At 45.4% G+C, this 184,044-nt stretch carries 172 protein-coding genes, 1 tRNA gene, 2 pseudogenes and 1 other annotated feature (1 of these 176 running past the window's edge); of the genes and pseudogenes, 129 read left to right on the top strand and 46 right to left on the bottom strand.

Going from position 1 to position 184,044, the window contains the following annotated elements:
- Nucleotides 1-771 precede the first annotated feature (771 nt).
- The 3 genes from gntK to AC3ITG_RS32210 all read right to left on the bottom strand — a co-directional run bounded on the left by gntK (nucleotide 772) and on the right by AC3ITG_RS32210 (nucleotide 4,691).
- A complete protein-coding gene (gene gntK / locus AC3ITG_RS32220; RefSeq protein WP_489252467.1) occupies nucleotides 772-2,319 on the bottom strand; it encodes a gluconokinase in 1,548 nt (515 codons plus the stop codon).
- An 87-nt stretch (nucleotides 2,320-2,406) separates the two neighbouring features.
- Nucleotides 2,407-3,768, bottom strand: coding sequence for a GntP family permease (locus AC3ITG_RS32215; RefSeq protein ID WP_489252466.1), 1,362 nt, complete (start codon nucleotides 3,766-3,768; stop codon nucleotides 2,407-2,409).
- A 248-nt stretch (nucleotides 3,769-4,016) separates the two neighbouring features.
- Nucleotides 4,017-4,691: a GntR family transcriptional regulator gene (locus AC3ITG_RS32210; protein ID WP_413373879.1), complete on the bottom strand. Its 675-nt coding sequence runs from the start codon at nucleotides 4,689-4,691 to the stop codon at nucleotides 4,017-4,019.
- 782 nt (nucleotides 4,692-5,473) lie between these two features.
- Between AC3ITG_RS32210 and rpmH the strand changes: the two genes are divergently transcribed.
- The 13 genes from rpmH (at nucleotide 5,474) to AC3ITG_RS32145 (ending at nucleotide 17,709) form a co-directional block, all read left to right on the top strand.
- On the top strand, nucleotides 5,474-5,608 hold the full coding sequence (rpmH, locus tag AC3ITG_RS32205) for a 50S ribosomal protein L34 (RefSeq protein WP_024629517.1): 135 nt from the start codon (nucleotides 5,474-5,476) through the stop codon (nucleotides 5,606-5,608).
- 268 nt (nucleotides 5,609-5,876) lie between these two features.
- Entirely contained in the window at nucleotides 5,877-6,227 is a 351-nt protein-coding gene (gene rnpA / locus AC3ITG_RS32200) for a ribonuclease P protein component (RefSeq protein WP_024629518.1), read from the top strand.
- 74 nt (nucleotides 6,228-6,301) lie between these two features.
- A complete protein-coding gene (locus AC3ITG_RS32195; protein ID WP_413373880.1) occupies nucleotides 6,302-7,183 on the top strand; it encodes a YidC/Oxa1 family membrane protein insertase in 882 nt (293 codons plus the stop codon).
- Nucleotides 7,180-7,881: an RNA-binding cell elongation regulator Jag/EloR gene (gene jag, locus AC3ITG_RS32190; RefSeq protein WP_063567388.1), complete on the top strand. Its 702-nt coding sequence runs from the start codon at nucleotides 7,180-7,182 to the stop codon at nucleotides 7,879-7,881. The genes AC3ITG_RS32195 and jag overlap by 4 nt, the downstream gene beginning before the upstream one ends.
- A gap of 223 nt (nucleotides 7,882-8,104) precedes the next feature.
- Complete coding sequence (gene mnmE, locus AC3ITG_RS32185; RefSeq protein ID WP_063567387.1) at nucleotides 8,105-9,481, top strand: tRNA uridine-5-carboxymethylaminomethyl(34) synthesis GTPase MnmE; 1,377 nt, start codon at nucleotides 8,105-8,107, stop codon at nucleotides 9,479-9,481.
- 224 nt (nucleotides 9,482-9,705) lie between these two features.
- Complete coding sequence (gene mnmG, locus AC3ITG_RS32180) at nucleotides 9,706-11,595, top strand: tRNA uridine-5-carboxymethylaminomethyl(34) synthesis enzyme MnmG (RefSeq protein WP_413373885.1); 1,890 nt, start codon at nucleotides 9,706-9,708, stop codon at nucleotides 11,593-11,595.
- Nucleotides 11,595-12,317, top strand: a complete 723-nt coding sequence (gene rsmG, locus AC3ITG_RS32175) for a 16S rRNA (guanine(527)-N(7))-methyltransferase RsmG (RefSeq protein WP_489252465.1) — start codon at nucleotides 11,595-11,597, stop codon at nucleotides 12,315-12,317. Before mnmG ends, rsmG begins: the two co-directional genes overlap by 1 nt.
- 740 nt (nucleotides 12,318-13,057) lie before the next feature.
- The gene (gene noc, locus AC3ITG_RS32170; RefSeq protein ID WP_413373888.1) at nucleotides 13,058-13,876 is read left to right on the top strand and encodes a nucleoid occlusion protein; all 819 of its coding nucleotides are present in this window, start codon (nucleotides 13,058-13,060) and stop codon (nucleotides 13,874-13,876) included.
- A gap of 185 nt (nucleotides 13,877-14,061) precedes the next feature.
- Nucleotides 14,062-14,823: a ParA family protein gene (locus AC3ITG_RS32165; protein ID WP_024629525.1), complete on the top strand. Its 762-nt coding sequence runs from the start codon at nucleotides 14,062-14,064 to the stop codon at nucleotides 14,821-14,823.
- Nucleotides 14,816-15,661, top strand: coding sequence for a ParB/RepB/Spo0J family partition protein (locus AC3ITG_RS32160; RefSeq protein WP_489252464.1), 846 nt, complete (start codon nucleotides 14,816-14,818; stop codon nucleotides 15,659-15,661). The genes AC3ITG_RS32165 and AC3ITG_RS32160 overlap by 8 nt, the downstream gene beginning before the upstream one ends.
- A gap of 151 nt (nucleotides 15,662-15,812) precedes the next feature.
- Nucleotides 15,813-16,973, top strand: a complete 1,161-nt coding sequence (locus tag AC3ITG_RS32155) for an aminotransferase class V-fold PLP-dependent enzyme (RefSeq protein WP_489252463.1) — start codon at nucleotides 15,813-15,815, stop codon at nucleotides 16,971-16,973.
- Between the two features lie 73 nt (nucleotides 16,974-17,046).
- Nucleotides 17,047-17,199 carry a hypothetical protein gene (locus AC3ITG_RS32150; protein ID WP_489252462.1) on the top strand — a complete coding sequence of 51 codons (153 nt, stop codon included), beginning with the start codon at nucleotides 17,047-17,049 and terminating at the stop codon, nucleotides 17,197-17,199.
- 9 nt (nucleotides 17,200-17,208) lie between these two features.
- The gene (locus tag AC3ITG_RS32145) at nucleotides 17,209-17,709 is read left to right on the top strand and encodes a DUF4446 family protein (RefSeq protein ID WP_413373892.1); all 501 of its coding nucleotides are present in this window, start codon (nucleotides 17,209-17,211) and stop codon (nucleotides 17,707-17,709) included.
- Here the strand turns inward: AC3ITG_RS32145 and yyaC are convergent.
- Nucleotides 17,684-18,289 (bottom strand): spore protease YyaC, encoded by a 606-nt coding sequence (yyaC, locus tag AC3ITG_RS32140; protein ID WP_113053315.1) that lies wholly within the window; start codon nucleotides 18,287-18,289, stop codon nucleotides 17,684-17,686. The genes AC3ITG_RS32145 and yyaC overlap by 26 nt on opposite strands.
- 116 nt (nucleotides 18,290-18,405) lie before the next feature.
- On the opposite strand from yyaC, the gene AC3ITG_RS32135 reads away from it, so the two are divergent.
- From AC3ITG_RS32135 to AC3ITG_RS32120, 4 genes are all read left to right on the top strand, one after another.
- The gene (locus AC3ITG_RS32135; RefSeq protein WP_029880815.1) at nucleotides 18,406-18,669 is read left to right on the top strand and encodes a putative Se/S carrier protein; all 264 of its coding nucleotides are present in this window, start codon (nucleotides 18,406-18,408) and stop codon (nucleotides 18,667-18,669) included.
- Between the two features lie 14 nt (nucleotides 18,670-18,683).
- Complete coding sequence (locus tag AC3ITG_RS32130; RefSeq protein ID WP_489252461.1) at nucleotides 18,684-19,619, top strand: mechanosensitive ion channel family protein; 936 nt, start codon at nucleotides 18,684-18,686, stop codon at nucleotides 19,617-19,619.
- Nucleotides 19,609-19,818, top strand: coding sequence for a DUF951 domain-containing protein (locus AC3ITG_RS32125; RefSeq protein WP_091001341.1), 210 nt, complete (start codon nucleotides 19,609-19,611; stop codon nucleotides 19,816-19,818). The genes AC3ITG_RS32130 and AC3ITG_RS32125 overlap by 11 nt, the downstream gene beginning before the upstream one ends.
- A gap of 113 nt (nucleotides 19,819-19,931) precedes the next feature.
- Nucleotides 19,932-20,022 (top strand) — tRNA-Ser (locus tag AC3ITG_RS32120).
- A 422-nt stretch (nucleotides 20,023-20,444) separates the two neighbouring features.
- Here the strand turns inward: AC3ITG_RS32120 and AC3ITG_RS32115 are convergent.
- Nucleotides 20,445-20,639, bottom strand: coding sequence for a YjzC family protein (locus tag AC3ITG_RS32115; protein ID WP_024629533.1), 195 nt, complete (start codon nucleotides 20,637-20,639; stop codon nucleotides 20,445-20,447).
- A gap of 201 nt (nucleotides 20,640-20,840) precedes the next feature.
- On the opposite strand from AC3ITG_RS32115, the gene rpsF reads away from it, so the two are divergent.
- The 27 genes from rpsF to AC3ITG_RS31980 all read left to right on the top strand — a co-directional run bounded on the left by rpsF (nucleotide 20,841) and on the right by AC3ITG_RS31980 (nucleotide 52,644).
- Nucleotides 20,841-21,134 (top strand): 30S ribosomal protein S6, encoded by a 294-nt coding sequence (rpsF, locus tag AC3ITG_RS32110; protein ID WP_024629534.1) that lies wholly within the window; start codon nucleotides 20,841-20,843, stop codon nucleotides 21,132-21,134.
- A 48-nt stretch (nucleotides 21,135-21,182) separates the two neighbouring features.
- A complete protein-coding gene (ssb, locus tag AC3ITG_RS32105) occupies nucleotides 21,183-21,668 on the top strand; it encodes a single-stranded DNA-binding protein (RefSeq protein WP_064641449.1) in 486 nt (161 codons plus the stop codon).
- 56 nt (nucleotides 21,669-21,724) lie between these two features.
- Nucleotides 21,725-21,997 carry a 30S ribosomal protein S18 gene (rpsR, locus tag AC3ITG_RS32100; protein ID WP_017691433.1) on the top strand — a complete coding sequence of 91 codons (273 nt, stop codon included), beginning with the start codon at nucleotides 21,725-21,727 and terminating at the stop codon, nucleotides 21,995-21,997.
- A gap of 219 nt (nucleotides 21,998-22,216) precedes the next feature.
- Nucleotides 22,217-22,810: a M15 family metallopeptidase gene (locus AC3ITG_RS32095; protein WP_489252460.1), complete on the top strand. Its 594-nt coding sequence runs from the start codon at nucleotides 22,217-22,219 to the stop codon at nucleotides 22,808-22,810.
- A gap of 731 nt (nucleotides 22,811-23,541) precedes the next feature.
- A complete protein-coding gene (locus AC3ITG_RS32090; protein ID WP_113053368.1) occupies nucleotides 23,542-24,540 on the top strand; it encodes an ABC transporter ATP-binding protein in 999 nt (332 codons plus the stop codon).
- A gap of 4 nt (nucleotides 24,541-24,544) precedes the next feature.
- On the top strand, nucleotides 24,545-25,477 hold the full coding sequence (locus AC3ITG_RS32085) for an ABC transporter ATP-binding protein (protein WP_413373897.1): 933 nt from the start codon (nucleotides 24,545-24,547) through the stop codon (nucleotides 25,475-25,477).
- Between the two features lie 7 nt (nucleotides 25,478-25,484).
- Nucleotides 25,485-26,447 (top strand): oligopeptide ABC transporter permease, encoded by a 963-nt coding sequence (opp4B, locus tag AC3ITG_RS32080; protein WP_489252459.1) that lies wholly within the window; start codon nucleotides 25,485-25,487, stop codon nucleotides 26,445-26,447.
- Between the two features lie 29 nt (nucleotides 26,448-26,476).
- Entirely contained in the window at nucleotides 26,477-27,382 is a 906-nt protein-coding gene (locus AC3ITG_RS32075; RefSeq protein WP_063567375.1) for an ABC transporter permease, read from the top strand.
- 18 nt (nucleotides 27,383-27,400) lie between these two features.
- Complete coding sequence (locus AC3ITG_RS32070; RefSeq protein WP_489252458.1) at nucleotides 27,401-29,227, top strand: oligopeptide ABC transporter substrate-binding protein; 1,827 nt, start codon at nucleotides 27,401-27,403, stop codon at nucleotides 29,225-29,227.
- A gap of 249 nt (nucleotides 29,228-29,476) precedes the next feature.
- Complete coding sequence (locus AC3ITG_RS32065; protein ID WP_489252457.1) at nucleotides 29,477-30,367, top strand: D-alanyl-D-alanine carboxypeptidase family protein; 891 nt, start codon at nucleotides 29,477-29,479, stop codon at nucleotides 30,365-30,367.
- A 120-nt stretch (nucleotides 30,368-30,487) separates the two neighbouring features.
- Nucleotides 30,488-32,908, top strand: coding sequence for a S9 family peptidase (locus AC3ITG_RS32060; protein ID WP_489254565.1), 2,421 nt, complete (start codon nucleotides 30,488-30,490; stop codon nucleotides 32,906-32,908).
- Nucleotides 32,909-33,144: 236 nt separating this feature from the next.
- Nucleotides 33,145-34,737, top strand: coding sequence for an MFS transporter (locus tag AC3ITG_RS32055; RefSeq protein ID WP_489252456.1), 1,593 nt, complete (start codon nucleotides 33,145-33,147; stop codon nucleotides 34,735-34,737).
- Between the two features lie 321 nt (nucleotides 34,738-35,058).
- Entirely contained in the window at nucleotides 35,059-36,093 is a 1,035-nt protein-coding gene (locus AC3ITG_RS32050) for an LCP family protein (protein ID WP_413373902.1), read from the top strand.
- Between the two features lie 185 nt (nucleotides 36,094-36,278).
- Nucleotides 36,279-36,704 (top strand): CBS domain-containing protein, encoded by a 426-nt coding sequence (locus AC3ITG_RS32045; RefSeq protein WP_063567369.1) that lies wholly within the window; start codon nucleotides 36,279-36,281, stop codon nucleotides 36,702-36,704.
- Nucleotides 36,705-36,968: 264 nt separating this feature from the next.
- Entirely contained in the window at nucleotides 36,969-37,271 is a 303-nt protein-coding gene (locus AC3ITG_RS32040) for a MazG-like family protein (protein WP_024629547.1), read from the top strand.
- The gene (locus tag AC3ITG_RS32035; protein ID WP_231952824.1) at nucleotides 37,268-38,188 is read left to right on the top strand and encodes a DUF2232 domain-containing protein; all 921 of its coding nucleotides are present in this window, start codon (nucleotides 37,268-37,270) and stop codon (nucleotides 38,186-38,188) included. Before AC3ITG_RS32040 ends, AC3ITG_RS32035 begins: the two co-directional genes overlap by 4 nt.
- Before the next feature lie 11 nt (nucleotides 38,189-38,199).
- Nucleotides 38,200-40,188, top strand: a complete 1,989-nt coding sequence (locus AC3ITG_RS32030; RefSeq protein WP_413373903.1) for a DHH family phosphoesterase — start codon at nucleotides 38,200-38,202, stop codon at nucleotides 40,186-40,188.
- Nucleotides 40,185-40,628: a 50S ribosomal protein L9 gene (rplI, locus tag AC3ITG_RS32025; protein WP_413373904.1), complete on the top strand. Its 444-nt coding sequence runs from the start codon at nucleotides 40,185-40,187 to the stop codon at nucleotides 40,626-40,628. The genes AC3ITG_RS32030 and rplI overlap by 4 nt, the downstream gene beginning before the upstream one ends.
- Nucleotide 40,629: 1 nt before the next feature.
- Nucleotides 40,630-41,991: a replicative DNA helicase gene (dnaB, locus tag AC3ITG_RS32020; protein ID WP_053781970.1), complete on the top strand. Its 1,362-nt coding sequence runs from the start codon at nucleotides 40,630-40,632 to the stop codon at nucleotides 41,989-41,991.
- Nucleotides 41,992-42,434: 443 nt separating this feature from the next.
- A complete protein-coding gene (locus AC3ITG_RS32015) occupies nucleotides 42,435-43,721 on the top strand; it encodes an adenylosuccinate synthase (RefSeq protein WP_489252455.1) in 1,287 nt (428 codons plus the stop codon).
- A gap of 226 nt (nucleotides 43,722-43,947) precedes the next feature.
- Nucleotides 43,948-44,733, top strand: coding sequence for a hypothetical protein (locus AC3ITG_RS32010; protein ID WP_489252454.1), 786 nt, complete (start codon nucleotides 43,948-43,950; stop codon nucleotides 44,731-44,733).
- Nucleotides 44,734-45,171: 438 nt separating this feature from the next.
- Complete coding sequence (locus tag AC3ITG_RS32005; RefSeq protein ID WP_413373907.1) at nucleotides 45,172-46,704, top strand: peptidoglycan DD-metalloendopeptidase family protein; 1,533 nt, start codon at nucleotides 45,172-45,174, stop codon at nucleotides 46,702-46,704.
- A 276-nt stretch (nucleotides 46,705-46,980) separates the two neighbouring features.
- Nucleotides 46,981-47,703 (top strand): response regulator YycF, encoded by a 723-nt coding sequence (gene yycF, locus AC3ITG_RS32000; protein WP_062327757.1) that lies wholly within the window; start codon nucleotides 46,981-46,983, stop codon nucleotides 47,701-47,703.
- Nucleotides 47,703-49,553: a cell wall metabolism sensor histidine kinase WalK gene (gene walK, locus AC3ITG_RS31995; RefSeq protein WP_489252453.1), complete on the top strand. Its 1,851-nt coding sequence runs from the start codon at nucleotides 47,703-47,705 to the stop codon at nucleotides 49,551-49,553. Before yycF ends, walK begins: the two co-directional genes overlap by 1 nt.
- Entirely contained in the window at nucleotides 49,537-50,817 is a 1,281-nt protein-coding gene (locus tag AC3ITG_RS31990) for a YycH family regulatory protein (protein ID WP_413373909.1), read from the top strand. Before walK ends, AC3ITG_RS31990 begins: the two co-directional genes overlap by 17 nt.
- 270 nt (nucleotides 50,818-51,087) lie before the next feature.
- A complete protein-coding gene (gene yycI, locus AC3ITG_RS31985) occupies nucleotides 51,088-51,831 on the top strand; it encodes a two-component system regulatory protein YycI (RefSeq protein ID WP_247900076.1) in 744 nt (247 codons plus the stop codon).
- Nucleotides 51,832-51,837: 6 nt separating this feature from the next.
- A complete protein-coding gene (locus AC3ITG_RS31980; RefSeq protein ID WP_489252452.1) occupies nucleotides 51,838-52,644 on the top strand; it encodes an MBL fold metallo-hydrolase in 807 nt (268 codons plus the stop codon).
- Here the strand turns inward: AC3ITG_RS31980 and AC3ITG_RS31975 are convergent.
- Complete coding sequence (locus AC3ITG_RS31975; protein ID WP_053781978.1) at nucleotides 52,613-52,825, bottom strand: hypothetical protein; 213 nt, start codon at nucleotides 52,823-52,825, stop codon at nucleotides 52,613-52,615. The genes AC3ITG_RS31980 and AC3ITG_RS31975 overlap by 32 nt on opposite strands.
- A 729-nt stretch (nucleotides 52,826-53,554) precedes the next feature.
- Between AC3ITG_RS31975 and AC3ITG_RS31970 the strand changes: the two genes are divergently transcribed.
- The 4 genes from AC3ITG_RS31970 to rlmH all read left to right on the top strand — a co-directional run bounded on the left by AC3ITG_RS31970 (nucleotide 53,555) and on the right by rlmH (nucleotide 56,927).
- Nucleotides 53,555-54,832 carry a S1C family serine protease gene (locus tag AC3ITG_RS31970; RefSeq protein WP_489252451.1) on the top strand — a complete coding sequence of 426 codons (1,278 nt, stop codon included), beginning with the start codon at nucleotides 53,555-53,557 and terminating at the stop codon, nucleotides 54,830-54,832.
- Between the two features lie 299 nt (nucleotides 54,833-55,131).
- Nucleotides 55,132-55,653 (top strand): hypothetical protein, encoded by a 522-nt coding sequence (locus tag AC3ITG_RS31965; RefSeq protein WP_489252450.1) that lies wholly within the window; start codon nucleotides 55,132-55,134, stop codon nucleotides 55,651-55,653.
- Between the two features lie 330 nt (nucleotides 55,654-55,983).
- The gene (locus AC3ITG_RS31960; protein WP_063870633.1) at nucleotides 55,984-56,151 is read left to right on the top strand and encodes a CxxH/CxxC protein; all 168 of its coding nucleotides are present in this window, start codon (nucleotides 55,984-55,986) and stop codon (nucleotides 56,149-56,151) included.
- A gap of 296 nt (nucleotides 56,152-56,447) precedes the next feature.
- A complete protein-coding gene (gene rlmH / locus AC3ITG_RS31955; protein WP_489252449.1) occupies nucleotides 56,448-56,927 on the top strand; it encodes a 23S rRNA (pseudouridine(1915)-N(3))-methyltransferase RlmH in 480 nt (159 codons plus the stop codon).
- Between the two features lie 51 nt (nucleotides 56,928-56,978).
- Here the strand turns inward: rlmH and AC3ITG_RS31950 are convergent, their stop codons facing one another.
- Entirely contained in the window at nucleotides 56,979-57,890 is a 912-nt protein-coding gene (locus tag AC3ITG_RS31950) for a helix-turn-helix transcriptional regulator (RefSeq protein ID WP_489252448.1), read from the bottom strand.
- A 99-nt stretch (nucleotides 57,891-57,989) separates the two neighbouring features.
- On the opposite strand from AC3ITG_RS31950, the gene AC3ITG_RS31945 reads away from it, so the two are divergent.
- Nucleotides 57,990-58,931 carry an alpha/beta fold hydrolase gene (locus tag AC3ITG_RS31945; protein WP_489252447.1) on the top strand — a complete coding sequence of 314 codons (942 nt, stop codon included), beginning with the start codon at nucleotides 57,990-57,992 and terminating at the stop codon, nucleotides 58,929-58,931.
- On the top strand, nucleotides 58,907-59,497 hold the full coding sequence (locus AC3ITG_RS31940) for a YdeI/OmpD-associated family protein (protein WP_341128200.1): 591 nt from the start codon (nucleotides 58,907-58,909) through the stop codon (nucleotides 59,495-59,497). The genes AC3ITG_RS31945 and AC3ITG_RS31940 overlap by 25 nt, the downstream gene beginning before the upstream one ends.
- Before the next feature lie 945 nt (nucleotides 59,498-60,442).
- On the opposite strand, the gene AC3ITG_RS31935 is transcribed toward AC3ITG_RS31940, so the two are convergent.
- From AC3ITG_RS31935 to AC3ITG_RS31925, 3 genes are all read right to left on the bottom strand, one after another.
- Nucleotides 60,443-60,892, bottom strand: a complete 450-nt coding sequence (locus AC3ITG_RS31935) for a HEAT repeat domain-containing protein (RefSeq protein WP_489252446.1) — start codon at nucleotides 60,890-60,892, stop codon at nucleotides 60,443-60,445.
- 172 nt (nucleotides 60,893-61,064) lie between these two features.
- Nucleotides 61,065-61,967, bottom strand: a complete 903-nt coding sequence (locus AC3ITG_RS31930) for a YndJ family transporter (RefSeq protein WP_489254564.1) — start codon at nucleotides 61,965-61,967, stop codon at nucleotides 61,065-61,067.
- Nucleotides 61,886-62,077, bottom strand: a complete 192-nt coding sequence (locus AC3ITG_RS31925; RefSeq protein WP_489254563.1) for a hypothetical protein — start codon at nucleotides 62,075-62,077, stop codon at nucleotides 61,886-61,888. Before AC3ITG_RS31925 ends, AC3ITG_RS31930 begins: the two co-directional genes overlap by 82 nt.
- Before the next feature lie 500 nt (nucleotides 62,078-62,577).
- On the opposite strand from AC3ITG_RS31925, the gene AC3ITG_RS31920 reads away from it, so the two are divergent.
- Both AC3ITG_RS31920 and AC3ITG_RS31915 read left to right on the top strand, forming a co-directional pair.
- Nucleotides 62,578-63,159: a sensor domain-containing protein gene (locus tag AC3ITG_RS31920; RefSeq protein WP_489252445.1), complete on the top strand. Its 582-nt coding sequence runs from the start codon at nucleotides 62,578-62,580 to the stop codon at nucleotides 63,157-63,159.
- Nucleotides 63,160-63,280: 121 nt separating this feature from the next.
- A complete protein-coding gene (locus tag AC3ITG_RS31915) occupies nucleotides 63,281-65,071 on the top strand; it encodes a response regulator (RefSeq protein WP_489254562.1) in 1,791 nt (596 codons plus the stop codon).
- A gap of 126 nt (nucleotides 65,072-65,197) precedes the next feature.
- Here AC3ITG_RS31915 and AC3ITG_RS31910 read toward each other — a convergent pair whose 3' ends face one another.
- On the bottom strand, nucleotides 65,198-67,246 hold the full coding sequence (locus tag AC3ITG_RS31910; RefSeq protein ID WP_489252444.1) for a serine hydrolase domain-containing protein: 2,049 nt from the start codon (nucleotides 67,244-67,246) through the stop codon (nucleotides 65,198-65,200).
- A 253-nt stretch (nucleotides 67,247-67,499) separates the two neighbouring features.
- Between AC3ITG_RS31910 and AC3ITG_RS31905 the strand changes: the two genes are divergently transcribed.
- From AC3ITG_RS31905 to AC3ITG_RS31895, 3 genes and pseudogenes are all read left to right on the top strand, one after another.
- Complete coding sequence (locus AC3ITG_RS31905) at nucleotides 67,500-68,036, top strand: DedA family protein (protein ID WP_489254561.1); 537 nt, start codon at nucleotides 67,500-67,502, stop codon at nucleotides 68,034-68,036.
- 86 nt (nucleotides 68,037-68,122) lie between these two features.
- On the top strand, nucleotides 68,123-68,305 hold the full coding sequence (locus AC3ITG_RS31900; protein WP_489252443.1) for a Spo0E family sporulation regulatory protein-aspartic acid phosphatase: 183 nt from the start codon (nucleotides 68,123-68,125) through the stop codon (nucleotides 68,303-68,305).
- A gap of 389 nt (nucleotides 68,306-68,694) precedes the next feature.
- A pseudogene (locus AC3ITG_RS31895) lies at nucleotides 68,695-69,801 on the top strand (hypothetical protein).
- Between the two features lie 131 nt (nucleotides 69,802-69,932).
- On the opposite strand, the gene AC3ITG_RS31890 reads toward AC3ITG_RS31895, so the two are convergent.
- Nucleotides 69,933-70,496: a sugar O-acetyltransferase gene (locus AC3ITG_RS31890; RefSeq protein ID WP_489252442.1), complete on the bottom strand. Its 564-nt coding sequence runs from the start codon at nucleotides 70,494-70,496 to the stop codon at nucleotides 69,933-69,935.
- Between the two features lie 129 nt (nucleotides 70,497-70,625).
- On the opposite strand from AC3ITG_RS31890, the gene AC3ITG_RS31885 reads away from it, so the two are divergent.
- From AC3ITG_RS31885 to AC3ITG_RS31845, 9 genes are all read left to right on the top strand, one after another.
- On the top strand, nucleotides 70,626-70,784 hold the full coding sequence (locus AC3ITG_RS31885; RefSeq protein WP_489252441.1) for a hypothetical protein: 159 nt from the start codon (nucleotides 70,626-70,628) through the stop codon (nucleotides 70,782-70,784).
- A gap of 454 nt (nucleotides 70,785-71,238) precedes the next feature.
- Nucleotides 71,239-71,898, top strand: a complete 660-nt coding sequence (locus AC3ITG_RS31880) for a hypothetical protein (RefSeq protein WP_489252440.1) — start codon at nucleotides 71,239-71,241, stop codon at nucleotides 71,896-71,898.
- 33 nt (nucleotides 71,899-71,931) lie between these two features.
- Entirely contained in the window at nucleotides 71,932-73,194 is a 1,263-nt protein-coding gene (locus tag AC3ITG_RS31875; RefSeq protein WP_489252439.1) for a polysaccharide deacetylase family protein, read from the top strand.
- Between the two features lie 184 nt (nucleotides 73,195-73,378).
- Complete coding sequence (locus tag AC3ITG_RS31870) at nucleotides 73,379-75,502, top strand: 5'-nucleotidase C-terminal domain-containing protein (RefSeq protein ID WP_489252438.1); 2,124 nt, start codon at nucleotides 73,379-73,381, stop codon at nucleotides 75,500-75,502.
- 203 nt (nucleotides 75,503-75,705) lie between these two features.
- On the top strand, nucleotides 75,706-76,239 hold the full coding sequence (locus AC3ITG_RS31865; RefSeq protein ID WP_489252437.1) for a YceI family protein: 534 nt from the start codon (nucleotides 75,706-75,708) through the stop codon (nucleotides 76,237-76,239).
- Nucleotides 76,240-76,476: 237 nt separating this feature from the next.
- Complete coding sequence (locus AC3ITG_RS31860; RefSeq protein WP_489252436.1) at nucleotides 76,477-77,568, top strand: GtrA family protein; 1,092 nt, start codon at nucleotides 76,477-76,479, stop codon at nucleotides 77,566-77,568.
- A complete protein-coding gene (locus AC3ITG_RS31855; RefSeq protein ID WP_489252435.1) occupies nucleotides 77,568-79,859 on the top strand; it encodes a glycosyltransferase family 2 protein in 2,292 nt (763 codons plus the stop codon). The genes AC3ITG_RS31860 and AC3ITG_RS31855 overlap by 1 nt, the downstream gene beginning before the upstream one ends.
- Before the next feature lie 11 nt (nucleotides 79,860-79,870).
- Nucleotides 79,871-81,724 (top strand): hypothetical protein, encoded by a 1,854-nt coding sequence (locus AC3ITG_RS31850; protein WP_489252434.1) that lies wholly within the window; start codon nucleotides 79,871-79,873, stop codon nucleotides 81,722-81,724.
- Between the two features lie 133 nt (nucleotides 81,725-81,857).
- Nucleotides 81,858-82,388, top strand: a complete 531-nt coding sequence (locus AC3ITG_RS31845; RefSeq protein WP_489252433.1) for a GNAT family N-acetyltransferase — start codon at nucleotides 81,858-81,860, stop codon at nucleotides 82,386-82,388.
- A 140-nt stretch (nucleotides 82,389-82,528) separates the two neighbouring features.
- Here the strand turns inward: AC3ITG_RS31845 and AC3ITG_RS31840 are convergent, their stop codons facing one another.
- Both AC3ITG_RS31840 and AC3ITG_RS31835 read right to left on the bottom strand, forming a co-directional pair.
- On the bottom strand, nucleotides 82,529-83,290 hold the full coding sequence (locus AC3ITG_RS31840) for an SDR family oxidoreductase (RefSeq protein WP_489252432.1): 762 nt from the start codon (nucleotides 83,288-83,290) through the stop codon (nucleotides 82,529-82,531).
- Nucleotides 83,291-83,306: 16 nt separating this feature from the next.
- Nucleotides 83,307-83,690: a MerR family transcriptional regulator gene (locus tag AC3ITG_RS31835; protein ID WP_489252431.1), complete on the bottom strand. Its 384-nt coding sequence runs from the start codon at nucleotides 83,688-83,690 to the stop codon at nucleotides 83,307-83,309.
- Nucleotides 83,691-83,980: 290 nt separating this feature from the next.
- Here AC3ITG_RS31835 and AC3ITG_RS31830 point away from each other — a divergent pair, with 290 nt between their 5' ends.
- Entirely contained in the window at nucleotides 83,981-85,198 is a 1,218-nt protein-coding gene (locus AC3ITG_RS31830; RefSeq protein ID WP_489252430.1) for an ATP-binding protein, read from the top strand.
- A 121-nt stretch (nucleotides 85,199-85,319) separates the two neighbouring features.
- On the opposite strand, the gene AC3ITG_RS31825 is transcribed toward AC3ITG_RS31830, so the two are convergent.
- Genes AC3ITG_RS31825 through AC3ITG_RS31810 form a run of 4 tightly spaced genes read right to left on the bottom strand, consistent with a single transcriptional unit; the run spans nucleotide 85,320 to nucleotide 89,272 of the window.
- Nucleotides 85,320-86,135: an ABC transporter ATP-binding protein gene (locus AC3ITG_RS31825; RefSeq protein ID WP_076287220.1), complete on the bottom strand. Its 816-nt coding sequence runs from the start codon at nucleotides 86,133-86,135 to the stop codon at nucleotides 85,320-85,322.
- The gene (locus tag AC3ITG_RS31820) at nucleotides 86,135-87,166 is read right to left on the bottom strand and encodes a FecCD family ABC transporter permease (RefSeq protein ID WP_076287221.1); all 1,032 of its coding nucleotides are present in this window, start codon (nucleotides 87,164-87,166) and stop codon (nucleotides 86,135-86,137) included. Before AC3ITG_RS31820 ends, AC3ITG_RS31825 begins: the two co-directional genes overlap by 1 nt.
- Nucleotides 87,163-88,203 carry a FecCD family ABC transporter permease gene (locus AC3ITG_RS31815; protein WP_163755922.1) on the bottom strand — a complete coding sequence of 347 codons (1,041 nt, stop codon included), beginning with the start codon at nucleotides 88,201-88,203 and terminating at the stop codon, nucleotides 87,163-87,165. The genes AC3ITG_RS31820 and AC3ITG_RS31815 overlap by 4 nt, the downstream gene beginning before the upstream one ends.
- A complete protein-coding gene (locus AC3ITG_RS31810) occupies nucleotides 88,196-89,272 on the bottom strand; it encodes an iron-siderophore ABC transporter substrate-binding protein (RefSeq protein ID WP_489252429.1) in 1,077 nt (358 codons plus the stop codon). Before AC3ITG_RS31810 ends, AC3ITG_RS31815 begins: the two co-directional genes overlap by 8 nt.
- A 294-nt stretch (nucleotides 89,273-89,566) precedes the next feature.
- Nucleotides 89,567-89,803, top strand: a binding site (T-box leader).
- A gap of 45 nt (nucleotides 89,804-89,848) precedes the next feature.
- On the opposite strand from AC3ITG_RS31810, the gene AC3ITG_RS31805 reads away from it, so the two are divergent.
- Nucleotides 89,849-90,658, top strand: a complete 810-nt coding sequence (locus tag AC3ITG_RS31805; RefSeq protein WP_489252428.1) for a GNAT family N-acetyltransferase — start codon at nucleotides 89,849-89,851, stop codon at nucleotides 90,656-90,658.
- A 101-nt stretch (nucleotides 90,659-90,759) separates the two neighbouring features.
- Here the strand turns inward: AC3ITG_RS31805 and AC3ITG_RS31800 are convergent, their stop codons facing one another.
- Entirely contained in the window at nucleotides 90,760-91,803 is a 1,044-nt protein-coding gene (locus AC3ITG_RS31800) for a hypothetical protein (protein WP_489252427.1), read from the bottom strand.
- A 346-nt stretch (nucleotides 91,804-92,149) separates the two neighbouring features.
- On the opposite strand from AC3ITG_RS31800, the gene AC3ITG_RS31795 reads away from it, so the two are divergent.
- Complete coding sequence (locus tag AC3ITG_RS31795) at nucleotides 92,150-92,599, top strand: RrF2 family transcriptional regulator (protein ID WP_489252426.1); 450 nt, start codon at nucleotides 92,150-92,152, stop codon at nucleotides 92,597-92,599.
- A gap of 114 nt (nucleotides 92,600-92,713) precedes the next feature.
- Entirely contained in the window at nucleotides 92,714-93,358 is a 645-nt protein-coding gene (locus tag AC3ITG_RS31790) for a nitroreductase family protein (protein ID WP_489252425.1), read from the top strand.
- Between the two features lie 213 nt (nucleotides 93,359-93,571).
- On the opposite strand, the gene AC3ITG_RS31785 is transcribed toward AC3ITG_RS31790, so the two are convergent.
- Nucleotides 93,572-94,663, bottom strand: a complete 1,092-nt coding sequence (locus AC3ITG_RS31785) for a GntR family transcriptional regulator (protein WP_489252424.1) — start codon at nucleotides 94,661-94,663, stop codon at nucleotides 93,572-93,574.
- A 396-nt stretch (nucleotides 94,664-95,059) separates the two neighbouring features.
- Here AC3ITG_RS31785 and AC3ITG_RS31780 point away from each other — a divergent pair, with 396 nt between their 5' ends.
- The 8 genes from AC3ITG_RS31780 to AC3ITG_RS31745 all read left to right on the top strand — a co-directional run bounded on the left by AC3ITG_RS31780 (nucleotide 95,060) and on the right by AC3ITG_RS31745 (nucleotide 106,038).
- Complete coding sequence (locus AC3ITG_RS31780; protein ID WP_489252423.1) at nucleotides 95,060-96,676, top strand: xylulokinase; 1,617 nt, start codon at nucleotides 95,060-95,062, stop codon at nucleotides 96,674-96,676.
- 3 nt (nucleotides 96,677-96,679) lie between these two features.
- The gene (locus tag AC3ITG_RS31775; RefSeq protein ID WP_076287227.1) at nucleotides 96,680-97,375 is read left to right on the top strand and encodes an L-ribulose-5-phosphate 4-epimerase; all 696 of its coding nucleotides are present in this window, start codon (nucleotides 96,680-96,682) and stop codon (nucleotides 97,373-97,375) included.
- Nucleotides 97,376-97,646: 271 nt separating this feature from the next.
- A complete protein-coding gene (araA, locus tag AC3ITG_RS31770; RefSeq protein ID WP_413030064.1) occupies nucleotides 97,647-99,071 on the top strand; it encodes an L-arabinose isomerase in 1,425 nt (474 codons plus the stop codon).
- A 202-nt stretch (nucleotides 99,072-99,273) separates the two neighbouring features.
- Nucleotides 99,274-100,047 (top strand): AAC(3) family N-acetyltransferase, encoded by a 774-nt coding sequence (locus AC3ITG_RS31765; protein WP_489252422.1) that lies wholly within the window; start codon nucleotides 99,274-99,276, stop codon nucleotides 100,045-100,047.
- A gap of 331 nt (nucleotides 100,048-100,378) precedes the next feature.
- Complete coding sequence (locus AC3ITG_RS31760) at nucleotides 100,379-102,076, top strand: histidine kinase N-terminal 7TM domain-containing diguanylate cyclase (protein ID WP_489252421.1); 1,698 nt, start codon at nucleotides 100,379-100,381, stop codon at nucleotides 102,074-102,076.
- A 216-nt stretch (nucleotides 102,077-102,292) separates the two neighbouring features.
- Nucleotides 102,293-103,993: a zinc ribbon domain-containing protein gene (locus tag AC3ITG_RS31755; protein ID WP_339167822.1), complete on the top strand. Its 1,701-nt coding sequence runs from the start codon at nucleotides 102,293-102,295 to the stop codon at nucleotides 103,991-103,993.
- Between the two features lie 2 nt (nucleotides 103,994-103,995).
- Nucleotides 103,996-104,844 carry a hypothetical protein gene (locus AC3ITG_RS31750; protein ID WP_452560600.1) on the top strand — a complete coding sequence of 283 codons (849 nt, stop codon included), beginning with the start codon at nucleotides 103,996-103,998 and terminating at the stop codon, nucleotides 104,842-104,844.
- Entirely contained in the window at nucleotides 104,845-106,038 is a 1,194-nt protein-coding gene (locus AC3ITG_RS31745) for an N-6 DNA methylase (protein WP_489252420.1), read from the top strand.
- Nucleotides 106,039-106,096: 58 nt separating this feature from the next.
- Here AC3ITG_RS31745 and AC3ITG_RS31740 read toward each other — a convergent pair whose 3' ends face one another.
- Nucleotides 106,097-106,441, bottom strand: coding sequence for a helix-turn-helix domain-containing protein (locus AC3ITG_RS31740; RefSeq protein WP_339167819.1), 345 nt, complete (start codon nucleotides 106,439-106,441; stop codon nucleotides 106,097-106,099).
- A 217-nt stretch (nucleotides 106,442-106,658) separates the two neighbouring features.
- Between AC3ITG_RS31740 and AC3ITG_RS31735 the strand changes: the two genes are divergently transcribed.
- The 7 genes from AC3ITG_RS31735 (at nucleotide 106,659) to AC3ITG_RS31705 (ending at nucleotide 112,406) form a co-directional block, all read left to right on the top strand.
- Nucleotides 106,659-107,462, top strand: coding sequence for a DNA-binding protein (locus AC3ITG_RS31735; protein WP_489252419.1), 804 nt, complete (start codon nucleotides 106,659-106,661; stop codon nucleotides 107,460-107,462).
- Nucleotides 107,463-107,646: 184 nt separating this feature from the next.
- Entirely contained in the window at nucleotides 107,647-109,098 is a 1,452-nt protein-coding gene (locus tag AC3ITG_RS31730; RefSeq protein ID WP_489252418.1) for a WXG100 family type VII secretion target, read from the top strand.
- Nucleotides 109,073-109,639 carry a hypothetical protein gene (locus AC3ITG_RS31725; protein ID WP_489252417.1) on the top strand — a complete coding sequence of 189 codons (567 nt, stop codon included), beginning with the start codon at nucleotides 109,073-109,075 and terminating at the stop codon, nucleotides 109,637-109,639. Before AC3ITG_RS31730 ends, AC3ITG_RS31725 begins: the two co-directional genes overlap by 26 nt.
- A 245-nt stretch (nucleotides 109,640-109,884) precedes the next feature.
- Nucleotides 109,885-110,292, top strand: a complete 408-nt coding sequence (locus AC3ITG_RS31720; RefSeq protein ID WP_452560584.1) for a contact-dependent growth inhibition system immunity protein — start codon at nucleotides 109,885-109,887, stop codon at nucleotides 110,290-110,292.
- Between the two features lie 282 nt (nucleotides 110,293-110,574).
- Nucleotides 110,575-110,709, top strand: coding sequence for a hypothetical protein (locus tag AC3ITG_RS31715; RefSeq protein WP_489252416.1), 135 nt, complete (start codon nucleotides 110,575-110,577; stop codon nucleotides 110,707-110,709).
- Nucleotides 110,710-111,005: 296 nt separating this feature from the next.
- Nucleotides 111,006-111,617: a hypothetical protein gene (locus AC3ITG_RS31710; RefSeq protein ID WP_452560580.1), complete on the top strand. Its 612-nt coding sequence runs from the start codon at nucleotides 111,006-111,008 to the stop codon at nucleotides 111,615-111,617.
- A 288-nt stretch (nucleotides 111,618-111,905) separates the two neighbouring features.
- On the top strand, nucleotides 111,906-112,406 hold the full coding sequence (locus AC3ITG_RS31705) for a hypothetical protein (RefSeq protein ID WP_452560578.1): 501 nt from the start codon (nucleotides 111,906-111,908) through the stop codon (nucleotides 112,404-112,406).
- A 511-nt stretch (nucleotides 112,407-112,917) separates the two neighbouring features.
- On the opposite strand, the gene AC3ITG_RS31700 is transcribed toward AC3ITG_RS31705, so the two are convergent.
- Entirely contained in the window at nucleotides 112,918-113,445 is a 528-nt protein-coding gene (locus AC3ITG_RS31700) for an N-acetylmuramoyl-L-alanine amidase family protein (protein ID WP_024629607.1), read from the bottom strand.
- Between the two features lie 341 nt (nucleotides 113,446-113,786).
- Between AC3ITG_RS31700 and AC3ITG_RS31695 the strand changes: the two genes are divergently transcribed.
- The 7 genes from AC3ITG_RS31695 to AC3ITG_RS31665 all read left to right on the top strand — a co-directional run bounded on the left by AC3ITG_RS31695 (nucleotide 113,787) and on the right by AC3ITG_RS31665 (nucleotide 120,442).
- Nucleotides 113,787-114,137 carry an RNA polymerase sigma factor gene (locus tag AC3ITG_RS31695; RefSeq protein ID WP_452560576.1) on the top strand — a complete coding sequence of 117 codons (351 nt, stop codon included), beginning with the start codon at nucleotides 113,787-113,789 and terminating at the stop codon, nucleotides 114,135-114,137.
- On the top strand, nucleotides 114,083-114,310 hold the full coding sequence (locus tag AC3ITG_RS31690) for a hypothetical protein (RefSeq protein WP_452560574.1): 228 nt from the start codon (nucleotides 114,083-114,085) through the stop codon (nucleotides 114,308-114,310). The genes AC3ITG_RS31695 and AC3ITG_RS31690 overlap by 55 nt, the downstream gene beginning before the upstream one ends.
- Nucleotides 114,303-114,494, top strand: coding sequence for a hypothetical protein (locus AC3ITG_RS31685; protein ID WP_489252415.1), 192 nt, complete (start codon nucleotides 114,303-114,305; stop codon nucleotides 114,492-114,494). Before AC3ITG_RS31690 ends, AC3ITG_RS31685 begins: the two co-directional genes overlap by 8 nt.
- A 117-nt stretch (nucleotides 114,495-114,611) precedes the next feature.
- On the top strand, nucleotides 114,612-115,568 hold the full coding sequence (locus AC3ITG_RS31680; protein WP_413372728.1) for an IS30 family transposase: 957 nt from the start codon (nucleotides 114,612-114,614) through the stop codon (nucleotides 115,566-115,568).
- Between the two features lie 383 nt (nucleotides 115,569-115,951).
- Nucleotides 115,952-117,457 (top strand): malate:quinone oxidoreductase, encoded by a 1,506-nt coding sequence (locus AC3ITG_RS31675; RefSeq protein WP_489252414.1) that lies wholly within the window; start codon nucleotides 115,952-115,954, stop codon nucleotides 117,455-117,457.
- Between the two features lie 401 nt (nucleotides 117,458-117,858).
- The gene (locus AC3ITG_RS31670; RefSeq protein WP_489252413.1) at nucleotides 117,859-119,958 is read left to right on the top strand and encodes a TerD family protein; all 2,100 of its coding nucleotides are present in this window, start codon (nucleotides 117,859-117,861) and stop codon (nucleotides 119,956-119,958) included.
- Nucleotides 119,959-120,154: 196 nt separating this feature from the next.
- A complete protein-coding gene (locus AC3ITG_RS31665) occupies nucleotides 120,155-120,442 on the top strand; it encodes a hypothetical protein (RefSeq protein ID WP_489252412.1) in 288 nt (95 codons plus the stop codon).
- Between the two features lie 259 nt (nucleotides 120,443-120,701).
- Here AC3ITG_RS31665 and AC3ITG_RS31660 read toward each other — a convergent pair whose 3' ends face one another.
- Entirely contained in the window at nucleotides 120,702-121,169 is a 468-nt protein-coding gene (locus AC3ITG_RS31660) for an anthrone oxygenase family protein (protein ID WP_489252411.1), read from the bottom strand.
- A 127-nt stretch (nucleotides 121,170-121,296) separates the two neighbouring features.
- Here AC3ITG_RS31660 and AC3ITG_RS31655 point away from each other — a divergent pair, with 127 nt between their 5' ends.
- Nucleotides 121,297-121,827 (top strand): GrpB family protein, encoded by a 531-nt coding sequence (locus tag AC3ITG_RS31655; protein WP_489252410.1) that lies wholly within the window; start codon nucleotides 121,297-121,299, stop codon nucleotides 121,825-121,827.
- 102 nt (nucleotides 121,828-121,929) lie between these two features.
- On the top strand, nucleotides 121,930-122,895 hold the full coding sequence (locus AC3ITG_RS31650) for an SMI1/KNR4 family protein (RefSeq protein ID WP_489252409.1): 966 nt from the start codon (nucleotides 121,930-121,932) through the stop codon (nucleotides 122,893-122,895).
- 142 nt (nucleotides 122,896-123,037) lie between these two features.
- On the opposite strand, the gene AC3ITG_RS31645 is transcribed toward AC3ITG_RS31650, so the two are convergent.
- The gene (locus AC3ITG_RS31645; RefSeq protein WP_489252408.1) at nucleotides 123,038-123,397 is read right to left on the bottom strand and encodes a winged helix-turn-helix transcriptional regulator; all 360 of its coding nucleotides are present in this window, start codon (nucleotides 123,395-123,397) and stop codon (nucleotides 123,038-123,040) included.
- Nucleotides 123,398-123,539: 142 nt separating this feature from the next.
- Here AC3ITG_RS31645 and AC3ITG_RS31640 point away from each other — a divergent pair, with 142 nt between their 5' ends.
- From AC3ITG_RS31640 to AC3ITG_RS31615, 6 genes are all read left to right on the top strand, one after another.
- On the top strand, nucleotides 123,540-123,893 hold the full coding sequence (locus AC3ITG_RS31640; RefSeq protein ID WP_489252407.1) for a DoxX family protein: 354 nt from the start codon (nucleotides 123,540-123,542) through the stop codon (nucleotides 123,891-123,893).
- 448 nt (nucleotides 123,894-124,341) lie between these two features.
- Entirely contained in the window at nucleotides 124,342-125,967 is a 1,626-nt protein-coding gene (locus tag AC3ITG_RS31635) for a rhamnogalacturonan lyase B N-terminal domain-containing protein (protein WP_489252406.1), read from the top strand.
- Nucleotides 125,968-126,217: 250 nt separating this feature from the next.
- Nucleotides 126,218-127,033, top strand: coding sequence for an SDR family NAD(P)-dependent oxidoreductase (locus tag AC3ITG_RS31630; protein ID WP_163755876.1), 816 nt, complete (start codon nucleotides 126,218-126,220; stop codon nucleotides 127,031-127,033).
- Between the two features lie 40 nt (nucleotides 127,034-127,073).
- Nucleotides 127,074-127,808, top strand: coding sequence for an SDR family NAD(P)-dependent oxidoreductase (locus AC3ITG_RS31625; RefSeq protein ID WP_076287245.1), 735 nt, complete (start codon nucleotides 127,074-127,076; stop codon nucleotides 127,806-127,808).
- 67 nt (nucleotides 127,809-127,875) lie between these two features.
- On the top strand, nucleotides 127,876-128,295 hold the full coding sequence (locus AC3ITG_RS31620; RefSeq protein ID WP_489252405.1) for a MarR family winged helix-turn-helix transcriptional regulator: 420 nt from the start codon (nucleotides 127,876-127,878) through the stop codon (nucleotides 128,293-128,295).
- Nucleotides 128,296-128,502: 207 nt separating this feature from the next.
- On the top strand, nucleotides 128,503-128,874 hold the full coding sequence (locus tag AC3ITG_RS31615) for a winged helix-turn-helix transcriptional regulator (RefSeq protein ID WP_489252404.1): 372 nt from the start codon (nucleotides 128,503-128,505) through the stop codon (nucleotides 128,872-128,874).
- Nucleotides 128,875-128,929: 55 nt separating this feature from the next.
- On the opposite strand, the gene AC3ITG_RS31610 is transcribed toward AC3ITG_RS31615, so the two are convergent.
- Complete coding sequence (locus tag AC3ITG_RS31610) at nucleotides 128,930-130,000, bottom strand: SDR family oxidoreductase (RefSeq protein ID WP_413030027.1); 1,071 nt, start codon at nucleotides 129,998-130,000, stop codon at nucleotides 128,930-128,932.
- A 249-nt stretch (nucleotides 130,001-130,249) separates the two neighbouring features.
- On the opposite strand from AC3ITG_RS31610, the gene AC3ITG_RS31605 reads away from it, so the two are divergent.
- Entirely contained in the window at nucleotides 130,250-131,572 is a 1,323-nt protein-coding gene (locus tag AC3ITG_RS31605) for an ATP-binding protein (RefSeq protein WP_489252403.1), read from the top strand.
- A gap of 96 nt (nucleotides 131,573-131,668) precedes the next feature.
- Here AC3ITG_RS31605 and AC3ITG_RS31600 read toward each other — a convergent pair whose 3' ends face one another.
- Nucleotides 131,669-132,190, bottom strand: a complete 522-nt coding sequence (locus AC3ITG_RS31600) for an NUDIX domain-containing protein (RefSeq protein WP_489252402.1) — start codon at nucleotides 132,188-132,190, stop codon at nucleotides 131,669-131,671.
- Nucleotides 132,191-132,312: 122 nt separating this feature from the next.
- On the opposite strand from AC3ITG_RS31600, the gene AC3ITG_RS31595 reads away from it, so the two are divergent.
- Genes AC3ITG_RS31595 through AC3ITG_RS31585 form a run of 3 tightly spaced genes read left to right on the top strand, consistent with a single transcriptional unit; the run spans nucleotide 132,313 to nucleotide 134,393 of the window.
- Nucleotides 132,313-132,681, top strand: coding sequence for a DUF4180 domain-containing protein (locus tag AC3ITG_RS31595; protein WP_489252401.1), 369 nt, complete (start codon nucleotides 132,313-132,315; stop codon nucleotides 132,679-132,681).
- Between the two features lie 54 nt (nucleotides 132,682-132,735).
- The gene (locus AC3ITG_RS31590) at nucleotides 132,736-133,218 is read left to right on the top strand and encodes an SRPBCC family protein (RefSeq protein WP_489252400.1); all 483 of its coding nucleotides are present in this window, start codon (nucleotides 132,736-132,738) and stop codon (nucleotides 133,216-133,218) included.
- Between the two features lie 50 nt (nucleotides 133,219-133,268).
- Nucleotides 133,269-134,393 (top strand): SGNH/GDSL hydrolase family protein, encoded by a 1,125-nt coding sequence (locus AC3ITG_RS31585; protein ID WP_489252399.1) that lies wholly within the window; start codon nucleotides 133,269-133,271, stop codon nucleotides 134,391-134,393.
- Between the two features lie 112 nt (nucleotides 134,394-134,505).
- Here the strand turns inward: AC3ITG_RS31585 and AC3ITG_RS31580 are convergent, their stop codons facing one another.
- Nucleotides 134,506-135,039: a dihydrofolate reductase family protein gene (locus tag AC3ITG_RS31580; RefSeq protein WP_489252398.1), complete on the bottom strand. Its 534-nt coding sequence runs from the start codon at nucleotides 135,037-135,039 to the stop codon at nucleotides 134,506-134,508.
- A 68-nt stretch (nucleotides 135,040-135,107) separates the two neighbouring features.
- Between AC3ITG_RS31580 and AC3ITG_RS31575 the strand changes: the two genes are divergently transcribed.
- The 4 genes from AC3ITG_RS31575 (at nucleotide 135,108) to AC3ITG_RS31560 (ending at nucleotide 137,927) form a co-directional block, all read left to right on the top strand.
- Nucleotides 135,108-136,013, top strand: a complete 906-nt coding sequence (locus AC3ITG_RS31575) for a helix-turn-helix transcriptional regulator (RefSeq protein WP_489252397.1) — start codon at nucleotides 135,108-135,110, stop codon at nucleotides 136,011-136,013.
- A gap of 271 nt (nucleotides 136,014-136,284) precedes the next feature.
- Entirely contained in the window at nucleotides 136,285-136,551 is a 267-nt protein-coding gene (locus AC3ITG_RS31570) for a CD3324 family protein (protein WP_413373967.1), read from the top strand.
- Between the two features lie 212 nt (nucleotides 136,552-136,763).
- Nucleotides 136,764-137,321, top strand: coding sequence for a class I SAM-dependent methyltransferase (locus AC3ITG_RS31565; protein ID WP_489252396.1), 558 nt, complete (start codon nucleotides 136,764-136,766; stop codon nucleotides 137,319-137,321).
- 27 nt (nucleotides 137,322-137,348) lie between these two features.
- Complete coding sequence (locus AC3ITG_RS31560) at nucleotides 137,349-137,927, top strand: hypothetical protein (protein ID WP_489252395.1); 579 nt, start codon at nucleotides 137,349-137,351, stop codon at nucleotides 137,925-137,927.
- Here the strand turns inward: AC3ITG_RS31560 and AC3ITG_RS31555 are convergent.
- Nucleotides 137,922-138,278, bottom strand: a complete 357-nt coding sequence (locus AC3ITG_RS31555; RefSeq protein ID WP_489252394.1) for a winged helix-turn-helix transcriptional regulator — start codon at nucleotides 138,276-138,278, stop codon at nucleotides 137,922-137,924. The two genes, AC3ITG_RS31560 and AC3ITG_RS31555, sit on opposite strands and share 6 nt — an antisense overlap.
- A 153-nt stretch (nucleotides 138,279-138,431) precedes the next feature.
- Here AC3ITG_RS31555 and AC3ITG_RS31550 point away from each other — a divergent pair, with 153 nt between their 5' ends.
- Entirely contained in the window at nucleotides 138,432-139,049 is a 618-nt protein-coding gene (locus AC3ITG_RS31550) for a flavin reductase family protein (protein WP_489252393.1), read from the top strand.
- A 123-nt stretch (nucleotides 139,050-139,172) separates the two neighbouring features.
- Here AC3ITG_RS31550 and AC3ITG_RS31545 read toward each other — a convergent pair whose 3' ends face one another.
- From AC3ITG_RS31545 to AC3ITG_RS31525, 5 genes are all read right to left on the bottom strand, one after another.
- Nucleotides 139,173-140,990, bottom strand: a complete 1,818-nt coding sequence (locus tag AC3ITG_RS31545) for an AbfB domain-containing protein (protein ID WP_489254560.1) — start codon at nucleotides 140,988-140,990, stop codon at nucleotides 139,173-139,175.
- A 334-nt stretch (nucleotides 140,991-141,324) separates the two neighbouring features.
- The gene (locus AC3ITG_RS31540; protein WP_489252392.1) at nucleotides 141,325-142,770 is read right to left on the bottom strand and encodes a DEAD/DEAH box helicase; all 1,446 of its coding nucleotides are present in this window, start codon (nucleotides 142,768-142,770) and stop codon (nucleotides 141,325-141,327) included.
- A gap of 193 nt (nucleotides 142,771-142,963) precedes the next feature.
- Nucleotides 142,964-143,917, bottom strand: coding sequence for an SDR family NAD(P)-dependent oxidoreductase (locus AC3ITG_RS31535; RefSeq protein ID WP_489252391.1), 954 nt, complete (start codon nucleotides 143,915-143,917; stop codon nucleotides 142,964-142,966).
- Between the two features lie 99 nt (nucleotides 143,918-144,016).
- Complete coding sequence (locus AC3ITG_RS31530; protein WP_413373974.1) at nucleotides 144,017-144,628, bottom strand: TetR/AcrR family transcriptional regulator; 612 nt, start codon at nucleotides 144,626-144,628, stop codon at nucleotides 144,017-144,019.
- A gap of 67 nt (nucleotides 144,629-144,695) precedes the next feature.
- Nucleotides 144,696-144,992 carry a hypothetical protein gene (locus tag AC3ITG_RS31525; protein ID WP_413373975.1) on the bottom strand — a complete coding sequence of 99 codons (297 nt, stop codon included), beginning with the start codon at nucleotides 144,990-144,992 and terminating at the stop codon, nucleotides 144,696-144,698.
- A gap of 491 nt (nucleotides 144,993-145,483) precedes the next feature.
- Between AC3ITG_RS31525 and AC3ITG_RS31520 the strand changes: the two genes are divergently transcribed.
- Together AC3ITG_RS31520 and AC3ITG_RS31515 are read left to right on the top strand one after the other, a co-directional pair.
- Entirely contained in the window at nucleotides 145,484-146,422 is a 939-nt protein-coding gene (locus tag AC3ITG_RS31520) for a macrolide 2'-phosphotransferase (protein WP_489252390.1), read from the top strand.
- Between the two features lie 33 nt (nucleotides 146,423-146,455).
- Nucleotides 146,456-147,142 carry a hypothetical protein gene (locus AC3ITG_RS31515; RefSeq protein ID WP_489252389.1) on the top strand — a complete coding sequence of 229 codons (687 nt, stop codon included), beginning with the start codon at nucleotides 146,456-146,458 and terminating at the stop codon, nucleotides 147,140-147,142.
- A gap of 116 nt (nucleotides 147,143-147,258) precedes the next feature.
- On the opposite strand, the gene AC3ITG_RS31510 is transcribed toward AC3ITG_RS31515, so the two are convergent.
- From AC3ITG_RS31510 to AC3ITG_RS31500, 3 genes are all read right to left on the bottom strand, one after another.
- On the bottom strand, nucleotides 147,259-149,541 hold the full coding sequence (locus AC3ITG_RS31510) for a 5'-nucleotidase C-terminal domain-containing protein (protein ID WP_489252388.1): 2,283 nt from the start codon (nucleotides 149,539-149,541) through the stop codon (nucleotides 147,259-147,261).
- A gap of 233 nt (nucleotides 149,542-149,774) precedes the next feature.
- On the bottom strand, nucleotides 149,775-150,965 hold the full coding sequence (locus AC3ITG_RS31505) for an MFS transporter (RefSeq protein ID WP_413373980.1): 1,191 nt from the start codon (nucleotides 150,963-150,965) through the stop codon (nucleotides 149,775-149,777).
- A 291-nt stretch (nucleotides 150,966-151,256) separates the two neighbouring features.
- Nucleotides 151,257-152,594, bottom strand: a complete 1,338-nt coding sequence (locus AC3ITG_RS31500) for a glycoside hydrolase family 30 protein (protein ID WP_489252387.1) — start codon at nucleotides 152,592-152,594, stop codon at nucleotides 151,257-151,259.
- A 119-nt stretch (nucleotides 152,595-152,713) separates the two neighbouring features.
- Between AC3ITG_RS31500 and AC3ITG_RS31495 the strand changes: the two genes are divergently transcribed.
- Complete coding sequence (locus AC3ITG_RS31495) at nucleotides 152,714-153,628, top strand: AraC family transcriptional regulator (protein WP_489252386.1); 915 nt, start codon at nucleotides 152,714-152,716, stop codon at nucleotides 153,626-153,628.
- A 161-nt stretch (nucleotides 153,629-153,789) separates the two neighbouring features.
- Here the strand turns inward: AC3ITG_RS31495 and AC3ITG_RS31490 are convergent, their stop codons facing one another.
- Nucleotides 153,790-155,310 (bottom strand): leucine-rich repeat domain-containing protein, encoded by a 1,521-nt coding sequence (locus AC3ITG_RS31490; protein ID WP_489252385.1) that lies wholly within the window; start codon nucleotides 155,308-155,310, stop codon nucleotides 153,790-153,792.
- Nucleotides 155,311-155,806: 496 nt separating this feature from the next.
- Here AC3ITG_RS31490 and AC3ITG_RS31485 point away from each other — a divergent pair, with 496 nt between their 5' ends.
- The 7 genes from AC3ITG_RS31485 to AC3ITG_RS31455 all read left to right on the top strand — a co-directional run bounded on the left by AC3ITG_RS31485 (nucleotide 155,807) and on the right by AC3ITG_RS31455 (nucleotide 161,908).
- Entirely contained in the window at nucleotides 155,807-156,697 is an 891-nt protein-coding gene (locus AC3ITG_RS31485) for a diacylglycerol/lipid kinase family protein (RefSeq protein WP_489252384.1), read from the top strand.
- 174 nt (nucleotides 156,698-156,871) lie between these two features.
- Nucleotides 156,872-157,789 (top strand): aldo/keto reductase, encoded by a 918-nt coding sequence (locus tag AC3ITG_RS31480; protein WP_413373985.1) that lies wholly within the window; start codon nucleotides 156,872-156,874, stop codon nucleotides 157,787-157,789.
- 272 nt (nucleotides 157,790-158,061) lie between these two features.
- Entirely contained in the window at nucleotides 158,062-159,444 is a 1,383-nt protein-coding gene (locus tag AC3ITG_RS31475; protein WP_489252383.1) for a transcriptional regulator, read from the top strand.
- A 241-nt stretch (nucleotides 159,445-159,685) separates the two neighbouring features.
- Nucleotides 159,686-159,856 carry an aspartyl-phosphate phosphatase Spo0E family protein gene (locus tag AC3ITG_RS31470; RefSeq protein WP_076287270.1) on the top strand — a complete coding sequence of 57 codons (171 nt, stop codon included), beginning with the start codon at nucleotides 159,686-159,688 and terminating at the stop codon, nucleotides 159,854-159,856.
- 98 nt (nucleotides 159,857-159,954) lie between these two features.
- Nucleotides 159,955-160,335 (top strand): GntR family transcriptional regulator, encoded by a 381-nt coding sequence (locus tag AC3ITG_RS31465; protein WP_413373987.1) that lies wholly within the window; start codon nucleotides 159,955-159,957, stop codon nucleotides 160,333-160,335.
- Nucleotides 160,332-161,213, top strand: a complete 882-nt coding sequence (locus AC3ITG_RS31460; RefSeq protein ID WP_489252382.1) for an ATP-binding cassette domain-containing protein — start codon at nucleotides 160,332-160,334, stop codon at nucleotides 161,211-161,213. The genes AC3ITG_RS31465 and AC3ITG_RS31460 overlap by 4 nt, the downstream gene beginning before the upstream one ends.
- Complete coding sequence (locus AC3ITG_RS31455) at nucleotides 161,210-161,908, top strand: hypothetical protein (protein ID WP_489252381.1); 699 nt, start codon at nucleotides 161,210-161,212, stop codon at nucleotides 161,906-161,908. Before AC3ITG_RS31460 ends, AC3ITG_RS31455 begins: the two co-directional genes overlap by 4 nt.
- Before the next feature lie 55 nt (nucleotides 161,909-161,963).
- On the opposite strand, the gene AC3ITG_RS31450 is transcribed toward AC3ITG_RS31455, so the two are convergent.
- From AC3ITG_RS31450 to AC3ITG_RS31435, 4 genes and pseudogenes are all read right to left on the bottom strand, one after another.
- A complete protein-coding gene (locus AC3ITG_RS31450; RefSeq protein ID WP_076287273.1) occupies nucleotides 161,964-162,482 on the bottom strand; it encodes a hypothetical protein in 519 nt (172 codons plus the stop codon).
- A gap of 195 nt (nucleotides 162,483-162,677) precedes the next feature.
- Complete coding sequence (locus AC3ITG_RS31445; protein WP_489252380.1) at nucleotides 162,678-163,451, bottom strand: isocitrate lyase/PEP mutase family protein; 774 nt, start codon at nucleotides 163,449-163,451, stop codon at nucleotides 162,678-162,680.
- Nucleotides 163,452-163,521: 70 nt separating this feature from the next.
- Complete coding sequence (locus AC3ITG_RS31440) at nucleotides 163,522-164,571, bottom strand: bifunctional transcriptional activator/DNA repair enzyme AdaA (protein WP_489252379.1); 1,050 nt, start codon at nucleotides 164,569-164,571, stop codon at nucleotides 163,522-163,524.
- 94 nt (nucleotides 164,572-164,665) lie between these two features.
- Nucleotides 164,666-165,540: pseudogene (locus AC3ITG_RS31435) on the bottom strand (DMT family transporter).
- Nucleotides 165,541-165,770: 230 nt separating this feature from the next.
- Between AC3ITG_RS31435 and AC3ITG_RS31430 the strand changes: the two are divergent.
- On the top strand, nucleotides 165,771-166,352 hold the full coding sequence (locus tag AC3ITG_RS31430; RefSeq protein WP_489252378.1) for a hypothetical protein: 582 nt from the start codon (nucleotides 165,771-165,773) through the stop codon (nucleotides 166,350-166,352).
- Between the two features lie 203 nt (nucleotides 166,353-166,555).
- On the opposite strand, the gene AC3ITG_RS31425 is transcribed toward AC3ITG_RS31430, so the two are convergent.
- Complete coding sequence (locus tag AC3ITG_RS31425) at nucleotides 166,556-167,473, bottom strand: phosphatidate cytidylyltransferase (RefSeq protein WP_090902911.1); 918 nt, start codon at nucleotides 167,471-167,473, stop codon at nucleotides 166,556-166,558.
- A 96-nt stretch (nucleotides 167,474-167,569) separates the two neighbouring features.
- On the opposite strand from AC3ITG_RS31425, the gene AC3ITG_RS31420 reads away from it, so the two are divergent.
- On the top strand, nucleotides 167,570-168,133 hold the full coding sequence (locus tag AC3ITG_RS31420; protein WP_489252377.1) for a hypothetical protein: 564 nt from the start codon (nucleotides 167,570-167,572) through the stop codon (nucleotides 168,131-168,133).
- Nucleotides 168,134-168,204: 71 nt separating this feature from the next.
- Here the strand turns inward: AC3ITG_RS31420 and AC3ITG_RS31415 are convergent, their stop codons facing one another.
- Nucleotides 168,205-168,666, bottom strand: coding sequence for a VOC family protein (locus AC3ITG_RS31415; protein WP_489252376.1), 462 nt, complete (start codon nucleotides 168,664-168,666; stop codon nucleotides 168,205-168,207).
- Between the two features lie 162 nt (nucleotides 168,667-168,828).
- On the opposite strand from AC3ITG_RS31415, the gene AC3ITG_RS31410 reads away from it, so the two are divergent.
- From AC3ITG_RS31410 to AC3ITG_RS31400, 3 genes are all read left to right on the top strand, one after another.
- Nucleotides 168,829-169,263 carry an Lrp/AsnC family transcriptional regulator gene (locus AC3ITG_RS31410; protein WP_064641603.1) on the top strand — a complete coding sequence of 145 codons (435 nt, stop codon included), beginning with the start codon at nucleotides 168,829-168,831 and terminating at the stop codon, nucleotides 169,261-169,263.
- 162 nt (nucleotides 169,264-169,425) lie between these two features.
- Complete coding sequence (locus AC3ITG_RS31405) at nucleotides 169,426-170,721, top strand: GntP family permease (protein ID WP_413373997.1); 1,296 nt, start codon at nucleotides 169,426-169,428, stop codon at nucleotides 170,719-170,721.
- A 23-nt stretch (nucleotides 170,722-170,744) separates the two neighbouring features.
- A complete protein-coding gene (locus tag AC3ITG_RS31400) occupies nucleotides 170,745-171,893 on the top strand; it encodes a glycerate kinase (protein ID WP_489252375.1) in 1,149 nt (382 codons plus the stop codon).
- A gap of 116 nt (nucleotides 171,894-172,009) precedes the next feature.
- Here the strand turns inward: AC3ITG_RS31400 and AC3ITG_RS31395 are convergent, their stop codons facing one another.
- Nucleotides 172,010-173,056 carry a CdaR family transcriptional regulator gene (locus AC3ITG_RS31395; protein ID WP_489252374.1) on the bottom strand — a complete coding sequence of 349 codons (1,047 nt, stop codon included), beginning with the start codon at nucleotides 173,054-173,056 and terminating at the stop codon, nucleotides 172,010-172,012.
- A gap of 173 nt (nucleotides 173,057-173,229) precedes the next feature.
- Entirely contained in the window at nucleotides 173,230-173,622 is a 393-nt protein-coding gene (locus tag AC3ITG_RS31390; RefSeq protein WP_489252373.1) for a winged helix-turn-helix transcriptional regulator, read from the bottom strand.
- 237 nt (nucleotides 173,623-173,859) lie between these two features.
- Between AC3ITG_RS31390 and AC3ITG_RS31385 the strand changes: the two genes are divergently transcribed.
- Nucleotides 173,860-174,603, top strand: coding sequence for an SDR family oxidoreductase (locus tag AC3ITG_RS31385; protein ID WP_489252372.1), 744 nt, complete (start codon nucleotides 173,860-173,862; stop codon nucleotides 174,601-174,603).
- A gap of 293 nt (nucleotides 174,604-174,896) precedes the next feature.
- Complete coding sequence (locus AC3ITG_RS31380; RefSeq protein ID WP_489252371.1) at nucleotides 174,897-178,925, top strand: S-layer homology domain-containing protein; 4,029 nt, start codon at nucleotides 174,897-174,899, stop codon at nucleotides 178,923-178,925.
- Nucleotides 178,926-179,164: 239 nt separating this feature from the next.
- On the opposite strand, the gene AC3ITG_RS31375 is transcribed toward AC3ITG_RS31380, so the two are convergent.
- Nucleotides 179,165-179,731: a GbsR/MarR family transcriptional regulator gene (locus AC3ITG_RS31375; RefSeq protein ID WP_489252370.1), complete on the bottom strand. Its 567-nt coding sequence runs from the start codon at nucleotides 179,729-179,731 to the stop codon at nucleotides 179,165-179,167.
- Nucleotides 179,732-179,931: 200 nt separating this feature from the next.
- Here AC3ITG_RS31375 and AC3ITG_RS31370 point away from each other — a divergent pair, with 200 nt between their 5' ends.
- From AC3ITG_RS31370 to AC3ITG_RS31350, 5 genes are all read left to right on the top strand, one after another.
- A complete protein-coding gene (locus AC3ITG_RS31370; RefSeq protein WP_489252369.1) occupies nucleotides 179,932-180,807 on the top strand; it encodes a carbohydrate ABC transporter permease in 876 nt (291 codons plus the stop codon).
- Entirely contained in the window at nucleotides 180,807-181,721 is a 915-nt protein-coding gene (locus tag AC3ITG_RS31365) for a carbohydrate ABC transporter permease (protein ID WP_489252368.1), read from the top strand. Before AC3ITG_RS31370 ends, AC3ITG_RS31365 begins: the two co-directional genes overlap by 1 nt.
- A gap of 34 nt (nucleotides 181,722-181,755) precedes the next feature.
- Entirely contained in the window at nucleotides 181,756-183,135 is a 1,380-nt protein-coding gene (locus AC3ITG_RS31360) for an ABC transporter substrate-binding protein (protein WP_489252367.1), read from the top strand.
- 87 nt (nucleotides 183,136-183,222) lie between these two features.
- Nucleotides 183,223-183,990 (top strand): HAD family hydrolase, encoded by a 768-nt coding sequence (locus AC3ITG_RS31355; protein ID WP_489252366.1) that lies wholly within the window; start codon nucleotides 183,223-183,225, stop codon nucleotides 183,988-183,990.
- On the top strand, nucleotides 183,987-184,044 hold the beginning of the coding sequence (locus AC3ITG_RS31350; RefSeq protein ID WP_110000479.1) for a DMT family transporter. It continues 278 nt past the right edge of the window; 58 of the gene's 336 nt are visible here — the first part of the coding sequence; the start codon lies at nucleotides 183,987-183,989; the stop codon falls past the right edge of the window. Before AC3ITG_RS31355 ends, AC3ITG_RS31350 begins: the two co-directional genes overlap by 4 nt.

Genomic DNA, 184,044 nt, shown 5'->3' with positions numbered 1-184,044 from the left:
AGACTGTCACTCCTTTTACATGTTCCAAGTGTGGCTTAAGCCATGATGCAGTGTCGAAATACGAGATATATTGTTGAATTTATCCCCAAACCCCCGCAGGTCGAAAACAAAAAAAGAATGAACAACGGAAAATTGTTCACAACTTTATCCACAGGCTGTTGATAATATTATGGGTCAGATCACATATTCACATCCAAAAGTAATACAATCATAGCAAAAGAAGCCCGGCATTTCAATGTATCACGTGATTTTATCCACAAATTCAATAACTTGTGTATAATTTTTAATCACAACACAATATATTGTTTATAAATTGTTTAACTTTCGACAAGATGACCCAAAAACCCAAATTATTTTATACACAGGTTATTCGTCAAATGATGCTGAATTGTGTGTAAAAGTATTCTCAGTTTGTGAATAACCTCTCTGTGGATAACCGTAAAGTGAAAATTGCCGTTTTGGGGATTTACAGGAGAGTAACTCTTCATGCCCGTTTTCCTTTTTCGAAGAAAGGAATTGGAGAAACGACAAAATGAAAGACTTGGGAGATCAAGGAGAGGCCTGTTGAACGGAAGGAGCGTTTACTGATTTGTATGAACTGAACGTAGAATTTATTCCTAAAAGAGGTAGGATGGATATGCGCACAAACCTTGGAGATGGATGTGACTTCATTGCAGCAGATTTGTTTTATGCCAAAAAAGAGGTTGTTCCTTAAGACCGGAATGGTGGTCTAAGAGAACAACCTCTTTTTGGTGGTTATAAAAGAATGTTTTACTTGATATGAGCGGAAAATTTACGTTGGAATTCCGCGATGTCTGCATATTCTTCTTCCAATTTTCGCGAAATGCGAATAAAGATGGGGAGCAGCTCCTGATAGATCGATGCGTGTTCTTTGATAGGGGTATGCTTGTGTGTTGTACCTACCATAGATGAAACGGCATGAAGCGACTGAATTCGCCCTGTAGCATAAAGACCGAGCACGACGGCCCCCAGACAGGAACTTTCGAAGCTCTCGGGCACAATGACTTCCTGATTGAATATATCGGACATCATCTGACGCCAGAGCGGGGAACGAGCGAAACCACCCGTTGCCTGAATGGAGGTAGGTTGTCCGATCTGTTCTTCCATGGCCAGCAGTACTGTATATAGGTTGAAAATAACCCCTTCCAAAACGGAACGGATCATATGCTCTTTCTGGTGATGAAGGGTCAAACCAAAGAAGGAACCTCGGGCGTCCGGATTCCATAAAGGGGCGCGTTCCCCTGAAAGGTACGGATGGAATAGAAGCCCTTCCGAACCGGGGCTGACGCGTTCAGCAATCTTGGTGAGTACATCATAGGAATTGATGCCGAGCCGTTTGGCTGTTTCCACTTCGGAGGCAGCGAATTCGTCCCTTACCCAGCGGAAAAGCATGCCACCGTTATTCACAGGTCCGCCGATAACCCAAAGATTCTCGGTGAGGGCATAACAGAAGGTTCTATCTTTTGGATCGGTAACAGGACGGTCAACGACGGTGCGAATCGCGCCGCTGGTGCCGATCGTTGCTGCAACAACGCCAGGCTCAATGGCGTTTACACCCAGATTGGACAATACCCCGTCACTTGCACCGATGACGAAGGGAGTAGAGGGGGAGAGAGCCATTTTTTCAGCCCATGTACGATCCATTCCCTCTATAATATGTGTGGTCGGGACGAGCTGCGATAGATGGTCAGGTGTAATGCCTGCAACTTCAAGGGCTTCTTCATCCCATTCCAGTTGTTCCAGATTGAGCAGGCCGGTACAGGAGGCGATGGAGTGATCCACAACATATTGACCGAACAGACGGAAGAACAAATATTCTTTAATAGAGATAAATTTGGCCGTACGTTGAAAAAGTTCAGGTTCGTCATGGCGTAGCCACATTAATTTGGTCAGTGGCGACATGGGGTGAATCGGTGTACCTGTTCGCAAATAGATACGATGTCCCAGTCCATTCTCTTGCAGTCTGGCAGCCCAGGCAGCACTCCGGTTGTCAGCCCAAGTGATGCAGCGGGTGAGAGGGATCCCATCTTGTCCCATCGCAATGACACTGTGCATGGCAGAGCTGCAGGACACGAACATAATTTGTTCCGCAGCTACGCCGCTTTGATCCATCACGCCGCGTACGGAGCGAAGGGCAGCTTGCACAATTTGTTCTGGATCCTGCTCAGCGACATCCGGAGCTGGGGTGTATAAAGGATATTCCTGAGTTGACGTGCTTACAACTTCACCCTGTTCCGTAAATAGTACGGATTTGGTACTGGTTGTACCGATATCCATACCAATCATATAGTTGTTCATTTTACATAAACCTTCTTTCTTTTAAACCCGCAAAATTAAAACTCTAATTATTTGAATTTATTTTCTTCTTCTATATAGATATTCAATTTATACGACTGTACTCAGCAGCAAAATAAAGATCAGTCCCACGACAGATAGTAGTGTTTCCATAACGGTCCACGTCTTCAGGGTCTGCGAGACGCTCATATTGAAGAATTCTTTGATCATCCAGAAGCCTGCGTCGTTCACGTGGGAAAGCACAAGTGAACCTGCACCGGTAGCGAGTACAACCAGCTCAATATTGGCACCTGGCGTTAGTGCAAGAACCGGAGCTACAATACCAGCTGCTGTCGTCATGGCCACAGTCGCTGAACCGGTAGCAACCCGAATGAGTGCAGCTACAAGCCAGGCGAACAGGATCACGTTAATATTGGCATGTGTGGCGACCTCAGCAATGGCATTACCTACGCCACTATTGATCAACACCTGTTTGAACGCACCGCCTCCACCAATAATGAGAATGATGGTCGCCGTAGGCGCCAGACATTCACTGGTGAAGCGGGAGATGTCATGCTTGTTGAACCCTCGTGAGAATCCGAGTGAAAAGAGGGCGAACACGACGGAGATCAGCAGGGCTATAATTTCATGGCCAATAAATTCACAGAAAACAGTAAATCCGCTTGTGGCGTCCGGGTCTACGATATTGGCGATGGAGCCAATAAGCATCAAAATGACCGGCAGCAAGATGGTAAACAGGGTTATTCCGAAACCTGGCAAGTTGTTACTTTTTTTCGTAGCGAATTGTTCAGCCAGCTCTGCAGGCGGTTCGGTATGTATTCTTTTACCGATAAATTTACCAAACAGAGGTCCAGCGATAATAGCAGTAGGGATACCTACAATAAGGGAGTACAAGATCGTTTTACCCAAATCGGCGCTGAACGCTTCGATGGCAATCATGGGAGCCGGGTGAGGTGGAACCAGACCATGTACAGTAGAGAGACCTGCCAAAATCGGAATACCGATTTGCAGCAGCGACATATTGGTTTTACGTGCAACGGTGAAAATGATCGGAATCAGCAGAATAACGCCGACTTCGAAGAAAACAGGAATACCAACGATAAAACCAACAATCATCATCGCCCAGTGCACACGTTTTACACCGAAACGATCTACAAGTGTGGTAGCAATACGCTCGGCTCCGCCGGATTCAGCCATCATCTTACCAAGCATGGTACCAAGACCGATGACGATGGCAATCGTTCCGAGTGTGCCGCCAAGTCCTCCCGTAATGGAAGTAATTACGTCCGCGGGTTTCATGCCTGTAAGTAAACCAAGCATTAATGCAGATATTAAAAGGGTAATGAAAGGATTCCATTTATATTTGGAGATCAACACGATCAGAAAGACAATCGCAATTAATGTCCAAACCAATAACGTTGCATTATGGGATAGCCCAAAAAGAGTGCTCATGAGGTATGCTCCTTTTTTTTCTGATATATAACGCTTACAACAGATCCATGATCAAGCGGAGGGAAGACACTATATGATTCATGAAGCGAGGGCGGCTTAATCCCTCTTAATATGCCCCAAAAAAATGAAACAAATCGCATTTTGTATACTTGTCGACAAGTTGGAGGGCAATCATTCACAACGGATATGATTGCGAACCCCTGCATAGATATTCCATAAAGTGACGAATGGAATTTCATTACATGTCATTAGGAATCAAAGCTTTCGTGCAGCGTCTTGCCTGAATCCTGGAAATACGTGCGGACTCCAGATTGAATGCGTGTTTTATCACCCGATTCAAGAGCCTCAATCAGCAAACGATGTTTACCAATTACAGCGCTTACTTTCTGTTCGCCCTGAATAAAGACCCTGCGGGTGGTGAGTAGCATAACCGTCATGACAACATAACGAATGCTCCTCCATAGATGTAAAATACGGGAATGCTGGGCGGCTTCGATAATAGTCTCGTGAAAAGTAAGATCCTGATATGCGAATTCAACCGCGTCTTGGTGGCGTCCAGCCAAGTCCATTTTGTCTATCACATTGCGTAGCTGGGTAATCAATTGATCTGGCACATCCCCCGCAAGCCGCTGCTGCACAAAACTTTCAATCAGGAAACGTACATCGTACAATTCCTCGACATCTTTAATTTTCAATCCAATGACAACGACACCCATACGCTCCAGCCGAATGAGCCCTTCATTCGACAATGTTCTTAGCGCTTCACGTACAGGTGATCGACTGCTGTCAAAATCAGCGGCAATCCGATTTTCTGACAAAATTTCGCCAGGACGAAGAGTTCCGCTAATGATCCGTAGTCTTAATTCGCAGGCAATTGCTTCCCCGCGGGAAGCTCCCTGAAGCCAGGATGAAGGAAACAGCATAATGGCTAACGCTCCTATTATAAGTAATCAGTTCAATACTGATCATAGCACAACTATTTTGCTGATTGAGCGTTTTACACCAATCCTTATGACGAGAATAATGGCAGTATGCTCTGTGCGCGTGCTGAATTTAGGAACGTCATACTGCTTCAAATGGATTTTTCAAAGAGCTAGAGGAATAATTGTCTTCCTTTAAATAAGTCTGGATCTTTACTGTGCTTCCCATAAGTATACTTGTATACAAGATTTGTTTTTTTTATCCTACACCTTTCTCGAAAACTTGTAAACCATAAGAATAAAGCGGATACATTAAATTTAAAGTATGTCATTTTAAAAGCCAAAAAATATTGGTCATCTAATGGATTGCTGCTCCACTGAAGTTCTCCAGAAACGTATGAATGTTAACCGAAAGCAGAGCCAATGAAACAGTCTGTCATCGATAAATATTCCTTATCCACATGTGAATAACTTGAAATGGTAATTAAAGATAGAATTAAGGGGTTTGAGGGGTGTGGATAACCGTGAAAACTGATTTTTGGTGAATGAATTGGAACTTGGGGATAACTTTTGGAGCTTCTAAATGATGCTTTAAGAAGGTTGTAAACAGGAGTACGAATCCATGGCCGTTTAGGTAGGGTGGAATAGGCATTAGAAGGAGGAAGGAGGCAAGAGGCTCGCAGTTGACTTTTCCAGGTGTTCATGGTTAAATATATAAAGGTGTTTTCTGTGAAGATGAAAGTGATTCATCACATAAGTATTTCCTTGTGAGGAGGTGCAATACATTGAGACCTACATTCAAACCGAACGTTAGCAAACGTAAAAAAGTTCATGGTTTCCGGAAAAGAATGAGCACGAGCAACGGACGTAAAGTTCTGGCTGCACGTCGCCTTAAAGGCCGTAAAGTCCTGAGTGCTTAATGCACTGTGAAGACCACCGAGGTGGTCTTTTTTTTCTTAAATAGGTCATTTCAGACTGGATGCTGGTATAGATCAGGTCTGAATTGGCTGCGCAAAAGCATGAGTACACATTTATGTTCAATGAATGAGATGTCCGTTTTTTCGAAAACGTTCCTTATATAATGAAGTTGCCGCCAAGACGGTTTATCGTTATTCAAGAAAGCCTATACTAAATCAGTAATAAGGCCTTCGTCAATAATGTTGGTGGAGAACAGCAAGGAGAAGCGCCGTGTATAAAAGACTGCGTTTACGAAACCGGGCGGACTTTAGCCGCGTATACCGGTATGGGAAATCGTTTGCCAATCATCAGTTTGTGGTGTATGGCTGTCGTCGTAAAGATACAGAACAATTCCGAGTAGGTGTATCCTGTAGCAAGAAAATCGGAAACGCTGTCGTACGCAACCGGATGAGACGCATGATTAAGGAAATTGTACGCCATCATGAGAAAGAGATTGTCACGCAGATGGATCTGATCTTTATCGTCAGAAAAGGTGCATTGGACATGTCCTATAAGGATATGGAAAAAAGCCTGCTGCATGCGATGCGCAAGGGCTCTCTTTTGAAGTCGGGCAAGCGGTAAGCTTCGGTTTATTTGTCCTCCTAATTATGGTATGATTTACGGTGGAATGGAATGGTTAAGAGAGGGGTTATGAAGTGTCGCGATTGAAGACATCAAAGGGGAAGTGGATTCTCCTCATTGCAGTCATTGCAATGGTCACCGTACTAGCCGGGTGTACTCCGCAAGGTGCGGGGGTTACTACGGAAGATCTAAGAAACGGCTCATTCTGGCAAAGCAATGTTATTTATTGGTTCTCACTGGCGCTCGATACATTCGCCAACTGGTTTAACGGTGAATATGGACTGGCCGTCCTTGTGATGGTGTTAATTGTACGGACGTTAATCTTGCCGCTGACAATGAAGCAGGTTCGCAGCTCCAAGGCGATGCAGGCTATTCAGCCGCAGTTGAAAGAAATTCAAGCCAAGTATAAAGATACACCTGAGAAAGTTCAGCAAGAAACAATGAAGTTGTTTCAGGAGAACAAAGTTAATCCGATGGCGGGTTGTTTACCACTTCTGATTCAGATGCCGATTTACATCGCACTTTATAACTCAATTTACGGAAACTCGAGTCTGAGAACGCATGATTTCTTGTGGCTTCAACTCGGATCGCCGGATCACCTGTTTATTTTGCCAGTGCTGGCTGCCATTACAACATTCGTGCAAACGTGGATGATGATGCGCATGAATCCTGCACAGCAAGTTGGACCGATGCAGTTCATGCTGTGGGTTTATCCGATACTGATCTTCGTAATGTCTTATCAGTTCCCGGCTGCATTGCCACTGTACTGGTTCTACAGTAACATCTACACGATCGTGCAAAACTATTTCCTTTACCGGAATAATGATAAAGTCGTGGCTGAGGTCAACGTGAAGCAGACCAGCTCTTCCAAAAATGGAAATGGAGCTAAACGCAAAAACGGTGGCAAGGCAACTGTCTCTGGAAAAGGTTCGAAAGGGGCCAAAAAATCGAAATGACCAAAGTCATTGCGTCAGGAAAAACCGTTGAAGATGCTGTAAACCAAGGATTGGCTGAGCTTGGCGTGAGCCGGGACAAGGTCGAGATACAAGTGTTAGAGCAGCCGTCAAAAGGATTCCTGGGTTTGATCGGGGTTAAGGCCGCTAAAGTGGAAGTGAAACTTCTGCCTGTGCCTGAACCTGTTTTACAACCGATCAAGCCGGCCGCACATATACCTCAGGTTGAAGCAACACTTGAGGGTGTGGCTGCTAAAAATCCCTATGAGGAAGCGGCTGCTTTCTTAAAAGAAGTGGCAGCAGGTATGGGACTGGATGTTGAAGTGCATATCAAAAAACAGCGTGATGGACATATCTTCAATATTGCCGGTGAAGACCTGGGCATGATTATTGGCAGACGTGGACAGACGCTGGATGCCCTTCAATATTTGACGAACATTGTAGCAAATCGTTATTCGGAAAGCTTCGTTCGCATCGTACTCGATGCAGAGAATTTCCGTCAACGTCGACGCAAGACGTTGGAGGATCTGGCTGAACGTTTGGCTGGACAGGCCATTCGCACTGGCAAGGAAGTTGTGCTGGAGCCAATGCCGCCACTCGAACGCAAAGTCATTCATGCGAAATTGCAAAATCACTCGCAGATTAAGACATACAGCAAGGGCGAGGAGCCCAATCGGCGCGTAGTCATTACGACGAAATAACACGAAATTGAAGACGCAATGGCTTCCTGCCCGGTGCAGAAGCCATTGCTTTTTTCGTACAGAAGTACTTTTCCAAAACGGAAGAGCGATTTCATTAAGAGCCATATCAAGATATGAATGATGCGAAAAGAAGCGTTTTGCAACTGAACAACTGAACTATATATTGAAATTAATATGGCGTCCCGAGGGGCGCAATTTTAAAATAGAGCAAGGAGAGATAACGATGATTAGTGATACGATTACAGCGATATCAACAGCGGTCGGAGAAGCGGGTATCGCTGTAATCCGGGTGAGCGGCCCGGATGCGGTGTCGGAGACGGAGAAGATTTTTCGCAGCAAAACCCCACTAACACAGGCAGCATCCCACACGGTTCATTACGGTCATATTATAGATCCGGGGACTGGTGAGAAGATCGAGGAAGTATTGGTTACGGTGATGCGTGCGCCACGTTCTTTCACAACAGAGGATGTCGTGGAGATTAGCGCTCATGGCGGAGTGGTTTCGGTTAAGCGCGTAATGGATCTGTTGTTGCAGCTCGATATTCGTCTCGCTGAACCTGGCGAGTTCACAAAGCGTGCTTTTCTCAATGGACGGATTGATCTATCCCAGGCGGAAGGGGTCATGGATCTCATTCGTTCCAAATCCGATCGGGCGTTCTCCGTTGCACTCAAGCAAGTGGAGGGCAAATTGTCGTCCAAGCTGCGCGAACTAAGATACACGCTGGTGGAGACACTTGCTCACATCGAAGTAAATATCGATTATCCTGAGCATGATGTAGAGTCACTAACCTCTGAATTTATTAAAGAAAAATCCAGTCAGGTGATGACTGAAATCGATAAATTGCTGGTAACAGCAGAGCAAGGAAAGATACTGCGTGAAGGGATCACAACCGCTATCGTAGGCCGGCCAAACGTAGGAAAATCTTCATTACTCAATACGTTGGCACAGGACAACCGGGCAATTGTAACGGACATTCCAGGTACAACGCGTGACGTCATTGAGGAGTTTGTTACGATTAACAATATACCGCTCAAACTGCTCGATACGGCAGGTATTCGGGAAACGATGGATGTCGTGGAAAGAATCGGGGTGGAGCGTTCTCGCTCTGCTGTGAATGAGGCGGATCTGTTATTGATGGTTATCAATGCTGCCGAGCCACTACATCAGGACGAGATTGAATTATTGGAACAAATCCGCGGTAGACAATCAATTATTATTATGAATAAAATGGACTTAGCGCCGCAGGCGGACCGCGAAGTGCTGCTTCGTTATATCCCTGAGGAACGGCTTGTTCCGATGTCGGTGAAAGATGATCTGGGCGTGGACCGATTGGAAGATGCCATCTCGACGTTGTTCTTCAGTGGCAAGCTGGAGTCGGCCGACCTGACCTATGTCAGCAATGTGCGTCATATTGCTTTGCTCAAAAAAGCGAAGCAGTCACTCATTGATGCCTATGAAGCGGCAGAGCAGCTGATTCCTATTGATATGATCCAGATTGATGTTCGTCTGGCATGGGAGCAACTGGGTGAGATTGTGGGCGATACAGCACATGATGCATTGATTGATCAAATTTTCTCTCAATTCTGCCTCGGAAAATAACACCTGACAAACATACCGGCTCTGAAAAGTAGTATGATAATAAAGTCCATCTGTGGGTGGTCAAAGAATCCGCGAATATGTCTGAAGTACCTATAGACTTGATGGCTTAATATAGATCGAAATGCATTCCGTAGAGTGCGGAGCGTGTTTCATCATGATTTTTACAGAAAATAGATCGTTTGCATGAATTTAGGCGTGCGGCGGCAAAAAGGAGGTAAACTGGAATGGCTTTTGATGGCGGAAGTTATGATGTAATCGTCGTAGGGGCAGGACATGCTGGTGTGGAATCGGCACTGGCTGCAGCCCGTATGGGTTCGAAAACACTGATGATTACAATCAATCTGGATATGGTGGCCTTCATGCCTTGTAACCCATCTATTGGGGGGCCGGCAAAAGGGCATGTGGTACGTGAGATTGATGCACTTGGTGGAGAGATGGGACGGAACATCGATAAGACCTTTATTCAGATGCGAATGCTCAACACAGGTAAAGGTCCTGCTGTTCACGCACTTCGTGCTCAGGCGGATAAATTCTCTTACCAACATACGATGAAAGAAACGATGGAGAATGAACGCAACCTGACGATGCGCCAAGGCATGGTTGATCGCCTGCTCGTTGAAGACGGACAGTGCGTAGGTGTGGTTACTCAGACGGGTACAGAGTATCGGGCCAAAGCCGTTGTATTGACAACAGGTACGTATCTGCGCGGTAAAGTAATTATGGGTGAGTTGATGTACGAGAGTGGTCCGAATAATCAGCAGCCTTCCCTTAAGTTATCCGAACATCTGCGTGAGCTTGGTTTCGACCTGGTTCGTTTTAAAACAGGTACACCACCGCGTGTGCATAAGGATACGATTGATTTTAGTAAAACGGAAATTCAGCCGGGTGATGACAAGCCGAAGTTCTTTTCTTATGAAACGGAATCTTCCGATAATGAGCAGCTGCCTTGCTGGTTGACGTATACGTCTGTGGAGACACACCAGATTATTAACGATAATCTCCACCGTGCGCCTATGTTCTCAGGTGTTATTGAAGGTACCGGACCGCGTTATTGCCCATCGATCGAGGATAAAATTGTGCGTTTCAGCGACAAGCCGAAGCATCAGATTTTCCTGGAACCAGAAGGCAAAAACACATCCGAATACTATGTACAAGGTCTGTCTACCAGTCTGCCAGAGGATGTCCAATTGGCAGTGCTTCGTTCCATCCCGGGTATGGAAAAAGTAGAAATGATGCGTAACGGCTACGCTATTGAATATGATGCGATGGTGCCAACACAGCTGTGGCCTTCACTTGAAACGAAACGTCTGCCAGGTCTGTTTACAGCAGGGCAGATTAATGGTACCTCCGGATATGAAGAAGCGGCAGGACAAGGCGTGATGGCCGGTATCAACGCTGCACGTAAAGTACAGGATAAAGAGCCTGTCGTACTGGATCGCTCCCAAGGGTACATTGGTGTACTGATTGATGATCTCGTAACCAAAGGTACGAATGAACCTTATCGTCTGCTGACTTCCCGTGCAGAATACCGTTTGTTGCTTCGTCATGATAATGCCGATATGCGTTTGACGGAAATGGGCCACGATATTGGGTTGATTCCTGATGAGCGTTACGCTAAATTCCTGGACAAAAAGGCAAAAGTTGAACAGGAAGTGGCTCGTCTGAAGGCAGCTAAAGTTCGCCCTGTCGAAGTAAATTCGAAGCTGGAAGAGATCGGTTCCACACCGATTCAGGATGGCAGCACACTTCTTACATTGATGCGCCGCCCAGAGATCGGGTATGACTGGATTGAGCAGATCTCACCTTCTGAGGTGGAACTGACTGCTGACATGAAAGAGCAAGTTGAAATTCAAATTAAATATGCGGGTTATATTGAGAAACAATTGATCCACGTGGAACGTTTGCAAAAAATGGAGAAGAAAAAAATTCCGGACACGATTATATATGACGAAATTCATGGCCTTGCGATGGAAGCAAAGCAGAAGCTCGCTAAGATTCGTCCAATCTCTATAGGACAGGCGTCCCGTATTGCCGGGGTTACTCCTGCGGATATCTCCATTCTGCTGGTTTACCTGGAGCATTATAACCGTGTAACCGCAGCAAGGGGACAATAATGGACGATATTCAACAGCAGCTACAACGGCGCCTGAAGAAACATGGACTGGAGCTAGATGAACGCCAGTTGGAGCAATTCGAGTTGTATTTTCAGGAGCTGGTAGCTTGGAATGAAAAGATGAATTTAACCGGGATTACCGAACGTGAACAAGTATATACAAAGCATTTCTATGATTCGGTATCGCTAGCGTTTTATACAGATATGTCTAAGGTAAACAAACTCGCAGATATTGGTTCAGGGGCAGGATTCCCAGGACTACCTCTTAAAATTTGTTTTCCGCATATTAAGCTGACGATCATTGACTCGCTAAATAAACGTATTGGCTTTCTGCAGCATCTTGTAGATACGATCGGCTTGACCGATGTAGAATTGATTCATGGTCGTGCGGAGGAACTTGGACGCAAAGAAGGATATCGTGACAGCTACGACCTCGTCACTGCGCGTGCAGTTGCTAAGCTAGCGGTGCTTAACGAATTCTGTCTGCCATTTGTTCGCAAAAGTGGATTATTCGCTGCAATGAAGGGCGGAGACCCACGCGAAGAAATGAAGGAAGCTGAATTCAGCTTTAACCAGCTGAAAGGACGTGTAAAAGCAGTTCATCCGTTCCAGCTGCCTGTTGAAGAATCGGCACGTCATATCATTCTGATTCAGAAGTTTGATAAGACACCATTTAAATATCCACGTAAACCAGGAACACCACTAAAAACACCTTTGGTATAATTCTTGGCACAACATCGTGTGTATTAAAAAGTTAAAATGATCATTCTTCGTTTATTTAATGAAGAACTTTGAATAAGAGTAAAGAGGATGTTTCACGTGAAACATCCTCTTTTTGTTTTTTGATTTTTTATCTAGGTATAGATAGCATCTATATTCCGATTACATAGAGCAGAGAAAAATGAAATCGATAATATTTATTTTGGCATAGAAGTTTTCTTGATGAATACCTATTTTCTTGTTCAAGCTATACTCGAATGAATGGTGCACTGCCCTCGGGGTAAAGGGAGAGTAATGGAATAGAAGACATGCAAGGAAGAGGTTTTTCTGCCACCAAGGCTATCTTGGAGAAATCCATTTTTACCTGGCATTAAACGAGTACACAACGTAGCTACTATGAGCAGGTCCTTTCTACAGAGTTCCTCCATATCTTATTATGTACAAGCAGTCGTATCGCTAATGTTCATGAAGAAAAAGCAGGAAAAATAGAAGAGTTTAAAGAATAGGTAAACATAGGATTATGGAAGAAAAGATGATAGAATAGAAGTATCCGGTCCTGGATTACAGAGATCATAGATTATATGTATAGATAGATTTTTGAGCATTATTGTATAGGTTACAGAAATCGTCATGGAAGGCAAAACTTATTCAAAGAACGACAGTATTTGGAAGGGTCGCATATTGAATAAGAAGCACCTGCAACTCTGCGGGAGCTATTACGAAACTAGGTGGTAATATACGGAATGAAAGAACAATTTTCGAAGTTGTTTGGTTTGGCGGAGCGCAATAACGGAGATGAGATTAAACAAATTCCGGTCAATGAAATTGTGAGCAGCCCATATCAACCCCGTACTATTTTTGATGATGATAAAATTGATGAGTTGTTGCAGACGATCAAGACACATGGAGTAATACAACCGATTGTCGTCCGCGTACGAAATGGATCATATGAGATTATCGCCGGGGAACGTCGCTGGCGTGCAGTTCGAAAACTTGGTTTGGATCATATCCCGGCCATTGTACGTGAATTTAACGACTCTCAGGCAGCGTCCATCGCATTGATCGAGAACCTGCAGCGTGAGGGACTCACTTCCATTGAAGAGGCTGTTGCTTATCAGAAATTGATTGACCTGCACCAACTTACACAGGAAAGTCTTGCGCAGCGATTAGGCAAAAGCCAGTCGACGATCGCCAACAAAATCCGGTTGTTACAGCTTCCGGAGGGCATTAAAACAGCGCTGATGGAACGTAAGATTTCGGAGCGTCATGCCAGAGCTTTGCTTTCTTTGGATACGGAAGAGTTGCAAATGAAATTGCTCGGCGAGATTATTGATAAAGAGTTGAATGTAAAACAAACGGAAGCACGGGTTGCTTTTTACAAGGAATCCTCGAAGATCAAAAAATCCAAACGTGTCTCATTCACGAAGGACGTTAGACTTGCACTTAATACGATTCGTCAATCCATTGATATGGTATCGGGCTCCGGTCTAGACATCAAAACCAAGGAAGCGGACCATGAGGACCATTACGAGATCGTTATCCATATCCCGAAACGCAAATAATTGAAGCTTAAGGCGGCAATGGGCCGCTTTTTCTGTCTATAAAGTTGAGAGTGGCATGAACAGCGTAGAATAGCACCATGAAGAAACGGTAGTTGATGTTTGTGTGGATGATAGCCACCTGCTTTTTGTTAACTGTAGCTCACAACCTACAAGAAAAGACTCCTATTTTATTTGAGGTGAAGTAATTGTCTAAGATTATGGCCGTAGCAAATCAAAAGGGCGGTGTGGGGAAAACGACGACATCTGTTAACTTGGGTGCAGGACTGGCTTCGCTCGGGAAAAGGGTACTGCTTGTCGATATTGACCCCCAGGGGAATACAACCAGCGGAGTCGGGATCAACAAAGCAGATGTGGCCAATTGTATATATGATGTCATCATTAATGAAGTTCCCCCTCAGGAAGCGATTGTGGAAACTCAGATTGAAGGCCTTCATATCATACCTGCAACGATTCAGCTTGCCGGAGCCGAGATTGAACTGGTATCGACGATATCACGTGAAGTCCGCCTGAAAAAATCACTCGCCATGGTGAAAAAAAACTATGATTACATACTGATCGATTGTCCACCTTCCCTAGGCATGTTAACGATCAATTCGTTGACAGCTTCCGATTCGGTGATCATTCCGATTCAGTGTGAGTATTATGCGCTCGAAGGGTTGAGCCAATTGCTCAACACGGTTCGTTTGGTGCAGAAACATCTGAATACATCCCTGCAAATTGAAGGGGTATTGCTGACGATGTTTGACGCTCGTACGAATCTGGGCATTCAAGTGATTGAAGAAGTGAAGAAGTATTTTCAACAAAAGGTGTATCAGACCATTATTCCGCGCAATGTGCGGCTTAGTGAGGCACCTTCTCATGGTCAGTCTATCATTACGTATGATCCTCGATCCCGAGGGGCTGAAGTTTATTTAGAGCTCGCAAAGGAAGTGATTTCTTATGAGTAAGCGGCTTGGAAAAGGTCTTGATGCCCTCATTCCTTCGCTTTCAATTAATGACGATGATAAAGTCGTAGAAATCCCGATTAGTCAACTGCGGGCAAACCCTTACCAACCTCGTAAAGTATTTGATGAGGATGCAATACATGAACTCGCTGAATCAATTCGTCAACATGGTGTTATACAACCTATTATTGTACGTCCTGTTTTAAGAGGTTATGAGATCATTGCTGGTGAACGGCGTTTCAGAGCTTCCCAATATTGCGGTAATGCCACTGTGCCTGCCGTAGTTCGTAATTTCAGTGATCAGCAGGTTATGGAGATTGCTTTAATTGAGAACCTGCAGCGGGAGAATCTGAATGCGATGGAGGTTGCAGTTGCTTATCAGGGGCTGATGGACCAATTCGGATTAACCCAAGAAGAACTCTCCTTAAAAGTGGGTAAATCACGTTCTCACATCGCTAACTTCCTGCGTTTGTTATCATTGCCGGAAGAAGTGAAGGATCATGTTTCACGTGGAACATTGTCAATGGGGCATGCACGTGCTATCGTCGGTGTTAAAGATGAAAGCATTGTGAAGCAGTTGGCAAAACAAACCATTGATCAGCAATGGAGTGTACGTGAACTGGAAGAGGCTGTTCAACAATTGGATCGTTCCAAAACGGGTGAAGCGAAAGCAAAATCCAAGTTGAAGAAAAAAGATCCATTTATTGATACATTGGAAGAATCTTTACGTGAACGGTTCAAAACAACGGTGAAAATTAAGCATAACAAAGATAAAGGCAAAATTGAGCTCAACTACTACAGCAAACAAGATCTGGAGCGACTGTTGGAACTGTTGCAATAATAGTCATGATTCCATGATCGATGAACAACATGCGGGGCTTTTTCATGTGATGACATATCGCCTCTGTACCATGGAGAAACGATATGTCATTGTTTGTTTCTAGGGAATCTATCAAAACGAACGATCAATTAGGGACAGAGGTGGTCATGAGGTGGAGGGAGTTATCTATCTGGATCATGCAGCGACATCTTGGCCTAAGCCACCTGCTGTCGGGGAAGCCATGATGAAGGCTCTGGATGTGGCAGGGGCGAACCCAGGCAGAGGCAGTCATCGAATGGCTGTACAGGCGAGCCGAGTTTTATTTGGTGCTAGAAAAGCGATATCCACTCTTTTGGGTGTTCGTAATGCCAATGATATTGCTCTAGGTTCTAATACCACAGAAGCTTTGAATCTAGCTATTCAAGGGTGGTTAAGAGAAGGCGATCACGTCATTGCTACGATGGCTGAACATAATTCAGTAAGACGGCCCCTGGAGTACATGCGCAGATCTCGTAATGTAGAGGTTGATTATGTGCCTGTTAATGCAGCCGGGGAGATCGATCTGGTCCAATTCGCACGGTTGTTTCGTTCCAATACAAGATTGGTTGTCTGCACGCATAGTTCGAACCTGCTGGGGAGTATTCTGCCCATTGGAGAAATTGCACTGATGTGTCAAAAACACCAGGTGACTTTGCTTGTTGACGCTGCTCAAAGTGCTGGAATTATCCCTGTGGATGTGAAGCAGCTTGGCATCGATATGCTTGCCTTTCCAGGGCATAAAGGACTGTTGGGACCGCAGGGAACGGGTGGGCTGTACATCGCTCCTGAGCTGGATGTGCAACCATTGCTTCACGGAGGGACAGGAAGCCAATCCGAGGCGATTGAGCAGCCACTTGTTCGTCCTGATCGCTATGAGGCGGGTACGCCGAATACCGTGGGTATAGCAGGTCTGGCAGCCGGAGTGCAGCATGTGCTTGAACTTACGCCTGAATTCATATATAAACAGGAGTGGGATTTGACTCAGCACATGATGGATGGGTTATCATCAGTACATGGGATTCGAATGCTCGGTCCTGAAATTGGACAGCCGCGTACCGGATTGTTATCCTTTACTGTTGAAGGATATGATTCGGCTCAACTCGCTTTTCAATTAGACCGGAATTATGGTATCGCTGTGCGTTCAGGTTTTCATTGCACACCACTTGCCCATGAGTCGGCTGGCACAACGGCAAGTGGGGCTGTCAGAGCGAGCGTGGGGTATAGTACATCAAAAGAAGATGTCGATGCGTTGATTGAAGCAGTTATCGAATTAACAGCATCAAGATCTGTATGAATCAGCCCTAATAAAACATGAATTTCAATCGCTTGAATAAGCAAAAAGCAAAAGAGGCAAGAAGCCAAAACGAGTGATTAACCATATGGGTTATCTGGTGAATAATAAGGGTAAGCTTGAGGGTCACATTAGTGCGTTGGATGGCTTTACTTGGCTGAATGGATCGAAGATGTGGAGTACGTTTGAAGCTACAAACGTTAACCTGAACAAACCAACAGAGGGGTAGTTGCACTACATGGCTGAATTAAATGAGCTGATTCTGGAACAGCTGATATGGATTATTGGCGGCATGGCATTACTTTTGGTGATTTTGCTTATCATAAGTATTGCTCAAGGCGCAAAGCTACGGAAGTTTAAAGGGAAATATGAGGCCATGATGGCTGGCAGTGGAGTGGAAGATCTGGAGTCGCTGTTAATCAATCTGAAAATTCAGATGGACAGCATTGAGGATGAGCATACACTGCAAACGGATCAGTTACAGGCTGTCATGCAGAAGCTGACCCGCATCCAGGGTAAAGTGGGCGTGAAACGGTACAACGCTTATGGGGAGCTTGGCAGTGATCTGAGTTTCTCCATGGCGATGGTTAACGATAGCCAGGACGGTATGGTACTCACGGGTATCTATAATCGAGACGGTTCCTATGTATATGCTAAACCTCTTAAAGGGGGAGAGTCCACGTATACTCTTTCCCCTGAGGAAAAGGAAGCCATTACTCTGGCACAGCAAGCAGAGTAGAACGGGTATGCCATTCTCGAATGGCGGAGTATAGACTGCTGGATATAATCTCGGACATGCGCATGACCAGACTGAGGCGTGTGTTCTGCAAAACAAAGTATTCCATAAAGCCGCCGACGTTAACGATACCTGTAAGATGGATATCGCCGACCGGCGGTAATTCTTTATTTACACCCGCTCCTGGTTTGAGCGGTCCATTCACGACCTGGATACATCCAACACTCGAAGACTGTCCGAGACAGGCATCAATGCCGATCACATAAGGGTTGTGATGTGTGTTGTGTATTTTGTGAAGGGTGTCCTGCAGGTTCATTGCATGTACGGGTTCATCCAATGTGCCATAGAGATGGAATAGAGGGCTGTCCCACTTGGCAAGCGACGAGCCGACGAGCGGGCCAAGGCAGTCCCCGGTAGAGCGATCTGTACCGATACAGACGACAACTACATTTTGCAAAGAATGGGCTTTATAGAGATGAAACATTAAACGATGAATGATGGCTGAGTGAATGCCTGGATCTGTGTGTGGGATTTTCAAACTGGTCATGTCTTGAGATGAGAAGGAATGCGAAATGGGATTCATAGGATCTATCCTTTCCCTTGGAATAGTAGTAACAGTATATGGAAGGATAGAACGTTTTATACTTCGTGGGGACAAGCTTTTTCAAAGGGATGAATGTATCGCGAAAGGAGCCGGACATGGACGAGTGGATAGATGATTGGATGCTGATTGCTTTTGATTCCACCCAGCAGGCGCTGCGGGCAGAAATGCTGCTGGAGTTTGCCGAGATTGAGATCGACTTATTTCCTACCCCAAAAGAGATCACAGCGGGCTGTGCTCTATGCATTCAGTTTCCCAAAGAAGATCTGGAGAGAGTGAAACAGATCATTCGTAACGAATTTGTGGAAATCCGTGGCCTCTATTTCAAAACCGCTGACAGCTATGATAACATACCCATGTAGAGGAGGTTTGATCTATGTTGCCATTTAAGTTTGCTGAGGAGCCGAGTGCTCCAGAGACGACTATAAAGGGAGCTATCCGCTGGACAGACCAATTATGGGATAAAGTCGCTGATGCAGATATGTGGTTTAATATTCTGTTCAGTTCAATCCGTATCATTATTATTTTCATTATTACGCGTATTGTGATCAAGATTGTATCACGTATTATAGATCGCACGATGGCACGTAAGCAGGAAGGCAAGATTCGCGTCAACCCGCGGAGATTTATAACGGTTGGAGAGTTGATGAAAAATGCGACCTCCATAACATGTAATTTCATTATGATTCTGTTACTGTTATCTGAGATCAACGTGAAAGTCGGACCATTGTTAGCGAGTGCGGGAGTACTTGGACTGGCTATCGGTTTCGGTGCTCAGGGATTGGTGAAGGATGTTATTACCGGTTTCTTCATTATATTGGAGGATCAATTCGCAGTAGGCGATGTTATTCAAACAGGTTCCTATAAAGGAACGGTTGAGGTCATTGGCCTGAGAACGACCAAGCTGGTTAGCTGGCAGGGTGAGGTGCACATTATTCCAAATGGTACGATTGCAAGTGTAACTAATTACTCGATGTCGAATTCCCTTGCAGTTGTGGATATTCCGATGAAGGGTGAACAGACCCTGGACGAGTCAGTGCACTTGGTGAAACGAGCTTTGACTGGAATTGAGGATCGCGATCTGAACATCGTTAAAGTACCTGACGTGCTTGGTATCCAGTCGATGTCTACCTCGGAATATGTGGTTCGCATTGTTGCTGAGTGCCTGCCGAACTCCAGAGCATCTGTAGAGCGTCAAATTCAGAGTGATGTAAAGAAAACACTGGAGTATCATGAGATGAGCAATCAAGCAGCATTAGAGCAAGCAGCAGCTCAGGAGAAGGATGAGGGGGATGGCATAGGTGGAGCGTAAAAGTTTCCAGCTTGGGGACATTGTACAGATGAAGAAGCAGCATCCATGTGGCAGCAATGAGATGGAGATTATACGGATGGGCATGGATATTCGCATCAAGTGTGTAGGATGTAAACACAGCGTTTTAATTCCCAGAGCGAAATTCGAGAAAAACATGAAAAAGGTACTCCGTTCAACAGAGGATTCGGCTGAATCCTAATGAAATAATGCGGTTAATGTTTACTCTTTTCGCGCTCCATAATAACGTTTACATGCGGGCATAGCTCAGGTATTGCGTTCTGTAAATGATCATGCTATAATCATTATTGCTGCGGAAAGGTACCCAAGAGGCCCAAGGGGGCTGACTCGAAATCAGTTAGGCGTGTCACAGCGTGCGTGGGTTCGAATCCCACCCTTTCCGCCACTAATAGATATTGCTTTGTAATTGTAATTGAATAATTTACTCAACGTGTGTTGAGCTCTATACATGCAAGAAGACCTTCCAGATGGAAGGTCTTTTTATTTCCAATTTTGTTGTCTGATAATCATTTGTAATTAAAAAAACAAAGAGCCCCTAAGGGCTCTTCATTCGGCGATGCATTCGGTTTGTTAGGAAACAATCGGTCGTAACGATCAGAAACTTGGTGTACTGCAAGTAGCAATACTCGTGCTTCAGACAAAGGCCTTACACACAACCATCTTGCTTCTTAAATTACGTGATGAATCTCCAACAGTGAATGTTCGGCTTCGTTGTCCAACGGAACCACACCTCTCTCGTGCATCGCCTGATTGTATTATGTGCATTAGTACGTTTTATATACAGCAGTCTGAAAAAAATCTTTACGATTAGTGGACGCGGGCTTTGGTCAGCTTCTTCCACTTGCGATTCTGATTGCTTGTTTCAGGGAAAGCTTCACCCTTTTGGAGGGTTACCCGTTTCGGATTGTTAATCTCCGTATGAAAGCTCTTCTCACCAACCTCGGTGTACTCGCCATCGTTTGGAGCTTTGTCTCCTGGTTCAAACTCGGTTTTTTCACCCATGATAAAACCTCCTTGGCATAATGGATTTCAATGTTGCTTCTGTAGTGTGCTCCATTGGAGTTATGATCATGTGTAATAAGAAGAGGGAACGTTTGCTTGCATTGAGACGTCATTTTTGTTATATTAATATAGTTCGAGTTTGTGCTCGTTCCTTGCTCTCAACCTAGATTGAGGGCCAGAGTCCATAAGGAGGTGAAAATTATGCGCAAATATGAAGTGATGTACATTATTCGTCCTGATGTTGAGCAAGAAGTTGTTCAAGCTACAGTCGATAAATTCCAAGGCATCATCTCCAACGGCGGTGGTGAAGTTACAGCTCACGACGTTATGGGTAAACGCCGTCTTGCGTATGAGATCAAGAAATTCCGTGATGGTGTTTATGTTTTGGTACACTTCACTGCTGAACCAGCAGTAGTTACTGAACTTGAGCGTCTCATGAAGATTTCTGACGAAGTAATTCGTTATCTCATTACAAACGACGTTAAGTCTGCTTAAGACAACTCGTGATCAACGCACCAATACGCTCTGAAGGAGGGGATTACATTGTTGAACCGTGTCATTCTGATCGGCCGGTTAACCCGGGATCCTGAGTTGCGTTATACTCCAGCTGGAGTAGCAGTTACGCAGTTTACTTTGGCAGTGGACAGACCGTTTACAAGCCAAGGTGGAGAAAAGGAAGCGGATTTCATTCCGGTCGTAACCTGGAGACAGCTTGCTGAGACTTGTGCAAACTATTTGCGCAAAGGACGCCTAGCTGCAGTCGAAGGACGCATTCAAGTACGGAATTACGAGAATAACGAAGGAAAACGTGTATACGTGACCGAAGTCATTGCCGATAACGTCCGTTTCTTGGAGTCAGCTAACCGTGATAATAACGGTGGCGGCGGTGGGCAACCGATGCGTGAAGAGCCTTCTTACGGAGGCGGCGGGCGCGCGAACAATAATAATAATTCGCGTAGCAACAATCAGGATCCTTTTTCCGATGACGGAAAACCGATTGATATATCGGATGATGATTTGCCATTTTAACGTGAGCCGATACTCTAATGAGATATGGGTTACATGATAGGAAAGGACTGAAAAGCATGGGCTTCAAGCAAAGAGAAGGCGGAGACAACGATAAAAGACCGGCACGTCGTGGCGGCCGTAATAAACGTCGTAAAGTGTGCTTCTTCACAGCTAACAAAATTACTCACATCGATTATAAAGATACGGACTTGCTTCGTAAATTTATCAGCGAACGTGGAAAAATTTTGCCACGCCGTGTAACAGGTACTAGCGCTAAATATCAACGCATGCTGACGATTGCCATCAAACGCTCCCGTCAAATCGCATTACTGCCATACACAACTGAGTAGTCTTACTCAGCATGGATACAAAGCAGTCGGCTTATAGCCGGCTGCTTTTTTGCATCTAAAAATACATTAATGGTGTGCTCTCCTGGTAGTTGGATCTAGTAAGGAGTTGCGACGATAGAAGCAATTAAGGCGTAAATGATTTATAATAGAGTCTAATATATTGCTGATATCAGATAGCGTGAGTATGAACGAATATAGATTCCACCATCAGGAGAGAGCATGAATACATCTAAACGTAAAGTAAAACAGAGACGCAAGAGTAGTCTGCGATTTTGGATCGTAGCTACGTTGTTGCTTTCCATTATATATGTGTGGTTACAGCAAAAAGGAGACACCTATGATATATGGCCACGAACCAACGTACAAGAAGCAGTGCCGATTACAGGACTCCACCCGGTCGTAGCGGAAAGTGAGAAGTTGTTGGTTCGAAAGGCGGCTAGACGAGGAATTGAAGTTGTGATTACACATGATTTTCGCAGCATTGATGAACAAGATGCCCTCTATAATCAAGGACGCTCTCTTTCCGGAAATATCGTTACCAACGCCAAAGGGGGAGAGTCCTATCACAACTATGGTTTGGCCATTGATTTTGCGTTACGGACTCCTGAAGGAGATGTAGTGTGGGATATGGAACGTGATGATAACGGCAATGGAAAGGCAGATTGGCTGGAAGTTGTGGACCTTGCCAAAGAACTAGGGTTTACATGGGGAGGAGATTGGGCTAACTTCCCGGATTATCCTCACTTGCAGATGGACTTTGGATTAAGCATCAATGATTTGAAGCGTGGGAAAAGACCTCCGAATTCACAGTAAATACGATATTATATATACATCTATATGTATAAATATTAGAAAAGCCATGCATTTTGCAGGGCTTTTTGCTTTCTTTTGTAAAATAATTGATAAAAGATGACAATTTGTTCTTTACATAAGCGATTAAATGAAACTATACTATAATAACTAGAAATTTAACTTCAATCCTTTAGTAATATCTAAATTACACCTCTAAAAGTACAAAATTTGGATAGAAATCAATTTTGCTCCCAAATGAAATATGTCCTCTACAATTCCCTCATACCTAACATAATAGTTTGTTATATCTATAATTCTAACATTTAACTACACTCGTTATGTAATGATAATGTCATGTATTTAGATAATCGGTAATTTTTAAGATTCAAACTCTACCATTGAAAATATGCAATTGACTCTGGATTCCCTTGATTTATTCCCTTTAAAGTATAACTAATACCCAGAACTGTGCTATAAAAAACATTTATACCATAAATCTCAAAATAAGCATTGACGTCACCTAAATTTACACGTATGATTACATTAATTATTTTGTATTATAATCCCGCTAGGAATTGTCAGCATTAATTGACCAACGGTCTAAATAGCAGTGTCAAAAATGGATTCTCCTAATGATTTGGTATTTTGTATACACTTTCGTTCGTTATCTTCAAGAACATGGAAATATACAGTGGATGCATTCTTCTACACATGAATAAGTCTGCGGAAATTATGGGGTTAGGGTGATTGATTTGAATACAGAGCTATTGGAAGTCAGAAATCTAACTACATCATTCAGAATTGAAGATGACTATTATGCAGCAGTTGATCACGTTAACCTTACGGTTAAAAAGAATGAAGTACTGGCTATTGTGGGAGAATCAGGATCGGGCAAGAGTGCTTTTGCTTTTTCGATAATGGGTCTGCATAACAAAGCCAAAATTGATGGGGAGATTCTGTACAAAGGGCAGAATATTGCTGGTATATCCCCCAACAAATTAAACAAACTCCGCGGTAAAGAAATGGGGATGATCTTTCAGGACCCACTTTCCGCATTAAATCCTCTGATGGTGATCGGTGAACAGATCGAAGAGATTCTGACACTGCATCAACCCAAGCTATCTTCGAAAGAAAAGAAAGACAAAGTAATTGATTTACTCAACCAAGTAGGGATTCCGCGTCCCGAACAATTATACAAGCAATATCCTCACGAACTATCGGGTGGTATGAGACAAAGAGTTGTTATCGCGATTGCGATTGCCAATAAACCTGAATTGCTGATTGCTGATGAACCAACGACAGCGCTTGACGTTACAATCCAACTACAAATTCTGGAGCTTATCCGCGAATTGAAGAACGAGATTAACGCAGGAATCATCCTGATCACGCATGATCTGGGAGTCGTTGCCGAGATGGCTGATCGCGTGGCAGTTATGTATGCAGGTGAAATTGTTGAGATTGCCGATATCTATACTCTAATGACAGATGCCAAGCATCCATATACACGGTCTCTACTAAACTCTATTCCTACCATTTCTGAAGAAAAATCGAAGCTTCATGTCATTCAAGGCATTGTTCCTTCACTGAAAAATCTTCCTCGCCAAGGGTGCCGATTCAAGGCTCGAATTCCATGGATAAGTGATTCGGCTCATGAAGAAAACCCACAGATGCATGAAATTGCGCCAGGTCACTTTGTACGATGTACCTGTTATCAGCACTTTCATTTCCCTGATCAAGCTGAGGAGGAATAACATAATGGCATTACTCGAAGTAGAAGGACTAAAAATACACTTTCCGATTCGCGGAGGGTTGATCAAGCGTGAAATTGGTAACATCAAAGCGGTTGACGATGTGAGCTTCTCCATTGAGCAGGGGCAAACGTACGGTCTTGTAGGTGAGTCAGGCTCAGGTAAAACGACTACGGGTAGAGCCATTATTGGTCTGAATCATGTAACGGCTGGAAAAATTCTTTTCAATGGAAGAGATCTTGCTACCGAGCGACGTAAAGATCGACAACTTCAGCGGGATGTGCAGATGATCTTCCAAGATCCGTACTCTTCGTTGAATCCCAAGAAACGGGTTATCGACATTATTGCTGAACCATTCCGTAATTATGAGCGACTGACGGCTACGGAAGAGAAACGTCAGGTCCGAGACCTTCTGGAGAAGGTCGGATTGAGTCCCGAATCGATCTATAAGTATCCTCATGAGTTTTCCGGGGGCCAGCGGCAACGGATTGGTATCGCTCGTGCGATTGCATTGAAGCCGAAGCTGATCATCGCAGATGAGCCAGTATCCGCACTCGATGTATCTGTACAAGCTCAGGTGCTTAACTTCATGCAGGAAATTCAAAAAGAGTTGAATCTGACCTATCTGTTCATCAGTCACGATCTTGGCATTATCCGCCATATGTGTGATCAGATCGGAATTATGTATAAAGGTCGGTATGTTGAGCAAGGCACAACGGATGATATTTTTGAGAATCCACAACATATCTATACCAAGCGTTTAATTGCAGCCATTCCGGATATGGACCCAACCAAACGTGAAGAAATGGTAGCCTTCCGTCAGCAGGTCAAATCCGAGTATGAAAATTCATACCGAAATTTCTTTGATGAGGAAGGGCTGGCATACTCGCTCCAATCCATTTCCGATACTCACCGAGTAGCTCTACCTCAGAAAGGTTGAAGACCATATGTGGAAAACGATAATACGCAGAATTATCATTATGATCCCTCAGATCTTTTTGCTTAGCCTGCTGGTCTTTCTGATGGCCAAGGCGATGCCTGGGGATGCACTTACCGGATTACTCGATCCGAGTATTGATCCAAAAGCGCTGGAGGAACAGCGGGAACGACTGGGATTAAACAATCCATGGTATATACAGTATTGGGATTGGATCAAAAATGCTGTACAAGGCGATTTCGGACAATCTTTCCGATTCAAAATGCCAGTATCTGATTTGATTGGTCAGCGTGTAGCCAATACGTTCTGGCTTGCACTGGCGACACTCGTGTTCACTTATCTGATTGCCATTCCACTTGGCATTATCAGTGGTCGTTACAACGATACTTGGTCTGATCGGTTGATCACAGGTTACACCTACCTGGGCTTTGCAGCCCCGTTGTTTATCTTCGCACTAGTGATGTTATGGATTTTTGGATTCCATTTTGGCTGGTTCCCAACCGGGGGAAGCGTGGAACCTGGACTTACGCCAGGCACATTCAGCTATATAACAAGCAAATTCTATCATTTGTTATTACCGTCACTATCCATGGCATTAATTGCAACAGTATCTACCGTCCAATACTTGCGTAGTGAAATTATCGATATCAAGCACAAAGAATTCGTTCTTACTGCGAGAGCCAAGGGCGCCTCGGAATCTCGAATCTACAACAGGCATATTTTAAGAAACTCCTTGTTGCCGATCGCCGCATTTTTCGGTTATGAGATTACGGGACTTATCGGAGGTACCATCTTCATTGAGAGTATATTCAGTTATCCAGGTATGGGACAGTTGTTCCTGAATTCCATTTCTCTTCGGGATTTCAGTGTAGTAACTGCACTCGTTCTGTTATATGGCATAGCTACAATCCTGGGATCGTTGCTGTCTGACATTATTCTGGGTATCGTTGATCCGCGTATACGGATCAAGTAAGAACTTGAAGATTTCGGGGTGAAAATAAGATGAGCAAGGCCAATGATGTCGTTATAACTTCACAGAAGATTGATAAGAGCCCCTCCAGCTTGAGTATCTTGTGGCGGGAGCTTGTCAGAGATAAGGTGGCACTAATCTCGCTCATATTTTTGGGACTGGTCATACTGCTGGTCTATGGTACTTCTTTGATCCTGGATCAAGCTGAAATTGTTAAGGTAGATTTGTTCGCTTTGTATGAGCCGCCTTCCGCGCAGTATTGGCTGGGAACTGATTACGGCGGTCGTGACGTATTCGGACAACTAATAATCGGTACACGTAACTCTCTAACCATTGGTATTATCGTCACGTTAATGACTGGTTGTATAGGTATCCTGGTTGGTCTGTTATCCGGTTACTTCGGTGGAATGATCGATAACTTGTTTATGCGCGTTGTTGATTTCTTCATGATTCTTCCGATGCTGATGATTGTTATCGCGTTTGTTACTGCAGTACCCAAATATAATATTGTATCTTTCTCATTAATCATGACAGCCTTTCTCTGGATGGGGATTGCCAGGTTGATCCGCTCCAAGGCATTACAGGAACGGGAACTGGACTATGTAAAAGCTTCAAAAACATTAGGTTCGTCCCATCTGAAGATTATGCTCTCACAGGTACTTCCTAATCTTAGCTCGATAATCATCGTAACGATGACGTTGAATCTCGCTGCCAACATTGGCCTCGAATCGGGTCTGTCCTTCTTGGGATTTGGATTCCCGGAAAGTACACCCAGTCTTGGAACACTCGTAAGCTATGCTCGTAATCCGCAAACACTGGAATACAGATGGTGGATATGGCTACCTGCGTCAGTACTTATTCTGGTATTGATGTTGAGTATAAATAATGTCGGACAGGCCCTGAAGCGTGCGACTGATGCAAGACAAAGAAGAGGTTAAAAAAGGGAGGAAAGGTTCATGAAAAAGGGATTATTTTCACGGGGACTATTTTTCACGATGATGTTGGTCTTCGTACTTGCGCTTGCGGCGTGCTCGGAGAAAGAGGCGGCAACACCAACGCCTTCTACGAACACAGGGGAAAAGAAAACAGAGGAGAAGCCTACTAAAGAAGAGGGCGTTTACTCTATCGAAGATTTCAACAACGTCAAAACGAATGAAGGCACTGCAATTGAGGGTGGGTCCATCACATATGGACTGGTATCCGATACTGCGTTTGAAGGAACATTGAATTTTAACTTCTACTCCGGTAATCCGGATGCAATGGTTCTGCAATGGTTTGACGAAGGTTTGCTGACTTGGGACAAAGACTATGTATATACCAACGATGGTGCAGCAACTTATGAAACATCGGAAGATGGAAAAACGTTCACACTGACCATTCGTGATAATGTAAACTGGCATGACGGCAAGCCTGTAACGGCTGAAGATTTGCAGTTTGCTTATGAAGTTATCGGTAACAAGGCTTATGATGGTCCACGTTACGATTCCAACTTTACAAGTGTAGTAGGTATGGATGATTATCACGCTGGAAAAGCAAAAACGATCTCTGGAATCAAGGTGCTTAGTGATAAGAAAATTAGCATCACGTACAAGGAGTCTACACCTTCCCTGCTGACAGGTGGCGTATGGACGTATCCACTGGCTAAACATATCTTCGGTGATATGGATGTAGCGAAAATGTCTTCTTCCAAAGAAGTACGTGAAAAACCAATCGGTTTTGGTGCATTTAAAGTGGAAACAATCACTCCAGGTGAGTCTGTAACTTTCGTTAAAAACGATGACTACTGGCGTGGAGCTCCAAAACTGGACAAAGTGACTTTGAAAGTAATCAACCCAACAACGGTTGTTCAAGAATTGAAATCTGGCGGGGTAGACCTCGTGGATTCATTCCCGACAGATCAATATAAAGACAATGCCAATATGTCCAACGTTGAATTCCTGGGTGCAATCGATCGTGCTTACACCTATATCGGTTTCAAACTGGGCACATGGGATGCTGACAACGGCAAAGTTGTAACAAATGCTGAAGCAAAAATGGGAGATAAGAATCTGCGTAAAGCCATGTGGATGGCTGTAGATAACGATCAAGTTGGCAAACGTTTCTATAACGGTCTGCGTTGGAATGCAACAACATTGATTCCGCCGTCTCACCCAGAATTCCATGATTCTAACAATCCGGGTGTTGCATATGACCCAGAAGCAGCGAAAAAATTGCTGGATGAAGCAGGTTACAAACTGGATGGTGAATTCCGTACCAAACCGGACGGTTCCCCACTTGAAATTAACTTTGTATCGATGACAGGTGGCGACACAGCTGAACCACTGGCACGTTACTACGTTCAATCGTGGGCAGCAATCGGTCTTAAAGTAAACCTGGAAATGGTTGAGTTCAACAATTTCTATGACCGTGTAGGTAACACAGGTAAAGATGATCCGAATATTGATGTATATCAAGCTGCTTGGGGCGTAGGTATTGACGTAGATCCAGCAGGTCTGTATGGCCGTGATGCACTGTATAACTTCTCCAGATTCTCTAGCGAAGAAAATGACAAATTGCTCGCACAAGGTGTATCTGCTGAAGCGTTTGACGTAGACAAGCGTAAAGAGATCTACAACCAATGGCAGCAGTACATGGTTGATGAAGTTCCTGTATTCCCGACATTGTACCGTGCTGTTGTAGCACCGGTTAACAAACGTGTAATGAACTATGCGATTGGTGACGGAACAGGTTTATATCTGAATGACATTCAAGTTAATGCAGATAAAGCTGCTGTAGCAGAGTAAAAAAACATTAGCAACAATAAGGATTGGGGTCCTTTTAAGAATTCGGTTGCTAGATCTAATTGAAAAGATTCTTCTAGGTATGAATAGAAAAAGTCTTGTAAAACATGGATTCCGTACACTCTGGCATGGGGGTATGGGGTCCATGTTTTTTTTAGTAACAAAAAAATAAAAAAAATTTAACTTTTTTTATAAAAATTGCAGACAAAATGCCTCTTCACTTCGTCTATATCTGTAAGAGGTGATTTTCCGATGAAAAAATGGTGGATACGGGCAGGAATGCTGCTGGCTCTACTGGTCATTATATATTTGGGTGTAAAACCGGACATGCTGGTGGGCAAACCGGGGATTAAAGCTGAATCTGCTGTATTAATGGATATGAACTCTGAGCAGATTCTAATCAACTTTAACGGTTCCGAAGAAATTGCAACGGCAGGAATCAGTAAATTGATGACAGAACTACTTGTAATGGAGGCCGTGATCAACGGAGAGTTACGTTGGGACGACCCTGTTAATATCAGCTTGTATGCAAGCTCAGTAGGTGGCAGCCACCTGGGTTTGAAACAAGGCGAGCAATTCACTGTGCAGGAGCTATTCCAGATTGTAGCCGTCTATTCCGCGAATGACGCTGCTATTGCTCTGGCTGAACATATCAGTGGGACAGAGCAGACTTTTGCACAAAAGATGAATCAGAAGGCTACAGAGATCGGACTGTCTGACAAGACGGTGTTTACCAATGCAACAGGTTTAAGCGAAAAACTACTTGGTCCGAATCGTCCCAAGGATATACAAGGGCAGACCGTAATGACCGCTGTAGATGCATGCAATCTTGCACGTTATCTGCTGAATAACTACCCCGAAATATTGAGAGTTTCCAGCCAAATGCAGGTGTCGATGCACCAAAAAGGAATGTATATGAGCAACACGAACTGGATGCTGTCCTCTATTGGCGGACCCTATGCTTACGATGGAAACGATGGATTGAAGACCGGATATGATGAGGATTCCGGGTATCACTTCGTTGGAACGGCTGAGCGAAATGGCAAGCGACTGATCTCCGTTGTACTGGGTTCGGATAGTCGTGAGGGACGTTTCATCGAGACACGCAAGCTGTTCAATTATGGGTTTTCCGGTTCAAAGTAAGGGGTAATGGAACTTGGGGGCTCTACGCTGTTAACCTATGGTAGATCATGGTAAAATGATTTACGTATAATTCCAAATTATGATGTAATTCACTTTAAAGGGGGGACTAGCTTGAACGCAATGAGTAAAAAGGTATATGCTCTCACGCTTACTATGGCGATGTCAATCGCTCTGATTCAACCAGCGGTCCAGGCAGCAGAAGCGGCGAAGCCTACGGCGACAATCGCTGAATCCATTGCTTCGAAGGCAACACAGACACTACAGCAACTGGGATACATAGATGGCACAACAGATGGAATGAGAGACTCACAAACGCCAATTACTCGTGCTCAGGCGGCAATCATCCTGCAGCGTGTACTTAAACTGGATGCTCCAGCGTCTCTTACAGGTTTCGCAGATGTATTGGCTAAGGATGAAGCTGCTCCTGCCATTTACGCGCTGAAGCAAAGTGGTCTTATTCAAGGACAAGCCAAAGGATATGCACCAGATGCACCTATCACAAGAGCACAGATGGCATCGTTGTTTACTCGGGCATTTGAACTGAAGGATAATGGCATTCAGGTTGTATACAGTGATATGGCGCAGATTCCGAAGGTACACACGGAGGATGCAATTCGTCTGAAGCAGCATTTTATTATTGAAGGTAGTGCGTTTAACGCCAAAAATTCAGTAACCCATGGAGAGTTTGCTGATGCGCTGTACCTCGCTCTTGGACTTGATGTGCAGTCAGAAGGTCTCACACCTCTGGAAGACTTCTTCAAACAGCCGGCTCAAGCAGGATTCCAAATGTCTCCGGATGGTAAACATCTGGCCTACATGGAGCCTTGGAACAACCGAATGAATATTGTGGTGAAAGAGAATGGTCAGGACAAGTCGGTACGTATCACGAGCGAGACAGAGCGTAGTATAGCGGGATTTGTATGGGCGACAAAAGATAAGATGTTGTATGTAAAGGATGAAGCAGGGGATGAGAACTATCATATTTATGTAACGGATATTGATGGTAAGAACAGCAAGGATCTGACACCATATCCGAATACAAGAGCGATCCTGGTAGACTCTCTGGAGAATATTCCGGATGAAATTCTAGTAGGTATGAACAAACGTGATCCGCGAATCTTTGACGTGTACCGGATTAACATCAAGACAGGTGAGGCTGTGCTTGCTGCAGAAAACCCGGGCAATATTACGGGATGGCTTACGGACCATGAGGGTAAAATCCGTGTGGCCATATCGAATGATGGTAACGTCTCTTCGTTGATGTATCGTGAATCGGAAGATAAACCATTTGAGAATTTGATGACCACCAAGCTGGGAGAAACATTTGCGCCGGTGATGTTCACGTATGATAACAAAAACATCTATGCTGTATCCAATCTGGAGCGGGATAAAACTGCGATTGTTGAATATAGCCCAAGCAGCAAAAAAGTAACGAAAACCATCTATGAAAACAAGGATGTGGATGTATCCAGTTTCGTTCCTTCTAAAGAAAAAGGCACAATCCTTGCAGCTGTCTATGAGACGGACAAGGTTAACTATGAATACTTCGACAATGATTTCAAAAAATTGATGCAGGATATTCAGGCAAAAGTTCCGGGTAAAGAAGTAAGCATTTCAAACATAAGTGAAGAAGGTCAGGTTCTGTTCATTGCGTATAGCGATAAATCGATGGGTACGTATTACTTCTACGATTCCAAGACGGGTAAGCTGGATAAATTAGCTGACGCGGCACCTTGGATTGATGAGAGTAAAATGTCGGATGTCAAACCCATTACGTACAAGTCACGTGATGGCTTAACGCTTCATGGTTATCTGACGCTTCCACAAGGAGCAGAGGCTTCCCAATTGCCTTTGGTAGTTGTTCCGCATGGTGGACCTTGGGCTCGGGACTATTGGGGTTTCAATCCTGAAATTCAATTTCTCGCAAGCCGTGGTTATGCCGTACTACAGGTAAATTTCCGTGGCTCTACTGGATACGGCAAGGAATTCCTGGATGCCGGCAACAAAGAGTGGGGTAAAGCGATGCAGGACGATCTCACAGACGGTGTAAATTGGCTGGTTAAAGAGGGAACGGTTGATGCGAAGCGTGTAGCCATCTATGGTGGATCTTATGGTGGTTATGCTGCACTGGCAGGACTGGCATTCACGCCAGAAGTGTATGCCGCAGGAATTAGCTATGTTGGGCCATCCAATCTGTTCACGCTGCTGGATTCACTGCCACCTTACTGGGAGTCGGAGCGCAACATGTTCTATGAACGTATGGGTGATCCAGAGAAAGACAAGGAGCTGCTGACAGCTGTCTCACCACTGTTCCATATCGATCAGATGAAAGCCCCATTGTTCGTGGTTCAGGGTGCAAATGATCCGCGTGTCAAACAGGCCGAGTCTGATCAGATCGTGGAGGCTCTGCGCAAGCGTGGAGTTGATGTGCCTTATATGTTAAAAGCCAATGAAGGACATGGCTTCGGCAATGTTGAAAATCAACTGGATTTATATCGTGCCATTGAAAAATTCCTGAATCGTCACCTGATGCAGCAATAGTAGCTTAGTTCAACAAGAAGGCCGTCCCACGGGTTCCATTCAACCTGAGGGACGGTTTTATTTTGGAGCAGGGAATTGAATGAATGAGGTATACAAGCATATTAACAAATTGACATATGAAATCGTTCTGTTTTAAAATGACCAATGAGTCATTATTGTTCGGTTCGGTTTAATATATATGTATCATTACAGCCTTACGCTACTGGATTGCAATCTGATCGGGGAGGAAACATGTAATGCAAAAACAAATGAAATGGCCGCTTATCCTATTTGCTATCGGGGTGTTTATGGCTGCACTGGATAACGGGATTATTACGTCGTCTCTGACTACTTTAAATGCGTCGTTTGGCGTGTCGCCGACGTGGGGAGCATGGACAATCACGCTCTATACGCTCGGACTTGCGGTGAGTGTGCCGATTGCAGGTAAGCTCTCCGACCGTTATGGACGCAAAAAGCTGTTTCTGATTGAAGTGGCTTTGTTCGGAATCGGGTCTTTACTCGTTGCGCTAAGCACATCGTTTACCTTCTTCCTAATTGCTCGTGTCATCCAGGCGCTGGGTGGTGGCGGGATTTTTATTATTGCGAGCTCTTACGTATTAAGCAAGTTCCCAGCGGAGCGTCAGGGCACAGCCTTGGGTCTTCTGGGAGGTATGAACGGGGTTGCGGCGATTCTTGGGCCGAATATCGGTGCTTTTATCCTCGACATTACGGGAAATTGGCATTGGTTGTTCTTAATCAATGTACCGATCGCCATTTTGTTGTTTATTGCGGGTATCCGTTATATTCATGAAGAACAGGAGCTGAGCCGTAAGGCGGTGGACTGGAGTGGTATCGCAGTCCTGACGCTGGGTGTGCTCAGTCTGATGTACAGCTTCAGCAATCTGGATGGCGTAAATATGCTACAAAGTCTTGGCTCACCGACGTTCTATGGTTTCTTCCTGGCAGGTGTGGTCATTCTGGTCTTCTTCTACTTTCTTGAAAAAAGGCTGGAGGGATCACAACGTGAACCTGTTGTATCTACAGAACTTCTGGGCATTGCGTCCTTTCGTTGGACGCTGCTGATTGCCTTTTTCTCAGGAGCCATTCTGGCATCTGTGATCTTCATTCCAGGCTTTGTTGAGCAATACCTCGGGGTATCCAACACAGCCTCCGGCTACTGGTTTACACCGCTTGCTCTGGCTTCAGGCATTGGTGCGGGCGGTGGCGGTTTTCTTGTTGACCGCAAAGGGCCAATATGGACGTTATCTGTGGCAGGATTCCTGTCGGCAATTGGCTTCCTGCTCTTCCCGCTGTGGGTAGAGCATATCTGGCAATTCGTGATTGCGAGTGTACTCGTGGGGATCGGCTTCGGTATGATGCTGGGAGCTCCGGTGAACGTGCTCGTTACTGAGCAAGCGGGTGAGAATAACAAAGGCATTGCGGTAGCGACCAGTTCCTTGTTCCGTCAGATGGCTATGGCGATCGCGCCAACCATTTTTGCCGGTTTCTTAGCTCGTTCCTTTTCCAACCTGGGTTCCAATATTCAGCAGGGCCTCGCAGATCAGGGCATTCAGGTGCCGCCCGAAGCGCTTCAACAATATGCGTCTGGCGGCGGTAAAGCTTCAGGGAGCGATATTTCCAGCTTAACCGAGGGACTGTCCCAAATTCCTGATCCGGGCATTCGAGATGTGCTGCTACAGGCTCTGCATCAGACAACCGGCGAGGGTTATAGTGGGCTGTTCTGGTCTGCGGTTATTTTCAGTGTACTCACACTGGTGGCTGCGTTTATTACAGGGCGACAGCGTCATAAAGAGAAGAGGAATCGGGTGGAGACAGCCTCAACAAACTGAATGGATGGACATTCCACATCAAGAGAACAGTGCACCTTTTGCCAGTAAAAAAAGGAGCACTGTTCTTTTCAATTTAACCGTATTGTAACTTTTCATCATCCAGCAATGATTACAATAGAACGAGCGTAAGCGGCGTTTTCTTTTCATATAGAGAAAACTTCAGAGAACACCGTGTCACAAGCCATTCCGCACGTTTAATGGTAAATATATAAGTTGAACGATTAATTAACACTGCACCATTGCGGGGTCAGGACAAGTTAAATTCAACTTATATAGTAGTAGTATCGAATTTCATTTTGACAGTGAAGAAGGAATCGATGGATGACAAGCAGAACTAAAGATAAGAAGAAGAAAAGAAGAAAAGGTCTATATATAACGCTCGTATCGCTCGTTGTTTTGTTAATCGGGGGCTATTTGTTTCGTCAGCAGCTTGCTGTAGCGGCCTTCGATCTGTTTCTCGCTGGTTCAGTTGAAGATCAATTGTCCCGTTCCTATGTTCCCCAGGAGGGCAATAATACGCCCGACCCAACGGTATATCGCAAAGAACCGTTCTCGGTGTTGCTGCTAGGCTCAGACAAACGTGCCTATGAGAAAACGCGTGGACGCTCAGACACGGTCATCTATGCAGTTGTTCGTCCGAAAGAATCCCGTGTACTCCTGGTTTCCATTCCGCGTGACACCTATGTGCAGATTGTTGGACGTGATGCCAACAAGGATGGCGAGGATGATTATGACAAGCTCGCGCATGCCTACGCTTTCGGTGGGGAGAATATGTCTATCAATACGGTGGAGAAATTTCTCGATGCGGATGTAGGTTACTATGCAACGATTAACTTTGACGGGATCAAGAAAGTCGTTGATGCGCTTGGTGGCGTGAAGCTGCCGATTGATGAGGACATTGTGAACAAGAACCCGGAACATGTGCAGTTCACAATAGAAGGCGGTAAGCCGATCTATGACGGGCAGGAAGCACTATACTATGTAAGATACCGTGAGGATAGCGATTTTAATCGCACCAAGCGGCAGCAGATCTTCCTTAATGCGATGGCGAATGAGATGCTTAATCTGAACGCTATCAGCAAAATCCCGGAATTGATTCAGATTATGGGAGACAGCTTCCAGACGGATATGCAACCTTCCTTCATTATTGATCTGGCCAAGCAGGTACTGACTCAGGAAAAACCGCAAATCTCAAGCTTCACTATATTGGGCGAGGGGATGCGGAAAGACGGAATTTATTATGGCAAGGCAGATGAGAAAGACGTCCAATATGCCAAAGAGCTGATTAACAACTGGATGGATCAGTCGACCCCAGCCGGTGAAGTGATAATTCCTGACCGGCAGCAGATCGAGTAACCAATTCCATACAGACGTTAATGTTTTAGACAACGATCAGCAGTGCGTTTATTGGCGGGCTGCTGTTTTTTTTACTTTGTAGAAGGAATCATGTCCTTTTGGAACATCTTGCGTTCTAATACGTACTATGTAAGTTGAATGTAATAAGCTGACTGATGAAATTCATAAGGAGGATACTTAAGGGTATGAACATCGCATTTTTTTTGCTGCCCAAACAAGAAGTTACGTGCGTGACGTCGGATTCTACTCTGCGGCAAACGTTAGAACGGATGGAATATCATCGGTTCACAGCGGTGCCCATTTTGAATAAGGAAGGCAAGTATATCGGCACGGTTACCGAAGGTGATCTGTTGTGGTATATGAAGAACGCTGAGGGAAAGATTACATTTGAAAACGCTTCAAAATTCTTGCTCAAGGACGTTCCACTTCGACTGGATATCAAGCCGGTATCCATTGAAGCCAACATGGAGGATTTGATCAATCTGGCCAAAGTGCAGAACTTTGTGCCGGTCGTCGATGATATGGAGCGCTTCATTGGGATCGTAAGACGGAGTCAGATTATTGAGTATTGCGAGGGTATTGTAGCCAAGGAATCCATGAAAGTGAAGTAAGTCGAAACAAATTTCAATATTGTTGCAACAGCGTGGATAATCACAGCCGTCCGGTATCATGTTAAACTTAAGAAGAGCTAAACAAGAGCGAACTTAAATAAATTTTCAACAAGATTAAATACGAATTCGTTGTACGGGGTCCCCGCAAAGTACCTGAGATAAGATTCGGAGGACTTCTCCGCTTTTTGGGGTAATTTTGCGGCCCCCCTTTTTATGCTATAATGGAGAATAAAGCTTTTTCGGGGGAGAGTGACTTTCGCCAATATGCCTAAAGAACTGGATGTAGCCAAACGCGCTAAAGTGATTGAATGGCTTAAAACCGAAGTGCTTGATCAGGTATCCCGATTATTCAAAGCGTTATGGGAAGGCAGTACAACCCGAATCGGGGACAGTCTCGCCAGTTTGATGATGAGTAGTTACATATTGGGCCGCAGGCTCGGTATTCCTTTCAAGGATTTGGATGCACTGCTTGTTGAGAAATTGAAAAAGCATAAACAGGAAGGTCACCAGTTGGAAGATTGGTACCAGGATATTTCCGCGCTAGAAGATCACATGCGTAAGAGGTGAATTTGTTGAAATTTAGCTTTAAATCAGCTGTCTGGAGCGTAGTTTATCTGCTCTTGCTACTTTCGCTGTTAACTCCTTTATCGGTTTTGGCCATATTTTTCATGATGATACCAGGAGTTATTTTGTTTGCTTCATTACCGGTAAAATCATTTATATGGCATCTCGTCCCAGTGGCGATTATTTTGGTCATATTTAGTCCGATTTATTTGTTATTACTGCTTTTGTTCACCCTGCCCGCCATTGTTATGGGCAATGCTTACAAGAAAAAGAAGTCGGCCTTGTTTGCCCTAATGGCAGGAAGTGGAGCCATGCTGGCCGAGTATCTGTTGCTCCTGTTGATTGGAAGTGTAATCTTCCAGTTTGATTTATCGAGTTATATTGATGACGTGGTTAGATTGACGATTGAACCCCTGACGAATACATCCAGTCAGATGGTAAATGGGTTTGTATGGACACCTGAAATGACTCAGGATGTCGCAAGACAGACGCAGCTTATGATTCCATTCGCCTTGGTGGTCACGTCTCTGGTTATGGCTCTAATCACACATCTCATTGCACGTCCGATTTTAAACGTAATGGGTGTGGTTGTACCGAAATTTCCACCTGCGCGTGAATGGCGTATGCCGCGTGCCCTGATCTGGTATTACTTCCTTGCATTGTTGTTCGAAGTGATATCCAGGCAGAGTGACGGAACGTACTGGACCATGATTGCCATGAACTTGTCGCCTCTAATCAATTTGGGCTTCATGATTCAAGCCATCGGATTCTTCTTCTTTCTCTCACATGCAAAGAAATGGAATCCGGTTGTACCGTATTTGCTGGCGGCAGCAGTCTTCTTCATTGGACCGCTGCGGATTATCGGGATTATCGATCTGGCGTTCCCGCTTCGCGAGGCAATATCGAAACCAAAACGATAGGGTGATGAGTCATGCCTAAATTTCTGAAGAAACGCTGGCACGGCTACTATACCGTATGGGCGTTCATACTGCTGCTTCTGCTTGTTATGTTCGTGACCATCTACAACTGGACGCTTGGTTTGATTAGTCTGATACTGGCTTCGGCGCTGGGAATCGTCATGATTAAGGCGGAGCTCGCGTTCCGTCGTGAGCTTAACGACTACATTAATGGCCTTTCCATTCGTATCAAGCGAATGGAGGGGGAAGCGGTCAGCATGCTCCCATTCGGTATTGTGTTGTACAGCGAAGATCGTACCGTAGAGTGGCATAATCGCTTCGTCGCGGACATGTTCCAAGAGAAGACGATGGTTGGCAATCCGCTGCAAAATTTATTTCCCAAACTTCCTCAACCGAAGGAGAAAAAGGATGGGAACAAGGAGTCGTCCAAGGAACTTCATGACGAATTCCAACTGGATGATCGATATTATGGAGTTATCCATAACCCGCAGGAGCGGTATGTATATGTTTACGAGATTACGGAGCTAGCCATTCTTCGTGATAAATATGAGAATGAACGCATTGCCCTGGGCATTCTGGTTCTCGATAACCTGGACGAAGCAGCCCAGGGCATGGACGACCAGCAGCGAACTGCGCTTATTGCTCGTGTGACAAGTGAGATCACGTCTTGGGCGAAGCGGTATGAAGTATATCTGCGTCGGCTGTCCTCCGATCGTTATCTCATGATGTTGAACCAAAAGTCTTTGCAGGAACTGGAGCAGAGTCGATTTGTCATTCTGGATGAAGTCCGGGAGATGACCGCTGATCTTAAGGTGCCGATGACACTAAGTGTTGGACTGGCATTTGGTTCGGATACCATCAGTGAGATGGGAGAACTCGCTCAGTCCAGTCTGGATATGGCACTTGGCCGTGGTGGTGACCAGGCTGCCGTAAAATCTGGACAGCGGTTGTCCTTTTACGGTGGGAAGTCCAACGCGGTGGAGAAACGTACACGGGTAAGGGCCCGGGTTATCGCGCATGCATTGCGTGATCTGATGCAGGAGAGCGACCGGGTGATTATCATGGGTCACAAAATGCCCGATATGGATGCGATTGGCGCGTCTATTGGGGTATGGAAAGCGGCGAGTCTGTACAATGTGGAGGCACGAATTGTGCTGGATGGGCCCAACCCTTCCATTGAACGCATGATGGAACAGGTGAATAAAGATGAGAAGCTTTCCAAAGCCTTTGTGTCACCAGAACAGGCCATCCAGATGATGACGGAGCACACGCTGCTCGTTGTTGTCGATACACATAAGGCATCCATGACAATGGAGCCGAAGCTGGTTCAATCCGCTACGCGTGTCGTGGTTGTGGATCACCACCGTCGGGGTGAAGAATTCATTAACGATGCAGTACTGATCTATCTGGAGCCATATGCATCATCGGCAGCAGAACTGGTAACTGAGCTTCTCCAATATATTCATGACAAGGTACAATTCACTCCACTGGAAGCGACGGCGTTATTAGCCGGGATTACGGTGGATACGAAGCATTTTGCACTCCATACGGGATCGAGAACGTTTGAAGCGGCAGGCTTCCTGCGTCGTAGTGGTGCAGACACCATTATGATCCAGCGGTTGATGAAAGAAGATCTGTCAGAATATATTGCTAAGGCAGAAATCATAAAGCATGCTAAAATGGTATACGGGAACATTGCGCTGGCGGTCACGGACCCTGGCAACAAGATTCCACAGATGATGATCGCCCAAGTGGCGGACACATTGCTAAATATGACCGACGTGGTCGCTTCATTTGTCATTAGTGAACGTCCGGATGGACTGATTGGCATCAGCGCGAGATCGCTGGGGCGCATGAATGTTCAGGTGGTCATGGAACGACTGGGCGGTGGCGGACATTTGACGAATGCTGCCGTGCAGCTTGAAGGAACGCTTGGAGAGGCGGAAAAACGGCTGACGAACGTACTGGCTGAAATCGAAAAGGAAGAGGGTTTGTTCGAATGAAAGTCATTTTTATAAAAGATATGAAGGGTCAAGGCAAAAAAGGGCAAGTGAAGGAAGTGTCCGAGGGGTACGCACAGAACTTTCTTCTGCCACGGGGAATCGCACGTCCGGCAACAGACGGAAACATGAAAACACTGGACAACCAGAAGGCAGCGGAAGACAGACGTAAGCAGGATGAGAAAGCAGAAGCGGAAGCTCTGGCTAAAAAGCTGGAAGCTGAAGTGACTGAACTGAAAGCAAAATCCGGCGAAGGCGGCCGTCTGTTCGGTGCAATCACGAGCAAACAAATCGCAGAAGCTCTGGCAGCAAAAGGTCTGAAAGTCGACAAACGCAAAATTGAACTGGACGAGCCTATTCGCACACTCGGCGTAACGCAAGTAACCGTCAAGGTTCACCCTGAAGTGAAGGCTACCTTGAAGGTGCAGGTAACGGAGGAGTAAGATGGGCGGCGAAATGTTATTCGACCGGATTCCCCCACAGAACCTGGAAGCCGAACAGGCCGTGCTGGGTGCAATCCTGTTGCAGGGCGAAGCCCTGATCACAGCGATGGAACGGGTGCAAACCGAGGATTTCTATGATAAACCCCATCAATTAATTTTTGAAGCGATGATCCAGCTTGGCGAGGGAAATCAACCGATTGACCTCGTGACACTGACTTCGCTGCTGAAGGATAAAGGCGAGCTCGAGGACATCGGCGGCGTCAGTTATCTGGCGAAGCTGGCTCATGGTGTTCCGACTGCCGCGAACGTGGATTATTACGCCCAGATTATCGAAGAGAAATCCATGCTGCGTCGCCTGATTCGTACGGCTACGCAGATTGTGAGTGAAGGATACACGGGTGGTGAGGATGTCGCGGCTATGCTTGGAGAAGCAGAGCGGCGCATTCTGGAGATTTCCAACCGACGTTCCAGTAGCGGTTTTATAGCCATTCAGGATGTACTGATGGAAGTATTCGACCGTGTGGAGACGCTGCATCAGAACAAGGGCACCACAACCGGCATTCCGTCGGGGTTCATCGATCTGGACAAGATGACCGCCGGATTCCAGCGGAGTGACTTGATTATTGTAGCGGCACGTCCATCTGTAGGTAAGACCGCCTTCGCCCTGAATATCGCCCAGAACGTAGCCATTCGGGCGCAGGAGACGGTTGCGATATTCAGTCTGGAGATGTCAGCCGCACAGCTCGTACAGCGTATGATCTGTGCAGAGGCCAATCTGGATGCCAGCGTTATGCGTATGGGTGATTTCAAGGGTGATGAAGACTGGCAGAAGCTGACGATGGGCATTGCAGCCTTGAATGAAGCCAACATCTATATCGATGATACGCCAGGGATTACCGTAGCTGATATTCGTGCTAAATGCCGTCGTCTCAAGAAAGAGAAAGGTCTTGGCATGATTCTGATCGACTACCTTCAACTGATTAGTGGACGCGGTAAAGCCGGCGAGAACCGTCAACAAGAGGTATCCGAGATCTCACGTACCCTGAAACAGATTGGCCGGGAACTGGAAGTTCCGGTTATTGCCTTGTCTCAGCTGAGTCGGGGTGTAGAGCAACGTCAGGATAAACGTCCGATGATGAGTGACTTGCGGGAATCGGGTTCGATTGAGCAAGATGCCGACATCGTAGCGTTCCTGTACCGGGATGACTACTATAACCAGGAGACCGAGAAGAAAAACATTATCGAGATTATTATCGCCAAACAGCGTAATGGTCCGGTAGGTACGGTGGAACTGGTCTTCCTGAAAAACTTTAATAAATTCGTTAATTACGAGCGGGCACATAATGATGCCTTTGCCATGTAGGGGACAGGCACAGACTGCTTCGATAAGGAAGTGAAATCGTCTGTCCCGGCATCAACCATTAGATCATATGAACTCATAAATACGTTGTGAATACGACATATAGCGTTGGATTTGAAAGCGTAGCGTATAACCGGGGTTAGCCGTCAAGCAAGCTTTGACTGGCTTCGCCGGTTTTTTGCGTCGCATTATTGAGTCAATTCCGAACATTAGAGTTTGACTATATCTAATTGTTCGCCATTTGATTTGACTTTGAAAAAAGGGACTGGTACACTAGTACTGCTGCGTTAAAGCAGCGAAAACCTTCCCTTGGATGTAAACAGAGGGGGATTTTCACTGTCCGTTAGCACGCTTCTCCGCTGGTAATTTCACTTCAAATTCCTGCCGAGATAGAGGACGGACAGACCAATACAAAGGTGCGCAAGGCACCCACGGAGGTATGTACTATGTCAACGGTAGTTGTAGTGGGAACGCAATGGGGAGACGAAGGTAAAGGCAAGATTACGGATTATTTGGCGGAATCCGCAGACGTGGTTGCTCGTTACCAAGGCGGTAACAATGCAGGACACACGATTCTGATCGATAACAAAAAATATAAATTGACGATGATTCCATCGGGTATCTTCTACACAGACAAAGCATGTGTAATTGGTAACGGTATGGTTATTAACCCGAAGGCACTCATCGAAGAAATTAACTATATTCATGACAATGACTTTACGACCAAAAACCTGTCCATCAGCGAACGCGCACACATCATCCTGCCATATCACATGGTATTGGATGCATTGGAAGAAGAGAGCAAAGGCCCGAACAAAATCGGTACAACAGGCAAGGGAATTGGCCCATGTTACATGGACAAATCAGCCCGTATCGGTATTCGTATGGTTGATCTGCTTGATGCGGAAGAGTTCGAACTGAAACTGCGTCATTTGGTAAAAGAAAAAAACCGTGTAATCGAGCAGGTCTATGGCGGCGAGTCTGTAGATGTAGAAGAAATTCTGAAAGATTACCTGGGATATGCAGAAATTCTGCGTCCTTATGTGCGTGATACATCAGTTGTGCTCAATGAATACATCGATGAGGACAAAAAAGTATTGTTCGAAGGCGCACAAGGCGTTATGTTGGATCTTGACCAAGGTACTTATCCATTCGTTACTTCATCCAATCCGTCTGCAGGCGGCGTATGTATCGGTTCTGGCGTTGGCCCAGCTCGTATTCAGCAGGTTATCGGTGTGGCTAAAGCCTATACAACACGTGTAGGAGATGGTCCTTTCCCGACAGAATTGCATGATGCGATCGGTGACCAAATTCGTGAGACCGGACATGAGTACGGTACTGTAACGGGACGTCCGCGTCGTGTCGGCTGGTTCGACAGTGTTGTTGTTCGCCACGCTCGTCGTGTTAGCGGAATTACGGGTCTGTCCCTGAACTCCCTGGATGTAATGACAGGTCTGGAAACGGTGAAAATCTGCACAGGATACAAATTCCGCGGCGAGGTTATCACTCACTATCCGGCAAGCCTGAAAATGCTGGCAGAATGTGAAGCGGTATACGAAGAGCTTCCAGGCTGGAGCGAAGATATCACTTCGGCGAAGAAACTGGAAGACCTGCCTGTGAACACACAGAACTATGTGAAACGTGTTTCCGAACTGACAGGCATTCCAATTGCGATCTTCTCTGTAGGCCGTAACCGTGAGCAAACGAATCAGGTTCTTCCTATCTACGAATAAGCAACTAGGTTAACTAGGCAATACGAAGTTAAACGTCCATCTAAATGATATGCTTATACAGGCATCATAGAGCCCCAGTTATCGCTTAAATAGCGATGGCTGGGGTTTTTCGCATGCCTTCCTGATATAATCCCCGGATTTCCGTCAATACTGGTTAACAGTAGACTCATAGATCCTGAAACATCGAATGTGATATGGGGTCGGAAAACGGAGGGAGAGAACGGGAATGAAGTTGCTTCAATGGTTCATTAAAATATTGCTTACCGTGATGCTGGTCAGTTCACTGACCCTGCTGACAACCGGATTAATCGTTCAGTCATATGTAAAATCACTGCTGGCGAGTTTCAATATTCAGTGGGAAGGCCAGCCCATGGGGTTAACGGCCATGTTTCAGGGTGCATTAGGTGGTAAGTCCGGTGAAGAGAAGAAGCCTGGAACGGGCACGACAGATCAGCCGGCAGGAGCGGAGGAGGAACACGTTCCAGAAGATGCGATATCTGTCATGGGCAATGGAACAGAAAATGGAGAAACAGGCGCGAATACAGGCAACAGCTCAGGACAGGGTACGGGATCAGACGAGGGTCAAGGAGCAGGCTCAGGAACGGACTCCTCCGCTACGGGATCAAGCCCAGGGGGCAGCTCAGCCGCGGGGACAGACGCAGATGCTGGTACAAATGCCGGTACCGATTCAGGGACAACAACAGGCAACAGTACAGCATCGGGCAACGGATCAGGAACGAATTCCAATGGCACGCCTTCTTCAGGGAATGATGAGATTGTTGTATCTCCGGATGACATCACAGGCAAGAAAGACAAGCTGCCGTTGGAGGAAAAAGAAAAGATATTCAGCTTGCTGATGAACAAGTTGCCCCAGAAAGAGATGCAGCAAATCTCAGGCGCTATGGAAGGCGGCCTGACTGAGCAGGAGCTGCGTGATATTGAGCAGGTGATCTCCAAGTATCTGACGAGCGAAGAATACGATAATCTGATGGAAGTCCTTCAGGCGGAATAAACTAAGTTTATGCAAGAGTTTAACGAAATCCCTCACCAGAGATGATCTGGCGAGGGATGTTTAGTTTGTATTTTTATGAAAAAGAAAACACATTTCAGTGGGTCTTAGAACCTAGTCTTAAAAAATGATCAAAAGTACATAGTATACCTGAAGTAGAGGTGTTACGGGGAAGAATATAGATCTGCCATCTTATGGATAATACAGGAAAACCAAGCGTAGCGCGGCTTTGCGCTATGACGTGTACAGTTGAAATGAGTGTAAAACCTGTGTTAAAGTATACGGGTGTGATAAAAGGTTAAAATTTTGACACTTTTACGAGCGCAGCTAAAGTCCTGATTTGCGGACACCCGAATACAAATATCGACAAGCATGGGACAGACACATTGGGTGATGTCTTGACAGAAATGCGAACTGAGAAGTGCTGAAAAGGAGAGAATCATGAAAGGTTTCAGAGGCATACGCCAACCGGGCAAGAACCGGGAACACGAACAATCCGGGGAACACCGGACGGCCGAAGACAAAAACAACATGAGCATGTCCAACTTCAGTGGTAACAAAAAGCGCGTTCTGGCCTCGCGCAAATGGATCATTACAGCAGCATGTGGTTTATTCATCGCTGCATCGATCGGATTCGCAGGCAAACAATACGTTGCTGCAAACACCGTCCCATATTATAAAGTGATGGTTAAAGGAAATGAGATTGGCACCATCACGGATGAGGCGCAATTACAGAAATTATTTGCAGACAAAACCGAGGAATTCCAAAATAAATATCCAGAAGCGGAAATGGTGCTGAACACAGACGGTATCACGACCGAAACCATTAAAGCATACAAGCCCGTAGTGAACAGCGATGAGACGCTGGACAAGCTCGGCGACATGCTTACCGCCTATGCCAAGGGTGTAGAGCTCAAGGTAGACGGTGAAGTGATCGGCATTGTGAAGGATCAGGCAACAGCAGACGCGATTCTGGAACAAGTGCAGAACAAGTACATATCGGCATCGGCTGTGCGCAGTTCGCTCAAGACGAAGTCGGTATCGGCAAACTCATCGAAAAAAGCCGAGGGACCGAGTACTACGCTGAAGTCGGTGGGCATCAAGGAAGATGTAGCGACAGATGTGGTAAAGGCTGATCCAAACAAAATATGGGATGTGTCCGAGGCGGTTGAAGCTTTAACCGTTGGTAAAGACGCGCCTGTAACTTATGTCGTGCGTGAAGGAGATACGATCTCTTCCATTGCTGCCAAATACGAAATTACGCAAAGCGAGATTCGCAAACATAATCCGGGCGTCAAAGAAACGTCGCTGCAAATTGGGGACGAGCTTACGTTGACGGTACCAAAGCCAGCCGTTACTGTTAAATCAGTTGAGCAGGTGGTTGAACAGATTGAAATTAAACCGCAGGTGGAAGTACGCAAAAGTGCTGAGCTCAAAGCAGGCACAACAAAAGTGGTGCGTCCAGGTCAAAGCGGTCTGAAAAGCATGCAATATCGGATAACGAAAGAAAACGGTGAAGTCGTTCAGGAGGAATGGCTTGGCCAGGAAGTCATCAAAGCAGCGGTTACTGAAGTGGTCCTGAGTGGAACCAAAGTGGTCGGTGAAGGTACAGGAGAATTTGCTTGGCCGGTATCCAACGCTACGATGAGCAGCAGCTTTGGACAACGCTGGGGTCGCCAGCACAAAGGTGTCGATCTTGTCGGTAACCGGGACGTGAAAGCGTCTGATGAGGGCGTGATTACTTTTGCAGGACAGAAGAGTGGTTATGGCAATGTTATTATTATTAACCATCGTAATGGATACGAAACGCTTTATGGGCACTTGAACAGCATTGGTGTTAAGGTTGGACAAGTCGTTGAAAAAGGTGAGAGCATCGGCGTAATGGGTAATACGGGCCGTTCGACCGGAACGCATCTGCATTTCGAGATTATCAAGAACGGAACGGTGGAAAATCCGTTGACATACTTGAACTAGTTATATCGCAATCGAGGGCAAGGTTGGCAGTTGATGCTGGCCTTGTTTTTTGCTGCTGTAAAAATTTTTCAGTTTGGGCTGCACATTGGCCCTGATCGGGATGTGACGGTGCTTCAGGTATGTTAAACTATAGACTATAGGCAACGAGCCATATGATATAGACTATAGTCAAAGAACGAGCTAGAAATAAGTTCAACGAGGCTTTGATACAAGCTGAATATAAGAGAGATAGACCGCTCAGGCGGATCAAGCAGGATATAGGGGTGAAGACAGCCGATGCAGGGGAAGATTTTGGTGGTGGACGATGAACAGCCCATTGCGGACATTCTGAAGTTTAATTTGGAAAAAGAGGGGTACGAGGTCATCTGCGCTTTTGATGGCATTCGTGCGGTTGAATTGGCGTTATCCGAGAAGCCGGATCTGATGCTGCTGGACCTGATGCTGCCAGGTAAGGATGGTATGGATGTGTGCCGCGAGGTGCGTGCCCATCTGGAGATGCCGATCATTATGCTGACCGCAAAGGATGGCGAGATCGATAAGGTGCTCGGTCTGGAGCTGGGCGCGGATGATTACGTGACGAAGCCTTTCAGTACGCGCGAGCTGCTCGCCCGGGTGAAAGCACAGATGCGCAGACGGCAGAAGCCTGCCATCACGGCTGAAGCGCCGGAAGACGAAGAGAAACAGGTCATGCGTTTATTTGATCTGGCGTTTGATATGGACATGTATACAGCTTACAAAGGCGGCGAACCGCTGGATCTGACCCACCGTGAGTACGAACTTCTCTATTATATGGCGAAGCATTCCGGCAAGGTAATGACACGTGAACATCTGCTGCAGGCGGTATGGGGATATGAATATTTCGGGGATGTACGTACCGTTGATGTTACGATTCGTCGTCTGCGTGAGAAGATTGAGGAGAACCCGAGCAAACCGGAAACGATTCTGACTCGCCGCGGGCTGGGTTATCTCGTACGCAGTCCCAAAAGCGTGGGGATATAATGGGGCGTTTCTCTCGATTTTCGTTCTTTCGAACGATTCAGGCGAAACTGATTATTATCTATGTACTGCTGATTCTGATTGCGATGCAATTGATCGGCGTTTATTTTGTAAGTGCGATGAAGAACTCGCTGACCAGCAACTTCACTGAGGATTTGCAGGCACGGGCTGAGATGCTCTCTGTGCTTGTAGGGGAGACGATGGCTGGTGGAGAAGCCGAGGCTGGCGAGGACAAAACGGAAAACCTGCGTGTGTTGGTTAACAACCTGTTCAACATTAACGGCGCCGAGATTCAGGTGCTGGATGCCAGCGGCAAAGTGCTGACCACCTCGCTAAGTTCACATTCGGACTATGTTGGACGCAAAAACACCCAAACCGTTGTCAGCCGTGCGCTGCAAGGCATTCGGGACAATGAGGAATATATCGTGGACGAGGATAATGTTCGCAAAAAGGTCGTTGCCAAGCCGGTGCTGTCCGGCGGCAAGATTATCGGCGCGGTCTACATCGCTGCCTCGATGAATGAGTTATATGCCACAATGGAGGGCATTAACAAGATTTTTATCTCCGGCATTTTGATTGCTTTGGTATTAACCGCAGTGCTTGGTGTCATTCTGTCACATACGATTACGCAGCCTATCAAGGAAGTTACCCGAAGGGCGACGGCGGTCGCGGAAGGCAACTTCGATCAGCAGACGCCTGTATTCGGAACGGACGAGATTGGACAGCTCAGTCGGGCATTCAACTATATGACCAGCAGGCTCAGGGATGCACTCTCCCAGAACGAAGAGGAGAAGGAGAAGCTCACGTCCATTCTGACCAATATGAGCGATGGCGTGGTCGCAACGGACGAATATGGCAAAGTCATTCTGGTGAACCGCCGTGCAAGCAGCATTCTGGGCATGCGTCCGGCGGACATTGAAGGAAGGCATTTTGCCGTATTGCTCGGCATTGATCCGGAAGATGCTGAAGCGTTAGCCAGTGGCTTTACAGGTTCGACGTTGCTCCAGATTGCACCTGCGGGACAAGAAGATCCCGTTGTCATTCGCATGACGTTTACACCGGTTCATCGTCGTGAACTGGGCATTACGGGTACGATCGCTGTGCTTCAGGACGTTACGGAGCAGGAAGAACTGGAAGCATCACGACGTGAATTCGTGGCGAATGTCTCTCATGAGCTGCGTACACCGCTGACTACCATTAAGAGCTACGCAGAAGCGCTGGATGATGGGGCTCTGGAAGATCCGCAGCTCGCCGGACGATTCGTTGGAGTAATCCAGAATGAGACGGAGCGTATGATTCGCTTGGTTACGGATTTGCTGCATCTGTCCAGGCTCGATTCTAAGGAAGCGATGCTGCGCAAACAGCCAACCGACATCATGGAGATGTTGGAAGAAGTATCGGACCGTTTTTCGTTCCAGATGCATCAGAAGGATATTCAACCTGTGCTTTCTGTGGAGAACGGAATTCCAGCGGTTCCGCTGGATCGGGACCAAATTGACCAGGTGCTCGATAATGTCGTGTCCAACGCGCTGAAATACACGCTTGAAGGTGGCACGATTACAATCGCAGCCAGACGCAATGATGATCATACTCTCGCCATATCAGTGACCGATACGGGGATGGGGATTCCACAGCGGGATCTGGATCGCATTTTTGAACGGTTTTATCGGGTAGACAAGGCTCGCTCCCGCAGTATGGGCGGCACAGGGCTTGGATTGTCCATTGCCCGGGAAATTGTGAAGGCCCATGATGGCAATATCTCACTGGAGTCCGAAGTGGACGTGGGGACAACGGTAACGTTCACAGTGCCCATGCGTGAGGAAGGAGGTGAGCACCTTGAAAGAGCGGATTAAATCTCTGGTGCTTGCTTCCCTCGTCGTTGCCAGTTTGGTACAAAGTTACTTCCTGATCTATCGTTTGCCCGGTGGAGGCGATTCGATTGTGACGTCAGAGACGAACTATGTAAAGACCGAGAATATGGGCCAGGAACGCAATATTGAAGATTTAATTTTCCCGGATCAGATGGTTATTCATCTGGGAGAGGACAAACATACGGTGTTTTATCCGGGTAATACGTTCTATCAGTTGATCTATTCACGGTTGCAGGGGCGTACATTTGATGATTTCCAGCGTCGGAGTGTGCAATCGGTCAACTGGGGTCAGATTCGTAAGGAGAATCCTGGCTTTGAGCTGTCGTTCAAGGAAGGCATCCCTGTAGCGTTGTTACAGCGCGTGATGCGGCTCGGGACAGACTCCTTATTCCAGGGGGAAACGATTAACCGGATCTCGATCTATACGGCCAAAAATGAAACAAAGGCTCACGCACTGTTCTTCAGCGCCAAAGGTGATGTGGTCTACGAGGCGACACAGGCGGATCTGACAGTACAGGACGTGCAGCAGCATGTCGACTTCGGTAGCAGCTGGACACCTTATACGCTGATGGACGGCGGATATTATATCCCGGCTGAAGCACTGGAAACGATTGAGGCTGACGTGCCTACAGGCCAGTTCACTGTTGAGCAGATGCAGCGAAGCCTATTCTTTGATCCAAGTATGACCCGAAACATTCGGGAAAAGGATGGATCGGAGATCTATACAGACAGCAAGCGCAGTCTGCAAGTGAAGCAAGAACAGCGCTGGATTAGCTACACCGATCCGGCGGCACCACCTGCGGGACAGATTGATGCAGCGAAGGATGCGCTGTCCGCGGTTGATTTTGTGAATCAGCATGGCGGCTGGAAAGGTCGTTCGCGCATGATGCTGGACACTACCGATACGAAGACGAAGCTCCAGTTCCAACAATATTACAGCAGCTTCCCGATTATGGACTCGATGCAGTTCCGGTTCGGCACGATCAGCATGGAGATGCAGCAGGAAACGGTATCCAGCTATGAACGTTCGCTCGAATATCTGAACGAAGGGGCGGAGACGAAGAAATCGGTCACCCTGCCCGGAGGGGACAAGCTGAAGGCGCTCATCCAGAAGGTGGCGGGTACCAACCGTAAGGTCGTAGACGTGTATCCGGCGTACCGTCCATCCAGCATTGAGGATGGGCTGAAGCTGATCCCGGTATGGGTAATCCGCTTTGGAAACGGGGAGGAAACCACCGTTTCTTGATGGGTTATAGGATATGAAGTCATTTGATATCCTGGTGGGATTTAAGATCACACGTTAACGGGGGGGCAGAAAAAACCTGAAGAAGCGAAGCTACAAGCTTTCTGAAAGAAAGCTACTTCGGAAGCATAGGCTTCGCCTTTATCTCCGGATTTCTCCCTTAGGAAAAGGGAATCAAGAAATCTGGGGATAACAGCGATCGGAAGGTTGTTCTGGCCACGGAGTGGTAAGTGTGATAGTAGTCGTAATTATCAAATGATGGAGGTGAATGTTTTGGATTGGGGACGGGCGAAAAATGTGTTGATCTATGCCTTCCTGCTGCTCAATCTGGTGCTGGGATACCAGATCTGGATGGATGCGCGGGAGACGGCCGGAGCCAATCTGGACTTCACCTCGCTGGCGGATAATACACAGCAGGCGATGGAGGAAAAGGGCATTCAGGTGCTGGCTCCTATTCCGAATGAGACGCCGAAGCTGCCGAAGCTATCGTATGAGTTCATTGAAGATAACAAGGCAGGCATTGAGGTTGAATTGGAAAAGCCTGTGGACAGTAAGCTGATCTTCTCGCAAAGCGAGCTGGAGGATGCACTACAGGACGAGATTCCCCAGATCGGTACGTATCGATGGGATCAGCTGATGGCGGAGGATGGGGCATTTGTGCTTCATCCGTTGGTGGATGGCAAATGGCCGCTCTTCAATGTTAGTCTGGAGCTATTCTACAGCGATCAGAAAATTACGGGTTACCGTCAGACTCCGGTGCGGATTACGACAGCGGAGGAAAGCGATCAGCAGGTGCTTCCGGCGTCGAAGGCGCTGGGTACACTGATCGAGAACTTTTTGCCAAATGATGCGATTGTCAAAGATATTCAGTTGGGCTATTATGGCCAGTTGTTCAATTCAGATATGCAGGTGGCGATGCCGGCATGGCGGTTCGTGCTGGAAAGTGGCGAAGTGTTGTACGTGCAGGGCATCAGTGGGGATGTATTCAGTCCCAAGACAGACAAACCAGGGGAGTAATGCGTTATGGGGATTTATTTTACCGTGTTATCCAGCGGTTCGACAGGTAATGCCACGGTTATACAGCATGGGGGCACGTCCCTCATGATTGATGCAGGTCTCAGTGCGAAGCGGCTGGAGGCACTGTTCCTGGAACGGGAGATTTCGGGAACGGAGCTGGACGGGATTCTGGTTACACATGAACATTCCGATCACATTAAAGGACTAGGCGCGATGTCTCGGAAATATAATTTACCAATCTATGCAAATACGAATACGTGGGCGGCACTGAAGAAGTCCGTTGGGGCGATTCCAGAGGAAAATCGGAGGGTATTTGAGACGGGGGAAAAGCATGATTTTGGCTCCCTGCGTGTGGAATCCTTCGGCATCTCCCATGATGCGGCGGAGCCAGTAGGGTACACATTCGACGATGGCAGTGAGAAGTTGTCCGTCGCGACCGATCTCGGATATATGAGCGACAAGGTTCGCGATGCGATCTCCGATTCGGATGTACTTGTGCTGGAGGCGAATCATGATGTCGAATTGCTGCGCATGGGGCGGTATCCATGGAACACTAAGCGCCGCATTCTGAGCGACATTGGGCATTTGTCGAACGAAGCGGCGGGAGCTGCGCTCAGTGAACTGATGAACGGACGCATCAAGCGCACGTATCTGGCACATTTGAGCCGGGATCATAATATGATGGACTTGGCGAAAATGACCGTGCGTGATGCGATGGAGAGCCGTGGTTGCTTTTATCGAGATCATGAGTTCAAGCTCTGTGATACGTATTATGATCGGCCTACGCCATGGGATAGGGTGGGTGAGCCATAAAGCTGTCGAGTTCGGTAGCTTTGCGCTCCACTTCCTCGCGGGTCAGAATGCCTTTGTCGACGAGCAGTTCAATAATCGTGCTTAGGGCAAGGGTATTGCGGTAATGCTCTTCCTTGAGATCGGCCAGCTTGGCCGCCATATGAACTTCATCCATGGCTGTGAGTGTACGCGTGCGATCCATAATGTGAATCCTCCTTCTATGAAGCTTCGAATTGTCTTTTACTATTATTGTAGTCAGGCTTGATGGAAAACATTCCTCTTTTTGCCGCTATAATTACACGTAAGGGACGTGTATGCTGAACCAGGGGCGCATTTTGCTTAAGAAGATGAAAAAGTTCACGGGAATAGGCAAAATCGCGCTTAGCGAACCGGATTTTGTGGTGATAGATACTATGGACCTTTATTGTTAAGCGCGTTATAGCGGAAATTTCCGTTAATCTTCGTAATTATGCAACTTTTTAAGATTTGGCGTGTTTAGTATATAAGGAGCTTTTATAGTAGAGGCTGTTTTGCGCGCAAAAGGCATGTCGTAGAATGCGAGAGCATTTCTGATAGAGTCACAGGCAGAATGGGATGTCCGTTCTGTTGTACATAGACGCTTCATTCCGAGTTAGTGGGGATGGCAGCGATATGCAAAACGATTTTTAAAACATGCAAGAAAGCATGGAAAACCGTTGGGGTCTTCACGTAACGGAGACGGCAGAAGGAACCTGAAGAAACGGAGTGCTCGCCTTTATGAACGAATTTTCACCTTATTAGAGGGTAATCAAGAAAATTTGTGAGTAACAGCGATCGGAAGGTTCGTCTGTCGGCGGAGTGGGCTATGTGAGAACACCATCGTTGGCTATGCGAAAACGATAGGGCGGCAGTCAGGGTCTTGATGCGTGACAACGAAGGGGAGAGGATCACGATGGGATTGTTTGGAGACGATTTTTATTCAACCAAAGTATCAAGACGCGCCGAACCTGAACAGAAAGGTAAACTTCAGATCATTCGCCCTGGAGGCAGGGGCAAGGGACGGGACCGCTGGCAGAATCCACGCAAGTCACGCTCGGGCTTTAGCTCCACGGTCAAGGTAGCCGTGATCAGTTCGGTAATCAGCTCCATCGTGACCGTTACGCTGTTCAGCTTTATCATGCAGCCTGCATCATTACCTCTGGTGAACGCTGCAGGGAACGGCGGAGGCGGTACACCGACAGCACAGGCGGCTGATCCGTACGACCGGATTATCCAGGCAGCGGCGAAGGTTCGCCCTTCCGTGGTGAGCATCGTGAACCATAAGACGGGCAGCAGCCTGTCGATGGAAGATTCGGCGTTGGGATCAGGGGTCATTTTCAAAAAGGAAGATGGCAAAGCTTACATCATGACCAACCATCACGTTGTGGAAGGTGCGAGTGATCTGGAGATTGTAACGGTGGACGGGGAAACGCATAAGGCGAAGCTGGTGGGTAAAGACCGGGTGAGTGACATTGCGGTATTGTCTGTGCAAGATGATAAGGGCATCGGTCCAGCCGCAGAGCTTGGTGATTCCAGCAAACTTCAGCGCGGTCAAACGGTGCTGGCGATCGGGAATCCGCTCGGTCTGGGCGGTACGCTGACATCCGGTATTGTGAGCTACACAGATCGGATATTGCCGGTATCCATTAATCAGGACGGTGTGTATGACTGGGAACAAAACGTGATCCAGACGGATGCGGCGATTAACGAAGGCAACAGTGGCGGGGCACTGGCCGATCTGAACGGCAAATTGGTCGGAATCAACACGATGAAGATCTCGGATACAGGCGTTGAAGGCCTCGGCTTTGCGATTCCGATGAACGAAGTGATGAAAACGGTCGATTCCCTGCTGCTGAATGGCAAAGTATCTCGTCCATATCTGGGCGTATATACCGTCGATCTGAGTAATCCGTACGCCCCACTAGATGACGAGCAGCGCAAAGATCTGAAGCTACCATCCCACGTAGATAGCGGTGTGGTCGTGTTAGAAGCGTCCGGTCCGGCATCTGATGCGGGCATGAAGCTGAATGATGTCATTACGGAATTTGATGGGCAAAAAATTACCTCTACGCTTGATCTGCGGAAATATCTGTACGATAAGAAGAAGATCGGCGATACGATTGAAATCACCTTTTACCGGGATGGCAACGCCGAGAAGGTGTCGGTGAAGCTGACGGATAAACCGGAGTAAAGGGAATTGCTTTCATGTACATGGCACACAGAAATAGGGTAATAACAGAGAGTCGATCAACTCGTTGATCCGCTCTTTTTTATTGCACTAATCTTGATTTACATATAAACCAAATTCATGAGGTTACAGGGGAGATTTTGTCGTTTCCCAACGATAGGTTAGGACCAGAGCCAAAGTCTCTGTTATAAAGGGTTCCAGCTATGGTAAACTGTTGGGAATGTGTTGATGATGTGCGGCTCTGCGAGTAACATCTGTTTGTCGATCTGTATTCTGAACTTAGAGTGGAAGGGGTTAATTCAATGAAACGGTTGACGAAAACCATGTTGGGGGGAACAAGTCTGGTATCTGCACTGTTTGTTTTGTCCGCATGTACTTCTGAGGTGTCCCCGTCAGGGACTGCTGATGTTAGTGGTTTACAGGAGCAGATTACAGGTCTGGAGAAGAAGCTTGCGGACCAGAGTGAGAAGAATAATGAGCAGAACAAAAAGATCGCGGATCTGGAGAAGAAGCTGGAGGAGCTAAGCACCACCGTGATTGCGGTCAATGAGCCTGGCGGCAAAGCTTCGGTTGGCTCGGGAAACAACGGATCGGCTGGAAAGGGAGATGGGGTGCTGATTACGTTTGCCCAGTATGAAAAGCTAGAGGTTGGCATGGCTGTAGAGGAAGTTATCGACATCCTTGGCGGTGAAGGCGAGGCATTGAGCGAGGCGGAAAATATGGTGGTCTACAATTATAAAGGCACCGGGAGTTCGGTATCCAATGCAGTAATCGCATTCCAGGGTGGCAAGCTGCTGACAAAGGCGCAGTCGGGGCTGGAGTAAGATCGATATCCATTGAGGGTGGATTGAATACAAACAGGACGATGGCTCTCACTCTCATATGTGCGGTAATCTGAATAGTAACGAATGAGTGGGATAGATTCGGAATTGGAGAAGTGTTACTTTGGGATGCCAACCGGGTGTCGAGAAGTGACGCTTTTTTGGTTTTGTTTGTGCTGAAATGAGAGGATTGGTGGAAGTTGGACACGATAAATGGGGGCTAGGGGTTTCTTTTCCGCGGCAGGTGTGATAGAACAGAGAAGTGGCTATCCTGTATGGATAAGCGGTTGTGAATCGGGAGCATAGCTGGATACAGAAAGGATGCTTGAACGGATGTACGTTGTATGCAAAGAACACGTGGACATCGCCATCGACATGTTTGTTGATGAGTATGAGGACGCTCCGGATATCGTTGATCTGAAGGAGACGGAATTTGCCGATTGGGACCCGCCTGCGAAGTGCGCCGAGTGCGAACAAAAGGCCGAGTATCTGGTCGTCTAGCGTACTGTGTAGGCATCCGCAGTTGGCGCGTCTGTCATGGATGCACTCGCTCGCCTGCCATCCGGTATGAACATCACAGGTAAGGAGCAAAGAGAGCGTGTCGGAGCGCTCTTTTTGTTTTTTTGGCGTGTTATGCCTGTAATAGCGTGTCTCGGATTCTTTAGATTTTAAAGGAGCCGAAATGGGGCTAGATAAGGTGTGTGGAGTTCGTTAGCTTTTAATATTGGAACAAACGATGCGCTGAAGCATCTTACTTATAGATTATCTCGCAGGACGATTAGGAGGAATGAATCTTCATGTTGATTCAGATTATTGGTGTAGGCAAACTGAAGGAAAAATATTTGACGCTGGGCATTCAGGAATATGCCAAGCGGCTCGCCCCGTACATCAAGTTTCAGATGATCGAGGTCGCAGACGAAAAGGCGCCCGACACCCTGAGCGAAGCTGAGGTGCGGGTGGTGAAGGAGCGCGAGGGTGAACGCATCCTCGCGCATGTGAAGAGCGAGGCACATGTCGTTGCGCTCGCATTGGATGGCCAGCTCTGGAGTTCCGAGGAGCTGGCTATGGAGATCGACAAGCTCGGCACCTATGGGACGAGCCATGTCGTGTTTGTCATCGGAGGAAGCCATGGGCTCTCCGATGAGGTGCTGCGCCGCGCGAAGCAGCGCTTGAGCTTCGGGCGCATGACCCTTCCGCACCAGTTGATGCGGCTGGTGCTGGTGGAGCAGATTTATCGGGCGGTGAAGATCAATCGGAATGAACCGTACCATAAATAGGGCGAAAAGTTGAGTTGAAGGTTGAAGCTTGAAGCTTTAATGCTAAATATATCAGGAATAGTTCTCCATCATTTGATATAAATAATTTCGAAAGTCTTCAACATAGGTTTTGGGCTCTACAACTTTTAGATGAGTGCCGAAGCTTGCTAAAAGTTGAAATCCCATACGATTTTGTGGGACATAAATGGTTGCTAATAAAAATCCAGAACTATGGTCTTCAATACTTCTTCGACCATACCTTTCGATGATTTGATCTTTTATGCTAGGCGATATCCAGGCCTTAATCGTGACGAATTCAGGTAGATAATTTGCTTCATGTGCTTGCTCTGACCAATCGTCTCTAGGATGAAACGCGCGTTCATCCATAGTAATATGATCGATCCGAGATAACTTGAAAGTTCGATATCCCTGTCGATGTAAACAGAATCCTTTCAAGTACCAACTCGATTCGCTAAAATGCAGCTCATAGGGCTCGACCATTCTATTCGTTACAGCCCCGTCCTTATCTGTATAATCAAACGAAACCAGCCTCTTTTTTGAAATGGATTCTTGACATGTCTTTAAGGTTTCAAGAATCTCGGACCGACCTTCCCAATCATAAAACGACAGTTGAATGGAACGATTTAGAGACAATGGACTAACCATTGCCTCTATTTTTTTTATCGTTCTTTCAACTTCTTCAGCACGGAGGATTTGTTCCAATCCGCCGAGCGCAGTTAATATATTCTGTAAATCGGAGCTGCTTAAAAGGCGTTTATCAACCTTGTATTCATCCATTATGCCGTAGCCCCCTTTGACCCCATTGACAGAGTAGATCGGGATGTTCGATAAGCTCAATGTTTCCATATCGCGAAGGATCGTTCTTTTGGAGACATTGAATAGTTGTGAGAATTCCGTTGTAGAAACAACCTCTTTTTTCAGCAATATCATGATAATCGAAATGAGTCTCTCCACTTTGTCCATAATTGCCCTCTTTTTTTACATGATTTCAGAAAGGTGACACCTAGATGTCACCTTTTATCCATTATACTACAAGTATCACAAGAAGGAGGTTTTAATTCAATGTTTAATCCAACCGATTTTCCCAAGCCCACCCTTATTTCAGCCAACGGTGTGGAACTCGAAGTGTTTGAAGCAGGCCGAGAAAACGCAGGAAAACCTATTGTACTCTGCCACGGCTGGCCAGAGCATGCCTTTTCTTGGCGCCATCAGATGGACGCACTTGCCGCAGCGGGCTACCATGTTATCGTCCCCAACCAGCGGGGTTACGGCAACTCATCCCGTCCGACCGAAGTAACAGACTATGACATTGAACACTTGTCGGGTGATCTCATCGCGCTTCTCGATCACTATGGATACGAGGACGCTACCTTTGTCGGTCATGACTGGGGTGCATTCGTCGTTTGGGGACTGACCTTGTTGCATCCAAACCGCGTCAATAAAGTGATAAATCTGAGCTTGCCTTACCAAGAGCGCGGAGAAAAACCCTGGATCGAGTTCATGGAAGAAATACTTGGCGGCGATTTCTATTTCGTCCACTTCAATCGACAGCCAGGCGTCGCGGACGCCGTATTCGAAGACAATACATACAGGTTCCTTCGCAACCTGTACCGGAAGAACGAGCCTCTCAGAGCACCTGAGCCAGGTATGGCGTTGATCAATCTCGCCAGAGCAGAAACACCGCTCGGTGAGCCCGTATTGAGCGAAAGCGAGCTGGCCGTTTACGTCTCCGCTTTTGAAACATCAGGGTTCACGGGCAGCATAAATTGGTACAGGAACCTTGACCGCAACTGGCGCTTATTGGCGAAAGTGAACCCAATCATCCAGCAGCCGACCCTCATGATCTACGGCGACCGGGATGTGGTTGCGAAGTCTGAAAACCTGACAAAGTTCGTGCCCAATGTGGAAGTGGTCAATCTGGATTGCGGTCATTGGATCCAGGAAGAAAAGCCGAAAGAAACAAACCAAGCGATTTTAAAATGGCTGGAACAATGGGAGATGTAGTTTTTTTCAACAACCAAGAAGAGTTTAACGATTGGTTAGAAGAACATCATGCTGAAGCTAGTGAAATTTGGGTGGGCTATTTTGGGATAAGTACAGGGCGTGCAAGCCTTACTTGGTCTGCATCAGTAGATGCCGCTCTTTGTTTTGGGTGGATTGACGGTATACGAAAAACAATTGATAAACAAAGCTATAAGATTCGCTTTACTCCGCGCAAAGTAAATAGTGTATGGAGTGCTGTGAACGTAAAGAAGGTAAAAGCACTAATACAGCTTGGAAAGATGAGACCAGAAGGAATGCACGTCTTTAACAACAGAACCGATGCACAAGGCTATTCCTCTGAACAAAGAAACGTGGAACTTGCCAAAGAATATGAAGAACAAATCAAGGCAAATCAAACAGCCTGGCTATTCTTCACTAATTTATCACCATCCTATAAAAGAGATTCTATCTGGTGGGTAATGAGCGCCAAGAAAGAAGAAACACGATTAAGAAGGCTTGGAATATTGATCGCTTCATCTGAAGAAGGGCTAAAATTTCAACATTGCAAAAAATATATTACAGAATAAGGAAATATAAATAACAAAAGAATCGTTAAAAGGATTTTTGGTACTGCATAAATCTTGGTCTATTGTTTCCCTGATCTTTAGGAGAGAGGAGCTACTGTATTTCTCAATCAATTAGGGTTTAATTCTCATCAAAAGTCAGAACGTTTTAAATGCGAGGCATAAATCAAATCGCTAAATGAAGAAGGGATGAAACAGCTCATCCAAAATCGCAATCCTCTTCATTTTTATGGTACAGCCGACCCTCATGATCTATGGTGACCGGGATACGGTCCAGAGGTCTGAAAACCTGACAAAGTTCGTGCCTAATGCGGAAGTGGTCAATCTGGATTGCGGTCATTGGATCCAGCAAGAAAAGCCGGAAGAAACAAACCAAGCGATTTTGAGATGGCTGGAAGAGCAGAATGATGCTGAATAGAGTCGCTTAGCAAGCAAAACTTAGAAAAACAATAAGGACACCCAAACAGGCAATGTCATTAAGTTAAGCTCAAAGGTAAGAACGGGAATAAAAATGGAATTCAAAACGGCATGGGAAAGCCCCGTGCCGTTTGTTTTTTACTTCACGCAAGGAAAAGGCGTATAACTAACAAAGCAGAAATACTGCAATAATTGAACAGGCGGAAAGAAAAGCATCGCTCTATGTTCTGTTCCAATCCAGTAAGATGCTCTTGAGAAAATGTTGCTGTGGAATTACTTCAAAAGCATTAATGATGACACTAATGTTGAAATGTTACTGCATTCATACTTCAAAGTGCTAAAGAGTGAGATGGAAACTGGTGACAATCAAAATAATAAGAAATAAAGAAGCCACTCCATTTTTCTGGAGTGGCTTTGTACTCGGCTATTATACGGTGAACGGTATAATAGCGATCGTGATAAAGCAAGGGTCGAGTGTTAAATCAGCCGTATGGAGACTGTGCAAAGATTACATTGTAGCTTGAACGGCGGCTATTTTCTACCTAGTGTCTCCCAAATTCCATGGAGCCAGGAGTCGAACTCAGCATCTTTGTCGCCCTCGTAAGTATCATAAATATCCAGACGTGTCTTTTGCAATTTTTCCTTAAATTGCTCAAATGTATGACCTTCAGGAAGGCTTTTTTTAATCCGTAGCAAAATTTTGTTAAGACCTTTAAACAGCTCACCTTTGTTTTTGGTAGGCATTTGAACATCTTCATCCAACTGCTTCAGCTTGAAATATGCAGCTTCACGCACCTGAAACACCTGATCACTTGTCAAAACATGCTGCAGTAACTTAATGGTAGGGGCTGTATCCCAGTTCCCCAATTCGTTCACCGCATTTAGTCTGTCTCTCCAGCTCGTCCGATTAGTCGCTCGTTTGAGCTCTTCAAAGTTTTCCGGTAGTTCGTTAACTGCTCCAATATCATGGTTGTTCGTCAAAATTCAATCTCCTTAATCATCGCCATCTCGGCAGTATGATGAATGTTATTTATGTGAACACTATTATAGCACGAACCTGACTAAACTACTCCTATGAAGCCGATTGACAGCCTATACATCACATTCACCAATTCATGTTTTTGTATGTAATCACTCATATAGATGTATCAACCTATCTATTCTCCTTGACAATCTTTTTTCTCTTAATGAAGTCTACCGTGTACACCCAACCAATCAGTCCACATAAAACAAAACCAAATGCATGCAGAGATCCGTAAACGGGAATGAAATCAAGTATGGTTAAGAAAAATATCTTTTTTAGTAGCGGATATAAAATGGAAAGCACAACAACCGTGTAAAAGGCTAGACAAGATAGGGCTAAAAAGAAGGTCGCCTTATTATCCAAAGCGTTTTTCCTCAAGTAAGCAAGGAGATAAGCGGTGTAAATCACAATATTACAGGCGAACAAAGTGACACCAATGTATTCAATTGGCTTGGAGAAAATCATACCAATAGCAATCAAGATGGGTCCGATGATATCGATGGCAACGACCCAAGGATACCAGCTTTTCTTCGTCATGATGCGTCCCAGTGCACCAATAAAAATTGGAACGATAGCAGATGAGAAATGAAAGTGGAGCGAGCTTAACGCGTGCGTTGCAGGATTAGCTTGGAAGAGATTCAATTGATATTGATATAAGGTAAACCAAATGCCCCCGATAAAAAAATAAACGAGCCCCGCACCAATCGCTATTTCCGCTGCTTTTCCTTTAGAGATCATAATAGTGGTCAAGCCATAGATGCCAAGCAGCAGTGTGAACAGTAGCCATCCAAGGGACAAAATCTCTGGGATTGCCGTACTTTCTAACGCCCACATCTTACTACTCATTACCGAGGCTAGGGTAAGAAGCGCAGCGGGAAACTGAAGCCATTTAATAGCAGCATAAACCATTCGTTGATGTTTATTCTTTTCGTCATGGTTCAAAAGTAAAATCACAAGAGGAACAATGACGAAAGCCGCAAAAAGTAGAAACTTTTCAACAAGTTCGAATTGAAAGTACCCAGGGCGAGCGATAATAATTGCAACGTTTCAATATCGCAGCTAGAGAAAGTGTCGGAGCGACCGGAGATGACTTTCAACACGCCGACGGCAGTGCTGGAGTCGAACAGGGGAACGCAGACCATGCTCCGTGCGCCGACTCTCATAGTCGCTTCCTTGTCGACGCAATCGTCCTGCTGCGTATCCGGCGAATACAAAATTTATTTCTCTGTCACGCACAAACCCGACAAGCTGCCGTTTTTTTTATTCGAATTCCAAGATGAGGCTGCAAGGTACCGCTGACAGCGGCATAAACCATTTCATCGTCCGCCAGCATTTCTATGGTAGAACCGTCGTCATCGACGCCATTTCCGTCGAACGACTTGAAGAAGCGCACTCGCGCTGATTCTTGATGCTCGCGAGTTCCTCCCAGAGAAATCATCAGATGTGTCTATAAGACTCTGGTGAATAGATACGTAGGGGCGAAGGCAACGGTCGCTGGAAAGTGGTTCATCTGAGGCCCTGTCCCGTTCGTTACTGCGGGCAACTCCGTTCATTTTGTGTCATATGACATTATGATACTGGCGGATTTGACATCAAGATCCTTAAAATACATCTACTACTTGGAAAGGATGTGGGCTCTTTGATGGCCAGAACCGTCGTTAGCTTTGTTCAAAACGGCTATTTTCTGCTGCTTACTTTCGTCACCGGAATGTTTTACTTGAGCTTTTATCTGGTCGCTCTAACATTGGGCTTGAGCCTTTCGTTTACCATCGCGGGCGTTCCTCTCCTGACTCACGTTTTGCGGACGACGACCGCCTTCCTACAATTTGAACGAGTACAGACCAAGATCTATACGGACATTACCACCGAGCCTTGCGTTAAATCCGCGAGCCCCGATGTGTTCAACTGGCTTCAAGCGAAAAAGGAGCTGCTGAACCTACGCAACTGGATCGCAATTGGCTGGCTGCTGTTGAAATTTCCGATAGGGATTTTAAGTCTGATCAGTGCGGCCCTGCTCTACGCAGCGCCGCTTGTACTGATTGCTGCTCCGTTCCTCTATCGGTTTATCAACCTTTCCCTTATGGGGGTAGATAGTTTTGCTAAAGCCGTGATGATGTCGGCCATAGGGGTCGTATTGATGATGGTGAGCTACAGGCTTGCGGGCCGCTTGGCGCGCTTGATAGGCGGCTACACACGTCTGATGATCAAGCATGTGAACCGGTAGACGCCACGCCCGGATTTGCCTCGTAGGTCGTCCGATGGTAGTTTACTCTATAGAAGTTTACTCAATACTAGTTACGTAACGTCATACTTAAGGTCGTTAGGGGTTGATGGTTTTGTTCGATATGGTCAAGCGATGGTACTGGTACGACTGGCTCATGTTCATAATCCGCCTGATATGCAGCATTTCGCTCGTGTTTACGACTATAGGGCTGCAAGAATATTTCACGCTGCCGATAGGGGGCCTTATACTGTGGCAGCTGATTGCTTTTTCCGTTCCATGGCTTTGCTTGCAGCTCGATTATAAATACTACCTGTTTACCGAAATCGTAATCTCGGGCGGGTTGTGCTTGTATCTGGCTTCTTTTTTTCCGCAAGCCTACTTCTCATTCCTGCTGTACGCCTTTTTAATTGCTGCCCACAGCGCGAAAAGGGCTTATCTGTGGTCAGGGCCTGTATCCATATTGCTCCTGCCCGCCATAATCAAGCTGTTTGCAGAGCAGAGTGAATACTGGGTCATGGCCGTTCACATCGGGATGGCATATGTCTTCGGATTCTCCTTCCATTTACTCGCACTCAATTATCGCCAAGGCGAAATTATCCGCGACCAAAATGGAGTGCTGGAGCAGTACCTGTCCCAAATTGAGCACATTACGCTTGCCGAAGAGCGGAACCGGCTGTCCAAAGAGCTTCACGATACCGTCGGCCATGCCTACACTTCGCTCATTATGGGATTGGAAACGTTGCGGCCTGAGCTGACAACGGATACAGGAACGGAAAGGCTTGACTCCCTATTGAACCTGGGCCGCAAAAATATGGAGGAGGTCAGAAGCTACGTGCATCAAATCGAATCGCCGCATGAGGCGCTCCCGCTGCTTCAGTCTTTGAAGAAGCTGGCGGAGGAGTTTCAGGAGCATGCCAAGGTTACGGTTCGTTTTCATGCCTACGGGGAGGAATACCCTGTAATGAAGCAAGCGAAGACAGCACTTTATCGCTGCCTGCAAGAGTCGTTGACGAATGCTGTGCGTCATGGAAACTCGACAGAGATTAAGGTGTCCGTGCAATTCGAGCCCCAGCAGACGAGACTGGAAATTCAAGATAACGGCTGCGGGATGGAGCATGGGAGAGAGGGCTTCGGCTTGAGTGCCATGAAGGAGCGGGCGATGAATTTGCAAGGCCATGTGGCCGTCTATACGGAGCTGGGAGAAGGCACTCTGGTAACCTGTACGCTGCCCAGACAAACGGAGCTTAAGGATGAAGTCATCCGTCTGTTGGTCGTCGATGACCAGCCCTTTATCCGTGAAAGCCTGCGGACTCTGCTGGAGGAGCAGCAGGATTTGCAGGTTGTTGGGATGGCAGAGGATGGCGAGCAAGCGATTGAGCTGTGCAGGCAGGTTCAGCCGCAACTGGTGCTTATGGATCTGGAAATGCCGAATATGAATGGAATCTCCGCATCCCGTAAGATAAAAGAATTGTGGCCCGACATCCGCATTCTGATTCTCACCACGTTCGAGGATACCCGACAGGCTCTCGAGGCGATGCGAAGCGGGGTCGACGGATACTTGTTGAAGTCCATGCAGCCGGTAGATCTGGCTGAAACGATACGCACCGTCTTCCGCAGGGGCACGCTGATCGATCAGGGCATGTCGCACAAATTGTTTGCCCAACTGGAAGCGGACAGTAGCGGAGATGGTCCTTCGCCAATCAAAGCGTCATCGGCCTATGAGTTAACGCCGCGGGAGCTTGAAATTTTACAGTTCGTGTCCAAAGGGCTGCGATATAAAAGCATTGCTTCCAAATTATATTTATCCGATGGTACGGTTCGAAACTATGCGTCATCGGCTTATATGAAGCTGGGGGTCCGCAACCGGGAGGAAGCGGTGCAAAAAGCCAGGGAGGCCGGGCTTCTGGAATAACCCCCAAGTTATGTATTATGGTGGCGGATGCCGGCATACGGAGTGATTGTGCTTCGTATGTCGGCATCCGCCATTTAGATTTTTAAAGGCCGTTTTTTACTTATTCTGAATTAGGGTTTACGTTCATTACCGTTTGGCAATTGGCAATGTGTAGTAATCAAATGCCAGATCCAATAAGGCACTCGCTTCCTGCCGCTTAAGTGGTTGCTTGGAACGGAAGTTGATGGAGCCGTCAGAATTGAACTTGGTATCCGGGTCCATGATGCCTTGGGATACAAGGGTTGTGATGGCTTCAACTGCCCAGGCATCCGTTTCGCCACGCAATGTAACCTTGGCTCCAGGCTCAGCTTGTCTCAGGTTTTGGATCATAACTGCCGCCATCTCTCTGTTGATAGGAGAATTAGGCTCATAATTAGGCAATCGGGACAACATCTGCTTCTTGTTGGGTTCAATCGTATCAGGCATGCTTTCCCAGCCATGGGCGTGTAGCAGCAACTCCGAGAACTCACCCTGAGTTAACGTTCCATTCGGATTGAAGCGGGTAGCTGTCTTTCCGTCCATGATCTTTAAAGCATGGAGATTTTGAATATAAGACGCATACTTGCTGCCGGCCGGTACATCAGTGAATGGCAAATCTCTATTTACTTTTTGTGCATAACCCACGTAGTGCGGAAGTGTCATGTAATAGAAATAGGTGATTTGGCCGGCCCCATTTTTTTGGAAAGCTACTTTATTGCCGGATTCATCCTCAAAGAGTAACGGGTGGATCATTTTCAGCGTACTCTTGCCCAGATCTCCTGTCTCCGCAACCAATTTTCCGTTTGAATAGGTAACGAGGGTCCGCATGGATCCAAGACGCGTGTTTTGGTACAATCCCACGTAGTCCTTGGCCTGCTGCTCACTGATTGCCGAATAGGATGGCTTTGGAGCCGCTTCTTTTCTCGGATAATAATGATTCATAAATTCCTCGTACACGTCGAGACTCATCATGGAGTCGTTATTGTAGGACATGTAGAACGCTGTATTTTTCTCCGGCAGAAGAACAATCAAGGAAGAATGACCGGTCACATTTCCCCCTTTGATAACCACATGTTGACCATTCATCTTCTCTTTGAAGTAGCCTTCGAATCCGATGGTTGTGACAGGGAACTCTTTGTCAGGGAACACCTGGTAGGTGTGCATTTGCTCGATGCTCTCGGGACTTAAGATTTCTTTGCCTTCATACATTCCTTTGTTCAGATGCATCATAAGGTACTTCACCATGTCATCTGCGTTTGATACCATGCCACCGCTAGGCCGATCGGTTGGTTTGAATCCCTCCAGTTCGATTCGCTCGCCTTTTGGTCCATAATGGGCAGCCATTCTGCCGAGCAGTTCAGGGGTAAACCGCACATTCGTCGAGTTCATGCCCAGCGGCTTGAAAATATTATCCTCCATATACTGGGCGAATGACATGCCCGCTACTTCCCCTACCGCATACCCCGCCAGTGTGAACCCAAAATTATCGTAGGTGTACGCTTCCCCCGGAGGTCTGACAACAGTAGGCATATTCGCTTCAAGAGACTCTTTCATCGGGAAGAATTGATTCACATATTCTGGCTTCGATCCCGAGAGGATATCCGGTTTGTCAAAGCCGCTGGTATACGTAAGCAGATCGTACATCGTCAGTTTTTTTCCTGTTGTATTCGGTACCTTCATCCCTCCCAGGTATTCCTGGATATCGTGATGCAAATCAATCTTTCCCTTATCGACCAACTGCATAGCTGCCAATGCCGTGAACTGCTTCGTCACAGAACCAATTTGGAAAACGGTGCTGCTGTCTACCGGAATTTTATTTTCCCTGTCGGCATAACCGTAACCCTTGCTTAACAGTACTTTCCCATTCGAAACGACCGCAAAATTAGAACCAACCGTATTATACTTTTTCATCGCGTCCGCAAAAATGCCATCTGCAAAGGCCTCCAGTTCCTTGGAATCCTGCGGTCCCTCCAGTACCTTAGCATCCTGCGGCGCCTCCAGGCTGACCTTCTCAGATGTAACTGACGTGGGAGCCGGCGGGGTATTGGGAGCGTTCCATGATGCCCTACAAGCGTTAATGATCGTACCAGTTAACACCAGAACAGTTAATAGTAGAACTGCGCGATTCTTGCGAATCCATTTCTTCGTATTCTTCATAAATGATATCTCCTTAACTATTGGGTTTGCCTCTTAACCATCGGCTGAGCCCAGTATGGCAAAGGAGTTGTCACACCAACAAGTTGCATTTCGTCATCCATGACATTCAGCTACTTTGAAAGCGTCATGTGACAATTCAGCACTAGGTTTATTTACAAGGGAGGCATTAGGATACCTGAAAGGGCGATGAAACATTCAGGAGACGAGGACAGTCTTCCTTGCCCAAAGCCATTAGAACTGGAGTGTGAACATTATCGCTTTCTTACAAGATATCGTTATCCAGTACGGTTACATTGCCATTTTTCTATGCCTTGCGCTTGGCATTATTGGTTTGCCTGTGCCTGATGAGGTTCTCATGACGATTGTTGGTTATCTTTCTTCAATTGGGCTGCTTTATTTTCCGATATCCCTTGTGGTCAGCGTCCTCGGGGCTATGAGTGGCATGCTGTGCAGTTACGCCCTTGGGCGGAAATTCGGCAAGCCGTTGCTGTGGAAGTATGGAAAATGGGTCAGGCTCACGACCAAAAGGTTAGAGAAAACAGAGAGCTGGTTCGAGCGTTATGGCCCCTGGGCGATATGCATCGGCTACTATATTCCAGGGTTTCGCTATCTGACTTGTTATCTGGCAGGGATGAGCGCCATGAACCCACGGAAATATATAATCTTCTCGGGCTTGGGAGCCCTGTGCTGGTGTGCGATTTTTATTTCAATTGGGTATTTTCTAGGGGGAACTATTGATTTTTCGAATTATCATGGTTCTTTTTTTTGGTTGTTTTTCTCTCGAGAATAGAGTGCTCTCAAAAGAGCTAAATACTTGGCAGCAGAAGATGTGGAAGATGTAGTCAGCGTTTCCTTAAGAAAGGAAGAGCTATACGCTTGAATAAGTTGGATTTTCAGGACAAAATCGAACCGCTGCGCAGCGAGCTAAACGATTTGGCGGATACATTAGGAGTCACCTCAAGAGTAGTTCTGTTGAAGTCTCAAGAGTTGGACAAGCTGCTAAATGAGTACAGCCTAATGTTGGGGAAAGAAGAGGAAGTGGGCAGTTGTGCAGTTTAGGAATACATTTGTATAAGAGAATTGTTCCACCTTCTCGTCGTGAGCGTCAGCTAACGTGAGAACGTCATCAGGTATGTAGGTTCGAGCCTAGATTATAGACTGGATTGTGAAGATGATTACGAGCATATGGTGTTTGGATCAACCAAATTTTGGTGTAATCGTTGTGGATTGTATCATGATTTGTCTCCTAGAAGGTGAGACTTCTTCCGTCAATTGGCTACATTAAACATGACTAAATACTGAACACCAAGAAAATAGGACAACACCTAAAATGACCAAAATAGCGGGCATGTTTTTCTTTATTCTGTTCATTTACCCCTCTCATTTCTGGATATTATATACAAATTCCATTTGTTAGTCTTAGGTAAATGTTCTTTTATACTGATTAGATGATAGGAAGACCTATGCTGAGCGGTTCGGTGTCGGGGATCTTCAATTCTTTTGTATATGCGACTAAAGAGCTGCTCGGTACGATCATGATTATCTCCATTATTGTAGCGATGAGCCGGATTCTGATTATTACCGGGATCAATGAGACGATGGTTGTGCCGCTTAGCCGTTTGATTCGTACGCCGTCCATGGCGATGAAATCTGTTCGGTCACGGTATCGCGTTATCCGGAGATTACATTATCCAGGGCGCCCCCAAACTCACCGCAGACGCAGCCGGACTTCCGGTAAGCAGTGAATGGAGGCCAGTGTTCCGCTCGTAATTGTCATGGGTCTGGTTACGACGGTGGCTGCGTTCTGGCTGATGCACAGAGATCAGAAGAATGGAACGTGGCGGAATGGGCTGGTCACGGTAAAAGGAGCTGGTACGCACGGAGGTGGGAGGAAAGCTAGTAGGGCCATTGCTGCTCAGCCCCCGTGTCAAAAAAACGCTGGCGATCGTCATCCCACTCCTGTTCCTACTAGATATGGCGGCGATGTTCGTTCTGAAGCTGCAAGGCGGAGCTGCTACAGCACTCGTTGGCGGAACGGCGGTACTTATTCTGATCTCCATCACCAATGCTGGCCCACCGCAACCGGGGGCTCGAAAAGATCACTTCCTATTTAATAGAAGGATTTGTTTTTGGATTCAAGGTTTTTGGTCCGGTGATTCCGATTGCGGCTTTTTTCTATCTGGGCGATTCGGCATTCACGGAACTGTTCGGAAAAGTGCTCCCGGAAGCATCGCACGGCATCGTGAACGACCTCGGTGTCGCTCTGGCGAATCATGTTCCGCTTAACGGTGCGGTGGGTGCTGTCACGATGACCGTGATCGGGGCGATCACCGGGCTGGATGGTTTGGGCTTCTCGGGTATTTCACTGGCTGGTTCCATTGCGCAATTGTTTGCGTCCGCTATTCATACCGCTGACCGCACTAGGGCAGGTGGCTGCGATCTGGGTTGGAGGGGGTACGCTGATTCCGTGGGCACTCATCCCAGCATCCGCCATCTGCGGTGTTAGCCCGTTCGAGCTGGCTCGGCGCAATCTGAAGCCCGTACTGCTGTCTTGAAGGGCTGCACATTGTGGTACACTAAAAGAAAAGCGGGAGCAGTGGGACTTCGTTGGCGATAGCTGGGGTGAGACCACATGAAGGTTGTTGTTATATTTCTGACAGCGATAGAATCACCGATTGGCGCCTGACTAAAGGGCTTTTTTCAAAGAGCGGATGACCTTGCATGGATTGCCGACAGCCAAACTATCTGGCGGAATGTCCTTCGTAACGACACTGCCGGCCCCAATCACGCTGTTCGCTCCGATCGTCACGCCTGGCAGGACTATAGCGCCTGCACAGATCCATACATTATCACCAATATTGACTGGATGTGTGTATTCCAAGCCCGCTAGCCGTTGCTCTACATCCATAGCATGTTCTTCCGTTATAAGGCAGACGTTGGGCGCAATAAATACGTTGTTACCTATTGTAATTTTCCCGCTGTCCATGAGCTTGCAGTTAACATTGAGAAAAAAATTGTCTCCTACCGTGGTATTGTACCCGTAAGTGCAGAAAAGCGGCTGCTCCATAACGCAATTATCTCCGGTCTTTCCCAGCAGCCCGCGAATGGCGACCAGTCGTGCTTCGCGGTCCAGCGGGTGTATATTGTTATATTCGTATAGCTTTTTCACGGTATCAGCACGGTCTGCCACAAGCTCAGGATCGCCAGGTTGGTATAACATACCAGCATGCGATTTTTCTTTTTCGTTCATAACATCAACTCCTTTATTCATATCAGCGAAAGTATCTTAATATAAGGAATGATAAAATTCAACTATAAAATTGCGCCATTGGCATTATCAAAATCGTGAGACAGAGATGGCCGGATGTGGCCCCGCTATATGCTTCGACTTGATGGCGGAGATTACGTGAAGATGTTGGATGGCCTCGAACTCAACAGACAACTGGTGCCTGGCTTTCAGGTGGAGATCGGCAGAATGGTAAATCAATTAAGCAAAAAAAGGCACCCCAATCGGGTGCCTTTCGATTTCGCTCTATAGATGTTACGGAGAACCGTATCATAAATAACAGCAAGTTTATTGATGTACATGGAGCCGATGATGGGCTATGGACTGAAATATGAATCTACTTTCTTTATGAACAACAGAGACTTCAATTTACAAGCCACATACACTAGTTTGTGATTAAGCTCTGTTCTTGGTTTTTCTACTGCCACCATTCAGTCTAAGACCTACCTTAAGGTTCTTTACCGTAAGCTATTTAATAGTAAGAGACGCTGGAGTGATGTCCGCGTCTCTTTTTTCTGCGTTCTGATGTTTATTTATCGAATATATTAAAAAATAAAGGTAAATTTCCGATAATAAATATGCGGTTATATGCCATAAATCGACATTTAACAACATTTTCCTAGAAAAGGTGATTTAATATATGTTTTCACCGTTCCAAAAGAAGAAGAGTAGACTTGAGCAGCAGCAATCGAGAGAGGACCTTGACATGAGGAGGGACTTGGACGAGCCACAAGAGGAAGTGTCGCTAAATTCGACTCCTTCCGAGGTGAAGGAAGAGCCTTCAAGTTCTGTTTTAATCAATAAGGGTCTTATGGATAAGAGCTCGCTTGATCTGGTATTCGCCGTAGAGCAGATGATTAAGGACAAGCAGCATGTCGAAATGAGTCATAATGATTTGCAGGATCGACTAAACCATTCGAACGGACAAAATGATCGTTTGAACAGAGACCTAAAGAACTTGGGCAAGGTCATTGAGGAACGCGAGAAGAGCATTTTGGAGCTGGAGCGGAAGCTGGCCGATAAGAATCTGAAGGTCGATCAAATGATGGAAGACTTTCGGGAGCTTCAATCCACTATGTCTGGTCAAAATGAGGAGCTTAAAGGTGTAATTGAGCTCGAACGCCAGAATTATGCCGGCCTGCTTCAGAAGCACAATGAGATGATTACCGATAAGAATAAGAGAATCAGCGAGCTTGAGGAGAAGAATGTAAGATATGAATCCGAGCTCACTCAAATGAAGCAGAAATTCGATGCTCTTCGCCAGGAGAAAACGCATTTGCTTAATGTTGTAAATGACTTTACTAACAGATTGACATCTCCGTTTGCATCGAACGCAGGAACAACCGAGGAATCTCCAATCGATTAAAGTCATTGCTGATCGGAAGAGAGGACGAATGGTATGGAGACATACATTACGCAGGTAATGGAGCTGTTATCGCTTGGGAAGACCTCGGATGGTGTAAATCAAATCACGGTCGCAGTGTCCCAAGAGGATAGGCAAGCTATATACGAAATTAATATTGACGAGTTTACATATCTTGGGCTTGAAGTGTTAAAGCCACTAAATGGAGACAGGATCAGACTCTCTCCCTATTCCAAGTGGGATCCATACCGAAATACCTTTTATAGTTCCATAATCAGAACCACAGAAGTTTCCCGGGATGTGCAGTATTTTGCATGCAGCGAAGCATACATAAATGAAATTAAGCGGATCAGGAACCTTCCGCCCGTTCCAGTGGAGGACAGAGTAGAGGGACCCACTCAGCAACGGACACAACTCCTGCGGCAATTCTCTGCTCACATGCCCAAAATTTTGATTCTGTCCCTGGTAACTATCGGCTTGCTGATTGTTCTATCTATCACTTCAAAGGGGAATGACGATTCTGCAAATACGTTTAGCGGATCAGTCGGGGTGGCGATGGCTGGGGAAAAAGACGATGATTTTGAAGCGCCGATGGTGCTTACAGCTATAAGTGAACCATACAAGACGGAAACTTCAGTTACGGCTGCCAGAACAAATCCTATCGTCCTATCACACGTATCCGATCAGCCTGACAGTAATCACGAATCCTTTGAAGTCATCGATATTGATAAAGAGGAGTCTTTCTTTGGTTTGCCGAAGGAATATGTGGCTTTAACCTTTGATGACGGACCCTCCACGCTTACGAAGCAGTTTGTGGACATTCTGACAGAACAGAAGGTAGCGGCGACATTCCTGTTCGTGGGGCAGAAGGTGGGACCCAATCGAGATGCTGTTATCTATGCGAGTGAACATGGAATGGCGATTGGGAATCATTCCTGGGATCACAGTTTGCTTCCGAAGGACACCCCACAGGATCAGAGCGAGAGCTTGTCGAAGACAAACAGCGTTCTGGAATCATTGACGCATAAAACGGTTACTTTGTTCCGTCCACCATACGGTGCGGTTAACAATAAACTTGTCACCGAGGTTAAGAAGTTGAATATGAAGACCCTTCTGTGGAATCGAGATCCAGAGGACTGGAATGCGAAGAAGCCAGAGGATATTATTCGATACTTTCATCAGGTCGAAGCTGCTGGCGGAGTATATGTGCTGCATGAGAACAAAAACACATTAGAAGCACTTCCGGCTATTCTTAAACACTTAAAAGAAAAAAAATTAAAATTCGTCATCTTCAAATAAAATAGACCTCAGAGCAGATTGAAACCCCAAGAACTAGCTTTGGTTAAAATCCAGATACAGATATGTCCTTTCTCTATCAATCTTTAAATTTTTTACATCCATTTGATATATTCTACGACTTTTATGAATTAAACTATGGTAGAATATCTCAGGATCTAAAATTGGAGAGGGGTTTTGTTAATTCATGTATTGGAAAAAAGTTCTGGGCCAAAGCACAATTCGTGTGGCAACTGCTGCACTATTACTCACCCAACTATTGGGCGCAGCGGGTTCTGTCTCTGCCGCAGGCAAAGATGTAGAAGTACACTTGATTGGTATCAATGACTTCCATGGTCAGTTAGATACCACATCGATCGTTAGTGATAAAAAGGCAGGAACAGCTCCAATTCTAGCAACCTACTTAAAAGAAGCTCAAGCAAAATATGAACATTCCCTACTCTTCCACAATGGAGACTCTGTGGGTGCATCTGCTCCAGTCTCATCTCTCGATCGTGACGAGCCTACCATGGAATGGATGAATATGATGGGCTTTGATGTAGGTTCTCTAGGCAATCATGAATTCGACCAAGGTATCGCTGCCTTGAAGGCACAAATCTTTGGTGGCCTTGATCCAAAAGAAGGCAAAGTAACTCATGCTGGTGCAAAATTTGATTACGTCAATGCAAACGTCATTGAAACTGCCACTGGCAAAACATTGATTAAGCCGTATGTTATTAAAGAAGTAGGCGGAGTTAAAATCGGATTCATCGGATTAGTGACGAAATCCACACCTGCCAAAGTATCCCCATCTGGGACAGCTGGTGTGCGTTTCTTAAGCGCAGAAGAAGAAGTTGAAGCCGTTAATAAATATGCAAAAGAATTGCAAGATCAAGGTGTAGAAACGATCATCGTTTTGGCGCATGATCCAGCAACAACCAAAGAAGGCGTAACCACTGGAGAAGCGGCTGATTTAGCAAAAGCTTTGCCAGCAGATTCCCCTGTTGACGTTATCGTAGCAGGTGACAATCACGCCTTGGCTAACGGTGAAGTAAATGGAAAATTGATCGTTCAAGCGTTCTCTTATGGTACGGCATTTGAAGATATTAAATTGATGATTGACCCTGCTACTGGGGATGTAACGGAGAAATCAGCTACTGTTACATCGACTTTCCAAGAGGGTGTAAAAGAGGACCCTGAAACGTTGGCTATTATTAAAAAATCATTAGACAAGCATCCTGAGTTGACTAAGCCAGTTGGTACAACGGATGGTTCTGTTACCCGTACAGATGCTTATAATAACGAAGCCGCTCTGGGCAACCTCATTGCAGATTCAATGCGTGAAGCAGACTTTGGGGATAAGGCAAGTGCTGCTGACTTTGCATTTATGAATCCAGGTGGTATTCGTGCGGATCTGCCAAAAGGCGATGTGACCTTTGCTGATCTTGCTAAAATCCAACCTTTTGGCAATACTCTAGTGAAACTGGAGTTGACTGGCGAACAAATTAAAACTTTGTTGCAGCAACAATGGGGTACCAACGCTGACGGTACACCAAACACAAAAACTCTACAGATCTCTGGTCTGAAATATACTGCAGATTTCAATAAACCAGTGGCAGAACGTGTTACTAGTCTTAGTCTTGAAGATGGCGCACCTATTGATCCTGCAAAAACATATACGGCTGTAGTTAACAACTTTATGGCTGCAGGTGGAGATAACTATAAAGTGCTAGTAGATGCTAAATCATCCTTGGCTGGTCCTATCGATCTGGATGTATTCTACCAGTACATTGTAGATACCTATAAAGGCGCTGACATTGTGGCTAAAACGGAAGGACGTATCACGAATCTAGCTGCATCTACAGAGGAAACAGAAACACCTGCAACAACAGAATTCATTTCCCGTGCTGAATTTGTAAGTGCTCTTGTAGACCTGTTGAAACTGAACGAAGTAGCTACAGCACCTGCATTCAAGGATGTTGCTGCTAACGCTTCATATGCAGATGCAATCGCTGAAGCGACTCATGCTGGATTCATTCAAGGCTACGGTGGTAACTTCAATCCTGATCGTGATATCACTCGTGAAGAAGCAGCTACCATTGTTGCTAAATTGCTGAAAGATCAAGCTTCTGATAAAAATGCGGCTACGATCATTGCAGGTTTTGAAGATGGCAAAACCGTTTCTACCTATGCGGTGAAATCTATGGCAAAACTGATTGACAAAGGCATTCTTAGTGCAGCAGAGAAGAACCTGCTTCAACCTAAGCAAGGTCTTTCTACTAACGATGCAAAAGCTTTAATTCAAAAAGCTGTTGCAGCAAAAGCTTCATAATTTAGAACTTATTTAGAATTTATTCGAGCCTAAGTCATTCCGAAATCGGATTAACGAGAAGCTAAAAAATGCTAGAACGCTAAAAGGCTACTGACATTACGTTGTCAGTAGCCTTTTTGTATATTAAGAGCATGCGAATAGCGCAGTGCTTTGGAGAAGGGGCGACCTTTCTCATCATATTATTATAGAGGTGGAATTTATTTATGAGCAATGTCAAATGGGAAGTGGATCCGGACCACAGCTCTGTTGAGTTTTCGGTGACGCATTTAATGATTAATAAAATCAAAGGTGTATTCGAGCGTTTCGAAGCGGTTTTAAGTTTTGACCCCAACGATGTAACAACCCTGGGTATTCAGGCTTCCATCGACGCAAATAGTATCACAACTCGCCAGCGGCAACGCGATGAACACCTGAAGAGCGAAGAATTCTTTCATGCTGCCAAGTATCCAGCAATTACATTTCAAAGCACCAACTGCGTTCTTACTGGCGAACGGCAATATGAACTTACTGGCAATCTAACGCTGCATGGCGTAACAAAACCTATTACTTTTCATACCGTTTTTGAAGGGTTTAATAAAGACCCTCGAGGCCGGGAACGTGTGGGATTTCATTCGACTGCCAGTATCGATCGTAATGAATTTGGTTTGAGCTTCAACTCGCCTCTGGAAACGGGTGGAATTGTCGTTGGAAATGAAGTAAGCATCGAGCTTTATATTGAAGCAATTCGAATAGAATAGCATTGTTACATGATATCTGATCATTCACTCGCCATAATCATGGCGAGCTTTTCGTTGTGTATACCACAGACCTATTCCTAGTATTTTTCACCTATACACTAGCACAAATGCGAATACAACTTTTTTACCAAAATATATACAAGTTGTTCGTTTACTGTCTACCATTTCGATGTTATACTCACAATATTCAAAAAGAATTTGTGAAAATATGTCGAATTGAGGCTTAATAGGATAATTATGGATATAACTGAAGACGGCAAAACGATCATCCTTATTCCATCGCTTGAGCCAGATGAGAGACTTCTAGCCTATGTACGGCAATTGCGAGAATATGGCTTGACCCATATTGTCATTGTGGACGACGGATCTGGTGAGGCGTATCAGTCGATTTTCGAAGAGCTGAGTGAGAACGGGTGTGTTTTGCTTCGGCATGCGGAAAATCTGGGAAAGGGTGCTGCACTTAAGACCGGATTTCAGTATATCGGACAGCAGTTTGATGCGTCCTCCTTTGTCGTTACTGCGGATTCTGATGGACAACACGCAGCAGAGGATGTATACCGACTTGCGAAAGAAGCGAGGCTTCATCCTGATGCGCTGGTTCTCGGGGTAAGGGACTTCAGCGAGGGAGGCATACCGCCGAAGTCTTTGCTCGGCAATCGGATGACATCCTCTATTTTTGCTGTGCTTTACGGCAAAAAGCTGTCAGATACCCAGACCGGGCTTCGTGCTTTTGGCCCCGAGCTGCTTGCTTTCATGCAAGATGTTCGCGGCACTCGTTTCGAATACGAGCTGCAGATGCTCATCTCATGCATTCAGTCAGGCATACCGATTCATACCATGCCGATTCAAGTCATCTATGAGAATGGAAATGCAGGGACACACTTTAAAGCGATTCAGGACAGCGCTCGGGTGATGGGTGTGCTGTTCTCCAATTTCCTGCGGTTTATTTCCTCTTCAGTTGCGAGTTCTGTCGTCGATTTAGGAATTGCATGGTTTTTGATCGACTTTTTGCGGCCAATATTGGGTCAGCAGGATTATCTAAGAATTCTGCTCGCAACCGTGATTGCGAGAATTATTTCTATTGTCGTCAACTATATACTGAATAGGCACTTTGTATTCCGTAAAGAGGATAGTCAGGGCAGTCTATGGCGCTACTTGACGTTGTGCGGATTCGTGATTGTGCTTTCCAGTACGGGGGTATATTTGTTCCATACGATTTTCTTCGTGGATGAGAAAATCGCGAAATTTGTCTGTGATGCCTTGCTGTTCCTGCTCAGTTTTCAATTGCAGCGAAGATGGGTATTTGCAGCAAGGAGGAAGCAGCTGTAGTGCAAAACGAAAAAAGACAACATATTTTCTTTGTCATCACCATGATCCTGATGTCGATTTATTTGCTATGGCGGATGTTCTTTACACTGCCATGGGGGGAAGGCGTTCTGAACGTCATCTTCGGCATGCTCTTAATTGTGGCTGAGACGGTAACCGTACTGACCACCTTTGAATTGTTTTTTCAAAAGATGCAAAAGGAACGTACACAGCTCGACTTTCCCATCGTTCCTCCCGATTTTTATCCTCATGTGGATGTGTTCATTGCCACCCATAACGAACCGGTCGATCTGTTATATAAAACCGTCAATGCTTGTACGTTCATGGATTACCCTGACAAGCAGAAGGTTCACATCTATCTGTGTGATGATGGAGCACGACCTGAGGTGGAGGAGCTTGCGAAGCAATTTGGCGTAGGATATCTGGGTTTTCCCGGCAACAAGCATGCCAAATCAGGTAACCTGAATAATGCCCTGAGCAAAACCTCTTCTCCACTCATTGCAACCTTTGATGCAGATATGATCCCGCAACACACCTTTTTGATGAAAACCGTCCCGTATTTCCTGCTCTCCACGTTTATAGAAGAGAACGGGAGATGGCGGCTTCGCCGTGAGGATGAAATAGATAAAAAGTTCAAGCTGGGGCTGGTACAGACCCCTCAAAGCTTCTACAACCCGGATCTGTTCCAGTTTAACTTGTATGCAGAGCAAGGAATTCCGAATGAACAGGATTTCTTCTCCAGAGAAGTGAACATCCTGCGTAATGCCTCCAATGCGGTAGCCTATACCGGAAGTAATACGATCATTTCCCGGCAAGGCATGGAAGAGATCGGCGGTTTCCCGCTGAATACGATCACGGAGGACTTTGAGACAAGCATCCGCTTACAGCAGGAAGGCTATATTACCTATGCGACTCAAGAGGTTCAAGCTGCCGGGCAGACGACAACAACTGTTCCAAGCATGATCAAGCAGCGAATTCGTTGGGCAAGGGGTATTATTCAGAGCCTGCAGAATACACGTGCTCCTATATCCGAGAAGCTTCCTTTCTGGACGAGGGTAACCTATTTAAGCAGTTTCTTATACTGGTGGTCCTTCTTTAACCGGTTGATTTTCATTCTGGCTCCTATTTTATTTGCGTTGTTTGATTTCAAGATTGTAAACACAACTTTCTGGCAAATTTTAATATTCTGGCTTCCGTCCTATTTCTTCTACAGTGTATCGATGCGTTATCTGTCGAGCAATATTCGGAATCAGCGCTGGAGTCAGGTTATTGATACGATATTTATGCCTTATCTGATATGGCCGGTTCTCCTTGAAACGCTGGGCATCCGCGAGAAAAAATTCAAGGTTACCAATAAAAGCAGAGCGAATGGCCGGAAATGGATGTCTGCTCTGTTATATGCACTTCCGCATATCTTCCTGCTTTTGCTTTCGATTGCGGCTGTGATTCGGTATGTTAACGGTAAATATGGCATCGCGCTGTTCTTCAGCAGTATCATTATTTTCTGGCTCATTCATAATATGATTGCGCTGTGTTATGCCCTGTTCTTCATGATCGGCCGCCGTGCGTATCGGGAGACAGAGCGGATTCGGGCGCAGGAGGATGTCATGATCCACGACCAGGACACGAATCTGCGCTATCAGGCCAAGACAGTAGATGTATCTGAACAAGGTATTGCCTTTTATGTCCCGTATCCCATTTATCTACCTGAACAGAAGACGATCTCTCTGGTCGTAAAATCCGAGCGGTATGAGGCCAATCTCAACGCGGTCATCGTTTATGTGAAACAGGATGGGGAAGGCTGGCGTTATTCCGCGACGGTTCAGCCGATTGATGAGACGGATAACCGTCAATACATGCAAATCATCTATGACCGTAAACACTCATTGCCAGAGCAGATGAACCTGTGGGATACGGCTTACGACGATATGCTTCGCAATGTAAAAAAACGTATTGTTCAACCTAGATCGGATCAACGAAAAATGCCGAGGCTTTCCCTTCAGCTTCCAGTTCATTTCACCAATCATGCTGGATGTACGCTGCGCAGCTTCAATTATCGTTTCTTTTCCGCCACGGGTCTCCATGGTGATATTGCGGCAGGATCGATTGTTACTTTTTATACGAAGAGTAATATTGAAGTCATTTTGCAGCATACAGGGAAAACGACAGCCAATCGTCGCGAAGTGCTTCTCTCGGTGGAGAATATTGATGATATCGTGGAGCGCGGTTTGATTGATCAATTGCTGAGTGATTTGACCCATCCACATGCCGAGCGTTTCACCAGAGAGGGTTAGGAGAGATAGAGATGCTGTATATGCTTCAACTTGTGATGGGAGTTTTATTGATATTCTCCTTTATTGGTTACATGCAGTTTGTTCGAAAGGCACTATCTATACGTTGGGAGTTCATCCCTGTATTTGTGTTTTCCTCAATAGCATGTATTGTCTTTCTTAGCGGTTTGGCAGGGCAGCTCTACATTGGCAGCCTTGTCCTTCTTCTCGTCGGATTACTATTGTATGGAGGAATGGTGTTTCTCGGAATGCGCCGAGGAGCATCCTTTCGCATTTCTTTTTCCTTATTCCAGTTTTCATTCCTGGCAGGGACGTTCATTTTCTTACTGGTACTCTTCCAAAATCAATTGACGCACTACGATAATTTTTCCCACTGGGCGATTGTTTTGAAGCAGATGCTCAGCACAGATGCTTTTCCGACACCGGATTCGAACCTAATTGATTTTAAAAATTATCCGCTAGGGACTTCATCTTTTATTTATTACGTCTGTCGCTTCATGGGACATTCCCAGTCTGTGATGCTCCTGGCACAAGGTCTGCTGATCTTTTCCTGTTTTTACGCCATGTTTGGCATCGTTTCCGAGAAGAAACGTTTTCTGCTGTATGCATTTCTTGGACTCGGGTTGTCTACACTGTCTTTCTTCAACCTTACGATTCGGATTACCAACCTGCTCGTGGATTTCTTGCTTCCTATCTATGCGCTCGCCATCCTGGCGGTCATATACCAATACCGTCATGATATCAAGCGAGCATGTATAATCATGCTCCCGCTTGCAGGTGTGCTGACAGTCATTAAAAGCACAGGCATTATTTTCGCAGCCATCGGCCTGATCTTCCTGGTGTATACATGGCTAAAACACAAACAAAAGTTCAGTTGGAAAACTGCGCTGGCTGTTATTGGCACCATCTGCGGTTCACTGATTCCATACTTCGGCTGGAGCTGGCGAATGGCAACGGTGTTTCAGGGCGTCGATAACAAATTCGATGTAGCCACTTCCGGGATTCAATCCGGCAAAACGGCGGAGCAGATGAATGAGATTCTGTGGCTGTTCTTAAAGTCGAGTACGGATATTACGACACGACCGGTCATCGGTATTGTCATTTTCCAACTTGTAGCGATTGCGGCTTCGGTATTTGCCTATGTAGTACTCAAGAAGAAGTGGAATCTGTGGAAAGCACTGATTGCGCTGGATATTGTATTGTTGCTGTATTATGCAGGCATTCTGGCGTTGTATCTCTTCTCTATGCCGATGGATGAGGCGATCGTGCTGGCAGGTTTTGAGCGTTATGCATCGAGTATTGTGGTGCTGTTCGCCGGTGGGCTGGTGCTGTGCGCTGCGATTGACCTGGAGCGTTCATTCCACTATCGGATTGGTGAAGTGCCTGATTATCAAGCCTTCAAGACGGTCGAGACGAAGGGGCATTATCAAAAAGGAATCATCGGCTGTATGGCGATTGCGGCGACTATCCTTTTATCGGAATACAACGGGATTGTCTCGATTGCCAAAACCTACGATACAACGCTCCCTTACAAAATTCATGCGGTTACCGGTGATCGCTGGTATAAAGGTGGTCAGGAGGACAACAACAGATATCTGTTCTACGCCTCGGACAGGGACCAGCAGGTCACGAATTATTACATGCAGTATGTCGGGAAGTATTTTTTGTATGCTCCGCATGTGGACGGGATTGTCTTGTTCTATGAGGATAATATGGACAATCTTCTGAGCGGCTACGATTATCTGGTCGTCGTGGAGACGGATCGTAACGCAAAGTGGTTGCTGAAAAAGCACTATGGCATTGACATGAAAGAAGGGATCTACAAGATTACCCGTTCCGGGGAACAGATCATTCTTACGCTGACTTGAGATCATTAGAGTGGATTCTGATTCGGTCAAAATTCTTGGTATAATGTAAATAGCCTGGAAATGAAGGGACTGAACTATGCGCAGATATCAATATCTTAAACCTAACTATTAAATCCTAATGGAGGTAAAAGTATTGATTACAGAGTTACACACAGAACGTTTACAATTGAGAAAAATGAAGGTGTCGGATTCTTCGAGCTTGTTCACCGTTTGGTCTGATCCCGAGGTTACTAAATTTATGAATGTTAGTTGTTTTACTGACGTAGAGCAAGCGATAGAAATGATCAAACTTCTGGATGATCTCTCTCAAGATCGTAAGGCTATCCGTTTCTCCATAATTAAAAAAGAGTCCAACGAGATTATAGGTTCTTGCGGTTATAATTCTTTGGATTTTGACAACTTAAAAGCAGAAATTGGATATGATATTGCTAAATCATCGTGGGGAAGAGGATATGCTTCAGAGGCGGTCTCTACTTTGGTAGATCATGCATTCTCATCTTTAAAACTGAACCGAGTCGAAGCAAAGGTTGATCCCGAAAATGTGAATTCGATAAAGCTCTTACAAAAGCTCCGTTTCACATTAGCAGGAACATTTAGAGAATATGAACGAGTTGAGGGAACGTTTAACGATCTCCATATGTATTCAAGGTTAGTATCAGATTGATTTGATGTTCCCCCCGGCATAAGAAAGGGATACATGAGTTTTATATAAAGAATATATTCAAAGAGGCCGTTCCGTAGTTGGAGAGGCCTCTTTGTTAATATACAGCGAAACGGATGAGTCACACGTGTCGCGTGGGCGAGTTATTCAATTAGACTTTTCGTTGCGTTATACATCTGTTCGGCGTACTCGGCGACTTCATCTCGGGACATACGTAAGCGAGCGACAGAAGTACCATATCCAATTTCCTGGTGGCCTTCTTCCAGACCTTTGAAGATTCCATCTGCAAAGGCATCCAATGGTTCTCCATGCGTATGCAGTCCTGCTCCACCCAGATCAGTACTTACTGCAGGAGGAGCAACTTCAATGACCTCTACAGATGTATCCGAAAGCTGGTGTCTCAGACTGATGGTAAAGGAGTGAAGGGCCGCTTTGGTTGCTGAATAGATGGGAGCAATGGCAAACGGCGTGAAGGCCAACCCGGAAGTGACGTTTATAATCGCTGCCTCTTCTTGTGTTGCCAAATATGGAGCGAACAGCATGGATAGATGAAGTGGAGCTTCAATATTCGTTGTAATTTCTTTGTTGAAATAACTCCAATCGTTCTTCCCGTCTGACTTGAGTATATTAAAGCGTTGTTGAATACCGGCATTATTGACCAATACATTTACTTTCGGATAGTTGGCGGTTACCCATTCAAACAATGCGATGCGATCAGATTCAATATTCAGATCATTCACATACGTAATAAGGCCCGGGTGTGTTTCCTTCGCATGTTGAAGTACAGCTTCACGTCGTCCAGTAACAATAACTGTATTTCCAGCTCTTAAGAAGCGTTCTGCAAATGCTAATCCGATCCCAGAGCTTCCGCCAGTAATGAGTACTGTATTTCCCGAAAGTTTCATTATAATATCTCTCCTCTTAGTCCTCGTTTTGGTTTCTTTCCTGTATTTGTCGGGTGTAACGTGTAATTTTAAAATCAATGCCCTTTAGGGATTCCTGCATCAACGAAATTTCATCCAGCACTGCCTGCTTGTGATTTTGCATCATTTCAAGCCTTGCCTCAAGCGTACAGTTCCCTTCGATGATCCAATCCATATATTGCTTAATCTGACTAATGGGCATATGCGTGTTCTTTAAACAAACAACGGTTTCCAGAAGAGCCATCTGGTTTTCTGAAAATAACCGCCGCCCAGCATCATCACGCTCGATTAAGGGCAGAAGCCCTTTTTTCTCATAATAACGTAAGGTTGATTCTGGAATATTTAATTTGGCCGAAGCTTCGCTAATGGAAAGATACTTCATATTGGAGACCTCCAAATGGGTGTTAACTCTGTCGACAGGAATAGCATACGACTTAAACTATGGTTTAAGTCAATAAGGTAAATAAATTTCTCTTTTGGATGTAATGAATCCCACGGGTAAAGGGAACTGGAACTCATTAGCGTATTATAGATTTTCATATTGTATAGCTAGTTAAATGAGATACAATGCTATTATAGATAAGGGCATCCAGTTGGATGCCTTTAAATATAGGAATGAAAAGGACTACATACATACCGAAGGTGTCGACATTAATTTAAAGTGGTGAGTGGATGAAAGAATTGTACAGTCAGGTGAACCGAAAAACATATTATATTTCGATGTTAACTCTCATTGCTCTTATGTTATCTGGATTAATCCTATCGACGACAGAATTAAGCGGAATTACAGTGGGCTATGTTATCCATTTTTTTTGTGTGGCCATTCTAGCGGTTTGTTTGTTGATCTACCCCAAGCATGAAACCTATGTTTTCAGAAAGATCATCATCCTGTTTGGCTTTGCTTATTTCTATACCATGTTCTTCTTATATCCAGAGACCTGGACTACGTACATTCTCATTTGTCTGATTCCCTTACTTGCCATTTTGTTTTTTAATTTAAAATTGTTTTATTTCTCCATCATTCTGAATGGAGTTTTAATTGTGATCACGTTTGGCTATATCATCCTGATTGATCAAGGTAAAATATATTCGTATGTACATCATGACATTGTGGGGAACCTCATTAATATTATTGCGAGTCAGGTATTATTATTTCTCATTTTCCATTTGTCCTTTAGTCGTATGAAAAAGCAGCAGCTCTATCATGAACAATTACAACAATCGGAGCGTTTAAAGATGATAGCTCATTTGACGGCAGCTGTGGCGCATGAGATTAGAAATCCAGTCACCGTTGTCCGAGGTTTTTTGCAGTTATACAGAGAAGATCCTGCATTTGATGATCCAATTAAAAACAAGTTCAAATTAATGATTGATGAGTTAAATACTGTTGAACAGATTACCTCACAGTTTCTAACCCTTTCCAAGCCTAATAAAGATCAGAAACCAGAAAAAGTGGATGTGAATGATGCCCTTCAGAGCGTAACAGGTCTGGTCCGTTCCTATGCGATGTTATCTGATAATCAGATGCATATCGAGGCAGAAGAGGATTGCTTCATTTTTATTAATCCAATTGAGTTTAAGCAGTTGATGATGAATCTAATTAAAAACGCTTTGGAAGCCTCGACTATGGGGAAACCCGTCACTGTGATTGCCAAGAGGAATCATCATTATATCGAGATCAAAATCATTGATGAAGGAAGTGGAATATCAGAGGATGAGGTGAAGTCACTCGGGACTCCGTTTTACTCATTAAAAAGTAATGGAACCGGATTAGGATTAATGATCTGTTTTAATATTGTAGAAAAATATGACGGGGAAATTAATTATGAGAGTAAGAAAGGTGTAGGAACGACCGTTACGATTCGATTCTTGGCTACGGAGGGGAAGTAAAGGATACATGAAGGGTCTTATGTTAAAAGCTTACGATAAATGAAGGGCAAGTTAGCGTCAGTCGTGACAACGGCGCTAGCTTGCCCTTTTAAGGTTAGAGATCTGTTTGGTTTAAATCCTGTTAGGAAGTTACCTCATGATTCACATGATATCGCCCTTTTGGTACAACCATCGGAGATCCCGAAATCGGGTCATCAATTACCGTGCAGTCCAGGCCGAAGATGTCTTTGACCCGTGTGCTTGTAATGACCTCTGAGGGTACTCCTTCAGCGACCAGCTTACCTGTATGAAGTGCGAAGATATGATCTGCATAACGTGCGGACAAGTTGATGTCATGAAGCACCATGACGATCGTTGTTCCGTGTTTCCGATTAAGCTCCGTGAGCAGGTCAAGAATCTCGACTTGATAGGTGATATCCAAAAAGGTTGTCGGCTCATCGAGAAACAGGATGTCCGTTTGTTGCGCTAATGCCATGGCTATCCAGACACGTTGTCGTTGGCCGCCTGAGAGCTCATCAATATTATGATTGGCAAACTCGGTGATATTCATGATGGTCATTGCTTCGGCAACGGCCTCGTAATCTTTTTTGGTCCATCCACTGAACAAGGATTGGTGCGGAAACCGTCCTCTGCCGACCAGATCCGCTACAGAGATTCCTTCTGGGACAATGGGAGACTGGGGTAGCAGCCCCACCACACGAGCCAATTGCTTGGGTGGGATTTTGGATAGGGGCTTACCGTCTAAAGTGACCTTGCCGGATATGGGCTTGATGAGCCTGGCCATCGTTTTAAGAAGCGTGGACTTACCGCATCCGTTGGATCCGATAATAACGCTTATCTTATGACTGGGTATAACGAGGTCCACACCATGTATAATCGTTTTGTTCTCATAGCCTGCGACGAGTTGTTCGGCTTGAAAAACATGTGTTGCTTTCATTATAGTTCCCCCTTTCGATTCATTCGGATTAACAGGAAGATCAGATAAGGCGCTCCGAGTAATCCGGTAATGATGCCTACGGGGAATCTGTACTCAAAAGCAAATTGTCCGATAAGATCGGATGCCAGGACAAGGTTGACGCCAACAAGACCTGCCGGAATAATGTTGGAGGAGCCCACACCGACGAGTCTTTTGGCAATAGGGCCCGAAAGGAATGAGACAAAAGCGATCGGGCCTGTGGTAGCCGTAGCAATCGCAACCATACAGACAGAGCTTACAATAAGTGCAATTCTGGTCTTGTCCGTGTCTACACCCAGGGAAAATGCCGATTGTTCTCCAAGCTCCAATATGCTGAGATGTTTGCCCAGCAAGATGATGATCGGCGAACAGATGATGACGGTGATCACAAGAGGCGGAAGCTCATGCATCTGTGAACCGTTAAGACTACCTGTGAGCCATCTGAGCGCTGAGGGAACATCCTTTTCAGAACTAACCAGAAGAAGATAGGAGATGACAGCATCAAGCATCGCTTGTATGCCGATACCGATCAGGATCAATCGTCCGATGGAAAATACTTTTCCTCTTGATAGTACATAAATGAACAGAACGGTGACCAGGCCTGCAATTACCGCAGCGAAGGACACGACGGCTCCACTTGCATGAAGAATGACGATGCAAAAAACAGCAGCAGCACTTGAACCAGACGTGATCCCGATGACATTGGGGTTTGCAAGGGGATTTCGCAGCATGGTCTGGAACGTGTAGCCTGCAATACCGAACGCAAATCCGGCAAAAAGGCCGGTCAGCATTCTGGGTAGACGTATGGTACTCACGGCAAAAGAGACACCCTTGATTTTTTCACCGGAAAGGGCTTGAATGACGTCCTTCACCGGATATATCGTGTTTCCTAGTAAAAGCATGGCGCAGCATAGAATGCATGCCAGTACGGCAAGGAGACTAGTGACAAGGATCCATCGGCGGCGTCTTTGACGTCTTCCCGCCATAATAAATTCAATAGAATGATTGGTCATAATGAACGCACTTTCGATCGTATAGCTAGAATAATGAGTATGGGAGCACCTATAAATGCAGTCACTACGCCGACTTCAAGCTCGCCAGGGTTACTAATGAGTCTGCCCCCTACATCGGAGATCGTCAGAATGATCGCACCAGCAATGGCTGACATGGGTATGACGAAGCGTAAATCAGGCCCAATAATAAGGCGTATGACGTGAGTGGATAACAATCCGATAAAACCAATAGGTCCAGCCAGAGCGGTAGCCGCTCCGCATAACAGTACACCCGCAAGGGCGGAAATAAGCCTCAGTGTTCCGGTTCGAACGCCCAATCCCGTAGCCACATCATCTCCCAGCGCTAACGCGTTAAGTGCGGGAGCGGTAATAAACGCAATGAGAATTCCGATGATCAGAAACGGGATGAATGTGCCGATCCCACTCCAGGTTGCCGAGCCGACGCTTCCCACTTGCCAAAACCTGAATTGGTCCATGACATACGAGCGGGGAATCATGATGGCGGTGACCAGAGATGAAAGAGCAGCGCTTACAGCAGCTCCTGCCAAAACAAGCTTAATGGGCGTGGCGCCGCCACGCCCCATAGAGCCGATTCCGAATACAAACACTGCAGTAATCGCAGCCCCAGCCAAAGCCAGCCATATATATTGCCCCGCGCTGCTGATGTTCAGGAACGCAATGCCGCATACCACAAACAAAGATGCGCCTGTGTTAACACCCAATATACTTGGGTCAGCAAGCGGGTTTCGTGTGACGGCTTGCATAATTGCTCCCGATACTCCGAGTGCCACCCCACATAATAAACTGAAGACAGTTCGGGAAATCCGTTTGCGCACGATGTTTGCCCCATAGGAGTCTACTTCCGGGTGAAATAATCCGTCGATTAGTTCATGAAACCCCACTGGCCGAGAACCGAGGACCAGTGAGGCTACCACACTTACGATGAGCAGGATAAAGCAGATGACCAGAACCAGCCCGAAATTTTTCGGGATATTCAAGCGTGGTTGATTGTTATTCGGAATCGATGAACTATTCATTTATTTTATCAATAGCTCCGCCGATCAGTTTCAGATAATCATCGATCGTATAAGAGATCGACAGTGGGTTTGGCGTTCCAGCAGCAACCAAAGGTGTATCTGCTTCAATGAATGCTACTGAACCACGTTTAACTGCTGGAATTTTACCAAGAAGCGGATCAGCCTGAAGAGCTTTCAACAACTCGGCATTTCCGTATCCAACAAGGATATCCGCATCATTAAGGGCTTCAGCATTCTCAGCACTTAGACTTAGGGAGTAGCTGTTAGGGTCCGTAATTTGGCTAGTGATGCTTTCTGGAACAACCAGTCCCAACTCATTCAGGAATGAGACGCGAGAGTCTACAGGTGTATAAATATGCAGTTTAGACATATCTTCAGCTGAGAAGTTTACCCAAACCACTTTTTTGTCTTTAATCTGAGGGTAGGCGCTTACTTTTTCATTAATCATGGCCTCAGTGTCTTTAATCAGTTGCTCGCCTTCTGCTTTCATGCCCATACCTTCGGAATTGAAGAGAACCTGTTCACGCCATGTTGTTGCCCAAGGAGCAGTCGGATAAGCTACAACTGGAGCAATCTCACTAAGAAGATCGTAGTCTTCCTGAGTAATACCGGAGTAAGCTGCAAGAATAACATCCGGGTTGGAATCGGAAATGGCTTCAAAATCAAGACCGTCTGTGTCCTTGAAAACATTCGGGTCTGTTACGCCGAGATCTTCGAGTTTTTTCGCAGTCCAAGGCAACAGTCCGCTGTCATCTTGAACGCCGAAGTTTGCCGCCGAGAAGCCTACTGGAACTTGTCCAAGAGCGAGAACGACATCATGGTTAGCCCATTGAACCGTAGCTACACGTTCAGGCTTTTTCTCAATAACGGTTTCTCCCAAAGCATGCTTGATCGTAATCGGATATTCGGTATTCTCATCTTGAGCGGCTGGTGTTTCGGTCGTTGGTGAATCACTCGCAGCCGGACTCGCTGCAGGAGTTGCTGGCTTGCTTCCACAACCTACCAGGGCTAGGATCAGCACTACCGAAATAAGTAGTGTCATTAAAGAGAGCTTTCTTTTCGTGTTCATGTGTTTCCCCTTTCTAATCTGTAATATATTTGTTGAATCTGACTATCTGGCTGTGAAAACTCATCAAAGCAGATGAATATAAAACGTTTTACATATGAGAATGATTATCAACATCAATAAATATATCTTTATTTGAAAGGGAGTGTCAATGAAAAATTTGTAAATGGTAACCTCCGGTTAAGTATCAATTTCTTCATTAAACAAGTGAATATCGATGGAAAAGTGCAGTTTTACGACTCGAAATAATTGACATAATATCCCTTAACCAATATAGTGTATCTAATTACTTTGCAATTAAATGCAACGAAGAGGACAAGTAGATACGGAAATGCCATTCAGAGAACTGCCGGTTGGTGCGAGGCAGTGGGTATCCGGATCAAAAATCGCCTCAGAGCAGGCCTTCGAAATAATAGTAGACGGGCCCGGTATTCTACCGTTATATAGAAGCATCGTTGTTGGACGATGGCAGAGAGGGTGTATTCATTCATACACCAATCAGGGTGGTAACGCGGAATAGACTCCGTCCCTAATGGGATGGGGTTTTTTGTGTTTTTTATGAACCGAGGAGGAATGGGTATGTGGAAAAAGTTTGGTGTAAAAGATCCAGTACTTCGTCAGAATATGTTTATGGCCGATGAAGTTCAGTACAATCTTATCCATCGTATTTGCGAGTCAGAGCGTTCAACCTGTCTAAAAGCATCTAATGAAACAATGATCTTTGCCCAGACCGAAGGACACAACGCTTGGTTGTGGATTTCCAAAAAACTTGCAGCTGAACCAAAGAACAAGCTCTTGCAAGAACTTTTAGAATTTCTCAAGGAAACCGAGCTTTCGGGTATATCAGGAGAACGGGCGACTGTTGAACATTTTGCTAATGTATATTCAGAGGCTAATGGGCTGCAATTCGTTCCTTATATGATTATGGAATCCTACGTTTGTTCAGAGGTAAGAAAGCCAGCTCATGTAGAAGGTATATTGCACCTATCTACAAGACAGCATTTGGAGACCGTGGCGGAATTTTTAGCTGGCTTCTCAGAAGCGGCTTATGGAGTTAAAGTTGAACCGTCTAGTCAAATCTCAGCAGCAAAGTCGGCTATAGAAACAGGTAATTTGTATCTATGGTTACTAGATGGTCACCCTGTATCCATGGCTAATATTGCACATCGCTCTCCAAGACACGCGAGAATTAATGCAGTATATACACCGTCTGCCTTCCGTAAGAAAGGATATGCAAGTGCAGTTGTGGCAGAATTATGTTCTATCCTCATATCAGAGGGTTTAGATCCGATGCTATACGCTGATTTGAAGAACCCTGATGCGAATAAGGTTTATCAAAATATAGGTTTTGTTGAAAGTGGTCAAGTGGCTGACATTAAATTCAAATAGGAGAAAAGCGGTATAGGGCATGACTTCACTGAGAATCAATTATAGGCATGTAAGTGGTTATTATATGATGTTTTGAAGTTTATTTGAACAAAATAGCTATATTACTTGCCTACTATGCCAGGATTAGAGGATATGATCGCTTCGGAAGTCTCCCAAAGTCGGGGCAGGAATTTGGTAACGTCATCGGCGCGACTGAAAAAGTCGTTGGTAGAAGCGATGCCGAGATCAGCGATAGCTGCTTCAAAGGCAGGAGTAAGTGTTTCTTGTATCTCAGGAGGAGCGTCCGCGGTCAGAATTTTATGGCAGCGAGCAAAAGTTGCGACGATCCAGAATACCGCTTCGCGATGGTATCCGGATTGTATGAGTTCACGACTACCATCGATTGCAATCGGACGGGCAGTAGCGGTGATGTCGGAGCTGAAAAAGAAAGGTGTCCTCGCTGCTGCTGCAGCTATGTCAAATGTTCGGGCGAGTTCTCCAAGGTGATATTCGACGCGCTGAGCAGTCAGGTGAGCACAGCCGAGCAGCTCCAGCAGATTTTCGTACAGATCGGTGTAGCCGTATTCTTTAAGCACCTCATGTGTAGCTAGGTAGCGGCGGCGCACAGTTGGATTACGAAGCGCTGCAACGAGTAACACATGTGTGGTCACTCCAGTCGGGAACAACCAAGCTGTTACCTTGTCATGCATTGGCGCATCGGCATCTATTTCCCGTAGCCCGTTTTCGATTCTTTGCCGAGCGTTTTCGCATCGGCGTTGTACCCACACCTGCTTGGCAAAATGGTGAGATACCTCATTTTGAAGTCTGCCTAGATGTCCGGTGGGATCAGCAATGATCGTGTCCACACGAAAGCTGCCTGCCAGATGATAGGATGACAGAACCTCTTGGGCTGAGGCGATCTGGTCCCAAGATAGGTACGTGACTTCGACCAAAGCACCACGGTAGAGGAACTTCCCAAGCTTTAGCGGGGGCGCGGTTTCTTCCGTAATGACCACAACATCGATGTCGGAGGTAGCTGACAACTCTTTATCATCAGGCAAGTCTATCGTTGAACCACTGAAATAGGCCCCTTTGAATCCCTTCTCCTTGCTGGCATGTTCCATAACCCACTCATACGCTGCTTTTCGTGCGGACCCGACTTTCATGGATACCATCCTCCACTTCGCTCAAGTTTTAAATACGTATGTATTGCCGCCTGACTTACCTCTAAATATGTTACCTATATACTTTAGTATACAAAGAGTGACAGAGTTAAAAGAACCCCTTGCAAGCATTTCCCCGTTGGTGCTGGCGGACAAGCCGGAATAAATACGAGTTAACTTGCAATGATACCTTTAGCCTTCGTTAAAGCAATCGAGGTTCTTTTGCGTGTACCTCCTGATTTTTAATAGCGAGCAAGCCACTGTCTGCAAACCTCGATGCCGTGTTGAACGGGAGTTGGGGGTTTGCTATAATTCACACAGGACGCAACGAAGAAGGGAGCCCTGTACGATGAAAAAGGCCAAACATACCTGTCCCTCCAATAGCAAGGCATTCGGCTTGGCATTGCAGGCCCTTGTGTTCATGTCGGATAGTCCTAACCTCTATCCAAGTAACAATATCGCCGATCATTTATGCTCAGAAGCAACATTGATTCGCCGAATATTGGCGAAACTCGCTCAGGAGAACATTCTGGAGGTTCGTGAAGGACGAGATGGAGGTTATCGCATGAAGCAGCCGCCGGAATCCGTGACATTGGCCGATATATATCTGGCGCTTCAGACCGAGGCATCGCTGTGTGAAGGAATGCTGGATTCCACAGGCGATCACTCATTTGGCATCCAGATGCATGATATGTTCAACGATATTACGGGGGAAATTAATCATAGTGTGTTGGAAATCCTGCGAAAATACACCATTGCCGACATGGCCAACAGGATGAGTCCGATAATGGAGAATTGACAACATACCCATCCACACATATACTGTGCTTATATTAGCACAGTTAAGTGGTTCATTTTTTTATCCTTAACTGTGTTAAATAATACACAGTATATATATGGGAGGCAAAATGAGATGGAGAGCGTAAAACAAGAGCAAAGCTTCATGGAAGTGGTAAAGGAAAGACGTTCTGTACGGCATTACGATCCTGCGTTCAACATTTCAGAGCAGGAATTGAAAGATATTTTGACTGAAGCAGCCCTTGCTCCGTCTGGCGCGAATATGCAGCCATGGAAATTCATTGTTTTTAATGATCAGGCTCTGAAAGAACAATTGCTTCCCATCGCGAACAACCAGCAGCAGGTGCTAGATGCCTCGGCCGTTATTGCGGTGCTGGGGGATTTGGAGTATATCAAACAGGTGGATTCCGTTTACGACGCTTCTGTAGAAGCTGGTTATATGACGAAGGAAATTAAGGATTCGTTGGTTACCAACATGAAGGGAATGCTGGGAAGCATGGATCCTCAATATATCAAGGACGGCGTAATGTTTGACTGTGGTCTATTATCGATGCAGTTCATGCTCGCCGCCAAAGGGCGTGGTTATGATACTGTTCCAATGGCTGGGTACGATAAAAATAAATTTATTGAAGCGTTCGATATTCCCGATCGTTATGTTCCAACCATTCTCATTTCCATCGGCAAAGCCTCGCAACCAGGACATCCGACTACTCGACTGCCAATTGACGAGCTGACGTTCTGGAATGGTATCACAAAATAATGGAGCCCTCTCCATTGGGAGAGATACTCCCTATGAGTTAGTTCCTGTTCTAGCTAAAAAGAATGACTAAAGCAAAACATCTTAGGCTGCCATTACGGCAGCCTTTTCGTATTTCAGCAAGAACATGCCGACCGCAGACAAAGGGGTGGTGGTTGAGGCTGCGATTTCCCCTTTTATGGAGCAATTCACATCACCCAAACCTTAGTCCCAATACTATTCCAACTCAATCTCTTTCACTGTCTCACCCTCAATCAGCATGGGCTGGTAGTAGGTGTTGGTGGGCAGATCCTTTTTGCCTTGTAGTTTCTTGATGACCCAATCCGCAGCGTCACGGCCCATTTGCTCTTGGGGATGAGTTAACGTCGTGAGTTTGATGTTGGCGTTCTTTGCGATGTATGAATTGTCCTGGCCGATAATGGATAACTCGTCTGGAATGGAAATGCCCAGCTTTCTACATGCATGTACGACTTCTAGCCCCACCTCATCGTTGTAACAGACAAGGGATGTCAGCGCATCTCTGTTTTCCTCCAGGAACACCTCCAGATTGGTGGAGAGGTCCGGCTTCGATGCCGTATCGAACGAAAGCACTTGCTCGGGATGAAACCGCAACTTGGCTTCGCCCAGCGCTTTGATATATCCCTTCATCCGATACTTCCCTTGTAAATCATCCATTTTCGCGATAATGCCGATCTGGCTATGTCCCTTGGCGATCAGTTCCCGAGTAGCTAGGTAGCTGGACTGCACGTCATCCAGACAGAAGAAAGGCACCTCCAGCTCTTCATAAAAGGCATTGATCATTGTAAACGGTACATCCTGCTCTTTAAAGGAAAGGTAGTACGCTATGTTGGGATTGTACAAATTACTCTTGGTCGGTTCGACGATTAGGCCATCCACACCATAAGAGAGCATCATCTCGAGCGCTTTTTTCTCTTGTGCAACGTCGTTATTGGTGCTGGCTAATAGCAACGAATAATTGTCTTCATTTAATCGGCCTTCAATGCCGCGGATGATGGAGGGGAAGATGTAATCGGAAATATACGTCGTGATGACGCCGATTGTTTTTTTCATCGTGTTCCCGCCGGTTCTGGATCGATACAGATTGCTTACATAGGTGCCGGAACCTTTCTCGCTTCTCAAAAAGCCCTCGTTTGATAGCTCCAAAATGGCCTTTCGCACCGTCTGGCGGCTCACGTTGTAGCTGTCCTGCAGTGCGGATTCGGTAGGGATTTGTTCGCCTACACTATAGGTTCCCGATAGGATATTGCTTTTGATATCGTCAATGATGACCTGATACTTTGGCTTCACGCAGTCCACTTCTTTCATCGTTACTTATCTATAAAAAAACATCGTCATATTCATAGTTGTACGTACATATTTTATCATGATTCGAATCGAATGGCTATGTAACAGCCAGTTTTACAAAATAAACCGTACAATTCCCATCCTAAAACAGAAATGTGTACCCTACAACATAACCTTTTGAGCACAGAAATGAGATCGTTTAGACGTCATATCATAACTAATGTAAGTATAACTATTATATATTATTGACAAATGTACGTACAAAAAATATACTAAGGCTGTCAGAAAAGGAAAGCGCATTCTTTTCAATGAACCGAAATATGAATCCATTTCAATCATCTTTAAGTCAATTATATTTTTACTTTTACCTACTGTGGTCAGAGAGGGGACTACGTGATCATGAGTCATGTGGATATGAAAGAAGCGATTAGCAAGGGAGCCACTTCACTAGGCATCGAATTTGGTTCGACACGGATCAAGGCGGTGTTGATTGACGAACGTTTTGAGACCATCGCGTCAGGTAGTTATGAATGGGAGAACCTCCTGAAAGGCGGATATTGGACGTACAACCAAGAGGATATTATCACAGGTCTTCAGACTGCGTATCGTGAGATGAAGCAAGACGTAGAGCGGAAATACGGAATCACGTTGCAAACGGTAGGTTCCATCGGATTCTCCGCCATGATGCATGGATATATCGCTTTGGATAGCGCGGGAGAACTGCTGGTACCGTTCCGGACGTGGCGTAACGCGACCACCGGGAAGGCTGCGAGGGAGCTGACGGATCTTCTACAGTTCAATATACCGGAACGTTGGAGCATCGCTCATTTGTACCAAGCGATCTTGAACGAAGAGACCCATGTGCCTCGCATCGATCACCTGACAACTCTGGCTGGTTACATACACTTGCTGCTGACGGGCAATAAAGCCATCGGTATCGGCGATGCTTCGGGCATTTTCCCAATCGACGAGTCTACGCATAACTATCACCCATCCATGATCAAGCAGTTCGATGAACTGATCGCAAGCAAAGGTTATCCGTGGAAGGTGGAGGACCTTCTTCCCAAAGTGTACCTCGCTGGTGAGAATGCTGGTGAGTTAACCGAAGCGGGAGCCAAGCTACTCGATCCTTCGAATGATTTGCAGTCAGGCATTCCACTCTGTCCGCCGGAAGGCGATGCCGGAACGGGCATGGTAGCAACGAATAGCGTGAGGAAGCGTACGGGCAACATCTCCGTCGGCACATCCGTGTTCGCAATGATCGTCTTGGAGAAGGAATTGTCCAAAGTGTATCCCGAGATCGATATGGTTACGACGCCGGACGGCAGTCCGGTAGGCATGGTGCATGCCAATAACTGCTCCAGCGACATCAACGCTTGGCTTGGATTATTCCGTGAATTTTCCGAGGCGATGGGATACGAAGTCGACACCGGCAAATTGTTCAGCGTGATGTTCAATAAGGCTTTGGAAGCTGACCCGGATGGTGGCGGTTTACTGAGCTACGGTTATTACTCGGGTGAAAACATTACGGGCATCGACAAAGGCCGTCCATTGTTCGTCCGCTCACCGGAAAGCAACTTCAATCTGGCGAACTTCATGCGCACACATCTGTTCACCGCTTTTGGTGCCCTCAAGCTTGGCATGGACATTTTGACGAAGAACGAGCATGTGGCGATTGACAGCATTTTGGCTCATGGTGGTCTGTTCAAGACCCCTGTCGTCGGTCAGCGGATTGTAGCCGCAGCGATGAACGTGCCGGTGTCAGTGATGTCTACAGCGGGTGAAGGCGGTGCATGGGGGATGGCGCTTCTGGCCTCGTACATGATCAACAAGGATCAGCAGGAGAGTCTGGATGTGTTCCTAGAGCAGAAGGTTTTTAGCGATGTCCAGGGTGAGGAAGTTGCGCCGAATGCATCGGATGTCAAAGGGTTTGAAGCATTTATCGAACGTTATCGGAAGGGCCTCGCGATTGAGCAGGCGGCGGTAGATCATCTGGTAGAGAATGGGAGGGACTAACACATGTTAGAACAACTGAAAGAAGAGGTCTATGAGGCGAATCTGGAGCTGCCGAAGCACGGACTCGTGAAGTTCACATGGGGTAATGTCAGCGCAATGGATCGGGATAGTGGCCTGTTTGTCATCAAACCGAGTGGTGTCAGTTATGACAAGATGAAGCCAAGCGACATGGTTGTGGTTGATTTGGACGGCAATGTGGTGGAGGGCGAAATGAGACCCTCCTCTGATACCGCGACTCACGCGGTGCTGTACAAACATTACCCGGAAATCGGTGGTATCGTGCACACTCATTCCACCTGGGCGACCATCTGGGCACAAGCTGGTCTGGACGTACCCGTGATGGGGACGACGCATGCTGACACCTTCTATGGTGCCGTACCTTGTGCCCGTTTCTTGAACCAGGATGAAGTTGATCGCGGATACGAAGCGGAGACGGGCCGTCTCATTATTGAAACATTTGAACAGCGCGGGCTGGATGTGATGGCAATCCCGGCAGTTCTGCTTCATGGTCATGCACCGTTCACGTGGGGCAAAGACGCCAAGTCGGCGGTTGTGAACAGCGTCGTACTGGAGGAAGTGTGCAAAATGAACCTGTACGCGCGGCAATTGAATAACTTTGCCAAAGAACTGCCGCAAGGCATTTTGGATAAACACTATTTGCGGAAACACGGAAAAGACGCCTATTACGGACAGAAGTAATTTGGTTATGTAGCGATCGGTTGATAATAATTCAAGCGAATAAGTTGTTTGTTACTACTACCAATGAAGTTGTATCAAACTTTTACACGATAACGGAGAGTGCAGTACTAATCTGTAGAAGCGAAGCGCTCGCCTTTATAACCGGATATCATCCTTATTAAAATTGATCAAAGAAATCCGGGGATAACCAGCGATCGGAAGATGGTACTGCAATCGGAGTGGTAAGTGTAACCCATTTGTTCAACTATAAAAATGAAATGAGGATGATTACATGTCAGCAACAGCAGCTAAACAGTTTTGGTTCGTCGTAGGTTCGCAGCATCTGTACGGGGAAGAAGCGCTGGGTGAGGTTAAAGCCAACGCACAGAAAATTACGGATGCTCTTAATGCAAGTGGCGTTCTGCCATACCCGCTCGTATTGCAGGATTTGGCGGTAAGCGCAGATAAAATCACGAGCATCATGAAGGAAGTGAACTACCGCGACGAAGTGGCGGGTGTAATCACCTGGATGCATACGTTCTCACCTGCGAAAATGTGGATTCGGGGTACGAAATTGCTGCAAAAACCGTTGCTTCATCTCGCGACACAATTCAATGAAAGCATTCCATGGGCTACAATCGACATGGATTTCATGAACCTGAACCAAGCGGCTCACGGTGACCGTGAATATGGCTTCATCAATGCACGCCTGAGAAAACAAAACAAAATCGTCGTTGGCTACTGGGAACGTCCAGAAGTGCAGCAGCAAGTTGCCGATTGGATGGACGTAGCGGTAGCTTATAACGAAAGCTTCAACATCAAGGTTGCTCGTTTTGGCGACAATATGCGCAACGTGGGCGTGACCGAAGGGGATAAAGTGGAAGCACAGATCCAATTCGGATGGACCGTCGATTATTTCGGTATCGGCGACCTCGTGCAGTACGTGAATGCCGTAACGGAGCAAGAAATCGAAGATCTGATCGCTCAGTATGCAGAACTGTATGAATTCGATTATGGTACAAACAGCAAAGAAGCTTGGGAAGCCAGTGTACGTGTACAAGCAAGTTATGAAATTGCGATCAAACGTTTCCTGGACGAGGGCGGATACAGTGCCTTCACCACCAACTTCGAAGATCTGCATGGCATGAAGCAGCTTCCTGGTCTGGCAGTGCAGCGCCTGATGGCCCAAGGATACGGCTTTGCTGGAGAGGGTGACTGGAAAACGGCTGCACTTGATCGCCTGCTCAAAGTCATGGCCCACAACGAAAATACGGGCTTCATGGAGGATTACACGTACGAGATGGCGGCTGGTCAAGAAGCTATCCTTCAATCCCACATGCTTGAAGTTGACCCGACACTCGCCAGCAACAAACCTAAAATCATCGTGTCCCCACTGGGTATTGGCGATCGTGAAGATCCTGCACGTCTCGTATTCGATGGCAAAGCAGGAGAAGGCGTCGTGGTTTCTATGGCAGACTTCGGAACGCATTACAAACTGTTGATCAACGAAGTGTCTGCATTTGAACCGACGGTTCCAGCGCCTAATCTGCCGGTAGCCCGTGTATTGTGGAATGTGAAGCCTAACTTCCAGGATGGGGTCAGAGCTTGGATCGAGAATGGCGGCGGTCACCATACCGTAGTATCTTTGAACCTGACTACTGATCAAATCGTGACCTATGCGAAATTGGTGAACCTGGAGTACGTTGTGATTAAATAGTTTTGAATTTTATGGTCTCATTGATGGACTCATACAAATTCTTTCCTTATGGCCGGGGGGTTCCCCGGCCCTTTGTCTTGCCGTGAGGAGCATGGTGTATGGCCTGAAACGGATCTTGTGCTCTCTCCAATACAAAGGATAACGTTATTACCGTCGTCTACGCTCTATTTTGCTATAATAGCCCAAAGGAGGTTATCTATTAATGATACATACCCAAGAAAGTTTGCTCCACCAACTGCGCCAGCTTGGCATTGACGATCAAGGGACGCTGCTCGTTCACTCTTCCATGAAAAGCATGGGCGAAGTCGAAGGCGGTGCGGATACGGTGTTGGATGCATTGACCGAGTATATGAAGGACGGACTGCTGGTATTGCCAACGCATACATGGTCCACGATCAATGCGGACAATCCGATGTTCCACGTGGAATCCTCGCCATGCTGCGTCGGTATTCTGCCTGAACTATTTCGCAAACGACCTGAAGTAGTACGTTCTTGGCACCCTACACATTCGGTAGCTGCTCTGGGACGGGATGCTGAAGCATTTACGAAGGACGATCATCTTTTCGATACACCTTGTGCGAGAGGCTCGGCCTGGGGGAAGCTGCTTGATCGGAAGGCAACCATCCTTTTGGTCGGCATTGATCTGAAACGGAACACGTTTATCCATGGTATCGAAGAATGGGTCGACATCCCGGGCAGATTAACGGACGGGCATGAGATGTTAAAGACGGTTTTACCCGATGGAACCGAAATTTCGGTGCCTTCCCGGAGACATTGCGGATTGTCGTGGTCAGAGCATTTTTGGAAAGTGGATGACGTTCTTGAACGTAAAGGTGCGATGCGTAAGGGGCAGCTTGGCGATGCAGTCGTCAGGGTGTGTGATGCGGCTTTGTTGACGGAAGTGATCACGGGCATGCTCCAAGATAATCCGGATTTGTTCTCAGACAATTTGCCTTTGGCTACTGTATACGAATGAGGAGAGGGCCGTCCGGTGACGGAGGGCTCTACATACGTACCTGCTTGCCTCTTACGACAGCTAACAAGGACTTCTTTCCTCCCGGTTTGCATCCAAACGTTTAATTTCATTCACAAAAACGCAAAAATTGCGCAAAATTCAATCAGAGGTTGGTTGGTTTGCCATTGTATGGGCTACTCACCCCATTAATGGTGTGATAAGATGTGGTTAAATTAACCAATAGCAATAAAATAGGAATATCTTTTATAGATTTATCGAAGGTTCACATAGCGTTAAGGAATAACCAAGTTTAATACTATCTTCGTTGTCGCATGCAAAAAGGAGAAGATTCGTGAGCCCATTAGTATGGTATGATCTCTTTCTATTCGTCCTATTGTTTGGTGTATACGTATATGTTTTTGCAACGGTTAGAATTACGAACTTACATAAGGTTTACTTTTTGTTTCATGGGTTGATGATGCTCTGGCCATTCTGTCAATTTGCGAGTACGTTGACGAAGGACCCCGGCTTGCAGTTGTTCTATGTTATGTTATCTTTTGTCGCCGTTTCCTTACTAGGGAGTGGTTGGCTGCTGCTTACGATCTTCATTACGGGTGAAGCGGAACGATTAGGCCAAAAAAGATCCTTCCTATTGTTCATCCCTGCGGTTATTGGAGCGGTTGGCGTGATCCTGAACCCGTGGGGCTGGTTTGTAACTCCGCTGGAAGGCGGTTATATCGAGCGGGAATATGGACACTGGTTCTGGGTTGTCATGGCTATACTCGTGAGTTACTTTGTAACGTCCCTCTTTATTTTGTTCCGGGCACTTTATTCTTCTCGAACGTCCTCCATGATTAAAAATCAGGTGAAAGTTACGCTATGGGGCATATTCGTGCTGGCTGCTTTTGCAACAATCGATGCTCTGCTTAATGTGGTTCTAAGAGCGTATTTACCGTTCATCATTCCCGGACTGACTTCGCTGGGGATTTTCGTGTCCGACCTTTTCTTCGTCTATGTTATTAAAAGGTACAATGTGTTCGATCTGGTTTCCATCGCCCATGAGGATGTAATCAATACCATTCCTTACGGCATCCTTGTACTGGATGAGAATGAGATGATTATTGAATTGAACAAAGCCTCCCGATCCTTCATGGATCTGCATGTGGGGGATTCTTTTGATATGGAGGCATTCCTGGGTTCTGTTCGTGTTGAGGGCAGCCGCCAGAAGTTTCTGGAGGAGTATAAGCAAAAAGACAATACCTTGTCTCAAATTGAAGTACTCGTGGGGCGGGATGACATCCGTCACTATATCCTCCAAGCGTCTCCCATTGTTGATGCTGCTCGCGCGCCCATTGGTCATATCCTTACGTTCCAGGATGTCTCTCAAGAGCGCTTCTATGTCAAAGAAATGAATCGGCAGAATGAGACGCTTCAGGAGCGTAATCATGCCCTGGATCGGATTCGCCTGGAGTTGTCCGAGGCCAATCGCAAGCTGGAAGAACTCGCCCTGACGGACAGTCTGACGAACTGCTACAACCGTCGTTATCTGACCCAACATCTGAATCACGAGGTTATCACCAACATTCAATATAAAACGCCGTTTTCACTCATACTACTGGATATTGATTACTTCAAAGCGATCAATGATCGCTACGGACATGTCATCGGGGATGAAGTGCTGCATCGCACGGCTCAGGCTGTCAAAGAATCCATTCGGAGTACCGATATTCTAACGCGATATGGCGGGGAGGAATTCATGATCTACCTTCCACATACCGAACGCCAGTTGGCTCAACAAATAGCGGAACGTGTGAGATTAGCAGTGGAATCGAACCTCATTGTGGTGGATCATGAGATCGAACAGGTGTCCATTACGATTAGCATAGGAATTCTGTCTATTGAGGATTTCGAATGTGAGCATGTACCGGATAACCCGGAAGGGTATCTGATTCAGCTGTTCGCTGCGGTAGATAAGGCGTTGTATCAGGCGAAGCAGAATGGGCGTAACAGAGTGGAGTTTGCGGCGTTTGAGCGGAATCAGTTCGTCTAGTATTTAATCAAAAATCAATAATGGAAGGTAGAATTCTGTAATATGAGGGTGCACCTGATTGGTCTAACCTAAAAACTCCAAATGGGCTTTGTTCGAATATCTTACGCCATAAAAAAATCTATATACTGTCTTGTTTTATATTATGTATAATTTATACAGAAGCTTTATTGAGATTTCGATATCGATTTAACAAATTTTTTACATAGGGGGATTATTTTGAGGAATAAAATAGAGTATGAAGATAACGGTTTTGAGGAACGGGCAGATTATATATTAGATGATGATATTTTAAAGTGGAATGTGGATATACCTTATTTCGAGTCGATTCAAAGGAAGTTGCTTGAAAAAGGGGCTAAAGTATTAGTTGGGCCAAGGGGGACGGGAAAAACACATCAAATGAAGTTAGCCTATAACAGCAGTCTACAGGATAAGACCAAACCATTTCCTGTATATGTTTCTTTTAGTAAGTATTACTATCTTGAGCCGCTATTATCTAAAAACCCTGCAGCTATTACTGTATTTCATACATGGGTACTATGTAAGATTATATTAGGATGTATAAACTCACTAGAACGTTTGAAAAAAGAAGATAAAATAGATTATATTGGTCAATTATCAGTAGAAGAAATCAAAAAATTCATAGCACAATCTGAGAAAAATATTCAAGAAGACTGGCATACTACTGTTATAAATAATGTAACAATACAATTTGTAATTAATTTTATTATAGATTCAGCTTCAAGCTGTGGCAGAAAAAGAACTATACTGTTACTAGATGATGCTGCTCTAACACTTACTAAAGAATATATGGTTGAGTTTTTTGATGTATTCAGAAGTTTAAAAACAACACAGATCTCACCCAAGGCTTCAGTATACCCGGGGACTACTGAATACGGGCCGAGATTTCATTTGAAACAAGATGGAGATCCTTTTAATGTGTGGTTTGAACCTGAAGGAGCAGAGTATGAGGAGTTTATTAATCAATTATGTGAAAAAAGATTCAATGAAGTAAAAATAGATGGCAATTATAAAGAATTACTTAGGTTTGCCTCATTTGGGAACCCTCGCGCATTTATAACTCTTCTAAGAGATTTAGAGCAATCTGATTCGAGAAACCAACAGAAAAAATTCAACACTATAATAGATGCTAGATGCAAACTCCTTAATGATGAATATATTTCTATTAAACAAAAACTAAACCAATACAGTACAATTATAGATACGGGCTGGGACTTTTTTGATAGATTAGTCCATGAGGTCACACAAATCAATAAAAAATTAGTTGATAGTAATCTAAATGAAAAACAACTTATTGTTGGCCTAAGCAGTTACAACGACAAATCTCTAGATCGAATGATCAAATTCCTAATAGAAGCTGGTCTGCTATACGAGCTATCACCCGTTAAGCATGGTGAGAATAGAGAATTCAAAAGATTCATTCCGCATATTATGTTCTTATTTCAAAGGAGAGCTTTTTCGAGAAGTAAGGGATTCAATTCATCAGAAATTATACAGTTTTTGAAAAGAAAAAACAGTAAACACCCGATTCGTAAAGATAATATATATAATATTCTTGATAATGAAGCTCTAAGAAATTTAAAGTTAGATTTACCACCTTGTACAAAATGTGGTGCGAATCGTCTCAGCGAAAACCAGAAATTTTGCCATGCATGTGGATCTGAATTGATTTCTAAGTCTTCTTTTGAAAAATGTATGCAACTAACTATTGATGATATCCCTCTAACGGATTGGCAAAAGAGTAAAATTAAAGAAGAAACACAGCTTAAAACTGTAAAGGATTTTTTATCTATTTCTGATATAGGTGATGAACTACGAAAACCTCATGGGTTCGGACGTAAAAAGGCTGAGAAAATTATAAATATAGTTAATAAACTTATAGAGGAGTTCCTTGCATAGTCATGGCTAAATTTAACTATTTATTAAGTTCAAATACTTCAGCAAGTAATTTTACAACAAATGGAATATTTGATGATACATTTGTCCATTCTCGTAAGTCTGCTATTGACGATTTCATTGAAAAGAGAAGTGCTTTATTTGCTTTGCTTAGACCATACGAAGAAAATATTGATCTTGTACCAAGAGAACTCATGAATATGATTTTGCTTGGTTGTATATCGGCTGTTGAAAGCTATGTTAGAAAAATTATAAGAACAATAATAATAGTTGATGAATCATCGAGAAAAATTTGTGAGAATCAACATCTTAAATACGGGGCGGTTATTACGCACGATAAATTTTTGTTGCCTGAAGCATTGCTTGAGGAATATTCATTTACCAATGGTTATAACATAAAAGAAACAATAAAAAAACTTACAGGAATAAAGCTCGACAATATATCAACTATAAATACAGTTTTTAAAGAGTACTCTAAAATTTGTCAACTTAGACACTGTGTAGTTCATCGCTTTGGTTTGTTAGGATCAAATAATGCTATTGAGTTAGGCTTAGCAGAGCATGGGAAGTTTCTTGAAAAACCATTACAAATAAACTTTGAGCATCTTAATGAAATGGTACTTGTATGTGAAAATTTAGTTAAAGAGGTAAATAACTATTTGTTCTGTGAAGTACTAGAAAGAACTTATAAATCAAGAACCGAGCAATGGTATTTTGATTTTCGTAGGGATAAAAAGACATTCAAAAAATACTATAGTTTATTTGTTGATTCTTCATGTGATAATAAGGAAAAAGTGGTATATAAAGAATTCACAAAAAGTATGCAAGAATATTATGGGAGGAATTTTGTATAAATGGATACTCTGGCTAGATATTATACCCAAGAAAAAATATCAAGGCTACTAATTAATAAACTTGATATTAAAAGGCCTAAAAAAATTTTAGAGTTGGCTATAGGTGATGGGTCATTAAGTCTAGCGGCTTTTGAAAGGTGGAATGAAGCCCGATATTACGGTGTAGATATAGATGACACTTCAATTATAAATATAAAAAAAAATCTACCTTTTGTTGATGTCATTAACTTTAATGGGCTTGAAGATAATATAAATGTAAAACTAAATATTAAAAGTTCCTCAATAGACATAGCAATTTGTAATCCACCATATTTAAAACATACAATGAGTGAGGAGGATAAAGCATTATTTAAAAAAGTCAAATTAGAAAGCTGTTTTAATAATAAACAAATAACCACTGATATTGTTTTTTTAGCTCGTAACTTAATGTTTCTAAGAGATGGACGAGAGTTGGGTATAATTTTACCGGATAGTGTAATGACGAATCATTATTATAATGATTTAAGGAAAGATCTCTTATTTAATCACAATATCAAATGTATAATTCAATTACCAGACAATATCTTTAATAAAACTGAAGCTCGCACTCATATACTGATAATACAAAAAAATATTAAAACAAATACTAAAGTTGAACTATCAAAAGCTAATAATGATGGGGATATTATTCAAAGTTTGTATGTGAATAAAGAAGACTTAGTTCACAGAATGGATTTTGACTTCCATTTTTGGGCACTAGGGCTTGAATCTCAAAATAAAAATAATATTAGATTGGGAGAGATTACAGACTCTATTTGTAGGGGGAATAGAACCAAAAAATATCTTGATCAATTAGAGCTGGATTATTTCCATACTACAAGTTTTACTTCTAATAATTCTTTCGTTGATTATGTAACAAAAAAAGAGGATTTCCCTGAAAACATAACGTTAGCAGAACCAGGAGATATATTGGTCTCAAGAGTTGGAAAGAGATGTATAGGAAATATAGCCATGGTCAAAAGTGGATATATACCTATTACTGATTGCATATATCGTGTGAGACCGTGTGATTCCTATGGTAGATTCATATTTAACTCATTCACATCGGATAAAGGTCAGGCCTGGTTTCAAGCTTATGCTCATGGAGTCTGTGCAAGAGTAATTAGTAAAACAGATTTAATTAATTTTCTTGTAGAGATGGATGGGGTAATTTGAATATAAGAGTTAGAACTCATCAGTAACCGTTGTTAGTTAGCAACGGTTATTGATATTGTTAGTCAAGAAGTTTTGAGATTTCGTTCACCACATTTGTGAATTTAATTAACTTTTCTTCGCTTAAATCACTAATTAAAATAGAATAATCATCTAATGCCTTCATTCTGGCTAGTTGTTCTTCCGTCATTTCTCCTGAAGATATAAAAAAGTTTTCAGACGGAATTTCTAATGCAATAATAATTTTCTCCACTGTGTCAATTGAAAAATTTCTCTCTCCACGCTCTACCGACCCGATATACGCATCATCCAATCCTGAAAGTTCTGCTAGTTGCTGCTGTGTTAAACCCTTCATCTTACGAATTGCTCTAATCCGTTCTCCTACCGAATTCCGTAATGTTGTCATATTAACCACCTCTCCTAAAGGTTAGGAGAGTATCGATGTATTTAGCAGAGATATAAAGGCAGTAAAATATGTTGAAAAAACTGCTATTAAGTACTATATTGGATTTATTGTACTACTTCTTTGGAGTTTCTAAAAGAAATAAATAGGATACTTTATGCAAGGCATAAATGACTTGGTTTAATAACCTAATTCTATTCTATTAGAGGAGGATCTTCTTTTGCGAAAATCTATCCTGAAATCACTCAAACCGGACATTATTGTAGAAATGTTGGACATGGCTGTGGCTTTTGAAAATTGGAATAAGGTGATGGAGAGGGCGGACATGTTATATCAATGTGTGCAGTGCATTCATGAAGAGCGACAGGAGCACCGTACCAAGGGATTACCTTTACCATACATCCATACTGAGCATCCGTTGATCTATTATCACGGGTTCAGCCTCCAGATGCTGGGCGTGGCTCACCAGAAGATGGGACAGGTGGATCAGGCGCGGGCGTGTATCGAACAGTATGCAGAGCTGGGGTGGATGGAAGAGTTGGATGAGGCGGGAATGCAGGTAGTGCAGGAGTTTAGGCATCGTGCACAGGTCAATCGGTATGCTCTTGAGATTGAAGACGGGCAGGTGCAACTGCTGGAGGAGTCTGTGAACTTTTTGCTTGAGCATCCGGAGGAATGGCTGACAGGTCTGAAAGTGATTACGGAAGCAGCAGTGCGGTATAGGTGGAAGGTTGATCGGGTATTACATATGTTTGAGGATCAGATACAGGGCGATGGCAGAGAAATGGATTCTTCAAACAAAGATGATATGTACCATTACTCTTATCAGCGGGCTTTGTATGAACAGTGGATGGGAAGACCACAGGAGGCCGTGGAGTTCATTTTGCAGGCGATTCGGTTAGCGTATAAGCTTGAGATGGATCGGTATTTTATAAGGTGCATGGCATTGTTGGAATCATTGCGGGAAGAGGCGACAGGGGAGCAGATCGGGCGGTATAGGATGATGTTGGAGGAAATGAAGTAGGGGAGGTGTTTACTGAAAATGGTAGGATATGCCTTGAAGGGGGTATATGCATATAGGACCATAGCACCGATGAGGAGCACAGCTTGTGTCTTATCATGGTCAAATCAGGATGTTAGCCGGATAGTTTACATATTACACTTCTGCTAACATAGGATAATCCTATTTCGAATGAGCGGAGAAACGTATGAGTACAATCAAAGTTACCCCTGAACAACTACATCACGTATCGAATCAGGTGGATCAAGCCAGACAACAGTTGGAGAGCATACGAAGTGATTTGACGAGACAGATCATGTTCGTTCAGATGATGTGGATGGGCGCGACGCAGGAGCGATTTTACTATGAGTTCGAGCAGTCACGACCTATACTGGATAAAGCGCTGGAGAGTATGGTGAACACATCCAAGGAATTGAAGGATATCGCCACGCGATTCCAGGATGCAGATGCCCAGAAGGGGAGTCTGGGTGGTGCGTTTGGAGCAGTCGGTGCCGCAGCTATGATGACCAAATCATCAGGTGATTCAAATTCGGGTGATAAGGGCTATCGGATGGCGCAAGTCAATATGTTTGGTAAATTGGTATGGATGCCTGTAAACGAGAATGGTGTTGCGGATCAGGCTGCCCTTCAGGCTTATGAGAGGGATCAGGGAGATCTAAATTTCAATCGCATGCAAGCTGTGAACGTTGAACCGCCTGGGGAAGATATTTTTGCTTTACAGATCAAGGCGTTTGAGATGGGCATTCATCCTACGACAGGAGAGCCTGTTTCAGATAAATATGCTCAGATGATGGTGACCTCTCTGAAGTTTAGCCAGATATTCATGGCGATTCAGATGGTTCGCGGGAGTATGCCGGGTGGTAAAGGGCCTTATCGATTGCCTGCTTCTAATCCTGCTGTGGCGAAAATTAAGCAGCATATTGAGGCTGCTAAGGCTAAGAATGGTAAGATAGAGGGTAAAGCTACAGAGGTATTAAGAAAACTTAACATTGAAACAGAAAATGCGATAAGAAAAATAGTCACTGGGGATAATGTACAGGATATTCGTAAACATGCTAAAAAGGTGACGGTATATGATAATTATTCTGAAATTGTTACACATGATAATAAAGTAGTAAGAATCAATAAAGATGACATGCCGAATTCTTCGTTTAACAAGTTGGATGAACTTATCCTCTTCGAAGATAGCATTTCAGATTATGGTATGAAATCATATGATAAAATCAGGAATATCCAATTAGAGGATGTTCCTGATGTTGCTAAGAATACAGGCTTAAATATTTCAGACATTACAAATTTAAAGAAACATTTATTCTTAGAGAAACATGAAATTCCGAAAGCAGGAGGCATTCTGATCAAAAAAGAATATTTCACACCTGACGATGAAATAGCATATGCATGGCAATTAGCTCAGAAAAAAGAACTCAATCAAGCACAGAAGGATTGGTTTAAACAATTAGCTGATCATGAACTTACTGAAGCAAAATTAATGAGGGATGGAATTCCGTACAGACGTATAGAGTCATGGTCAGATGATAAGAGAACGTATACTGATCAACCTCCGAATGATGGCGCACATAGAAAGGCACCTGAGCAACCGGAGTATGGTAGCTTTGAAGGCTTCGATCCTTTTAAATAATCGTAAAATACTAAATAACAACTCGGAACAGTGGAGGCAAATGATGAGTTATTTTTCCAAAGGAATAGAGAGAATAAATAATATAGATTGGAATCTATCTGGTACTGTAGACGAGCCTTCACATATGGCGCTAATACAAGAGTATATAAGACGGGCAGCAGTGCTAATTACATTATATGATCTAGAAACACCGTATCCTTTTTTTAAAGCTTCTCATGCAATTGGAATTGATAGTGATCTGGGTATATCAGAAAAGTGTCCTGAGTTGGCAGGATTAAAAAATACGTTTATGAAAGGAACGTGTGAAGCTTATCTAGAGTGGTTGAACTTGCAGGATACTGGAAATGAGATTGCATTGGAATTCCATGATTTGTACGAACCTCTAATTCTTCTGATTGAAAGAGGAGGATCCCTTAGAAGACGACATGGTGATATTATTGCTGGGGGTTATGCATTCCCTTTGGCAAACGCTGACTACATGTCAAAACAGGCACCTATAGATATTAGTGAAGAAGGCTTGAAAGCTTGGGTAAACCAATAACTTCCTTGCCCTTCGAGACAATTTTTAAATGAAGCGGCCTACCTGCGTCCTATAAGATCGTAGATAGGCCTTTTTTAATCCGGATGCATACTTAGTCACTATAAGGAAGAACAGGTTTTATTATTTCTAAATCTTTTATCGCTAGATCCTCCGCTATTTCTGAACAATCATAAGAAATGTTCGCTCTATAAATTTCAGATTTATTTTATATTAGTATTACCTAATGCAGGAGCTGAATAAAATAAATGAGTAAATTAATTAAAGAAATATATTCAATAGATCAAAATATTCAGACTGATAAGTCTGATTCACCTTTGGATCATTGGTGCGATAGACTTATTAATAAGAAAGTGAGTGAGCTTGACTTAGAAGATGTTAGTAGAATGTTGGGCCAACATGTGCTTATAGATCTTGGTATAGAAAAGGCTATAGAAATTTTATCAGAAGATCCTCTTGCTGGGGAGATGTATGATGGACATCTGTTGAAGCTTCTTTATTCTATTGAAACGAATAATTTCAGAGACTTATCACAACTAAAAAGATTACTCCAGACTATCAAGAGTGATCTTTCTCAATTCGAATGGGCTGATGAAGAAGATCAGGAAGGGTACGCTGAGTTATTAGAACTTTTTTTGAAAAAGGTTGACCTTTAAGATTATGAAAAAAAATTTAGACCTTAAATTTGTGCTTTAAAAAAAATGGGTTGAGACTAGTGGTCAAGAAGGTGAGAAGCTACGATTACAGGAAGTTGATTTTCAACATTATGAGTTAACTGGTGTGTGTTTGGAACAATCGTATATGACTAGCTGTAATTTTGATAATCTTAGTCTGAACAACATGGATTTCCATGTCTTAGTTTTTATATATTATTATTGAACTATTCTGAGACGTTACATATATACGAGAATAGTCCTGCTAATTATCTACTGGTGAAGTTGCCCAAGCAGCGCAGTCGCAGCTCCGCATACGATCCGGAGCAAGTAGCACATGCTGATCCCGATCACATTCCTGGTTCCCGGACGGAAGGCGGTGCAGATGGCAAGGCAGCTGCAGCCGTTCGAAGAAAATAAAGTTGTAGACTAGGAAATTAAAGTGTTAGACTGAAAACGCCATTAATCTACCGACAGCAGTTCCAATTTCTCCTTCAGGGGTATCATCGGTGTCGACGACTGTGAAGAATAGGAATCTGTTTGTTATTGTTGATAAGACAACTAGACAAAAGGAGAAGAACATGAGTCGGAGATCAAGAATAATTCGAAGCAATAACACGGAGAACAAGAGTAGATCTAGAATTTCCGGTAACAAAGTCAATGGGAGGGCAGAGCGAAATCCATTGATCTTGCATCTAATCACGATCTTAGGAGGGATGTTGACGGCCGTAATTTCTGCTCTGGTAATTGCCGAGACTACACAAAATTCATGGGAAACACAGTACAAAGCGACGCAACAAGATAATCTAAAAAATAATATTGACGAAAGGAAATTCGCTATATTTGAGGAAATTTCCGCAAACATGTCCAAGCAACAGTCGCTGATCCACTCTAAGTTGCTTATTTCATTGGCGTTTAGCATTCAATCCTACGGGAAAAGTTTGACGACTGAGCAGAATGGGAAGTTATACGAGAAAATGGAAAAAGACTTTCCGTTGGCATATAAATATGCAGACGAATTCGACAGAACTTCGATAGAGTTGAACGGATCTTTCTATATGGCCAAAGCAATGTTTGGACCAGAAATTGATGCAGCGATAGATAAGTACCAATCAAGTCTTAGCAGAATATCGACTGAACAGTATATAGAAGAGTATATTTATGAACGCAATCAGATTAAAAAGCCGATAGTGGGGGCAGAACAGAAAGAGGTCCAGATAGAGGTAGACTCGAATGATTTCATTCAGTTGTATAATCCGGCCATAATAGATGCTCGCGAAGATCTCATTCAACTGATGAGTGATGAAATCAACGCATTGGAGAACTAGCCATGGCCGCCATATTGACGGAAGAATTCATTGGCATGCGGGAATAATTCGTTTTAAGTGACTAAACTATCGGGTACGTTAGTTTAAAGAAACGGTGACAGTCTAGGACTTTATTTTCTTGTCCTTAGCTGGTTGTATTATAGCCGCACAAATAATGGAGGATTTCGGACAAAGTGATTGAGATCAAGGAACATAAATTCAAACGATAACGCAGTTGCTAGGGCTGCGTTATTTAGTCTTGTACGTAACTCTAAATAGGTTAATAGTCGATTGAGAGGAGAACAACGCATGGGGCATCTACTAACCACAGCTATTGAACGTCTGTCGGCTATTTCATTTGAGGATACCGAGGATAGCTCACTACAATCATCTCATGTTCTGATTAAAGAATATCTGGGACGCGTTAATCAATTATTAAATGATATGGATGCTTCAATCGATCAATATCCCCTATTTAGTTTTGCTAAAACCCTTGGAAAAGCCATAGATGAAAAAGTATATCGAGCCTGTTCAAAACTGGACACGCTAGGAAATCCTTATGTGAAGGTAATTTGCTGCGGCTATTTAGAAGTCTCCGAATTAGCAGATCAAGGAGTGGATGAAGCAATTCAATACATCGATCTTTACGACCCGATGATAAAATTCTTTGAACGAGGCGGGAGTTTTACCATAAGACAAGGCGAAATGGTTGTAAGTGGTGCAGTTTATCCTCTTAAGTATTGGAGACATCTAAATATTTCAGTACAAGATATTAGCAACATCGCTTTAGAGATAGTTGATAAGGAATGATAATAGATGAACTAAAATTCAGTAGTATTTAAATCAAGATTTCTATAAATAAAAGCGACAACGACCGATTGAACTCTTTTCAGAGTTAATTGATTGTTGTCGTCTGTTAACAAGTGGCTATAAAAATAGAGATTTTTATACCAGGCATTGCAAACAAAATTTCCTTAACGTCAAGCTTACTCAATGCCCTTGCTCGTTGGTTGATATGTCTGTAATTTGTAAAATCCCCATAATGACTAGAAATACGGTCATTACAATAAGAGCAGACCCAATCCAGAGCATTGTTTTTCTGTTTTGACTACTAATTTCCAGAGTTCGTCCACGAATAATAAAAATAATGCCTACGACCAGCAATACCACACTTATTATAATCATCAACGTTCTCCCTCATAATTTTTTTTGATTATTCCTAGTCTATAACATTAAACCCATCTAAATCATTATATTATAAGTTAAAGTTTTAAAATATAGTAAAAGCGAAGCCGGAGCTTCGCTTTTTTATACTTTATACTTAGAAGTGATTTTTGATTCCTTTAACTACAAAATCAGCAGTACTTGAGAGATCCTTGGTATTATCCAACCAACCTTCAATGATTTGTCCAATCTCAATCAATGTTTTCTGGCTCGCGCGTGTTGTATCTCGTAGAATTGCAAAGTTCCCTTCGTGCGCCACTGTACCATATTCCTTAGCAATGGCCTGGGCGAATGCTTTGGACGCTACTGTACCTTCTTGATAGAATGGACCAATTCTTCCTTTGTAAGTGTTAACGTGGATACTTATCAATGCCGATACAGCCGGCATATTTTGATTGATATAATTAACGCGTTTATTAATATCATCATCAGCATTAGTTCCACCGAAATCTTTATCGGTAGTTCGAGTCATATAGACCTTTGCACCTTCCGCTTCAAGCTTGTTCTTAAGGATATTACTAAAATTTAGAGTTACTGTTTTTTCTTTACGACTTCCAGAAGTTACACCGTCATACTTGCCACCATGTCCTGGATCAATAATAAAACTTTTTCCGCTTAAACTCATATAATTAACCACCTTTTTTTATGATAAGACATCCTGTTCAGGATTGCCTCTCACATATAAGGGCAATTAAGAAACAATTTATACAACCAGTATTTTTTTTAAAATTAAATTCTTTAGCTTACATGGAAGATGAGGATAAAATTATCAACCCGGAAAGCTATTTAATTTTACAGTGTAGAAAACTAGCTAAATTTCTAGTGTTCGGATTCTTAGCTTTCTCAATATGATAATAAATGCTATAATAAATAGGAACAAATGTTCTTTTGTTGGTTGTAATTTCAATTTTTATATTCCCCTATATATTAAGTAGAACAAATAAAATAATAAAAGAGGGATGAGAAATGCAAAAATCACAACCACAAACAACATACGAACGCTACAAAACAGAGGTTTACCGTATTGGGTGGAGAGTGCAGTATCGTGCTAAAAAAGTAAAACAACGTGAGTGTTTTATTAATGATATTGATATCTTTGGAGGGAATTTCACGACTAACTTGGAGGATAAGGTTATGGTAGAGCAGCTATTACAATCGCTACCTCCTCAAGGCAAGACTATTCTAAATAAAGTTTACATTGAAGGTCATACTGAAGAAGAAGTTGCAAAGCACTTAAATATGAGTCAACAGGCGGTGAACAAATGGAAAAAAAGGATGCTCAAACAATTATCCCAGAGGATGAATTCGTTGAACTAATTGTTGGAGCTAAAATGCAGGATTCTACAGCTATTATTAAATTGGTTGAATTATTTGAGGCCGATATTAAACATTTGAGTAAATTTATCCATTTGCCTAATGAAGATGCGTGCGCAGAAATAACAACACAATTTTTAGAGTTTGTTATGCAAGGAGAGCTGAATAATGAATAAGTTGGCTTACGTAATAAGTTATTCAGTATCCTTACCCAGAACATTTCTTTTAGAAAGCGTTCAGGCTAAAGGGGTCTCTTCAGAGAGTAAATTTAAAATACCGGCATGGGACATGAGATTAGCATCCAAAACAGAAAAAGAACTATATTATAAAGATACATATAATATCGTAGAGGTTTGTTAATTTATGACGGATTGTAATATGAAGTGCGACACCTACTGGAAATAAAAAATGGCTCATAGCCTGATTCGTGTAGAATGAAAGTTACCACACCAGCATTCACACAAGGAGAATCAGTCCATGAGTTATTCACATCTTAGCATAATCGAACGCAGCAAGCTAGAAATCCTACATCGACAAGGGAAAAGTGCAAGAGCCATCGCCGAGGAACTTGGTCGGCATCATACGACCATTTGCCGGGAGATCAGCCGGAATGTTCAACTACAATCTTATCAGGCAGAAAGATCACAACAAGCTTATGTGCAGCGCCGCAAAGCTTCCGTATCCAAGGGTAGATGGACGAAAGCACATGCTGAAGAGCTGGAAGAGAAGTTGCACGCCACATGGTCCCCTGAACAGATCGTGGAGCGCTTTAAAACTGAAAATCGACCCACCGTATGTTTTAAAACGATCTACCGCTGGATCTATGCAGGTCGTCTAACCAAAGGTGCTTTGCATGTACTCCGGCACAAAGGTAAACGTCAGAAACCTGCGGAAACACGCGGTAAGTTTGCTGTAGGCAGACCCATTTCCGAGCGTCCGAAGGACGTTCGCTCTCGGGAAACATTTGGGCATTGGGAACTGGACACGGTGGTTTCGGGACGTGGAAAGAGCAAGGGTTGTGTAGCAACCTTCATTGAACGGAAAACACGTCTGTACACCGCGATTCAAATGCCCGATCGGACGGCTTTGTCGATGGAGATCGCCTTTGGCGTAGCCGCTGCTCAGTATCCTACTAAGGCTTTTCGAACCGCTACGGCAGACCGTGGCAAGGAGTTCGCCTGCTACGCGAACCTGGAACAAACACACGACGTACAGATTTATTTTGCTGACCCTTACTCTTCCTGGCAACGCGGTTCGAATGAGAATGCGAACGGCTTACTTCGAGAGTTCTTTCCCAAGGGCACGGACTTTAAGCAAATATCAGATGCAACATTGGAGCGTTCGCTTCACTTAATCAACCATCGCCCCCGAAAATGTCTGGGCTGGAAAACCGCTCACGAATCTTTCATAAAGGAACTGTCGCACTTGGTTTGACAATCCGTTTTATACAATAAATCGTTCACTTCTCTGAGATTTATTAAAGCCTTGTAGACGTACCCATTTTGGAAAACTAGTCGCCTCCGGGATGTGAGTTGTACCAATTCAATGAATGCAATGCCTAAATATACTTTTTATTGAACAAATTAATCTTTCAGCCCTATAACCGGGTTATCTATCTGACATAAACTAGCGTATACTGATGGAATAGCAAATATCTTCAAATTGCATATTTAAATTGACCCATATTATTGATACACTAGATCAAGGTTATATCATTCAGAGAAGGGGCGGGCCTGTTCAAGAATGGGGCTTGCTGCAATGCCAAATCGATAACGCTTACATCCTTTTGGCAAATATAGGATATAAGGACGGTAGACATGAGCCAGGGACAAACGAGTACAGATGTTATCTTGATTGGTGCCGGAATTATGAGTGCAACTTTGGGAACTTTGCTTAAACAATTGGCACCAGACTGGAATATTAAGGTTTTTGAGAAGCTCGCCAGTGCGGGGGAGGAAAGCTCCAACGAATGGAATAATGCCGGAACCGGGCATTCAGCATTGTGCGAACTTAACTATACCGTTGAACGACCAGACGGATCCGTAGATATTAGCAAAGCGATTAAGGTGAATGAGCATTTTCAAATCTCAAGGCAATTTTGGTCCTATCTCGTCAAAAGCAATCTGATTCGTAATCCGCGGGACTTCATTATGCCGCTCCCTCATTTGAGTTATGTACATGGAGAGCAGAATGTCCTGTTTCTAAAAAGACGCTTTGAAGCGTTATCGAAACATCCGTTATTCGTTGGCATGGAATTCTCGGATAATAAGAAAAAACTGGCGGAATGGATTCCGCTGATGATGAAAAACCGCACGGGCAATGAACCGATTGCAGCCACCAAAATTGACTCCGGTACGGACGTTAACTTTGGTGCTTTAACGCGTATGCTAATGGAACACTTAAAGAGCCAAAACGTGGATATCCACTACCAACATAGCGTGAAGAATATGAAACGCACAAGCAATGGATCTTGGGAATTAACAGTGAAAGATCTGGGCAGTGGTGCTGTTAAGCGCCACACAGCGAAGTTTGTGTTTATCGGGGCAGGGGGCGGCAGCTTGCATTTGTTGCAAAAATCCGGCATTCCCGAAGGCAAACATATTGGCGGTTTCCCGGTTAGCGGCATCTTTATGGTGTGCAAAAATCCGAAAGTCGTGGAACAGCATCATGCCAAAGTATATGGAAAAGCTTCGGTGGGTGCTCCGCCAATGTCTGTTCCCCATCTGGATACTCGATTTATTGAGAATCAGAAGTCTTTGCTATTTGGACCGTTTGCCGGGTTCTCACCAAAGTTCTTAAAGACGGGCTCCAATGCCGATCTGATTACGTCGGTGAAGCTGCACAACTTGCTCACGATGCTCGCGGCAGGCGTCAAAGAAATTTCACTAACCAAATACCTGATCCAACAACTCATGTTATCCAAAGAACAACGCATGGCCGAATTGCGTGACTTTGTTCCGGATGCGAAGAGCGAGGATTGGGATATGGTACTGGCAGGCCAACGTGTGCAGGTAATTAAGGATACGGCTCAAGGCGGCAAAGGAACCCTTCAATTCGGCACGGAGGTAGTCACTGCGGCGGATGGCTCGATTGCGGCATTGCTCGGAGCTTCACCTGGTGCTTCAACTGCGGTTCACGTGATGCTGGAGATCCTCCAAAAGTGTTTCCCGCAGCATATGAATGCCTGGGAATCAAAGATCAAGGAAATGGTTCCTTCCTATGGCGAATCACTGGTTGACAATCTTAGTCTATTAAACCAGGTACATGCTTCAACCGCTCGGGTGCTTGGGTTGACGGCTGAAAAAACAGCCGTTCGTATGTAACGAGACATATGCATCCTGCTCTATAATAGGTGTGATAAAGAGCTAGGCCGGCTAAAAACCGTGCTTAGCTCTTTTCTTATTTACCATCAGCTGTATGCAGCTCTCCAGAACTACTCTACGCAAGTCAGAGATTTCCCCTTGATTTAACCAGTCGTAATACTTTCGCCCTGTTGGGAGATCGTGGAATCTGAGATGATGGGTTCATCAAAGGTTCGGGTCACAAGCTTCGGACCTTTGGCCTTCAGGCTATGGCGATCCTTCCTTCTAACTTCATTGGCGAACTTAGGGTCGCCGCTTTCCTGAAGATCTCAATTCAGAGAGGAGGCGTCCAGGCTATCATATTCCTTCCTTCTACACCAGACCAAGTTTTTAGGGATATGGCTTTCCTGGACTCTTTTATCATGAACAATATCATTTATTTGCGAAGAGCGAACAAACTTATGATTGAGCAAGAACAAGGGGAGAAACAGCTGCCGAAGGTTTATTTGGCGACTGCCCTTAAAAATATAGAAACGCTTGGATACACATTCTCGGATGAGTTGATGCAAGCCGTGCGAACATTATCCAAGGAACCATTTGAAGCATTGGTGGCCCAGGTTGTGGCTGATCTGAGAATCATGGTCGGTGCACATGTGGACTACAAACCGATGTACCCTGGATTCCCGGCGCAGGTGATGGAGGAAGATGAGGTGGAACTCTACCTGAATGCTATCCTTCATTATCTGACCTTGGTGTATCCGAATCGCGAACCCGTGGAAAGAGTACCTTTGCTGGATAAAGTGAACCTGAAAGTCATTGGCCTCGGCAACAAGCAAGACTTCCAGACGCTCATCCGCCAACTAATTGAAGCGAAGGGCTCCATCTCGGAGACAGACAAAGCAGATATCGATACGGTGCTGGAGCATGCGGAACCGGATGAAGTAGATGCGCTGTTGCCAGCCGAGATTCCTTTCAAGGAAAATGTTGGGTTCGTAGTAGCTTCGTTATTAACGTATGAAAAGGCCAATATCGACCGAATCGGCCCGTATTTCAGAACGGCAACCGATGTGCTTCGTCTCGCTGTGGCTTGGTCGGGTGGGGATGTCAGCCTGGCTCTAGCTTCGCCTTTCCGTAAATTCAAGCGGCGTGAGAGACGCCTGTTGCTCGGTTTGTTGGAGCAATGCGGTTCAATTACGGAAGACATGCTTCGATATAAGGATCGCTGGATTCGTCTGGGCGAAATTCTGCATCCATCTGAATATAAGCTGCGGTATCCGCGATGCGAGGAAGCTTTTGATATTTTGCGTAATAACAAGTCGTTTACGACCTTTAACGGGAGTGTGGAGCTTGCCTTCCAATACCAGAATGTGTGGAGTTTGATTGAGCTGCTGAAGCAGCGCCCTGGTGAATTTGCGAGAAGATTGGATCACTTGTTGCGCTCTACCACGGATAAGGAGTATGTATTGCTGGCGTTCGGAGAAATTCTGGAGCACGTATCGACCCCGGTATTATTGCAGGTAAAGCAGCATTTTGCCCGGCGTAATGAACCGCAGGATCTGCGTGTATTTTTCCCGAAAGGCAATGTAGCGAAGGCTTTCGCCATTCCGAATCAGCTTCCCGAGATGGACGATGACACTTGTCGTGCCGTCGTGCAGATGTGTGAGCAGGCGCTGGTGCAGCGTTTCGCCGCCCTTCCTTCGCTTGGAAAGACGTATGTCGATCCACAGCTCCATGATTATCTGGTTCCTTTTTCCCAAAGATCGGCGAGCAAGTCCCTTCATACGATTGTTCGGGGAAGCCGGGTGCCGATGGCCGAGGGAGATACGATTCGTTTCTTCAACTGGTGGAAGGAAGGGAACGTGAATGGTCAAGCAACGGGGCGCGTGGATATCGATCTGTCTGCGGTGATGTACGATGAGAACTGGAACTATGTAGAGCACATCTCCTATACGAATCTGCGTTCATCCAACTACAAGGCTGTTCACAGCGGTGATATCGTGACAGCGCCTCATGGTGCGAGCGAGTTCATTGACCTGCATATTCCGTCAATTGTTGATTATGGTGGACGTTATGTGGTGGCGAGTCTGCTTTCCTTTACGAGTCATCCATATTGCGATTTGCCGGAATGCTTTGTGGGCTGGATGATGCGGAAGAAGCCGGGTTCTGGTGAGATCTTCGAGCCGTCCACGGTGGCAAACAAGATTGATATCACGGCAGATACACAGATTGCCATTCCCGTCATTATGGATCTAGTGAAGCGTACGGTCATTTGGACGGATCTGGCACTGACTAGGCACCCGGAATATTACAATAATGTCGAGGGTAATCAAAAAGGGATGGTCCTGATGGGCAAAGCCCTGACCACGCTCCGTAAACCGGATCTCTACGACTTGTTCACGCTTCATGCCAAGGCCAGGGGTGAACTGGTGGATACGTTGGATCAGGCTGATACGATCTATTCGGTGGAGCAAGGAATTACCCCGTTTGATATCGAGCAGATTATGGCGGAGTATTTGGCTTGAGTCCATCACATGTGAATATTGAGGATAGAGAAGAGCAGCGGAGTGCTGCTCTTTTTGTTGTGAATGTAGAATCAGGATATTGGTCGGATGTATTGTGATCTAAATTCTGATAACTTTGGTGGACGGTGTTATATGAGCGAAGAAATATATAGTTACCTAGATGAGTGCTCCCCATTTTAGAATTGGCGGTGAGAGAATGGAACGATTAAAGAACGCTGGATTTTACAAATTAAAATTCTTCATTACACCCCAAGAGTTCAAAAGTTTGTTAGCTCTTTTTGAGCAGAAACAGGCGCAATTTATCAGATCCAACCATGCGCAAACCAAGTATGATTACAATCAGGTATACGAGGCCTATAGCCGATTTTATCAGTTCTATGCTGCTGCTGAAAAAGAGAACAGGGAGGGGGGACACCCTTACTTCGTATATTCGATCTCTTTTGCCCTAGAACAGGAAAGGGTTTCAAATCAATCTGGAAGATGAAAAAGGGAAATATTATATCTATGAGGATATTCGGGAGCATCAGCCGTTAACGTATACGTTTTATGATGAAGTGGCGAGCGAAATCAAAAAAATGACCAAACTGCTTCGTTTCTCCGTACCTGGAGTAGATGCCATGCAAGAGCAGAAGCCATCCGTTCGTGTCAGCCAACGTGCTGTAAACGAGTTGAAGGACTCTTGGATTTTCAATAAGTATTCTCTTGTTATGAATACCAAATAAGAATAGGCAGCAAGGCCCGTTTTAATTTCCAACTAACTGCAGCGCCACTGCCGTCAAGAAGAACACAAAAGCCAAAGTTGCCGCCGAAGAACGAACCACGTCTAATCGCTCCCATTGTCTCACTAACTGCTTCCAATTGCTTGGTGGTGCATCGGGATTCCAGGCGAGCGCACCTTTGTTAATAGGCACGGTACCGATAAGCGTAGTTAAAATAAAGATAAGTAAAGCAAGAACGCCTGCCCAGCGGAACTCGAATCCGGGTTCGGAACCATTCATCATGAGAACTGCAACCCCTGAAATGGCCGTGGGTAGAAAGATGGCAGGTACAAGTAAACGTAATTTCAGTATTAGTGCTTGTCGAACCCGAATCTGCGAAGGTTCATCCAGCTTAGCCAGGGACACATGCACTCCATAACGTACCACAAACTCTTCACCAGCCAGGATGCCGGCTAGAAAGATACTTACAAACTCAATAATAATCTGATACATAAGGAATATCCTCCTCGTGAATGTTGACGACTGTAGTTGAAGTATTGTTTAACGGTAATACACAATTGTGAATTCAACATGAACGAGGGGAGATAATGAATACCATGGATTTAGGGAGGGGATCATCATGGCCGAAAAAACACCTACTATTGAGGTCGTTCCATACGACCCGCAATGGAAAGTCGCTTTTGAACAGATAAAAGAAATGATAATCAGATATATCGGTGACTTGATTCTAAAAGTAGAGCATGTGGGTAGTACATCAGTTGAGGGTTTATCAGCTAAACCCGTTATTGATTTGGATGTTGTCATTGATAGCTATGATGTACTCCCAGAGATTATTAAGCGGTTGGCACTACAAGGATACGAATACCAAGGGAATCTGGGCATTGAAGGAAGAGAAGCCTTTCAAAGGACGTTTCAAGATGAACATATGAAGTATCATTTATATGTTTGTCCTAAGGATGGAAAAGGATATCTGGAACATATCGCGTTAAGAGACTATTTAAGAGTTAATGAGACGGCACGCAATGAATACCAACAATTAAAAATCAGGCTAGCGGAGCAGTATCGATCCGATATCGATCGTTATTGTGATAATAAAACCGCGTTCGTCACAAGGATATTAAAAGAGACACTCTATCGTTCCGAAAGTTGAACATTTCATCGGGGGCTAAGTTGGTGACAATCGCCTTTTTTGGAGCAGGCAGCACCTAAATGATATAATTTCTACAACGAATAAGAGAGGGAGGCAAGATCAATGAATGATGAACTCTTGGAACGGCTAGAGGCTTGGCATGAACAGGATGAATATGAAGAGATTGTGGATGCGATTACAGAGGTTCCGGAGGAGGAGCGGGATTATATTCTGGTCAACCATCTGGGTAGAGCGCTGAATAATATGGAGCGTTACCAGGAGGCAGTGGAGCAATTCCTGTCGGTTGAAGCAGAGGGACAGAATGATCCGCTTTGGCATTACCGCATTGGTCTGGCGTATTATTATTTGGAGCAATATGAGAACGCGCGTGAAGCTTTCGAAGCAGCGGACCGATTGGAGCCGGGAGATGAGGATACACAGGAGTTCCTGGAATGGATTCGGAATAAAACAGCAGACAAGCTTACAGAAGAAGTGGTAGAGGAGCCCGTGGATACAGTCCACTCGGTGACTGAAATCACCATCGAAGCTGCACCTGGTATCCATGCCGAATCGACGAGCTTCTGGAATGACAGTCCAGCAAACGTCGATCAATATGTGTTGTCCCCTCCTACCGATGAGCAAATTGAAGCGGTGGAGGAGCAATTGGTGTTCAAGCTGCCGACATTCTATGTGAACATGATGAAACTACATAATGGTGGTGTTCCCCACTATCGTTATTTTCCGGTTAGTCAGGCGGAGAATGATGGGAAGATTCAAGTTGAAATTTCGAATATCCTGGGTATTGGACGGGAAAAGGCACATTCACTGTGTGGAGAAGCTGGAAGCCGGGTGATCATCGAACAAGGGGGGTACCCCGAAATCGGTGTCGTTCTGTCTGAGTGCCCTTCCGATTCGGAGGTCGTGATGCTGGATTATCGTGAATCTGGCAATGCCGGTGAGCCCGAGGTTGTTCATGTGAATAAAGCAGAAGGCTACAAGATCACTTGGCTTGCGCCCGATGTTGAGACCTTTATTCAAGGTTTGGTGAATGAGGGAAATCAACCTGCAAACCTTGAGGGTTCACTGTAAAGAAGGTTATAGCTTCCTGTTATATAAATATTGAAGAGGCTGCATCCGTCACAAAGGATGCAGCTTTTTCAGTTGAAATCCTCTCATTCCATGCGGTAGAAGAAGGACGTAATGTTGATGGTGAGATCACCGTGTGTATTGTTTAGCTGCGTTCAGGCAGCTCTGTCGTCGGATCTTCCCCATAAAGCTCGTTCAAATGAGTGATGTGACCCTCACCCCAATCATTCATGGCCTGTAATAAAGGGGCCATTCGTTGACCGTACTCCGTGATGGAGTACTCGACTTTGGGAGGAATCTGCTGATAGATCTCACGATGGACGATGTCGTGATACTCCAATTCCCTTAATTGTTGGGTCAGCATTTTCTTGGTAATGTCAGGGATGGCCCTCTGAAGTTCACTAAATCTCATGGTGCCATTGGCGAAAAGCCGAAGTAAAATCACCGGTTTCCATTTCCCAACAAGGATGTCCAACGCCGTTTCAAACTTGCAGTAAGTACTCATAGGAAGCCCTCCAATCCTTTATTTATCTAAGGTTTCTTTTTGTATACTATGTTTAGTTTAAGTGCCTACTTCCAAATAGTTACCCCATAAAATATTATATGCCTAGGTGTTGATCATAAACAAGAAGAGGGGCTTACGAGTTATGAATATGGCGTTATGGATTGTACAAGGCATATTGGGTGTAGGATTTATTTTCTCGGGATGGATGAAGGCGTTCCAGTATGAGCAGGCAAAGAAATCGTGGCCTTGGGCAAACGAAGTTTCAAGAGGGCTGGTATTTTTTATCGGGGTCATGGAACTGGTTGGGGTCATTGGACTTATTGTTCCTCAAGCAACGAATATCGCCCCTGGATTGACACCGCTGGCGGCCATTGGCCTAGCTGTCGTTGTGCTGTTAGGAGCCATATTCCACATTGCCCGTAAGGAGTATAAGCAAATTGTTGTGAATATCGTTTTCCTGGTATTAGCTGTGTTCGTAGCGGTAGGACGCTTCTGAGTTTCAAGTTTCAAGTTCACGAGGGGAACACTGGACAGATATTTTGGATAGGAAAGTAGAGGCGATTGATTTCCGGTAGGGTTACGGAGAGCGGTCGCTATTTTTTATCTGGATATAATAAAAAAATAGAGAGGGATTATGGTAGGTAGATAGCTATTTTCATTGCAACAATATGTAATATAATGGTATTATTTTATTGATATTACCAGTAAGTTGAATGCAGATTATTTCTATACAGGAGGTGGTACAAGAGAACGATAGGGAAGATTGTTGACCCCATGGATATGCCGCACGCAGCAAGAATACCGAGATGAGACATAGGCTCGTTTGTCATACATTATAATGTAAGCGCTTCACTTCTAGTTCAGCTATCGCATATACGATATTTAAATCTGATTTTGGCCCATTACGAAAACGTTAAAAAACGATTCCAGGGAGGGATTAGCTCGTGAGCAGACGTTTAATGAAGAAGGGATTCAGTTCGTTTCTATTACTGGTGATGATGGCAGCAGCGCTATTATATCCAACATCCACCGGACACGCAGCCACCATCAATGTTACGGATAACGGGTCAAGGATTGAAGTGAATACAGGAGCAGGGCTGGTATACACGGTGAATAAAACCAATGGCGATATCATATCAGCCAAAATGAACGGAACGGAGCTGAACGGCTCCAGCAAGGGGTCCCATATCGGCTCTGGTTTGGGCTCAGCCAATGTAACCTGGAACACCTCTCCTTCGGGATCAACCGTATTGATCACCGTCTCCACCAGCACGCTTACCCACTACTATGCATCACGTGGTGGTGAGAACATCATCTATATGGCAACGTACGTCACAGCAGAACCGTCTGTAGGTGAATTGCGATATATTTTCCGGGGCAACGGCAGCGTATTGACAGGGGTTCCGGCCAATTCGAATAATCGGAACTATACCGGAGCAATTGAGAGCCAGGACGTTTTTGGTTACGCCAACGGACAGAGTACCTCGAAGTATTACGGCAACGATCAGGCCAAGGATCTGACCATTCGAGGCGTTACGGGTAACGGTTTAGGCGTGTTTATGGCCTATGGCGACCGAGAGAAAAGCTCGGGAGGTCCGTTCTTCCGTGATATCCAGTTCCAGAGTGGTGGGGATACGGAGGTCTACAATTACATGAATTCAGGACATGCCCAGACAGAAAGTTGGCGTATGGGCCTGCATGGGCCGTATGCCTTGATCTTCACCACCGGCGCAACGCCAAGCGTACCTGATTTTAGCTGGATGTCGGGTCTTAACCTGACTGGTTGGGTGTCCAGCCGAGGTAATGTCGTGCTTAACAGGCTCTCTGGCATGGATACGGGTTATGCATATACAGTTGGTTTTGCCAACAGCAACGCCCAATATTGGGTGAATGCCTCTTCGAACGGGGCAGCTGCCAAATACAGTATGATTCCGGGTACATACACCATGACGGTGTATAAGGGGGAACTGGCCGTCTATACGGAAAGTGTGAACGTCACTGGAGAATCAACGACAACGCTGAATACACGTACGATCAACAATGACCCAAGTAAAGCATCCAGCATCTGGCGCATTGGGAATTGGGACGGTACACCGTCGGAGTTCCTGAACGGCCAGACGATACCGATTCGTCATCCATCCGATAGCCGTAATCCAAGCTGGGGCCCTGTCAGTTATGCGACCGGCAGTGCAAACAACAAGTTCCCAGCGATTCAGTTCCGTGGACAAAACTCGCCCACAACCGTTACCTTTAGCCTGAACTCTTCCCAAGCGGCATCTTCGCATGTACTTAACATCGGTATTACCGCAGCATACAACAATGGAAGACCCAGCGTAACGATTAACGGTCAGACGTTAACGAATCCGGCAGCTTCCTCCCAACCGAATTCGCGCAGCTTTACGATTGGAACCTATCGGGGCAACAATACAACCTTTTCCTGGAATATCCCGGCTTCCTATTTCGTTAATGGGGCAAACACGGTAACCATTACGCCGATCAGTGGCTCCAGCGATTTAGGCAATTGGTTAAGTGCCGGGTGGGTGTATGACTGTGTTGAATTGTTGAATTAAAAATAGGCCAACTAAAGGACCTAATTAAGCCAACCGGATAAGGTTATCCTTATCCGGTTTTTCCAATTTCCATTTTAAACACTTCGCTTGCTTCGCTAAAGATATCCAAAATAAGGATATAGGGCCGTATGCGTTGCAGAAAGACAATTCCTCTGCTATTATTTAGACATCTAATATTTAGTCATCTAAATAACTAAATAATAGAGCTGCTATTTATTTTCGGTTTCTTTATGAAAGGAGCTTGAGAACCATGTTGAGAATGAAAGACAAAGTAGCCCTTGTAACTGGAGGTGCTTCTGGAATAGGATTGTCCGCAGCCCAATTGATGGCGAGAGAAGGAGCGAAAGTCGTTATTGCTGATTTCAATGTCAATGGGGCAAAAGAAGCGGCAGCGAACATTCAAGCTGAAGGCGGAGATGCAGTAGCCGTATTTCTTGATGCCGGAGACGAATTTTCGATTAAGGAAGCTGTCGAGTTTGCGGTGCAGCAATATGGTAAGCTCACCAGTCTGTTCAACAACGTTGGCCTGACCAACCTGAAGAAGGATTTGGACGTGGTTAACGTGGATCTGGACGAGTGGGATCGGCTGATGAACGTGAATCTGAAAAGCGTGTTGCTCGGCTGTAGATTCGCCATCCCTCATATGATTGAAGCGGGTGAGGGTTCCATCATTAATACGGCCTCCATGGCTGGCTTTACAGGCGATGCGGTTCGGGTTGCTTACGGTGCCTCAAAAGCAGGAGTAGTGAATCTAACAAGGTATATTGCCACCCAATATGGCAAGCATAACATTCGTTGCAATGCTGTCGCACCTGGATTGATCTTGACCCCGGCAGCCCAGAATAACATGCCTCCGGATGTATTGGATATGTTCGCAAAATATAACGCACTGCCTTATCACGGGGAACCCGATGATATTGGATACACCGTCGTATTCCTGGCCTCAGATGAGTCCAAATTCATTACCGGTCAGACCATCCAGGTTGAGGGTGGCCATTATATTGCCAACCCAACCGTTCCCGATTTTGAACAGTTTATGAAATCACACAATACGCCTAGCAACTAAAGCAGCGTCGTATAAATAAATTACGTTAGGAGCGTTTCATATGGGAAGATTAGATAATAAAGTAGCTATTATTACTGGTGGAGCATCAGGAATTGGTGAAGGCATGGTGGATCTCTTTGCAAAGGAAGGCGCCATCGTTATTGCTGCAGACATTAATGAGGAAGCACTGGAGAAAGCAAGCCAAAAAGAGAATGTGTATGGAATGAAGTTGAATGTTTCCTCCGATGAAGATTGGGAGATATTAGCGAAAGTAGTTAACGAACGTTTTGGTAAAATTGATATTCTGGTCAACAATGCAGGCATTTCTTCAGAGAAGCCGTTTGAGGAAATCAATGCGCAGGATTGGCAGAAAATGCTCTCCATTAATGGCTTTGGCCCATTTGCTGGCATGAAACATGTAGCTCCTTATATGGCAGCACAAAAGAAAGGTTCCATCGTCAATATCTCTTCATACACCGCATTGATTGGACAAGGCTTTAACCACTATTCGGCATCCAAAGGGGCAGTACGCGCATTATCCAAAGCAGCGGCGACAACCTTTGGTCGTCAAGGTGTTCGGGTGAATGCTCTCTTCCCTGGGATCATCGAAACACCAATGACTCAAGCCTTGAACACGTCGAAGGAATTGCTTGATCGACTCGTTCAGGCAACGCCTTTGCAACGTCTGGGGCAGGCTATCGATATTGCCAACGCTGCATTGTTCCTGGCATCGGATGATTCTTCGTACATTACAGGATCTGAGCTGGTTATCGATGGTGGATACTCAGCCCAATAGCGTGTAAAATGATGACAGCCCTTAAGTTGAATGAGGGCTGTTGTTTTATTTTTACGAGGAGGATCACATGGAAGAACAGAACATTTTTGAGCTTATACACAACATGGACAATTTCACCAATAAATTGATTATACAGTGGAACAAATCGTTTAATGAGGACCTCGGCGTCTCTCATGTGCTTGTACTCAGTCATCTCAATCAAAATGGAAAAAGCCGACCTTCGGATATTGCCAAACTATTGGGCCTGACTCCGCCTACACTCAGCTATTTAGCTGATAAGCTGGTTGCCAAGAAATTAGCCGTCAGAATGGTAGATGAAGCTGACCGCCGCATTATATATTTGAACATTACCGATAAAGGGGTCGAAGTCCTCGAAAGAGCAATATTGGAGGGGCAGAAGCTGCGTAAGAATTTATTCCAGAAGCTGACCGAAGAGGATCGAGCCCAATTAGTAAATATTTTTGAGAAGATGAATCGGGAAGATTGAAGAATAGCCTGAACCTTTGACATAAAGGAAGCAGGCTATTTTTTTGTAACACTAATACCTATCCAGACAGAATTTTAGTTATGATATAAGGATAAGATGCATCTTTGCCAAGCACTTCAAATCACTAATGATCCAACGCATCGCTGGTATACAAAAAAATAATCTGTTCAGGATACACTGAATTTTGGAAGGGAGATAGAAGCTGATATGCAGGAACCGATCAAAGTATATAACACTGCAGTTGAAGCCCTTCTTGAAGTGATTGGCGGCAAGTGGAAGCCAGTTATCTTATTCCATCTTACCTTTGGCAAGAAACGTAATGGCGAACTAATAAGGCTGCTACCCTCCATTACACAGAAAGTATTGACCCAACAGCTTGGTGAACTGACGGATGCGGGGATCATTTCGCGTATTTCCCATCACCAGGTTCCACCGAAGGTGGAGTATGAGTTAACGGAGTATGGGTGGAGCCTTAAAGAGATTCTTCATCTGATGTGCAGATGGGGCGATACACATGTAGAAAAGGTTTATGGTGATCGAGGGAAAATCTTGTTTAAGCCGCCGACCTCTGACTGTTGACGGTGCAAAGCCGATTCTTGTAACAGGAATCGGCTTATTGTGCATTCTATATCTATTACGGAATGATCTTGCGCTCGCGTAGATTTTCAAATATATCCATAAACATACTCTCTGTATCAACGAAATCGTGAAATCCGAAACGACGGGCTTTGGATCCATCCGCGAAGAAATCATAATCCCAAGAGAAGACAAAATCACCGAAGGACCAGGAGGAGACATCATCATAGGAGGTATTCATTAAACCATACTTTTCAATCATGGAATTCCAAAGCACTTCTTTGTCTGCCATAACGGTTGCAAGCGAGAGAGGCAGGGGTGGTGCCGTTTCCAGTTCGAAAAATGCAGCAATTTTGGGCCAAAGTTCATTCCAGCGAAACAGATCGCCGTTGGTGATATTAAACGCCTGATTAGCACAGCGTGGATCGGTTGCCGCCCAGACAGTCGCACGAGCGAGCAGTGATGCATCTGTCATTTCAAGTAGGGAGTGGTAAGCTCCGGGTTTCCCGGGAAAACGAAGTGGCAAGCCAAGTTCCTTAGAAATGGATGCATACACCCCAATAACCATGGTGAGGTTCATTGGATTACCCAGAGCAAATCCACATACAACGGATGGACGCAGAGCTGACCAGGTCCAACTGCTTCCAGATTGCCGTTCCTCGAGAAATTGCTGCTGGTCGATATTGAATTCAGGGGGCATATGATGCGCATCCGTTTCCCTGGCAGGTGTTTTAAATGGGCCCAGATGTGCACCGTACACCTTATAACCTTGCATTAGACTAATATGTTGGAGATTGGGTGCGATCCGTTCGATGGTATTCACGACATTGACGAGCATGTCGAGATTGGGCTGGACCAATTCGGCCCAGGTCGGGCGATCCTGATAAGCGGCGTAGAAAATATGAGTAACCGATGTTAACTGGCACAGTTTGGCCTGAGTATCTGCTTCGTTTAGCAAATCGGCCGATATATATTGTAACCTAGGGGCATCTTCTCCTCCACGACGTGATACACCAATAATATTCCATTCCGGAAGTGTCATTAAATAATCAATGAGGTTTCTTCCAATGACGCCTCCAGCACCGATGACAAGCGCAGTGTAACTGGTAACAGATTGATTGGGTTTCAATGGGCATGCTCCTCTCTTCTTCTGTCATTATTGTGGATCAGAATAAGAAAGGTGAGAAGTACGCACCTCAAAGTGACATACGCACTTGAGAGTTATATATGGGTCAGGCGTAGGTTACTGAAGCTCTTTAGTGTAATAAGTACTTCCCTTATTTTTATCATTTCTAATGAATTCTTCATATGTTAGTATGTTTAACGTCTTAAGCGCAGATGAATGAGGAGCGCTAATCGAGGGTATGATGGGTGGAATATGATGCGCAATTGGGTTCGTAATGAAAATGTGCAAATGACTGCAGTTGCTTTTGCTACAGCTGTGGGGGCGCTTTTTAAAATAAATCCTTTTCGGGAGGATTACTTCCGGATTGGTCTGGGTGTAAGTATACTTTTATTTTTGCTGATGATTATGCCGCATCTGTCTTATGTGAAGACGGGGATTTTGGCGGGGATTGTGAACTTCATTTTTCAATCAGCTGATTTAATGAATCATGTGAATTCGATCTCGATCATCGAAAGCATGCAGGATAATCTCGGTGCGGGAATGTATTATGTCGTATTCACCTATGGCCTCAGCAAGTTCAAGAACAGATTCCATGAGATACCGCCTCTTGTGCTGGGTGGATTGATTACGTGCATTGATTTTTCCTCTAATCTCGTGGAGCTATTCATTCGCGGTGTATTGAGTGGGACAAATATCTTTTATATGAAAGAATGGCTTTATCTGCTGGTGCTCGGTGGTTTGCGAAGCTACTTTATCATCGGGCTGTATAACAGCTTTGCGGTGAGGCAGATGCGACTGCTGCATGCTGAGCAGGAGAAGCGGATGGAGCAGATGCTGAGCGTTAACTCAGGTCTGTACGGTGAAGTCTTTTATCTGAAAAAAGCCATGAATACGATTGAAGGTATTGCCGTAGACAGCTACGACCTTTATCGGGATCTCAGAGAGCAGGACTTGAACCAATACAGCCAGCGGACGCTCGGCATCGCCCAACAGATTCATGAGGTCAAGAAGGATTCCCAGCGTATCCTTGCAGGTCTGTTGAAATTGTACGATAGCGAAAAATCGGTGAATATGAGCCTTTCCGAGGTACTGAATTTTGCGACCAAAGGAAATCGGAAATATAGTGAAATGCTCAACAAAAAGATTGAGATCCACATCGAGCAGCAATATGATTGCGACTCCCCTTACTACATTCCTCTCTTAACTGTGATGAACAATCTGATCGCCAATGCCGTGGAAGCTATTGAGAACGACGGAACAATTCAGATTCGAGTATTGGAAGAGGGAGCGGATGTGCAATTTGTGGTTATCGATTCTGGAAAAGGTGTGCCAGAGGCGAAGCGAGACGTGATCTTCGAACCAGGTTATACGACTAAATTCAATGAAGTGGGCATTGCAGCAACCGGAATTGGCCTGTCCCATGTACGTGATATCGTTCAGTCTCTGGAAGGTAGAATCAGCGTGAAATCAGCGCCGCAAGGCGATAAGGGCTCCGCATTTGTCGTATCCATTCCAAAAGCGAATCTCATTAAGGAAGACGGTGCAGACGACACTTTCTATCAAGATCGTGGATGATGACGTCATGTGCAGAATCATGCTGATGGATATCATTGAACCCGGATGAGGATGGAGCGGAGCGACTCCTTCTCACATCCTCATGGATGATCCAGCTTAATCCAGAATCACTTTTTTATTGGGTTGTTCCAGAAACTCAAACATGGTTTTAACTTGTTCAATCGTATTCCTTTCCAACGAAAGCTCAGGCAATTCGTCCAATGAGAAGAATTCAACCGCACTGGTCTCCACCCCTGTTTCAGCTTTTCCTCCAACAATTTCACATTGAATAAACATCTTATATACATGATAGGGTTCGGGTGGATGATCATGAAATTTTTTGTCCAATACGGCTAAAAGTCTCATCGGCAGGACATCAAACCCGGATTCTTCTTTAATTTCTTTCACGGCTACCTCCGATGGTGAGAAGCCGATGTCGCCCCATCCCCCTGGTAATGCCCATGCCCCATCTATTTTCTCGCGAACCAAAAGTATTTTATTTTCCCTGAAAACAACACCACGAATATCAACTTTAGGCGTTGCGTAACCGGAATCACTTGCAAACGTGAGTGAAATTTTTTCTTTGTTAACCGAAGTGTAGTTGGAAGCAGAAGAATTGTTGTCGATAATTACAAACAATGGACAACTCATAACAACCGGATTGTTCAAATGAATAAATAAACACGCTCAAAAAGTCGTTGCTTTTCACTATGGAACTGCGAGATATTATAAAGAAAAGCTGTGCGGAAGGAGAAATTACAATGAAAATAACCATTGACCAACAGGGTAACTCCAAGGTTGCCATCATCGAAAGCAATGACATCGTTATTAACAATGTTCAAGACGCACTGGATTTGATGGCCTCAGTGAACTACACAGATGACGCTCATAAAATCCTGATTGATAAATCCAACCTCACCGAAGATTTCTTCGAACTGAAGACCAAACTTGCAGGTGATATTTTGCAGAAATACGTGAACTATCAGGTGAAGCTTGCCATAGTCGGAGATTTTGACGGATACAACAGTAAAAGCCTCAGAGACTTCATCTATGAGTGCAACCATGGCAAGCATGTTTTCTTTTTGAAAAACAAAGAGGAAGCGCTTCAGGCTTTGCACAATATCGGATAATTCCACATTCAGAGCGGTAAGAAATCGATTTATTCTTATGGAGGAGGTACCATTATGATTGCAGATTTGAAGCGAGTACCGAATGGCACCATGGCTTGTTTTGAACGTCATTGGAAGCACGCTGCGGAGGATGTATGGTCCTTTTTAACGGAAAACGAAAAGCTTGCAAAATGGTTCTCCGAACTCGAAGTAACGGACCTTCGGGAAGGTGGAAGCATCAAGTTTAATATGCCGGATGGTACCTTCAAGGAACTCAACATTATCGAGCTTATCCCTGGCTCTGTTCTCGAATATACCTGGGCAGAAGACCGGGTTCGGTTTGAGTTATACCCAGAGCCGAATGGGTGTCGTCTGCTGCTGCTTGAAACCATCCATCACATCACAAGCCATACACCTAAAGATCTAGCGGGGTGGCATGTCTGCCTGAACGTCATTGAGGCATTACTGGATGGGCGTGCCTTGGAATCTCGTGAAGCAGAATGGAAAATCTGGTACGAGGAGTACCAGAAGCATGTAGACCATTTTCTCAAAAACTAGTCATATGAGACTGCCCCTTTGGGGCAATAATCATGCGGGAGGAATACATCGTGAAGGCTAATGAGAAATTACAGACGTACGCGTTATCTGATATCAGCAACCTCAAAGTACACGGCAGAACGACAGGACAACGGTCGCCCTTAACCTTGTTTTGGACCGGAAGTGCGGTTGAACTTAATGTAAATGGCTCTGAGTTGTGGGTGGAGATCGAGTCCGATTATGACCTGTATGAACCTTGGATCAGCATTCTGATTAACGGTGTCCCGGTGAGCAGACAGATGTTAACGGCGGGAAGGTATTGGATCTGCGTATTCCGAGGAATGAACGAGAATGTGGTGAAAAATGTACGGATTGTGAAAGATGTACAGGCTATGAATGGAGATCCGGGCTGTTCCTTGCAGATTCATGCGGTCAAATCGGATGGCATCTTCCTGCCTGTAGAGGAGAGACCGTACAAGATTGAATTTATCGGTGACAGTATTACATCTGGAGAAGGTGCGATTGGAGCCAAAGCGGAAGAGGATTGGATTCCGATGTGGTTCAGCGCCATACATAATTATACGGCCATGACAGCAGAAGCGCTGAATGCAGAATACCGCGTCATCTCGCAGAGCGGCTGGGGTGTGCTGACGAGTTGGGATAACAATCCGAATGCAAATATCCCTGATTATTACGAGCAAGTCTGTGGATTGGTGACCGGAGATAAGAACGCAGCACTTGGCGCAGGGGGTAAGCATGATTTTAATTCCTGGCAGCCGGATGTAGTGGTGATTAATTTGGGAAGCAATGATGGAGGAGCCTTTCAAACCCCGGCGTGGAAGGACCCCGTTACCGGAAAGGTGCATAAGCAACGCTTGAACGAAGACGGCACGTACCACGAAGAGGATCTAGCTGTTTTTGAGAATGCCGTGACCCGATTCTTGATTCAACTTCGAAAAAACAATCCAGAAGCGCATCTCGTATGGGCATACGGCATGCTTGGATGCCCAATGATGCCAGCGATCTATCGTGCTGTTGACGCTTATACGAAACAGGCTGGTGATACGAAAGTCTCGGTTATACAGCTTCCAGATACGACCGAGGAGACGGTAGGCGCCAGAAGCCATCCGGGTGAGTTATCTCATCGAAGGACTGCTGATGCGTTAGCGGAATATCTAAAGGGAAATTTAAAATAATTTTAATTTACATTTAAAATCGGAAGAGTCAGACCTCTCTTGAATTAGAGAGGCCTGACTCTTCTTTTAGTACACCTTATACATCGAAAGGGATGTGTTAACTACGCTAAAGTTAATTCCCTTGTACCTGATAGCGGATCGAAATGATCTGCCCCAACGTGTACGTATGAATCATTTTGAAATGAGTTGGTACCGTTCCTGTTGGAAAGAGGGGGATTCCGTCACCAAGAATTTTTGGAATAATGGCAACCTCAACCTCATCGAGCAGTTGTTGTTGCAGAACGGCTTGTACCAGCTGGCCTCCGCCAACAATCCAAATATCACTGCCGGAGTCTTGCTTCAAACGAGGAATCAGGTTCTCCACAGCCTCGTCCGTAAATTGTACGTGTGGTGCAGGGGCTTGTTTGGAACGGGAGAGTACATACGTCGGGCGATCCGCATAGGGGAAATCCTCTGACAGCTTGAGCACCTCTTCATACGTAAGACGTCCCATAACCACCGATCCAATCGTTGAATAAAACTCGCCATACCCGTTATCGCCACCATCGCCTTCCACATCGAACAGCCAATCCACCGAACCATCCAGTCTTGCAATGTACCCATCCAGACTCATCGCAATGTATAGCACAACTTTAGTATTAGACATATCAATCGCTCCCTTCTGAAAAGTATGATACACTCCAACTATGACAAATGTTGACGTAGTTAGGTGGGGTGAACATAAATAATCGAAAACTCGCATTGATGCGACTGATGGATTCGAGAAAGAAATTTACGGCTCGTGAATTGGCGGAGCGTTTTCAGGTGTCGATCCGTACGATCCAGCGAGATCTGAATGATCTGCAGGAGTTGGGCTTTCCTTTGTATACGGAGGTTGGAGTGAACGGGGGTTACCGAGTGCTGCCTAATCGGATTTTGCCACCACTCCAACTTACACAGCATGAGGCGTTGGGTTTGTTTATGATGATTGAATATTTGGAGAACGTCCCGGATTTTCCGTACGGATCGATACGTGAGCATCTCGCCGAGGAATATTATTCAACTTTACCTCAGGATGTACAGGATCTGATTACACGGATGAGGCAGCACATTACGTTCCTTCAACATCATGCTGTGCAGGTCGAGGCATTAACAACAGAGATATTAGGCGCGGCCGTAGATAAAAGAGAGATTGAATTTATATATCATTCCCGGCAGGGACATAAAAAAGTACAGGTCTTCCCCATCGGCATCTATTACGATCACGGGCATTGGTATATGCCGGCCCGGAGGAAGGATCGGGTGCTGTTGTATCGGGTGGATCGCATGCAAGAGCTGGTTATGTTGGATTCCATCGACGAGTCGGTTCCTAGTTTGCAAGAGTGGTTGAATTTCAAGGAAGAGAGAGAAAGCGTAGAAGTCGTGCTGCAATTCACGGATTTTGGGGCGAGACTGGCAGGATCAGATGTACTGTTCAAGTCGGTTGAAGGTAATGAATGGCGAGGACTTGTTCCGTCTGAGGAGTTTCCTTTTACAGCGAGGAAGCTGCTTTCCTATGGGCCTGAAGTGAAGGTGGTTGAGCCTCTGGAGCTGCAACAACAAGTGAGAGAGATGCTGGAACGGAGTTTGAATCAGTACTGAATGTTGTAAAAGGATATTGTGTTCTCATATGGAACTTATAAGAGTACCATGAAAGTAACTAATATAGGATTCACCGAATGGGGGGCTACCATGATTCGATTCATAAGAAGTTTCACGATCCGCTCTATGCAGAGTCCATGCGATGAACAACGGCGGTTGTTTGTATAGAGCTTGAAGTCCATTTCCGCCACACCACTATAATGCGTATAACAGTGTTCATCGGTTGACTCTGCAGCCTTAAAGATCTTAACTTTTAAGGAGCGGAGCAAATATGAAATATATTAACGCAGACACCATCTTCCCGAAACCATTATTGAAGGAAATCCAGCGCCATATCCCTGGTGGATTGGTGTATATCCCCAAACCGAAGGAAACCCATCAAAAGTGGGGCGAGAATTCGGGCAGCCGAATGGTTTTGGAGCAAAGAAACGATGAGATCCGCCAGCTATTCGCTGCGGGCATGTCCATTGACCAACTCATAGAGCAATTTTGTTTGTCCATCGACAGTATCAAGAAAATTGTATATTCCAAAAAGTGATTAAAAGTTAGAGCTGCATTCGAGAAATCGAATGTGGCTTTTTGTGTTTTCTTCACGTTTACCCCGGCAGCATTCGCAAGGTCTGTCCTTCCGGAATATGATATAGCATACCAAGATCGCAAATCTTCATTATTCTTCTTAGTTTCATCGACTGCTTCTTCAGATTTGGATTCTATACTGATCTCAGAAATCAACTTAGGGGGTCGGACAGCATGGAATGGTTATCCTTTTTGAAGCAATACATTCAGGGTCCCCGATGGATTGGGGCGATTGCCCCCAGCTCAAAATATCTAGCAGCAAAAATGGTGAAAGACATCGCATTTGACCGTGCATCATGCATTGTGGAGTATGGGCCAGGCACGGGGGTGTTTACGGAAATGCTGCTTGCGAACATGCAGCCAGGGACGGTCTTGATCCTGATTGAAAACAACGCCCGCTTCTGCCAGTTGCTTCGCAACAAGTACGGTCATCTTCCGAATGTACACATCATTCATGATTCTGCCGTGCATGTCGATCAGCACATACAACTATATGGACTGAACAAGGTTGATTACATTGTATCCGGACTGCCTTTTGCGAGTCTGCCTGCGGAGGTATCACTGGACATTTTATCTAAATCAAGGCAATATTTGAAGAAAGATGGCAAGTTCATTACTTTTCAGTACACGTTACTTAAACGGGGATTGCTCAAGCAATTTTTCGAAAACGTAAGCATGACAAGGGTGTACCGTAACCTGCCGCCTGCTTATGTATTCAGCTGTAGCCGATAAAAAGAACGCACAGGATGGAGGATGATTTTGCGTAAATTAAATTATATCATCGGAACAGTTACTCTGATGTCTTTCATAATGATGGGGTGTAACGAGTCCAAAAAAAACGAAAGTATTCAAGAGCCAGCTCCAACTTCAACTAGTCAGTTAAGTATATTGACGAACCAAAAGGCATCCGCCCAGGAAGAACAACAGGCTCTTGAAATGACCTTGGATTATAAAAAGACGGAGTTTGCAGTCGATAACAAGGAGGGTGAAGAATTATTAACCGTAGAAAAGGTGTTAGCCAAAAAAGAGATCATGAAGCCCTTCCTGACTGAACGGAATCTTGAAAGAAATAGTATGGGTTTGCCATTTCAGGTGGCAGACAAAGAAGATGCGTCACTGCATGCTAAAGATATAAAAGCGAAGATTAAAGAAAGTAAAAACGATTGGATGCTCGTGGAGTACACGCTAAATTTGGTATTTACGAATTATGATGGAGAAGAAACGAAGACCATTCCGTTAGAAGGGGAGATTACCTTTTTACAGGAACAAGGGGAATGGCGCATTCAGGACGACACATACAATATGAAAGAAATCTTGGATATCGTCAATAAGCTATAATAATTCATTTAGAGTCTGTGAGTCCGGTACGTTGTGTACTCCCCATTTGCATATTTCCTCGAGAATCGGCATCAGGCTCTGCCCCCTGAGTGTTAAGGAATACTCCACCTTTGGTGGTGTCTGTTCATATTCCACTCTTTTCACAATATCATCGCTCTCCAGATCATTCAGTTGGGAGGTTAACACCTTGTACGTAATTCCAGGGACACGTCTCTTGAGTTCTCCGTAACGTGTAACCCCATGAAAGGCAAGCTGGTACATGATCTTCATCTTCCACTTTCCGCCAATGATGGACAAGGTGTAGTCAAATGGAGTCAGTGCTTCCTCCTGGGGTGTACTTGGTTTATCCATCGTAGATACGCTCCTTCGAGTAGGTACGCACTTTGAAGTGCGTACTTTTTTTGTACTGAACATGTGTATATTCTTAAATCAACTATATTTGTCCCATTGGAGTTTGTAAACCGAAGGAGCCGCGAATGGGAATGGAAGAAAGGACGAGAAAGATTGCCAAAACATGATGCAAATGAGTTTGTAACAGCAGCTCTCTCTGTAGAGGAAATGTATAAATTGATGATCGGGTCCGTGGTGCCAAGGCCTATTGCGTGGGTTTCCACGAGGAGTAAGGATGGGGTTCTTAATCTGGCACCTTTTAGTTTTTTTACCGTGGCTTCGCGCAACCCACCCACACTGCTCATTTCCATTGGACCAGGCGTAGGCGATAGGGAGGGTACCGTCAAAGATACACTGGTTAATATTCGGGAGACAGGTGAGTATGTCATTAATATGGTCTCAGCATCGTTGGTAGAGTCGATGCAGCAATCGTCAGCTGATGTGGTATCGGGGGAAAATGAATTCGAACTGGTAGGTGTTACGCCTAATCCGGGCAAACGTGTGAATGTGCCTTCCGTGCTTGAGGCTCCGATTGCCTTTGAACTTACACTGGATCGGATTATTGAGGTGGGTACAGATCATCTGGTTCTTGGAAAAGTAGAGCAAGCTCAGGTTGATGATGAGGCTTATGCGGGTGATTATAAAATAGCAATAGAGAACTGGCGGCCGGTAGCCAGTCTGGCCGGAGATTATGCCTTAATCCAACCTGCATTCTCAATCAATATAAAGTAGGGTTATCCCAGTCGGAATTAGGAATTTGGTAAAGCCTAAAGAGGCCATGTCTCCAGTTAAGATTCCTGAAGAAGCAGCCTCTTTTTCGAGATGGAATGCTCATTCTCATCTCCAATTTCTAAACTAAAAATCAGCTCGCCCAAACGTGGCGTCACCCTTCACCGTTGCGCTGCTGGAGGCATTGATGGCGTCCAGCTGCAATACATAGTCGTAATGCCGGATGTAGTATCCAGGCTGGCTGTACGACTGGAGGGATACTTTGGAGCTGTCAGCCCAGCCGGGGCTGCTCAGGAAAGTGGCATCTCCTTTGTAGGTGGCGGTATCCGTGTACGCTTCAAGTACGATTTTGTTGCTGGCATTGCGTTTCAGGAAGTAGCCAGGGAAGTTGATGGACTCCAGTGAGATGCCTGTAGAGCTGGCCAAGCCTGGTACAACGCGGAACTGGGAATCCAGTACAGGTGAGACGTTGGCGTCGATCCGTGCAGTGAAGTTGGAATGACGGATGTACCGATCTGGATAATTGAAGGAACTGAAACGGTTGTAATTCGTAGCATCAGGTGTTGCTGGGCCTAACATTTTGACCTCGTGCAGGGTTGGGGTGTACCAGTTACCCGGATTGTTCCACAGGACAGCGTTGACCATATTGATACGTACATACCGGGCGGTAAAATGAACAGCGTCGGTCGTAAACCCATAGGTGGTGTTGCTGGTTCGATCTAGCGTGGAGTAGTTGACGCTATCGTTGCTGATCTCAATTTTATACTTATAATAGCCTTCCGATCCTTTATACATAAACCAGGAGATATCGATCTCCGTGATGGTCTTCGGTGCGCCGAAATCGACCTGCCACCAGGCTGGCCAAGTATTGGACGATGCTGCCCAAGAAGTCTGATAGTTGCCGTCATTAACATTGGATGCAGATGATCCGGAGGCTGTGGAGATGGCGGTAGCTGTTTTGCCTTGGGCGTGATTAACAAGAGAAGGTGGCGTTACCGTGCCTGTTACAGCATCGATATTCCACTCTTTGTACCATTCCAGTGAGGCGGTTCCGTTTGAATCATTCAAGGTTAAAGGAAGCCAGATATGTTTATGTTCACCAAGATTGAGTGGATTCCAGCGGTCGCCCATATAAATATAGGATGTGGTGTTGCTGCCTGTAATCGTGGCAATATCATGGATCTGGGAGCCGAAGGCCGATGGATTGCCATAAGGTGTAAGAGCGGACCACGTGCCTGTCATGGACGATGCGGTTGCATACGCGCCCTGATTCGGATACCAGCCAGCAGCCTGAGAGGTGAAGAGGTAGTAACGATTGCCCTTTTTCACAACGGCAGGAGCTTCACGATAGGCGTTCTCGAATTGCCAACCCACAAAGGATTCCACACCGGTATAGCTGGCGTTCATTTTGAAAATAGCCATGGTATCATTGGCCCCGCCATTCTTGCGGGATGCTGTGATCAGATAACCTGTACCGTCTGTATCTACAAAAACAGTCATGTCGCGTGACTCGTAATCCAAAGGCCGAAAACTTCCCTCATACGTGAATTTACCGTTTGGTGTGCTACTCGTTGCTACCGCGACCCGTCCCAGATTGTAATCTGTACCGTTCTCGTAATGTGCCCATAGCACATACTGCTTTGTGGCGGCGTTGTAGATGACTTTGGGACGTTCGATTTTGCTGGAGGCCAGCTCGGTGGCTGAATCCTTGGTCAGAATGGCATTGCTGAACGTCCAGTTCTTCAGATCGGTTGAAGTATAGACATTAACGCTGTCAAACTTGCCGCTGACCGCATGCTCGCCGTACCAATAATACGTACTGCCGACTTTCAGAATGTTTCCGCTATTGGCCTGAATGGGGTTGCCTGTGGTATCCAGCCAATCGGAACCGTTGGTGATGGTCACGCTTGCCGCGCTGGTCCGTTCGGGATGAAACCCAAACATGGTTAGCGTTAGCGCGAAGACCAGAAGCCAAACTGCTTTCCTGTTGCCCATTACACACACCTCCTAATATCGGTCCTTTGTGAAGCGTTTACATACTTAGTGTAATTAAAATGGAATCTTGTACAAGTGAACAATGTGTACCCTGATGAACAAATGGAACTTTATCCCGAATATAGCGGCGATAGCGAGTAATTTACCTGCATTTATGAGTGCCATCGGCAATAATCCTCAACGTAGAAGTAGAGAAAAGCATTTATAAAAAAGGGGGTAGTAGACTTATAAAATAAGCCACTACCCCTTGTTGGATAACATTCTATTTAAACAGGTTCAAAATCTATTTATGACCTTTGCGAACCTTGAGCTGCATACGTTTTATCGTTGTAGTTTGCATAACCTCAAGCACGAGTGGGCCTTTGCCATTCAGAATTTCCACATCGGTTACATTATCCAGAATGGTAATAATCCCAATGTCGTCTGCAGTGACGCCCTCAATCTTGGCGATGGTGCCCACGAAGTCTACCGCACGAAGTTTCTTTTTCTTGCCTCCGTTGAAGTTCAGCTTCATGATCTGTTGGTTCAACTGTTCACGTTTGTCCTTTTTGCGTTCAGGCACGATCTTCAAACGCTTCTCGAACTCTTCCCGACGACGGTCAACAGCTTCCTCGGAAGGAGCTTTCACGACAGGAATGGCAAATCCGATATACGATTCGATCTCGGCCAGACGTCTGCCATCCTTCGGGGTAACCAAGGTAAAGGCTTTGCCTGTTTTCCCTGCGCGACCCGTACGGCCTGTACGGTGCACATAGCCTTCTTTTTCCAAAGGAATATCGTAGTTGATGACATGGGTAATATTCGTGATATCAATCCCGCGTGCGGCTACATCCGTTGCAATCAGATAACGGAATTGTCCTCTTCTGAATGCATTCATCACTTCGATGCGCTCATCTTGTTCCATGCCTCCGTGGATGCGATCCGCTGGATAATCTAGGTCAGCCATGACACGGAACAGTTTATCCACGTTCTCCTGCGTACGACAGAACACGATACAGCTATCTGGATTTTCAACAATAAATAGGTCCTGAAGCAGTGCCGTTTTGTTCACCTCTGGTACATGAATCACAGCATGTTCAATCGTTGCTGTTGTAAGACCGCTTGCCTTGATCTCAATTTCCACCGGGTTGTTCATGTATTTACGTGACAGCTTGGCTACATCTTCAGGGAACGTAGCGGAAAATAACATCGTTACTCGCTCGCTAGGAAGAGCTTGAATAATCGACTGAACCGTCTCGATGAAGCCCATGTTCAGCATCTCATCGGCCTCGTCAATGACAAGGTATGAGATCCGATCCAGCGGGAGGGTGCCGCGTTCGATATGGTCCAGTACCCGTCCAGGTGTGCCTACAGCGACATGCGTTCTTTGTTTTAACTCGGCTTTTTGAATATGAAAAGGAGACTGACCGTATAGTGCGGTTGCTTTAATACGCTTAAAGCGTCCGATATTGGTAATATCTTCGTTGACTTGCAAAGCCAACTCGCGGGTTGGCGTGAGAATCAAAGCCTGGGGCTTATTTTCGTTCCAATCCACCAGCTCACAGAGCGGAATGCCATAGGCGGCTGTTTTCCCGCTGCCTGTTTGTGATTTGACCACAAGATCTTTATTTTCAAGGGCTACTGGAATAACTTTGGTTTGAACCTCCGTTGGGGTTTCATAGCCCAGGCTATCCAGCGCTTTTACGATTTCTTCGCCAAGTCCATAATCTTTAAATTGTTGCTTACTCATCGTTAACCTCTTTTACGTTAGTTTTGAATACAAGAGCATAGTGCATAATTCCTTAAAGCGACTTGTACACGGGAGCGTTTGGAATCGAATTATGCAATATGCTTATATACAAGCATTGCACCGTACATTTATCGTATACCTCTTCATTATACTCTATATGCAGGTGGGTTAACGGAGTAATTCACAATGATGTTTAAATCGTATTATGCAAACCAAGTCTTTCTGAACTCCAGTCCCATAATTCTACGGCACGTTCAGGGTTGTACGACTCCTCGGAAGAAGAGATTTTCTTCGGTCCATCCCAGTACGTTCCCTTTAATTCGCTTGTAGGTTGATGTAATACGAGACTTGCAAGGTCAGTTCCTGATTGCTTAGTGGTGCGTATGCCAGCATTAAAGAAACGCATCAGAGGCATTACATAATTCCACATGAAACGAAGGAGCGGGCGATACTCTCTGGCGAGAGCGGAACCTTTGCCAGGCATCATCCCAGGATTAAATGCAGCGACTGCAACAGTTCTTCCAGATTGTTGGACTTGGCGGGCGAGTTCATAGGTGAAATACAAATTGCATAACTTCGATGTTGTATAACGTAATTGTCCCCGGGCAGAAGGAGAGAGGGCGGCGAGTAATTGATCGGACTGGGCAGGATCAGACATGATATTGGGGTGAGCATAGCGAGGACCGGGCATACCGGTTTTGGTTCCGGGATCGTGCGTGTCACTGGATACAACGATGATTCGCCCCTGTTCCTGAAGCGACTCAAGCAGCAAGCGAACGAGCAGGAAATGCCCCAGATGGTTCACACCAAAGGTTGCCTCGACACCATCCGTAGTTGATTGTGTATTTTGCACAAATTGAGACCCGGCATTGCAAACGATGGCATAGAGAGGTGGAAGATCGGCTCGTATATATAGCGCTGCAAGTTTTCTTATGGATGTCGTTGAAGCCAAATCTAGCTCCATAGCCGAGATATTGCGGTTACCGGTAGATTGGATCAAAGTCTGCACCGCAGTGTTTCCTCTACTTAGGCTGCGGCAAGCAATAACGACATGCCACTTCTGAGATGAAGCGATCACTTTGGCACTTTCGTATCCAAGACCGGTATTACCGCCGGTAATAATCACTGTTTTATTGGGTTTACTCATGAATTACACTCCCTTAAATGATTTTATATTAGATACGATACTGTATCGTATCGTTAATTGTCAATAAAAAAGGTCCTGCTAATCATAGCGGGACCTAAATCATTTGGGTTGTATTCCGTTTAAAATCATATCAATACCGCGTTTCAGTTCGTTATCCAGATCGGATGAAGTCGGTTTGAGCAAGAGTTGATACATAATAAAGCCGATTATAAAATCAGACACCAGGTCCAGATCTGTATCTTGACGTAGTTTTTCTTTCGGAATATAACGTTCAAGCAGACTGGAGATTTCCTTGGTCTTCGGCAGTGAATGGTTTTCCCAATACGACTCTGAAATCTGTGAACTGCCAGATAGGGTTGAAATCAGCAATGAGAGCATCTGCTTCCCAAGCGGATTGTTCATCTTATGGGCAAAACTTTGGGCCATTTCGTACAACACTTCATGTAGTTCGCCTTGTACAGCTGTACTGAACTCCGGCTTGACACGTTCCAATGCATCCACGATCAGCGCTTCCTTGCTGCTCCAACGCCGATAGATTGAGCTTTTGCCTACGCCTGCGAGCTGTGCGATAGACTCCATACTCAGTTTCTCCACACCTACTTCGCCAAGTAAGGTTAACGTGGCATCCAGTATGCGTTTGTGAACTTCTGTACTCCTTGGTCGACCACGAGAAATGGGATTCTCTTGATCTGGGGGTTGTTTAGCGTCCATGCGAATCCTTCCCCGTTCCTTATAAGATTATTTCGTTATTATAACATATCATCTGTTCAATCTTGTGTTAATGGATGACCATCTTCAGAGCCTTAGTCTGCGGAGGACGGGATTTAGCGATAAACTCATCTATCCATACATCTGCCCTTCGACCAACCAGTGTTTCATCCAAAGGTACTGTGACGGTCTCTCCTTCGATGATGAGTTCGGCATTTGTATGAAGTGAAATTAAGATGGGTCCTGATTCAACACCGTTATCTTCTTCATTGTCGATGAGGACCTGTCCCTTTTCTTCATAAAAATTCGTAATAATCCCGCGTAAATGGGGCTTCTCCTCCCCTTTTTCGCTGATTCTTCTACGCATCCTAACGTTAACAGAAGCAAGATGAACGGTAATGCGGATAATTTTCGTACAATGGACATTTGTCGCTCACCTCATCCTTTTTGTAATGTATCTATACGTATGACGGTTTTTGAGCCACCAAAGTTCCTGCATATCGCTGAAAAAAAAGAACAAAAAACCTACATTTAAGCTGGAACTAAAAAATGGAATATGTTAACATATGGTTAACTTACGGAACGGAGGGATACGTGTGGCAAATTATATCCGATTGAGATAGTATGGCGAAACGTTTGTTTGCGCTTGCTGTGTTTCTGCCTGTGTGCAGCTCATCGGGATCGGTTTGCCTATTTACACGTATGCCGCTAGTCGTTGAAGAATCGCTCCAATAGAGTGGTTCTTTAATGCACTACTATTTTTTCGCGAGCATTCAGGTTACCCAATATCCAAATGGACTGCACAGGCATGAATGTCTGTGTTTTTTTATTTTATTGAGGAAAAGGGGAAATCCTGAAATGACAAAATCGAACGTGAATGAGCAGTTGGAATTTCAAAAGGAACTAAAATCTTTAGCTGCACAGAACGGGCTTCATATTGCTGAGGAATCCATGAACATCAATGAGTCCGGTATGGACTTTCGTGTAGCGTTTGCCACCGATGAACAGGGACAACAGTGGGTACTGCGCCAGCCACGGCGCGAGGATGTATGGGAACGGGCTGAAAATGAGCGCAAGGTGCTGAAGGTTGTAAAAGGGCATCTGCCGGTAGAGGTACCGGAATGGCGGATCTTTACGCCGAAGCTGATCGCCTATCCTTTACTTGATGGTGAACCGATTGCGATCGTTGATCCGGCAGGGGGAGGGTACGCATGGCGATTTCCACAGGAAAGCTTGTCCGATGATTTTTTCGATTCGCTCGCTGCTTCACTAGTGGCATTGCATAACATTGATCCTGATGAGGCGGTAAAGGGCGGAGTGCGTAGCAAGACGCCTACAGAAGCTCGTGAAGCTTTTGCAGCGAATATTGAGGAGATTAAACAAAGCTTTGAGGTGCCAGATCAACTGGCCAGTCGGTGGGAAGGGTGGCTGACAACGGACAGCTATTGGCCTGAGCACTCAACGTTCAATCACGGTGATCTGCATCCACCGCACATTATCGTCGACGATGCCCAGCGGGTTACCGGGCTGATTGATTGGACCGAGGCGGAGATTGCCGACCCGGGTAAGGATTTTGTCATTTATTATGCGCTCTTCGAAGAGGAAGGGTTGCGGAATTTGCTCAATCGCTATGAGAAGGCAGGAGGAAGAACATGGCCTCGGATGCTGGAGCATATTCGGGAGCAGTGGGCGGCATACCCCGCAATCGTTGCACAGTTTGCATTAATCACTGGGGAAGAATCCAATATGGAAATGGCGAGAGGTATGCTTGCGAGTTGGGATGTCAAGCGGGATTAATATAAGGCGTAAACGCTAGTAAGGAGAAGGGACGTGACACAACTTCGTGTAGTGTGTTGGTTGTTTGCAATCATGTTAACAGTGGCTCTATTGGGTTGCTCGGCCCCTTTTTCTAACTCGGATGATAATGAATTAGATGTTCTCTCCCGAGATCGGTTACAAGAACTGAGGGAGGATTACTCACTGTCGCCACAGTCTCTCGTGACTCCATGGATGAAAAAAGTGACCTATAGAGAGATTATGGACTTCGCAGATGCAGTTATTGTGGCAGAGGTTGTGAGCGTTCTGCCGAATTTCAGTATGGTGTTGACCACTGAATCAGATACACCTGAACGCAAAGTGGCAGAAAAGCAGGAGACTACGGGAATGACTCCCTACGAAGCTGAGTTCGTCTCTTACGAGGTAAAGGTGCACGAAGTGATTGTAGGAGGAGATGTAGCCAAGGAGACATTTCTGTTCTATAACGCAGCGTTTGCGGCGCTCGAACCTAAACTTATGCCTGGTCAGAGAATAGTTACAGCGATCAAAAAGGGAGTAGAGTCCGAGCAACGTGGAGGTTATTCCTTCTCTCGTTATGGCACGTACTATATCGTCGATGGGGATTATGTCCTTTCTGCCTATGAGGGGTTCTCCAACGAGGCGCTTGAATTCACCAAACAAACGAATGGAATCAAGCTGGATCAGTTTGTGAAAAAGGTGCGAAGCTTGGCGCAGGAGTAGGTGAACACGTAACGTATGGCTCTAAAATCCAAAAAAGAAAAGACCTCTTCCACATGCATTGTGGAGGAGGTCTTTCTTATGAATAGATTAATTACCTAGAGTCGTCAACTGGCAATCTATTTCAGCATACTTACATATTTTCCGTAGACATAAGCTACGCGTCCATCCAGTTTCACTTTGACCCAACCATACTTATCTGTACTGATCACCTCAAGAACGGTGCCTTTCGGTACGGCAGTAACCACTTTGGCTTTGGATGAAGCGCTGGAGCGTACGTTCAGGTAGTCCGCAGTAACCTTGGCTTGTTTACCTTTAACGACTGTACCCGGTTTACCTGTACTTGGTGATGTAGATGGTTTGCCTGGTTTCGATGTGTCTGGTTTCGGTACCGTTGGTGTCGTCGGCTTCTCAGGTGAAGTCTCTTCTTCACCACTGCCAGTGGACGCCTTACGAGCTTTATTCAGCTCTTGATAGAACTCACCTTTGGTTTTCACGCCAGAGAATTTCGCGATACTTACGTTCGCTTTGGTGGCAAGTGCAGTCATTTCTTCTTCAGTCACCGTATCCAAAATATTAATGGACGCAATATTGGTATACTTGCCATCTTCCGTTGTCGGAACAGACATGATGCCTTCATTAATCAGCTCTACGATATCTGCACGTGCAGGTGCGTTCAGATCCACACCGGTGATTTTCCAGTTGTGCTGGATCTTCGGTTCGTAGACGCCTTTCATCACGTCTTTGAGATAAGCAATGGACAGATTACGGATCGTACCTTGAATCTCGCCAAATGCTGAAGCGTCCTTAGAGGACCACAACTGCTTGAACTTACGTCCTTCCAGTGCCCCACCTTTGGCAATCAAGGCTTCCATCCGGTAGGCATTCATGCCGAGCTTGAGTGTATCTTCTTCTTTGACCACTGTGCCATTATTGTATTTGAGGTTCGTAATCCGACTGCCGTAAGGCTTGGTCAGGTCAATCTCATACGTCACCCCACCGAAGAAATCGTCGGTGCTGTATTTGGAAGCACGTCGTTTCGGATCAAAACTGATCGTCACATCGCCAGGGCGTGTGGAGTTAAAATAACCCGCAGACCATTCCATGTAATCCTTCAGATCACGTCCGGTCACTTCATATACCGTTACTTCACCAAAGGTAAATTGGTAGTTGAACGCAATATCCCTTTTCTTGATCGGTCCGACATCTAGCTTGGCCTTATCGTTATCGATCTGGTGTGCGACAACGTCGGCATCGCTATAATGTAACATGACTTCGGTGAAGAAGTCAGAGAGTGGTGTCTCCTGAATCTGCACAGCAGGAATGCCTGTAATCTCATCTGCCGGTACCATGTTGGTTCCTTTTAGTTCAGCTACTTCAATGTTGGCATCGGCACGAGCGAACTCGTGGAACGGATGCAGTGTATCTTCCAGTCCGGGATCGGACACTTCATAAGAGCCATCAGCTGCTTTTACAGCGAGTGCTTGTGCTTCCTTGCTTTTTAGTACAACCTTGTCGCCTTCTTTGGCAAACGTGAGGTCAATCCGTGAAATGTGTGAACCATATTTGTTTGGCTCGGAGATCAATACGCCGTTAACCGTTTGGGATTCAATCAGCGTATGCATGTGTCCGGCAAAAATGGCAGCCAGCTCCGGGTTGGCATTGGCGATATCCGTGACCCCGGTGCCCGGGTTCCCGTTCTCGTTATCCAGTCCCATATGCATGAGTCCAACCATCACATCCACTTTGCCTTTCAGCTCGGCGATGGCCTTCTTGGTCTCTTCTACAGGATCTTTGACGATGATGCCATTCAGGTGATCCGTACCTTTTTCGAACTCAGTAATCATAGGTGTGTTCATTCCGATGACGCCAACCTTGATACCGTCTTTCTCAATAATCGTATAGGCAGGCATGTAGCGGTCGCCGTTTTCTTTGAAAATGTTACCTACCAAGGGTTGTCCCTTAAACTGTGAGGAAATCTTCTCTAATACGTCCAATCCAAAGTTAAATTCATGATTTCCCATGACCCATGCGTCATATTTCATTTCGTTCATTGCGACCATCATGGGAGATTGAGGTTGATCGTTGAACAGTTCAGCCGAGTTGTCCTGAATCATGTCGCCTGCATCCAGCAGAATTGTATTCGGATTCTCAGCACGTACTTTTTTCACGATCGTGTACAACTGTGTCATGCTACCTGTCGGATTCGGACCGTCCAGGGCATAGTCCCACGGCATAAATCGGCCATGAATGTCCGATGTTCCCAGCAACGTAATCTTAGTTTCCCTGTCTGCTTCAGCAGCCTGAGCCGGAGTGGAGGCAAAAGGTGCGAAGAGGATGGAGGCACATAAGAGGAATGATAAGGGCCATCCGGCGTAACGTTTCGGCGAAAATTTGCGCATGTTGTAATCTCCCTTGTTATCTAGTGTTATGTAAAGATATGTGTTATTGGAGTTAATACTAGATAAACATTTGGTAAATGTAAACCACAAAATGACAAATAAAAGAGACCACTCTGGATCATTCCATGGAAATTCCATAGGGAGTGATCAGAGTGGTCTCTACACGTCTCTTTATATGTTTAACTTCTTCCTTTGATGAAGTTGAAGCGCTTCGCTCCAGACCAACTGGACCCTTAACTCTTATGCCGTTCAATTGAACTACGACTACGAGAGGTGAAAAATTTTATTTTGACAACGATGGATACCAAAGCAAGCAGACCAAAGATGATTCCGCTCCAGATAACCTGATGGATGCCGAGTTGGGCAATGAACCAGCCACCGATGGAGGTACCAAGGGTAATCCCCAGATTAGAGAAAGAGACAAAGAGGCTATTTCCGAATTCCGGTGCTTCCTGAGACTCCGTTGTTAGCCAAGTTTGGCTGACAATCAGACCGCCAGAGTGAATCGCACCCCAGACGAACACCATGATAATCATCGGCATGAAATAGGAACCTGCATAATAAACGAGTAAATAAGCCGCCATATATAGCAACGGGAAGAGGAAAACGGTCCTCGGAATATTCCGATGCAGAAGCTGTCCGAATACCAAATTTCCGGCGATCATAATAACACCAAAGGCCAAGAGCATCACACTAATCCATGAACCGCCCATACGGGTGACTTGCCCAAGGTATTCGGCGAAATAACTGTATACGGAGAACATCGCTGCAAAAATAAAAACGACAGTAGCAATATTTAGCCACAGCGCAGGTTTACGCAATATACCGATCTGTTTGCCATAAGACATCTTTTCTTGCACAGGCATCGAGGGCAGCCAAATCCATATACCGACGAAAGCAATGAGACTGACAACCGCTCCGAACCAAAACGCAGCCTCCAACGAGAATCGTTCCGCAAGATAGGAAGTTAGGGGCACGCCAAATGCAAAGCCAGCAGTGATCCCGGTAAACACTTTGGCAACGGCCTGACTGCTTTTTTCCGGTGGGACCAGCTTGGCACCCGTGACGAGAGCAACAGAGAAGAAGACCGGATGAAAAATGGCCGGGATAATCCGAAAGATTAACATCATGTCGAAGCGGGTTGTGTAGGCGTAGACTACATTGGAAATGGCAAATAACAGTACAGCAGTTAACAAAATAGTTTTACGATTGATACCAGATACAAGCAAAGTCAGAAAAGGGCCAGACACGGCAACAACTAGAGCGAAAATACTTACCAGCCATCCAGCCTGTGCAGCGGTAATGTTGAATTTCTGCGTGATCAGGGGTAGTACTCCTATAATGCCTACTTCTGTAGTGATGATGGCGAATACACCCAGTGCCAGAATGAGGATAAGTAGCGGGTTGACCTGCTGTGATTTCATGTGAAGCGTACCTCCAATTAATTTAAATATACAGATAAATAGATATAATAACTTAAAAATAAATATCGTTGAGCCCTTCTATAAGATTTGTCAGTAAGGTTTGGTTCACTGGATTACATTATATCTATATTTATAGATTTGTAAATATAAAAACAAAATGACCTTTGGTTAAGTCATCTATGGTTGGCGTTCTACAGGTGTGATCATAGTGGATCGTGAAACAGAAAAATAGCGCCTGCTCAGGGAATTTCCCAGAGCATGACGCTACTTCTGCGAGTATTTAAGTGGTAGTTAATTCGGTTCAATGACAATACTGTTGAAGGAATCAGCCTCCAGCTCGAACCGGAGTGTCTGTCCTTCATATGCCAGATGCAGATCACGGCTATCCTTGAACGGATTGTTGATGACAATGATGAGACTATTGTCCGGGTTGCGGAAAGCCACGGCTTTGCCACTCCAGGCTCCAGACAGACCCGCTCTTCGCGCACCAGGAACGACATCATGAGCAAAATGCTTCATCACATAATACTCGGGATTCCGAATGATTTCTTTGGCATCCGGGTCTACCGTAATCATGGAGTTTTGCTCCCACCCCCATGTGCTGCGGCCTTTCGGCTCCAGAACCATGTTCCAGTAAATGTACGCATTCACTCCATTGCTGAAATAGTGCTGGTACAGGTTAAATACATACTTGGCGTAGTTCCACGAGTTGTTGCCATCACCGCATTCATTCTCGGTCTGCATGTAACGAAGCTCCGGGTAGCTTGCGGCTGTACGTTGAATGGCATTTTTGCCTGCCCACTGATAACCGACTCCTTTGATATAGGCGTAGGCTTTGGGATCACTAAGCACCAGTCCGGCATATTCGTCAAAATCATTTGTTTTCTTTTTGATCAATTCTTCCCATGGATCAGGTGCGTTGATCGTTCCCAGCCAGATTTCCGTATTCAGACCATGCTTGTCAAAAGCAGGACCCAGGTAATCGGCGATAAACTCACGCAGCTGCTCACCTGTCCACATACAGGAAGGGAATTTCTGATCCGCGATGACTTCGTTTTGTACATGGACCTGATGGATGGTAATGCCAGCGTCCTGGTATGCCTGTACGAATTTGACGAAATACAGCGCATAAGCTTCCAGGATATCCTTCTCCCAGCGTAGCGTTCCATAGTTATAGGCTTTCGGTGACTTCATCCAGGTAGGCGGGCTCCACGGCGAGGCGAAGAATTGCAGATTCGGATTATAGGTCAGAGCCTCTTTGATGTATGGAATCAAATATTTGAAATCACGTTCGATTGAAAAATGCTCCATGGTCACATCGCCGTCCACCTCATTGTGACTGTACCATTGCTCTGCATAATCACTCGCGCCAATCGGCAGGCGACAGATGTTGAATTTATGATCACCCTCTGGATGGAAGAGGGAATGAAATACGTCATGACGCTGCTCCTCATTCAAGTGGGACAGGGCAATATAACCAAGCTCATTGAAGCAACCGCCAAATCCTTCTACAAGCTGATGCTGTTCACCTGTGAGCTTTAAGTTAGCGTTTTCATTTGTAGATGTATAAGAGATCTCTTTCCACGCATGATCTGGTGCAGTGGAATAACCATGTAATGTCAGGGACATTGGAATTTCCTCCTCGCTTGAATCTCAGGTATGATGTACAGTCAGTATATCAAGTCCCATTGCAAAAGAAGATACGCTGAACCGCGTAAAATTTGCCCTAATCCAAGGTGGTGAAATCCATGATCATTCCTGAACCATACCGTTCTTATCTATCTCCGGAGAGCCGATGGCTGCCTGCAACGGACTGGAACGTCAAGCTGTTTGGTGCTCATATGCAGAAGGTGAAACAGGGCTGGCAAGTGCCGCTGGAATCGCATTTGGCCTTTGAATTGATATTGATTCTGGAAGGGTCGCAGACGACGATACTGGAGAATATTCGTTATGATCTCCACGCAGGAGATTTATTGCTTATCCCGCCTGGGTGCAAACATACCAATGAATGTAATCAGGAGCAGGGGCTTACCTACTTTATTGCCCATTTCAATGTAGATGAGGTTCTGTTTCGCCAGGAGATGAGTAGACATGTGCAGATGTTGTTTCCATGTGGCGGTGAGGATAATCAGCGATTAACGGAAGTCATGATGAAATGGGTGGATCTGCTTCAGCACAAAGAAGAATATACAACATCAGATTTGTTCCGTATGCAGGCTGGTTTGCTGGAGATTTTGGCGATATTGGCAGAGCAAAGCTCGTCCCGTTCCCAAGAAACCGTATCGCCTACTGTGGCGCACTATGCAACACTGATTGCCGAGGCAATCAAAAGCCGTTTCAATGCCGGGAATATCCAGCGGGAAGGGCTGGGGGATAAGGGGATTCGGATTGAAGAGATTGCGGCCTCGCTTCAAATCAGCCCTGGATATGCTCTGGAGACATTTCAGAAAGTATACGGCATCTCTCCGCGCAGATATTTGTCCGAACTGAAGCTTCACGAAGCCAAGCAGCTGATACACCAGCCTGATCTTAATCTCACTCGGGTTGCCACCATGCTCGGATATTCCAGTCTTGCGCACTTCAGTCGGCAGTTCAGGCGATGGACTGGCATGAGTCCCAGTGAATACAGGCAGACCCTGGGCAGCATCCGTTTTTTTGATTAAATAATCGCTATTCCGCCAATCGTATTACTGCCAGCTCGTATCCTGTATACTGCTCACCAAAAATCCCCGCTGATGTTCAGACGGGGACTTCGCTGTGCATGTAATTGTGCATTTGAGATAAGTTGAGATAAGTGCTTGATGCCTGATTATGTTTTGCTTAATTAAGGTTGTACTTTCTCGTCCTGAGCTTTGTTTTCGAAGATCAGAATTGTTTTACTGCTTCCGATATACGCAACCGTCGTATTGAATTGCTCCGAAATAAAACGTACCGGGACAAACGCCTTTCCATCCTTTATCAACAGAGGTGCATCGTTTATCGCAAGCGTATCGTCTACAATCACCTGTTTGTTGCCCACAGTCCACCGAACCACTGTGCCATTCTGCGCAATCTGAACCTCCTGTGTATCCGGATTCCAGTTCACGCTGGCATTCAACTGCTCGGAGACAAAACGGAGCGGTACATAGGTCCGTCCCTCATCGATAAAAGGTGCAGCCTCCAGTGCGTAAGCACGATCCCCGACATAGGCCGTGGTAGAGCCTTCAATAAGCCGCTGGAAATTGCCCTGTGGAGTACGTTTCTGTTCCCGCACATTCATTTGGTTTAGAAGCCGCATCGTGTCACTGCCGTTCGCAACATCCAGATAATTATTTTGCACCGTGAGTCCGGCAGGTTCCGGTTCAGAGACCGAGGTCTGCGTACCGGAGGATAAGGAAGTGGAAGCCGAGATATCCGTTATAGTATTAGTATTTGCAGAGATATTTCTTGTAAAAGTAAAACCGGCAATCGGTGTCAGATCCCACACCCGGTTATTGGACAGTTTCAGTACTTCCAGCTTGGGCAGCTGGCGTAATGGCTCCAGATCATAGATCTGATTGGACTCCGCATTCAGTTCTTTCAACCCTACCAGGCCTTCCAAGGGTGCCAGATGTTGAACCTGATTCCCGGAGAAGTCCAGCGTCTGTAGACGCGTCAGATGCTCCAAGGGCATCAGATCGGAGATCTCGTTGCCTGCCACATTCAGCTTCTGAAGTGTATTCGGCAGATCAACCAGTACATCCAGTGTGTCAATGTGGTTGTTGGCCACATTGAGCTGTTTAAGTTTTCTTTTATCAGCCAGTGGTGTCAGGTCCGTTATCGTATTGTTCGAGATTTCAAGCCATTGAAGATCATCTGCATCAGCCAGTGCGGAGAGACTGGTAATCTGGTTACCGCTGGCGTGAAACGTATGTAATCGGGTGAATCCACGTACAACTTCTATGGAAGAAATGGAATTGTTGCTGATATACAGCCGTCCCAGGTCTTTCAAATCAGCCAGTGCATCAATCGATGTAATGTAGTTATTGCGAACATCAACCTCGCGAAGCTGAGTCAGATGCGCCAGTGGTGTTAGGTCTTCAATCTCATTGCCATATAACCGGAGGTGAGTCAGGTTCGTGGCGTATTCCAGACCGGACAGGCTTTGAATGCCTGCATTGCTCAGATCCACAACGTTCAACTGCTCCAGATCGGATGAGGTTAGAGGGGAATCTACCGGTTTGTTCAGGATCAGCTTCAGTCCGTTCTCCAGTGCAGGATCTTCGATGATTCCTTCGCCCAAATCTGCCGTGGTATAGGCCATCGCTTGCCCAGCCGCTCCGAGACTCAGGATGAAGACTAGAAATAGTAGAGTCATTCTTCTCATTGCATGAATTCCCTCCGATTCCGATTTTGAGATTATAAAATACTCCGAACAGATTGATTTTTTTCGATGATATATAAGGTAAGTACAATATTTACACGATAACGGAGAGGGCAGAAATAACCTGAAGAAGCGAAGCGGTCACCTTTATCACGGGATTTCTCCCTTTAGAAAAAGGGAATCAAAGAAGTCCGGGGATAACAGTGATCGGAAGGTTGTTCTGCCATCGGAGTGGTAAGTGTAAATGGACCAGTTTAACTTATGCAGGCACGAATAAAAACACATCTATAGTTATTAACCCATCATAGGGCAAAAGGAACAAGAAATTCATGACAGGCAGAACATCTACTTCTATTCTATATGATTCAAACCCCATACTGCACTCTTCCAGCCATCTTTTTCAAAATAAATTGTACAACTCCCCCAGATGCTATTCAACTCCATGGCAGAAAGGGTATAGATGAAGTAAAGAATGCCATTTGGAGGAGAAGATGCAGGTATGCGCCAAGCCATGATCATTAGTAATCCATCGTCGGGTAAAGAAGAGGCTCAGCGATATGTGTCCCAGGTACAAGAAATTCTTGAATCACAGCAGTATGAAGTGGTGGTCAATGAGACGGCTGGTGAGGGCGATGCGACCAACTACTGTCTGAGTGCCTGCAAAGATGGCTGTGATCTCGTCATTTCCATCGGAGGGGATGGGACGCTGCATGAGACGATCAACGGCATGATGGATCAGGAGCATCGTCCCAGACTGGGTGTGGTGCCGCTGGGTACGGTGAATGATTTTGCGCGTGCGCTGCATATCTCGCTTGATCCGGAGGAAGCCATCCGTCAGTTACGTTCGGAGCAGATCCATAGGGTGGATCTCGGTAAAATCAATGATCGTCTGTTTGCCAACGTGGTGGCAGTTGGTTCATTGGCAGAGGCGTTGTTCTCGGTATCATCGGAAGAGAAGTCGAAGCTGGGTTCATTCGCATATTTGAAAGAAGGATTGAAAGACCTAATGAATACACCCGCCAAGCAAATAACTATTGAGTATGACGGGCAGTTATGGGAAGGGGAGTCTCCACTTTTTCTCGCGGCGCTGACCAATTCGGTTGGAGGTTTTGAGAAATTGTCCCCGGAAGCAGCGGTGGATGATGGGTTAATTCATTGTTTTGTGATCCGTAGCATGAACGTATTCAATACGGTTACACTTGGAACGTCCCTATTGTTTGGCAATCTGAAGAACCACAAGGATGTTGATTATTTTACGGCAAAAGAAGTTCACGTCCGTTCTACAGAAGCCATTCGCACAAATGTGGATGGGGAAGAAGGGCCTTCTCTGCCCATTCGAATCAGTGTATTGCCTCAGCATATTGAAGTGATAGTCCCGGAAGAAGTATAAGTGGATGAACGATGCAGAAAAAAACCTCCATTATTCCATATAAGAGTTCTAAAATTCCATTGAAACCGATTGCAGTTTTGTGTCACAATCATAGACGGAAGACAAGTATATACTAGATGGCAATGATCATGAGAATGAATGTACGATACTATTCGAATATGGAGGGAAATCATCTTGAGAACAATTAAACTTGGCAGCAGCGCACTCGAAATACCGGTTGTAGCCGTTGGCTGCATGCGAATTAATTCATTAAGCAGCAAAGAAGCTGAACATTTTGTTCATTCCGCCATGGAAGCAGGCGCGAACTTCTTTGATCATGCTGATATTTATGGAAACGGAGCGTGTGAGGAGATCTTTGCAGAGGCTGTGCAGATGAATCCCCAGGTTCGTGAAAATATGATTCTTCAGTCCAAATGCGGTATCCGCAAAGGCATGTTTGATTTCTCCAAAGAGCACATCTTGAATTCGGTGGATGGCATTCTGCAGCGCTTGAAAACTGATTACCTTGATGTTCTGTTGTTGCATCGCCCGGATACATTGGTTGAACCGGAAGAAGTGGCTGAAGCTTTTGATCAACTGGAACGCGAAGGCAAAGTGCGTCACTTCGGGGTATCCAACCAGAATCCGAACCAGATCGAACTGTTGAAAAAATACGTTAAACAGCCACTGGTAGCCAACCAGTTGCAGTTGAGCATTACCAATACCACGATGATTGACAGTGGAATCAACGTAAATATGGAGAATGATGCCGCGGTTAACCGTGATGGCAGTATTCTTGATTATTGCCGCCTGCACGATATCACGATTCAACCATGGTCCCCGTTCCAATACGGGTTCTTCGAAGGCGTATTCCTGGGTAGCGATAAGTTCCCGGAACTGAATGCGAAGATCGACGAGGTTGCTGCAAAATATGAAGTGAGCAACACGACCATCGCAATTGCTTGGTTGTTACGTCACCCGGCGCACATGCAGCCAGTGACAGGCACAATGAATCTCCAGCGTTTGCAGGATTGCATCAAAGCTGGCGATGTTCACCTTACACGCCAAGAGTGGTACGAAATTTATCGTGCAGCTGGCAATGTGCTGCCTTAAACCAAAATCAATACATGGCAGAATGATCTGCTGTATTGCATGTAAAACACGAGCGTATATACCGCTCGTGTTTTTTTTATCCTTTATTTGATGCTTATTCGTTCCCGGTATAAAATAAGGATAGGGCCTCTATTTCAACAAAAGGATTTTTTTGTAATTAATACAAATTAGTTGAATTTATCTTATTGACCCTTGCTTAATTATTACATATAATTACTTTTGCATACCGTTAATCCTGTTTATGGTTTTTTATTTTGGAGGGTGGTGTTAGTTTGGAGCCGACAACCACGATACGCGATCATTTAGAGAGTTATTTGAAGCGTGAGCAGATGTCCATTAGTCTTTTTTCGGAAACGTCAGGAATTAACTCGGGTACGCTGAGCAATATTTTGAACAAGAATCGTCCGATTGCGATGCAGCAGCTGGATCGAATCACTTCAGCTATGAGACTTGAAGAAGGTTACTTCTATGAATTGTATATAGATGAGTGTTTTGTCCATGCTGCCCCTGACTGGCGAAGACTGGGACCATTCCTTCATCGATGTGCAGAATTGAATAAATTGAATTGTATTGAAGATGTTATCCGGTTGATGATGGATAATCTATCTTATATTCCTTTGTTATTTGAACTGGCTGAAGAATTCTATCATGCTGGTAAATTTAAACCGGCCGTTCTACTATATGAAACGATAGCCGAAAGTGAGAAAATGCAACACTCCGAACGGCTTGCACTATGTCAGTATCGACTATTCAGATTGGGGCTGACCAATGATCAGCAACGAAATCTGATCATCGCGGCCCAATTCGAATACTATGTGGATCGGCTGGATGAACGCTTTCAGCTGGATGCGCTTAACGAACTGATTAATGCTTTTGGTGCCTTGCACAGATGGAATAAAGTTCAGGAGCTGTCCGAGAAGCTAAGGGTGAAAGCAACCATTCATTATGAGTTGAATGGGAGAAGGAAACAGGAAGAAACCAAAAGACCGATTGTATTTTACATTCTGTATTCCTATTTGGCTTCAGGGAGTGCGTGCTATCAACTTAAAGACTATCAAGGTGCGCTTAAATATGTTTCTTTATATACGGATAACAGCTGGGTGAAGAACCCTGATCAAGACGAAATGGTAGTTATGAATCAGTTTCAGGAATGGGCTGAGGGCAACCGTTATATATATCAATTAATGAGTGGACAGTTTGATGTGTTGCCTGAATATTTGAAGTACATCTCAACAAAAGAAAATGAAATTTTCCCGGCGCTTTGTGATATTGTAACTGCTGCAAATCGCTATGATAAAAATATTGATGATGTGCTCGAACAGTATGAATCGTACTTTACGTATCAGGAACAAAGCAACCGAATTGGAAAGGTCAGCAGACAGGTTACAGATGATCGATATTTACGTCTTTTAGCGGATCTAGGTGCGTATTATCTAAAGAAAGACGAGTATTTCACGGGAATACAATTTGTTCTGGATAGTTTGCGATTCTCTATTGAAATTAGCAGTGGACGAGGTATGCTTAGAGGTGTCGGACTGTTCGAGCAATATAGGGAGTTTGCAACTGAGACGGCGAAACAGCAATACAAATTGATCATTAGTGAGGTGCAGAAACTCAATGAAGAGAAAGTTGGCTTTGCTGATAGCTACATGTAGTATTATTATTTACATTGTAGCTCCTGCTACGGAACCTGTCTCAGGCAAGGAAGTTCCAGACCCCGGAATTATGAGAACTGCTGACCATGGATTCGGAACTTAAAAAATTGGTAAGGGACGCTTCTGAATATTCATTCAGAGGCGTCTTTTTTTACGTCTGGTGGAAGAATAAGTATGTCGTACCCCTTGCGGCCTATCGATTGGCATAATAAACTAAAATATGACAAAAAGGAGGGATACTATGGATTGCCTGGAGTTAATGTCACAGATCGAAGAAGCCAGACAACAGCTTCACCGTTTGCAGTCGGAATACGGCAGTCTGCTTCATCCTGAAGTCATCCAGCAATCTGTAGTTCTGGACGGTCTTATTAATCAATACAATCGAGCTAAAATGAAAAAGTTGATTAATTAGTGGTTCGCCTATTTACATATTGGTTTCCGTGTACTATAGTTAGTCACATGAGTAACTAACTGACTAACTAATTAACGATGAATGAAAGTTGGAATCGCATGAAATCGAATTTGGATGAATCTCAGCCCATTTTTCATCAAATATCCATGATGATTATGGATGACATTGTAGACGGCAGATTGAAGGTGGAGGAACAGGTTCCTTCTACCAATGAGCTCTCTCGCTTTTACAATATTAATCCAGCCACGGCACGCAAAGGGCTTCAAACGCTCGTGGACAAAGGTATCATTTACAAACAGCGAGGTGTTGGAATGTTTGTTGCGAAGGGAGCCAGGGAAGCGTTGCTTGTTGAGCGAAAACAGCATTTCTACGAGGAATATATTAGGCCTTTACTTGAAGAGGCCAGACGGATTCACATGAATGAGGACATGATTATCGATTTGATCCGCGGCAAGAAGGATAAGGAGAGTGAGTTATGATTCATATCGAGCAGGTAAACTACAGTTATCAGAAAACAAAAACGCCAGTTCTGAACAACGTGAATTTACATGAGAGTGAGCCGATCATCAGTGCAATGTGGGGAAGAAACGGTGCCGGCAAAACAACTCTGATGAGTCTGCTCGCAGGCCATAACCGACCTGATGATGGGACCATCCAAGTGATGGGCCAGAACCCTTACAATAATTTGGCTGCGCAGGAGAACCTGTGTTATATCCAGGAGAATCATCCCCTGGGTAGAAATTGGACGATTAACGACATGGTTCGATTCGGCCAATATTTCCATCCTCAGTGGGATCAGACCTTTGCGGAGCAATTAATCGATATGTTCGAATTGCCAGTGAAGAAGAAGATCATCAAATTCTCAAAAGGCATGAAGACCGCCGCCCAGATGATACTGGGTCTTGCCAGTAATGCACGAGTAACGATTCTTGATGAGCCCACCAACGGACTTGATGCAGAGAAGCGCAAATATTTCTACAATGCTTTACTGGAGACTTATGAAGATAACCCGCGTCTAATTCTAATATCAAGCCATCATATTGAGGAGATTCAGCCTTTATGTGAGTCGCTTATCGTTCTGCAAGCGGGGAAAGTGTTATTTAATCAGCCCATGGAAAAGATACGCGAAGAAGGAGTTCTTCTAACAGGGAAAATAGAAGATATTAACCGAGTCACAGCAGACGTGGAGGTCATAGAATCTTCCCAGATGGGATCGACCTTGAAAGTGATGATTGATGAGCCATACTCGAAAATGTGGAAAGACATCGCTCATACGCAGGGGCTTTCCATTGAGAAGGCGACATTACAAGATTATTTGGTTAACAGGACGCGTAATCAGGAGGGGGTTAAGCGATGAACTCGGTGAAAGGTACGAATCGGCTGATTCTGGACGATATGCGCTGGTATTTGATGATCTTCTCCTTCATCACCCTTATGCTTACTGTAGTCTATCTGGCCATTGGATTCATCTTTGATATTGCTTATACTACACAACTTTGTGGTCCAATGTATGGAGGAATCTGTGCTTTTGCGATTGCGGGCATCATCACATTGTTTCCGGTTGCGATCGGTATGGGCAGTACACGAATACAGTTTATGAAATCCTTTTATATCATTTCGGTATGGATGGTCGTAGGAACAATTACGATACTGAACGTCATCTATTTCATTATGCATCTTCTCCATGAATATGGGACGCTTGGCGTAACCTTTTATCAACCAGGTATGCTGTATTCAAGTGAATATCATTTTTTTTCCTATCTATGGTTTGATCTGATGATTGGTTTTCTGGTGCTGGGGTTATCCATCTTCTCAACTGTTTGTTGGATTAGATTGGGGATGCGCAACTTTTTTGTCCTGTTCTTTGGGGTTAGCTTAATCGTTACGCTGGTAATTGTTCTATCAGATCTGAGCACGTGGGTCCAGTGGTTTACAAATGTCAATCTCATCGCATTGTTCACCACTCTGGGGGTCATTGGAGGTGCTTTGCTTCTGAGCACGTACCCGATGATGAAGAATGCGCCGCTTACAATGAAAGGCAGAAAAGACTGATCAGATCAGAAAAACACGAGTGTGTACATACACGTCTCGTGTTTTTTTGTATAAGTTAGGCTTGAGCTTGTGGTTTGAATCCTTCTTCTTTGAGATACTCGCCAGCTTCGCTACGTGTTTCGAAAGCCATATCCAGATTAACACCGGAATACACATACCACATGTCATCTTCATATTTTAAAGTCAGCGTATGTCCATCTTCATCGACCCATGTTCCGCCACCTGTAGAGGTTGTAGCCAATGCAGGAGCAGCAGTTTTTACTTGTTCTGGCACCTCGAATTCAACTGCGTTGGGATTGTGAGACATCGCTTTAATTGTCTCATCTAATAATGTGCGTAGATCTTCTTCGGAGTAATCACGAATATTGACGAATCCTTTAGCATCGGTCTCATAGTTGGGCAGTAGCCCTGCATAGATATAACCGTTACCGTTAGGGTGAATATGGAGAGCAACAATCTTTTTATCATAAGCACTTTCTTCGTAGTGGAAATTAACACGACCGAGAGAAACATCTTTGCGTTGCAGTTGGGGATACGATTGTAGCACTTCAAGCTTTTGTTCAACGTTAAGCATATTTTCCTCCTGTTAGTGTTGGGTAGTGGTGATTATAACATACATAGGTGAAAAGATAAGCATCAAAAAACAGGCGCAGTCTAGCACCTGTTTGAGGATTCACATCATAGATGATCGCTTATAATAGTAGCATTAATTGAATATCGTGAAAAAGTACGCTTCCCTCTGGTGAAAAATGAGAAGCACGCCTTTGTGTTAGTTTCCAGATAGAATACTTTGTCCCAGTTCTTTCAGGTATTCCATTGCTTGCAGATAAGGATAAGGCCCATAGCTTACGCGTGCCACACCCAGCCCAGCAAGTTGTTTTGGTGAAGGCTCATGGGATGTAACCATCACGTTGACCGGAAGCGACGAACGTTCACACAATTCCTGAATCAGTTGTTGATTCTGTAAGCTTGGAACGAACAGACCACTGGCGCCTGCTTCTGCATATGCCTTGGAGCGAATAAGTGCTTCTTCCAGGAGTGCGTGATTGTGTCGTTCAGGTGCATTTTGCAAAAAGATATCTGTGCGGGCGTTAATGAACAGCGGAATGCCTGCCTGCTCCGCGGCTTCTCGGGCAGCCGACAGTCTCAGACATTGCTCCTCCACAGCGTACAGTCCTGCGCCAGAGGGGAGCTGATCCTCAATATTAATTCCTACCGCACCGTGATGGATCACTTGGCTCACATTTCCCTTCACTTCTGACGCAAACCTGCCATACCCTCCCTCAATATCGATCGTAACAGGCAAATCCACGCTCGCTGTAATCCGGGCCAGATTGTCCAGTACCAGCTGGAATGGCATCGCCTCTCCATCTTGTTCACCGTGGGCAGCAGCTACAGACCAGCTTCCAGTAGCGATTGCTGCTGCTCCAGCAGATTGGATGGCGAGTGCACTCCCGGCATCCCAGACATTGACCAGAATCAATGGATTGCCTTTCGTATGGAATTGGTGGAACATCGCCGCTTTTTCTTGTTGCGTACTCATAAGACTTATCTCCTCCGTTACATAGCTAATCCTCTTCATACCACATGCCGTTCATTTCATATCTCTTGAGTTATTCAGGAGCCTGCTTCTCGTGGGTTAAAAGCCAGTTTTTGCGTGTCAGGCCTCCTCCGTATCCTCCCAGTTCTCCACTGGCATTGATCACACGGTGACATGGAATAACAATGGCCAGCTGATTGGCTCCATTGGCCTGTGCTACCGCCCGACATGCTGTAGGTTTACCCAGTGCATTCGCGATATCTTGATATGACCTCGTCTCGCCCGGTGGGATCGCAATCAATTGCTCCCATACACTCTTCTGGAATGGTGTTCCTAACCAGAACAACGGGGTATGGAATACAGTTAGCGTGCCCTCAAAATACTGCGCAAGTTCCCGTTCAATGGAACGAATCGGTTCTGTTACTCCAGGTACAATGGCTGACTTCGTTCGTTTGCGCAATCGTTCCACCTCACGCTCCAGACCTCTGCGATCCACGAATTCGAGCAGATATAGCGCCTTCTCATCGGCTGCAGCCATCATGGGTCCAAGACGTGTGTCGATCCAGGACGCCTTCAAGACATTTTGTTCATCTACTTGTGTGGGCGCTGCGCCCATGATTCGCGAGAAGGCATCCCGGAACCCGCTGCCGGACTCGTAACCGGTGGACAGCTGGACATCAATGACCGTTCGACCGGAGCGAATATTTTTCAGGGCCAGTCCCATACGACGGGCGCGGGCATACTCCACAAAGGTCATGCCAAATCGCTTCTTGAACTGACGTCTGGCCGTCGATTCGTCGATAGATAATGCCTTGAAATCCTGGCCTTTCCAGCGTTTCTCCGGATGGTTCTCCACGGCTTCCACCAATACGCGTACCACATCAGATACCTGATTGGGATGAGACAACGGGCGGCAGCGCTGGCAAGGACGATACGAAGCAAGTAAAGCCTGCTGAGCCGTCTCATAGAATTCGCAGTTTTCGAACTTTGGCTTCCGCGCGGGGCATGTAGGCCGGCAGAATACACCCGTCGTCTTGACGCCTACATAGAATAAACCTTCGTATTCCGAATCCTTAGCCACAAGAGCCTCATAGTATTGTTCTTTCAGTTCAGCAGAAATCATTGGGCGCACGTCCTTATATCAGTAAAGTTTATCCTTGTTGATATTATAAAAAAACGATGCACAGGGCATCGCCGAAAATCAGGCATGAATATTTTTATTTCATCAATACATTCTTATTATTCGTTCGTCCAGTCCAGTTTACCAGAAAGATCCCAAGGAATATGCATAGCCCGCCCACATAGACGTAATTCCGAATAACTTCGCCCAGTAGCAGCCAGCCGGATAAGACACCGAAGAATGGAGCGAGAAACAGAAAGGCACTTGTCTTACCTGGGTCACCCTTGCTTAACAGGTAATACCATGTAGCGAACTGCACAATCGAACCGAGAATCGCCAGATACAGAATCACCCCTATGGACGTGGTGTTCAGGATGAGTTTTGTTGATTCCATGGTAAAACTGAGCAATAACAGCGTTAGTCCGCCGAATAACATCTGATATGCCGTTAACACCCAGGTGCTGAAGCGTGACCCCATTGTTTGACCAAGAGGGTAGCGCTCGCCCAGGACAAGGCAGACCCCATACCCAGTAACGTTCCTCCGGAGAATTGAAGATGGAATCCAAGCGTGATGAACACCCCCGTTATACCGATGAGCACCCCAAACCACTGGTATACCTTATATCTCAGACCAAGAAATACACTCCCGAGAAGAACTACCAATAGCGGATTTGTAAACGTGAGAATGGATGTCTGTCCTGAAGGAATGGTACGCATGCTCAGGAAAATGCAGGCCATCACGCCTGTCGTCTGGAACAGACCGATGACGAATAACCGGAGCCAGTCAGGCACGGTCACGGGAAGGTTTTTATTTCGCACCCACAGTGCCATTAGTCCTCCAGCCAGCGTAAATCGAATACCGACCAGCAGAATGGGTGAGACATAAGCCAGTCCGATTTTGCCCACAGCAAAGGATGAACCCATAAGCGAAGTGGCGAGTATAACGAGCATCATAAAAGCGAAGCGATTCAACCTTTTTCCTCCCTCATATAGCGTATTTTTTGACCCTTTCAGGGTAACACGCCAACATTTCAGGGTTCATCGAACTGTATTAACGAATTGAATTTATAACTCATTTACATAATATGGAGCTTAATGTGAGACGATATGGTGTAGTAATTACTATAGAAGGTGCTGATTGGAAAGTTCTCTTTGGATGAATGCATCGTGATTGTTACTTTAGATAAATGGAGGGAGTTCCAATGATGAAAAATAATAAAAATAAATCTATACTCTGGGTGTCTGCTCTATGTATTCTGCTGTTGACCAGTGCATGTGGGGCGAAAAACAACAACGAATCCGTACAGGAACACGCCTATCCACAATCAAAGCAGCCCATAGAGGAAGCGGGAAATAGTTCCGTTCCCAATATGGAGGCGAAGAATAACAATAATCAGGCGAATGAAAGTGGGAATGAAGGCAACCCTACCGCCCAATCGGAATCCTCCGCTGATGCGGAAGGACAGGTCATGATCGTCATTGACCAGACGGATAAGCCGTCCGAGGGCAATAGCTTTGATTTTGCGATAAAACAAATTCCTGAGGGCTATGCTTTATCCGAGATGCGCTGGACGTCCAACACGGTAACGATTGTGAATTCCTACAAGGAAGCGATCGAGCATGGCGCGAATGGAAAAGAAGGATTTTATATCAGTGGTGACGGGCAATTCTCCGGATTTATCTATTCGGATGAGATGAAGGGTGAACGCGGCAAAGCGACGTTTGTGTTTACCAATGAAGAGGGGAAAGAAGTGACCTCTGAAAAGGAAATTAAATTAAAATAATCAGGCAGATCATAGTTATGTGCCGTCTTTTCTGTTAATTCAAATGGAAAATGAAACAGACACCCTGTACGTGTGTCTTCATTTCTCCCATAAATGAGAAAAAGCAGCCGTAAAGGCTGCTTTTATTGATGGCGCAAGCTAACACTTTGTTCTATTCGACTGAGTGTGTCCGGTCCTCGTCTCTGTAAAAGATACTGCCGCTTCTACATAAAGTCGAAGAAATAACGCACCACGTGGAACATTACTGGAGAGGTGTACGTCAGGCTGTCGACCCGGCTCAGGTAGCTTTTTTTCAGCGCATCGAACTTATTGTCATCCCCGATTAACAAATCCCGCTTCAGAACAGAAACAGTCAGACTTCCGAAGAACCCAGCCAGAGCGATCAACACACCGATGAAAAGCGCGAAACGTGCATCAAACGGAGTCAGGTAAGGATGAATGAAATAAGAGGCAGCTGTGGTTACAACGAATGCACAGGCGAACCCTTCCCATGTCAAAAAAGGATTGGCCGTGGGCACCACTTTGCGTTTGCCCAGATAGAGTGAGGCCAGATAATGCACCACGTCATTCAGCTGGGTTAACACGACCAGGAACAGGACCAGCTTTGAACCATATTCCGGTGTTGCAAATGGGAAGTAGGCCAGATGACTAAGTCCAAATACCATCAGCATGAGTCCCCATTGCGTCGAGCTGACACTGCGCAGGAAACCGACCGTCCCTTTATTAATCAAGCGTGGCAGGGGCAATACAAGGAAGACATACAGCGGGATAAACACAATAAACATGCCATACCAGCCGATATAGATCCAGTAAAACTGCACCGGAATCGCCAGATACGCCCATAGAAATAACCTGCGGTCTGCTTTGCGGGTGCTGCGGATCATGGAGAAGTACTCTTTCAGCGCGAAAAAGGTGAGTACCATGAGGGAGATCAGGGAGACAATCGGATTGAAGAGGGTGGCGAGACAGAAGATGACAAGCATGCCCCACCAGGTTTTGATTTTGTTGCCAATGCCCGAATAATCCTTGTCCGGCTGAAGCTTCGTAATAATTTTGTACACGATATGTATGACCAATAAAGCAATAAAAATCAGTGTTAAGGTAAAGAGTGAACTGCTCAAGTACAATCACCTGCTTATCCAGAAGTAAGATTCCAATATAGGGTACCTATGTTATTATGAAGGAATAGTGCCAACTTGATAAGGGGAAATTTCGTTATGACAGAACCACGCTCCATCTATATCCTGCTTACGAATACGGGAACATTGTTTACCAAAGTCATTCAAAGTTACACCAGAGCACCATACAACCATGCCTCCATCTCATTTGACCGGGAATTATCCGAGCTATACAGCTTTGGTCGCAAGCATCCGAGCAATCCGCTGAACGGCGGGTTTGTGAAGGAAGATATTCAGACAGGTACATACAGTAAGTATCCAAATACCACATGTGTGATTTATGAGCTTCAGGTGACGGAGCGTGAGGTGGAAAAAATGAAACGGGTGCTGCACATCTTCATTCGCAGCCGCCAGAAATATATGTACAATCTGCTTGGTGTGATTGGCATTACGTTGAAGGAGCCAGTAGAGTTCAGCAACTCCTACTTTTGCTCGCAATTTGTTGCTGAGATTCTGCAACGCTCAGGCATCAAGCTGTGGAACAAGCTACCTGCGCTGGTGACCCCGGATGATTTTCGCCAAAGTGAACAACTGCAGCTGGTATATGAAGGTAAGTTAAAGGAGTATAAGCCGGGAAACGAGGAGCTGGGTAGTAAGGAATAGCAAGGAATAAAACCATGAAACAGCCTGCCGCCACGGATTTCCGGGCAACAGGCTGTTCGGTTTGTGTAACGTTAGATCGATAGTGTGGACGAACGGTCAAAATCAACCTCTTCAAGGAATTCGATCACTTCACCATTCGGACTATGCACAACTGCATTTCGAACTTGAAGCGGGGGTTCACCAAGTGAGATCCAATCGGGTTGAACATAAGGTTTAGCACCATGAGCAAGCGCTCGCTCGTATATCTCTTCCACATTGTCTACGTAAAAGGCGAAATGCAGCAATGCCCCGTGTTTTACTGCTTCGGGAGACTCTGCTGGTTCACCTTCGGCCGCGATTACGGCTCCGGGGTCAAACAGTTCAATGCAGGTCCGTTGATCCGGTGAGATCAGCATGCATGCCTCGGTAATTTGAAAGGCGGGCAGACTCCAGGAGTGACCAACTTTAAACCCTAATACATCCGTATAGAACAAGAGGGTATCCTCATAATTACGTGCTTGAATGGCTACGTGAGCAAGTCCATTTACACTCATGCTCCATCACTCCTTCTTCAGATTGTATTCTAAAGTATAAAGGGAACGGCGCATTGGAACCATGCGATATCAAAGGATATAATGGAGTGAGAGTTGCAATTTATGAGCTCTTTTATCCTAAAAAACTTATTAAATTAGCCTGATTCTCGGGAGGGACTACAAATGGGTTATGTTATAGATGAGATCGACCAGCAGATCATGCGCTTGCTGCAGCACCATGCACGCATGCCAATTGTACAGATTAGCAAAGAGGTGAACATGTCCCAGCCTTCTGTTAAGGAGAGAATCCTCAAACTGGAGGAAAATGGGGTCATATCGGGATATTCAACCATCTATGATCTAGCCAAACTAAATCGTGGGACAACGACTTTTATTTTACTTAAAACAGAGCATTGTGAGGAATTCGTTCACTTCTGTGAACAAGCTGTTGAGGTCACGGATTTATATCGGATTAGCGGTGAGTACAACTATCTGATTAAGGTACAGACGGCAACCATTGAAGAGCTTGCTGAGTTCCAGGACTCTCTTGTGAAGCTAGGGCCATCCAAATCTCATATCAGTATGAAAAATATAATGGAACACCGTGTGCTTCTCTAGGAAGCAGCGAAGCACGTTAGTGTAACGGTGGCAGGATATTCGGTCCTGCCACTATTCATTGTGCATATGAACAATGAATTTCGTCTGTTCATCAATATTTATTTGGCTCGCCAGCAACTATAATGAAAGCGTGTTCAACAAGTGCATGGGGGGCAATGGACAATGGAACCTTTAACAATTAGCTGGATCGGCGCGCTGGCAGGACTTGCAATTGCGATTATACTGATTCTGAGGAAGCTGAATCCGGTCTACTCTTTATTTCTGGGCGCAATTGTAGGCGCTTTAATTGGCGGAGCCAATCTGGAAGAGACCGTAAATATACTGGTGAACGGCACGCAAAGTGTCATGGGTACTGTGCTACGCGTTCTGGCAGCCGGGGTGCTGGCTGGTGTCATGATGGAATCGGGGGCAGCAGAGACAATCGCCCAGGCCATCGTACGAAAATTTGGCGGCAGTAAGGCCATTCTGGCTTTGGCGCTGGCAACGATGATTATTACAGCGGTGGGGGTATTTATTCCCGTGGCCGTCCTGATTGTAGCGCCAATTGCGCTATCTGTCGGTAACAAAATGGGCATATCCAAGCTGGCCCTTTTGCTGGCTTTATCAGGTGGAGGCAAGGCAGGGAATATTATCTCCCCGAATCCCAATACGATCGCTGCGGCGCGGGGGTTCAATCTGGATCTCAGCAATGTCATGCTGGCAGGCGTGATTCCAGCCATCTGCGGATTAATTGTAACCGTTATCGTAGCTTCAATGCTTAGAAACAAAGGTGTAATGGTAACTGATCAGGAAGCAGAGCAGGGTGAAGTGGATACGTCACAGTACCCACCACTGAAAAAAGCGATTGTGGCACCGTTGGTTGCCATCATCCTGCTGATGATTAATCCAATCGGCTCCATAACAGGCATTACAGCATTATCTACATTCAAAGTGGATGCGATGTACATTCTCCCGATTGCGGGTATTATCGGCATGCTGGCGATGGGCCAGGGCAAAAACATTGTGAAATACACGACTTCCGGCTTGAATAAAATGACTGCCACCGTTCTTATTCTGGTAGGTGCCGGAGGCATCGCGGGACTGATCTCTGCATCCGATCTGTCTGGTCAGGTGGTTAGTCTTATTGAAGCTTCCGGGATATCCGGTACCTTCCTGGCCCCGATTGCCGGTATTCTGATGGCGGCAGCGACGGCTTCCACCTCGACAGGAGTTATACTTGCCACCGGTTCATTCGGAGATGCAATTCTGAACATGGGGACCGCTCCGCTCGCAGCGGCGGTTATGGTGCACACAGGTGCGACAGTTATCGATTCCCTGCCACAAGGAAATTACTTCCACGTCTCGGCTGACAGCATGAAGATGACAATCAAGCAGCGGATGGGCGTTATTCCTTATGAAGCGATCGTGGGTGGAACGATGGCGATTGTAGCGACGTTAATCTACGGATTTATCCTTTAATAACACGGATGGGGTGGGAGAAGATGAGAGAGACGACATTTGTACTGGCACCGGATTCATTTAAAGAGAGCATGACAGCGAAAGAAGTATGTGTGGCGATGGAAAAAGGATTGCGTAAAATCTACCCAGCTGCAAACTATGTTTATGTACCGATGGCTGACGGAGGCGAAGGCACTGTGCAGTCACTGGTGGATGCTTCTGGCGGCGTAATTCACCAGAGAGAGGTGAGCGGGCCACTGGGACAGCCTGTACTAGCGCAGTATGGCATTCTGGGCGATGGGTTAACGGCGGCGATTGAGATGGCATCGGCGAGCGGCATTCATCTGGTGACCAAGGAAACCCGGGACCCGCTTCGCACGTCAACCTATGGTACTGGAGAGCTGATTCGGGCGTGTCTGGATCAGGGTATTCGTAAAATCATTATCGGAATCGGTGGCAGTGCGACCAACGATGGGGGTACAGGCATGGCCGAAGCGCTTGGCGCAACGTTTCTGGATGCAAACGGACAGCCACTTGCACGTGGAGGCGGCGTACTTGATCAGTTGGCGCATATCGATGTGACTGGGCTGGATGAACGATTGCAGGATGTGGAGTTCATTGTCGCCTGTGATGTAACCAATCCGTTATGCGGAGAGCATGGCGCCTCACGGGTGTTTGGACCGCAGAAGGGAGCTACACCGGAGATGGTGCAGGTGCTGGATGCGAATCTTTCCCATTATGCAGATGTGGTGAAGCAGCAGCTGCACAAGGATATACGTGATGTGCCGGGTGCTGGTGCGGCAGGTGGTTTGGGCGCAGGGCTTTTGATTTTTACACAGGCTGTGTTGCGCAAAGGCATTGAAATTGTCATTGAATATACTGGATTGCGTGACAAGCTGGTACATGCGGATGTGGTGTTTACGGGCGAAGGCGGCATTGATTTTCAAACGAAATTTGGCAAGACACCTTACGGTGTAGCGCGTGCTGCAAAGGAAGCGGGCAAGCCAGTTATCGCCATTGCAGGTTACGTTGGTGAAGGGATAGATACGTTGTACACTGAAGGTATTGACGCGGTGTTTGGTATTGTGCCGGGGGCGGCTGATCTGGAACAACTTCTGCGCGAAGGCCCAGAGAATGTGGAGCGTACAACCGAGAATATTGCGAGAGTGCTGAAATTGGGTCTGATTTCTTAACATTCTGTGGTTCGGTTAGTGGGGTTCGAAGAGTATAAAGAGACTATGAAGAGACTGAACGTAGGGACGTCCACAATGGACAGGGCATTCCGGTTCAGTCTTTTTTGTTGTGGGATCTACTGATAAGACGCGAGTAGTCCGTGCGTAAGTTCAATAAGCTCCAGCCAATTGCGAGGGTCTTTGCCTGTAAGGGTTTGGATCCGTTTGAGTCGATATTGCAGTGTATTGCGATGGATGTTGAGATCCTCTGCAGTCGTTGACATGCTGCCATTGTGATGAATGAAACTGCGAAGCGTGTCCAGCAGATCGGCTGTGTCCTCCAGCTTACTGACGACGTTGTTATGGCGAGCTAGGTTGGCCGTGCTTAAGCGCACCAGAAACTGTACATCATCATAACGGATCAATGGTGCCGCAGGTCGAAGTGCGAGCAAGATGTTCATCGCAGATCTCGCCTGTTCATAACAGGTGGCAATACTGGCGTCCCGTCTGCTAACAGAGATGAGGGCTTGAGGTTGTTCCTGATGTACAAGCTGGATTATCGAATCAACGTCCGATTCGTTCTGGATCAGAATAATCTGAGTAAGATCGTCTTCCTCGATGAAGAAAGAGGGAAGCTGTAGTAAGGCCCGGCTTGTCTCCGTGCCAAACTCAGGGGCTTCATGGGGAAAGCGAATGTATAGAAGAACCGTCGGCAGCTGCAGATCGATATGGTACTGTGCTGCTTCCCGCCTGATCTTCTGCGAATAGGAACCGGAGTGGGCAAGCAGCCGTTCCAGAAAGGCTTTTTTCCGAGAAGCTTCATGGGCCAGACTTTCCAATTGATTACGCTGTTCGATCAGGAGAGATACGGTTGTACGTACAATGTTGCAGAACGGACGGACTTCATCAGGATGGCCGGAAATGCCGATGACACCGACATGCTGATGATTGATCCGAATCGGTTCGTTGGTGCCCATTTTCTCCAGTCTGCCATCCTGCCAGACTTCGACCCGGTCTCCGGTGGTCAGGGCACGGACAGCTCCCTGGTGAATCGTGCCTACGCGTTCCTTCTGTCCGCTTCCAATGATAATGCCCTGCTCATTCATGATGTTGATGTTGTAGGGGATGTCCTGCATCATTTTATCGACAATATCCTGTGCCTGTTTTTCCGAAAGCTGCAACATTACATATCCCCCTCTCCCGTTGTGCCAACAAGGTGCAAGTGTTTTTGTCTCTAGTATGCCTGTTCAGCCTTGTTTATCCATTGTGCATCTGAACGAAAGTATAGCTGACGTGCTTGTTTTAAACAAGTTTGTTTACTAAAAGGTAAAAGGCTAAAAGGGCTACCGTGTTGTTTTTATTCAGCTTTTGCCTCGTTATGGGGGTCCCCGGCTAATTTCTCCGCATTAATCCTCTGCTGACTTCCGTTCAAGTATTCCAGATGCGCCTTGCCCCAGCCGCACATGCCATCCAGCAGCGTACCAATCGTCTGCCCGTGTTCGGACAGGCTGTACTCGACCTTCGGCGGAACATCGCCATAGAGAGTGCGCACAATAATCTGATCCTGTTCCAGCTCGCGAAGCTGTTTCGTTAACGTGCCCTGTGCTACATCGGGAATCATGCGTCTTAGTTCACCAAATCGCTTCGTGCCTTCCTTCAATAAAATAAACAGGATGAGCGGTTTCCATTTTCCATTAATGGCTTCCAATGTAACCAGTACACCTTGTAACCGTGGCTCCTGTAAATCCATAGTATTCACCTCGATTTAAACAACTATATGTAACTCCATCATACCTGATTTTTTCGCTTTCCGCTTGTTATGTCTGTGTGAATTGGGCAAGGATAACCATATTATCGGGTTCCAATAGTACGAATTTTCGTACCTGGTACGATCCAATTGCGTACTGTTCAGCGATGTTGATTTCAATAATAATGAACAAAACGCTGGTACAACGAAAGTTCTGGCGATACGAGGGGAAGATGCAGAATGAGTCAATTTACATTGGAGAATAAACGTGTCGTGATTATAGGAGGAAGCTCTGGGATTGGGTTGGCAACGGCAATTCAGGCTGTTGAGGCAGGTGCACATGTGGTTATTGCAGGTAGATCGGAGACCAGGCTGGAGGAAGCGAGGGAACAGATTGTACATGTCGCAGGCAAAGCCAAGACTGGAGGGGTGTCCATCGAAGCTTATGTGTTGGACAATCAGGATGAACGGCAAATCGAGCAATTTTTCAATCAGGTTGGCGAATTCGATCATCTGTTCACCCCTGGAGCTGCATACACCCGTGGTCCGTTAACTTCAGATCGGGAGACGGCAGAAAGCTGCTTCAAGGGCAAGTTCTGGCCTCAGTATTTTGCTGCCAAATACGCAGCTCCGTATCTATCCGCTTCGGGTTCGATTACGTTAATGTCGGGCGGATTCAGCCAACGTCCGCTGGATGGCGGTGCTTCTTACGCTGCGTGTAATGGAGCAATTGAAAGTCTGGGCAAAGCACTTGCAGTGGAGCTCGCACCTGTTCGCGCGAATGTCGTTTCCCCCGGAACCATCTGGCGTGAGGGACAGGAGGGTACGCCTCGCGGCGAACATTTCAAAGACTATGAGAAGCTGTCTGTGCTCAAGCGTGTGGGCTACAATGAGGAGATTGCACATACGGTTACGTATCTCATGACGAATACATTTACGACAGGGAGCACATTGTTTGTAGATGGCGGATACACGATGATTTGATGCGTCTACCTGTGGGTTGTGGAAGGAGCGGTGAAAGAGTACAGAGAACGTGACAGATATCTTAAATTTTGTGAAATGTAGGACTCTATAATTACTCGCAGAAGTTAAAATGATGAATAATGACGAAAAATATTTGAGATCCGGCCTGTTTTTCACCTACAGGCCGGATTTTTTTCCGTTTATTGGAGCGGATGTTCAGAATCCGTTCAGAGTTGTGTACTACAGTAGACCTATATAGGTGGGCAATTAGACTTGTTGCCTTTAAAAAACTAGGACAGGGAGGACAACGTTTTATGTATTACAGAAAGCTTATAAGTTGTTTATTAGTTGCGGTTTTGATATTACAGGTAGTTAGTGTGGGAGGGGTTGCAAGTGCTGACACACTTACTCCGTTGGAGCAGCTTAATGAAATAAGGAATTCATATGAGGATATTGAAGAAGCAATTTCAAGTGTTCAAAGTATCCTGACAAGCGGCAGTTTAATCGATACCACCGATATAACCACTACTTATAACCTGCTGAATCAAGAGCAAAAGAATGAATTGGCGCGAGGGATGATCCTTTTGCTGCCACGTGAGATAGAGTATGAGAATCAAAGCCAGGTTGAGTCCGTATTTGCTCTGCTATATAACTTGGTAAAGCTGCCTAGAACAACGAATCCAGATACTGTACAGTTTATTTTGGACGAAACATTTGGTTTGTATAGTCATGCTGGTGGTTTTCTTCCTTCCGACCAAGCAGGACCCATGGTTGAGGCGAGTGCTACTTACAGCACGTTGAGAGGCGCCGATAAGGTGATGTATACAAATATCGTGATGTTTGAACCTGCTTTAGGAAAATATGAGACGCCAATCTATTATAATGGACAGATTAAATTAGTGATGGAATTGTTGTCCGAGTACCTTCCAATCAATGTTCCGAATAATATTTCGGACATGGAAGATACACTAGATAGCATGTTTGGGCACTATTTTATGACTATGATGTTCGGCATGGATCCGGATGTTACCGTTCAGCCTTTTCCAGTCAATTTAGATAAGATGTCTACCATAGAGAATAATGATCAGAAAAGGGCGGATCTTGCACAGTGGATGATTGAACACAGACCATTTGAAGGTTACGACGACGTGACACAGGTGCAAGCTGCATTTGATGCATTCTTCGCCCCCAGTGGTGATTCTTTGTTAAACCAATACAACGAACTCAAAAAGAATGCAGACCGGGGTAACAGCGAGGACTTTATCCAAGAAGCCATCTTGTTGCTGGGTAATGAGCAACTCATAGCCCAGCCTGATTTTAATTCTTTGCCTGTAGTAGATCAGGAGGCCGTTGCAAAATACTTATTAGATATTGACCCACCGACAAGTGATGGATACGAAAACAAGGGGCAAGTTGAGTTTTTGGTGCAGGTGGCTCTAAGAGCACTTGAAGTGACCCGCCAAATTGGGGGACAAGGCTCCATAACTGCACTTGATGAAATGTATGCGAAACAAGCAGAACGAGTAAATTATTTCGATAATCCGAGTGCAGAGGAAAAATTCTATCAACTCATTAATGCATATCTCACTTCTTCCGAGATTGATAAACGAACGACTGCTTATCTGTACGAACTTAGACTAAAAAAAACACCGACCATTTCTCGTGTTTTGAAATATACAGACACAGCTGTAGAAAAAACGCCATTAATTAATCGTGCAAACACGACTGAGGAAATGTTGAAATCGTTGGAGAAGTACCGTGACATTGAGAAGGAGAGTATCTCATACAACACTGCGAATCCTGAAAACCCGATGATGAGCTTTCCTCTAGATATCAGCAAAATGGATAACCTGACAACCGAAGAGCAGGAGCAATTGGCTAGCCATATGCTTAGTGAAAGACCAGTTAATGGATATGAAAGTTTTGAAGCCATTCAGACCGTTTTTAATCAATTTTTCCCTAACAATGAAAGTGATGCGTTGGCTGCCGTAAATGCTGCAAGAGTTAACAAAAATATAGATGCTATGCGTCTGGCTATGGAGAATCCTGATTTGGGTATTAATTTACCAAATGAGTACGGTTCCTTATCTAAGCAGGTCAAAGACTATGTGGCAGAGTTCTTGTACGATAATATCAAGAAAGATTATGAAAATAAGGAACAAGTTCAATATATGATCGAACTTGCTGTGCAGGCTCAGTTGATCTGGGAGCAAAGAGAACTAGGTGTACTTCAAGGTAAGCTGGATCTTTTTGCACAGAAACTGTCTGAAGGACGCAATTATTTTAATGACCCCGAGACAGATATGCTTCGTCAAGTTGGGTTGCATCATCTGGAACTAAGCAAGGTGAATAAGCCTATATTTGCTTTTAAGTATCTGCATTTGTTGGGAGTGGAACGAGTTTCGAAACAGGCCCAAGTAGAGATTGCTGATCCGCGCTTTGTCCTTGGACTCCTATCCATACCATTCGAACCTATCGAGAATGCCACGACTATAGACCAAATGAATCAATGGCTTGAGACAACCATGAATGAACAGTTTAACGGACACAATTTCTTTGACCAATACAAATTCAATCTTTCAGGTGCCCTTGATTTGTCCAAAAGAGCTGAACTCAGCCCGGAAGGCAAAAAAGAACTGGCCGAATGGGTGCTTAATGAACAAGACAGCTACGATGATGTTGGGAATCTACAATATGTAATCAACCGATTCTTTACGGCCCCTAATGTAACGGGAAATGATATCAACAACACCATAACTGGCTTGGATGACACAATGGAGATCTCTTTTAACGGAAAACTGAACTGGATTGATGTTGCCTCTATTCAGAAATTTGATTTTAGCGGTGACAAAACGGTATGGGTTCGTTACAAAGCGATTAGTGATGAACTGCCAGGGCGCGCGGTGAAGATTGTCTTCACGGCAAATGGAGATAGCAATAACGGAAATGGTTCAACACCTAACCCGGGTGGAAGCACAGGTGGAGGATCGTCAGTGACTACACCTGTAACGACTACGCCGACGACCAAGCAGGAACAAATTGTCGTGGACGTGAACGGAGCGAATGGCACCAACCTGACCAAAACACCAATCACACGTACAACCGAGGCCGACGGTACGATCAAGGACCTCGTGAAAATGTCTGAGGCGATTGCCAAGGAATCGGTGGAAAAAGCGAAGCAATTAAACATGAACACAGCACGCATTGTCATCCCTGACGCCAAGGATACTGTGTCTGAGACACGCATTGAACTGCCAAAAGTAGCGGTGAAACAGCTGAATGATGGTGGGCTTAACCTTGAGATTTCCACAGAGAACGTCATTATCTCGGTTCCAACGAAGTCAATTGCCGGATTTGACCAGGATTTGTACTTCCGTTTAGTTCCTTTGAAAAAGGAATCCGAGCGCAAGGAAGTAGAAGAACGTGCGAAGAAAGAGCAGTTGATCCAACAGATTGCTCCAAATACCAACGTAAAAGTACTGGCTCGTCCAGTTGAAATCGAAACGAATATGCAAAGCCATGAAGTAACACTGACATTGCCGCTGCGCGACAGTCTTCCAACTGACCCTGCTGCTCGCCAGCAAGCTTTGGATAACCTGGCTGTGTACATTGAACACAGTGACGGTACGAAAGAGTTGATTCAAGGCAAACTGGTGAATCTCAGCGATTCCAATGAAGGTATTGAATTTACAGTTAACAAATTCAGCACGTTCACGCTCGTTGTGGTGGATGGACTGAAAGCTTCCCAAGGCTCGCACAACCCGTATATCAACGGATTTGGTGCTGATTTCCGCCCGGATGCATTCGTAACCCGTGCACAAATGGCAGCGATGCTGGCTCGTAATTTGTCTGATGAAGCGGGAACCGCATCTGCGAACGTTGTAAACTACGACGATGTATCTGCAACTCATTGGGCAGCAAGCGATATTGAAAAAGCGCAATCCGCTGGCATCATGAACGGTATGAACGCTACTCAATTTGTGCCAGAGGGTTCAATTACCCGTGCACAAATGGCGATCATTGCGTACCGCTGGATACAGCAACAAAGCGCAGACGCATCAAGCAGCACAACACAAGCAACAGATGGTGCTGGATTTACAGATGTGTCCGCCGACCTTTGGGCTTCCGATGCGATTGCTTACGTACAATCGGCTGGCCTGATGACCGGATATAACGATGGTACATTTAAACCGGACAGTAAACTGACCCGCGCTGAAGCTGTGAAAGTACTAAATGTATTGTTCAAACGGACGCCGGCAACAGGCGTAACTACGCCATCTTTTACAGACGTACCTGCAACACACTGGGCTTATGCAGACATTGAGGCTGCGGCACAGAAATAAGATAACCATATCTATAACAACAAAGGGGAGCCCCAACCATGAAAACATGGCGGGCTCCCCTTTTAATTATTTAAAGCCAGAACAAGTCCTGCATCCATCGTTGCTCACTGAGCTGGCTTTTTTAGTTAAACGAACGGAGTGAATGCTATTCATAATAAAGCATATGATTCCTTAGCGAGCTGAACATAAGAATATAAGTTTAAAGTGAAAATCCCACTACAGCCCCCGCAAACGCTACGTTAATCACTTTCATGTGGGGCGTCTTTGTAAAAGACACCATCCCGAAGCTGGTCTACAAATCCCTGCAACCACTCATAATACTGCTCGGCATGCTGTAGTTTATGCAGATCCCGCAAAGCGTCTTCCCGTTCCTCCGGCGGAGTTGTTCTGGCGAGAATAATCTCCGATAACTGCGGAATGACCTCCCGGAGGCTTTCCTGCATCACATCGATTTCCCGTTGAAGCTTGGCCCCGAAGAAGTTCTGAAACGTACGGAAAAAGTTGGTTTCGGCCAGATACTGATCCTGACGTTCCCGCTTTTCCTCCAATTTATAGATCATCTGAGATTCGGTAAGCGAACGTACAGCATAACTCATATTACTTTTGCTCATGTTCATGGACGTTTTCATCTCTTCCAGCGTCATTGGACGATCCTCAAAATACATAATGCCATACAGTTGACCAAATGAATGATTGACTCCATACAGATCCATGGTATTGGCAATGGCGTCAATGACTTTCTCCCTCAGCTCGGGCCGATAGGACAACGACGAATGGTTCTCGTCCTCGGCAGCTTCTTTTCCCACAATCTCACCTCTAGTATATGGATGGGACTCCCTGTTTCCTTTTCATATTTTACATGACCTCGCGTTATTTTAACATAACCCGGAATTACATTTTTCAAATGTATTATACAATCATTTTTGTACAGAAGAGATTAAAGGGTGTTTGAAGGCATGATTTTTAGAGAAATTAAATAAAATTTGGACGATTAGGAGTGTGCAAATTGCGTGTGAAACTATGGAGGGAGACAGAAGCGGTTCTCTTCACCCTTCCTGCCCTTATCCCATTACTCATTTTCTGGCTGGGGCCTCTGGGATACATTGTATATCTGAGTTTTACGGATTGGGACTTCATGAGTCCTGACAAATTATTCGTCGGTTTGGATAACTACAGTTATCTGCTAACCAATTCTGAATTTTACCGTTCATTAAAAGTTACGCTGTTGTTCGGTCTTGGAAGTGTAGTGCCTACGATTGTGGGTGGATTGGCGCTGGCCATGCTCATGAACAGCAAGATTAAGTCCTCTGGTCTGTTCCGGACGCTGCTATTCTCCCCTTGGGTGACCCCGACTGTCGCAGTCTCCATTGCGTGGTCATGGATTTTCGAACCTGAAGTGGGGCTGGCCAACCTGTTGCTTGGCTGGGTCGGCATATCCCCGATCGGCTGGCTGAAAGATCAGAACTGGGCATTGGTAGCTGTTCTCATCGTTACGCTGTGGAAATCAATTGGCTGGTCCATGGTATTCTACCTGGTCGCATTGCGTAATCTGCCATCCGATTTGCTTGAAGCGGCATCGATTGATGGGGCAGGCAGTTGGGACAAGTTCCGAAGTATTACACTGCCGTTGATTTCACCCACCACGTTCTTCCTGTCCATCATCATGACGATCCAGTCGCTTCAGGCTTACGACCAGATCAACGTGATGACGCAAGGGGGACCGGCGGGATCAACAAGGACCTTGCTTTATATGTATTATCAATCTGCATTTGAGTCCTTCAATGTGGGCGAGGCTTCTTCCATCGCCGTCGTTATTATTCTGATCTGCGTTCTGCTGTCAGGAGTATCCTTCCTGCTCGGCCGACGCCTGGTGCATTACTGATGAACATGACTACTTTAACCAAACAAACAAGAAAAGATAATAGTCGTGAGGAAGTGCAGAAATGGAAGGTCTCTCGTACAGGAAAAGGATTTGCTATCGCAATCCGCTATCTGCTTCTTGCTCTGGTTAGTCTGACGATGGCATTTCCGTTCTACTGGATGGTCATTAGCGGTTTCAAGACGAATGACGAGATCTGGCAGTTCCCGCCAACTTTCTGGCCCGAAACGTTCCGCTGGAACAATTACGTGGATGCGTGGCAGTCTGCTCCATTTGCCCGTTACATTCTGAACAGTACAGGGGTAGCGGCAGCGATCTGTCTGATCCAGGTCATTAACTCCAGCATGATGGCCTACGCACTCACCCATATGCGTTTTCGTATAAAAGGGGTACTCACTGGATTGATTCTGGTGGGTTACATGATTCCGAGTACCGCCGTTTATCTTCCCAGTTATTTGGTGCTCAGTGAACTTAAATTACTGGATTCCTATACCGGACTGATTGTGTCCAACTGTGTCAGTGTGTTCTCCATCTTCCTGATCCGTCAGGCGTTCATGCAGGTATCCCACGAATTGGTGGAAGCCGGACAGTTGGATGGAGCGTCGCACTTCCGCATTCTGTGGACCATTATGACGCCGCTGGTTCGCTCGTCGTTTGCCGTGATGGTGTTGATTACGTTCATTGACCAGTACAACAACTATTTCTGGCCGATGCTCATTACCAAAGACCCGAATCTGCAACTGGTATCCGCAGGTCTGCGCAGCTTTTTCGTGGAGGGTGGAGCCTACGGTCTGGCATGGCCGCAGATCATGGCTGCCAGTGCCTTTACCATCGCACCGCTGCTTATCCTTTTCCTGTTTACCCAGAAAACGATTATGCAGAGTGTGAATATTACTGCCGGCGTTAACAAGAACTGATTTTCACAACATACTTTATATAGGAGGAATCAAAATGAAATTGGGTCAAGCGAGTATGAAATGGCGGAACAAATTAAAGCTCAGGTGGAGAGGGGGCATGTCGCTGGTACTGGCTGCGAGTTTTGCCATGATCACCGCATGTGGTTCCTCAGCCGATAGCGGCACAGGCACGGGTTCAGATGCAGCTGCTGCGAATGGGGCTGATTCTGCATCAAGTAGTCCGGTCGAGATTGAGTTCTGGTATGGTCTGGGTGGTAACCTGGGAGATAACATGAAGAAGACGATTGACGCCTTCAATGCATCCCAGAGCGAAGTTGTTGTGAAAGGGATTGTACAAGCAGATTACACGGAGACGGAACAAAAACTGCAGGCAGCCATTGCCTCGAAAAAAGTACCCGCCGCTGTACTAAGCTCCAATATCGACTGGGCGCGCAAAGGCTACTATGCATCCCTGGATGAGCTAATCGCTGCTGATCAGAGCTTTAACAAGGAAGATTACGTGCAGACCTTCCTGGAGCAGGGGAAAGTAGACGGCAAGCAATATTTCTTACCGATGTACGGAACAACTCAGATCATGTATTACCGTATGGATGCGCTGAAAGAGAATAATATCGATCCTGCCACTCTGACCACGTGGGAAGCACTTGCTGAAGCGGCAGCGAAGATGAGCAAGCAGGAGAATGGCAAGACAACCTTCTATGGCTGGGAGCCGATGTGGGGTAGCGATAACATGATCGACGCCGTGCTGGGTAAAGGCGGGAAGATTCTGAGTGATGACGGCAAGACCGTAACGATTGATTCACCGGAATGGGTAGAGACGTGGGAGCTGTTCCGCAAGTGGATTAATGAGGACAAGACCATGGGTATTCATTTTGGCGGCCAAGGCTGGGAGTACTGGTACAAAACCATTGATGATGTCATGAAAAATAAAGCAGCCGGATACACCGGTTCCAGCGGGGACCAGGGAGATCTCGATTTCAGCATCGTTGCAGCCGTGGAACAGCCAGGCTGGGAAGGTGTAGGCCAAGGCAAACCTGTAGCGAGTGCGATCATGGCAGGTATCCCGGCCGAAGCAAGTCCAGAACAGCAACAAGCAGCTTATAAATGGCTGACGTATTTCTCGGAAACAGCGAATACAGCAGCTTGGTCCATGAACACAGGTTACATTGCAGTTCGTCAATCTGCTCAAGAAGATCCTGCTTTCAAAACGTTCAGTGAAGAGAACCCGCAAATCAAGGTTCCACTGCAGCAGGCTTCCCATGCTTCGGCTCCGTTCCAGGACCCGACTGGAGGCAAAATCAATGATGCGCTGAAGGATGCAGCAGATCAGGTACAGATTAATAACATTCCAGCGGCACAAGCGCTGAAAGAAGCCAAAGAAAAGGCTCAAAAAGAATTGGATCGCGTGAAATAACAAGGGAAACAAGCTTAACTTGGAGGAGCGGTGCAGTCATGTGCCGCTTTTCTGACTTAGTAATTCAGCAGACAAGGAGCGTAACCAATGCCCGAATTAACGCTGGGGAGCCTTTCTACCCCAATTGAGGCTATTTTATTTGACAAGGATGGGACATTGCTTGATTTTACAACTATGTGGGGCTTCTGGACAGATCGTGTGATGGAGAACTTCCGAGAAGAGCTTGCTGCCCGTGGCCTTCAGTTCAATGCAGCAGAGATTCCTCATATATGGGGAACATTCCATGATGAGCAGGGACGAATGAACGGTTATGATGTGCGAGGACCCCTTGCCATGGGAACGATGGAGGAAGTCTACGCCGTATTAACTTGGCATGGCTATCGTGCAGGATTGAGCTGGGCGGAAGCGAAAATTATTGTGAGGGAATGTTTGCTACTGGCAGAATACGCGATGAATAAGGAACGCCCTGCTCAGCCCCTCCCAGGCGTCCTTGCATTTCTTGAACAGTGTCGCAACAAGGGGGTGAAAATGGGCGTCGTCACAGCGGATGAGACAGAAAATGCCCTAAGTCATTTGAAGTGGATGGGTATTGAATCCTTTTTCTCCGTAGTTGTAGGAACGGATCAGGTTGGACGGGGAAAGCCGTTTCCTGACATGTTGTTGCTGGCGTGTGAGCGTCTGGGTGTATCTACTGCAAGAGCTGTCGTGATCGGCGATACGGATGGTGATATGGAGATGGCTCGTGCTGCGGGAGCTGCCTGGAAGATTGCTGTCGGTGAACCTGCTCATATCAAGCTCGCGGATCTTACGGTTCGTTCGTTTGATGAATTGCTGGAAGTCGAGGTAAACCGATGACGAGTCATTCGTATACGGGATGGATACTGCTTGCCCTAGCGATTGGATTGGAGC

The sequence above is a fragment of the Paenibacillus sp. GL_099_B genome (genome assembly GCF_057835695.1).
The sequence above is the reverse complement of the archived record's forward strand: the minus strand, read 5'-3'. Positions and strand labels throughout refer to the sequence as shown.

What these genes read in the sequence shown, in the direction of transcription:
- gntK (WP_489252467.1), bottom strand. Translation starts at nt 2,319, where the DNA reads ATGAACAACTATATGATTGGTATGGATATCGGTACAACCAGTACCAAA.
- AC3ITG_RS32215 (WP_489252466.1), bottom strand. Translation starts at nt 3,768, where the DNA reads ATGAGCACTCTTTTTGGGCTATCCCATAATGCAACGTTATTGGTTTGG.
- AC3ITG_RS32210 (WP_413373879.1), bottom strand. Translation starts at nt 4,691, where the DNA reads ATGCTGTTTCCTTCATCCTGGCTTCAGGGAGCTTCCCGCGGGGAAGCA.
- jag (WP_063567388.1), top strand. Translation starts at nt 7,180, where the DNA reads ATGACCAAAGTCATTGCGTCAGGAAAAACCGTTGAAGATGCTGTAAAC.
- mnmE (WP_063567387.1), top strand. Translation starts at nt 8,105, where the DNA reads ATGATTAGTGATACGATTACAGCGATATCAACAGCGGTCGGAGAAGCG.
- mnmG (WP_413373885.1), top strand. Translation starts at nt 9,706, where the DNA reads ATGGCTTTTGATGGCGGAAGTTATGATGTAATCGTCGTAGGGGCAGGA.
- rsmG (WP_489252465.1), top strand. Translation starts at nt 11,595, where the DNA reads ATGGACGATATTCAACAGCAGCTACAACGGCGCCTGAAGAAACATGGA.
- noc (WP_413373888.1), top strand. Translation starts at nt 13,058, where the DNA reads ATGAAAGAACAATTTTCGAAGTTGTTTGGTTTGGCGGAGCGCAATAAC.
- AC3ITG_RS32160 (WP_489252464.1), top strand. Translation starts at nt 14,816, where the DNA reads ATGAGTAAGCGGCTTGGAAAAGGTCTTGATGCCCTCATTCCTTCGCTT.
- AC3ITG_RS32145 (WP_413373892.1), top strand. Translation starts at nt 17,209, where the DNA reads ATGGCTGAATTAAATGAGCTGATTCTGGAACAGCTGATATGGATTATT.
- yyaC (WP_113053315.1), bottom strand. Translation starts at nt 18,289, where the DNA reads ATGAATCCCATTTCGCATTCCTTCTCATCTCAAGACATGACCAGTTTG.
- AC3ITG_RS32135 (WP_029880815.1), top strand. Translation starts at nt 18,406, where the DNA reads ATGGACGAGTGGATAGATGATTGGATGCTGATTGCTTTTGATTCCACC.
- AC3ITG_RS32130 (WP_489252461.1), top strand. Translation starts at nt 18,684, where the DNA reads ATGTTGCCATTTAAGTTTGCTGAGGAGCCGAGTGCTCCAGAGACGACT.
- AC3ITG_RS32115 (WP_024629533.1), bottom strand. Translation starts at nt 20,639, where the DNA reads ATGGGTGAAAAAACCGAGTTTGAACCAGGAGACAAAGCTCCAAACGAT.
- rpsF (WP_024629534.1), top strand. Translation starts at nt 20,841, where the DNA reads ATGCGCAAATATGAAGTGATGTACATTATTCGTCCTGATGTTGAGCAA.
- rpsR (WP_017691433.1), top strand. Translation starts at nt 21,725, where the DNA reads ATGGGCTTCAAGCAAAGAGAAGGCGGAGACAACGATAAAAGACCGGCA.
- AC3ITG_RS32095 (WP_489252460.1), top strand. Translation starts at nt 22,217, where the DNA reads ATGAATACATCTAAACGTAAAGTAAAACAGAGACGCAAGAGTAGTCTG.
- AC3ITG_RS32085 (WP_413373897.1), top strand. Translation starts at nt 24,545, where the DNA reads ATGGCATTACTCGAAGTAGAAGGACTAAAAATACACTTTCCGATTCGC.
- opp4B (WP_489252459.1), top strand. Translation starts at nt 25,485, where the DNA reads ATGTGGAAAACGATAATACGCAGAATTATCATTATGATCCCTCAGATC.
- AC3ITG_RS32075 (WP_063567375.1), top strand. Translation starts at nt 26,477, where the DNA reads ATGAGCAAGGCCAATGATGTCGTTATAACTTCACAGAAGATTGATAAG.
- AC3ITG_RS32070 (WP_489252458.1), top strand. Translation starts at nt 27,401, where the DNA reads ATGAAAAAGGGATTATTTTCACGGGGACTATTTTTCACGATGATGTTG.
- AC3ITG_RS32065 (WP_489252457.1), top strand. Translation starts at nt 29,477, where the DNA reads ATGAAAAAATGGTGGATACGGGCAGGAATGCTGCTGGCTCTACTGGTC.
- AC3ITG_RS32060 (WP_489254565.1), top strand. Translation starts at nt 30,488, where the DNA reads ATGAGTAAAAAGGTATATGCTCTCACGCTTACTATGGCGATGTCAATC.
- AC3ITG_RS32055 (WP_489252456.1), top strand. Translation starts at nt 33,145, where the DNA reads ATGCAAAAACAAATGAAATGGCCGCTTATCCTATTTGCTATCGGGGTG.
- AC3ITG_RS32050 (WP_413373902.1), top strand. Translation starts at nt 35,059, where the DNA reads ATGACAAGCAGAACTAAAGATAAGAAGAAGAAAAGAAGAAAAGGTCTA.
- AC3ITG_RS32045 (WP_063567369.1), top strand. Translation starts at nt 36,279, where the DNA reads ATGAACATCGCATTTTTTTTGCTGCCCAAACAAGAAGTTACGTGCGTG.
- AC3ITG_RS32040 (WP_024629547.1), top strand. Translation starts at nt 36,969, where the DNA reads ATGCCTAAAGAACTGGATGTAGCCAAACGCGCTAAAGTGATTGAATGG.
- AC3ITG_RS32030 (WP_413373903.1), top strand. Translation starts at nt 38,200, where the DNA reads ATGCCTAAATTTCTGAAGAAACGCTGGCACGGCTACTATACCGTATGG.
- rplI (WP_413373904.1), top strand. Translation starts at nt 40,185, where the DNA reads ATGAAAGTCATTTTTATAAAAGATATGAAGGGTCAAGGCAAAAAAGGG.
- dnaB (WP_053781970.1), top strand. Translation starts at nt 40,630, where the DNA reads ATGGGCGGCGAAATGTTATTCGACCGGATTCCCCCACAGAACCTGGAA.
- AC3ITG_RS32015 (WP_489252455.1), top strand. Translation starts at nt 42,435, where the DNA reads ATGTCAACGGTAGTTGTAGTGGGAACGCAATGGGGAGACGAAGGTAAA.
- AC3ITG_RS32010 (WP_489252454.1), top strand. Translation starts at nt 43,948, where the DNA reads ATGAAGTTGCTTCAATGGTTCATTAAAATATTGCTTACCGTGATGCTG.
- AC3ITG_RS32005 (WP_413373907.1), top strand. Translation starts at nt 45,172, where the DNA reads ATGAAAGGTTTCAGAGGCATACGCCAACCGGGCAAGAACCGGGAACAC.
- yycF (WP_062327757.1), top strand. Translation starts at nt 46,981, where the DNA reads ATGCAGGGGAAGATTTTGGTGGTGGACGATGAACAGCCCATTGCGGAC.
- walK (WP_489252453.1), top strand. Translation starts at nt 47,703, where the DNA reads ATGGGGCGTTTCTCTCGATTTTCGTTCTTTCGAACGATTCAGGCGAAA.
- AC3ITG_RS31980 (WP_489252452.1), top strand. Translation starts at nt 51,838, where the DNA reads ATGGGGATTTATTTTACCGTGTTATCCAGCGGTTCGACAGGTAATGCC.
- AC3ITG_RS31975 (WP_053781978.1), bottom strand. Translation starts at nt 52,825, where the DNA reads ATGGATCGCACGCGTACACTCACAGCCATGGATGAAGTTCATATGGCG.
- AC3ITG_RS31970 (WP_489252451.1), top strand. Translation starts at nt 53,555, where the DNA reads ATGGGATTGTTTGGAGACGATTTTTATTCAACCAAAGTATCAAGACGC.
- AC3ITG_RS31965 (WP_489252450.1), top strand. Translation starts at nt 55,132, where the DNA reads ATGAAACGGTTGACGAAAACCATGTTGGGGGGAACAAGTCTGGTATCT.
- AC3ITG_RS31960 (WP_063870633.1), top strand. Translation starts at nt 55,984, where the DNA reads ATGTACGTTGTATGCAAAGAACACGTGGACATCGCCATCGACATGTTT.
- rlmH (WP_489252449.1), top strand. Translation starts at nt 56,448, where the DNA reads ATGTTGATTCAGATTATTGGTGTAGGCAAACTGAAGGAAAAATATTTG.
- AC3ITG_RS31950 (WP_489252448.1), bottom strand. Translation starts at nt 57,890, where the DNA reads ATGGACAAAGTGGAGAGACTCATTTCGATTATCATGATATTGCTGAAA.
- AC3ITG_RS31945 (WP_489252447.1), top strand. Translation starts at nt 57,990, where the DNA reads ATGTTTAATCCAACCGATTTTCCCAAGCCCACCCTTATTTCAGCCAAC.
- AC3ITG_RS31940 (WP_341128200.1), top strand. Translation starts at nt 58,907, where the DNA reads ATGGCTGGAACAATGGGAGATGTAGTTTTTTTCAACAACCAAGAAGAG.
- AC3ITG_RS31925 (WP_489254563.1), bottom strand. Translation starts at nt 62,077, where the DNA reads ATGGTCTGCGTTCCCCTGTTCGACTCCAGCACTGCCGTCGGCGTGTTG.
- AC3ITG_RS31920 (WP_489252445.1), top strand. Translation starts at nt 62,578, where the DNA reads ATGGCCAGAACCGTCGTTAGCTTTGTTCAAAACGGCTATTTTCTGCTG.
- AC3ITG_RS31915 (WP_489254562.1), top strand. Translation starts at nt 63,281, where the DNA reads ATGGTCAAGCGATGGTACTGGTACGACTGGCTCATGTTCATAATCCGC.
- AC3ITG_RS31910 (WP_489252444.1), bottom strand. Translation starts at nt 67,246, where the DNA reads ATGAAGAATACGAAGAAATGGATTCGCAAGAATCGCGCAGTTCTACTA.
- AC3ITG_RS31890 (WP_489252442.1), bottom strand. Translation starts at nt 70,496, where the DNA reads ATGAACGAAAAAGAAAAATCGCATGCTGGTATGTTATACCAACCTGGC.
- AC3ITG_RS31885 (WP_489252441.1), top strand. Translation starts at nt 70,626, where the DNA reads ATGCTTCGACTTGATGGCGGAGATTACGTGAAGATGTTGGATGGCCTC.
- AC3ITG_RS31880 (WP_489252440.1), top strand. Translation starts at nt 71,239, where the DNA reads ATGAGGAGGGACTTGGACGAGCCACAAGAGGAAGTGTCGCTAAATTCG.
- AC3ITG_RS31875 (WP_489252439.1), top strand. Translation starts at nt 71,932, where the DNA reads ATGGAGACATACATTACGCAGGTAATGGAGCTGTTATCGCTTGGGAAG.
- AC3ITG_RS31870 (WP_489252438.1), top strand. Translation starts at nt 73,379, where the DNA reads ATGTATTGGAAAAAAGTTCTGGGCCAAAGCACAATTCGTGTGGCAACT.
- AC3ITG_RS31865 (WP_489252437.1), top strand. Translation starts at nt 75,706, where the DNA reads ATGAGCAATGTCAAATGGGAAGTGGATCCGGACCACAGCTCTGTTGAG.
- AC3ITG_RS31860 (WP_489252436.1), top strand. Translation starts at nt 76,477, where the DNA reads ATGGATATAACTGAAGACGGCAAAACGATCATCCTTATTCCATCGCTT.
- AC3ITG_RS31850 (WP_489252434.1), top strand. Translation starts at nt 79,871, where the DNA reads ATGCTGTATATGCTTCAACTTGTGATGGGAGTTTTATTGATATTCTCC.
- AC3ITG_RS31840 (WP_489252432.1), bottom strand. Translation starts at nt 83,290, where the DNA reads ATGAAACTTTCGGGAAATACAGTACTCATTACTGGCGGAAGCTCTGGG.
- AC3ITG_RS31835 (WP_489252431.1), bottom strand. Translation starts at nt 83,690, where the DNA reads ATGAAGTATCTTTCCATTAGCGAAGCTTCGGCCAAATTAAATATTCCA.
- AC3ITG_RS31830 (WP_489252430.1), top strand. Translation starts at nt 83,981, where the DNA reads ATGAAAGAATTGTACAGTCAGGTGAACCGAAAAACATATTATATTTCG.
- AC3ITG_RS31825 (WP_076287220.1), bottom strand. Translation starts at nt 86,135, where the DNA reads ATGAAAGCAACACATGTTTTTCAAGCCGAACAACTCGTCGCAGGCTAT.
- AC3ITG_RS31820 (WP_076287221.1), bottom strand. Translation starts at nt 87,166, where the DNA reads ATGACCAATCATTCTATTGAATTTATTATGGCGGGAAGACGTCAAAGA.
- AC3ITG_RS31815 (WP_163755922.1), bottom strand. Translation starts at nt 88,203, where the DNA reads ATGAATAGTTCATCGATTCCGAATAACAATCAACCACGCTTGAATATC.
- AC3ITG_RS31810 (WP_489252429.1), bottom strand. Translation starts at nt 89,272, where the DNA reads ATGAACACGAAAAGAAAGCTCTCTTTAATGACACTACTTATTTCGGTA.
- AC3ITG_RS31805 (WP_489252428.1), top strand. Translation starts at nt 89,849, where the DNA reads ATGTGGAAAAAGTTTGGTGTAAAAGATCCAGTACTTCGTCAGAATATG.
- AC3ITG_RS31800 (WP_489252427.1), bottom strand. Translation starts at nt 91,803, where the DNA reads ATGAAAGTCGGGTCCGCACGAAAAGCAGCGTATGAGTGGGTTATGGAA.
- AC3ITG_RS31795 (WP_489252426.1), top strand. Translation starts at nt 92,150, where the DNA reads ATGAAAAAGGCCAAACATACCTGTCCCTCCAATAGCAAGGCATTCGGC.
- AC3ITG_RS31790 (WP_489252425.1), top strand. Translation starts at nt 92,714, where the DNA reads ATGGAGAGCGTAAAACAAGAGCAAAGCTTCATGGAAGTGGTAAAGGAA.
- AC3ITG_RS31780 (WP_489252423.1), top strand. Translation starts at nt 95,060, where the DNA reads ATGAGTCATGTGGATATGAAAGAAGCGATTAGCAAGGGAGCCACTTCA.
- AC3ITG_RS31775 (WP_076287227.1), top strand. Translation starts at nt 96,680, where the DNA reads ATGTTAGAACAACTGAAAGAAGAGGTCTATGAGGCGAATCTGGAGCTG.
- araA (WP_413030064.1), top strand. Translation starts at nt 97,647, where the DNA reads ATGTCAGCAACAGCAGCTAAACAGTTTTGGTTCGTCGTAGGTTCGCAG.
- AC3ITG_RS31765 (WP_489252422.1), top strand. Translation starts at nt 99,274, where the DNA reads ATGATACATACCCAAGAAAGTTTGCTCCACCAACTGCGCCAGCTTGGC.
- AC3ITG_RS31750 (WP_452560600.1), top strand. Translation starts at nt 103,996, where the DNA reads ATGGCTAAATTTAACTATTTATTAAGTTCAAATACTTCAGCAAGTAAT.
- AC3ITG_RS31745 (WP_489252420.1), top strand. Translation starts at nt 104,845, where the DNA reads ATGGATACTCTGGCTAGATATTATACCCAAGAAAAAATATCAAGGCTA.
- AC3ITG_RS31740 (WP_339167819.1), bottom strand. Translation starts at nt 106,441, where the DNA reads ATGACAACATTACGGAATTCGGTAGGAGAACGGATTAGAGCAATTCGT.
- AC3ITG_RS31730 (WP_489252418.1), top strand. Translation starts at nt 107,647, where the DNA reads ATGAGTACAATCAAAGTTACCCCTGAACAACTACATCACGTATCGAAT.
- AC3ITG_RS31720 (WP_452560584.1), top strand. Translation starts at nt 109,885, where the DNA reads ATGAGTAAATTAATTAAAGAAATATATTCAATAGATCAAAATATTCAG.
- AC3ITG_RS31710 (WP_452560580.1), top strand. Translation starts at nt 111,006, where the DNA reads ATGTTGACGGCCGTAATTTCTGCTCTGGTAATTGCCGAGACTACACAA.
- AC3ITG_RS31705 (WP_452560578.1), top strand. Translation starts at nt 111,906, where the DNA reads ATGGGGCATCTACTAACCACAGCTATTGAACGTCTGTCGGCTATTTCA.
- AC3ITG_RS31700 (WP_024629607.1), bottom strand. Translation starts at nt 113,445, where the DNA reads ATGAGTTTAAGCGGAAAAAGTTTTATTATTGATCCAGGACATGGTGGC.
- AC3ITG_RS31695 (WP_452560576.1), top strand. Translation starts at nt 113,787, where the DNA reads ATGCAAAAATCACAACCACAAACAACATACGAACGCTACAAAACAGAG.
- AC3ITG_RS31690 (WP_452560574.1), top strand. Translation starts at nt 114,083, where the DNA reads ATGGAAAAAAAGGATGCTCAAACAATTATCCCAGAGGATGAATTCGTT.
- AC3ITG_RS31685 (WP_489252415.1), top strand. Translation starts at nt 114,303, where the DNA reads ATGAATAAGTTGGCTTACGTAATAAGTTATTCAGTATCCTTACCCAGA.
- AC3ITG_RS31680 (WP_413372728.1), top strand. Translation starts at nt 114,612, where the DNA reads ATGAGTTATTCACATCTTAGCATAATCGAACGCAGCAAGCTAGAAATC.
- AC3ITG_RS31675 (WP_489252414.1), top strand. Translation starts at nt 115,952, where the DNA reads ATGAGCCAGGGACAAACGAGTACAGATGTTATCTTGATTGGTGCCGGA.
- AC3ITG_RS31670 (WP_489252413.1), top strand. Translation starts at nt 117,859, where the DNA reads ATGAACAATATCATTTATTTGCGAAGAGCGAACAAACTTATGATTGAG.
- AC3ITG_RS31665 (WP_489252412.1), top strand. Translation starts at nt 120,155, where the DNA reads ATGGAACGATTAAAGAACGCTGGATTTTACAAATTAAAATTCTTCATT.
- AC3ITG_RS31660 (WP_489252411.1), bottom strand. Translation starts at nt 121,169, where the DNA reads ATGTATCAGATTATTATTGAGTTTGTAAGTATCTTTCTAGCCGGCATC.
- AC3ITG_RS31655 (WP_489252410.1), top strand. Translation starts at nt 121,297, where the DNA reads ATGGCCGAAAAAACACCTACTATTGAGGTCGTTCCATACGACCCGCAA.
- AC3ITG_RS31650 (WP_489252409.1), top strand. Translation starts at nt 121,930, where the DNA reads ATGAATGATGAACTCTTGGAACGGCTAGAGGCTTGGCATGAACAGGAT.
- AC3ITG_RS31645 (WP_489252408.1), bottom strand. Translation starts at nt 123,397, where the DNA reads ATGAGTACTTACTGCAAGTTTGAAACGGCGTTGGACATCCTTGTTGGG.
- AC3ITG_RS31640 (WP_489252407.1), top strand. Translation starts at nt 123,540, where the DNA reads ATGAATATGGCGTTATGGATTGTACAAGGCATATTGGGTGTAGGATTT.
- AC3ITG_RS31630 (WP_163755876.1), top strand. Translation starts at nt 126,218, where the DNA reads ATGTTGAGAATGAAAGACAAAGTAGCCCTTGTAACTGGAGGTGCTTCT.
- AC3ITG_RS31625 (WP_076287245.1), top strand. Translation starts at nt 127,074, where the DNA reads ATGGGAAGATTAGATAATAAAGTAGCTATTATTACTGGTGGAGCATCA.
- AC3ITG_RS31620 (WP_489252405.1), top strand. Translation starts at nt 127,876, where the DNA reads ATGGAAGAACAGAACATTTTTGAGCTTATACACAACATGGACAATTTC.
- AC3ITG_RS31615 (WP_489252404.1), top strand. Translation starts at nt 128,503, where the DNA reads ATGCAGGAACCGATCAAAGTATATAACACTGCAGTTGAAGCCCTTCTT.
- AC3ITG_RS31605 (WP_489252403.1), top strand. Translation starts at nt 130,250, where the DNA reads ATGATGCGCAATTGGGTTCGTAATGAAAATGTGCAAATGACTGCAGTT.
- AC3ITG_RS31595 (WP_489252401.1), top strand. Translation starts at nt 132,313, where the DNA reads ATGAAAATAACCATTGACCAACAGGGTAACTCCAAGGTTGCCATCATC.
- AC3ITG_RS31590 (WP_489252400.1), top strand. Translation starts at nt 132,736, where the DNA reads ATGATTGCAGATTTGAAGCGAGTACCGAATGGCACCATGGCTTGTTTT.
- AC3ITG_RS31580 (WP_489252398.1), bottom strand. Translation starts at nt 135,039, where the DNA reads ATGTCTAATACTAAAGTTGTGCTATACATTGCGATGAGTCTGGATGGG.
- AC3ITG_RS31570 (WP_413373967.1), top strand. Translation starts at nt 136,285, where the DNA reads ATGAAATATATTAACGCAGACACCATCTTCCCGAAACCATTATTGAAG.
- AC3ITG_RS31565 (WP_489252396.1), top strand. Translation starts at nt 136,764, where the DNA reads ATGGAATGGTTATCCTTTTTGAAGCAATACATTCAGGGTCCCCGATGG.
- AC3ITG_RS31555 (WP_489252394.1), bottom strand. Translation starts at nt 138,278, where the DNA reads ATGGATAAACCAAGTACACCCCAGGAGGAAGCACTGACTCCATTTGAC.
- AC3ITG_RS31545 (WP_489254560.1), bottom strand. Translation starts at nt 140,990, where the DNA reads ATGTTTGGGTTTCATCCCGAACGGACCAGCGCGGCAAGCGTGACCATC.
- AC3ITG_RS31540 (WP_489252392.1), bottom strand. Translation starts at nt 142,770, where the DNA reads ATGAGTAAGCAACAATTTAAAGATTATGGACTTGGCGAAGAAATCGTA.
- AC3ITG_RS31535 (WP_489252391.1), bottom strand. Translation starts at nt 143,917, where the DNA reads ATGAGTAAACCCAATAAAACAGTGATTATTACCGGCGGTAATACCGGT.
- AC3ITG_RS31530 (WP_413373974.1), bottom strand. Translation starts at nt 144,628, where the DNA reads ATGGACGCTAAACAACCCCCAGATCAAGAGAATCCCATTTCTCGTGGT.
- AC3ITG_RS31525 (WP_413373975.1), bottom strand. Translation starts at nt 144,992, where the DNA reads ATGCGTAGAAGAATCAGCGAAAAAGGGGAGGAGAAGCCCCATTTACGC.
- AC3ITG_RS31520 (WP_489252390.1), top strand. Translation starts at nt 145,484, where the DNA reads ATGACAAAATCGAACGTGAATGAGCAGTTGGAATTTCAAAAGGAACTA.
- AC3ITG_RS31510 (WP_489252388.1), bottom strand. Translation starts at nt 149,541, where the DNA reads ATGCGCAAATTTTCGCCGAAACGTTACGCCGGATGGCCCTTATCATTC.
- AC3ITG_RS31505 (WP_413373980.1), bottom strand. Translation starts at nt 150,965, where the DNA reads ATGAAATCACAGCAGGTCAACCCGCTACTTATCCTCATTCTGGCACTG.
- AC3ITG_RS31500 (WP_489252387.1), bottom strand. Translation starts at nt 152,594, where the DNA reads ATGTCCCTGACATTACATGGTTATTCCACTGCACCAGATCATGCGTGG.
- AC3ITG_RS31495 (WP_489252386.1), top strand. Translation starts at nt 152,714, where the DNA reads ATGATCATTCCTGAACCATACCGTTCTTATCTATCTCCGGAGAGCCGA.
- AC3ITG_RS31490 (WP_489252385.1), bottom strand. Translation starts at nt 155,310, where the DNA reads ATGAGAAGAATGACTCTACTATTTCTAGTCTTCATCCTGAGTCTCGGA.
- AC3ITG_RS31485 (WP_489252384.1), top strand. Translation starts at nt 155,807, where the DNA reads ATGCGCCAAGCCATGATCATTAGTAATCCATCGTCGGGTAAAGAAGAG.
- AC3ITG_RS31470 (WP_076287270.1), top strand. Translation starts at nt 159,686, where the DNA reads ATGGATTGCCTGGAGTTAATGTCACAGATCGAAGAAGCCAGACAACAG.
- AC3ITG_RS31465 (WP_413373987.1), top strand. Translation starts at nt 159,955, where the DNA reads ATGAAATCGAATTTGGATGAATCTCAGCCCATTTTTCATCAAATATCC.
- AC3ITG_RS31460 (WP_489252382.1), top strand. Translation starts at nt 160,332, where the DNA reads ATGATTCATATCGAGCAGGTAAACTACAGTTATCAGAAAACAAAAACG.
- AC3ITG_RS31455 (WP_489252381.1), top strand. Translation starts at nt 161,210, where the DNA reads ATGAACTCGGTGAAAGGTACGAATCGGCTGATTCTGGACGATATGCGC.
- AC3ITG_RS31450 (WP_076287273.1), bottom strand. Translation starts at nt 162,482, where the DNA reads ATGCTTAACGTTGAACAAAAGCTTGAAGTGCTACAATCGTATCCCCAA.
- AC3ITG_RS31445 (WP_489252380.1), bottom strand. Translation starts at nt 163,451, where the DNA reads ATGAGTACGCAACAAGAAAAAGCGGCGATGTTCCACCAATTCCATACG.
- AC3ITG_RS31440 (WP_489252379.1), bottom strand. Translation starts at nt 164,571, where the DNA reads ATGATTTCTGCTGAACTGAAAGAACAATACTATGAGGCTCTTGTGGCT.
- AC3ITG_RS31430 (WP_489252378.1), top strand. Translation starts at nt 165,771, where the DNA reads ATGATGAAAAATAATAAAAATAAATCTATACTCTGGGTGTCTGCTCTA.
- AC3ITG_RS31420 (WP_489252377.1), top strand. Translation starts at nt 167,570, where the DNA reads ATGACAGAACCACGCTCCATCTATATCCTGCTTACGAATACGGGAACA.
- AC3ITG_RS31415 (WP_489252376.1), bottom strand. Translation starts at nt 168,666, where the DNA reads ATGAGTGTAAATGGACTTGCTCACGTAGCCATTCAAGCACGTAATTAT.
- AC3ITG_RS31410 (WP_064641603.1), top strand. Translation starts at nt 168,829, where the DNA reads ATGGGTTATGTTATAGATGAGATCGACCAGCAGATCATGCGCTTGCTG.
- AC3ITG_RS31405 (WP_413373997.1), top strand. Translation starts at nt 169,426, where the DNA reads ATGGAACCTTTAACAATTAGCTGGATCGGCGCGCTGGCAGGACTTGCA.
- AC3ITG_RS31400 (WP_489252375.1), top strand. Translation starts at nt 170,745, where the DNA reads ATGAGAGAGACGACATTTGTACTGGCACCGGATTCATTTAAAGAGAGC.
- AC3ITG_RS31395 (WP_489252374.1), bottom strand. Translation starts at nt 173,056, where the DNA reads ATGTTGCAGCTTTCGGAAAAACAGGCACAGGATATTGTCGATAAAATG.
- AC3ITG_RS31390 (WP_489252373.1), bottom strand. Translation starts at nt 173,622, where the DNA reads ATGGATTTACAGGAGCCACGGTTACAAGGTGTACTGGTTACATTGGAA.
- AC3ITG_RS31385 (WP_489252372.1), top strand. Translation starts at nt 173,860, where the DNA reads ATGAGTCAATTTACATTGGAGAATAAACGTGTCGTGATTATAGGAGGA.
- AC3ITG_RS31380 (WP_489252371.1), top strand. Translation starts at nt 174,897, where the DNA reads ATGTATTACAGAAAGCTTATAAGTTGTTTATTAGTTGCGGTTTTGATA.
- AC3ITG_RS31365 (WP_489252368.1), top strand. Translation starts at nt 180,807, where the DNA reads ATGAACATGACTACTTTAACCAAACAAACAAGAAAAGATAATAGTCGT.
- AC3ITG_RS31360 (WP_489252367.1), top strand. Translation starts at nt 181,756, where the DNA reads ATGAAATTGGGTCAAGCGAGTATGAAATGGCGGAACAAATTAAAGCTC.
- AC3ITG_RS31355 (WP_489252366.1), top strand. Translation starts at nt 183,223, where the DNA reads ATGCCCGAATTAACGCTGGGGAGCCTTTCTACCCCAATTGAGGCTATT.